The sequence below is a fragment of the Vibrio xiamenensis genome (assembly GCF_900100015.1).
Classification (GTDB): domain Bacteria; phylum Pseudomonadota; class Gammaproteobacteria; order Enterobacterales; family Vibrionaceae; genus Vibrio; species Vibrio xiamenensis.
The window spans coordinates 1-161,578 of record NZ_FNDD01000009.1 but is presented as its reverse complement, the minus strand read 5'-3'; the positions used below and the strand labels follow the sequence as shown (position 1 = coordinate 161,578).

The window sequence follows — 161,578 nt, the reverse complement described above, 5'->3', positions numbered from 1 at the left end:
TCATTTAATTAATGTTGGGGCGACGGTAAAAATTAGTATTTCCAGAACGCTTTATTCGTTTCCTTCTTTGCAAGCTGCTTATCTATTCCTATGTCATCTAAAAGATAATCGAGTAAATCTTTTAGATGTCTTCTTGTTACTAAATTTCGGTGCCAGAGTTTAACGATGAGTAAGATATTCTTACCTATAGAATGCGGTGGTTGATCTTGAATACCAATGCGGTATTCGCTATGTTTTGTTAAGTGATTTATAATGTGCGTCATACAGCGTATCAACCATGGTCATAGGTCCTGGAAGTGCCCACTTAATTGGCTTGTCTGTCTGTGAACGCAGGAATTTTGCATCTTCAACAAACACAGCTTTTTGTCGTGATACTGGACCCACAACGCTTGGCACGCTAGCGTCATAACGGTCGCGGATTTTCACTGTCTGACCTTTTCTCTAATCAAGATTAGTTACATTGTGGAGCGACGTTTTATCAAATCATTGAACTGCCCAACGGCTCTTAAATCAGCGGCTAATACAGTCCAGTCTTGACGCTAGATAGGCTCAGACTACGAGTTTAGTTTGAAGGTACTTTTTAACCTGATAGAAACGTTTTAGTTCAGTAGCTCTAAACCGTTTCTGCCCCGATGCCTTTTGGCGAGTTACCCAATGGTTTCATTCCGGAAGCTCAGAATGAGCTATCCGGAATCTGGGTTTTTGGTTGGTTTGATGAATGGGTTTGTATGATGCGCCATGCGTTTTCGCTTTCTTTACCCTCTGCGACAGCGCACCAGTCACTCTTTGCTGGCAAAAAGAGTAACCAGGAATGCCTTTGTCCTTTGATGTTGTCCGGCACGGTTTTACGCGTTCCCGACGCGGAAAACCTAAAAATTCATCCCTGAATTTTTACCTAATATATTGGTAATAACTTTGATTCTATAAAGCGGCTATGCCCCATTTTAAGTTAGCGATATCGTTAATGAACGCCTTATTATTATGCTTTACCCTACGAAAACTAATGATTATCAAAAGGCAAGACCTAACCCTGACGGTTTACTTATCAGTTCATCGCTGTTGTTTCTTTTGGTACCAAATAAGGAAGTTAAGGCAGTTTTATAATGCACTTCATATAGAACTTATGATTGGATAGGCTCGAATGTTTGTGTAACGATAACTGTCTGATCTTCTAGATGGTATATTTAGCAAAATGCTGATAATTTCATTGTATACAGAAAGTTAACTGTGCGCGTTTTCACTGGCCCAACGAGGTAAGCGCGCATGCGCACTAATAAAATGTTAAGAGTACGAGTTAATAATGAGACAACCTTTTTCTATAAATGCATTTCTTTACAGTGTTGAGGAAGGGAATATTCGATTCCTTTTGCTGAAACGAGTTCAACGTTCAGAGTTTAGTTTGCCTGCTTTCTGGCAAGGTGTTACTGGCGGCATGGAAGAAGGCGAAACGCTTGAAGAAACAGCTGCTAGAGAAATATTTGAAGAAACTGGATATAAGCCAAAATTGATTTTGGCTGTAGGTTACGAGTACTCATTTCCTATTAAGGATGAATGGCGCGATTCTTACGGTTCAGGGCCGACCGAAATAATAGAAAAAGTATACTGTGCCGAAGTAGAAGGTGAACCACAGTTGTCAGCTGAACACAGCGAATATAAATGGGTTTCAGAATCTGAAGCTAAAGAGTTGATGCACTTTGACACCAATAAACTGGCACTTGAAGCAGTAAATAAGAGGCTTAGCTCTTAAAAAGCCAAGGTTGGTCATGCCCGCCAAAACCGCTCCGCGGCGGGCATCGGACTCACTAGAGTTCGCCGCAACTTAGGTGCGTTATCCCATGGAAATTTTAATCCGAAACGGACAAGTTAGAGTTTGTAGTGGTTTAATGATCCCGGACACCAAATTAGGTGGTAAAGTCTCCACCGTAAATGAGGTGTTCAATGACAAAACGACAACGACGTACATTTTCTGCTGAATTCAAAATTGATGCTGCAAGCTTGGTTCTTGACCAAGGATATTCAATACCAGAAGCAGCACGCTCCATGGATGTTGGTGAAACAGCTTTACGACGATGGGTCGACCAACTCAAGATTGAGCGTGGTGGTGCGACTCCGACGGCCAAAGCACTCACACCTGAACAACAGAAAATCCAAGAATTAGAAGCCAAAATTAGTCGGTTGGAAAGAGAGAAATCCATACTAACAAAGGCCACCGCTCTCTTAATGTCGGACGAACTCGAACGTTCTCGCTAATTGACCAGTTGAGGGAGTATGAATCGGTCAAGACACTTTGTGAGCTGTTCAATGTAGCTTCGTCCTGTTACTACGAATTTAAGCAAAGAAAGCCGGATGCCAATCGCATTCGGCTAGCTAGCCGAATTAAAGAACTCTTCAATATGAGTCGAGGTTCTGCAGGCAGTCGCGCTCTTGTATCTATGTTGCGTTCAGAAAACATCGAAATCGGGCGATTTAAGGTACGGAAACTAATGCAAGAAGCCGGTCTGATGAGCAAACAGCCAGGTTCGCATCGATATAAGCATGCCAAATCAGAGAGACTGGATATCCCGAACCTGCTGAAACGTGAATTCTCTGTGATTGCTCCGAATCGAGTGTGGTGCGGTGATATCACTTACATTTGGTCCGGTTCGAAGTGGAGTTATCTAGCTGTAGTGCTCGATCTATTTAGTCGACGCGTCGTGGGTTGGTCTCTATCGGATAAGCCTGATGCTGAATTAGCTTCTAAAGCCTTGGATATGGCTTGGGAGCAACGAGTGCGACCTAAGAACGTGATGTTTCATTCAGACCAAGGATGCCAGTACAGCAGTCGTAAATTTCGTCAAAGACTTTGGCGATATCGCATAACTCAAAGCATGAGTCGTCGAGGTAACTGTTGGGATAATGCGCCAATGGAGAGACTCTTTAGAAGTCTGAAAACTGAATGGGTACCCGCAACGGGTTATTTGACTCAAACTCAAGCGAAGAAAGATATCAGCTACTACTTGATGGACTACTATAATCGGCAACGGCCTCATCAAGCAAATGATGGGCTGTCGCCAGTCAATGCCGAAAATCGGCTTAAATCTGTGTCCGGAATTTGTTGACCACTACACACGCGATAACAAACTTTTTATTTCAATTTTTCACCTAACTTATATTGGTAGCTAAGTTAGTGTACATGAATGATTTGTAGATACTGGGGTTGGAGATGAATAAGATTGAATGGTCTGTTGTGGGAATATCTTCCACGCTTATATCAGTTTTTGTCGGTGTTCTCGCATGCCAAGCTGCATTCAGTTTATGCGATCCTGAGTATACCGAAGTGATAGGGCAGGATTGTCATTATACGTCTTCCATCATTTCGCTATTCTTAATGACGTTTATTTGGGTTTATGTCGTTACATTCATAATGTTCGGTTGTTTTGTATTTCCATTTAGTTTAGTGAGAAGATTTCTTTTTAAGAAAAAGAAAGGTGATGAACAATAACTCTTCTAAAAAATTGATATTACGTTAGCTGTTTTTTCGTTTGGCGGTAACGGGAAGTGTTTTAGTTCACCGTTATACAGTAAAATGAAAGCTTTTGATTCAAAATAGTTACCTACTACATAGTGCTGTGGGGGAATCGTATAGCAGTGCTTTGTAGCCATCGGAACTGAGTAAATATTTCTAATGTTTATTCTCTTAATCCGATATAGTGCACATCTAATTCCGATGTTCGTTAGATGTGCGACGTTCTCAGCTTCCAGGAATCCCCGAACTGTATCTGTTTGATATCTTGTTTCCGACTATGCACATCTATGTCGTGGCGTTATCAAATCAAGTAAAGCTTATCAGGGTGAGGTAATCGTTGGGACAACAGTCCGATGAAGCGGTTCTTTAGAAGTCTAAAGACGAATGGATACCCGTGTCGGGTTCTCGGAGTTTTAGCGAAGTAAGAGAGCACATAACACGAGATATCATGCCAATTCAGACTCCATCAGTATAACGGCGGCTGACACTCAATACAGTCGTTCAGACTCATTTAGTTAGTCATGGAATTTAGAGTTATATAGAAGAGAGTTTGAGCCCAGCCTGGAAAGATAAATAGTTCAGGAATGACCCCAATGACACTAAACACAATTACCCACGTCCACATTTTTTTGTAGAAGGCATAAGCTAACCCCCAAATGATAACTATGGGAGCTAACACAAAATAAAGTAAGAAAAATCCGACTAGTCCAGAGTCTGACACTTCTAATTGACTAGGGAAAAAGTACCACCATAAGATATAAAAAATCCCAACTAGCGGAATTACAATATTTAACGTTCTAGACATCACTAAAAACAAAAAGAAGCTCAGGAATTAAGCCGAAAAGGATAAAAACAGCTAACCAAGTTCAAAGTTTCTTTATCAGGGAATATGCCCCTCCCCATGCAATAGATACTGGAGCTACTAGGAAGTACAAGATTACGTACATTCCCATAGCTGTCTGCTCGTCCCTTAAGCTTGGGAAAAGGAACCATATCCAAGCCGAAAGCAATCCTAGTGCTGGAACAATCATATTCAAACTGATTGGCAAAGCGAGATCCTCAATATCATCGGGAAGGCTTTAGAATAGCCACTCGGGTTTTAAGAAAAATACTAATTCTGGAATAATGCCAATAGCGGTAAAGATGCTTATCCAACCCCAAAGTTTTCTAATTAAAGAAAAGCAGAATCCCCAAATGGTCCCTAATGGAGCGATGACATAAGCCTCTACAAAAAAGGTACCTAACCCTGAGTCCTCTCCCGAAGATATTGGAAAGAAAAACCAGTGCCAGCCTAGGGAAATTAAGACCAATGGGATATATGTATTAAATTTATGGTCTTTTATGCTCATTTAGTAGCCATGAGTTTTAGAGTTAATAGAGAAATGTATAAGGCCAGTCTGGAAAGATAAATAGTTCAAAAATGCCCCCTAAATCACCAAACACAGCTACCCATCTCCTCAAACTACTCTATTTGCTCTAAGGTGGTAGCTTACTCAGTGAGCTATTGGCTCAAAAATAGCTATAAATAGCCACTCTGGTCCGAAACGGAAGCTTATCCAAGGTACAACGCCAATGAAAGCAAATATAGAAACCCACAGCCAGTCTTTTTTATATATTGAGTAACATATCCCCCAAATTGTAGAATAAGGAGTGACTATATACATAAGAAAGAAACCGCCAAAAAGGCCTAAATCTTTAAATATTGGGATAATCCACCAAGCCTAAAAGATTAGTATTCCTATAAGTGGGGCTATAGTGTTGAATCTATGAGCGTTCACTTATTGTAGCTTGTGTCGTTTTCCCAAAACATTGAACGCTTAGGTGGGAAAGGGTAGTAAAATCATCACTTTGGTTAGTCATTTTAACTCCTTGTTTTATATGGGAAAATAAATTATTTTCATAATAGCAAAGCTGGTGGTTATTTCATCAGTAAAATTTATAAATGTGATTGTCTTTCAAGAATCGTCAAGAGCTTAAACACTGTCTAGAACAATACTTATCCAACATAACTACCGAACTTTTATGATAAGAAAAATATTTAGCATTCTGCTTGCACTGCTTATGATTGCGTCAAGTTTATATTTGGGGAATTTATTACTTTCTGAATATTTGGCGTTTGAACCCGTTATTGTATTTTCGTGGTTTTCACCTGCGACATTCATAGCACCGATCCCGATATCATTCGCATTAATATACCATACAGGCAGTCTTTTTTATACGGAGGAAGTCGCTACGCGTTTTTGTGCCAAGATAATTCGATATTTTATGTATGCTACTATCATTGCTTGTATGGTGTCGGTGATGTTGGTGTATTTTTATACTCAACTACTTGAAGACAAAGGCTATAAGCCTTGTCCTGGAGTTCCTTCTGGTTATATGCCGATGATGGGTACCAAATACGTCACATCACTCAGTCTTTGTAAAACTTAAGCATAGGGCACTAGATATTATAATCATCATGGTGCTCTGCTAAAGGATCGTAGCTGGATGATTTTGTAGAAGAAAATAGCCGCGCGAAGGGCGGCTGGAAGCAAAGATGTCAATTTACAATTTATTGCATAACTAAATGCTAGGGATAATACTCGCGAGGCAGCAAAATTTTCACTTCGATTTGTCGCGTAAGAAGAGTTATGTATTGGTTTCAATTTCGGGCAAAAGGAGGTAGTTTGTTTCATCCAGCAATTATAATTTTAATAATCATTTTAACGTCCTGTATTCTTTTTATAGCGATGTATATTGGATATGTGGATTACTTTGAGTCCTCTACCAATGTTCTAACACAAGCTTCATGGTTATGTGCAATTATTACTGTGCTGTCTCTATTTTGGAACGCTAGGAAGCAACCAAAGCGATTGAAACGTTTTTTTATCTTGCTTACTTCCACAATACTCTTCTTCGCAATGTTTAGGATCGGCCCGGTTGGTAACATCGCAGTTATATATCACATGATTTTTGGTAAGAAGGTGACATTAATAACAGAGGTTACTCCTAGTAATGACTATTATTTTATGCGTAGAGGTTGCCAGGGGGAATTGGATGCATTCAAAAATTCAATCTTACAATATGAAACCTTATGTGGAATAAGTTATGAGGATTGGAAAACTCTTAAACCAAATACCCCAATGTTGTTAGTTGGTACTAAATCATATTTCGGCATCAACTTTGAAAGGTACGCAATGGTTAATGAACATATGCCGATACTAGAATTAAGTCGCTATGTCCATTTTTCAGGTTTTGTTTATACGAAGGATTATTTACAGATTCGTACGAAGAGGCTCATCTATAGAAACTTTGATTAGTGGGGGGGAATATATAGTAAACTGTACTAGTAGCGTAAATGGGTGCTTATAGATACTGAGGTTAGATATGAGTAAGTGGGAATGGTTAATTATATGTGTTAGCACTTTTCTGATATCAAGTGTGATTGGATACGGGGTGTGCCAAAACGCTCTTCTACTATGCGACCCCCAGTACACTGAGGTTATAGGAGAGGATTGCCATTTTACCTCTTCGATTATCACATTGTTCATTATGTTCATAGCCCTAACATCTCCTTTTTTCTTTGTTCTGTTAGGTGTTTCTGTATTTGTGGTCAGCTTGATACGAAGGGCAATTTTTTTTAAAAAAAGAAAGATGATGAAAAATAACGCGTCTAAAAAACTTATATCACGTTAGCCGTTTTTATATTGGTGGTAACGGGAAGTGTTTTAGTTTCCCATCATACAGAAGAATTAAAGCTTTTGCCTACTACATCGTGTTGTGTGAATAGCCACCGAGTCAGTAACTATTCCGTGCGGTGAATATTGATTCTACGGCTTATCCTTTCAGATTGTTGTGTCCGTTGCTTTTGATGAACATAAATTAAATGTGAGATCCGTTGCGTAAAAAATGCACTGAAATATAAGTGATTTTTCGAAATATGTTCAAATTAAACGAAATCTCAGTGTTGTCTTTTATGGAATCTATACAGTATGAAGCACAAAAAAACATTTAGTTTATTTTTTACAATATTTCAGACGTTAATATATATCCCTTTTTTCGAGTATCTGAACACAGGGATTAGCGTTAACTTGTTGGTTATAAGTTATTTTCTTATTTTTTCCGCTGCTATGAGTCAAGTGTTTGTATGGATCTTTTCGCGTTTTGGTGGTTTCAGTAGTTGGAAAGTATATTCAAGTATAATACACAGTAAAAAGCTATCTTCTTATATGTTGTTTCTGTTTTTAGCTCCGACCTTAATCAAGGTTCTAAATATCACTGATATGGAGCAATATATTACTCCTTCCATCTATGTATATTGGCTTTGTGGGTTGCTACTTCTTGTCTTCTTCACTCTATTTTATTCCTTGTCCCCTAAGTTATACCGATACGGCAGTTTTGATTCATTCGCCAAGAATGGTGGGAATCAGTTGATGCTAAGGGATGATGTTGAGTTGGCTATTTCTACATGCGAGCAAAGAAAAAATAACTTATTTATTGAGGAAGGTAAGTACTTCGAGGAAGATTTTGCGATATTAAAAAGTATCAGAGGTGGTAAAGATGTTCCGACAAACAAATTATATAGTGTTTTGAGCGAACGGCTAACGTTTTCTAAAGAAGTCTACCGAGAACTGACAGGTTTTTTCTTACTTTTTCCGTTGATGATGATGACGTTGATGTTTGTTTGTAATGTGTATTTTGTTGCGTCATCTGGAATCGAATGCACCTCATGGAATAGCTTCCTCCAAGGGGTAACCGAATTTAAAATTGCCGCACAATCATGTAAGCAATAACGTACTTTAAGTGGATACTTTCCCCTTACTGTAGACGTGTCATAGTGAGGGGAAGTGTCCGCCCAAGTTCTTAACATGACTTTATAAGAACCCATTTTTTAAAGAGAACGAAACTGTTATTTGATCTTTTATGCAAAATTTTAGCAAACTAGCTATGTTATTTATAAATAAACAGCATGGCGGGTCGCAGTTACTTTATGGTTTATTACATAAGGTATACTATGAAAAAGATAGCTTTGGCTTTATTGCTGGTTGCCCCAAGCGTTTGGGCAGAAACGGAATCCACAGAAAGTTTCCGAAATATGTCAGTCACTTATCAATCTCTCTCTTCTACAAACACCTTTACGATTGAAAGTGATTCCGGCAGTGCAGATGTGGATGATGACAGTACGGCTTATGCATTGCGCTTGTCTTGGTACAGTAAAGATGACACCTTCTGTGAAACATGTGAGCGGGTGTATTTTATTGAGTACATGAGTGAAGAGTTTGAGTTGGGAGTTTATGACACAGACAATAATAATCTCGGTACTTTTTCGGTGGGTTTCCAAGAGGAATTTCCAATTCCGCCTGAAATGGTGGCTGGCCTAACCGGTATTACGCCTTATTTTCAGCTAGCGTTGGGCATCGGTTCTATGGATATTTCGGGTTATAGCGAAAGCAGTTCCTCGACACTGAGCGTTAAGGGGGGAGTCGGTCTAGCCTATTATATTGTTCCTGCATTAAGGTTGAATTTGGGCATTGATTACCAAGCGAGAAGTTGGACCTCTGTGACTGTGAGCAGTGTTGAATACAGTATTGACGATCGCTCTGTAGTCGGTTCGTTTGGAGTGTCATATCGCTTTTAACATATGCTATGTGATTGCTTGAATAAAAACGCTTCTTACGAAGCGTTTTTTTATATCTGGATAGAATGAAAATAGACATGCTTTATTCTAGCGAGGTTGAAATATTATTTATTATATTAAACAGATATTGTCTTGAAATTCAGATATATACTATGTCAAGTTGTATCTATGGGAAATAAGAGCAGTCATCGGTAACGAAACCTGGTCATTTACTAATATTTACTTAGCGTTTACACCACTTGAAGTTGAGTCAGTTACACTTACTGACAACGCTTAAGAGTAGGAGAGTGTATGTTGAAAACTCCAATTATTCGCTATGGTGTGTTAGCTGCACTATTAGTAACCAGTCTGCCATCAATGGCAAGACCGCCACAACCTATGCCGCAGCCACAACCGGCGCACCAAAAGCCAGGACACCCTCATCAAAACCCCGCCCCGCGAGCGTATCATCGTAGTAGTATGCCGAGTGCGGCAAGCTTTCTGATTGTTTCAGGAATCACTTATGCAATTATCAACGGTTTGTACTATCAACAGCATGGCGATCAATACGTGTATGTAGAAAATCCTCCAGCGAAGACAACGACTACCACGACGGTAACAACAACAAGCGCAAGTTCAGTGGGTAGAGTTGTCAATGTTCTGCCAAACGGCGCAAAAAGTGTGTCTGTGAATGGGGCGAATTACTATGTTCAAGGCGGGGTGTGGTATGCACCTATCGCAAGTTCAAATCAATTTGTGATTGTTGAGCCCCAGTTATAAAACGCTACCTAGATAAGATAAATCAAGCCGCTTCGATAAGCGGCTTTTTGATGAGTTCAGTGTGTTATGGACAGATATATATCCTAACCAAGAAAGTGATAAAAATGTAAGTGTTATATAATTTCTGGTAATATTTGGTTATTTTGTATTTATGATAATTAAATTTAAAGAATGACCTGTCGGTAATATCCTACTTACTGTTTAATATAAACCTTTCTTCATTCTTTTGGGTGATTTGAACTTGAAGATCTTAATTGCATAATTAATTTTTAAGTTCCACCTAAATAAGTAGCTATTGATTTTTTGTATAGACTTTAGTAATTGTTTTTTTCTTGATTCATAAATGTCTTTGATAAGTTGATAGCGAATATTTTTAAGTTTTTGATAAATAAAGAGCAAGTTTGAACTTCAATGAAGATTAAACCGTTGTTCCCTACAAGGGCTTTTACATCTAGGGTGGATTCACAAAGCGAAAAAGGTAATAACTGTGAAACTAAAAGCCAATCAGCTGATTTCCATGCTATTTGCATGTTTGATGCTAATCTTGGGTGCCGGTCATTCGTACGCTCAAGACACCGATGAAGATGATAGCAGCGTTTATAAAGACGCATTTTACTGGAACAACCTCTTAGGAAGAGGGGTCAATCTGGATAACGCTCTTGTTGTTAAAGACGGTGAAATTAGAGCATTAGCGGAAAATCAACTTGAGTTGATCGCGTCTGCTGGATTCCAATCGGTTCGTTTGCCTGCGCGTTGGAGTAACTATACGTCTAATGAAGAGCCTTACACGATTCAAGAAAGCTATTTCAAACGTGTTGACCAACTCATTGAAGAAGCGCTTGCACATAAACTGATTCCAATTATTGATATTCATCAGTATTCAGAATTAATGAAGTCGCCAACCACAGAAGAAGCACGCTTCCTTGCGATGTGGAAACAGATTTCAGAGCGATATGCGGATTATTCGTCAAAATTGTATTTTGAACTTCTTAATGAACCAAGCAATAGCATGGTGGGAGCGCAGTGGAATAAAACACTGACTAAAGCGATTAAGATCATTCGTAAAACCAACCCGAAACGTGCGCTGTTAGTTGGCCCTGGTGGCTATAACGCGATTTCGCACTTAGATGCGCTTGAGTTACCGCGTACTGACCGCAACATTATCGTGACATTGCATTACTACAGCCCGTTCTATTTTACTCACCAAGGTGCGTATTGGGTGGGAGAGCAAGCCGAAGAATGGTTAGGTTCTTCATGGATGGGTACTGAGAAGCAACAAGCTCAGATCTCCGGTGATTTTGATAAAGCACAAGCTTGGTCGCTTCGTTATAATCGACCAATACATATCGGTGAATTTGGTTCTTATGAAAAGGCTAATATGAAGTCTCGAGTACGTTGGACAGCATATGTCCGCCAAGAAGCCGAAAAACGCAATTTCTCATGGGCTTATTGGGAGTTCTGTTACGGCTATGGTATCTACGACCGTGCCAACAAAGAATGGCATAGTGAACTGGTTGGGGCATTGATGCTATAATTTGACCGCTTAAATAAAAAAACCGCCTTTAGGGCGGTTTTTTTATTGGTATTGATGTATCGATGCTAGTTTTGCATCAACTTGAATTGCTTAGGTGTAATACCAAATTCTTTTTTAAATAAGCGAATAAAATGCGAGATATTTTCGTAGCCGAGTTCTAGTGCGGTATCGGTTACCGATAATTCATTTAAATACAATTTCGATTGTTGTAAGCGCAGCTTAGTGAGGTATTCTTTTGGCGTCTGATTGGTCACCATCTTAAATTTTTGACTGAAATTCGACAGCGACATACTGGTTTCTTCGGCCAGTTCAGAAACGGAAATCGCGCGCCCTTGGCTGGCCTTCATGATTCGAATCGCTTGGTTGATTGGGTGATTTCGATGGTGTGACAAAATCTCATGGCAGCCCTGACGTTTCAGTAGCTCATAAACCATCTCTTGGCACGTTAAATCAAGTAAAAAATCGACGTTCTGATCGCCACTGTGCAAAATATCTTGGACACGAGCGTGCAATGAATGAATACGGTCTTGCAGCCGTTCGACCCGAAAATGGCGATAGTCTAAATCGCTCGGAGCATCGAACTCCAAGTTATCACAAACCCTTGCACTGACTTCTTCCACAATGCTGTCGCTAAACTCATAGACCAAGGCCTGCGTGTACTCAGACATTGACATAAAAACCGTGGAGTGCGGCGGCAGCAATACACACTGTTCTTTGCGGTACAAGAACTGTTCCGAGTGGTTGATGTGAACCTGCTTGGTACCTTGCAAAATTGTACACAGCCGCGGGGTTTCATAAGAGTGATATTCACCTTGAAAATGCTTAGGAAGATCGTAATACAGCATGTTGACTTTGTTGGTCGACAAGGCGTATTGGGTTTCATCAACACGGCAAAAGCTGCTTAATTTTTTCATGCAAAAGGTAAATTGTGTTCAAAATCTTGTTCAATAGTAATCGATAATGGTCAAAACGATCCATTATTGAACCTAATTTTAGTGGGATTTTTATGTGGCACAGCATCAAGAGGTGAAAATAAAAAGGCCCAAAGCCTTGAGACTAGGCGATGGGCGAAGGAGATACACTATTTTTTGCAGAGAGTTTTTATCGTCACAACCTGTGTGATTTACATCGCCGCTTTTAAAATCGCGACGATTTCTTCGTGAGTTGCTTGTTTTGGATTGGTAAACCCACAAGCATCTCGCAATGCGTTTTCTGCTAACACATCGAAGTCTTCTTCTTTAACACCCAGTTCGGCTAAACCAGACGGAATGGCAACATCGGCTGATAGTTGGCAAATCGCGTCGATGGCGGCAGCGGTTGCGTCGCGGTTTGTCATCGCTGTGGTATCCACACCCAAAGAGCGTGCTACGTCAGCAAGGCGTGCCTCTGCAACTTCACTGTTGTAGCGTTGAACATGAGGAAGCAGTACTGCGTTACATACGCCGTGAGGCAAATCGTAGAAACCGCCCAGTTGGTGCGCAATAGCGTGAACATAACCCAGTGACGCGTTATTAAATGCCATGCCCGCCATAAATTGCGCGTAAGCCATATTGTCACGTGCTGTGATGTCATCGCCTTGTTTGACCGCAGTACGCAGGTTGGCTTGGATCATCTCAATCGCTTTTAGCGCAACGGCATCGGTAATTGGTGTCGCGGCAATAGAAACATATGCTTCAATTGCATGAGTGAGCGCATCCATACCTGTAGCTGCTGTTAATGAAGCCGGTTTTGCCAGCATCAGTTCAGGGTCGTTCACTGACATCATTGGTGTCACGTGTTTATCAACGATGGCCATTTTAATGTGACGTTTTTCATCAGTGATGATGCAAAAACGGGTCATTTCAGATGCGGTACCTGCTGTGGTGTTTACTGAAATCAGCGGTAATTGTGGTTTTGCTGATTGGTCGACACCTTCGTAGTCTTTGATTTCACCGCCGTTAGTTGCCAGGATTGCGATGCCTTTTGCACAATCGTGTGGTGAGCCGCCACCCAGAGAAATCACACAGTCACATTCACTTTGTTTAAGTTTGGCAAGACCTGCATTCACGTTGTCGACCGTTGGGTTAGGTTTGGTTTCATCAAATACCACAGACGCAACGCCAGATTGTTCAAGTAGCTTCGCCACTTTTTCAACCACACCAATTTGGTTTAGGAATTTGTCGGTTACGATCAATGCGCGTTTGAAACCGTGTGATGCAATTACGGTTGCAGCGTCTGATAAACAACCTGGGCCCATAAGGTTTGAAGAAGGGATATAAAACATATTAGACATATTTTTTCTCCTTTGGCTCAGCCAATGCAGATTCTTAGAAATCTTTCGCAGCCCTTGTCTGTAAAGGGCTTAACGAATCAATGACTGTAGGCTATCAGGGAAAAAATTTTAGAACTAACGCGTTTTTAAACAAAATAGCTCAAATTTCCAAATCACCGATTTTGAATTAGATCTAAATCAATAAAGTGTTAATCAGTGGTGAGAGCGGTGTTTCAAATACACTGAACTTGGCTGCGCGAATATCACATTTGGCGCGAAAATTGGCCGTTATTAAAGTCGTTAATTAAAAAGTCAATCAGTTGATGTACTGCGTGAGTGAGATACTTTTTAGCCGGGTAAAGCAAATAAACGCCTTGCTGCTCTAAGCTGTAATCGCTGATTAAGTGCCGCAACTGTCCGTTCTTGATATGAGGTTTCACCACAAAGTCGGGCAAACAGGACACACCTTCACCATCGAGCGTCGCTTGCAGCAGCATCATTGAGTCGTTAGAGGTGAAATTGCCCGCCGTAGAAACTTCAATACGTTCGTCGGTCTCTTTACTTGTTTGTGGCAATAAGCGCCAAATGTTACCGAGTCCAGTATGAGTGAGGCAGTTGTGAGTCATCAAATCAACCGGAGCTTGTGGCTCTGGGTGTTTTGAGAGGTAAATGGGGGAGGCGGAGATGAGCGACGAACAGCGACCGATCAGCCGCGCGACCAAGTTGTTATCAAACGCGTTGCCAATTTGGATGGTGGCGTCAAAACGCTCTTTAACCGGGTCAATTTGTCGATCGGTGAGAATCAATTCTATCGCCACTTTGGGATGGAATTTTAAAAAACGCCTCACCGCGGTGGCGACATACGAATGGCCAAAAGACACACTGCACGCTAGGCGTACAGTGCCGTGAGGTTCGGTATTTTCTAGGCTGGTTAAATAAGTGATGTCGTCGTTAACCGCCAGAATCTGTTTGCAGTAGGGCAAAATACTTTCGCCAGAGTTAGTCATTGAAAGGCTGCGCGACGAGCGGTGCAGCAGTTTGACGCCAAACGAATGTTCCAGCGCGGAAATATGGCGAGTCGCCATTGATTTTGAAATGCCAAGTTTGTTTGCAGCGGCGGTTAAACTGCCTAAATTGACCACTTCGACAAAGACTTTCATCCCAACAATCCGATCCATGGTTTCCTCTATTGTTTCAATTTGTGCAACTGAAAGGTGCGAAAAGCGCGGTTTATTTGTTTAATTTTTGCAATCATAATGTGAGTTATAGCACATTGTTCAATGCATTGGCGATGGAAATAGTTGCCGAGCTAGAGCGTATCGTGAAGCCATCTGTGAATGGTTATTCAAATGCCTCTCCTCGATCGCATTCTTGATCGTTTAAACTCATCAATGTCTAATTTAATCGCCTCGATCTTGGTCTATCCCGCTATCAGTTCGAGCGTCTTTTAGTGGGGGGGAATTTATCCCCACTGAGCTTTTTTATTTGTGATTTGTAAGGAGTAAAATCTATGCTGGTTGGCCCGATTATCAACAGCGGTGCGATCATTTTCGGTGGCATCATAGGTGCAACGTTTGCACGTTATATCCCCAAACGTTTGGTTGATGGCTTACCTGCGACGTTTGCTCTGGCGTCCATGTCGATTGGTATTGGTATGATCGTTAAAGTCAGTAATGTTCCGGTGATGGTGATGGCACTGATCCTTGGCACCGCGCTGGGTGAGTTGATTTTTCTTGAAGCTGGTGTAAAGAAAGGCGCTAATTTCATTCAGCGCAAATGCCAGCGATTTTTGCCGCTACCGCGCGGTTTGAGCCAGCAAGAATTTTCTCTTCAATTTACTTCGATGATCGTATTGTTCGGAGCCAGCGGCTTAGGCGTGATTGGTTCGATGACCGAAGGTTTAAATGGCAATTACCAATTGCTATTGGTTAAGTCGATGATGGACTTTGTGACCGCAATCATTTTCGCTATCAGTTTAGGTCCAAGTATCGTTTTAATCGCCGTTGTTCAGTTTACCGTGCAAGCCATTTTGTTTACGCTGGCGCAAACCATCATGCCGTATATGGATGCTGAAACCTACGCGAACTTCACGGCTATCGGTGGCATTATCATGGTTGCGGTGGGCCTGCGTATCTCAAATATCATGCATTTCGCGGTGGTGAACTTTCTGCCTGCGCTGTTCTTGGTGGTGCCATTCACTTATCTATGGCGCTACTTTATGGGCTAAGTGATGAATGAAAAAAGGTCAGCGCGAGCTGACCTTTTTCTTGCCGATATTTGACTAGATCTGGTAGTTAAACTCGATGCGGTGATCGCCATCGATGAAATCGACATTATTGTTCCAGTTAGCAAAGTAACGGATATTGAAGCGCGGCGTGAACTGATAGCTGGCGGCAAACTCATGAGTGAGCACGTGGCTATTGCCTGCACCGTAGTAGTTATCTTTATAGTTATCTGAACCAGAGATAGTGGTAAGCCAGAATGGGTTGTAGTTCAGCCAAAGTTTATCGGTCACTTGATATTTCGCATACATACCAAGTAAGCCGTAAGTACCCATGATGGAATAACCGCTGTCGATGGTGCCGTCATCTTCAATCGCGTTGTTACCGATTGAGACACCCACACCCGCCAGAGGATAAAGGCTAAATGCGCCCATTGGTTTTAGCGCTTTGATCAAGCTGTAAGACAGATCGGCACTTTCTTCTGCCACTAAGTTTTTCTGTAAGTTGTAGTTGAAATCGACTTGTGCGCCGACCAACTTGGTCAAATCGACACTGAAGTTACGATAGCGAAAGTAATCGATGGAGTTATCAGTGGTGTTTTTGCCTCGCCAACCAAACGCATCGCCCATGCCACCTTTGACTTCCAACACATTCATTCCCGCGGTAGTTACATCGCCAGTGTCGTAAGCTTGGCCGAGTTTCAGATTCAAGCCTTTATCGGTAAATCCTGCGCCGACTTGGGTAAATACCGCGAGTGGGTCGGACATATCCACCACATCTTCATCCGCCGTCTTTGCTTGTGCAAAATAAGATGTTCCCAGAGCTGCAGCCAACAAGCTGGCTTTTCCCACGCTGCGCAAATAGTTATTCATATAAAACACTCTTTCATGTTGTTATGTCTGATTTAATCGTCGATGGGTTTTACGTGAATTTCGAGTTCAAAAGCTGAGAAACGCGGGGATTCACTAAATGTGAGACAAGCACTCGGTTTGAGCGAAAGCGTCGGCTGGCCGAAAAGTCAATGTGCTGTCTTATAACTGATAATGGCGTGAACGATAATTCGAAAACATAGATTTCACCTTGCTTATTGTATGGATAAATTGAGTAATATTCGCCGCAAATATGTCATCTGGTGACCCCAAAATAAGGAATAACAACAATGAAAAAAATTCTACTGGCTTTATCGATTTCTGCTGTTATGGCTGGCGCTGCTCAAGCAAATGAGTGGAATTATTCGGCTGAACACGGACCTGCTCACTGGGGTGAATTTTCACAAACTTGCGCAGCAGGGAAAAACCAAAGCCCTATTAACATCAGCGGTGAAGTGAAAGCGGACTTGCAAGAGCTCAACGTGAACTACGCAGGTAAAGTGACTGCGCTGGTGAATAACGGCCATACTTTGCAAGCCGTGGTTGAAGGTGACAATACGGTCACGATTGATGGTGATACTTTTACTCTGCAGCAGTTCCACTTCCATACGCCATCTGAAAACTTGATTGAAGATAAGCAATTTCCACTGGAAGCGCACTTCGTTAACGCCGATGCCGATGGTAACTTAACTGTGGTTGCAGTGATGTTTGATAATGGTGTTGAAAACGAATTTTTGACCTCACTAACGCAAACAATGCCAAAAGTGGGCGAAACAGTGACGCTACCTAAGCCTCTAGAAATCAAAGATTTCCTACCACAAACTGATGAGTATTACCGCTTTAATGGCTCATTAACCACTCCGCCATGTAGCGAAGGTGTACGTTGGTTTGTGCTTAAAGATGTCAGCAAATTGGCAGCGTCTCAAGCGGAAGCGATGATGAAAGTGATGGGCCACAATAACCGCCCAGTGCAAAATCTTAATGCGCGCAGCGTGATGACCAATAACTAAGATCGCCTTTTAGCGATTGAATCAAAAAGCCCACCGTGAGCGGTGGGCTTTTTTGTGTTTATCGACTTACGGATTCATCATACGCAAGCTATTTGGCGCTATCGGCGTACTCTTGCAGTAAACGAGTTAAGGCGTTAACCCATTGATACGCTTCTTGAGGACGATTGCTAAGCAGCGTTTCTACCTTCTCACAATGCAGTTTAAGTGAAATGGCGCGTTCAAGATGAAACGACTCAGCGTAAAAATGCCACAGTACCAGTCGCGTCATGCGTTCGATGTTTTGCTCTGGGTTTGTTGAGTCGCCAAACATGGTTGGGATTTCACTGAGTGCGATGGCGTTCATTCGTAGTAGCGCATCAAAATGCAGTTCCTGGCGCTTGTCGTCGTCGGTGATATTTTCATCTTCAAAATTGAACAGCTCTTTGACGGATGATTCCGGCACTAAGCGGTGTAACATTCGATTGCTTAGATTCTCTAGTTCTTCACGTGCCATCGCTGACAGGCAAGGGTAGGTGTAGTCTTGCACAGTAAATTCTCCTCAAAAACGCCCGCGTATTGTATCGAGTGTCGCTTGGCTGTCTAGTCGAATCACATGCAAAAAAAAGCCCCACCGAAGTGAGGCTCATAACTTAGCGTTCATCATGGAGTAATAGGCACTGGCGAATGCCTTAAATATTACGAGTTAGAACGTTAGTTTGCACACTGAAGACCATAGTCGGCACGCCAAAACCCTTCAACCAGCGTTATGTAAAATTGCTGTCAGACGTGATATCGCTCCATAAATAATCGTTCGTTAAGTAGGCTTTTATCACTTGTAACCGTATGTCTAACCGTTATTTTTTTAGGCATCATTCTTTTCGATGACGATCTAAGTTATCCATGTGCACGTTAGGATGTTATTCGGTTTGTGCCAAAAAATGATAGCGCGTAAGGTGAAGGTCGACTAGCGAGGGAGCGCTAAATTAGCAGGTGTACAGCAGGTTCAACGTAAAGTAGGTGTGTAGAGCATTAGTAGCACGTCAAAGGTGAATTACCAAAAGATGATTTACAGCAAAGAGGATTTTATTTGTCTGAGTAGTATGAAGTTTTCCCTGCACGCTAGGTGCTTATTTTCTCAAGGTGTCATGATCATGAATTCAGTCGCAGAGCGTTTTTTACGCTACGTTTGCTTTGATACACAATCGAATCCCGATAACTCTGCTTGCCCAAGTTCGCCCGGGCAAATGGTATTTGCTCAGGCGCTTAAAGCGGAGTTAGTTTCGCTTGGCTTAAGTGATGTGACGCTGGATGATAACGGTTACTTGATGGCGCGTTTGCCAGCCAATATTGATACGGCTGTGCCCGCGATTGGTTTCATTGCTCATATGGATACTGCGCCAGATGCGTCAGGTTACAATGTTAAAGCGCAAATTGTTGAAAATTATCAGGGCGGTGATATTGCGCTGGGCAAAGGGGACGAAGTGCTGTCACCGATTCAATACCCAGAGTTAAACCAGCTGCGTGGCTGTAACCTTATTACCACTGATGGTACGACTTTGCTTGGTGCAGACAACAAAGCCGGTGTGGCCGAGATCATCACCGCGATGGAATGGTTATTGGCGCATCCAGAGATCAAACACGGTGAAGTGTGTATCGGGTTCACGCCGGATGAAGAAATTGGTCGCGGCGCAGACAAATTTGATGTGGAAAAATTTGGCGCCGAATGGGCCTACACCATCGATGGCGGTCCTGTAGGAGAATTGGAGTTTGAGAACTTCAACGCGGCTAATGCCAAAGTTGTGTTTCATGGCGTCAACGTTCATCCAGGCACTGCCAAAGATAAGATGGTGAACTCGATGACATTAGCGTGTCAATTCCATGCGCAAATGCCAAGCGAAGAGACTCCTGAATGCACTGACGGTTATCAAGGATTTTACCATCTCACCTCATCAACCATGAGTGTAGCAAGCAGCCAACTCAACTACATTTTACGTGATTTCGACTTGGACGGATTGCAAGCGCGTAAAGCGCGGCTAAAAGCGATGGTTGACGATATAAATCAGGGATTTAAATCGGATGTGGTGACGCTGATTATCGAAGACAGCTACTTCAATATGAAAGAAAAAGTCGAGCCGTTTCCGAACATCATAGACAACGCCAAACAAGCAATGATCGACTGCGGCATTACGCCAATGATTAAGCCTATCCGCGGCGGTACCGACGGAGCACGTTTGTCGTTTATGGGCCTGCCGTGTCCAAATATTTTTACTGGCGGCTACAACTTTCATGGTATTCACGAGTTTGCCACTATTGAGGGAATGCAAAAGGCGGTTGAGGTAATCGTTCGTTTGACAGAAAAAACTGCGCTCAATATCAGATGATAGTGGGTGGTCGCAGAGGCGGATTTTCTTTATCGTATGCCCCCTCTGCGACACACACATAAGCAATAGGTTTCGGCATGAAGTGGTTCTTACTTTCGCTATCACATCTGATCATTTTCGGTTTGGGGTTTGTGGTGGGCATAATTGCTTATCCGACCATCATTCAAGCTGAAAGCACTATGATCCGAAGTGAACAGATTTCGACCCACATTCCCACGCAGAAAAACTCACCGGCGGTCATCAACTCCGCCATCGCCGATGACAGTGCGCCTTCTTCTTAACTGTTTTATTGAGTTTCTTTTAATTCGACAACCAAGTGCAACTCAATGCCCGTGGATCGAAGCGTAATCTGCGTGGCATTAATTGCACGTAGGGCTAGACCCTAATCCTTATGTATGGGACATTAAACGCCGTAAGTTAAAGCGTCGGTGCCATGCGCCGCGCCAATAAGAATAAATAAAAGGGGCAGCTGAGCCCCTTTGATCTATCCGGAGCGTTTAATGGATAAAGTGCAGTTGGCCATTGATTACCTTCTTACCCATAAGTTTTTATTTTCATTACTGATTTTTTTACTGATTGTACTGGTGCGGCGTTTCACCTTGTCAAGGATTCGCGGTGACGATGCATTTGTGTCTGAAGATCAGCGTAAATGGATGTCGCGAACCAAAAACGGTTCATTTATTCTTTTGATGTTACTGTTGTTTACCCTGTGGCAATCAGAAATCAACCAGTTTGCATTGTCGGTCACGGCAATCGCAGTTGCCATCGTAGTGGCTTCAAAAGAGATCATTTTGTGTTTTACCGGTTCGATTCAGCGTGCCAGTTCTCGCTCTTTTCGTATTGGCGATTGGATTGAAGTGGGATCGATCTGCGGTGAAGTTATCGAGCACAATATGATGGCGACTGTGATTCAAGAGATCGACCTTCACCATGGCCAATACCATTTCACCGGTAAAACCGCCACTTTGCCCAACAGTATGTTTTTTACCTTTCCGGTCAAAAACCTCAATTTCATGAAACGCTATGTTTATCATAACTTCACCATTGTGGTGAAAGAGTTTGTCAATTTGTACCCGTTAATTGACCAGCTTGAAGTAAAGATCGAAGAGCATTGCCATTACTTTAGTGAAGTAGCAAGGCGTTATAACTTTATGATTGAGAAACACGCCGGGGTCGACTTACCAGGTGCGGAGCCGCACATTCACATCAGTAATTCGCCAACGGCTGAGCAGAGCGTACACTTTATGATTTTCTGCCCAACCGATAAAGCGGTGCATCTTGAACATCTGATTCGCAAAGACTTTATGGCCTTGTATGAAGCGCAATTTGGTCGCCAGCGAATTGAACCTCTGACGGCTGACGCATGAAATGATTAAGGGCGCTACGGCGCTCTTTTTTGTCGCTTTAAAATATGCAATAAAGTGCGCGGCTTTTGGGCAAAAGCACCAGTTTTTATTAATTAGGATTAATACTTTAGTGCGATTCGACGTATAGTTATTGTCTATTCATAGTGTGAGTATTATCCATATGCGTTATTTGCTGCTTGCGTTCGCAGCGTTGCTGTTTGGCTGCAGTCAACTCAGCGACCAAACTTCCATTCAGGCTGACAGCCATTGGCAGAGCAAAACTTTGGCGAATGGGCTGCGTTATCATGTGTATCCGACTGACGACGAAGCAGTGTCAGTGCGTCTTATCGTGCATGCCGGGTCGCTGCAAGAGTCCGATGAGCAGCGCGGCTATGCCCACTTTCTCGAGCATATGGCGTTTGAGGGCAGTGAACGCGTGACCAAAGCGCAGCTTTATACTTTGCTGGGTGAACAAAACGCCAAGTTAGATGCAGATAGTCATGCGTATACTAGCTATCGAGAAACCGTGTACAAAGTTGATTTGCCCACCACCGCCAAGCTCAATGATGCCCTCTGGTGGCTAAGTGATGTGGCGTTTCGCCAACAATTTTTGCCTGCCAGCATCAAAGCGTCTAAGCAACAGGTGTTAAGTGAAATTAAGCAAGGCCACCCGGATGTTGGCAGTTTTATCGACAATGTTTACCAGTTTATGCTCGGTGATACCGCGCTGATGACCCGTGATCCGTATGGCAGTAAAGCTTCGATTAGCACAGTGTCGAAGACGCAACTGCAAGGTTTTTATCACCGCTGGTATCAACCGCAAAATGCCGAGTTAGTGATAACCGGGCAGGTACAAATTGCGCATATTGATACCTTGGTTAAACAGATGTTTGGCAACTGGCAAGCAGAGGCGGCACATGACAGTGCGCCGAAAACTGACTACCCCGTGAAACTCGATGATTATGTCACCCAAGTCCATACTCACGAGTTACCAAGCATGCTGCTGGTGGCCAAACGTGGCAAGACAACAATTGATACGTTGGGCGCGCAAACCGAACTTCGATTGGAGCGCTTGGCGTATTCTGCCATCAATCAGCGTTTAAACGCGGTGTTTAACCAAACCGATCTGTCGGCTCAGTCGATTTATGCCTTTGACTCTGAGCTGGAATCGCATCGTTATAGCTTTATTGGTATTGAGTTTAAACCGCAAGACCGGATCAGCTCACAAGCGCTGTTCCTCAATACACTGGCGAAACTTCGCGATGTCGGCATGAGCGACAACGAATTTCAAACGGCGCTGGCGTATTACCAAGAATTGCTCGATGACAGCGATCACGATTGGGCGCAGCAATTGCCAATGGACTATGCTGAGCAAAAAGTGACCTCGTTAGTTGAAAACACTACGCTGCAATCTCAGCAGCAATTTAGCCAAAGCTTGCAACGCTTCCTAGATAACGTCAGCATCGACCAAGCCAACGCTAAGCTGCGTCAAGTGCTCAGTCAGCCATATGTGATGATGCTTGGCGCTGGCGCAAAAGAAAACCGCTCGGCGCTACAAGCGAAGATTGCAAGTTGGAAAGCTCAGTATGATGGTAAAACTCCATAGCCATTTAAGGCGCTGAGTCTCGCTTAGCAACGTTCAACTTATATCAGGACGGGATAAGGCAAATAAAAAAGCGGCGATAATCGCCGCTTTTTTGTCTTCAAATGTGCCCAGCAACACTTAAATGTTTAAGTGCTCAGGAAGATTTAGGTGCTCACGCAGAGTTGTACCTTGGTACTCAGAGCGGAACAGACCGCGCTGTTGAAGCATCGGCATCACTTGGTCAAAAAACAGTGCTGCAGATTGGCGTGAGCCGCCAGGGACAGCGATAAAGCCATCCGCTGCGCCCGCTTCAACTCGCTCCACGATTGAATCCACCGCATCATGCGGCGTTCCAATCACCAACCAATGAGACGAACCCATCACCTCTGGGCGGGTTAGCAGTTGTTCCAGAGTGGGGGTTTCACGTTCAATAAATTGGCGCAGCAATTGAGTATGGGTATGACTGTGCACATTTTGCTGAGTGCTTGGCAGCATATCGGCGTGAATATGATCGCCAAGTGCCAACTCAGAGAAATCGACATCAAGATGCTTGGCTAAATACGCGAGTTTGCGCTCGTGGGTGAGGGTAGTATGAGTTGACTGATATAGCGCCAGCGCTTGCTCGTAATCGTCAGCCAGATACAAACTTAATCCCGGTAGCACTTTAATGTCATCAGGGTTACGGCCATGCTGTTGCGCGCGGCGTCGCATGTCTTGGCGCAGTTCAATGCCCGCTTGCAAATCCGGCGTAGCAGCAAAAATAGCGTTGGCGACTTTGGCGGCAAAGTTACGTCCCCATGGCGAGGCGCCGGCCTGAAACAGCGGAATATCACCACTTGGGTACTGCGGTACATTTAAAGGTCCTTTGACGGCAAAATGCTCGCCTTGGTGATCAATCGCTTGCACTTTCTCAGCTGCGGCAAAATGACCGGATTGGCGGTCGTACAGCAGCGCATCATTAGGGTAACTGCGCCACAATTTTTGTACCACATCGGTAAATTCCGCGGCGACTTGGTAGCGCTGCTCTGATGGTAGCATTGCTTGCTGACCAAAATTGTATTGGCCATCGAGCGCGGTCACGATATTCCAGCCAGCGCGTCCCTGACTGAGCCAGTTGAGGGATTGCAATTGGCGCGCCACCACATAAGGGGGATTAAACGTGGTGGAGGCCGTAGAAACCAAACCGATATGCGTGGTGGAGGTGGCGATCGCAGACAGTAACACCATAGGATCTAAGCTGCTAAATCCAGGCTCTTGAGCAACCATTTCGGTTGGCAAAAACAGGGTGTCGGGGCGAAATACGAAATCAAGTTTTGCCGCTTCGGCTTGCTTGGTTAGGTCGATGTAGTCTGAGACTGAAAATAGCTGTTCGACTTGACTGTCGGCGCGTCGCCAACCGCTTTTGGTCAGCCAACTCATGGCCAGCGCGAGTCCTACGCACAGCTCAGATTGTTGAGACATGGGATTTCCTTGTAGGGGTTAAAAAGGATAAATGTGATGGCGATGCTCGCTAAGCCTTGGCATGATTGAGATCATTGCTTGCAGAGGAGGCTGGCGATATACTGATTCGCCTCAAGAGAGAAAACTGCCACCGATGATAAACAATTTAGGGACTGTACCATTCAATGAGTGAAATAAGAATTAATATCAAAACTATAACTGTTATCATGTTGTGGTGTGTCACACAATTTGCCTATGCTCAGGATTGGCCGCGTGAGTTCACTAACGCTGATGGCAGCAAGACCTTGATAGAGCATCCACCGCAGCGCATTCTATCGACTGCGGTGTCAGTGACAGGAACGTTGCTAGCGATTGATGCTCCAGTGATTGGCAGCGCTACCACTATGGCAGGAGATTTCTTTGCGCAATGGGCGAATTTAGCTAAGCAGCGTAAAGTTGAAGCGCTTTGGCCGGCGGGCAGCGTCGATTTGGAATCTGTCTACGCGATGGCGCCGGACTTAATTGTCGTCTCGACCAGTGGTGCTGATTCGGCAATGGCGCAAATTGAGGAGTTTCGCGAACTGGCGCCTACCATCATCGTCGATTATACCGACCTTTCTTGGCAGCAATTAGCGGGTCAACTCGCCAAGGCGACTGGGCTAGAGCGCGAAGCGCAGCAAAGCATCGACAAATTTAATCAATTGGTTGAAACCACGCGTCAGCACATTCAGGTGCCAAAGGGCAAAACCAATATCATCAGTTTTCAAGGCGCTGGGGTCATCAACGCGATTGCTAAGCAGCAGGGCACCCATGCCCAGTTATTGCAATCGCTGGGATTTGATATCGAAGCGCCGCAACCGAGCTGGCAGGCGGGGCCGATTTCCCATCGCGACTTCATGCGTGTTCATTATGAAAACCTTTCTGCTTTGAATGCGCCAACCACGTTTTTGCTAAGCCGCAAACGCGATGACATTCAAGGCTTTGTTAACGATCCTGTGTTGCACAATTTGCCGTCAGTGAAAGCGCACCAAGTGTATGGCCTTGGGCAGAATTCGTTTCGTGTCGATCTGTTTAGCGCGACCGAAATTGTCAACAACATCGCTGACATTTTCGCTCCTCAGTAACGGCGGAATTTGAGCATGGAAAGCCCTTTGATTCTCAAGGCGACGGCAAACCAAGCCGAGACGAAATATCGCTTAGGTCTTATTGCGGGTGCTGTAGTGATTGTGTTGCTGGCGCTGGTCAGTGTGTGCGTCGGTGCTCGTCAGATCCCGTTGGCGACCACGCTTGATGCGTTGCGCCATTTCGACCCGACCAACAGTGAACACCTGCTGGTCCATTGGGTGCGATTGCCGCGCACGATTTTGGCAGTGGTGGTTGGTATTGGGCTGGGCGGGGCTGGCGCGCTGATGCAAGCGTTGACACGTAATCCGCTCGCTGATCCCGGGATTCTTGGGGTCAATGCGGGTGCCATGGTGGGGATTGTGTCGGCGATTGCGCTACTTGGCTTTACCGATATCGAACAATATTTGTGGTTTGGCATGCTTGGCGCGGCGCTTGCCGGCGCTTTGGTGTACGTGCTCTCTAGCGTGTATCGCGCCATGAGCCCGGTACGCTTGATTCTTGCTGGCGCTGCGGTGTCGGTGGTGCTGCTCGCTATCACTCAGATCATCACTATAAACAGCAGTGAAGAAGTGTTTGACCAGTTTCGTCATTGGGCGGTGGGGTCGCTGCAAGGCCGCGGCTTTGATGTGGTTTGGTTGACCACAGCAATGATCATCATCACTTCTATCGTGGTGCTCAATTTAAGCCGTTTACTTGATGTATTAGCGCTTGGTGACGACCTTGGCCGCGCGCTCGGCGTGAACGCGCGCTGGGTGTGGCTGGTGGTGTGTAGCTGCGTAGTGGTGCTTTCCTCAGCGGCTTCTGCGGCGGCTGGCCCAATCAGTTTTATCGGTTTGACTGCCCCACACATCGCGCGTTTCTTGGTTGGCCCTGGGCATCGCTGGCTACTGCCTTATTCGATGATGATTTCGGCGATTTTGCTACTGGGCGCTGATGTGGCTGGGCGAATTATTGGTGCGCCGGGAGAGGTGAGCGTGGGTATTATGGTTACGCTACTTGGCGGCCCGGTGTTTATTGTTCTGGTTAGACGTTGGAAATTGGTGCAGCTATGAGTCGTTCATCCGAGCTCTGTGTTTATCGTGTTGGCTCTTTTTCTTGGCAATATTCCAAACGCACCGCGCTGATTTCCTGCGCGTTGTTTGGGTTGATGTTGGCGCTGGGCGCATTGGCGCTAACGCTCGGTAAATACCCGATAAGCTACACCACGCTTGGCCAGTTTGCGCTTGGTGAAGATATTGGGCGTATCGGCGAGCGAATTTTACTCCACATTCGTTTGCCGCGTATGCTGACCGCGCTGTGCGTTGGCGCCTCGCTTGGTATTGCCGGCGCGGTGTTTCAGTCGATTTCGCGCAATCCGCTTGGCTCGCCGGATGTGATTGGCTTTACCACTGGCGCGGCAACCGGCGCGCTGGTCAATATTATCGTGCTGAATAACGGCATGTTTGGTGTCGCACTGTGTGCGATTTTAGGCGGCACGTTTACGGCGCTTGCGGTGTATTTTCTCTCTCTCGACCAACGTCAAATCAGCAGTTATCGCATGATTTTGATCGGGATCGGTGTCGGTGCGATCTTATCCGCGCTGAATGGCTTGATGCTGGTATGGGGTGATATTGATAACGCGGTATCGGCGAACTTATGGCTGTCAGGCTCGCTTAGCGCGCGTAAATGGAGCGATGTGATTCCGGTTGCGATAGGTCTGCTTATCTGTATTCCGCTTCTGAAATGGGGCGTGCGCTCGCTGGCTTTGATTGAAATGGGCGAAGATATGGCTGCTCAGCTTGGCGTATCAATTGAGCGAATGCGCTTTATCAGTTTGTTTGCTGCGGTGATTTTAGCCGCGCTTGCCACTGGCGCTGCAGGGCCGATTGCGTTTGTCGCGCTTGCCGCGCCGCAATTGGTGAGACGCATTACGCGCCACCCCAGTGTGCCAATTCTGAGTGCGGCCTTGATGGGCGCAGTGTTGCTGCTGCTTGCCGACTTGCTCACTCAGTGGGCGCCTCTGAATCTCACGCTACCGATTGGCCGAGTGACCGGCATTGTTGGTGGCATTTATTTGATCTGGTTGTTGACCAGAACCCGCTAGCCACAAAGGGTTGCGGATTACAAACCATGATGTAGTTGGAACGATTATGAATGCACCGCTCAACGCTGCGTCGCTTGAAGCGCACAATCTTACACTCGGTTACGACACTAAACAGATTTGCCAGAATTTGAGTCTGGAAATTCCGCAAGGCAAATTTACTGTGATTGTCGGGCCAAATGGCTGCGGAAAATCCACGCTGCTCAAAAGTTTGTGCCGCTTACTAAAGCCAACTCAAGGCTCGATTTTGCTTGACGGCAAAGACATCCATCAGTGGCCGACCAAAGAGGTGGCGAAGAAACTTGGGTTATTGCCTCAAAGCGCCAATACACCAAATGGTATTCGTGTTCATGATTTGGTAGCGCGAGGGCGTTATCCTCATCAAAGTATGTTTCGCCAGTGGAGCGATGACGATCAAAAGGCAGTGAATCATGCCATGCAAGCGGCAAGTGTGGTGGAGCTCGCAGATCAAAGCGTTGACAGTTTATCTGGCGGTCAGCGCCAACGTGTGTGGATTGCGATGGTCTTAGCCCAGCAAACCCCAACCTTGATGCTTGATGAACCGACGACGTATTTGGATATTGCCCATCAGATTGAGCTGTTGGATCTGTTTAAAAGCCTTAACCGGCGCGAAGGTCGCACTGTGGTGGCGGTGCTTCATGACCTAAACCAAGCTTGTCGCTACGCTGACCACATCATCGCGCTGCATGGCGGTGAGTTAGTTGCCAAGGGCGCACCGAGTGACATCATCGATGAACAACTAATTGAGCGCGTGTTTGGCCTTAAAAGTCACATCGTGCCAGACCCAATCACCCACACGCCGATGATCATTCCGCTGAGCCGCTGGTAAGCATGACGCTTTAAACCGCAGTGTGATAAATCGCTGCGGTTTGGTCACAAGTAGCCCCATTTGTATCAGACAAATATCTGCGCTTTTGAATAAAGCACCGCATCACCCGCGATGGTGACTCGTCCAAGGTTAGATTCACCATTCTCTGCTGGTTGCACCTCACAATATAAAGTGCCGCCGCGCTTAGAGGCTTGACGCGCCACCAGCGAATGTTTACCAAGACGCTTGGCCCAAAATGGCGCTAATCCGGCGTGGATCGAACCCGTCACCGGGTCTTCATCACCACCATTGGCAGGCCAGAAGTAGCGCGACACAAAATCATAATCAGCATTGCTAGCTTTAGCGGTCACGACCACATCAAGCGGGTAAAGCTGTTTGAGCTTTTCGCTGTCGGTGACCATATCTAAAACTTGCTGCTCACTGCCTAATACCGCCACATAAGCTTGGTCATTAGCCAAAATTTCGCTTGGGGTTATCGATAAGCCTTCGAGCAGCATCGCGGGAATGGTATTGACCTCACTGGGCATCTTATTAGGAAAGTCCATCACGATACGGCCTGCGTCATTTTGCGTCACCGTCAGCTCGCCGACACTCTCGGTGCTATAGGTAATGGTGCCACTGACGCCAAGTTGGCTAAACAACACATAGCTGGTCGCAAGCGTTGCGTGACCGCAGAAGTCGATTTCGCACAGCGGTGAAAACCAGCGAATAAAGTAGTGATTGTCGGCAAGCTTTTTAACAAATGCGGTTTCTGAGAGGTTATTTTCAATCGCGATATTTTGCATGATGTGCTCGCTAGGCCACTCGGTCACAGGTACGACAGCGGCGGAATTACCGGCAAATTGGTTACGGGTGAACGCATCGCAGATGAACATCTCCAGTTGCATTTTTCTCTCCTTGATAGTGAGCATTAATTTGGCATTCAGTTGAGTATTAAAGTAACAAGAATTGCAGCCAAGCACAGGCATTTTATACGCAGGCTCGGCATGCGGTCGTTTTGGCGAGAAATCGATGGCTTTGGCGCTGGAAACTTTGGCTCAGGGCGAGAATCGTTGTTTTGCGAAGAAACCTTTGTTTTGGGTGAAAAATAGAGCGAAAAAAACCGCGATATTCAGCCTATCGCGGTTTTGGGTGGCTGTGAACAGCCTGACGTTGTCGTGAAACTTTTGTAATTAAGCGACTTGCTCGTCGATATCAAATGACGCGGCAAGCAGTTTTTTCGTGTAAGGATGAGTTGGGTGGTTGAAGATGTCGCTGGCGTTGCCTTGCTCCATCACTTCGCCTTTTTGCATTACGATGACGCGATCCGATAATGCTTTCACCACGCTCAAGTCATGGCTGATAAACACAAAGCCAATATTGTGTTTTTTCTGAATGTCTTTGAGCAAATCAATTACGGTTAATTGCACTGAGCGATCGAGCGCCGATGTTGGTTCATCAAGCAGAATAAACGACGGTTCTAGGATCAGTGCGCGAGCAATCGCGATACGTTGACGTTGACCACCAGAAAACTCGTGGGGGTAACGGTTAATCGAAGTTGGGTCGAGACGCACTTCTTGCAGCGCTTTACGCGCGCGTTGCATGCGTTCACTGCGACTTATGCTTGGCTGGTGTACCGTTAAGCCTTCGGTAATGATTTCACCAACCGTCATACGTGGCGACAGCGAACCGTAAGGGTCTTGAAACACCATTTGAATGTCTTTTTTCAGTGCGAAACGTTGCTTGGCTGATAACTCATCAAGATTTTGACCTTTAAAGGCAATGGAGCCGGTTGAAGGCAATAAGCCAATCAGCGCGCGACCGAGCGTCGATTTACCTGAACCAGACTCACCAACAATGCCTAAGGTTTCACCCTGTTTTAGCGTCAGTGAAATGCCTTTGACCGCTTCAAAGTATTGGCTGCGGCTTTCGATAAAGTGCGGTTTGACCAAGAAACGCACGCGAATGTCATCGGCTTTGAGCAGCATATCGGCGCTGTCTTCAATTGGCGTTTTAAGACCGCGCGGCACAGAGTTTATTAGCATCTTAGTGTATTCGTGGCTTGGCGCTGCGAACAGTTGTTGGCATGGACCTTCTTCTACCACATCGCCTTTACACATGACGATCACGCGGTCGGCCAAGTGCTTAACCACGCCAAGATCATGGGTGATAAATAAAATCGCCATGCCCATTTTGGCTTGAATACGTTTGATAAGATCGAGCACTTCGGCTTGCACGGTGACATCCAGAGCGGTGGTCGGTTCATCGGCGATCAAAATATCGGGCTCGTTGATGAGCGCCACAGCAATCATGATTCGCTGCAATTGACCGCCTGAAAACTCGTGCGGGTACTTTTTAAATGCTTGCTCTGGGTTTGGTAACTGGACTAAGTTAAACAGCTCCAACGCGCGAGCTTTGGCTTTCGCTTGGCTCATCGGTTGATGGCAAGTGAGCGCTTCGGTCACTTGCTTGCCAACGCGCAAATATGGGTTGAGCGAGGTCATCGGCTCTTGGAAGATCATTCCGATACGGTTGCCGCGAATCGATTGCATTTGCTTGTCTGATTTTGGCAGCAATGCTTGGCCTTCAAACTCAATGTTTGAGCGTGCATCGATGATGGCATTGTTGGGCAACAGCTTCATCAACGCATTGGTTGAGACCGATTTACCGCTACCGGATTCGCCAACGATCGCCAGCGTTTCGCCTTTGTGCAGGTCAAAGCTGACGTCTTTTACTGCATCAACGATGCCGTCATTGGTGGTAAAGCTCACGGAGAGATTGCGCACCGTTAGAATCGGTGATTGAGACATGGTACATCCTTTTTAATTCATCATTCTTGGCGGAATCGCGCTGTGGTCCTTAAGGGACGCAAAGTGGTGGTGGGCTTGTTCAATTTGTTCAAACTCGATCATCCACTGAGCATTACGCTGCGCTGCGCAAAACGCGCCGAGGTGACGTAATAAATCTTCACTGTGTGTATGCAAAGTGTCAGCACAGGCTGCCACTAAAGGAGACGGTTCAATCGAGATAAACTGCACCAGCGCGTAGGATTGGTTAAGCACCTGAAACGCTTGTTGTTGTGCCCCCATTTTGTTGAGGATCTCGGATTGATGGACGGCGGCATCGCGTAAACCAGACAACAGGCAAGCCAGTTGACAAGGTTTGAGCTCTTGTTGGTCTAATGCGTTTTGAATATGTCCGGGTAGGTGTGACAACACTTGGTCAAACAAGTAGTGTGCTTCTGGCCAATGACCTTGGTCGAGAAGTTGTTCTGCTTTTAGAAAGTGTGCCCAGCTTTGTTGTAAATCCATAGTCAATGTGTCCAGCCGTTTCCGTACTCGCTATTTAAATGCAAATTAGTCTCTAATGCAAATAATTATCATTTAATTGAATATAAAACATGCAAAAGTGATGAATTTTTAGTCGTTCAGTTACGTTTTGAGTGTAAGTCACTAAATCGTAAATAAAATTCAACTAATATTTGCAAGAGACATAAAAACAAAAACATAGGAGGTTGTGATGGCGATTGAAAGGCTTGAAGCAAAGCAGCTCTATCACGCCGCTGAACTGGAGAAATTGACCAGTAAATCGACGAAAGAGTTGGCGCCGATCGATGAAATCGTTGGTCAAGAACGCGCGCAAAAAGCGGTTGAGTTCGCGATGTCGATTAAAGAAAAGGGATATAACATTTACGCCATTGGCCAAAATGGGCTAGGCAAGCGCACCATGATTTTGCGCTATTTAAGCCGTCATCAACATGATACCGATGCGCTATTTGACTGGTGTTATGTGGCTAACTTTGATGATATTCGCACGCCTAAGGTATTAAAACTGCCCGTTGGGGTGGGGAGCAGGTTGCGTCAAGATATCGAGAAATTAATGACCAAGCTGGTTCAAGCGCTGCCGCTCGCGTTTGATAACGAAATGTATTATAGCCGCGCAGACAAACTGAAAAACCAGCTAGCGCAAAAGCAAGAAGCGGAGCTGGAAAGCATCAGCCATGAAGCCAAAGAGCAGGGCATTAGTTTGACTATCACCACTCAAGGTGACTATCAATTCGTGGCGATGAATGGCGAAGAGTTGCACACTGAAGAGAGCTTTGACGCGCTGTCGAAAAAAGAGCAAGAAGCGTTCAGCGATAAAATTGACGAGCTTGAAATCAAATTGCGCAAAATGGTGCGCCATTTGACTGAGTGGGAAGAGTCGTACAGCGAAAAAATTAAAAAGCTCAATGATGATGTGACACTAGATGTGATCACCCATTTTATTAAGCAACTCAAGATCGACTACAACGAACACAGCGAAATCAAAACCTATTTAACTGAGCTGCAAAAAGACATCGTTGAAAATGCCGATATTTTCCTTGAAGAGAGTAATGAGCAGGCAGAGATTGCGACCGCCTCGCTGGATAAAAAGCTGCCGCGCCGTTACAAAGTAAACGTGTTGGTGTCGCGGCCTGATAGCGAATTTCCTATCGTAGTGGAAGAAAATCCGAACTATCACTCGCTGTTTGGTTACATTGAAACCGCCACCTTTAAAGGTACGGTGTTTACCGATTTCTCACTGATTCGGGCTGGCAGTTTACACAAAGCCAACGGCGGCGTGCTGATGATGGACGCGCAGAAGGTGCTTGAACAGCCGTATGTGTGGGATGGGCTTAAGCGCGCGCTGCGTTCAAGACAAATGAGTTTCACCTCGCTTGAAAAAGAAGTGACCTTAACTGGCGCGGTGTCGCTTGATCCCGAGCCGATTCCTCTTGATGTAAAAATCATTTTGTTTGGTGACTACCGCACTTATCAACTGCTGCAACACTATGATCCGGAGTTTCGCGAACTCTTTCGTGTTACCGCCGATTTTGAAGACGAGATGAAACGAACCTCGGATTCAGAGCTGCAGTATGCTCGCTTTATTGCCAGCGTGGTTCACGACAGCAATATGCTGCACTGTGACCGCAAAGCGATCGCACGTATTATCGAGCACAGTTCACGGATCTCTGGCGATCAGTTCAAGCTGTCGCTGCACTCGGCGCATATTGCCAACTTGCTGCGTGAGTCCAACTATGTGGCCAAGCAAGCAAATTCCAATATGATTCGTGCCAGTCATGTCGAAGAGGCGCTTTCGAATCAAGAACTGCGAGTCAATCGCTTGCGTGACAGCGTGATGGAAGGCTTCATCAATGGCACAACCTTGCTGCGTACCTCGGGGTCGGCGATTGGCCAAGTTAATGCTTTATCGGTGCTTGCCACCAGTGAGTATATGTTTGGCGCGCCAAACCGGATTACAGCGACTACCTGTTATGGCGATGGTGATGTGATTGATATCGAGCGCAGTGTCGATTTAGGCGGCAGCATTCACTCCAAAGGGGTGATGATTTTGACTGCGTATTTGTCGTCGGTGTTTGGCAAAACGGCGCGGGTGCCGCTGACCACTACCATCACCTTTGAGCAGTCTTACGGCGGCGTAGATGGTGACAGCGCGAGTATGGCGGAGTTTTGTGCGGTCGTGTCAGCGTTTGCTAAGCAACCGAATCGTCAAGACATTGCGATTACCGGTTCAATGAACCAATTTGGCGAAGCGCAGCCCATTGGTGGTGTGAATGAAAAAATCGAAGGCTTCTTTGATGTGTGCATGATTAAAGGCCGCAGCAATGAACAAGGGGTGATCATTCCACGTTCCAACCAGCACAATTTGATGCTGCGCCCAGATATCGTCAAAGCGGTTGAGCGCGGCGAATTTAATATTTGGGCGATTGACCACGTTACAGAAGCGATTGAACTGTTTACCGGCAAACAAGCAGGCGTCGCGAGTGAGGAAGGCAGCTACCCGATTGATAGTATTTTCGGTATCGCACAGGCCAAATTGAACGCGTTAAGAAAATAGCAGATAACGACACAAAGCCGACATGATGTCGGCTTTTTTATGTCTATTGTTTGAGCATCAACTGTTTGAGTATCAACGACGTTTATGCCCAAAGGAGCAGCGATTAAAACTGTTTGTTTCCCGCCAAATCTTCAATATCTCCACTCGCCAGGTCGACATAGAAATGATCCGCTGGTTTGGCTTTTCCTAACTGGTGATAGATTCGTGCTAACGCAGCGAATCGTGTTTTTAATAGCGCTAAGTCAAGCTGTTCGAGAGTCACTTCTCCGCCGCTGGCGGGATCTTGGCCTACGTAATCGGTATCCCAGTTAATGTTTTCCAAGTCGCCATCAGCGTCATTATTTTTAAACATTTCGATTGCGATACGAATCGGGACCAATTGCTGGTAATTGAGGTCTTGCAGTGCGAGCTCATCGCCATTGCGCAGGTATAAGGTTGTAAGACACAACTCGTCAAAACCGACCTCTAACATTTGAGCTCGATCAGTGACGAAGGTGCGATTATGACTTTCGACTTGCTCAAGCGCAGCAAGCGCCTGTGTTTCTAGGTCCCAGTTCGTAAATAGACTAATAATGTCATTGTTGCTGGCATCGGCGTTCATTTCTGCAATTAAAGCCAGCATTTGTTGATTGTCGAGTTCGCCTTCAAAACATGACAGCATCATTAACCAGTACAACGGTGTCTGTGCATCGAATAGCGCGAGAATATCTGCGCCCCAATCCGATTTAAGCCGCATATTCATCAACACATTTAAGTGGCGGTACATCAAATCGCGGTAATTCGTGGCATCCAGCATGTCGGCCCATTGAATGTCGGCACCGACACTTTCGCGATGCTGTTGTTCGCTTATGTAATAAGGGAACAGTGAATCAAAATCGGCGACATCCTGCAGAGTTTGGGTTTCAATCTCAAACAGGGAAGGTGAATGGCAGGTAATCACTTTATAAGAGGGAGTGTAAGCGGCGAGAGAAGGTGCTTGTACATTAATCAGTGTCGCGTTGTCATTTTGATAAGATGACGTATCGTTAACGTGAATATGTCCGGCAAAATGCAGTTTTACGCCGGTATTTGCTACTTGCGACGCTGTATCTGTTGAAGGCACGCGAGTGTTATTGTACGACCCATCGTTGAACACATAGTAAAAATCATTGGCGCTCGAATTGAGATACTCGGTTGCGGGATAATGGCTGAATACAATCAGCGTTTTGCCCATTTGCTGAGCTCGTTGGGTGACGCTTTCAAGCCAAGTCATCAGCTGTGGCTTGTATTGTTTACCTTCCTCCCAACCGACTGAGGCATGACTCCAACTGCTACCGTCTTGGTTGGGTAAGTGGATATTCATATCCACGGCAACAATCCAAAGCCCCTCAACAGGCTCTGCAAGATAAGAGGAATCAGGGCACCAAAAAGAGGCCGAGCCGTCCTCTGATGTCATCATTAACCCGCGGTCGGCAAAATCATCGCTTCCCCACGGCGTTTCGTAATACACGTAGCTCGACTTATTTTGAAATCCGTAGTTACCCAGCAGATCAAACATTTCTTCATAGCCAGCAGACCACATACCTTGAGATATGTGTTGGTCGACAACGACATCATCAGCAGAAAAGTCGTTGCTGGCATCGCTAGTAACTGAAATACTGGCGCCGTTTGTATTTAAGAAGTTTTTGCTCTGGTCGCTACCGAACGGTTTATTTGGATCATGGTTACCATTGGTCAAAAAGAATTCAAAGCCATAGCTTTCAATAAATGGTTCAACGACACGTTGAAAGCCTTTCAGCGTATCGAGTTGACCTTCATCTGAGAAGTCTCCGAGTAGGCAGATATATTTAATGCCTTGCTCGCCAATTTCTTGTAACGCCTGAATAAAAGCAAAGTAATTTTCATTGAACATTCGCGTCGATTCACAAGAGTCTTGCAAGCTGCGTATCGTCACTTCACTGTTATATTCACTAAAATCATAATTACCAAAAACATCATGAAAGTGCACATCTGCAAGCATGGCGATTTTAACGCCAGAGATATCTGTGGAATCGTCATTGTCACAAGCGGTCAAAATGGATGTAGAAGCGACAGCGGCGCCAACCTTTGCTGCACCACCAAGAAACGCGCGGCGAGAAATCGTATTTTTTATAAACATTAGAGCATCTCAAAGAAAATGCCTAAAGTATTTTTGGTATATTTCAGAAATATAAAGGATTTATTTCACAAAGGTGAATGGAGAATAATTCTATAGGTTTGTTGATCTAAATTAATTTAAATAATTTTCGAGTGTAATTTTTTGAATGGATATATTTTTCTTTTGAATTTTAAAACAGTTGCTTTGCCTGATTCAATTATATGTTTTGTTTATTTAAGTGGGTATTTGATATTTATTGGTTATGATTTTTATATTGGGAAATATAAAGTCGCATATAGATTGTTTCAAAATAAAAAGACTTGGTATTTAACCACCAAGTCTAGTAAAGCGAATTGCACAAGCGCTGAAGTTATCGCTTTGTCTTAAGCAATCATTAGAGAGCAGCGCCAACCGATTAGTTGGCGATGTTCATGGTTAGGTTCAGATCCAGTGACAGTTTTGATAACTTGTCTTTCAGCACTCGACGAGCACGGTCAAGGTGTTTGACATCTAGCTGCTGGCTGGTGCTATGAATATCCACTTTTACGCGCAGTTCTTGACCAATTTTGGTGACGCCTGCCAGTTTAAAGTTTTGTGGTGATTGTTCGTCCAACGCGGCAATTTCACTGCCGACTAACTGACAAATCTCTTTGCTTGGGCGCATCATCAGCAGTTCGCGCGCTGCGCCTTTGATCATATCAAATGGCACTTTGATAAAGTAAAACGACATCAATAGCATCATAACCGGGTCGGCATACACTTCGTATTGCGCCCACGGGCTGATAGACAGTAACCACGCACACACAAAACCTGCCGTTACTGCGACACTCAGTAGGGTGTCCATTTTCCACTGTTTGGTTTCTGCTTCGATAAGACCGGATGAAAAACGCTTTGAGTTCTTAGCAATAGTCCACCAAGCGTAGCTACAGCCGATTACGTTGATGATGCCAAACAGTGTGGCAATCGACGCATCGACTTCACGTCCGCCAGTAAAAAGTGCACTTACTGCAGAGTAGAGTGAATAACACACCACCGACAAAATCACGCTGCCTTTGATCATGATAACAACCGGCTCAAGCATGGCTTTGCCGTATTGGAATTGGCCTTGTGATGGTTTGCGCATATAACGCGATGCTGCGAGTGACAATAATGTTAACAGCAGGCTAACCATTGAATAGACGCCGTCAAACATAATTACCAGAGAGCCAACGAGTAATCCGAGCACTAATCCACCGCCGGCAAAGCCTGATGCTAAAAGGGCAGAAAGAGTTAGAATTCGTTTTTCGTTTAAGCTTGTCCTGGCACACATAATGTTTACTCAATAAATTAGATGGCCATATTGTTCTGTTTATTTGCATTTTTGACAAATCAAATATCCAGATAAGTGGTGTGTCAATAGCGAAAAATTCTGGTTACTTATTTTGAAACAACCACTTAGGTAAGATTTTTGGTGACAACATATTTGACGCTGAGTGATTTTCGAACGTCATCAGAATGAAACATGGTTAGAAGTCAAAGAGATATTCGTTCAATTGATCGGCAAGCCAGGTCATTCCCGGGTGTTCAGCCATGCCTGCGGCCGTCAACATACAGTAATCTTCTTGGGTTAAGCCATAGGTGTGTTTAATTACTGCCAGCTCTTGCTTACGTAGGTAATGACGAATTAACGGCTCTGGCAAAACTCCCCACGCATCTTCTGTAAGAATGGTATTGAGAATGTAATCAAAACTTGAAAAGCCAATATGGGTCAGTGATAGCGGCTGCAGTTCAGGGTTGTCTTTTTCGTTGAGATACACCATCACCGCTTGCATTGCGTTACGCAATTCTTCATCCGACACTCGGCTTAGTTTGGTAAGGCGGTGGCCGCTCTTACATACCGACATCATGCGAATTTTACCCAGCGGTTGGTAGGTGATGAGCGGGTTATCCAGTCGTTCGTAGTCAACCCCAAACGCAAAGTCGACTTGTTGAGTGCCGACCAGATTGGATAAATCGCCACTTGAGGCGAGAACGATATTAAAGGATGTGGCGGGAAATTTATGATTGAGGGTGTGCGCCAGTTCTTGCCACAACTCGTCAGGCAGCGAGTCATCTCGAGCAATCCACAACTCGGCGTTAAATTCGCCTGATACTTGTAGGCAGGTTTGCTTGATTCTTGACGCGGTTGCGAGCATATTTTGGCAATCTTTATAAATTGCTTTGCCAGCTTCGGATAGTGCAACGTGGTTGCCACTGCGCACGAACAGTTCGATTTCGAGCTCTTTTTCAAGCGCTTTGATCGCCATGCTAAGTTTAGTTCGATTGCAATCGAGTTGGCGCGCGGCTTCGGAAACCGAACCGAGATCGGCGATCAAACAAAAAGATTCAATTTGCGATACGTTCATAACGTAAAAATAGGCTCCAAAATCCGCGATGCTAAAACACGAGCGCAAGTCAATTGGGTTCGACTCGCCTCGCGAGGTTGCTGCGTAATTTTAACCAAATTATCGGCAGATGTCCGTTTTAACTGATTTAAGGCTATGAACTAGCGCCAGTTTTAGTTTACTCTTGTGAAGTACCTGCCAGATGTATGAAGTTATAGGGAGATCATGATGGCAATGAATTGGGATGATTACGCCGCTGAATGGGAACGTAACCCAGCAACGGTTAATTTCGCGACCAAGGCATTTGATTCACTGACTGCAATTGTGGACCTTTCAGGAAAGCATGTTTTAGATTTTGGCTGCGGCACTGGGCAGTTATGCCAAAAAATGTCTCCGCTGGCCAAAGATATTGTGGCGCTTGATGGCTCTGAAGCCATGATTGAGCAGCTCGATCAAAAAGAGCTGAGTAATGTAGAGCCAGTGGTTGACATGTTAACTCGCGGTTTAGTCGCGATTCATCCGGCGTTTCGTGGCCAGTTTGATGTTGTGACGGCCTCATCCGTGTGTGGCTTTTTGACCAATTACGCGGATATCGCTGATATCGTTTATTCGCTGCTTGATGAGGGCGGTTACTTTATTCAGTGGGATTGGCTAAGTGATAGCCCCAACGATATTGAAGGCATTTCCGTGCAACGCGCAAAGCAAGTGCTTAGCAGTGTCGGTTTTGAGCAAGTGACGGTGACGACACCATTTAGCATCGACACCGAGCTTGGTACTCAACAAGTGGTGATGTGCGTAGCGCAAAAATAGCCCGATTTTCATGACTCGTTGCATGCAAAAGACCTCGAAATTTCGAGGTCTTTTCTGTTTGGCGTACCGCTAAGATTGTTTATTGAGACGATTTAATTAGCGCTCGTACTTCATCTAGCACTTGTGGATTGGCTAGAGCGCCAAGATTGGCAATCGGCTGCTGATTTAAAGCCTGTTTGAGGGCGATTTCCATCAGCTTTCCTGAGCGCGTTTTTGGGGTATCGCTGATCGGATAAATTTCTTGCGGAACGTGTCTTGGTGAGCAGTGGGTTTTAAGGCGCAATTTGATGTCGGCTTTGAGGTTTTCATCCAAATGTTCACCGGCTTTGAGTTGGACAAACAAAGTCAGAATTTCATGACCACCACGCAGACGTGATGCGGCGATAGAATCATGAACCTTCCGCATTTTATTTACCTGACGGTAGATTTCCGCGGTGCCAATCCGCACCCCTCCGACATTCAATTGGGCATCACTGCGGCCAAAGAACACCATGCCACCATGTTCGGTCTGCATCACATCATCCCCTTGTAGCCAAGCATTTTCATATCGCTGCCAATAGGTGCTGTGGTAGCGCTCGCCATCATCATGCCAGAAGCCGAGCGGTTGATTGGGAAAGCTGTTACAACAGACTAACTCTCCGCGCTCACCAACCACACGTTCTCCTTGAGAATTAAATACGCAGACATCCATGCCTAGTGCTGGACCTTGGCATTCACCGCGATAGACGGCTGAAATCGGATTACCGATGACAAAGCAGCCGCAAATGTCGGTACCACCGGAAATGGAGGCTAAGTGTATATCGGGTTTGATATTGGCATACACATAGTCGTATTGCTCGGGATAAAGTGGCGATCCTGTTGAACAGATCGTTTTGAGCGTCGTGAGCGAAAAATATTGGCTGGGCGAGAATTGACTGCTTTGTAGCGTCTGCAGATATTTCGCTGAGGTGCCAAACAGCGTGACTTGGGCTTCCTGTGCCAATTCCCACAGCACACTGGGCATGGGTGTCATTGGACTGCCATCATAAATGACTAAGGTCGCGCCGCTGGCAAGTGCACTGACATGCCAATTCCACATCATCCAGCCACAGGTGGTGTAATAAAATACTCGGTCGCCCGGTTGAATATCGCAGTGCAGTTGATGCTCTTTGAGGTGATTTAAAATCGTTCCGCCCACGGTGTGGGTAATGCATTTCGGTTGCCCTGTGGTGCCTGAAGAGTAGAGGATGAACAGCGGGTCGTTAAATCCGATACGCTCAAACTCCACACCGCGCGCTAAATAACCCGAAAGAACCGATTCCCAATCGGAGAAGTGTTCGCTACCAAACAGGGAATCTTGACCTGTTTGCAGATAATCGATTTGGCAGGTGTTGGTGACGCTTGGCAGCGCTGCCGCCAGCTCTGCATTGTGGCTTTCCATCAAGTAGGATTGGCCGTTGAAGGTGTAGCCATTGCAGCAAAATAGAATTTTAGGTTGTACCTGACCAAACCGTTCCACCACGCTTTCAACGCCAAAGTCGGGAGAGGTCGATGTCCATATTGCGCCAAGGCTGGTGGTTGCAAGCATCGCCGCAACTGTTTCAGGAAGGTGAGGGAGATACCCCGCCACGACATCGCCACGCTCGACGCCGTTTTGTTTTAGCCACTGCTGAAGGATGGAAACTTGGTCGCACAGCGCCTGCCAGGTGACTTTTCGTGTTTGTCCGCGTTCATTTTTAAACCAAATGGCGATGCCATCTGGCGTTTGAAATGCATAGGACAGCAGGTTCTCGGCGTAGTTTAGCTGCGATTGGGGAAACCAAATGGTGTCACGACTGGAGCAAAACCGTTGCCATTTGGCAATGCCTTCGCCAAATATGCAATTGCCTTGGAAGCCGATCACATCGCAAAATTGCCACACTTCCAACCAGAATTCTTTGCTGTTGGCGACCGACCACGCGTGCAGTGAAGGGTAATCGGTGATGATTTCACCTTGCATGTTAATGTGTTGAATAAACTGCTTGAGGTTGGAATCCTGCACCCGCTGCTGGCTAGGTTGCCAGGGCTGATGTGGCAGATGATCAGTCCTTGAGTTTGGCATTTTGGTGTCCGTGGTGTGCTGTGACTGAACTAAGTGTTGGTGACAATTTAATCAATGTCAAACGCGACTTATATTTTCATCTTGATGATATTCAAGAAAAAATATCTCGATGTAAAATTTTTGTTACACAGTCGTCGTCGCTGCGGTTTAGAAGGCGGCTAGCGCATGATTGGGGATGACTTAGGCTTTAGCTAATAGGCATGAGATAGGAGCGATGTGATGACTCATTACCGTTCTAAGCCACTTGATAAGCATGGGCGTATTCGCTGGAGCGCAGAAGAAAACCGGATTTGGCATGACTTGATCCATCGTCAACACAAACGGGTCGAAAACCGTGCTTGTGATGCGTATCTAAGTGGTTTGGCGATGCTTGATTTGCCCACATCTAAAGCGCCGCAGCTCAGCGATATTAATCATGTTCTTAAGGCGCAAACGGGTTGGCAGGTGGTGCCCGTGCCGGCATTGATTGATTTCGAACATTTTTTTGCCTTACTTGCCGCCAAACAGTTTCCGGTGGCAACGTTTCTGCGCTCGCGCGACGAGTTTGACTATTTGCAAGAGCCGGATTTTTTCCACGAAGTGTTCGGTCACTGTGCGATGTTAACTCATCATGATTTTGCGCATTTTACTCAGGTCTATGGCCAGCTTGGTGAACATGCCAGCCACACCCAGCGCGTCTATTTGGCGAGGCTTTACTGGTTTACGGTTGAGTTTGGGCTGGTGAAGCAAAAAGGCGAATGCAAAATTTACGGCGGCGGCATTTTGTCTTCGCCGGGGGAAACGGTGTATGCGCTAGAAAGCCCAGAGCCTGAACGCGCAGCGTTTGATTTACAAACCGTGCTGCGCACACCTTATCGAATCGACATCATGCAACCCGTGTACTTTGTACTTGAAGACATCGCACAGCTGTATCGGCTTACTTGCCTTGATGTGATGAACCAAGTCAATCAAGCCATTAGGCTTGGGTTATTACCCGCGCGCTTTAAGTCAAAGGAAGTGAATCATGCTTGAACAACTAACTTGTGAAGCTTGCAGCAAAGGCGCCGAGGCATTGAATACTCAACAGCAGCAACGGCTGTTGGCAGAGCTTAGAGATTGGCAAATTTGTGTACGAGAGGGAATACCACAGCTGGAAAAAGTATTTGTATTTAAGAACTTTAAGCTTGCTTGGGCGTTTGCAGACCAAGTTGCGCACCTTGCCGAGGCGCAGTTTCATCACCCAAGCATTTTGCTGGAATGGGGCAAAGTGACAGTGACTTGGTGGAGCCATTCCCTCAAGGGATTGCATCGTAACGACTTTATCTGCGCTGCCAAATGCGATGCGCTGCAAGGTTTGGACTGTTAACTTAAGCCAGTTCAAGGTTGGCCCAGAATCATTTATTCCCCTCCGAATGGTTTTGGGCCCCTTTATTTTTTACATCAGCCTTGCTGGCGGTTTGCTCTGCCAAAGTAAGTTGCTCACTCTCCGTTATATAAGCGTGTTTTAGAGTGACTAACTTGTCACTAAGTTGGGTAAGCTGCGTTAAAAGTTGCTGATTTTGGGTAACATACTGTTGGCTGGAGTGGGCGTTGACCGCTTGTTTATTTTGCTTACAAGCTAGGCTCATGGTTTGCCATTGCGCCATCAGGCCACTGACAGGGCGCTCCTGTTCGGTTAGTAAGTCGATCTCTTGCTGTAGATGGTAGGCGATTTGCTGAGAACTCTCGATTTGCGCACGCATTTTACGTTGTAAATCTGGCTTGTTCGGCGACCAAAAAGAGACGATTTGCTGTTGAGTAAATTGGCGATGCAAGAACACTTGCTGACGGTAGATGTCGAGGAACTGATTAAATTTTTTAGCGTGTTGGTTGTACCAAGTGTCGAGCTGTTTCTGCTGGACAATCAACTGATTCCAACTCCTTTCCACGCATTGCCCACCCTGAGCGAGCCAAGGTAAAGTTGTCAGCCAAATGGCCGCTATAGTGTTAATAAGTGGGCGCCATTGCATGTTAAGTCATGGTGTGAGGTGGTCTGAATTAAGTATAGGTAAATCGCTGAGAGAGTTATGAAAAAGATCATCATGTTGGTGCTATTTCTACTGGGTGTCGGTGGCGCAGGTGCGGGCTATTACTTATTTGTGATGAAGCCAGAGCAAGAAGCGTTGGCTGCGGCCAATAAAGCTGAATTAGAGCGCCTTAAGCCAAAACCTGTACTCGATCTGGAAAAGGATAAGGTGGTGGTACCAGAGCCTAAGCCGGTCACCGATTATTATGTTAATCCAGAAAAACTCGCGGTTCGAAACGCCCCAAGTGGCGATGCCTTTATTGAAGGGTTTGTGTACCGTGGCGACAAGTTGCACATTCTCGAACAAAAAGACGGTTGGGGGCGTGTCACGCCTTACTATGTCTATGAAGAGGGCGGTGAACAAACTGCAGAATGGGTGCCGATGAAATCCTTGTTGGAAGTGCCGCCCACCATCACCCGTGAAGAGCGTTTGGAAACCGTCAGTCAATACGTTGAAAAATCGGATGACTTTAAGGATTTCTTTGAGATGTTCACCAAAAAGGCCGATGAATTGCTCAAAGAGGGCACGTGTTCGCCAGAGGATTTTGAAGAACTCGGGGGCTGGGTGCGTTCAAACCGATTTGAAGGACGAGATGTGTATTTCGTCTACTGCGGCGGCTTAAAGCAACAAAACAAAATTTACCTTGATGTACAAACTGGCAAGATATTCTACCAATAGCAGTGCGCAGCGAGTTTTAGATCTTTTTAGTTGTCGCACGCTGTTATGCAAATTAGTATGGGTTTTGATTTAGTTTATTTTGTTGTGTGAATGGGTCTGCGTTTTATTCAATATCTGTGGTTTACTCTGCTTGCTATGGTGCTACCATCGCAGGCTCTGTCGTGCCCCACAGAAGGCGAACCTAACCGCCAACTTATCACCAAAAATGCGCCGCTGTTTACCACCCAAGCGGACACGCTTGCGGCCAAGCCGGTCAACACGTCGGGCTCAACATCTTTCTCATCTAATACGTCTCGTCGTGCGAGTGCAATTCTTCATGCCTATCGGTTTGACAGAGCGCCTCGTTTTCAGTTCCAGCCTGATGACGAACCGTTAAGTTATGCTGCACTGGCGACGCCAGTTTCTGGTTTCAACACGTCTATTGGCACGCTGGCTTCGCCGATCATTTGGTATGTTCATGGCAATGGCAACCCATATCGTCTTGCTGGGTGGAAGGAAACCAACGCGCTGTACGTTGCCCTCAATAGTCAATTTCCCTTTTCTTCATAATTCTTGGCGAGCGTGTCTCGCGACCTAATTTGTCTAATTTCACTGATTAACTCGCGCTTTTTGTGTCGAGGGATTTGAACTATGAAGAAAAAAAACACCCGTAAGGCGCCTGCTAAGCGTCTTATGAATCACTACGCCTCATGGAAATATGTGGTGCTCATTGTCACGGTGCTGCTACTTGCACTTAGTGCTATTCCGACTTGGTATGGCGAACAGCCTTCGATTCAGATAAGCCAAGCGAAGCAAGGCAGTGTGTCGCAACTTAACTCGGTTGCCAGCCTCAATCAGTTGCTAACGCAACATCAGATAAAAGCCCAGCGCATCACTCAAAGCGCGGGGAAAACCACCTTGGTATTTGCTGATGAAGACCAGCAAACTCAAGCTCGCCAGTTACTTAATCCGTTGATTAAAGATGGCGATGCTATTAGCTTTTCTTACGTATCGGTTGCGCCTGATTGGCTCGGCAAACTTGGCTTTAACCCGATAAAACTTGGCCTCGACCTTCGCGGCGGGGTGCAGTTTCTACTTAACGTTGACGTCAATAAAGCTTTTGAAGAGCAACGTAATGCACTGATAGATGAAGTGCGCGATATGCTGCGGAGCGAGCGAATTCGTGATGTGGCAATTAAAGCGCAGGGTAATGACCAATTTGCCGTGACCAGCTCTGCCTCAGATGCACTGAATAAAGTCAGTGACTTTGTGGAGAAAAATTATTCAAATTGGCAAATTCAGCACCATGACGGTCAGCTCAGCGTTGCGCCAACCGAGCAATCAAAGCTCGATTTTCAAAGCCAAACACTCAAGCAAAACTTAAAAATCATGCGTGACCGCATTGAGGAACTTGGTATTACCGAAGCCATGGTTCAGCGTCAAGGTGAACACAGTATTCGCATTGAACTTCCGGGCGTACAAGATCCATCTGAAGCGAAAAATGTTATCGGTGCGACGGCAAGTCTGGCTTTCTACCCAGCGAAATCGCCAAGCGAAGGCAAAAGTTATTCCGATGTGGTGCTGAAAGATAACGATGGCAAGGATGTGGTGATTGATAAGCATCCGGTGCTGACCGGTGAGCATATCGTCAATGCGCGTGCTGGCGTCGATAAAATGGGTTTTTCAGAGGTCAATATTTCGCTTGATCACGCCGGTGGCAAGCTGATGAGTGCCTTTTCTGGTAAGAACATCGGTAAGCCGATGGCAACGGTGTATCGTGAATACACCACTAACGCGAAAGGTGAAACCGAGCGTCGTGAGCGAGTAATCAGTGTCGCGACCATTCAGTCACAGCTCGGCAGTCAGTTTCGAATTACCGGAGCTGGGTCGATTGATGAAGCGCAGCAGCTCGCGCTACTACTGCGCGCTGGCTCTCTGACCGCACCTGTCACTATTGTTGAAGAGCGCACGATTGGCGCCTCTCTTGGGGCGGAAAATATTCATAACGGCTTCGCCGCACTTGCACTTGGTCTGGGTTTAACCTTGACCTTTATGGCGTTGTGGTATCGTCGTTTGGGTTGGGTTGCCAATGTGGCGCTGCTGATTAACTTAGTGTGTCTACTGGGTTTAATTGGTTTGTTACCGGGTGCGGTGTTGACCTTGCCAGGGATCGCCGGTTTGGTGCTCACCGTCGGTATGGCGGTTGATACCAACGTTCTGATTTTCGAAAGAATCAAAGACAAGCTTGGCGAAGGGCGTTCATTTGCTCAGGCAATAGACGCCGGTTTTGACAGCGCGTTTAGCACCATTTTGGATGCCAACATCACCACCATGATCACGGCAGTGATTCTGTTTTCAATCGGTAATGGTCCGATTCAAGGTTTTGCATTAACCCTTGGTCTTGGGTTGTTGACCAGTATGTTCAGTGGCGTGTTTGCGTCACGTGCGATTATCAATGTGATCTGGGGACGTGATTCCCGCCACCAAGTGAGGGTTTAAATCATGGTAACGTTTTTAAAACAACATATTCGCCGTATTCGTTACGTGACAGGGTTTATATCGCTTGGCTTGATGGTGCTTTCAGTTGCGATGCTGGCAGGTCGTGGTTTGAATATGGGGCTGGATTTCACCGGCGGCATGGTGACGGAAGTCACCGTTGACCCACAACTTACCAGCGACCAACTACTTGAGGTCCTCAAACCGCAACTGGGTGAATTTACCAGTGTTACGCATTCTGACCAGCAAGGGCGTTGGGTGATTCGTTACTCAAATGCGCAAGCTGGTCAAACGATGCCGAATATTACCGATGTTCTTGCGCCAATCTCTCATCAAGTGAACATTGTGAGCAACAGTATGGTGGGCGCTCAGGTTGGGCAAGATTTAGTCGATGATGGTGGCATGGCGCTGTTGATTTCGGTGCTGTGTATTCTTGGTTATCTGTGTTTTCGCTTTGAATGGCGATTGGCGACCGGGTCTTTGTTAGCGCTAATGCATGACGTTGTTCTGGTACTGGGCTTTTTCGCTATGACGCAAATGGAGTTTAACTTGACGGTATTTGCGGCGATCTTGGCTATATTGGGCTATTCGCTCAATGACTCAATCATTGTTTCAGACCGTATTCGTGAGCTTTTAGTCGCCAAACAAAAATTGCCTACTGCTGAGATTAACGACCAAGCTATCATCGCGACATTTTCGCGCACTATGGTGACATCGGGTACAACGCTTATCACCATTTCCGCGTTATGGATTATGGGCGGTGCGGCACTAGAAGGGTTTGCAACCGCGATGTTTATTGGGGTGCTGACGGGAACTTGGTCATCCATTTCGATCGGAACTGTATTACCGGAATGGCTTAAACTCGAGCCTAAGCATTACTTGCCGGTCGAATTAGATGCCACGCCATAATGGGATTTTCAATGATGGCTTAATAAAGTGCTGGCTTGGGGGGAAGGGGAGTGCAAATATGCCCTTTGACGCCAGATCTGAACAGGCATTTACATTGTAAATTTATTAAGTGTTAAAGACGAAAAAGCCTCGCTTAGCGAGGCTTTTTGTATGTTTGGAAGGCTAAGCTTTGTCATCTTCACCGCGGAATTGGCTGCGGCGTGCTTCAGAATGCTTGCTTTCGGTGACTTGAAAGATATTGGTTAGCGAGCGCAATTTCACGCCCATTTTGGTGATGTCTTCGCCAATTGATTGGCTCAATTCGATGGTATGAGTAGTTTTGGAGAAGTTATCATCCATGGCATTAAAGTTGATGGATAAACCATTAATTTGTTGTTGCTGGCCGACAATGGCATGGCTGATGCGGTCAACATGATTGCTAATATTGGCGATTGACAGCTCAATCTGCTTCCAGCTTTGCTGCGCTTTATCAACTTGCTCAAAACTGCTTGCCGCGGTGGTTAAACTGGTCTCCATGATACCCACAACTGAGTTAGTACTGGTGCTGATGGTGGTAATCAGCTCGTTAACACTGGACGTCGATGCGCGAGTTTTAGTCGCAAGTGCGCGTACTTCATCGGCAACGACAGCAAAGCCACGTCCCATTTCCCCCGCACGCGCCGCTTCAATTGCCGCATTTAGCGCCAGCAGGTTCGTTTGTTCAGCGATATCGTTAATCACGTTAATTACGCTGCTGATTTTGTCGGCATCCCCTTTAAGCGACAATACTGCATCAGAAATACGTTGAATGTCTTGCTCAAGCGCCGCCATCTGCTTGACGGTCAGCTCCACCGACTCTAACCCACTGTTGACCACTTCTATCGTTTGTTTGGACGCTTGCTCAATGCCACTCAGTTCATCCGATACCACCAAGCTTGAGTTCATGGTTTCATCGAGTTTCTCTTTGAGTACTGCGGTTTCATGGCTAATTTTGTCGGCGGAAGATGTCAGTTGATAGTTCACTTCTTCGACATCTTTTGACATCGGTTTCATACGCACAATTGAGGCAATCAAACTGGAAAACGTTGAATCTAAATGGCCGATAAAAACATTGAACTGAGTCGCGAGTACCGCAAGTTCAGAATTGCCTTTTTCATCGAGGCGAAAACGCAAATCCCCTTGTCCAGAAGAGAGTTGTTTAAAGATGTCAATCATGCGATTGAGCGGTGTGATGATTGAGCGTGTCATCAGCCAAGCCACTAACGCACCGATGATCAGCGCGGCAATACCAAGCGAGACAATTGCTTTAATGGTATAGCTTTGCACGCTGTCTAGCAGTTTAAACCCTTCTGCTTCATCGATTTCACTGAGTATTACCCAGTTGAGCCCTTTGATGTTCAGTGGCTGGTAGGCAGACAGCACAGGTACGCCGCGATAATCATCAATTAAATGGTAACCACTTTTACCGCTGAGTGCTTCGGTCACTGAAGGCGAATTGACATGTTGTAGGCCAATTGAGGTCTGTTTGGCTTTGATAATATCAAGCTTGGCTTTATCTTGTTCAAGCTGGCTCACCGCTTGCACATAACCATCAAGGTCTTCAATCACAAAGCGTGAATTGGAGCGCATCAGTTTATCGCCGCCCACAAGGTAAGTTTCCCCCGATTGGCCCAATCCAGCTTTTACCCAGTTCTGATCGTGGGTCATGATGTTATCAATGATATCCAGTGGTAATTGCATGATCAGTACGCCGACCAATTTGCCGTGGTCATGAATTGGCGCGCTGATAAAGGCGGCTTGCGCATCATAAGAAGGAAGGTAGGGCGCAAAGTCGGTAATGAAAAACGGCTGGGATGAGTCGAGTTGCATCGCGCCGCGATAAGCATCGGCTAAACCGCTTTGGGCGTAGGGGCCGTCTTTGAGTGAAGTGGCAAAATCAAGCTCTTTATACACTGAGTAGGTCACGTAGCCTGACTGTGCGTCGACGAGAAAAATGTCATAGAAGCCAAAGCTTTGCAAATAGTGATTAAAAATCGGATGAAACTCGGCGTGAAAGTCACTGTACGGAGTGGAATGCTGGCTTGTATCGAGCGAGTTTTTCTCGCCAAGCGGGTACTGATTTAGCGCAATGAAATCGTTTTGTAGGGCGCGAGTCAGGTCAGGCAATGCGTTATATAACGAGCTAAAATCTTCCGTTTTTCCTGGGTTAAGCTGTTGATATTTTTCAGTGAAAGTTTTTTGGTAGAGATCTTTTAATACATGTATGTCGGCGCTGTTTGGGTAAGAAAAAAATCGCTCGCTAAACCCTTTGACGGCATTGATCACCATGGTGCTTTCTGACAGCGTTTCTACTTGATGTTGCACAGTTTTAAAGTAGCTCTCGACCCGATCCGTGGTTTGATTTCGCGCCGCAATCAGCCGATCTTTGACAATTACGCTGAGCTCTTGCGTTGAGGCGCGGTTAATCAGCCAACTCAACACAATACAACTTACCAGCGTAAAGCTGACGCCAAGTATCATATAGCTGCCAAGCAGCTTGGATTTTATTTTCATCATCTCTCCCCAAAATAACGTCCACAAAGTCCTTAAAAATATAGTTATTATTTTTAAGGCTGGTACTTTTGGGTGAGTTTGACTTCACAGATTTGTTAACGGAAAAAGACAAATTCACAATCGGGATGGAAGAGCGCCCATAACGTATTGAATACGTGAGTTTTTGGGCGCAAGACGAGTGGGTACCTCTTTCGAGGTAAATTTACAGTGTCAGCAGTTTTTCAACCAGTGGTTCAATACCGCTAGCAGCCTCGGAAATGGAATTTGCCAACATATAAGCAGGGGTCGAAAGGACGCAGTTTTGCTGATCAAACACATAGTCATTCACTGCGCAGTCAATATGTTCTCCGCCAAGGGCATTAAATGCAGCCGCGGTGTCTGCATCATTGCCTATTGTGCCTTTGACACCCTGTGGGTAAACCATCGGCATTAGCACCGGCGCGATACACAGATAAGCGGCAGGTTTTTGCGCTTGAGCAAAGGCTTTACACGCTGAAGCGACGTGCGCATTGATGCTACATTCAGCGCCATTAATTGCGAAATCGGTAAGGTTCTTCGCCGCGCCAAATCCCCCAGGCACAATCAGCGCATCAAAGTCATTGGCGTTAAGGAGCGCAACATCTTGCACCTCGCCTCTTGCTATGCGCGCGGATTCAACCAGCACGTTGCGGGTTTCCTCGCTGACTTCGCCGCTGGCGTGATTGATGACGTGGAGTTGCTCAATGTTGGGCGCAAAACAGTGCCAAGTCGCGCCGTTTTTCTCGATTGCGTGTAAAGTGATCACGGCTTCATGAATTTCACTGCCGTCAAAGACGCCGCAACCGCTTAAAATAACTGCTACTTTTTTCATTTCGTGCTCCTAATTCTTCATGATGAAAGGCGTACTCTCAATAGGGTAAAGATAGCGATGTTTGCGTCTTATGGGGCAGACGCCACGCGCATAAATGCAAATCTAATGCTTTACCGAGTTAACGATGACGATTATTGATAAAGCCGGTCCCAACTTGGTGTTTCTGAGCCAAGTTTATGCTCTATAAAATCGATGAAACTGCGCACTTTTAACGGCATGTGTTTGCGCTCTGGAAATACCGCATAAATGGCGTGTAGCGGCAGCGAATAAAGGGGCAGTAGAGGTTTGAGCCGACCACTAGCAATATCGCGTGCGACGATGAAGGTAGGCATTTGCGCGATGCCCAAGCCATCAAGCAGAGCGCGGCGAATCGCTTCACTGTTATTGACTGAAAAGTTACCTTTGGGTACCACTCTGACTTGCTGATTGCCTTCAAAAAATCGCCACTCTTGCCCGCCGCGAAAGTAGGTGTAGCGCAGGCAGTTATGATTGACTAAGTCGCTGGGCTTTTGCGGTTCGCCATGGGTGGCGAGGTAATCAGGAGATGCACACACTACGCTTTTGCAGGGTGAAAGACGTTTGGCAATCAGGTTGGAGCTTTCAAGCTCGCCGATGCGAATCGCGAGGTCATACCCGTCTTGAACCAAATCAACCACTTTATCTTCGAGTACCAACTCAACTTCAACGTTTGGATGATGTTCGATAAACTCGCTGATTAGTGGCGCAACGTAAGCCACGCCAAACGACATCGGCGCGGTGATACGCAATAAGCCTTGTGGCGAGCCTTGTAACTCGGTGACGGAATCGATGCCTTGCTGGGCTAAATGCACCGCTTGACAGGCGTAGTCGAAATAGCGTTTTCCCGCTTCGGTTAAACTCAGTGTGCGCGTGGTGCGATTAATTAAGCGGGTTCCAAGCTCATCTTCCAACTGATTAATGCGTTTACTGACAGCCGATTTGGTGATTTTTAGTTGCTTCGCGGCAGCAGAAAAACTGCCACATTCGACCACACTGACGAAAATCGGTAACGATGAAAAACTATGCACTGGCATTTCCTTGTAAACCAATTGGACACAATGTATTTCCATTTTGCACGATTATCATCGTTACGGAGACAATATACAATGCCGCCAGTTGATTTAAGGAGTGGATGATGAAATACGACTGGATACTGTTTGATGCCGACGAAACACTTTTCCATTTTGATGCTTTCAAAGGCATGCAGTTGATGTTTGCGCGCAAAGGTGTTGATTTTTCCGAGCAAGATTTTGAACACTATCAATCGGTTAACAAGCCACTGTGGGTTGATTATCAAAATGGTACCATCAACGCGGAACAGCTAAAGCAAATTCGCTTTCAAGCTTGGGCTGAAAAGCTAGGCACCACAACCCAAGAGCTCAACCAAGTGTTTCTGGCCGCGATGGCGGAAATTTGTGCGCCGCTTGCTGGGGCGAAAGAGTTAGTCAGCGCTTTAACGGGGAAAGTACGCCTAGGAATCATCACCAACGGTTTTACTGAACTGCAACAAGTCCGTTTGGAGCGCACGGGGTTCGCCGAGCATTTTGAGCTGGTGACGATCTCCGAGCAAGTTGGAGTCGCCAAGCCAGATAGCCAGATTTTCGCTCATGCCTATGAGAAGATGGGCAAGCCACCGAAACATCGAGTTTTAATGGTTGGTGATAATCCTCATTCGGATATTTTGGGCGGACTTAACTTTGGCGTTGAGACCTGTTGGCTGAATGTGACTGAGCAGCCAAAGGTTGAGGGAATTGAGCCGCACTATACGGTGAATTCACTGCATCAATTGCAGCAAATATTGTTTGCGTAGCGCTTACAATATGTGTCTAACGTTTAGGCAACAGTTTGATTACGTTAATATTTGTTAAAGTTGTATAACAGGCTTTTATTATCTGACAGTTTTATAATTTGCGTCGATGTGGTAAAAATGGACGCGTCTTTATTAGCTGTGTGTCGATATGAATTTAAGTAAGTGGTGGGTCGCTGGGGTTTTGCTGGTAGCAGGTGTCAGCGCCTATATAGGCAATGCGGTGTGGCAGCAGCACAAAAGCCAGCAAGGTTTGGTGCTCACTGAGTGTCAAATCGAAGAAGTCGTGCCTACTTATATCCATTTCTTTGTCACCAATGATGTGCTGCAAGTCATGACCAAAGAGCAGGTCAAACAGCGAATCGAAAAAATCATTCAATCTGCCAACACGGTGCTGAAAAATTCCTGCATCCCTCTGCAAAGACAAATCAAGAGCATTCAGTATGTCGATTTCAGCGAGCAATATCTGTTTGATTTTGGCTCGGTGCATTTTGCGCTGCAAAAAGCGGTTGGGACACAAGTGATTGGGCGAATTCGTCAAACGATGAATGAGTTTTACGCCATATTGCTTGGCCCTGATAACACGATTTTTGACGATCAGTGGCGAGGCACGTCCGAGATGTCACCCGAAGGTCGATTCATTGCGATGTCTTACGATGCTATGCCGTTGACGTTTGAACATGAAATGGGCCATTTAGCTGGCGCTGATCATGATCAACAGACCATCGACGAACAAGCCGCGTTTGGCTTTGAGCAAATCGTGCCATTGTGGGACCAAAAGCAGAGTAAACCCTACGCGCGAGCGGCGTTATGCGGCGATGCCGGAACGGTAATGAGCTACAACCACAATATCCTTCCTGTGTATTCCCATCCTGGTTTGTACTACCAAGGTGAGCAGTGTGGTGACCCTGAGCATGCCGATAATGCTCGAGTTTTACGCCGCTATGCCAAACATCTCAAACAAGAGTTAATTGCTGGTCACTGGATCGCTGACCGATAACGACTACACTCTATTTTATAAACTATCGTGCTATAACTGTGATCGGTGTAGCACGCTGTTGCGTTTTGTCTGCCTACGCTTACACCGATTAGCGTAGGCGTGTACACAGGGATGTACTCGCGTTGTGTGGCAAATGTAGGTGGTCAATCTAAGGTTCGGTCATGGATATGATAGGAACAATCAGCGAATGGGATGCTGAAAAAGGCCAAGGTTTTATTACTGTTAGCGGCCAGCCCAAACGAATTTTTTTTCAACTTGCCGATGTGTCGCGTAAAGGGCATTCACCGAAAGTTGATGAATACGTACGTTTTCACGTTACCAAGGATGTGTATGGCTCAATTCGAGCCACCGATGTCGAAACGCCAACGCCATTTAATTTTTCCTCCGCGATCGCGGTCTGGTTTGCTAGCGTCCTGTGTGCCAGCGTGTATCTGTTCGAATATTCGCTCATTGCCACAGTATTTTATTTTCTTGTCAGCGCAATCACTTATGCGATCTACGCTTTTGATAAAAGTGCCGAGCAGCATGGTGGTTGGCGTATTCCTCTGTTCTCCCTCTATTTTCTATCTTTAATTGGCGGTTGGCCGGGCGCGCTATTGGCGCAAGGGTTTCTTTATTACCGCTACCATGATGATCTGTTCAAGGTACTACTTTGGTTTACAGCGCTCGCCAACTTCACCCTCTATTGCTGGACGCTTTCCCCACATGGTAATGAGCAAATGTATCGCTTTATTGGTTATGTCATCACGTTGCTTAAGTGAATTTTATTAAATCTGACACACTGCTTTCTTAACACCAAGTGGCTTAGTCGTTATGATAATTCAATGTGTTAGCAACTGAGTTGGGAAAATGACGGATATTAAATGCTTAGATAGCAAAGTGGTGTATCAAAATAAATGGATGACGGTCCGTGAAGATGACATCGAACGAGCGAGCGGCGCGAAAGGCATTTATGGTGTGGTAGAAAAGCCCGATTGCGTTGGGATTATTGCTGTCGATAACGGCATGATCCACCTTGTCGAACAATATCGTTACCCGGTAAAACAGCGTTGCTGGGAAATTCCTCAAGGTGCGTGGGAATCTGCGCCAAACGCTGATCCGATTGAATTGGCCAAAGGGGAGTTACGTGAAGAGACTGGCCTTGCGGCTGCATGTATGACCTATCTTGGGCCACAGTTCTTAGCTTACGGCTTTCTCAATCAAACCTGTCATATGTTTTTTGCAAGCGATCTGACGCATGTGGGTAACGATCTCGATAGCGAAGAGGAAGACTTAATCACGCGTGCGTTTCCGCTCGCAGAGTTCGAACGAATGTTGCTTGAAGGGGAAATCAAAGACTCTTTGACCATTGCCGCTTTTGGTATGGCGAAATTAAAAGGCGTGCTGTAAAGCGGCTTTCATCGCTGGATTTTCCTGCGATAGTCATGAATCAGGCCGCGTTTAGCGGCCTGATAGCGATAGGGCTTATTCACATGGCGGCGCCAAATGAATCATTGCCAAACCACCGAGTGAGGTTTCGCGATATTTCTTGTTCATGTCCTTACCGGTTTGGTACATGGTCTCAATGACTTTATCGAGCGAGATTAAGCACTTACTATTGCGTTTGAGGGCCATACGTGAGGCGTTGATCGCTTTCATTGCCCCCATAGCGTTACGTTCAATACAAGGCACTTGAACTAAGCCGCCAATCGGGTCACAGGTCATGCCCAAAGAGTGTTCCATGGCGATTTCCGCCGCAATGCAGATTTGTTCATTACTACCACCACGAAGTGCGGTAAGCCCTGCCGCTGCCATCGACGATGAAACACCGACTTCGCCCTGACAACCCACTTCGGCACCAGAGATCGAGGCGTTAGTTTTGTAGAGAATACCAATCGCGCCAGACACACTTAAAAAGTCTTTGAGCTGTTTGGTGTCGAGCGGACGAATGAACTTATGGTAATACATCAATACCGCAGGAATAACGCCTGCAGCGCCGTTAGTTGGTGAGGTAACCACTTGACCGCCGGCGGCATTTTCTTCACTAACCGCAAAGGCAAACAGGTTAATCCAATCCATAATTTCCATTGGATCATTTTCAATCGCTGCGTTCGCTTCAAGCTTTTTGAGTAAGTTTGGCGCACGGCGAGTCACTTGTAAGCCGCCTTCAAGAATGCCTTCGGTATCGAAACCGCGCTGCATGCACAATGACATCACTTTCCAAATCTGCTCGGCGCGTTCGTCTATATCGTCAAGTTCGCGAAACGCTTGCTCGTTTTGCAAGATCATGCCGCCAAGGCTTAAGCCGTTTTTCTCGGCCAGCGCAAGCATTTCATCCGCGGATTTAAACGGATACGGCACAGGTGTGGTCTCTTCACTGACGCCATTTTCCAGTTCATCTGCAGTTGCGATAAAGCCGCCACCGATTGAGTAATAGGTTTCAAAGTCGAATTGATGGCCGTGTTGGTCAAACGCACTGATGGTCATGCCATTTTCGTGCAGCGGCAAATTATCATTATGGAAACAGATGTCGGTTTGGTAGTTAAAAGCGATTTGGTGCTCGCCTGCAAGGCTTAGCTCACCTTGTTCCATGGTATGAGCCAGAGCACTTTTGGCACTGCTCATTTTAATCGTGTCTGGGCGATTACCGAGTAAGCCCAAAATGACCGCGCGGTCAGTGTGGTGGCCACGGCCAGTCAGCGACAGAGAACCGTAAAGATCCACTTGTACACGAGCCACTTGTGGAAGGGTATTCCCAAGTTTTTGGGTAAATTGATAGCCGGCAATCATCGGACCGTTTGTATGAGAGCTAGAAGGGCCGACCCCAATTTTAAAAATGTCAAAAATTGACAACATAACAACTTCCTCACATGGCCAATGATCAGGCTCTTTTTGTGGTGTTCTTTTCGGTTAACTATAGTGTAATGTTGACTTGTCTAAAATTGAATGACAAGTCAGTAGCTTCTGCTGGCGCAGAGTATACATTTAGAATAGTGTTGTACAGTCCTACCACTCGTTGGTGTGAATAAATAGTGAGATGTGCTTAGGTGGCAATAAACAGCTTAATCATGGTTTTAGGCAAGCGTCTGATTGATAATCAATTGACGCCAGAAGGGCGGCTGCGGGTCGATAAGCTTATCGAAACGTTATCCCACGGCGTCGGAACGGCGCCTTTGGTGATGTTTTGTGGTGGACTTACCGACGGTCAGCACCGCTCTGAAGCGCAAGCGATGGCCGATTATTTTGCGGAATGCGTGGCGCACAACGCCTTGCCAGCTGACGCTCTACCCAGTTGGTTATTGGAAGACAACTCGACCACCAGCGTGGAAAACTTTTATTTTGCCGCTAAGTTACTGAAACAAGATCCGCGGGTGAATTCGGACAGCCGTGCGCCGCTGCATGTTCAATTACTCTCCAGTGACTATCACCTAAAACGTATTTTTGCCGTTCAAGATGCGATTCCTAGCCAAGGGATGTTGACCTATTTTAAAGACACCTTGGCAAGCCAAGGATTGGAAATCAAGTTGTCGAATAACATTGGTGATCACCTGAGTGTCGCCAGTCCTTATCAAGGCGCGCAAGCGACGCTGTTCTTACTCACCGAACAACTTACGCTGTATCGCGTGTATCTGGAAGGCGTGCTACACGGCACGGTCGAACGCTTAGACCAACCATTGGCGAGCCGACTGCTTGACGACGCCAAACAGACGCTGGCAGCAATGCAAGTGCTGACTGCGCAGCACGGTGCTTTACGCTTTGCAAAGCGCCACGTGGCCAAACTCGATAAAGCGCTTAACGCCTTTTCTACCCCTTTAAGTAAAACCCAGCTTGGCGCGCAACTCACCGCTTTTCATCAGCCGCTCAAGGCGCTGAATTTGGCCAGTGATCCCGATGCAGTGAGCCGTTAGAGTGCTGGCTACCAGTTCCAACCACATTCATCCGTTAACAACCGTATCATCCTCAATTTATATCACCCTCAATTCATATCGTGCGAAACCGGTGTTCTTTATACTAAAAAGTTTGTGCCAATAAACGCCGCCTTTTGGTCCTAGTTGTATCGAGTTGATTTCTCTATAGTGGGGAATAAATCCCAATTGATTGAATGAGGCATTGAGATGACAGGAAGTGTATTGATTACAGGCGCAACATCGGGTTTTGGCTTAGCAACGGCGCGTAAATACGCTCAGAACGGCTATCCACTGATTTTAACTGGTCGCCGTCAAGAGCGTCTTGATGATATTGCGGCTGAGTTAAAAGATCAGTGCGAGGTGTTTGTTTATCCGCTTGATGTACGCGATGCCGATGCGGTTCAAGCCTTTGTGAAAGCGATTCCCGAAGCGTTTCGCGATGTCCAAGTGTTGGTCAACAATGCTGGTCTTGCGCTAGGCGCGTCGCCAGCGCTGGAGGCTAAGCTGCAAGATTGGCACACCATGATTGATACTAACGTCACTGGGCTGGTTAATGTAACCCATGCGCTGCTACCGATTTTAGTCGCTCAGCCAAGTGCGACCATCATTAATTTGGCCAGTGTGGCATCAAATTGGGCGTATCCGGGAGCGCATGTGTATGGCGCAAGCAAAGCATTTGTGGCGCAGTTTTCACGAAACTTACGTTGCGATTTTGCCGGTACTGGCGTGCGAATCACCAGCCTTGAACCGGGGATGGCCGAAAGCGAGTTTAGTTTGGTGCGCTTTGACGGTGATAAAGATAAATATCAGCAAATTTATCAAGGCGCAGAAGCGCTGCAATCGGAAGATATCGCAGAGATCATTTACTGGATCTCTCATCTGCCGTCGCACGTCAACATTAATAGCCTTGAAGTGATGCCCACTCGCCAAGCTTGGGATAACTTTAAAGTGGTGCGTAAGCAAGACTAACTGCCGAAGAGCTTTGCTCAGAGGACGATGGGAAACGGCAAACTCAGTGCTGACTAAGCGCTCAACGTATTGAGCAGCATGGCCAATTTTTCGATGCCGGGAGCAATTTTTTCGCGGCTAATGGCGGAATAAGCTAAGCGCACATAATGTTGGCTGTCTGGGCTTTGGTGGTAAAAGTGCACATCACCGGGCTCAACCAAAACGCCAATTTTTTCTGCTTCCTCAGCAAACGTTTGGGCGCTAATTGAGCTTGGTAATTTGAGCCAGAATGAACTGCCTCCAACGGTTTGATGGGTTACGGTTTGCGGCATAAACCGGTCGATCGCTTGGCGCATTTCGGTCCATTTTTCAATGTAACTGGCGCGCAGTTTACGTAAGTAGCTATCGTAATAGCCCAGTGAGATAAACAGTGCGCTGGTACGTTGATTATTGGTCGGTGGGTGGCGATACATCAAGCGTCTAAGTTTGCGCGCCGCGGCGATCAAATGTTTGTCCGCCACCATATAACCAAGCCTTAGCCCAGGAGATAAGGATTTCGATAAACTGCCCACGTAGATCACTCGCCCTTGTGTATCTAAGCTTTTGAGCGAGGGTGAGGGCAGAGACACTACATTCACCTCGCTTTCATAATCGTCTTCAATGATCACAAAATCGTGCTGTTCTGCTGCCTTTAGCAGAGCTTCGCGGCGAGGCAGCGACATGGTGATGTTGGTCGGGACTTGATGGCTGGGAGTGGTGTAGACATAGTCGCACTGCGCCAGTTGCTTGCTAAGCGCAATGCCCTGTACATCAAGAGGAAGCGGGCTAATACGGGCTTGATGATGTGCAAAGATATTGCGCACATCCGGATAGCCAGGCTCTTCAATCCCTATCGTGGTCTCTGCCGACACCAACAGATTCGCCAGTAAATACAGAGAATTTTGAGTGCCGATGGTGATAAGAATTTCATCGGTCTGGGCACTGATGCCTCGCTTGGGCAATACATTGGCCTGCAACTGTTTTATCAGCTGTGGATCGTCTGCGTCAATTGAGTCTGAAATCCAGTCATGAATCACAGTGCTGCGCTGTGCCAATCTGCCACATTCGCGCCATTGAGTAAGCGGAAACAGCGAGTGATCGGGCTGACCATAAATAAACGGGTAAGGGTAGTGATTCCAGTTGGCGGGCTTTTGAATATTACGGTGTTGATTGAGCTGATTATCCAATCGTTGCGCCCAAAATTGCGCTTGTGCGCCTGCGGCGTTGGTGGGGTCAAGCGTGGATGTCTTGGCGCTCTGCAGTAGGTCATCACTTTGTTCTGCATGGTTAGCAAAATAGCCACTGCGCTGATGAGAATAGAGAAATCCTTCGTCGACTAATTTTTCATACACCAGCACCACAGTATTGCGTGATACTCGCAGCATACTTGCCATTTTTCGGCACGATGGCAACGCTTTATCGCCATACACACCCTGCTTTATGTTCTCCAGCACATGTTCTTTAATTTGTTCTTGCAGGCTGCGTTCTGGTGAAAATTGAATGTGGATCAGTCGCTCATTTCTCATTCATCTCTACCTGTCACGATGGGTTCAATTGTTAATGATTTGTTGATTAACTATAAGCATTTCCCATGCCAATCAATGTGTTCTCGCCATTGGTATTCACTCGCTGTTTGTCTGTCGCGGCTGTCACCATAAATAATTCACTCTGGTTCTAATCGCAGACGAGTGGCTTGATTATGGTAAACACATGCAACCAAGGAGGCCGGTTATGGAGCAAGAGTCGAAACAACAAGTCGTGGCACGAGACAAACAGCATGTGTGGCATCATCTTAGCCAACACTCGGTATTTGACAGCCAAGATCCGATGATCATGGTAAAGGGTGACAAAGAGTACGTCTGGGATGTCAATGGCAAGCGCTATCTAGACGCTTCGTCAGGTGGCGTTTGGTGTGTCAATGTCGGCTATGGCCGCGAAACTATTGCTAAGGCTGTTTATCAGCAATTAAGTCAACTTAATTATTTTGCCGGTTCTGCAGGGACGCCCGTGATGGGGGAGTTTGCAGAAAAACTGCTGGCAAAAATGCCCGGAATGAGCCGTGTCTACTTTTCTAATTCTGGTTCAGAAGCCAACGAAAAAGCCTATAAGATCGTACGTCAGATCGCGGCGCAGAAATATGGCGGTCACAAAAATAAAATCTTGTATCGCGAGCGGGATTATCACGGCACGACCATCACTTGTTTAAGTTCAACAGGGCAAGAGCAGCGTCGTTATCAATACGGGCCATTTACCCCCGGATTTGTTGAATTTCCTCACTGCTGTGAATATCGCAGTCAGTTTGGCGAGGTCGACGATTACGGCATACGTGCCGCGAAATTGTTCGAAGAAGTCATTCTCAAAGAAGGCCCTGAGACCATCGGCGCCGTAGTGATTGAACCGATTACCGCCGGCGGTGGCGTTATCACACCGCCAGCAGGATACCTTCAGGAAATTCAGCGCCTATGCCGCCAATACGATATTTTGCTGCACATTGATGAAGTGGTGTGTGGACTTGGGCGCACCGGGCGTTGGTTTGGTTATCAACATTACGGCATTGAACCTGATATTGTCACCCTCGCCAAAGGTGTGGCGTCAGCGTACGCGGCGATTTCGTGTACCGTCACCACCGAACGTGTGTTTGAGATGTTTAAATCCGACCCGCAAGACAAATTTAGCTACTTTCGCGACATCAGTACGTTTGGTGGCTGCGCAGCAGGGCCTGCTGCCGCGCTGGAAAATATGCGGATTATCGAACAAGAAGGTTTGGTTGAGAACGCTGCTGCCGTTGGCGAATACCTCAAAGCGGGCTTTTATAGTCTCTACGATAAGCACTCAGTGATTGGCGACGTACGTGGTGAAGGGCTATTTCTGGGGCTCGAACTGGTATGTGACAGAGCCACCAAGCAGCCGGTGGACGAAAGCGTCGCGATGGCGATTGCGAGCCAGTGTATGGCCAAAGGGCTGTTGATTGGCCGTACCAACCGCTCGTTTGGCGAGCTTAACAACACCCTATGTTTTAGTCCGCCATTGACCCTGAGCTATGCCCAAGCAGATGAGATCATTGCTATTTTAGATGAGGTGTTAAGTACGCTCGATTAAGGGCTGCTTGGTGCCAATTTCTGAAGTTTTTTGTTTAACTTGCGCGCCCAAGTCGGTTTTGACTTGGGCGTTTTTCGTTCTACTCAATAAAGCGGTTCAAGTCGAGCTGAGCGCGAGTTATTCGCTAATAGCGCCTAAATAGTGCACAAATGTGCACAACCAGAGTGCAAAACTGGACCAATAAATGTTGTTTTTGGCTCTACCTGCGAAAACACAGCGCCATTAAGGTAACAGTGGAAATCAACACAAAGAGGATGTGACGATGAAATTTTCAAATTTAAAATCCATTGCAGGGAAAGTCGTGGGGAGCCTGAAATTGTTAGCGCTGCCGCCATCGAATCTTTGGCTAAAGTCGCTGAGTTTGATAGCGCTACTTGGCGTGTCTTCGCTCAGTTGGGCTGCGAAAGAGGTGACGATCGGTTATCAAGGCATGTACAACCCGATGAAGTATGTGATTGATAAACAGCTGGTGGAAAAAAATACCGGCTATACAGTGAAATGGCGTAAGTTCGATTCAGGTGCGAAAGCCATCACCGCGATGGCGGCTGGGGCCGTAGACTTAACCGTGGCGGGGTCGAGTCCTATTGCCAGCGCCGCCAGCAATGGCGTCGATATGCAGTTGATTTGGGTGATGGAAAATATCGCCGATGCCGAAGCTCTAGTGGTACGTAACGACAGTGGCATCTCATCACCGGCTGACCTAAAAGGAAAGAAAATCGGCGTACCGTTTGTTTCAACAACCCACTTTCACATGCTATTCGCGTTGGAGCAATTTGGCCTTACCGAGAAAGACGTCAAACTCATCAATATGCAGCCGAATGCGATCATGGCAGCTTGGCAGCGCGGTGATATTGATGGTGCCTACATTTGGGATCCTGCCCTTGGCAAAATCAAACAGACGGGCAAAGTGTTGCTCTCGTCGAAACTGCTCAGCAGTTGGGGCAAACCCACCTTTGATGGTCTGATTGCCAACACTGAGTTTGCCCGTCAAAACAGCGAATTTGTCGCCCAGTTACTTAGCCAAATCGCGAAAGCGGATCGTGAATATCAGCAAGCGAAAGAATCCTTTAATGCCAACAATCCCATTGCCGTTTCGGTGGCGAAATTGTCGGGTAGTCAGCCTGATGATGTTGTAGAGGCCATGAGTTTGTATGAGTTTTTGGATGTCGATACTCAGCTTTCCTGCCAGTGGCTAGGATGTGGTGAGAAAGGCGGCGCAGTGAAAGCGCTCAAAGCCACCTCAGAATTTTTGCTCAAAGAGAAGAAAATCTCCGCGCTCAAACCTGACTACAGCGTATTCGTCAATCCGACGTATGCCGAGAAAGCCAAAGCCGAGCTTTAATCAACCACGATGAGGGATTGATGATGTCTCAACAAAAAGTTCTCAACATCCATGATGTTTCAGTCGTCTATCCGGGTCGGCAGGGCGGTGCTCCAGTCACGGCTCTGTCGGGAGTAAACTTAGAAATTCAACAAGGCGAATTAGTGGTAGCGCTTGGCGCTTCCGGTTGTGGCAAAACCACTTTACTTAACTTGATGGCTGGATTTATCCAGCCCACTTCCGGCTACCTAACGCTCGGCAAACCCGGTGTTGAAGGCATGCCTCGTGTGGTCATGGGGCGCGACATTGGTGACCAAATCATGGGGCCAGGAGCCGAACGCGGCGTGGTCTTTCAAAAAAACGCACTGTTTCCTTGGCTAAACGTGATTGATAACACAGCGTTTGGGCTCAAGCTGCAGGGGATAAAAAAAGCCGAACGAATCGAACGTGCGGCCAAATATCTTAAATTGGTCGGGCTTGAAGAGTTTCATCAACACAAGGTGTACCAGCTTTCCGGTGGCATGCAGCAGCGAGTGGGCATCGCCCGCGCGCTGACCAACGATCCGAGTATTTTGTTGTTGGATGAGCCGCTAGGCGCTTTGGATGCGTTAACGCGAGAAACGCTACAAGAGCTGCTTTTGGATGCTTGGCGTGCCACCAATAAGATGATGTTTTTCATCACTCATAGTGTTGAAGAAGCACTGTTTATGGCCTCGCGGTTAATTGTCATGTCGCCGCGTCCGGGGCGCATTACTCATAGCTTCAACCTCGATTTCAACCGCCGATTCCTGCAGTGCCGAGATGCGCGTGAGGTGAAGTCCGAGCCAGATTTCATTGCCATGCGCGAGAAAATTCTGTCGATCATTCATCAAGATGAAGTGGAAGAGGTGGTCGCATGAGTGTGAAAGCCAAATCTTCGCTAGATGAGCGGGAGCAAGACACGCCGATTTCGGAAGTGACCCTCAAAGCCAGTAAATCGTACCAAGAACCGCCAAGCCAGCACGTTGACCCGCCCGGTAAACGCGTATGGCGCCGAATCCTCAATCACATCAATACCCCGCCGAATTATTACGGTGAACCGGGACAGGGTAATTCACGTTGGATAGCCGTGGTTTCGACGCTGTTTTTTATTGCGCTATGGACCTTGGTGACTGAAGCGGGTTGGGTGGCACCGCTATTTTTGCCATCGCCGCTTGCGGTTGTCCACAAATTCGTTGAACTGTGGGTGGATGGTTTTGCGGGTGTATCGCTGGGGGATCACCTTATCGCCAGCTTAAGCCGCGTATTTGGCGCGTTTATTTTGGCGGTGATCACCGCAGTGCCGATCGGTATTTTGGTCGGAACCAATGTTTGGATGCGCGGTATTTTCGACCCATTGATTGAGTTTTATCGCCCTTTGCCACCATTGGCGTATTTGCCGCTGGTGATCATTTGGCTTGGTATCGACGAAACCAGTAAAGTGACTTTGATTTATCTGGCGATGTTTGCCCCCATTGCTCTTAGTGCTCGTGCGGGAGTGACATCGGCGCGCAGCGAACAGATACAGGCTGCCTACTCAATGGGGGCGAGCAAACTGCAAGTGCTGTATCACGTGATCATAAAAAGCGCTATGCCAGAAATCCTTACCGGTCTTCGAATCGGGATTGGTTTTGGCTGGACGACGCTGGTGGCCAGCGAAATGGTTGCGGCTCAAGCAGGGATCGGATATATGGTGCTCAATGCTGCGGAGTTTTTGGTGACCGATGTCGTGATCGCAGGCATCATTATTATTGGCGTGATTGCCTACACGTTTGATCTATTTATGCGTTATCTAGAGAAATGGTTGGTGCCGTGGAAAGGCTATTAAGTGTTAAAAAACAAGATAATGGGCACAAAAAAGCTGGCTAAAAGCCAGCTTTTTTATTCGATTAGCACTCAATCATGGTGTTTACTGATCATTTCAAAGCGCGTTTTGGCTGCGCCTAGCGCGATCAAGCAGTAACAAAGCAGTTCCATGGTCTCTTCGGAGATGTTTTTTACATCACGAATGTAGTTGTGACCCATCACGCTTTCCCAGAATGAACCCATGCCGTAAAGGCGTGAGAACACCAATAGCAACATTACGCCACCGACCAACATGTTCATGTGACGAGTTTTTAGAATCTGTGCCATCTCATTAATCGTGTGTTTACCACCTTTATAGGCGTTGAAACAGGCGATAAATGTTACGAGTAGGGCAGGATAAACCCATGAGCCGTGAGAGATTAAGTCAAACCAAGCGTCCATTTCACGGATGATCAATACCGTGAAAAATCCGCAGATGAGGTTTGCCGCATGTTTTACGTCTGGGCGGCGGCGACTCAAATTGAAGAAGCACAGAGCGGTACCTGCCAGCATAACCAACTGCAGTGTTTCCGTTAGCGATGCTTCGCCAATACCCTCTTTGAAGATCGAGTAATCGATACGAATACTTAAGTTCACTAAAATGCCGATAGCAACAATAATGAGAGCATTAAGAATATGTTTATAAATGGTTTTTTTGTTCTCGGCAGAGATATCAGTAGCGGCGCGGTGTTGTTGCACTGCGTCAGTCTTTACCTCTGACACGGTATGACTGTTCGATTTCATGTGATTAGCCTCAATGTTGGCAATGTTGAGCAGACGTTCTTTGTCGTCTTTTTCTTACTTTGTGTGATAACCCTCGCATTTTATGCCTGCTTGGGTAATAAATGTCAGAGGAATGTCAGGAATAAAACATTGTTCATTTAAAAGTAAATTTGAATTTTTGCAACTTGCGACAAGCGTGGTGGTGTGAACAGCTTAGTGAAAATGGTGATGTTTTGATAAAAAAAGTTAAAGAAGCGTTGGGCTTCTTTAACTGTTTGGCTCGTTTAACTATCGAGGGGCACGAAGCGACGTGGCAACGAAAGAGTGGTGACTTGCTGAATAAAACATTAACTGCGTGATTTAGCTTTTCGCAGCTGGGGTTTTCTCATCGTCTTTATGATGGTCACGATAGTATTGCCATTGTTCGACTTTGTCGTCGTCTGAAAATACGCAGTAGGTCACGCGAGAGTTATTTTCTGTGATGGTCTCTAATTTGGCGCCTTTTTGAACACAATATAAAGAGGCTGGGTTGGCGACGCTGGACCATCCATCTACGTCATATTCGTCTGGCTGGTTTGAACAGCCCGCTAACAACAAACCTGATGCGAGAGTGGCAAGCAGAATTGCTTTGTTCATGTTTGATTCTCCGACTTAACTCAATGCGTAGTAAGGATATTATAGGAGAGTGGTGCAAACAGATTGTCTTATGTTTGTTAAAAGGCTTCGGCTGTCTAAAATTAAGTCAGATGCGGCTTCCAAAATGGTGCTTTGGTTGTATAGCAAGGCGTCGATATTCAATTGCAAGCCGAGATGTGCCCGTCAAACATAGGATTTGCCCATGAAAAATAATAAACACCGTTTGGTGACCCGCAGTGACTTTGATGGTTTGGTGTGTGCTGTTTTGCTAAAGCAGCTTGATTTGATTGATGACATTACGTTTGTGCACCCGAAAGACATGCAAGATGGCAAAGTCGAGATCACGGCAAATGACATTGTCACGAATCTGCCGTATGTTCCTAACGCCTTTATGGTGTTTGACCACCATCTCTCCGAAACGCTGCGCAACGATTCCGAACTCGATAACCATGTGATTGATCCAAATGCTCCTTCAGCGGCGCGGGTGGTTTGGGAGTATTATGGCGGCCTAGACACGTTTCCCGACCAATGGGTTGAGATGATGGCGGCTGTGGATAAGGGCGACTCTGCGCAGTTCAGCCGAGATGAAATTTTAGACTCAACCGGCTGGAATTTACTGAATTTTTTAATGGATGCGCGCACCGGGCTTGGGCGTTTTCGTCAATTTCGCATTTCCAACTATCAATTGATGATGGATCTCATCGATTATTGTAAAAACCACACCATTGAAGACATTCTTGCTCATCCTGATGTACAAGAGCGTATCGAGCTGTACCGTGAGCATGAAAACCAGTTTAAACAGCAAATCCTGAGATGTTCCACTGTGTATCGAAATCTGGTGCTCCTTGATTTAACTTCTGAAGAGACCATCTACGCAGGTAACCGATTTATGATTTATGCGCTGTTTCCTCAGTGCAATATTTCGATTCACAAAATGTGGGGTTTTCAACGCCAAAACATTGTGTTCGCGACGGGAAAATCGATTTTCGATCGCAGCGCGCGAACCAACATTGGTGAGTTGATGCTGCGTTTTGGCGGCGGCGGACACAAAGCCGCCGGGACTTGCCAAATTGCCGTGGAAGAGGCCGCAAAAGTACAGAAACAGTTGATTGCGGCGATAACCGAAGCGGGTTAATCACATTGTATTGATTCGATAAAAACCAAGGCGCCTCATTAATAGGCGCCTTGGTTTTTTAGTTTGGTTATTTAAGCCGATAACGACGCTACAGCGGCATGACTCGGTTACGGCCAAGCTGCTTAGCTTCATACAAAAGGCGGTCGGCGCGATTGATCAAAGATTCTGGTGTTTCTTCGTCTTGCCACTCAGCAACGCCAAATGAGGCGGTGATATTACCAACGGAAGTGTCGGTGCGCTTATCTTTAATGCACATTTTTTCAATATTGCGTCGTGTGGTTTCGGCAAATTGACGGGCAATGCGCAGGCTCTTGTTGGGCACGATAAACACGAACTCTTCGCCGCCGAAACGATAGGCGGTAATGCCTTCACGACAACTCATATGCAGACGTTTGGCAATGCCTTTGATAATGGTGTCACCAAACAGATGTCCATATTCATCGTTGTAAGTTTTGAAATGATCGATATCGAGCAGAATCAAAGATAACGGCTGTTTCGCCGAGCACAAGGTTTTCAAATCTTCATCAAAAGAGCGACGGTTGTACAGGCTCGACAAACTGTCAAACAGAACATCTTTTTGCACTTCGGCGAGCTGTTCTTTGAGACGAATGATCTCGCGACTGGCAATAGTGAGTTGATCATTTAGGTGTTGGGTTGAACAGCGAATATCTTTCGATTCATCTACCAATTGGCGAACAATTTTCATCACATCTTCAATAGCAACATTGGGGGTGTCGACGCGCTGCAAAGACAATAAGCTGCGGTCAATCATGGATGAGAACTGTGAGGTGTTGGTGATGGTGTCACACATGGTGCTGGAGATTTCGTTAGCCAACACTTCAATGCTTTCACGAACATTGGTGATATCCATGTTTGCGCGATCGGCGACATAATTCCGATACAGTAGTTTGCTTTGCGCAGGAGGACAGAGACCAAAATCGGCAATGATGCGGTCGATTTCTTGATTGAGTTCGGGAATGGCTTGGTCAACATAGGTATACCAAAGTGCGTAGTTCGCCGGCGTGGTTGGCACTTGGTTTTTCAACATTAATGGAATCGCTTTTTTAAGGTTCTCTGCTGCGATTTTAAAATTGTCGTCCATCATTTATAAGCACTAAGTTGCACTGAGTAATTATCGTAAAGCTTAGCGGATTTATAGCAAATAAGCTTGTGGTTTCACTTAAAAGTATGAGAATGAACTTAATTTCCAGTTCAATTGAACAGGCTTTAAGCATTTTCACTCCATCAGTTGGATTGGTTTGTTCGTGGTGTTTATCGATTATTTGGTTTTAATTAACACAGTTTATTTATTTTACATCTTGTTCATTAAATTGATAAATCACCCAGATGAATGAGTAGCTAAATTCCATGCATTGGGCAATTAAATGGCATTTTTATTTAAAATTATTTTCCATTTAAAATAATTACTTTCACGGTTTTTCACGTCTTTCATCACCCTTGCTGACTAGTTTTTGACATTTCTCTGTCATTTCAGGGTTTAGAAAATAGCGAGTTTGATAAAAGGACCAAATAGTCTGTCTACCAGAGCATTTCATATTTTTATCGATATAATCCTTGTTAATAACAATATGAGCCAATTAATAAAACAAGAACAGATACGTTCGATCTTTGTCTATTCATGATTTATCTAATATTCAATCTCTTATATGGATTTAGTATTTTCATGCTTACGGTTAAATAAGGAGTTTAATTGCGTAATTTTATGCTCTAACGCCACTGTGGAGGTATTTGAGGCGTTTAAAAACGGGTATGAATACATTTATAGCCTATTTATTGACGTCAACGACTTTGAAAATGGCGCTTATGCCTAGCCAAATCTCCACCGTGATATCTCGCTCACCACTATCCCAATACAATCTAAGTTGGGATAGTGGAATTTGACCAAACTATGAACTGGAGATACGTCATCAATTGGCTTGTTTTGGCGGCTTATACCCCATCCTTAAGCCGCCCCAATGCTTACCGTGAATGTAAATCGGCACTGAGATATCGTGCATCACTTCGCCAGTGTCGCGTTTGTAGGTTTGCAGCAACATGGTTTGGGTATGCTGCCCGCAGCGCTGCCCAACGCGGTCAGAGAAAATGCGTTTGGTGCGGTTGGCAATAATGTCTACTTCTGGGTTACCCGTTAGCGGTTGACAAAATTGCTGATTATGCGTTGGAACATAGCCTTTATCGTCGGTCGCAATCGCATAAACGATTTCGGTGCGTTGCTTGAGTACCGGTTCTTGAAGTGCTGGCAATACCGAATCGCAGTATTGATCAAAGGTAGTGTGGTATTTCGGTGGTTGGCTGTTAGCGGATTTTTGATATTGACGACTAAAAAGCGCGGAATCGCTGATTTTGCCACTATCGATATCTTGCTCAAATTGCGTACCGATGGCATTCGCCAACTCATTGGCTAGACTAAAAAACGGACGATGGACGCTGTCTTGATCGTGTTCAACTAATACGGCGTTGGCGTGCTCGGCCATTTCCATCAAACTCTCGGCTTCTTTCTGCAGTCTGAACAATTCTCCGTCACTGTTACCCAGTTCAGTCTGCACCGTTTCGATGGCGCTGGCGATTTGGCGCAAACCGTGTTCGTTATTTTCAACCCCAGCGGTGATGTTTGAGACTTGCTGTTCAACACTCTGTGCTTGCTGCGCGATGTGCTCAAGGCGCTCACCAACGCTGGCGACTTGAGCCGAGCCTTGCTCCACTTTGCTGGATAGGTTTTGAATGGTTTGGGTGACTTCGCGAGTTTCACTAAATATCAGTTGGACGATTTTCGCCACTTCATCGGTACTTTTTGAGGTGCGCTCGGCAAGGCCGCGAACTTCATCGGCGACTACCGCAAAGCCACGCCCAGATTCGCCAGCGCGCGCGGCTTCAATGGCGGCATTGAGCGCCAGCAAGTTGGTTTGTGAGGCAATGTCTTCAATTACCTGCGCGACGCTTTTTATTTTATCGACTTGAGTATCGAGGGTGTTGATTTGCTCAACCGATGCTGATGTTTGTGACGTGATGGCCTGCATCCCGGTCACCGCAGATTGCAACTCAGCTAAGCCCTGCGAGCTGGAGGTGTGCATTTCCTTTGCAGCTTGCAGCGCATGTTCGGCAGATTGGGTGGTGGATTCTAATGTTTGAGTAATCGATTGGGAGGTGTCGGTAATGTGCTCAATCGAGCCCACTTGAGTTGTGACTTGAGATTTTAGCTGGTCGATAGCAAATGACACTTCTGCCGCGCTCACGGCATTTAAACTCATTCCCGGGGAAATTAATTTAAACACATTATGTCCTGAGTCTTGTTCAGACTCGATGGTGGGTTTTGAGCCTGTGGTGACACGTGTCATAAGTAGACCAATGAACGCGGTAACGATGACAATCGCTCCGGCGCCCAAACCGTAAAAATAGCCGCTGATAAGCGTTGCCAGACACCACAGCAGTAGGTTAGGCACTTGCGCTTTAAGGGGTGGTTGCATGGGTGAAATTCCTAGCCGTTGTTAATTATTTGTTAACTTATACAGGCTAACTATAGCTGGGAGTGCGAGCTTCGACTCACGAGTGGGTATACGTTTGACTAAAGTATGAGATGAAGGTGCGCGAGTTGTGAAACTCTGCCATGTAACAGATTGAATCGCATTAAATTTGCGTGATGCAGATTACATTTTCAACGCCGCTAAAAAAGCCAGCGTAGGCTGGCTTTGAAAATTGAAGAGAGGTTTATGCGGCGGTTGGGGTTTGATAATTTCCCAGCAGCGCGTTATAGAATTCCCCGTCGTTCAGTACGCCGACCAACTGATTGTTTTCCATCAGTAAGACCGGATGTTCTGAGCGATGCTTGAGTTCAATTGCCTCGCGCATATCAATGTCAGGGCTTGCGACAATCAGCATGCTGGCGTTGATGTTTTCAAGCGCCAAGTTGGTGTTATTCCAGTGCACCAACTCCAAGGGTGCTTGGCTAAACACCTCAAGATTATCACTTGATGGCGCAACCCAAATGTCGTGATTTTCACAGATACATAACCGCGCATCTTGCTCTTTGAGTTGATGAATCGGCTGCATTAAAGAGCGGCCTTTTAGCACATTCAGCGGATTAGTATGGGCGACGAAGTCTTTGACGTATTCGGTTTTTGGCGTCAGCACAATCTCTTCTGGTTTGCCATGCTGAATCAATTTTCCGGACTCCATGATAGCAATGTTATTGCCGATTTTGAGCGCTTCATCGAGATCGTGGCTGACAAACAAAATGGTTTTATTCAGTTTGGCTTGCAAGTCTAACAGCTCGTCTTGTAGCTGAGCGCGAATCAAAGGGTCGAGCGCAGAAAACGGCTCGTCCATCAGCAAAATGTCGGTATCCATGGCAAATGCGCGCGCAAGGCCGACCCGTTGCTGCATACCGCCGGATAGCTCGTGGGGGAATTTACTTTCCCATTCCGCGAGGCCAACCATTTCAAGTTGTTTACGAGCGCGTTCGCGGCGCTCAGCTTTAGCAATGCCGAGCATATCAAGACCAAAAGCGACGTTATCCAGTACGGTTAACCAAGGCATTAGCGCAAATTTTTGAAACACCATCGAGACGCGATTGGTGCGCAGCGAGCGCAGAGTATTCTCATCACAGTTAGCGAGATCAACGTTGTGGTCGCCATCTTTTATTTCCAGTGCGCCGCGAGAAATCGTGTTCAAGCCATTCACGGCGCGAAGTAGGCTAGATTTGCCTGAGCCTGATAGGCCCATCAACACGCAAATTTCGCCTTCTTGGATTTCCATGCTGACGTTATCAACGCCAACCACTTGGCTGGTTTGGTCGATGATTTGTTGGCGTGTTAAGCCTTGATCAAGCAGAGCGAGTGCTTTTTTCGGTGAGTTACCAAATACAACGTCTAAGTTTTTAATCGAAATGGCGTTCATGATTAACCCTCGCTACTTTGGTTTGGGGTTTTGCATAGGCGGTCGAGAATGATAGCGACCAACACAATCGCAAGACCCGCTTCAAAACCTTGAGAAATGTTTACTGTGTTCAGTGCGCGAACCACAGGTTTACCGAGACCGTCGGCACCCACAAGGGCTGCGATCACCACCATCGACAGTGACAACATAATGCATTGTGTGATACCGGCCATAATGCTTGGCATTGCGGCTGGAAGCTCGACTTTAAACAGCAGCTTCATACGACTTGCACCAAAGGCTTTACCCGCTTCAACCAACTCTTCAGGTACGCGGGTGACACCGAGGTAAGTTAGGCGAATTGGCGCTGCAATTGAGAAAATAATCGTCGAAATCAGCCCTGGGACAATCCCTAAGCCAAATAGAACTAAGGTTGGGATCAGATACACGAAGGTCGGCACGGTTTGCATTAAATCGAGTATCGGTCTTAACACGGTGTACAACCACGGACGGTGGGCTGCCATAATGCCAATTGGCACGCCAACAATCACCGAAATGACGGTTGCCGAAAAGACTAATACAAAGGTTTCCAGCATTTCTTGCCAGTAGCCCAGATTTAAAATGAGTAACAAAGCCGCCACGATAAATACAACCAGCGACACCTTGCGATGGAGATACCATGCTAATGCAGCGGTGATCGCGATAGGGAGCGCTGGTGGCATCCATTTAAAGACGTCAACCAGAGACATAATCACGGTTTCTAGAACGATTGAGATGGTGTCAAACAGCACAGCAGCGTGGATCGTTAGCCAATCCACAAGCAGCTCCATCCAATGACCCAGTGGGAGTTTGTAGTCAGTTATAAAGTTCACAATTTGGCCTTAACCTGGCGAGCCGTAGCCCGCCAGTCCTCGTATTCGTATTCTTAAGCTTTTTTGTCTTTCAGGTATGCCATGACAGCGGCTGCGCCTGGTTGACCATCTGCAGTTTTCACGTTCTTAAGCCAAGCTTGAACTTGCTCTGGGTGCGCTTTTAACCAAGTTTGCGCAGCCTTCGCTGGTTGAACGTTGTCGTTGAGGATTTTGCCCATCAACTCGTTTTCCATCGACATGCTGAACTTAAGATCTTTTAGTAAGCTACCCACGTTTGGACACTGAGTCAGGTAGTCTTTACGCACGTTGGTGTAGACATTCGCGCCGCCATAGTTAGGGCCAAAGTAGTCATCGCCGCCTGACAAGTATTCCATGTCAAAGTTGCTGTTCATTGGGTGCGGAGCCCAGCCAAGGAAGACGATCCACTGCTTACGTTTTACCGCGCGCGCAACTTGCGACACCATGCCCGCTTCACTGGATTCCACTAAACGGAAACCTTTGAGGCCAAAGGCATCTTTATCAATGATGTCTTGAATTAGGCGGTTACCATCGTTGCCTGGTTCGATACCGTAGATACGATCGCCAAATTTATCCGCGTTTTTCGCAATATCGGCAAAGCTTTTCACGCCCGCGTCGTAAACGTATTTTGGTACGGCAAGGGTGTATTTCGCGCCTTCCAAGTTTGCACGTACGGTTTCAACAGAGCCGTTATCGCGATATTTTTTGATGTCGCCTTCCATGGTTGGCATCCAGTTACCGAGGAACACATCGATGTCGCCATTGGCCATCGAAGAGTAGGTCACCGGAACGGAAAGAAGGTCGGTCTTGGTGTGGTAACCCAAGCCTTTAAGTAACTCACTGGTAACGGCTGTGGTTGCGGTGATATCTGTCCAACCTACGTCGGAGAATTTCACCACGTTACACTGGCCTGCAAATGCGTTGAAGGTCGCAAGTGAGCTAAGACCAAGCGTGAGTAAAGTTTTATTAATAGACATATTAAAATTCCTTGTACTGAGTTTACTTTTTAAAATTAAGAGGCGTCTTCCGAGCCTCTGACTGGCGGTTTTAGTCGTTGTTGTGTTTGCCAGTTTGGTGCTATCCACACAGGTACATCTTTGCTCTCTAGAAGTGGATTGCCCAAAATCATATCCGCGGCACGCTCGGCGACCATGATGGTAGGCGCGTTCAAGTTACCGTTGGGAATGGTTGGGAAAATGGATGAATCGACCACGCGTAAATTGGCGATGCCACGCACTTGGCATTGCGCATTGAGCACCGCCATTGGGTCGTTGTCCGCACCCATTTTGCAGCTGCACGATGGGTGATAGGCACTTTCGACGTTTTGTTTTACCCAAGCGTCGATGGCGTCGTCACTGGTCACGTCAAAGCCTGGCTGAATTTCGTCACCGCGATATTCATCCAGTGCAGGTTGAGACAAAATTTCTCGGGTCAAGCGAATGCAATCGCGCCAGTCTTGGCGGTCTTGCTCAGTTGAGATGTAGTTAAATACGATCTCTGGCTTGGCGTGTGGATCTGGGCTGGTAATTGCCACATGTCCACGACTGTGCGGTTTGTTTGGCCCAACGTGCACTTGAAAGCCGTGGCCGTCAAACGCGGCTTGACCGTCATAGCGCATCGCTGCAGGAAGGAAATGATATTGAATATTTGGCCACTTTAAGCCTTCGCGAGAGCGAATAAATGCGCAGGATTCAAAATGGTTAGTCGCGCCAAGGCCTGTACGAGTCAAAATCCATTGGGTGCCGATAAGCCCTTTACTGATAAGGCCTAGTTTGCTGTTGAGCGTAATTGGCTGCTTACAGAAATACTGGAAATAGACTTCTAAGTGATCTTGCAGGTTTTCACCCACACCCGGCAGTTCATGCACCAAATCAACCCCTGCACTTGCCAGCACATCAGCAGGGCCGACGCCAGAAAGCTGGAGCAGTTGTGGTGAACCAATCGAACCGGCCGCAGAAATCACTTCTTTATTGGCAAACGCTTCAAACACTTGGCCGCTTTTCTCAAACTCCACGCCAGTGGCCACTTTGTTTTCAATCAGGAATTTACGCGCCACAATCCCAGACATCAGCGTTAGGTTAGGGCGTTTAAGGGCACGGCGCAGATAAGCATTTGAGGTCGATGCGCGTACGCCTTTATCGACTGTCATATGCATTGGGCCAAAGCCTTCTTGCTGATAGCCATTGTAATCGTCGGTTTGTGGGTAACCGGCTTCTTTGCCCGCTTCAATAAATGCTTCGTAGAGTGGGTTGAGTTTCATGTCGTTACCGTTACAGGTGCCGACAGGGCCTTCACTGCCTCGGTAGTCATCGCTGCCGCCTATCCAGTTTTCTGCTTTGCGAAAATAAGGTAGGCAGTTTTGATAATTCCAACCGTTGGCGCCGAACTGTTCCCATTCATCAAAGTCACAAGCGTGACCGCGTACATACACCATGCCGTTGATCGATGAACCGCCGCCGAGCACTTTACCGCGCGGGCAGTGCAAGCGACGACCGTCAAGGCCAGTTTCGGTTTGGGTCTCAAATTGCCAAGCGTATTTTTCGGTGTTCATTGGATAAGACAGCGCTGTAGGCATCTGAATAAAAATACTTTTATCGCTGCCACCCGCTTCAAGCAGAAGCACTTGGTGCTCGCCAGATTCACTTAGGCGATCCGCCAGCACACAGCCAGCGGAGCCTGCACCGACGATGATGTAATCGTAGTGTTGTTGCATCAATGTTCTCTCCCTGAAAGTTAAGCGTATGGGCTTTCGAAATCGCCAAGCTCGACATACACACTCTTGGTTTGTGTGTAGTGAAGCAGGGTTTCTGGGCCGTTTTCACGTCCAACACCTGAGTGCTTGTAGCCACCGACGGGCATTTCAGCGGGCGAACCGCCCCAAGTGTTAACCCAACAAATTCCGGCCTGGATTTGATGAATCACTCGGTGAGCTCGTGACAGGTTTTGGGTGAATACGCCGCCGGCCAAACCATAATCCGTTAGGTTCGCTCGACGAATCACTTCCTCTTCATCTGTAAATTTCAAAACCGACATCACTGGGCCAAAAATTTCTTCTTGAACCTGAGGCATGTCGTCGGTGCAATCGGTAAATACCGTCGGCACCACAAAGTTACCGTTTGCCAAACCTTGCTCTGTCAATTGGTAACCACCAGTGAGTAGAGTTGCACCGCTTTGTTTGCCAGCATCGATAGCATCAAGTACTTTGCCAAGATGCTGTTTAGAGATCAGCGCGCCCACTTGGGTGTTGATGTCCATTGGGTCGCCAACCACCAATTTCTCGGTGCGGGTTTTCAGCTGCTCAAGAAACGCGTCGTAAATCGCCTCATGAACAAAGACGCGCGTGCCATTGGTACAGACTTCTCCTTGGGTGTAAAAGTTTGCCACCATGGCTGCCGAGACCGCTTGGTCTAGCTTGGCGTCATCGAACACGATAAGTGGCGATTTTCCGCCTAATTCCATGGTGACCGATTTAAGTGTTTTAGCACTATCTGCCATCACTTTCTTGCCTGTTCCCGACTCGCCAGTAAAAGAGACTTTGGCAATATCTGGGTGAGCAGTAAGCATTTGGCCGACGCGATAATCGCCTTGCACGACGTTAAAAACGCCATCCGGTAGGCCCGCTTCGGTAAAGATTTCAGCCAGTTTGAGCGCAGTCAGTGGGGTTTCTTCAGAGGGTTTGAAGATCATTGCGTTACCCGCAGCCAGTGCTGGCGCGGATTTCCACATCGCGATCTGAATTGGGTAGTTCCACGCACCGATACCCGCACAAATGCCAAGCGGTTCACGTCGAGTGTAGAAAAATTGGCTTTCGCCTAGTGGTTGTTGCTCACCTTGCATCGCTGGCGCGAGACCTGCGTAGTATTCAATTACGTCAGCGCCGGTCACGATGTCCACTTCAAGGGCTTCTTGCAGTGGTTTCCCGGTATCAAGGACTTCAAGTTCTGCAAGTTCGTCATTGCGCTCGCGTAAAATCGCGACCGCTTTGTGCAAAATGCGGCTACGTTCAATCGCGGTCATGGCCGACCAAACTTTGAAACCTGCTTTTGCGGATTCTATCGCGCGATCAACATCGGCGCTGGATGCTTGGTCGATTTGTGCAATCACTTCACCGGTTGCTGGGTTAAGGGTGTTAAAGGTCTCACCGGATGTGGCGGGTGAATATTGACCATTAATGTATAAAGCGTGTTTTTCCATTTCTAAGGCCCGACTTAAGTTATTAATTTTGAGAATTTTTTAATTGTAATTTTAGGTAATCGTTGATGATGATTCGTGCTGCATTAGCATCAATACCTGTGGGGTTGAGCGCCCCACGCAGCCAAATTCCATCAATCAGCGCGGCAATACCTGCCGCGACAATGTTTGCCCGTTCAAGGGGCAGTAGCGCTTTGAGTTCCAAACGCAAGTGAGAAATCAGACGTTTTTCGTTAACTCGTTGCAGACGTTTGAGTTGAGAGTCATGCATTGAGTAGGACCAGAAAGCCAACCAGGTTTTGGTGACTTTGCTTTTGGTTTGAAAGCCAATGAAGTTGGCATCGATGATGGCGTTGATACGCTGCTGGTGAGCATCAGCAGGTAACACTTTAAGTGCGGATTTCACGGTATCTGAATGTTGGCGCAAAATGACCCGCATGGTTTCTTCCAGCAATCCTTGCTTGCCGCCAAAGTAGTGATTGATGATGCCGGTTGAGACGCCTGCCTCTCGACTGATCAATGCAATACTGGCTCCATGTAAGCCCACTTTACCGATCACCGCCATGGTGGCGTTAACAAGTTGTGGTTTACGAATTTTCGGCATCCCTACCTTAGGCATCGTTTAATCCATCTTTTTTTATTGAACGATTAATTAAAAATAAGGTTACAGGGAAAACAATTAGATCTCAAACTACTATTTTCATTTTTTTGCAGTATTTTTGTGCTAGACTCTCGTTTTCTTTTGCAAAACAAGCGATTAAAACATAAGGATATATTTTATTATTCAATATGTTTTACTGTAATTTTGCGCAATAAATCGACAAATTTAATCGCAAATTTAATAATTAGACGTAGAAAGGAATTTGTGTGTCGTATTCAGAACAGAACCTAAATGAGGCTTGTGTTAGGCACAGGATGTGATGAAAAGGTGGCGGAAAAGTTATAAAAATGGCGAGCTTAACGGCTCGCCATTTTTTTATCTCAACGTGATGTTTGTTATCTCAATGTCGAAAGATTTATCTGATTAGCAGTGGCTCGGTTTAAATAAGCGCACGGTGATCAGCTGATAAATTTGCGGTAGCAGTGACATCAAAATCATGCCTGCCATAAGTAGATACTGATGCACAGAGTAGGTTTCATTAAGCAGCACTAGGCCCGCAACAATGCCTGCCACCGGATTGGCGATACCGCCAAAAGTAAAGTCTACCACTGACATACGTTTTAGCAGCCACACATAAAGGCCATAACCGAGCGCGGTATTAAGCAGGATTATCCATGCTAAACCGGCGACGTTTAACCAACTGATATGCTCAATCGCATACAAATATGGCGCAGGTGAAATCACGGCATGAACCAGCGAAATCATCGCTAAGATTGCGCCGCCAAACAGTAATTGCCAAGTCAGTACTGTCCACCAATGGATGCGCCCACCAAGGGACTTGGTCAAGCCACTACCAAATACGATACACATAATGGCAATCAACATGGCCGCCAAACCAAACGGGCTGAGCGTTATTTTACCCGGGTCAAACAGCTGCCATGCAAGCAGCACCAATACTACGCCTGAGAACGCTTGAATCAGCGACGGCGCTTTACCGCGCATTAACCAATGAAACAGCATGGCAAACACCGGGACTGAAATCATGCCTACGCCCGAAATTGCAGAAGGGAGCGTCATCGCCATGACAAAGATCAAGCTAAAGAAAGCGGCGATATTGACCAATCCTAAGGTAAATAAGGTGTGCACGTCACCTTTGGTTGGGCGAGTGGGTTTTAGCCACAGCAAAATTAGCCCCGCAGGCAGAGCACGTAATGCGCCAAGCAGGAAAGGCGGCCAATCTGGCAGAGTGTACTGCGCAACGGCATACGTCGTTCCCCAGAAGAACGCGGGGATCATTGCCAATAATATATTCATGTTAAATATCTTTACGTTGAGATAACTGGGCGTGACTTTACTCGTTTCGATGAAGCTTGTAAAGTATCTTTATATTAAGATATTTTGACCTATCAGTCGTAGCTAGAAGAAGGACGAATAGAAAACATGGACGCCATCGATCGCGTTATACGCCAATGGGATGAGGAAATCCCTGAGTTAGAGACTCAGAGCATGGCATTACTGGGGCGGTTGGCTCGTTTGTATAAGCACATGGAGACCGATATTACCGCGTTACATCGTTCATATGGGTTAACCACTGGGGAATTTGACGTACTGGCGACGCTTAAACGTAGCGGTGCACCGTATCAATTGACCCCTTCAGCGCTGATTGAATCGATGATGCTCACTTCAGGCGCGATGACTAACCGCATTGATAAACTGGAATCCAAAGCGTTGATTTCTCGCACGCACAGCGAGCAAGACAGGCGCAGCGTTACCGTTGAATTGACCAGCAAAGGGCTTGAGCTCATCAACGAGCTGATATTTGAACATGTAAATACGCAAAAGCGCCTTACGCAAAGTTTGGATAAAAGCCAGGTGACTGGGCTTAATCAGTTGATGAAGCAGTGGCTTAGCCAGTTTGAATAGCGGCTAAATCGCGATATCCCCTTGACGAAGGAAAAGGCTATGACCACGAGTGAACTTGAACGATATCTGGACCAAATGATGGGCGCGAGTGCCAGTCAACCGTTTGGGCCTGAGGCAACGGTATACAAAATTAAAGATAAGATGTTTGCCCTGCTCGCAGCGCGTGAAGGGCGTGACTATGTCACGTTGAAAGCCAAACCCGAAGATGGTGAAATTCTTAGCGAGCAATTTCGCGATATTACACCGGGTTACCACATGAATAAACGCCATTGGATCACAGTGTATTTTGCGGGTGATGTTGAAGACAGTTTGATCATCGACTTATGTGAGCAGTCATATGCACTGGTGGCGAGCAAATTAACCAAGGTCCAGCGTCAATCTTTAGGGCTGTGATTGCCAAGATGCTTACAAATAAAAAGAAGCCATTTAGGCTTCTTTTTTTGTCTCGCAGATTCAGTTGAGCGTTAGTGGGTTTGCAGTTGCTTCTCGATTTTCCCCGCACCACGCAGCATGGCTTCGATTAACTCACCAGCATTAAACTTCGACAGCGCTTCATGGGCGCCAACTTGATGAGCTTGCGCTAAACACATTTCACTGGAAAGAGAAGTGTGCAAAATGATGTAAGAGTTTTTCAATTCTCCATCATTTTGTACTTCAAACGCCAATTCGTAGCCATCGAGCCCTGGCATCTCAATATCGCTAACTAATAAGTCAACGCCATGACCTTGCGAGGCTTGAGCGCGCATCAACTCGAGCGCATCCATTCCGTTATTGCAGATTTGGTGCGGTACGTTAATGCTGTCCAGAGCTTCTGAGAGTTGGCGGCGCGCAATTGAGGAATCATCCACTAAGAGGATATTCAGCGCTTTCAGACGTTCACGTTCAACATCGGTGAGCATCGGGATCTTGGCCGATTCGTATTGCGGATAAATTTTCGACAGCAGCAATTCAACGTCCAGCATCTGAATGATTTCGTCTTCATAGCGGGTGACACCCGTCACGAACACATTGCTACCAGCACTTTTAGGCGCAGATTCGATTTCACGCCAATTACATTCGATGATTTTTTCAATCGATCGCACCATAAACGCCACCACAGTACGTAGACAGTCAGTGACGATCAAATAGCAATCTTTGTATTCTTCAGGCTGAATCGGGCGAAAACCGATCGCGGCTGCCATATCTATTACTGGCACCGTAATACCACGAAATGTCGATGCGCCGATAACATGATGATGAGAATAAGGAATTTGAGTGGTCGGCATGTACGGGACAATTTCTCGTACTTTCAAGGTGCCGATAGCAAACTTCTGCTTTTGCATGTTGAGAGTAAACATCAACATGCCTTGAGATTGGTTTGCTTTACTGATTGTTTTTGCCATAGCGAGACTTCATTGACCTAAACTAATGAGTTAAATAGTACCGAGTTGGTATTTATCTGCAAGAAAAAGCAGATAATGTTTAAAGAAAATGCGGCATCCTTGCAGTAAAGAATAAATCTTATGCGGTAATTTTTACGTACAGGTCTGTCCAGATTGGATTTGAAGCATTGTCACGGATGAACTCTGCGCTCTGTTAAGATACAATTCGCGCACTTTGAACAGTGAGAGAAATATTATGGCTAATACAGCGGCAGCTTTGCATATCTTGGTGAAACACAAATCCCAAGCCGAAGACATCATTCAACAGCTTAAACGCGGCGCCAAGTTCCAAACTCTAGCTAAGAAGTACTCGACATGCCCATCAGGGAAAAACGGTGGTGATCTGGGTGAATTTCGCCGCGGCCAAATGGTTCCACAGTTCGATAAAGTATGTTTTTCTGGCGAAGTATTAACCCCGCATTTGGTCAAAACTAAGTTTGGTTGGCATGTGGTTAAGGTGCTGTATCGTACGTGAGGGATAGAGTCTGCACAGGCATTGTATGCTGACTTATCTAAGTCTTAAACATTATCTGTACAGATTCCAATAGGAGCTAACATCATGACTGATACGATTTGAACAGCCATGCTTAACTCATTTTTTATGTTTGAACGAAACATCGCATCATCCATTCAACCAGGCAATTATAATCATCCATTCAACCAGGCAATTATAATCTTCCAAAAAGCCCAAACCCCAAGCCACAGCTTGGGATTCTTAATTAGTTTAAGCGAAGATAAAGCTGTATAGGAAACCGGCTCCCATAGCCATAGTTAGGATGACAAACAGGAAGGCTGCAATCATTTGGTTTTTGAAGATGGATTTCAGCAAAATCACTTCTGTAAGACTTGCGCCTGCACTGCCGATGATAAGCGCCATTACAGAACCTAACGCCATGCCTTTTTTTACCAGAGCGGCACTTAGTGGAATCACGGCCTCTGCACGGATGTACAATGGGATACCGATGATTGCAGCAACCGGAATCGCATACCATTTCGCTTCCCCGGCGTATACCGCAATCAGATCTGTCGGGATAAAGCCGTAGATGAAAGAACCGATTGCAATACCTATCATTAGATATGGGAACACTTGTTTAAAATCTTTCCAAGTTGAGTGCCAAATACGTGTCCAACGGTTTGGTTTTTTCTCTTGAATAATTGTTGCAGTGACAGTGCCTTCTGCTGAGCAGCAAGAGAGTTCAACTTTGGGTTCTACTTTGTGTGCGCTATCACCGCAGCAAGATGTCTTGGCCGCTATTGACGCTGGTTCGCTACCTGAGTTTGTGGCACAGTTTGAAGCAGGCTTTAATTCTCCTTTCTTCGTGCTTGAATCACCACAAGATGTTCCGCATGAAGACGCGTGTGTCGCTTGGTACGCTTCTGGTTTTACGTACCGCTCAAAGCCAAGTTTTTCAAGTATGTAGCCGGCCATTACTGATACTGTCATCGCGATAGCAAAGTAGAATACCGCTACTCTCCACCCGAAGGTCATTACGAACAACCCAATGATTACCGGGTTAAGCAGTGGGCTTGCAAACAGGAACACCATCATTGGGCCGAAACCCGCTTTCGCGCGCAACAAGCCTTTTAGAAAAGGAATAGTTGAGCATGAACAGAAAGGTGTAATCGAGCCCAGCAGCGCCGCGATGAAGTACCCTTTACCCTTCTTGGAGCTCAGGATAGATTGAATTTTCTCTGGTGTAAGAAAGTCCTGTAAGACACCTACAATGTAGCTGATTGCTAGAAACAGGATGATTAGCTCTGTTGCAAGAAACGCAAAAATATCAAGCGCTTCTTTTGCCATAGTTATGATTTCCGGGCTCATATTGACTCTCCGATTAATGCGTTATGAGTAACTGTACATACCGAAATGAAGCTGAACTCTTTATTTCGATTATTTTCGAATTATAGAAATAAAAGACTCCCCGTCAATATGTTATTTCGATACTCTTCGAAATAAAAAGTTAATTCTTTATTTATTATATGGTTATGATGGATTGGCTCGATTTGCTACTGTCGATGATTTCCATTATTATCGAAATGAAACAGTCAAATGTTATGTTAAGTGGTCTCTATGGAACTCGACGCTGTAGCAAAAGCGCTAAAAGAACTTGGGCATCCTACCCGTTTGTGCATTTATAAAGAGGTGGTGAAAGCAGGCTCCCAAGGAATTGCTGTTGGTAGCGTTCAAGATAAACTCGGTATACCAGCATCCACTCTTTCTCATCATATATCGAGCCTTGCTTCTGCTGGACTGATCAGTCAACGACGTGAGGGTCGTACTTTGTATTGTGTGGCTGAATATGAATGCTTGGACAGTGTGATTGGCTTCTTACGAGATGAGTGTTGCCTAAATGAGGATCAAAAGGATAGTTATTGTTGATAGTGCATTGCAATGAACATGTTACTAAAGTGCTGTATCGCACTTAAACATTCGGCTTGATGCAAATATCTGTTATTTGCTAGTAGAGGAGGACGATGTCTATTCGAGTATCTAATCCTCTGCTCTATGTAGTTAAGTAGTCGTTGTGTTGGTTGGCTCAGAAGGAACTAAAAGCGTCTTGTCCGCTTTGATATTACACGACAGGAGCTATGCGAACCCAACGCGGAAACTTAAAAAATTTATTCATGGGATTCTGCAGAATATATTGATTATTTTATAGAGTACATTTTATTCCTTTTTATGTAAGAGCTCATACTCATCTAAGAAATTACACTCCTCCCAGGTTTGCATTCCGGTAACGTGTTCGATTCCTGAACACTCATTTCCCAAGTATTTAATTTAAGTGCTATTTAGGTAAATTTTAGTGATTATCACTAGTAGATTAGGCACACTGTCACAAAACTTTTAGATATAATCCAATTTGTTGTGAGTGGTACAAAAGTAATGCCTGTGTTTGGCAAGGTAATAGCGTGACTTAATGGTAACTAGTAGTAGAATTTGTATCTGTGTATCTGTGTATCTGTGTATCTGTGTATCTAGTGAGTGAATTAAAGTTTGCCTAAATTGAAGCTATTTAATTCATTTCCACCAAACTTTTGTTCTTTTCTGTAAAGAATCAAGATCTTTTCTTACGTGGAAGTCGTTTTAAATTTTGTTGCTTTGAACAGAATCAAGTTAGCGTAGAAAATTAAAAGGGATTGAGGTTTGTTGCGATTGGCGTCATGAACTTTAGAAAACAAAAGCACCTATGAATGATTTATTCTTAATAAACCCTCAAGTTTATCCGCAGTTAAGCACAGATGATGAAAGTTCTGTGGCTGTAAAACAACGTTTTTTCATTAGGTTAGACCTAAAAATAGTTTTGTCTAGTCCGTGATCAAATAATGGCAACGAACCATAAATATTAATTGATAGGAAATCCACGACGTTATGAAATTTGTTATAACTTTTTGGGATAAATACGCTGCCAAATATTTAGAACAGATAGCGCGGCTTAATGTCATTGTTTTAATCCTGATTTATCTAACGATAACATTTATTGGCTACAAAATCTGTGGTGAAACAAGTTTAATTTCTGACGTGCACCACTTTATTTATTACATGGTTGTCACGGCCTCAACGACCGGTTATGGCGATGCTGCGCCAACAACTCCGCAAGGGGAAATATTCACCGCGGTGTGGGTTATTCCATTTGCTTTAGGTCTGTTTGGCCTATCCATTGGTAAAGGTGCTTTTTTTCTTTCACAAATTCTTTATAGACGCTACAGAGGAAAACATATGTTAACCCTCAAAAATCATATCGTTATTTTAGGTTATAGCAAAACCAGAACAGCGCATTTAGTCAGAATGCTTCAGCGGGAAGAGAAAGGGCGGCGCGAGATAGTTTTAGTCAGTGTTGAGTTAGAGGAAAATCCGTTCGATGATTCAATTCATTTTATCAGTGCCGATAGTTTTACCGAAGAAGCGGATTTGGCACGAGCCAATATTCGTGAAGCATCATGCATTGTTGTTGACCTCGATTTAGACGATGCGACGCTAACCGTTGCTCTATTTGCTTCAACGTTAAATAAAAAAGCGGATCTTGTCGCCAATTTCGTAGATGAGGTTAAGTGCCGAATTCTAACGCAGCATATCCCTAACGCCGAATGTATTTCGGGTTTAGGAACCGAGCTATTGGCTAAATCTGTGATTGATTCTGGATCTAGTTTTGTCCACTCAGAATTGGTTAGTGCCCATAAAGGTCAAACCCAGTACAGCATTAAAGTGCCAAACGATGCCTCAAGTTTTGCACTGGCTGATGTATTTATGTCTTTCAAAGTAAATCATGAAGCCACGGTTATAGCGATTCGAAAAGCAAGGGAAGTTAACGTCACGATCAATGCCAAGCTAGATGCGCTGGTTAACCCGGGCGATCAACTATTTTATATTGCTGATGAAAGAGTCAATTTTAACGACTGGCCATCGAAATAAGTTGGGGAACAATGAGAAGAAGAGGAACGGTCAATTTAGCCAGACATATGATCGGCGACAAAATGCCAATTGTTGCTTTTATAGGTATTGGAGTTACCACTTTATCAGGGTGTAATGAACACTATGATTATACTGCATACACAAAGCTTTCTACATGTGCAGATGATTATGACGAAGAATACTGTCAATACCAATTTGAGCGTGCAAAGGAAACCAGTATAAGTACCGCAATGAAATATAAAATGGAACGTGACTGTCAGCAAGATTACGGAGATCTCTGTTATCAACAATATGGTCTTTGGATTCCTAAGTTTACTGGTATTTTGACAAAATCAGCACATTGGGAAGAAAATGCAATCGCTCATTATAAGGGCAAGAGTCTTATCAACCAGTTTGCGAAGGATAGACCAGCTACTCCTCTGTTTACCTCATCAAATTCTAAATCAAGCCATTATGGCTATTTATTTACTGCAAAGGGTAAGATTATTGACCGATATAAAGGCTCGGATGGTAAGGGATATTATGCCTATGGGAGTTTAGCTTCATTTAAAAAGGAAGATCTTAACATCTATCAGAGCTACTTACCGGTCAGTGATTTTTACACAACGAACCCAATGGGTATTCGTTATCAATATTTTTACTATATCCCAACAACAGAACCTTTAACCAGAGAAGAACAACATAAAGCATTTAATCAAGGCTATTACGTTTCTGTTGAACATGCTGACCGTAAGTTGATGGAACAGATCAATAAACCCTATAACAAAAAATGGGGTTTGGAGTTTGGTCATCTAACGCCAACGTCAGCCACCGCACGTACTACTTCTGCTAATCCTTCTCGTTTTGAGGGAGGTAGTTCAAATTCACAGCCCCAAGGTTCATTTTTAGGTAATGCTGATTCTAGCTTGAGCCCAAGTTCATTTCCCAAATCTCGGTTAAATGATTCTCAGGTGAAAATATTTAAAACATATAAAGAACCGCTAAAAACTAAAAATCATCCAAGCAACTAACAAACCACTAGTGTGTCAAATAAATCTGTCAAAGCCACAACGGTGAGTAAAGGTGGTTTTGGCCGTTAGGTGTCATTCCCTGGCTAAATCTTAATAACTGTTATTCTACCAATAGGTGCCTAATGGGCTCTTAACAACTATTCATAACAAGAGAGACAATATGAACGTCAACATTAACGACTTTATTAATTTATCAGGACTAGCCAACTTCGCGCTGTATTTTGTTGGTGCTTTGGTCTTCTTACTCGTTTTTAAATATGTGAATTTATGGGTAACGCCATACGATGAGTGGAAACTGATTAAAGAAGCAAAAAATTCAGCAGCAGCGATAACACTCGGCGGTTCATTGGTTGGTTATTCGATTGCTATTTCGGGAGTGGCTGCAAGTTCAGTCAACTTTTTGGATTTCTGTGTGTGGGGCGTTGTTGGCGCGATTACACAATTTGTTGCGATGTTAATTGTTCGCAAACTATTTATGCCAGCGTTCGTAGAACGGATTGAGAAAAACGAAATTCCAGCAGCAATAGTGGCTGCGGCATTTTACATTGCTATTGGTGTTCTGAACTCAGCTTGCATGTCTTACTAAGTTTGGAGGGAGACATGAAAAAGCAAGGAAAACTGAATTTAGCTAAACATATGATTGGCGACAAAATGCCGATTGTGGCGTTTTTAGGCCTTAGTGTTACAACGCTTTCAGGCTGTAATAATGAGAATTCAGCTATTTATACCGCTTACACTCACTTATCTACTTGTGCAAAAGATAACGGTAGCGATATTTGTAACGCTCGATTTGCAGCAGCGAAAGCAGAGGGTGAACGTACCGCAATGAAATATCAAGTGGAGCGAGATTGCCAACAGGATTACGGAGATCTCTGTTATCCGCACCACGGTATTTGGTCACCTAAAATTGTTGGTTTTGTGGTTGAAAAAAAATCTGATTTTGTGTTGCCGTTCTATACATCTGCGAATTCGGCATCAAGTAATTTTGGTTATGTCTTTACGGCGCGTGGGGGAATTTTAACACGCTTTGAGGCTGCAGATGGTAAGCGGCTTTTCCTAAACAAGAATCTAACAACAGCTTTGCCAACCAGTAAGTTAAGTACCTATAAATCAATGGGTGGCAGTTACCAACAAAGTCGTTCTCATTCGATTGTCAGTGATATTACTGATGCCTATATCATCTCTCGGGCGATTGATGGTTCCTCGCAATACGTGACAGAACGAGAAAAGCGCAAGGCAGCGCAGGAATCGGGTGGTTACACTGTTACGTCAGGTACGGCTCGAACGACTTCTGGATCATACAAAAGTGAATCGAGGCAATCATCTTCCTCAACTGAAACGTATCAATATAAGCCAAAGGTAACAACGGTAAGTAGAGGTGGTTTTGGCCGAACCGGATCATTCCTTGGGGGCTTTGGCGGCTAATGTTTCTCAGAGATATTGAACCTCGGGATAAATGGCAAGACCGTGTATGCCGGCTAGGGTTTGACTTTTTTGAAGTCTCGCAAAAATACCCGTATTGGGTCGATGATCGTTACTTTCAGTTTGATATGGGGCAAGTCGACCAGGTAGATAAAGCGTCTGAAGCTCTGCACGATATGTCAATCAAAGCCGTCCAGCATGTTATTGAGAATGACATGCTGGATAAGTTCGGGGTGCCTGTGCAGTACCACCAACTCATTAAACATTCGTGGCGAACGGATAAATCGTACTTGTATGGCCGTTTTGATCTGGCATGGGATGGCAAGCATCCGCCCAAATTGCTCGAGTACAATGCCCAGACTCCGACCAGCTTATTTGAAGCCAGTGTGGTGGCCTGGGATTGGTTGGAATGCAACGTTAGCAGAGGGCTGCTGCCAAGCTATACCGATCAGTTCAATATATTAGATGAGCAGTTAATACTCCAATTTAAAACATTGCTTGTTGAGAAACAGCCGGAAACTCCAATTCTTCACTTTATTGTGAGTGAGGAATCGGAGGAGGATTTGCGTACGGTAAAATACTTGGCTGCATGCGCTGATGAAGCGGGATGGGAATCAATTTGGCTCGATACAGGTGATATCCAATTAACAGAAGATCAACGCTTCGCAGACCATGAATCTAAGCTGATTACTACTGCATTTTGGTTATATCCGTATGAATTTGCGCTGCTTGATGAATACGCCCAATACATTGAGCATGCTGGTATGAAATTTATTGAGCCATTATGGAAAGTGCTGCTTTCTTCAAAAGCGCTATTACCAGTTTTGTGGCAACTATATCCGGGTCATGAAAACTTATTACCTTGTTACTTTAGCGATGATCCTAAAGTCTGTTTAATCAAGGATAAGGTGACTAAGCCCATCTATTCTCGAGAGGGAGCTAATATCTCGATTGTATTTGCTGGTGAAGACATCGAGATTTCGGATGGTTGCTATGGCGCTGAAGGCTTTGTCACTCAGCAATATTGGCCGCTGGCAAAATTTCAATATGGTCGATGTGTGATTGGTTCATGGATGGTTGGGCGTGTTGGGAGCGGTATTTCTGTCCGTGAAAGCTATTCTCGAATCACAGATGATGTGGCGCGGTTCATTCCTCATGTCATCATTTAATAATAACAATGGAAATTCAAAATGAATGTAATTGAAATTAAAGAGTTCCTAGAAAAGTCAGAGCATAACTGGCGTATCGATGTGGTCGATGACGCCTTGGTTATTGCCACTGAGGATGATATTAAAGCGGTATTGACAAAATCAAACTCTCAAATTCTGATTGAGTCGCTGCTTTTCCCGGTATCGGCACTATCAAATCCAGCTGAATTTGATAGCGCTATCTTACATGTACACAAAACGCTGCCGCTGACTACCGTTGGCAAGTCGTTGGTCAATGATGAAGAATATTATTGCGCATTTGGGGCATTGTCTTCTGAATCAAAGGTTGAAAATATAGAGTTAGAAGTTTCTATGTTGTTTGTGAATATCATTGAGTTACTCCAATTTACAACTCGATTTTTTAAGAGTAACAGTGAGGAAAAATAATATGGGACTATTTAATACGCTTTCTACTATTTTCAAATCCAAGACCAACGAGGCCGATGAGGCTATTTGGGATGCGAATGCGGTAAGTATTTTGACACAGCATATTCGTGAAGCGAAAGCCGATATGATAAAGGCTGATGGCGAGTTGGTGAATATTATTGCCGATAGAAAAATGGCGGACACCAAAGTCTCGGAGATTGAAAAGAATGTATCCAAGTATGAGCAGCATGCTATTACTGCCAATCAGCAAGGAAATGCGGAACTTGCGCTGGAGTGCGCGCAAAAAGTAACGCAATTACGAAATGACCTAACTGGTGCTAAAGACCGTCAGACTTTCTACATCAACGCGGAAAGTAAGATGCGTCAAAACCTTAAATCAGCTAAAGACCGTTTGGAACAATTAGAATCTCAAGTTGATATTGTAAAAGCTAATGAGGCTGTGCAAAAAGCCCAGGAAGCGACGCTTAAATCAGTCAATGGCAGCACATCGAAAGTGACCACGGCGATGGAATCGTTAGAGCGTATTCAGAAGAAGCAGGACCGCCATCAAGCCCGAATGGATGCTGCTGGTGAAATGGCAAGCTCTGCGTCATCACTCGATGAGCGTTTGTCTCAAGCTGGTTTGGTTGGCGGCAACTCAAGCGCAGAAGATGAACTAGCACGTATTCTAGGTCAAACCAAGTAATTCAACGTCCATACAAGGCAAGCCCATAGACTTGCCTTTTTCCCCCAGGTATTCAGCTATGCTCAACACATTGAAAATGCTCTTTTCGCAGCACAGTAATAAAAAAAATAAACAACCGGATATACCACAAACGCCAACAGCTTTAGGTTTGCATTTAGGGGGGAGTTTCACCATCGACTCTATGTTCCTAAAGGTCACCGAACCAAACCTGATCATTGATGGCGCCAGCCCAAGCCAGATCATTCAAGCGGTGGGGGAAGTGAAGATTGATAACCAAAACCGCATACTGCGTTTCTACACCGATGACGACGGTTTTCTGCAGATTTTGCAGTATGGTACCGATGATTCCGGAATCATCGAGATCGGCTTATGGTACATCTACGACACCAAGGGCATTTCTGATTCAAAGTGGGATAACTGCCTTAAGTCGGATGTAGTAACTAGCGACGGCCGCTATGAACTGGAAGGTTTCTGCTTCGAAAAAGTATGGCAAGATACGGCTCCAGTACCGGCGATCGAAAAAACCTATCACCTTAATGGCGACATTACCGAAACAACTCAATTTATGATGTCGTACGCTCGGCAACTGCCCAACGACGATGGTGCTGAATTGCTGTTAATTTCCGCAGAGGAAAAAGTAAACAGCCAATTTAATACCGTTGAGCATGAGTTAGTTCGTTCTACCGGTATCAATATAGACCGAATCGTTTTTACTACTAACTAAGCCAGTAACTCAATAGAAATAAAATATAGTCAACCCCTCTAATGAAAATGGTTTATAATATGTTTATCAAAACATTCAAAGATACATTTTATCAAATAAATATAAATAAAAAGTCTTTGTTTTTATCGAATTTTCTCCCTTTCTTGGTCATGGTAATTTCATCAATCAGCATTGAAGCTCCGCAAATACCTTCGTATATCATGGGAGTGATTTACCTTGTAGGAATGATAGTTGAATGCGTAATGGTCTTATTCATTATTGTTAATGTGCATAAAATAATTCTTGAAGGAAATGGGTCGGTATCAAAATGGGGAAACTTAAATCATGGTTTAGATGAGTGTAATATTTATTTTAAGTTCATTGCAAATTACTTTATGATAGTTTTTGTTGGCGTTATTGTTGGTGTTATTATTTATTTGATTGGATATTCCCCTTTAAGTGAAATAACAATCGTTGACGAGTTTTTTTCATATGTATTGTTGTTTTTTGTCGGCATATTAATTTGTCGTTTTTTCCTTGTTTTTCCTGCAATTGCACTCAAGAAAGATATTTCCTTGACGGATGCTTTGGAGTTAACTAAAGGTAGGGTTTTGTATATGTTTGGCATTGTATTTGCCTTGCCTTTATTGTTAAAAGGTATTTTGATGCTGTTAATGATGAACACGAAAGTAATAATGTTTTTTTACTATGTGTTTGGTTTTTCTGCACTCGGAATTCTAGATAGTTTGAGCTTATTTATTGTAATCATTTACTCAACTACATTATTATCAGTGGCGTATAAACACATAATGGGACAAAGCCAAGGCGGCAAAGAATTAAACGATTTAAGCATATTATCACAGTAACGTCGTTGAACGAATCACTACTAAACTACGTACTGATCAACCACATAAATTTAGAACAGTTATTATGACTACGAAAAATCGAGAATTTTCCAAAATTTGGATGTTTATAAGCTTTGCTATTTTTATCGCTACTGAGATTGTTTTGGGTGGACTCATTGGCCAAGTTGTTGTAGGAAGATATATGTCCATCTCGCTGCATTTCATGATGCAAGGTCTTCTAAACTTGGCCAGCTATTTTATCGGTGGTTTTATAATTGGATTCATATCTCCGGGTATAAGAATTTACGAACCTGCTGCAGGCGCTTTTTTATCCGTCGCTACTATGTTACTTTTAACTCTATTCACACCTTTCCACTTTTTTCATTTTAGTCTTACGAAAATGATTTATGGTGGTGCTATCGCTTTTTTTCTAGCTTTAACTGGCGCGAAAATAGGGGAAAAAGTTACTGGGAATATGAAGTAGGCAGGAATGAATAGTTAAGCTCGTATAAAAGTCGAAAACAATATTAACAGAATTTCGTTGCGTTTAATTGGTTAATTAAAATGCTTATTTTTATAATGTAGCCCTTCATATAAAATGAAGGGCTTTATAAGTTTAATAACCAATTAAATACCGAGTGTTTCTACTTCCACGGAAAACATATTTAGTTGTTAAAGCAATAGCTACTGATATTGCCATCACGGCAATCAAAGTAAATAAATACATTGGGATATTGTTTTCAGCACCACTTGGTTGAAGGTGATGAATCTTGTTATCAATCCGGTATATTATCATCATTACCCAAGGATGGATGAAATAAATAGCGAAACTTGTTTCAGAAATAACATTTAACATAGGAAGGTCAAATGTATACTTCTCGAATAAACCGTACAAAAACCATATAGTAAATAAGCATTTTATGAATTGTAAGTCTACACCGCCATATTCAAAAAATGGCTTTTCGTAGTTACCTTCATGTGCATAAGTGACCTGATACACTGAGATTAATACAATAAATAAGAAAAGAATAGGAAGCTTGTTATTCAAGAAGCGATTAATCGGTTCTCTGTGCATTGAGAAAGCAATACCCATCAGATAAACGGGTGTGTAATAAACAAGGGAGTGCAGTGCGTTAGTACCTGCAACTGGTCGCTGAACAAAGATAGCGACAATGGATAGCCCTACAATAATAGCGATTTGGATTTTAGTGCTTAAATTCGCAAATCTAAAATGAAGCGGTGCTGAAGCAAATAGCAATAGACCAAAAGGAATGTACCAGTACGCAGTCAAAAAACGACCTGTAAGATAGTATTTAACAGTGGTCATAAGATGAGAGTCATCCGGAGAAAAGAGTATTCCGTGTCTAAAGGCTTCGGCAGCATTTCTCATGCTTTCGATAGGTGTATAGTACTCAAGCTTGAAAACAAATAGATGTGCTATTGCAATTGTAGCCAATATTAAATAAGGGACGCCTAAATTTTTAATTTTTCCAGTAATAAATTTATTATAGTTATATCTTTTATAAAATACGTGATAAAACATGAATCCGGAAATAAATACAAATAGCGATGAACCACCAATAATCATATTTCTTATTGTAGAACTTATTAAATCATTGCTTGTAAATCCAGAACTATTAATATGTCCTGCTACAATCGCAATGATCGCTATTCCTCTAAAATTACTAATTGATTTTAAAAACATAAGATTTTCCGTGACGATTTAATTATATTAATCGTCATGATATAAATTTTATTTTAACGATTATAGATTGAGTAGTATAACGCTCAGTTATTCTTATATTTGATATTTAGATGAGTGGTTTTGATATTTATTCTTATGTTTTGGCGTTTTTAATTGATGGTCGCTATGTAATTACTGGGTGATTCATGGGGGCAGAAAATGGATATGAAGGCTTCATTGTTGGTGTGAATGAAAATGGTATTGTTAATTGAGTATGGCTGAGCGTTTTTGATGTATGTAGTGCTAAAAGCTCAAATTATTTATCCCTCGTATATTCTAGAGAATAAAACAGCTCAGAGTGTATCAGTAAAAGATATTGTTGTATTTTAAGTCCTATTTTTTCAATTATTACTCCCACATCACTTCGCACTCATCTTTGATTGCCGCCTTTAAAAGCTCGAGCAGTGGATAGGCGCGGCGGCTTAGGCCAACGTTTGGTTCGGTTTGCTCTTCATCATTGCTATCGTCTGTTTGTGAAGCGGTTTCAGCAGCAGTGTGTTGAGCAAGCGTTAGTTGAAGTTTGGCTAGTGCCTGTGGAACATCTTGCGAGCCAATTGAGCCGGGGATCGTACCGCTGTGACCCATCATTTTAATCAAGTGTAGGGCGATATCGCCAAACATGGTGACACTCGAATAGCTGCGGCAGCGAAAGGTAATGAGCATTGGGCGTTCCTCGACAAGGTAAAGTGACGTTATTGTTTTATCTTAACCAAATTAGATGGCTTTATCTAAGAGAAAGGTCGTTGGAATATTTGGCGTGGTCAAAAAAGCGTTAAAGGTGCACGACGATAAAAATCGTGCACCTTGAGTGTTTTTTGTTCGGAAAGTTATAGGTCGCGACCAGCGTCTATACAGCTTTCGATATCTTTTAGGTCACATGCTTTATTGAAGAACTCGAGCTTTTGTTGTTCGTTGGTTGCCATTTTTGCGGCTGTGCGACAGCTAGAGATATCACCGAGTTCACAACCTTTTGCGTAGTATAGCTGAGCTCCTTCTGTGTCTTTAATATGCTCAAGTCCACGCCATGCGAATGTGTAGCAAGCTGTGCCGTCGCCACCATCACAACACTGTGAGTGTGCTTGTTGAATTTGCTTGGGAAATAGCTCGATTTGTGCGTGGCAGACTTGAGTGATTTTGGCTGGCATTTTAGGTGGAACTTGGACAAAGAAGTTTTTTTCAGCGATCGTTTCACCGTTGAGTTTTACTGCTATCGTCCATTTACCCGTAACCAGTTCGGCATCTGACTCAAATTGCCACATCGCATAGTTATCGCGCCCAAAATAGAGGGTGTCGTTCCAGTGACTCGAAATGGAACCGTTGATTTCTGGGTGGTTTACTTCGATGACGATAGGAAGTGTCTTGTAGACTTCGGACGTAGTCACTCCGTTAGTCATTGCAAGGTGTTGAGTCGCGCTGAAGCTAAACCCAAAGAAGTTACCAATTTTAGCGGGTACCGCAAAGCCTTTTTGAAAGTTATAGCCTACCAACAGCTTGTTTTTGTATGTTGGAGTTGCTGCTCCAGATTGTTTGATTTTAGTTGTTGCACTGACATTTGCAGTTGGCGCGCTATGTTCGTTATCCGCTGTAATGGTAGATGAAGAAGCCGCACAGCCACCGAGCATCATGGCTAAAGTCAGCATAGTTATTGCTGAGATCTTAATATTTTTCATTATCGTGATGATCCGTTTAATGTTTTTATAGAGATAAAAAATTATGTGTTTTTCTCTGTTTGTAGAGGGGCCATAAATAATTTAATAGTACCGAAAATACTAATTCCTATTGCGAAAATAAATAATATGTAAAAAATGGAGTACAATAATTCACTATCAAAAAAATTGTTAAAATTAAATATGAAATATATATAGCTGGTCGCTGTTGGTAAAATAATGAATTTCGTTAAAAACGTTATGGGGTTATAATCGAGATTTTTTAATCTCTTAATCGCTAGTCTGATAAATATAGCTGCGAGAACCAGAGAAAATAATGAGTAGCATAACTTCTTTGATAATGGGTCTAAGTTTGCTGAATCTATCCCTATGTAATATCCAAACGCTATGAAAGGAGATATTAATACCAGTTTTATTGTTTTTCTTATGTAATCAGCGGCACTAATTTGTAAACGTTTTTTTATTTTTGGGTTAAGGGCGTTCAGTGGATGATTGGGGCACACATCCTGTAGTTTAGGTAGGCATATACTTTTAATAATGAACAAAAACCCCACAAATGACATGATTAATATAACTATATTTTGCCAATGTCGAATGTTAAAAGCATCTGAGCTATAGTGACTCTGGTAGCTTGTGAAGTTGAATAATGTATTAGTACAGAATCCTATGGGTATTGCCCACCACTTCATTCCTCGCCGCCAAGCTAATAAAATCCATAGGGTAAGATTTAGTGAAGCGAAGAAAATGCCTGGGTAGGGTATTAGCTGTAATAGATGTGCGTTTATACGTGGAGGTTCTAATACAACATCCCAAAATAAATAATTGAATTGTAAGTAAGAAATTATATATATACCTAAGATCGCCAGTTCTTTGCTTAAAGGCTGAGGTCTCGATTCTTTCTTTAAGTAGTTGCCTAAAAAAATGTCTTCTAGGACTAAAAAGTAATGTTTGATGTTCATGATAAAATCTCGAAGATTAAATGCTAGGTTTTTCATTCTTATGAAGAAACGCACTTAGTTGTTTGATTTTTATGATTTTGTACTATTTATTTTAATATATTTCAATGATTTATTATTTATGGTTTTTAGTTTTATTATGGTTGAAATTACTAAACGTTTGGTTAAGGTGAAAATGGTGATAGTTATTTCGGTTTTTGTTGTAGGTAAAAGCTCTAAAAGAGTTGGATTAAATAATCAGGGATTTATTGATTAACTCTCATGAGATTCAAATAAATACTCAAATGCTGAGTGTAATTAGCGAAAATTAAGTCAAAATACAGCTGTTATCAATCTGAGATGATTTGGCAAAGCTCACACTTCATAGACTCCGTCTTAATATAGCGCGGGAAGTAGGCAATCAAATCGCACCCAAATTTGCCGTGATTATGATTGAGTTCACAGGCTGTTTTTCTTTTATCATTCGACAACTTTTACTGATTAAAAACAAGCGCTTCGTTTGGGTGATCGGCTTGGCAATTCGCATTTTTAGTGACGATATAGAATAGTAATCTGTTGTTTTGCTCCGAGTTTTTATTCACGTTTGGCAGCACCATATTGGCAGTTAAAATACATTTAGAGGCACTGCCATGGCGTTTTACCACACCTTAGGTTGGAAGCATGTTTTAGTCGGCGCATTGGTTTTTTGCGGGGCTCCCTCGGCTTGGGCTGACATTGATTTACGCCAATGGGCCATTACCTTGCCAGTGGATGATGATAATTCCGGCAACGCCGATATGATCAAAGAAGACAAACTGGCGAACGGATTTGAGTATCCGCCGTATTTCTCGCATAGCAAAAATGGCGATTTAGTGTTTGTTGCGCCGGTAAAAGGTTCGAAAACGCCAAATACCACCTATACGCGCTCAGAACTGCGTAGCATGCTGCGTTGTGGCAATAAAAGCATCAAAACCCAAGGCATCAGTTTAAATAACTGGGTGTTTTCCAGTGCGCCGATCGCTGAGCAGCAAGCCTCGGGGGCGGTGGATGGCATACTCAATGCACGGCTTACGGTCAATCATGTCACGACCACTGGTGATAAAAGCCAAGTTGGGCGGGTAATCATTGGTCAAATTCATGCCACCAAACATGAGCCGATTCGGGTTTACTATCGTAAATTGCCCAAACATCAGCGCGGTTCTATTTATCTGGCCCACGAAACCGCCTCTGGAGCAACCAGTTGGTTTAACGTTGTCGGCGGGCGCGCTAACAGCACGCCAGAGCCCATTGATGGTATTGCGTTAAACCAAGAATTTGGTTATCAAATCGCGGCGCGTGGCAATCAAATTGTCTTTACTCTTAAACGCGATGGTCATCCAGACATAATGCAGGTGATTGATATGTCGAAGAGTGGTTACGATCAAGGGGAGCAATACTTGTACTTCAAAGCCGGCGTTTACAATCAAAACAAAACTGGCGCTGCGGATGATTACGTAAAGGCGACATTTAGCCAGCTTGAGACTTTGTATCCGACGCGTCGCTACGCCAACTCGTGCGATTAGTTCGCGCTAGATGGCGAGGCAAAAAACGTCGCTACGTCGCGCAAGTCTTGGTCTGTTAATTTACTGAGTTGGACTTGCATCATTTTCGCGTTGGGGCCTTGGCGAAGCCCTTGTTGGTAGTCTTTCATCGCCGAATAAAGATATTGTGGGCTTTGGCCAGCCAAATTTGGGTAAGCGCTGTTGGTTGCTACGCCGTTTTTACCGTGGCAAAACACGCAGCTTGGCGCTTTGATTTTTCCAAGCTTAGGGTCGCCATTTAGCGCTTGTGCATTGGGCATCGCCATCATGCAAGCGCCAAGTAGCGAGAAAAGAGGTAAGGACGTTTTCATATTGATCTCTCTTAGCATGCACCAGCTGTCACCATAAAGCCTCCCCTTAGGGGAAGCTCAATGGGGCGAGATCAAAGTTATATTTAATTGTTTTACGCGCGTTTATGCGCGCTATTTAACGCGTGTTAGTGCTGAGTTTATAGCAAGCTTTTAAGCGTGGTAATAAAGGTTTCAATATCATCGGCAGAAATGTCTTTGTGGGTCACCAAACGCATCGGATTACTCGGTGAGATAGTGATTCCGCGCTGCTTTAATTGCTCGGCAATGGTGTGAATGTCGATATTTTCTGCCAGTTTGACAAACACGATGTTGGTTTGCACAAAATCTGGGTTGAGATTAAAGCCGGGTAGGGGGGCTAACTCTTGTGCCAAACGTTTGGCATTTTGATGGTCGGTCTGTAATTGCGCCACTTGCTCAGTGAGTGCCAACTTTCCAGCCGCGGCCAAGATACCGGCTTGACGCATGCCTCCACCGACCATCTTGCGTAGCCGACGCGCTTTCGCGATATACGTTTTTGAGCCGAGCAGCAATGAACCGATGGGGGCGCCAAGCCCTTTTGACATACACACGGTCATCGAATCAAAATATTGCGCAATTTCACGAATATCGACATTCAACGCGGTGGCGGCATTATAAACGCGCGCGCCATCAAGGTGCAGCGCTAAATTATGTGCATCAACAAACGCTCGAGCTTCTGCCAAGTATGAAAGCGGTAACACTTTCCCGTTGATGGTGTTTTCAAGGCTAAGCAATTTTGTGCGCGCAAAATGAAAATCATCTGGCTTAATCGCCGCTTTGAGTTTGGCAAAATCTAGCGTGCCATCGGGGTTATTTTCAATCGGCTGTGGCTGAATCGAGCCCAAAACCGCTGCGCCGCCCGCTTCAAACAGATAATTATGCGCTTGCTGACCACATAAGTATTCGTCTCCGCGCTCACAGTGCGCCATCAAACCGAGCAAGTTGGCTTGCGTACCTGAACTAGTAAACAGCGCAGCTTCAAAGCCGTGGCGCTCAGCCGCCCACTGTTCGAGTTCGTTGACCGTCGGGTCATCCCCATATACATCGTCACCAACTGGGGCGTTTGCCATCGCATCACGCATTGCCGCCGTAGGTTGAGTGACCGTATCGGAACGAAAATCCATATTCTTCTCCTTGAAGCTAAAAATAATTCAGTGGAATTGCTGACTTTAATTAAAAGACGCCGCCTTAGTTTTACAGCGGCTTGGTTATTAGAATAATCTTGTTTTGGTTATCAGAATAATGTTGTTAAAGAGGCTTTGATTTTTGAGCGTTTGTCGCCAACAAATTGCGGCTTAAATTAAATCAAACCGCACAGCTTCGCTTTGCTAAGACACGCGATGGTCTTGGTGTCGGTGATTTCGCCTTCAACGATTTTTTGCTCAAGCTCGGCAAGCGAAAAGGTGACCACTTCAATCACTTCATCTTCATCGCATTCGCGGCCGTTGCTCAGAGTTAAATCATGGCCAACGAACAGATGTTGGATTTCATCGCAAAACCCAGCCAGCGGTGTTACTTGGCCTAGCGAGGTAAAACGTGCGGCGCGATAACCCGTTTCTTCTTCGAGTTCGCGCATTGCGCACTGCTCTGGCGTTTCTGGTTGCTCTATGGTGCCAGCGGGCAGTTCCAGGAGCCATTTTTTCAGTGACGGGCGAAATTGGTTAATCAGCACGATTCTACCGTCATCGGTGATCGGCAAAATCACCGATGCGCCAGGATGCAAAATCGTGGTGTGGGCAATGCGTTTACCATTAGGCAAATCAAGCTGTTCTTCGACCAGTGAAATGGCTTTCCAGCGGTGTAGGTTTTTCGAATCGATTATTTTCATTGGTGTGATAACTGACGTTGTTTTCTACTGACTACCTTATCGATTTAACAACGCAATGGAAAGCGTGTTTGGTGAGAATCTGGTTAACTTGGCTTGGCAAACTAAGTGGTAGGCTCTCATTTTCGAAAACATAGGTTACACTCTGATTGATTGAAATCGGTTCTGTTATAAAGGCGAAGCCTAATTTGGTCAAACCTCTTGTAACAAAATAATAACAATTGTATAAAGTGATTATACGCACTCAACGCTGTTTTAGGAGCGCCATGACAATGACCCCAACTCCCGCCTCCCACTCCCAAAAAGCGCTGTTATCAGAACGGATTAACAAGTTAGCCACGGCGCTCGCCGACGGAGTTTATGAGCGTGAAGATACCATCAAATTGTGTTTGTTGGCGGCATTGGCCGGAGAAAGCGTGTTTTTGCTCGGACCGCCGGGGATTGCCAAAAGTTTGATTGCCAAACGTCTGATTCAAGCCTTTGACAGTGCGTCCTATTTCGAATATTTGATGACCCGTTTCTCCACCCCGGAAGAGGTGTTTGGCCCGCTGAGTATTCAAGAGCTCAAAGACAACGGTCGCTACGTACGTTTAACCCAAGGTTATTTGCCGACGGCGCAAGTGGTGTTTTTGGACGAAATTTGGAAAGCCGGCCCAGCGATTTTGAACACGCTTTTGACTGTGGTAAACGAAAAAACCTTCAAAAACGGCAGCGAGATAGAGCCTGTTCCGATGCGTTTATTAGTCTCGGCATCCAATGAATTGCCTGATGAAGACAGCGGTCTTGAAGCGCTCTATGACCGCATGCTGGTGCGTGTATTCGTTAACCGAATTCAAAATAAACAGAATTTTAAATCGATGCTCACGGTGGGCACCGGTCAAGAAGCTCAAATTCCCGAAGGCCTTGCGATTACCGACCAGGAGTATCGCAGCTGGCAGGCGCAATTAGACCAACTCAAACTCAGTGATGATGTGTTTGAAAAGCTTTATGAGTTGAAATCGATGCTCGAAGAGGCTGAGCGCGAGAGTAATAATCCCGAAATGTATGTCTCGGACCGACGCTGGAAAAAGGCGGTCAAATTGCTCAAGGCGAGCGCGTTTTTTAATGGTCGCGACAGCATCAACCCGCTTGATCTCTTGCTGCTGCAAGACTGTTTGTGGAACAGCCCAGAGTCGCGCGATGTTGTGCGCAGCGTGATTGAACGTTTTGCGCTTGAACGCGCTTTTGGCCAGCACGAGGTTGAGCGCCAAATTACTCTGTGCCGCGAGGAATTATTTGAGGTACAGCAGGCGCTTGAAGGGCAGTATGGCATGGCGCTGTCACAAGAAACCTCAAGCGGCATTTTGAAAAAACAGGTCAACCATTTCGATTTATCACAGGCCAAGGCGTGCCAAGTGGGCAGTGCTCGCGGTTTGGTGAAACTGGTGTTGCTGCAAAGCAATATGTCGGTGTCTGAATCGGAAAAAGGCGATAGCCGCTGGGTGTATGTGCCGAAAAATGATCTTGAACGCATTGTGCGCGACGGTCACGGCGATGCCTACGGCTATGTCAATCAAAACAGCAATATGTGCCGAATTCGTTTTGACTTGGATGCGCAAAATCGTTTGGTGATCAAAGACATCGCCAATCGTGCGGTGCTGGTGGCGCTGGTCACTGAACAAGGTTTGGACAGTGAGCTACACCAAGCATGGCTGGAAAAAGCCAATCAAGCGGTAGCGATGTTGACGCAAGCGGATCATCAGATGCGCCAAGTGCGTCATCAATTTCACACCGCACTGCCGCATAACTTTATTGATGTTGAACTGCCACGTGCAATGGAAGCCAGTTTGCAAACGCTGCAAAGTTCGCTCGATGCGGTGAAGAAAGAGTCGGAAAAGATCATTTTCCGATTCAATAACCTCAACCAATATTTTGCTTAAGGAGCCGTTATGCTTGGCGCCGATGGGTTAAACCTGGCTTTGATGATTGCAGACTCCGGCATTATTGATTCGGCGGTGAACGACTTAATGGCGCGCTCACAGGTGATGATGATGGCGGAAAACCGCGGCGTCACGGCGTCAGTCAGAAACCATCTTGCTAAGTGGCACGGCCAAGTTAAGAGGCGCATTACTCGTGTTTGTGAAACCGAGCGGTTTCAGCATGAGTTAGGGCTCTATCAGCAAGTGATCTATTGGGATGAAGCGACTTTCTTTAAGCAAATACCTGAGATCATCAAACAGCTTGAATGGCACTCGGCATTCTATCTGCAAGCACGGCGCTTACTTGAGCGCAATAAAGGGGTCGATAACCCCATGTTTCCGCACTATTTTTGTGACCAGTGGTATAAGAGCTTGTCAGAGGCGATTCGCCAAGCACAAGTGAGTGAGCTGGAATCAAACAAAGAGAAAGTGCTTAGCGACCTGTATCAGCGTATGGAAACCATGAAAACTATGGATAAAGTGACCGAAAGCGGTGATGCGTCGAGCGTTGGACGCTTGTGGGACATGGCATCGGCCAAGTTAAGCAAAACCGACGTGCGAGTGATGAAAAAGCATGCCGAGTTTTTGAAAAAACACCAAGCTGTACAAGAGATCGCCGAGCAACTTGGGCGCATGGCTAGCCACATCGATGATCCAGATTTAAACCGCGCGCCACAAGAAGAGTTGCAGATGGTAGAGGAGAAATCTGATCACGCCACCGATGACATTGTTGGTGTACACGAAAGCGATGACCTCAATAAATTGCTGCCCAACGAAACGTTATTTCTCGCTTATCCGGAGCTCGAAGTGGTGTTCTACAAGCATTTAGTGGATAAACGCTTGATGAACTATCGTATGCAAGGTAAGTCACGCACACTGCGTAAAGTTAAAGCTTATCAGCCGGATAATAAACACGCCGACATCGAAAAAGGGCCGTTTATTCTGTGTATAGATGCTTCGGGGTCGATGAGTGGTTTTCCGGAGCAGTGCGCGAAAGCAATGGCTTATGCGTTGATGCAAATCGCTCTTGCTGATGATCGTGATTGCTATGTGATGCTGTTTTCCACCGAAGCGATCACTTACGAGTTAACCAAGCAAGATGGGTTGCGCGAAGCGAGCGATTTTCTCAGTTACAGTTTTCATGGCGGCACCGACCTTGAACCCGTGTTGCTGCGTTCGCTGGAACTGATGCAAGGCGAGCGCTATCGAAACGCCGATTTGGTGGTGCTGTCAGATTTCATAGCACCGAAACAATCTGATGAGATGGAAAATAAAGTGGCAGAGCTTAAACTGCGCCACAACCGTTTTCATGCCATCAGCCTGTCTAAATATGGTAACCCGCAGTTGATGAGCTTGTTTGACCACTGCTGGGCTTATCATCCTAATTTGGTCGGACGCTTAATGAAAAAATGGTAACGGCGCTGATAGCACCATTACCATTTCTTTGCGCTTTTGAAGCCGAATCTTTAGCAAAACTTGTGCTAGCTAAAAATGGCGCTCTGAACGCTCTATGAAGATTGCCGCTCCTTGGCAACACACCGTCCTTAACGCACAGCAGAGACGAATTTGTTAAGTTATGAGCTGCTATGCGGGTGATCGGGTTACACTTTCTCGTGGTTGAGGTTATCCCACACACCCAGTATGTACATAATGCCAAGCGCACGGTCGTATAAGCCGTAGCCTGGTCGCGCCCACTTCTCTTCACCCCAAATATGACGGCCGTGGTCTGGACGGACATAACCTTGGTAGCCGTGCTTGTGAAGGGTATTGATCACTTTAACGGTATCCACCGAGCCATCACATGCACGGTGTGAGGTTTCGATAAAATCGCCGTTTTCATAACGTTTGACGTTGCGAATGTGCATAAAGTGAATGCGGTCGTGGTAGGTGTCGATAATGTCAGGAATATCGTTATTTGCTGAGCCAAGCGAGCCAGTACATAGGCTTAAACCGTTGTATGGACTGTCGACGAGGCCAAGAAAACGGCCGATATTTTCCTTGTTGATAATGATGCGCGGCAGGCCGAAAATCGGAAATGCAGGGTCGTCTGGGTGAATGCCCATTTTGATGCCGCACTCTTCACACACCGGAATCACTTGCTCAAGAAAATATTGCAGGTTTTTCCACAAATCTTCAGCGCCAAATCCTTCGTATTGCTTAAAGGTTTGTTTCAGTTTACCAAGACGCTCAGGCTCCCAGCCCGGCATGGTCACATCGACGTCTTTGGCGAGCTTTTCAATCAGCTCGGTTGGGTCGATGTTGTGAATCTGGCTCTTTTCAAAAAACAAGGCATTGGAGCCATCTTCAGTCTCTTTGTAAAGACTGGTGCGGGTCCAGTCAAATACGGGCATGAAGTTGTAACAAACCACCTTCACGCCAGCTTTGGCAAGGCGTCGAAGCGTTTCTTTATAGTTTTCAATGTATTGATCACGACTTGGTAGGCCAAGTTTGATGTCTTCATGAACGTTAACACTTTCAACCACGTCGATATTAAAGCCTGCGGCCTCGATGATGGCTTTCTCTTTAGCGATGCGTTCTTCACTCCACAGCTCACCTGCTGGCATGTCGTGCAGTGACCAAACGATGCCTTCTACGCCGGGAATTTGTTTAATGTGGCCAAGAGTGACTTGGTCGTTACCTTCACCGTACCAGCGAAATGTCATTTTCATTGATGATGTCCTACTTTGATGTGACCGCCGCGTTGTTAGCGGCGATTCGATATTTTTGATTGCTGTTACTTGCTACAAACCGACGCGTTATAAATCGGTTTAGTTTAAATAAGCGCTTAATCCAACTGTTATTGAAGCAGTTTGCTCACACTGGCTTTAGCACCATGTTGAACAATTTGCTCAAGTGCGTGAGTCAGCTCTTTTATTACCTCTGGGTTACGGGCCAGTTGTGGCGAGAAAATTTTGTCAATGGCCAAGAACTTGCTGACCACCGTGGGTAGATTTTGGCCATATTGCTGCCAAATCGCCGCGAATTGCTCACTGAGCGGATCTTGTACATCAATGGTCTGGCCTTGCTCGTCCACGCCGCTGACGTAAGTCATCCAGGCGGCTACGGTCAAGTAAATACAAGGGGTTGATATCTGATGGGCGAGGGCGTAATCGAGTGTTCTCAGCAGGCGTTGCGGCAATTTTTGCGAACCGTCCATCGCGATTTGCCAAGTTCGGTGTTGCAAAGCGGTATTTTGATATCGCGCGATGAGTTGATCTTTGTAGTGCTCAAGGTCGACATCTTGAATGGCAATCGATGGGGTGATTTCAACGTCCATCATGTTGCGAATAAAGCGCGCAAAGTCGCTATCGTGAATGGTTTGTGCCACGGTTTGGTAACCCGCCAGATAGCCAAGATACGCCATGGCCGAATGTGTGCCATTAAGCAGGCGTAATTTCATCTCTTCAAAGGCTGCAACGTTTTCGGTGATCTGCACGTTGTCGATACTGGTGGCTTCCCATTGTGGGCGGCCATCAACAAACTTATCTTCAATCACCCATTGCAAAAAGGGTTCGGTCATGACACAGCCTTGATCTTCAAGTCCGAGTGCATGTTCAATCTTAGCGACATCTTGCTCCGTCGTACGCGGCACGATGCGATCCACCATAGTGCACGGAAAGCTCACCTGCTGCTTAATCCACTGATACAAGTTTTCATCTAACTGTTTGGCAAACTGCAGCACCACTTTTTCGAGAACATGGCCATTTTCCGGCAAGTTATCACAGCTCATCGGTGTAAAGGCTTTGATGCCATTTTGCTGACGAGTTTTAAGCGCAGCGACGATAAAACCAACCGCCGATTGCGGCGCGTCGATATTGGCAAGATCATGAACGATCAGTGGATGTGAAAGGTCCAAATCGCCAGTGGCTGGCAAGTGGCAATAGCCTTTTTCGGTCACGGTTAAGCTGACGATTTTAACCGCGGGTGAGCTCATGTATTTCAGCACTTGATCGCTTTGTTTGGCGGTGAGAATTTCATGCACAGAACCGACAATTTGAATCGCGAGATCATCGTTGTAACCAACGCCCACCGAATAGAGATTATCCTGCGGCGCTAATTGCTGTTCAACGCCACTTCGGCCCCAACTGACACCAACGATTTTCCAATCACCGCCATGTTCACGCATCGCAGTATCGGTGATAAGTGCCTGATGGGCGCGGTGAAAAGCGCCAAAGCCTAAATGCACAATCCCGACGCCAGCACCGAGGCTGCGTTGGCTTGGTTTGATTTGCGCATGGGCTTGCTCCAGAGAGGATAGCTTGAGTCTCATATCGGGTTCCAAATGGTTTCGGCTGGGTGACAGATGTATCGCGGCTTGAAAGCGGCGTATTGTTTTCGATTTTTTACGACCAATCTTTTTGCTGTACACAGCGCGGCTATGCATAGCAAAAAGGAGAAGCGCCAAGCATTGGCACAAAGCGCTTCTCTTCGATTTTAATTACATCTTTTTGATATCAATTACATCGCTTGAATTTTATCTAGCATTGGTACCAAGTCGGGGTTCTCTTTACGGAATTTGTCGTAAACAGGTTTCACGGCTTCTTGGAACTTGCTGATGTCACTATCAACAAAGGTGACGTTTTGTTTTTTCAGCTCAGTGATCGATTTCTCAACGTAGTTGTTCCAGTTGGTCTCTTGCTGTTTAACGGTTTCATGAGCGACTTCACGAATGATTTTACGTTGTTCGTCGGTCAATGAATCCCACACGCTAGCCGATACCACGAGTACATCCGGTACCATAGTATGTTTGTCGTAAGAGAACACTTTCTTCACTTCGTAGTGACGAGAAGAGTAGTACGATGGAATGTTGTTTTCCGCACCGTCAACCACACCTTGTTGAAGTGCTGAGTACAATTCACCGTAAGGTAGTGGCACTGGCGTGCCGCCTAGCGCTTTGATGGTGTCGATAGACAGCGCTGAGTTTTGTACGCGAATCTTCATACCTTTAAGATCTTCAGGGGTACGAATTGGCTTGTCAGTGTAGAAACTGCGAGCACCGGCATCCAAGAAGGCAAGGCCGACGAAACCTGCGTCGTGTGACGATTCAAGGATCTCTTGACCAATCGGGCCTTCAAGAACTGCGTCATAAGTTGCGCGGTCTTTGTATAGGTATGGCAATGACAACAGTTTGTAGTCTGGTGCAAACGCGGTAAGCGGCGCCGCACTGACTTTGGTAAAGGCGATCGTGCCGCCTTGAACCATTTGTAGCAAGTTGGTTTCGTTGCCCAAAGTGCCGTTAGGGTAGACTTTGACACGCAATTTGGCTTTGGCTTTTACTTGGTCAGCAAACCAAGCCAGTGAAGTGTGAACTGGGTGCTCGGTTGGCAGCGCGTGAGCCAATTTCAAGGTTGCAGCGTAAACATTGCCGCCCGCCATGGTTGAAATTGCGCATGCTAGAAGCAGTTTGTTCATTTTTTTCATTATCATGTCCTTTTGTAGGGTTAATATTTATAGCCAGCCAAACCTGGAAGCCATAAAGAAAGGGATGGGAATAGCGTGATGATGAGCAGGGTTATCACCATAATCACAAATAGTGGCAGTAGTTTTGGCACTACTTGGCCAAGTTTGACGTCAGACACACTACAACCGACGAACAGCGCTGTACCCACAGGTGGTGTACAGATGCCGATACATAGGTTGAACACTAAGATGATGCCAAAGTGAATTGGGTCGATGCCTAGACTTGTCGCGATCGGCAGAAAGATCGGCGTAAAAATCAGTACCGCAGGTGTCATATCCATAAAGGTGCCGACCACCAACAAAATCACGTTCATTAGCAGAATAACCATGATTGGGTTGGTTGAAGTTTGCATCACGAAATCGGCAATAAAGGTTGGAATGTCGGCATTCGCCATCGCCCAAGACATGGCAGAAGATGTCGCTACCATCAGCAGTACAATCGATGTGGTGACCACACTTTCAATCATCACTGGGAACATGTCTTTGATTTTCAGTTCGCGATACACAAAACCGAGAAGGAGCGCGTAAACCACCGCAATCGCAGACGCTTCTGTTGCGGTAAAGATACCCGCTAGAATACCGCCCATGATAATGATGACTAGGCTCAGACTTGGCAGTGCATCGAGAATTACTTTACTGGCTTTTTCTTTGAAAACAATTTTCTCACGAGGAATGTTGTAGCGTTTACCTAGTAGGAAAATCCCCACCATGATGCCAAGACCCATCAAAATGCCTGGAATGTAACCCGCGATAAATAGATATTGCACTGATGAGCTACTGACCAAAGCAAACAGAATCAAAATGTTTGACGGTGGAATCAAAAGACCTGATGGACACGAGGCGACGTTAACCGCAGTCGAGAAATCCATTGGGTATTTGTGTTTTTGTTGCAGCGGTTTCATGATACCGCCAACTGCCGCCGCAGACGCTGTTGCCGAGCCAGATAGTGAACCAAACAGCATGTTGGCCATGACGTTAACGTGTGATAACGAACCTGGCAGACGACCACCGAACAGCATCGCAAAGTTGATCAAACGGGTAGCAAGACCACCGCGGTTCATCAGGTTCCCGGCCACGATAAAGAACGGCAAGGCGAGCAAGCCGAAGTTATCCAAGCCATTAGCGAGCTTTTGTGAAATCAAGATGGTGGCTTTATCGATTGGGAAATCGATAAATACAGTGAGCAGCGCAGCGATACCAATTGAGAACGCAATCGGCACACCAACGAGCAGCAAAACACCTAACACACTAAATAGGACAATCACAGGGAACATGTCGATAAAGGTGTCAGACGCGTTAAGCAAAAAGTCTTGTGAGAATAAGAGATCAGTGAGTGTCATGACAGACTACCTTCTGCTGGGAGTTTAACTTCTTTTTTTTTCAGGTCGAGTGCGGCAGTGACCACATCAACGAACCCAAAATAGCTGATCAAACAACCAGCGAGAGGGACCACCATGTAGACGTATCCGATCAATAGGTGATGACCAAAAAGAATGATGCCTGGCGAGATTTGGCCATGGCTGAGTGTGTTGCTTACCAGCACTGAGCCGCCATAAATGAAGGCGATTGATGAGAAAGCAATGATGATGCAGTTGATAATCATGCTTAAGACGAGTTGACCTCGTCGGCCGAAGCGAGGAGAAAGTAACTCCAAAGCTAAGTGGCGCTTAATGGCAAAAGTATAAGCACCGCCCAAAATACCTATCCACATAAGTAAGTAGCGTGAAAGCTCGTCAGTGAAGTTTGAAGGGTCTTGTAGTACGAATCGGGTAAAGACCTGCCAAACCACAGCAGCAATCATGACTACCATGAACAGGGTGAGTGTGACGCGCAATGCTTTGTTCACACCTTCGTTAATTAAGTTAATGGTCGACATTGTATCCATCTCTTTGTTAATACCGTTTCCAGCAGTTCAAGCCTGTTATGAGACTCATCAATGGATAAAGGCCTTAATAACGGGCGGTTATCCATTTATTCATCCCATCTTGTTATCCAATAGCGCCGCGTTGTTTAATCTTTGTTATGCGTTGCTAACCGGCTTTATTGCTTGATGGAGAATTAATATTCTCGCTTATCGTAAAATTGGTATGACATAAAAACCAAGTGGTAGATCAAATTTGTGCGCATTAATTTTGTGGATATAAAAAACTTTGAGCCACCTGACATTTTTAGCTTTAAATGACCTTGAAACGACGTTTTAGATCATGAAATGAACAAAATTTCGGCTTTTAAACATAGATTCATATTTACTTCCCCAGCCATTGGTGTAATGATTTTTTGAAATTGGTATAACAACTAGAGAAGTGATATGAGTGCTTTCCTTTCCCCAGATTTCCTCTTGCATAATGAGCTTGCCAAACGTCTGTATCATGAAGTTGCTGCAGATCTGCCGATCATTGACTACCACTGCCATTTACCACCACAGCAGGTATCGACGGACTATCAGTTCACCAACTTGACCGACATTTGGCTACGCGGTGATCACTATAAATGGCGTGCGATGCGCAGTAATGGTATCGACGAGCGTTTCTGTACTGGTGAGGCGAGCGACAAAGACAAGTTCCTCGCTTTTGCTCGTACCGTTCCTTTTACTATTGGCAATCCGATCTACCACTGGACGCACCTAGAGCTGCGTCGCCCATTTGGCATCACAGGTTTAAACCTTAACGAAACCAACGCGGAGCGTGTTTGGGATCAGTGCAATGAAATGTTGGCGTCACCTGAGTTCAGTGCGCGCGCGATCATGAAAAAGATGAACGTTGAAATGGTCGGCACCACCGACGATCCGGTCGACTCTCTGAGCGAGCACCGCGTAGTGGCAGACGATGCCAATTTTGATGTCAAAATGCTGCCAAGCTGGCGTCCAGATAAAGCGTTTAATATTCATCTTGATACGTTTAATGCCTACATCCAAACCTTGGGTGAAGTGGCGGACGTGGCGATTACACGCTTTAGCGATTTGACCGCCGCCCTTGATAGTCGTTTGCAGCACTTTGCGGATCATGGCTGCTGCATCGCTGACCATGCGCTGGATACGGTGGAATATGCCGAAGCCAGCGAGTCCGAATTGGATCGCATTTTGGCTAAACGCCTTGCGGGCGAGTCTGTTAACAAGATTGAAGCGGCGCAATTTAAAACCGCCGTGCTCGTTTACCTTGGCCGTCAATACGCCAAACGCGGTTGGGTGCAGCAGTACCACATTGGTGCGCTGCGTAACAACAACTTGCGAATGTTTAACTTACTGGGCCCAGATACCGGTTTTGACTCGATCAACGACGGTCTTGTGGCAGAGCCATTGGCGAAACTGATGAGCGCGCTGGATACCACCGACGAGCTACCAAAAACCATTCTTTACTGCTTAAACCCACGTGATAACGAAGTGCTTGCGACCATGTGCGGCAACTTCCAAGGCGGTGGTGTGGCTGGAAAAATTCAATTCGGTTCAGGCTGGTGGTTTAACGATCAGAAAGACGGCATGGAGCGTCAAATGACGCAACTGGCGCAGCTTGGTCTACTTAGCCGCTTTGTCGGCATGCTTACCGATAGCCGCAGCTTCTTGTCGTACACCCGCCATGAATACTTCCGTCGTATTCTGTGCCAAATGATTGGTAACTGGGTGGAACAAGGTGAGGCGCCAGCCGATTTTGAATTGCTCAGCCGTATGGTTTCAGACATCTGTTACCACAACGCTAAGCGCTACTTTGAGTTGTAAGTTTAATTTTCGTTTGAAGCCCAATATTTGGCTAAGCGCCGCGGTGAAAGCCACCGTATAGACAAGGTTCGCGCTTAGCCCTTAAATGATTGCGAATCACCATCAAAGCGTGGTTCGCTGTTTGCAGGTAACCCCATGAAACAACTATCTCGTGACGCCTTTGCTGGCCCTCAATACCCAACCAAAATTATTCAGTTTGGTGAAGGTAACTTTTTGCGCGCATTCGTTGATTGGCAAATCGACCAACTTAACGAGCACACCGATTTCAATGCAGGCGTAGCCGTTATTCGCCCGATTGACAGCGACTTTCCGCCAAGCTTAAACACTCAGCAAGGTTTGTATACCACCTTTATTCGCGGCTTGAATGAGCAAGGTGAAGAGGTCAACCAATCGCGTGTTGTTTACTCCATTAACCAAGAACTCGCTGCGTATAAAGATTTTGAGCAAATCATCGCTTTGGCTAAAAATCCTGACGTGCGCTTTATGTTCTCAAATACCACTGAAGCGGGTATTGCGTTTGTCGACAGTGACAAACTCGATGATGCGCCGCCAAGCAGCTTCCCTGCCAAATTAACGCGTTTGCTTTGGGAGCGTTATGCCGCTTTTGATGGCGCAAGCGATAAAGGTTGGGTATTGATTCCGTGTGAGCTGATTGATTACAACGGTGAAGCACTCAAAGAGATGGTGCTGCGTTATGTCGAAACTTGGCAATTGCCAAGCGAGTTCAAACAGTGGATTGAAACCGCGAACACTTTCTGTTCGACGCTGGTCGATCGCATCGTGACCGGTTATCCAAAAGATGAAAGCGCTGAGTTGGAAGCGCAAATTGGTTATAAAGATACCTTTATGGTCAGCGCCGAAAACTTCTACTTGTTTGTGATTCAAGGTCCAGAGTGGCTCAACCAGGCACTGTGTTTGGATCAGCTTCCAGCCGATAAAGTACTCAACATCAAAATCGTTGAAGACATCAAACCGTACAAAGAGCGCAAAGTGGCAATCCTTAATGGCGCGCATACTGCGATGGTTCCGGTCGCGTTCCAAGCGGGCATCGATACCGTCGGTGAAAGCATGCAAGATGCGCAAATTGCAGATTACCTACAAAACGTCATTTATGAAGAGATCATTCCAACGCTATCTTTGCCGCAGGATGAACTGGCGAGCTTTGCGCGTGATGTGGAGTACCGCTTCAAAAACCCGTACATCAAACACGCTTTGCTGTCGATTTCACTCAACAGCATGACCAAATTCAAAACCCGTATTTTGCCGCAGCTTTTGGGTTTCCAAAAACAAACCGGCGAATTACCTCGTTATCTGACGTTCTCATTCGCTGCCCTGATTGCTTTTTATCGCGGTGAGCGTAGCGATGGCAACTACCCGCTTAACGATGATAAACCTTGGCTGGATTTCTTTGCTGCGAAATGGCCGCAAGTGACCAGTGGTGAGCTAAGTGTTGAAGGCTTGGTGCGCGGCGTTCTTGAGCAAAGTGCTCACTGGGACACTGACTTGTGTGCCGTGCCAGATTTGGTCGCCAAAGTGACTCAGCACGTTAGCAACATTTGTGAGTTGGGCGTTCGCGAAGCGTTAACACGCTGCTAAGGAGGGGAGTGTGAATCCGATTTTCCAAATCAATCCAACGGACAACGTCGCGGTTGCACTGCAAGATCTCAGCGCAGGGCAGCATATTCAAGTCGGTGAGTTAGACGTGGTACTGCTTGAAGACATTCCTCAAGCGCACAAAGTGGCACTGTGTGATTTTGCCAGCGGCGATATTGTGACGAAATACGGCGCGCCGATTGGTCATGTGATTGCTGATGTTGCAAAAGGGGCGCGTGTATTTGATGGCAACATCAAAACCAACCTCAACGATGTTAACGACTACCGTTATGTGCCTGAGTTTGAAACACTGCAAGCCAGTCTTGCCGACAAGCCGGTGCAAATTTATCGCCGCGCTAATGGACAAATCGGTATTCGCAACGAGCTGTGGATCATTCCAACCGTTGGCTGCGTCAACGCGATGGCGAAAATGATGAAACGTCAGCTTGAGCAGGAAGTGGACTTGTCCGATATCGATGGCGTCAACATCTTTACGCATCAATACGGCTGTTCTCAGCTTGGCGAAGATCACCACAACACCAAGGTGCTGTTGCAAAATTTGGTGCGTCATCCAAATGCGGGCGCAGTATTGGTGGTAGGGCTTGGCTGTGAAAACAATCAGATCAACGCCTTTAAACAAACCCTTGGTGAGTATGATTCTGAGCGGGTTGAGTTTATGGTCTGCCAGCATCACAACGATGAAGTGGAATACGGCGTTGAGCTTTTGAAAGCGCTGCATCAAAAAATGCAGGCTGACAAACGCGAAGCAGGCACTCTTAGTGAAGTACGTTTTGGCCTTGAGTGTGGTGGTTCAGATGGTTTCTCGGGCATTACCGCAAACCCAATGTTAGGCGCATTCTCTGATTATGTGATTGCGCATGGCGGTACATCGGTACTGACTGAAGTGCCAGAAATGTTTGGCGCGGAGCAACTGCTGATGAACCGCTGCGTCGACAGTACTAAGTTTGAGCAAACTGTGGCGATGATTAACGACTTCAAACGTTACTACATTGAGCACAACCAGCCGATCTATGAAAACCCTTCGCCGGGCAACAAAGCTGGCGGGATCTCGACATTGGAAGAGAAATCCCTTGGCTGCACTCAAAAAGCGGGTCGCAGTAAAGTGATGGATGTGCTGCGCTACGGTGAGCGTTTGAGCCAAAGCGGCCTCAACCTGCTTAGTGCGCCAGGCAATGATGCCATTGCGACATCGGCACTGGCGTCGTGTGGTTGCCATATGGTGCTGTTTACCACGGGTCGCGGCACACCTTATGGTGGCCCGGTGCCTACCATGAAAATCGCTACAAATTCCCAGTTGGCTGAGCGTAAAAAGAATTGGATTGACTTTAACGCCGGAAAATTGGTCGAAGGGGTGGATATGAACACCCTGCTTGAAGAATTTGTCGAGGTGGTAGCTGCCCATGTGAATGGTGAACCGACCTGCAATGAGCGCAATGATTTTCGTGAGATTGCGGTGTTCAAAAGTGGTGTTACCCTCTAGTGGGGTAACACTGTTCACCAAAAAAGATAAAACGCAAAAAAGCGCCGCTAAGGCGCTTTTTTATTGCGAGTGATTGGTTTTACGAGTGACTGGTTTATTGCAACTATCTGGTTTATTGCAAGTAATTGGCGATTTCAGTGCGTGTGAACGCGCCCAATTATGAACCCATATGCCGCATAAAAGGGGGAGCCGCGTGATGCGGCCGAAAATTAGTTTTGGTCGGCAAATGGGCTGTCGGCGAACAGAAAACGGTCGTAGTCGTCACTGGATGCGTCAAACAACATCTGCTTGGTGTTTTCGATATGTGTCCACGCGGCGAGTTTAGCTGCTTTACTGTCACCTTTGACCAGCGCTTGAACAATCAAATCGTGTTCGCTGCACCAACTGCGAATTTGGTTGTCTTCGATGTGTTCGTGAAGTTTTTTCCAATATGGGTTCAGCTCGCGATTTTTACAAAGCATTTCAGCAACATGGACAATGGCTGAGTTTTGCGTGCAGCGCGCCAGTTGAATGTGAAATTCGCGGTCCCAGTGAGAATCGCGTGAATAATCGTCTTCTTTGGCGTTTTCCTGAATTTTCATCAGTTCAACCAAATCTTTTTTGGTTGCTTGAATGGCGGCAAATTCGGCAATGCTGCTTTCAAATAGCTGGCGGGCTTGCAGCAGCTCAAATGGGCCGCAAGTTTTGATGAACTCGTCATAAGCATCAAAGACTTCGATGCTTTTATCACTGCTGCCTGAATTACCGGTTTGGCTGATCACGCGAATACCAGAGCCTTTACGAACTTCAACAAAGCCTTCAACTTCCAACATGATCATGGCTTCACGAATGACGGTGCGGCTGACATCCATCTGCTCGGCGATCACGCGTTCGGCGGGCAGCATGTCATCGACAGAGTAGGTGCCAGCAATGATTTGCTGCTTATATTGGGCGGCTATCTTTTGATAGAGTTTTTCGTTCGCTTCCATTATTCAATATCGTTCATAATGTGTTATACCAATCTTGAGTATATCACCATTGTTTCGAAAAAAATAACCACAGATCATGGTTCAAAAAAGAATTCTTTGAGTTTATAAAAATGCGCTCGATGCTTGATTTTATTGAGTTTGAAGTCGGTTTTTTCTGAATATTGAGCCTGTCTTATCAGCATTAAAATCAGTATGCCAGCTTTATGACCAAAATATGTTTTTTCGTCATACGGCGTTATGCTCGTGACCGCCAAGTAAGCTGAGCCTTAAAGGTGTGAAGTGCAAAGCAAATCGACGGGTAAATCCAACCGTTAAGTGTGTAGGAATCGAATCACATCTCGAGTGAGAATCGTCTTGTTTGTTTGATGTATGCGCCTAGTTCTTTGGAATGATTTATAAAAAATAACTCTTTTATTTTCAATTAATTAAAATATCCCTTTGGTTTGTAGTCCTTAAATTTATGCTCTTTTTGGCCGTTGCGAGCAGCTTTGCGGTGGCTTAGGATTGCGGCCAATTTGAAACAATGAGTAAGGTCGTAAATACATGGAAATGGCGAAGATGAAATTCGCGGTGGATGATGGGTCTACCAACGTCAAAGTCAGCTGGCTCGAAGCGGGCGAAATCAAAACGCTCGTATCGCCCAACTCATTTAGAAAAGACTGGAAAAGCGCGGCGCTACGCAAAGACAAAAAAGTCTCTAACTACGCCATCGATGGCATGAAATACACCTATGACGCCACCTCAGATAAAGCGCTTGAAACCACCCATGTCGATTACCAATACGATGATTTAAACCTGTTGGCGGTGCATCATGCATTGCTGCAAACGGGCAAAACGCCAGGTCCAGTGACTTTGGTTGTGACTCTGCCGATCACCGAATATTACCAATTTGAAGATTGCCAGAAGAACGAAGCCAATATTGAGCGCAAACGTCGTAATCTGATGCGCGATATCGTGCTTAACAAAGGCGAAACTTTCCGTGTTGTCGATGTTGAAGTTATGCCAGAAAGTTTGCCAGCAGTGCTGTCGACCTTAATGGATTCGAATTGCAATGAGTTTACTCGCTCGCTGGTGATTGACCTTGGCGGCACGACGTTAGATATGGGGGTTATTGTTGGCGAGTTTGACGATGTATCGGCAATCTACGGCAATAACGAAATTGGTGTGTCGATGGTGACCAACACAGTGCGCAAAGCGCTGGCGTTTGCGGACAGCGATTCGAGTTATTTAGTCGCCAATGAATTGATTCGCCGCCGTGGCGATAGCCAGTTTGCTGGTGAAGTGATTAACGATGAGTCGCAAATCGCGATGATTTATGAGCGTATGGACGCCAAAATCGCTGAACTGGGCAAACAAGTGGTGACTGAAGCGAAGAAGTTTGCCAAGAATCCCAATCGCATTTATTTGGTCGGTGGCGGCGCGTCATTGATTTACGATGCCGTCAAAGAGGCATACGCCACTTTGGGTGAGCGAGTGATTTTGGTTGAGAATGCGCAGCTAGCACTGGCGCAGGAGATGTGTCTGTATCATGCCGACGACGCGCACAGCGAAGCGGATATCAGCGCTGAATTAGCGACTCAAGACGCAATAGTGGAACACGAGGCTAATGAGTAGTCGCTTTAAGAAAGTGTCGCTGGCGCTGTATCTTGACCCCACTCAATCGGCGGCGGATCATCACGCCTATCAAACCATGCTGGGTTGGTCGAATCGACGTAAAGCGTTGGCGGTTGACTCAGCGGCGGCGATGGAATTGCATCAGCTCGTGCATATTCATAAAGACATTTACTTAAGTGGCCTGTACCTGCACGATTTAAAGCCGGAGCTGGCGAAAAGTATCGCAGCGGCTTTGGCGCAAGACTCCGTCAGCAGCGCGACCTTGCTCGACATTCTTAAAGCCCATCAGATCCAAGTTCAGCCATCTGACGATAGCGATCTCGCTGAGAAGCTTGAAGATGCTGTTACACGAGCGCTTAAGCAAGGTTTAACTCACCAACCTGAGTCGGCGCAAAGTGATGCGCCAGCAGCTGCGCAGTTTGAAGCGATAGCGCAGCAACTTGCGACTCTGGTTAAACAGCAACAGCAGATTGCAGAGCTGAAACAGTTGGTGGAGCAGCAAAATAGACTTATCGCCGAGCTAAGCCGTAAGCTCGATGATGCGCCAAGCACAGCACCTCTCGTTTCGCGAGAAAATAAGCCAGCAACCGTTGAGCAGCGCCTTGAAAGCGTTAAACGTGCCAAGAGCAAAGGGTTGTTTTAAATACAGCGAGACGGCTTAGTGATGCGTTAAACTTGTTTCTTGCTATGGATTTGCGAAAAGTCATAAAGCCAGCGTCGTGCTGGCTTTTTGCTATTTGGGATATCTGGTTGCTAACTCAGCGCTTACTGGCGGGCAGTATGTGCAAGACGAAGCGTTTGAATTTTACGGCAATTAAACCCTGCACTTTTGCCTACCTAGTAGCGCAGCTCTTTAGGAATGGTAAAGCTTGGTAGGGAAGTTGGGCGAATTTGTTGTCCGCTCTTCCAAGCTTGAAGTTGTTGGACATATTTGAGAATGTGCGCGACCGCGACAAACAGTTGATTCGGCACCATTTGGTTGACTTGCGTAGTGTGATAAATCGAGCGGGTTAAATCCGGAACTTCGAGTACTTCAATTTGATGTTTATCCGCCAGTGAGCGAATGTAAAACGCCACTTCGTTTTTGCCCTTAGCGACCACAAATGGCGCGTCAGCTTTGGCGATATCGTATTTTAATGCCACTGCGTAGTGGGTTGGGTTCATCAATACCACATCGGCACTTGGCACGGTTGCAGAGGCAGACCGCCGCGCGTTTTGCATCTGAATTTGACGAATGCGCGATTTGATTTCCGGACGACCTTCCTGATCTTTGTGCTCTTGTTTTACTTCATCTTTGGTCATCATCATCTGTTTACCAAAGGTCATCTTCTGATAAGGAATATCGAGAATACCAAACACAACCGCGACGCTTATCAACATCACCAGCATGTTAAATAAGAAGCCAAGAGAGACGTCAGCCACGGTATCAAAAGAGGCACGTACCAGCCCGCCAAGTGTGCCCATATTGCTGCATAAAAACCAATAGAGAATGGCGAAGATGATCGCGATTTTAAGCAGGTTTTTAATAAACTCGACCACGGTTTGTTTGGAGTAAATGCGCTTAAGCCCTGCCAGTGGGTTGATCTTAGAAAACTTGGGTGCAATCAAACTGAGATTAAAGTTTAACCCGCCCAAAACGCTGCTGGAAATGGTCGCCGCTAACACTTGAAACAGCATTAATGGGGCGAACGTTTTTACCAGAATAAACAGCGCATGGCCAATCAGATTCAGAGTATGTTTTTGGTCGCTTAGGCTTTTTGCATCAAAGTGATAGGCCACTTCAAACAGGTTGACGATGGCGGTTTTTAGCTCGCCACCGTAAACGTAGAAATAACAGGTGCAGACAATCAGCACGATAGTCGTGGAAAACTCTTTGGCGCGCGCAATCTGGCCCTGCTTTTTGGCCTTATCAAGTTTCTGGCTACTGGCCTGTTCGGTTTTATCTCCGCTACTCATGCCAACCTCAATAACTGGTTTAGATGATCGCTAAGCTCGGTCATCAAATCAAAAAAGATATCGCCGACGCCAAATGTGGAAATCAGCAATGCTACCAAACCAAGCATCATGGTCATTGGGAAACCCAGCGCAAATACGTTAAGCGCAGGGGCGACACGGTTCATAAAACCAAATGTCAGGTTACTGAGCAGCATGGTGATGATTGCGGGTATCGCAACCACTAAAGCAGAAGAGAACATCCAGCCCGCCATAGTGATCAAATATTGAATGCTTTCAAACGGGTAGGGGGTGCTCATCGGCCAAAAACGAAAGCTGTCGGCAAAAATGTCCAACACCACTAAATGGGCGTCGAGTGATAAAAACACCAACATCGAGGTGATGGAAAATAGCCGGCCAATGATGGCGATGCTGACACCGTTACTTGGGTCGTTCATCACGGCCATCGATAGGCCCATCTGAATCGAAATGGCTTGTCCAGCGAGGGTGAAAATGGTCATAAACAGTACGACAGCTAAACCTAGAATCAGCCCAAAGCTCAGTTGATAAAAGGAAAACAATACCGCTTCAACTGAGAACGGATTGAATGAGGGGACATCGCCGACCATGCCACTGCACAAAATAGCGAACCACCAAGCCAGCAACAACCTGACCATCACCGGAATTTTGTTGTCACCGAAAAATGGCGCCAGCATAAAAAATCCGGCAAAGCGCATGAATGGCCACCAAACGATGCCCATCCACTCGGTCAGTTGTGTAAAGCTGATATCCATGTTATGAGCCTTGAAGGTTACTGCGACAAGGTCGGCACGGTATAAAAAATGTATTCAAAAAATTCAGAGACTTGAGTCAGTAGCCAGTGGCCTGCAAAAATCAGCGTGCACATGGTAATGATCAGGCGCGGGAAAAAGCTCAGCGTCTGCTCATTGACCTGGGTAACCGCTTGGAAAATCGCCACCACCAGACCGACAACTAGGCTTGGCACAATCAGGACGGACACCATAGATAAAATTACCCACAGCGCTTTACCAACCAGCGTAACCGACATTTCTGGGCTCATGTTAGCCTCCTATCCAGAAACTTTGCGATAGGCTACCCATCAGCATGCCCCAGCCATCGACCACCACAAATAGCAGTAGCTTAAACGGCAGAGATACAATCAGCGGCGAGAGCATCATCATACCCATCGACATCAATACTGAGGCGACAACCAGGTCAATGACCAAAAATGGCAAAAACACCATAAAGCCGATTTGAAACGCAATTTTCAGCTCACTCAGCACATAGGCAGGCAGCAAAATCAAAAATGGAATGTCTTCGTCTTTTTCAGCCATTGGCTCTTTGGCGATTTTGGTGACTTGCTCTAGGGTTTGTACTTGAGTCTGGTCGAGCATGTATTGGCGCAGCGGTACGCTTGCGGTTTCCAGCGCTTCAACCAGCGTGAGTTTTTCCTCGCTGTACGGCTTGTACGCGTTGTCGTAAATATCGGTCCAAATTGGGCGCATGATAAGCAGGCTAAACACCAGTGCAATGCCAACCAAAACTTGGTTGGGCGGTGATTGCTGTAAACCAAGCGCTTGGCGCAGTACGCCAAGTACGATGATAATCCGAGTAAAACAGGTGCACATGATGAGGAATGCTGGAATAAAGCTCAGCATGGTCATCAGGATTAGGATCTGCAGTTTGACCGAATATTCGCTCTCACCACTTGGGTCCGTAACCGTAAACACGCTTAAGTCTTGCGCCGCAACGCACACGCTCGGTAGCAGTATCAGCAGGATGGCACTGAGCCAGCCCAATCGCGCTTTAGTCATGGTTGTGGTTACTCATGATGGTCATTATCGACCAGCGACAGAACTTGCACGCCGTATTTGCCGTTTTGGGCGATGATATTGCCAGTGCCAAATAGAACGCCATTGATTTTGATGTCTACAGGTTCGCCTTCTTGCTTGTCGAGCATAATCACGCTCGATGGTTCAATCGCCATCAATTCCTTAAGGGCAAGGCTGCGTCTTGATACTTCAACCGTCACTTCAACAGGAATATCACGGATCATGCCGACGCTTGGTTTACCTTGAGGCTGACTTTGCGGTGTGCTTTGCGCCGCAACAGGCGTAATCGGGTCATCATCAAACGCCAAGTCGTCATCCAATAGGTCTAGGTCGTCTAGTTGGTCTAAATCACTCATATTTCACTCCAAGTTGGTTATCCTCAGCGACGATAAGTTGGCCCTTAAACACACTTTTTGGCCCGACTTTTACATCGATAAGGTCATGTTTTTTCAGCTCAATAACATCGCCAATACGCACGTTATCCAAAGCACTGATCGCCAATTCACCACTCATTAATACCGCATTAAGATCAAAGGGGACGGCGTCAAGACACTGCATGACTTGCGGCGCGGAAAATGTTGAGTGTGGTTGAAATATTTCGGCGTAATGATGGCAAACGTTTTCGCTGATAATAATAAACAGTTGATATTCGTTATTAGGAAAAGAAAAACAAAGTTCTAATACTATTTTATTAGTTGAAAGCTCGTTGCTTTTCTTAATGGTAATTTTTTTATCATCGATAAATAGTTCGATTAATTTATTTCCTAGCTTGTTCAGAAAATTCCTATGCGACTCGGTAATATTTCTTTCATTATTTGAATTATTTGTAGGAATATTGAGGTGTTCGCAGAATACATTATCGAGACAGATATTGTTCATCGCAAATGAAATGTCACCTATCTCGTCAATGTTGAGTGTGGAAATAAACACACCATCCACTAAGCTCTCACACTCATTTACGAGGATTTTTGCTTGTGTTTTATTGAGATGACTTTCAATTATCTCTTTGATTTTTATGTTTTTTGATTGAATGGAATCGATAATTTCATTAGCGACTTTAACGCGCGGGTTACCAATGTCGGTGATGGCGATTGAACGCATTATTATCTCCACAGAATAAAATTAAATATCGGCTTGGGTAAGAAGTTGGAGGATTATACATAGGCTTGTGTTTGGTTCAAATATAACAATGGATATATTTGGATTTAATTTCATTTTTAAATATTTGAAGAAATGGAAGTCAAGTGTTTCGGTTTATTCCTACATGGATAAATAGTTAGGTTATTTATAATGGCTTCACTTGGAAAGAGTCATGTTTTCTTTTTTCATAAAAACCTAAATAGAAATAATTCTTTTCCTCTTTAACAGAATAGGAAAGTTGAACCGGACAATGAATTCATAACCCTATGATTAATTTAGATGATGCCTTGGGCGTTCACCCGATGATGTTGCAATACCGCACTGAGCGTACTGCCGTGCTGGCTTCCAACATCGCCAATGTGGATACCCCAAACTACAAGGCTAAGGACCTGACGTTTAACGCTGTGATGTCCAGCGTTTCCAGCGACCGCTCGCTTACGTTGGAGACGGATTCTCTGTATCGAATTCCGGTTCAACGCACGCGTGATGGCAACACGGTTGAACTGCATTCTGAGCAAGCCCGTTTTGCCCAAAACAGCATGGAGTATCAGCAAAGCCTGCAGTTTTTGAAAGCCAAAGTCTCTGGGCTTAAGCGAGCGATTGAAGGTCAATAGCCGTTCAAGGTCAATAACAGCTAAAGATCGATAACAACAATTAAAGGTCAATAAGAAAGGTAGTTATGTCATTTTCAGGCATTTTTGAAACATCGGGCTCGGCGATGACCGCGCAAACCATTCGGCTCAATACGATTTCAAGTAACTTAGCCAACGCGGATTCGGTGGCAAGTAACCCAAACGATGTCTATAAGCCGCTTAAACCCGTGTTCTCATCGGTATTTAACTCACTGTCTACTGATGCGGCTCAGCAAGGTTTGGTGCCCGTCAAGATCGCCGATGTGGTGGAGATTGATGGTATGACGCAAAGCCGCTATGAACCGGGGAACCCGCTAGCGAATGAGCAAGGATACGTATACCACACCGGCATTAATGTGGTGAATGAAATGGCGGACATGATGTCATCGACACGCAGTTTTGAAGCCAACGTGGAAGTGATGACTAACGTGAAATCGATGCAGCAGTCGCTGATGAGAATTTGGGAGATCTAGATGAGCAGCGTTTCTACTGTATCCGGCGCTGATAGCAGCGTTTCTGTGGTGTCGGCATCAACCACTGATACCGCAACCACTAACGCCAACAGTGCCGACTCTTTGTATAACGAATTCATCACCTTGATGGTGGCGCAGGTGCAAAACCAAGACCCGCTCAATCCATCGGATGGCACGGAATATGTGTCGCAGCTTGCTCAGTTTGCCCAAGTACAAAGTACCGAGAATATGGTCACCTTGCTTAATAACAACGCGATCATGATGGATAACTTGCAAGTGTTGACCACCGCCGATTTGGTTGGTCAACAAGTGGCGGTGCGCACCGATGCTATCACCGCTGATGGTGAATCGGTGTACAGCGGTTCAATAGAGCTGACCGCATCTTCAAACACGGTGACCCTAGAGCTGGTGGATGAAGCTGGCAATGTCACGAGTATTCCGCTAGGCAGCCAACCAGCGGGCAATGTGGACTTTTCACTCGACTCAGCCGCGCTGGGTCTTAATGGCACTTACACCCTTAATGTGGTGCTTGATGAAGGTCAGGACTATGACCCAAGCATCACTGTCAACGGTTATGTGCAGACGGTCTCGATTCCTTCAACCGGTGGCGCCAGTGTGGTGACCATTGATGGAGTGGGCGAAGTACCGTTTTATGAAATTGCGTCTTTTGGCCAAAAAGCCAGTAGCTAAGGAATAATAACAATGAGTTTTAATATTGCGCTAAGCGGTTTGAACGCATCAAACCAAGAATTGAATACCATTTCCAATAACATTGCCAACACCGGCACCACAGGCTTTAAAGAGTCGCGCACGGAATTTGGTTCTGTGTATAACGGCAATCAGGCGGGTGGTGTGCAAGTGGTCGGCATCAGCCAAAACTTTGATTCAACCGGGTCGATTTCAGGTACCGGACGCTCGTTGGACTTAGCCTTAACTGGCGGCGGTTTCTTTGTGGTTGAAGAGTCGAACGGCCAGCGCAGCTACACGCGCTCAGGCGCGTTTTCTCTTGATTCTAACGGTTATTTGGTCGCGAACTCTGGCGGTACAATTCAAGGTTACACCGTTGATAACAACAATAACCTGCTAGAAGGTTCGCTCGGTGCGCTGCAAGTGGATACCGCATCGCTCCCTGCGCAAGCGACCACAAATATTGAATTTGCATCGAACCTTGATGCGCGCGCTGATGTGATTGACACCCAATATACGGTAAGTGGCAGTGGTGACTGGGTACAAAATGCCGATGGTGAGTACGTGCAAGTTTCAGGCAGCTACTTAGCGGATGGTACGTCCGATACAACAGGCACTTACGCGATGGACAGCGAGGGTAACCTTTATGATTTAGCCTCAGTGACTCGCTATGAACAAAGCCCAGTGACGTTTGATCCTGCCAACGTGAATACCTATACCAACTCCTACACCACGCCTGTGTATGACTCGCTGGGTAATGAGCACACTCTAAGCCAATACTTTGTTAAAACCGGCGCGAACAGCTGGGAAATCCACTCGATTGTCGACGGTAATGCCGACAACATCACCACAACGCCAGTGACGTTTGATGAAAACGGCAACCTGACATCTGCCAGCAGTTATACCGTGAATGCCAATGCGGCTGGTGCCAGCGATTTGAGCATCGCGGTGAATCTTTCTGGTCTGAGTCAATACGGCAGCAATTTCGTGGTATCGAAAAACAGCTCAAACGGCTACACCTCAGGTGAGTTTGCTGACATTCGCGTTGAACAAAACGGCATGGTTTACGCCACTTACAGCAATGGTCAGTCGTTACTGCAAGGTCAACTGGTGCTGGCGAATTTCAATGCACCACAAGAGTTGATGCAAAGCAGCAATACCTCTTGGACTCAAACTTACGGTTCAGGCCAGCCAACCTATGGCGTGCCGGGCTCAGGTCAGTTTGGTGAGTTGGCTTCAGGTGCGCTGGAAGGCTCTAACGTTGACCTGACCTCTGAACTGGTGAACTTGATGACCGCGCAGCGTAACTACCAAGCCAATACCAAAACCATCTCGACTTCTGATCAACTCACTCAGGCGCTGTTTAACGCGATTTAAGTATGAATCCAATTTTATTTACCGCAGCGAAAGGCGCCGAGCGCGTGATGTTGGCGCAAGAAGTACGCGCCAACAACTTAGCCCAAGCCAATACCGTTGGTTTTAAAGCATTGATGGAACATTCAAGCCCAATGGCGGTTGAAGGCTCAGGTTTTCAATCGTCGGTGACCACGCGCACCAACTCGGCATCAAATAACTTTGCCAGCGGCGCAGAAATTCGCACCGACCGAGCTCTGGATGTGCAGATAAGCGGTAATGGCTTTTTTGCGGTGCAAGGTAATCAAGGTGAGGCCGAGGAGCTTTACACGCGGGCCGGTAACTTTCGCCTCGACGCCGATGGCAATTTAATGCTGGGCGAACGCCAAGTGATGGGTGAAGGCGGCGTCATCAATGTGCCGGAATTTGAAAGCATCAATATCGCGAAGGATGGTGTGCTCAGCATTACACCTCCGGGCGGCGGCGCTGAAATGCAAATCGAAACGCTCAAATTGGTCAACCCAGGGAATCAGCAGATGACGCTTGATAGCACGGGTTTGTTTGTCTCAAAACAAGGCGATGTGTTGGCTTTTGACCCGAATGTTGAAGTGCGATCTGGCTATTTGGAGTCGAGCAACGTTTCTAGCCTCGAAGAGCTGATTAGCGTGATGTCGCTGACCCGCCAATACGAGATGCAGGTCAAGGTGATGGCATCGGCCAGCGAAATTGACCAGATGAGTAACCGCTTACTGAAAAGCTAACTAAATAATAACCAAAACAATAACTCATAACGAAAAACAAAGGTTCCCTATGCATAACGCATTAATGATTTCTAAAACCGGCATGGCGGCGCAAGATGCCAAAATGACGGCCATTTCCAACAACTTGGCGAACGTAAATACTGTCGGCTTTAAACGTGACCGCGTGGTGTTCGAAGACTTGTTTTACTCGATTGAAAAGCAAGCTGGCACTGGCACGGACGATCTTAATACCCACCCAACTGGCGTGCAGCTTGGTAACGGTGTGCGCGTGGCGGGTACCGAGAAAGTGTTTACTCAAGGCAATATTGATAACACCACTCAGCAGCTTGATTTTGCCATTGTTGGTGACGGTTTTTTCCAAATCGAGGGCCCGGATGGCGAGGCGATGTACACTCGCAACGGCCAGTTTCAAGTCAATTCGGAAGGGGTGATTGTCAACAGCCAAGGTTATGCGCTGCAACCGGAAATTACCGTTCCTGATGATGCGACGTTGATAAGCGTCACCCAAGATGGTCAAGTGTCGGCGACCATCGCCGGTCAAACAGACCCGGAAGATCTTGGCGAAATTACGCTTGTGAAATTCATGAACTCGGCAGGTCTTGTTGCGAAAGGTGGCAACCTGTTTGTGGAAACCGAAGCGTCAGGCGAGGCGATGGAGCTGGCTGCTGGCTCTGAAGGTGTTGGCGTTATCAAACAAGGCGCGCTTGAAAGCTCCAATGTGCAAGTGGTGGAAGAGATGGTGGATATGATCTCAACCCAACGCGCCTATGAGATGAGCGCCAAGATGGTAAGCGCCGCCGATGAAATGTTGCAATACATCGCCAATCATACCTAAGCGTGGATGACTGATATGGGGGCAATGTTTCTTTCTAAATGCGCGCGCAGATGGCGCGCGTCGAATCCAGTTGGCAAATACGCAGTAACGCTATTGATGGCCGGGCTACTCAGTGGCTGCGCCGGACGCAGCGAAGAATTTATTCCACCATCGCCAGATGATGAAGACTACGCGCCGCCAGAGCTGAACTATGAAGTTGAAAAAGTCAGCAAAGGCAGCTTGTACACCGGTAACTCGTCAATGACGCTGTTCCAAGACCGCCGCGCGTATCGTGTTGGCGATATTTTGACTGTGGTACTGGATGAGAAAACCGAGTCCGATAAAAGCGCCACCACCAAATACGGTAAGAATTCTAGCGTGAATATCGGTGCGCCGACCGTCGGTGGCAGTGTGTTTGACAAGATTTCTGCCAGCGGCAGTGGTTCACGGGATTTTGATGGTAGCGCCGCGTCAAAGCAAGGTAATAGCCTAAGCGGCTCGATTACCGTAACCGTATATCAAGTGATGCCCAATGGCGTACTACGAGTGCGCGGTGAAAAGTGGCTCAAGCTTAACCAAGGTGATGAATTTATTCGCTTAACTGGCAATGTGCGCGTCAATGATATCGAAGCAGACAACACCTTATCGTCACAACGCATTGCCGATGCGCGCATTACTTATTCTGGGCGCGGCACCTTTGCAGATACTAATACCGCAGGCTGGTTAACCCAGTTCTTTAATTCACCATGGGTACCGTTCTAATGAGTAAATTTTCAATCGCTAAAGCACTCGGCGCGCTCGTTAGTGTGGTGTTAAGTTGCGCGGTAAACGCGGTGCCGATTCACCATATCACCGATGTTTACGGCGATCGCACCAACCAACTGATCGGTTACGGTGTCGTGGTAGGGCTTGATGGCACAGGTGACAAATCGCAGGTGAAATTCACCCAACAATCGATCGTCAATATGGTGCAGCAATTTGGTGTTCAGCTTGATAGCGGCAGCAAGCCCAAACTTAAGAACGTTGCTGCGGTAAGTGTGACGGCTGTGGTCGACTCGCACAAAGGCCCGGGGCAGAAATTACACGTTACTGTGGCCTCGATTGGCGATGCTAAAAGCTTGAAAGGTGGCACTTTGCTGATGACCGAACTGAAAGGCCTAGATGGCAACGTGTATGCCATTGCCCAAGGTCATTTGGTTGTGGGCGGCTATAACGTCACCGGCAACGATGGTTCGAGTGTGACGCAAAACACGCCAACCGCCGCGCGCATTCCTAATGGCGCGACGTTAGAGCGGCCAATGGTGATTGGCGCAGATGAAGATCCAACGGTACTACTGCAACTGAAAAAGCCGAATTATCAAACCGCGCTGAATATTTCTAAAGCGGTCAATCGCACCTTTGGCGCAGGCGTTGCCAAAGCCGTCAATAAAGGTGTGGTGGAAATTCAAGCGCCGCTTGATAGCGAAGATCGCATCATGTTTTTGTCGATGGTGGAAAAGCTTGATGTCGATGCTGGCGCCGATGTGCCAAAAATCGTGTTCAATTCACGTACCGGCACTGTGGTGATGAGCCAAGGTGTGACCGTTGGTCAGGCAGTGGTTTCGCAAGGTGGACTGACAGTATCGATCGAAGAAGACCAATTTGTGTCGCAGCCAAACTCGATTGGCGGTGTGAATGCTCCGGGTGAGACGCGGGTAATTAACAACTCCAACATTCGTATCGATGAGCAGCAAAGCGGCGCCATGGTGTGGCCGCAAGGCACGAACTTACAAGAAATCGTTGATGCAATTAATAAAGTGGGCGCATCACCGAGTGTGTTGATGCAAATTCTGCAAGCGCTGGATGAAGTCGGCGCCATCAACGGCGAGTTAATGGTGATCTAATGACGCAAGCAATCGAAGCGATTCAAACCAACAAGGTGCTAAGTGTCGGTGCTGACGAGGTGATTAAGCCTGCCAATACGAGTGCCAATCTGGTTCGTGATATGGATTACGCCAGCGCACTTAAGCAGGTCGATAAATTGGATCTGGCTGGGCTTGATGTGGCAACGCCAGCGGGTAGCTCGCAAGCGTTTTACCTCGATACTCAGTCAATCAATGCCATTAAATATCAAAGCGATAGTGACGCTGCACTGCGCCAAGTAGCCGAGCAATTTGAAGCCTTGTTTGTCCAGCAGATGCTCAAGCAGATGCGCACTGCCACCGAGCAGCTTGGCAGCGACGACAACCCACTTTCCAATAATTCCAACAGCATGTTTCAAAGCATGCTTGATAACCAGTTAGCGAGTTCGGTGAGCCAGCAAAGTTCGTTTGGTCTTGCCGACATGCTGTACCAGCAATTGTCTGGTCATAGTGCGAGGAGCATTTCGTCATGAGTATGTACAACATCGCCTTATCCGGCGCCATGGCTAACCAAGCCGCGATGAACATCACCGCGCAAAACACTGCCAATATGAACACCGACGGCTATACCCGCAAAGTGGTCAATCAAGCGACCGTAGTATACGGCAGCCAAGCTGGCGGGGTGACGGTAGAGAGTATTCGCCGCGTGTCTGACCAAGCGGCAGTGGAGCGCCTTCGCACCGCAAGCCAAGAGATGCAATACGCACAGGCGTATATGTCAGGCATGCAAAATATTGAAAACTTGCTGGGCATGGAAGGGCTGAATCTTAATAGCGGCTTTAGTGAGCTGTTTGCTGCGATCGACGAAGCCACCATCAGCCCTGAGTCTTTAGTCTATCGCACTCAGATTATTGCCAGCGCCGATAACTTGGCATCGCGCTTTAACGGCATCATGTCACAGCTTGAAACGCAGCTTAACTCTTTGGTTCAGCAGCAAGAAACCACAGTGTCGACCATCAATAGCCAACTCGAAAATATCGCCGATTTGAACGCGCAAATTCGCGATGCCAGCGGTCAAGGTAAAGACATCTCTGGCTATCAGGACGCGCTCGATCTGCAATTGGCCGAGCTGTCTAAATCGATAGGCGTCAATGTATTGCAAAACCAAGATGGCACGGTTGAACTGTCGACCAAATCAGGGCAGCCACTGGTGGTCGGTAATAACGTTGCGACGATTGAAAAGAACCTATCCGCTGGCGGTCAATTTAATACCGATCTACAGCTGACTTTTAACGGTCAAACCTCAACGCTGCAAAGCCCGAAAGGCGGTGAACTTGGCGCGTTCGATAAGCTAAAAGATGAGCAGTATTTGCCGCTGATGGATGACATCAACGCCATTGCAGTGGGCTTTGCGGACGCGATGAATGAAATTCTCGCCACCGGCACTGACTTAAACGGCGACTCACCGGGCAAGGCGCTATTTAGTTACGACCCAAGTAACCCAGCCGGTTCACTTTCAGTCACGGGCATCAGTGCTGAAGAGCTGGCCCTGTCTATCGACGGCAATGCCGGTGACGGCAGTATTGCGACGGCGATGTCTGAACTGGCGAGTCAGCCAATTCGCATCGATGGCCGGGATATCAATGTGTTTGATGCCTATTCGGAAATTCTCGGCACCATTGGCATCGCGACATCGCAAGCCCAAGCCAACTATGAAACCGCCACTATCAGCATTAACGAAGCGCAAACTGCGCGCGATAGCGTTAGCGCGGTCAGTTCTAACGAAGAGGCGGCCAATTTGATGATGTACATGAATGCCTATGAAGCGAACATGAAGGTCATCGCGACCGCCAATCAGATGTTCGACACTGTGCTCAACTCATTTTAATTAAGGAAACCACCATGCGAGTATCCGATTCCCAATTTAGCGCCATGATGAGTTTAGCCATGATGGGCACTAACGCTGAAATCAACAAAGTGACTCAGAAAATTGCAACTGGTAACAAGATCAACAATTTATCTGACGATCCCGCGGCGACAGTTAAGCTGCAAGGCCTCGACCGCACCATCTCCAGTGCCGAGCAGTACCAAGACAACATCACCAATGTACAGGCCAAATACAGCCAGTACGAAACCTATATGATGACCTTAAACGACATCACTTTAGAAATGAATGATTTGCTGCTGCAAGCCAAAAACTCCACCGTCGATTCGGAATCGGCAACCGGTATCGTCAATGAATTGCAGTCGCTTAAGCAAGAAGCGTTGGATATTTTAAATAAGCAGAGTGATGGCGTATATCTGTTCTCAGGCACCGACGTGTACTCGCCAGCGATCAGTGAAAGTCCGCCTTATGAACTGCTAGCGAATGACAATCATCGCGAAACCAAAGTCAGCGATGACAAGAGCGTGGTGAATAACTTTACGGCATCGCAAGTGCTTGGAGGCACCAGCGAGTTCTTCCTTGCAATCGATGCAGCAATCGAGGAAATCCAAAACCCAAGCGATGACTTTCAGACCACGCTTGGCAATGCCTTGGATGTCACCAGCGATACCCGAACCAGTGTGATGAACTCAGTATCTGTGCTTGGCGCGAACTACAGCACGTTAGATCGCATGATGCAAAACAGCATCGATACCGCGCTGTATGCCAGTACCGTGCAATCGGATATTAACGCGCTCGATTACGCGGAAGCGTCAGTGCGTTTAACCCAAAGTTTGACGTCACTGGAAGCAACGCAAAAGACGTTTGTCAGTGTGATGAGCAGCGCAACGCTGTTTGATTTGATGTGAGTTGTGGCCGCGTGATGAGAAGAAACCGATTACTCAGCGTGGCGCTCATGTGCGCGGCGTGTTCCAGTTTGGCGGCTGATTACGTGGTGCCGTTTGATGAAGTCAAATGGCACGCTGAGAAGGCCGATGGCGGCTGCCGTCTGTACAGCAGTGATGATCATTCTGGCATCAAAGTGACGTTTAGTACCGCCAGTGCGAAGCCCGTAGCGCTGACCATCACAGGCCGCAGCATTCATTCGTTTGGCGAGGACTTACTGGTTGAAACTGAGCCACCAATCTGGGGAGCCAATCATTACGAAACCACCACGGTAAGCCAGGTTACGCGCAATAAAAAATCGCTGACCCTTGATCAAGGCGATGACCTTATTTACCGCGATATTAAGTCTGGTGCTTGGCTAACAGTGCGCGATTTGTTCCACAGCGTCACTTTCCCAACCGCCAATATTCGCGAGGCGCTGAATGTGTTTCAAAGTTGCACCACCCATTTGCCGCCGGTGAGCTTTAACCAAGCGCAAAAAACCGTATTTAACTTCAAGTCTGGTGCATTGGCACTGACGCCTGCACAGCGCGAAGAAATCGAAGCGATCGCGCAACTGATTCACTTTGATAAGCGGATTGTCAAAGTGCTGCTCACGGGCCACTCCGATAACCAAGGCGATACCGTGGTTAACCTTAGCGTGTCTAAACGCCGCGCCCAAGATGTGGCGTATTGGTTGATGTTGGCCGGTATTCCAGAAGAGATGATGGAAACCCGCGGCCAAGGCGATCGCTATCCAGTGGCGAGCAATATGGATGAAAAAGGACGCTATCAAAATCGCCGCGTCGAAGTGGAATTAGTTAGGCAGTAATAATTCAGCATTTAACAACAATAACAAGCAATGATCACCCGAGGAAACGTGAGTGGATATTCAAGCAATTAGCGCGGTTGAGCAATCTATGCTCGATCGCTTAAACCAAAACCAAGCCATCACCAGTAATCCTGTCAGTCAGTTCAGTGGGATTTCTGAAACCCCTGTAGGAAACTCCGTAAGACTGGACTTTGGCAGCACATTGAAAGGAATTTTTGATACTGTTGACGCCCACCAAAAGACCGCGGAAGCAAAAATTACCGCCGTTGAGTTAGGTCAGAGTGATGACCTGATTGGTGCGACAGTGGCGGCGCAAAAAGCGCAGCTTTCGTTTTCTGCACTGATGCAAGTTCGCAACAAGATGGTCACGAACTTTAACGACATTATAAAAATGCCAGTGTAGTAGTGATATAGGCGTTCGTTTATGGCTAATGACAAAGGAGTCGCAGTGGCGACTTCTCCGGCTTCTGAAAAATTACAATCTGTGCTGCAGAACGTGAAATCGTTCTGGAGCAGCTCACAGCGTAATGTGGTGATCATCACCATTTTCTCTATGATCTCTGCAGCGATCATCGTCATCATGCTGTGGGCCTCTTCAGAAGGTTTCCGTCCTCTCTACAGTACTTCTTCCAATTATGACTCCAGCCAAGTGCTGCAACTGTTGGACCAATCTGGGCTTAAGTACGAATTGAATAAAGACAATGGTCAGATCATGGTGCCGGAAAACGAAGTGGCACGTACGCGAATGATTCTGGCCGCCAAGGGTTTAAAGCAGCAACTGCCAAGTGGTTTTGATGCGCTAGACAGCAAAGACACACTCGGTGAAAGCCAATTTATGGAAACCGCGCGTTACCGTCACGCTCTGGAAGGAGAGCTGGCACGCAGTATCGTAACCATGGAAGCGGTCAGCGTTGCGCGCGTGCATCTGGCGGTGCCAAAGGCGTCACTGTTTAAACGCAAAGACCAAGAACAAGCCCGCGCATCTGTCATGGTGCAGTTAATTGAAGGCATGGACATGAAATCGGCACAGGTCGATTCGGTGGTGAATTTGGTGTCTGGTGCGGTGATTGGCTTGAAAGCGGAAAACGTGCGCGTGGTTGATCAATATGGCCGTTTGTTGTCGAAAAACTCCGCCGAAGATGACCTGACGGCGTCGAGCAATCGTCAAAGTGACTTTCGCCGTAATATGGAGCGCCATTTGGTGAGCCAGGCATCGGATATGCTTACACCAATTTTGGGTGCGTCGAATTTTCGCGTTCAGGTTTCGGCCAAGGTCGATTTCTCAAAACGCCAAGAGACGGAAGAGAGCTACAGTCAACCTGTGGTGCGCTCAGAAACTCTTGTGAACGATGAAAGTAACAACAATCTGGCACTTGGCATTCCGGGTGCGTTGAGCAATACCCCGCCAGTGACTGATAAACAAGAGCCAGAAACCAAACACAACAAGAACTCGCGCAGCGAAGCCAAACGCGATTACGCCGTAGGCGGTAAAGTGCTGCACGTCCAGCATCAGCAGGGCATTGTCGAAAAGCTCACCGTATCTGTCATCGTCAATGAAAGCTTGGCGGGCGAGGGCGGCTGGCCGCAGCAAAAACTGGATCAAATGGAAAATGTGGTGCGCAATGCCATTGGCTATGAGCCACAGCGCGGCGACATGATTTATATCACCAGTTTCCCGTTTGTGACTTCTGCGCTGCCTGAAGCAGCGGCGGTTGAGTGGTATAAAGATCCATTGGTTCTACGCTCCATTAAATATGGCTTTGGCGTATTGGTGTCGATTTTGCTGATTGTGTTGGTGCTGCGTCCATTGGCTCAGTACCTGACTAAGAGCGATGACGAAGATGCTGAATTGGCCGATGTCGCGCTGGAAAGTTTGCCAAATGCGCCAACCGATACGGCGGCATTAACCGCGCAAAATGGCGAGGCGAGCAGTGATAATATGGACAGCTTAGCGCTTGACGCGGCAGGCATCAAAGCACTGGATAACAACTTGCCAGAAGCCGATAGTCCGCTGGAAATTCAGATTCAGCATCTGAAGATGATCGCCAGCCAAGACCCACAACGCGTGACTGAAATTCTAAGAACTTGGATGCATGTATGAGTGACAACACCTCCCTCACTACGGTGAATTCGTATCAAAACGTCGAAGGGGTGGCGCTTATCGTGCTCACTCTTGGCGAAGACATCAGCGCCGAAGTGCTAAAAGGCTTCTCGCACGATGAAATTAAGCGTTTGGCGCACTCGATGAGCAAGATGAAAGACATCAAAGCCAAAGACGCGTTGACGTCGATCATCGGCTTTTTTGACGACTTTCGTAAACACTCAGGCATCATGGGCGGTACACGCCAGTACTTAACCAATGTACTGGAAAAGACGCTCAATGGTCATTTGGCCAAAGATTTGGTTTCCGACATTTATGGCGACGAAATTCGTGCTCATGCCGAACAATTGGCGTGGATTCCCGTTGACATTTTGGTGGATGACCTGCGTAAAGAGCATGTCACGATTCAAGCGCTGTTGATTGCCCATCTGCCACTTGATTACACCGCGAAGCTGCTTGAGCAATACAGCATTGAAGAGTGTAACGAACTGATTTACCAAATATCCCAGACGCAAGTGCTGACATCCAGTATCACCGAAACGCTTAAAGATCTGGTCACGCGCTGCAAAGACAACTACGACAACGGTGCGCCGCAGTCGCTGAAAGGCACTAAGGTGGTGGCGGATATCATCAACCGCTTTAATGGCGACAAGTCGAGCATTTTTGAATATCTCAACGATCGCGATGAAAAAACCGCGCTGGAAGTGCAAGAAGCGATGTTCGACTTCTACTCTATTTTCTCGCAAAGCCAAGAGACCATTGATGTGATTAACAACGAAGTGTCGATTGAGCAGTGGGCGTTCGCCATGAAAGGCCTGCCGGATGAGAGCCGAGCGTTCATCTTTAACTCGATGCCAAACCGTTTGGCGACCCAACTTAAAGAGAACATTCAACGCATTGGCGCAGTGCCGATTAGCCAAGTGGAAAGCGCACGCAAAGAGATTCTCGACATTGTGCGCCGCCTACAAAGCCAAGGCGATATTCAGCTTAGCATTTCAAATGAAGCGCGCTTGAGCTAAGCGGTTGGGAAATAGGTAAGGTTTGTGAAATCCAATTCGATTCATAGCGCGGGAAGCCGCGTTGGCGGCGCTGCAACGCGCGGAGTTAACTCAGCGCGAGTTGCACGCAGCGAAGCATCAAAAGCTGTGCAAAAACTTGGCGATGTCAGTCATCTATCGCGTCACGCTCTGAGCCAGCTCAAAGAGCGGCCGAAACTGATTGCAGAACTGTCAGACTCGCATCGCACCGTGAACTCACTGATGCTGGCGATCGAACAGCTAAAATTGGTGGCGCGCGCGGCGGTGGAGATCAAACATATTGTTGCCAGTGCACGCTTTAACCCCAGCGATCTCAATCAAATTGATGTGCATAAGCGCACCATCATGAACGCGATTAACGTGACCTTGTTTGGCTATTCAGTGCTGGATTCGTCATTTTGTCCGCTAGGCAATAGCGCCGCGGAAATCGAATTTCAGGTTCCTGGGCTGGATTTACAACGCGAGCGGTTAACCAATGAACTGGTGACGCTGTATGTCAATAACCGCATGATTCCTTTGGCATTTGACCGTGTTGAATCCAATCAAGGATTGTTTGAACAGTTTGCGGTGACCTTCTCTTACGCACAAATGCGTTTGCGCATTGATGACAAACAAGTGCTGGTGATTGCGATGCGTGATGATGCATGGCGTAAATGGGACCTTAAGGTGCATATTTCCGGCCAAGGCGGGCGTTATCCGCAAGGTGCGCCAATGACAGTTAACGCCCAGAGTCTGCATCCAACGGTTGAGATGATCACCATGCTTGATGTGCGCGCTGCCGATGCCATCGCGGCGATTGATCGAGTGATCGCACGCGTCAATGATATGCACCATGCCGCGGTCGCAGCGCTTGAAACCCAAGGCCGCCGATCTCAACAATTGATCGATTTTTGTCACCGCGCACCAAGTGAAATCGGCGATACGATTAAGTCGCTGTTTGCTCGCGATGGACGAGTGGCGCTCGGCGCGATTCAACGTCACTACGTGGGGCCAAACCGCGACAATGTGATTTCTTTAATAAAAAAGTGAAATAAATTTTTGGCGTCTGTCGTTATGTATGATTGAACAGCGTTACTCAAGAGTAGGTAAACCAGATGAAAATTGATGCCAATAACAGCGTATATTCTGTCCAAGAGTTGCAAAATTCGACTCCGGCTTTTGAGTCCAAACCCGCGACATCGAGTGCGGTTTCAGCCAAAAGGGAAGTGGAGGTCAATATGCATGACCAGAATGTTATCGCAGAAAACAGCGCCAAGCTTAACTCTATGCCTGAGGTGGATTTAGCACGCGTTGCCGAGCTTAAGCAACGTATCGCGTCAGGCGACATCCAATTCGATATGGGAGAATTAGCTAAGGTATTAGTTAATGTAAATTGATGGACAATAAACAACGATTAAAGCTTTACTACGCCAAGACCACACAAAGTGTTGAGGTCGCCAAACAGATATCCACTACGCTAGATGCGATTCGCCAACACAGCCTGAGTTTGGATTACGAGCAAGTCAATCAGCACAATGCCAAAGCGACGGAGCTTAGTGAAACGCTGCGTGAACTGCATAACCAGCGCCGCGTTTTGGCTGAGCAACTTGGTTGCAACCAACCCAGATTCGCCACCGAGATGATTGCGCGCGTTAGTGGCAATACTGCCAAGGCGCTTGAGCAAGTGACCGACGCGTTGCATCAAGTGGTACTGGATTGCCAAAATAAGTCCGAGCTGCACACCAACTTGGTGATTGCCCAGCAGCAAGTGATTCATCAAGCGGTGGATTCGCTGAGGGTGAAAGTCAGTGCCTAAAAGGGCTGCGTTGGCGCTACTGCTCGGTTTGGTTAGTGGTAGCAGTGTTGCAGGCGATAACGCCGAGCAGCAAGTACACGCTTTTCTCCATCACCATATTGAAACTGCTCTCAATGAGCAGTTTTCTGCGTTTGAAAACCTCAATATTCGCTATCGTATTTCCGCCGCAATCCAGTCGCTGCCAAGTTGTCAAAAGCCCCTCGTATCTGAAAAAGTGCGCCAAAGTGTGCTTGGCTCGCAATCTTGGTGGGTGGAATGTGGCGACAGGTGGCGAGTCAAAGCTTTAACCCAAACCAGCATCGATACCAAGCTGGTGGTTACCCGTCATGGTTTAAAAAAAGGTCAGCGTATTAGCAGTGATGATGTTGAACTGGCTCGTCAAACGCTCGCCTTAGATAGCCCGGTATACCAATCGCTAGAGCGCGTTGTGGGCGCAAAACTGCGCCGCTCAATGCGTGAAAAACAAGCGGTGACAGCGCGCCATATTGCTTTAGAACATATGGTTAATAAGGGGCATCAAGTCAGTATTGTTTACCAAGGCAGCAGTTTTAGCCTTGAAACCACCGGTATTGCCATGAGTGATGGTATGCAGGGGGATAGGATTATGGTGCGCAATTTGGAATCGGGTAAAGTGCTGAGCGTGGAAGTCATCGGTGACCACCGAGTGCGCCAACCATAATCAGATTCACCGTAAAACACCAAATCAGGTTCACCGTAAAACGCCAAGAAAAAAGCCTTATGATGTCATAAGGCTTTTTTGTCTTTGCTTGATGCAGCTTACACGGCATCGAAGGTTAATCGATTTGTCCAAGCGGGTTGATTTGATATTCGTTAGGGATCTCGTTAAACGACAACACGATAAGCCCTTTAGCAAACGCGCGTGCCAGCTTACTGATAATCGGTCTGCCAACTGGCGTGACTAACAGCACTGGGTTCATCCCCTGAGTCTGCATAGTTTGCAGAATTGACGGCATGCGGTTTTGGAATTTTTGCAAAATGCTTGGGTCGAGCGGAATACCGTCAAGCGGTGCATTTGGGTCGTTTTGCTGAGCCAGCGTGATCGCCGCTTTTAAATCTTGCTCGAGTTCGGCGCTTAGCGTAAACACATTCACCAGTTTGGAATTGGGTGAGACTAAATTGATGATGGTGCGTTTGAGCGCCACACGAATGTTGGCGGTCAGCAGCAGCGGGTCTTTGATTTTATCGCCGCTTTCAATCAAGGTATTCGCAATCGCGCGCACATTGATGATCGGCACTTGCTCTTGCAGCAGGTGGCGCATCACCATCATTTGTAAGTTAGGTGTGATGGTGGCGCTCAAACTTTCCGCCAGCTCTGGATGCTCGGTACTCAGACGTTGATTGAGCGCTTTGACATCATCATAGTTAAAGATGCCGTCGAGGTGCTCGGTGCACACTTTGCTGACGTGTGTCGCAATCACATCATGAATATCAATGACTTGGTAACCAAGGTTAATGGCTTTGGTTTTATCGTTTGGCGAGATCCAAAGCGCAGGCAGGCGATAAGCGGGATCGACGCCAAGTGTGCCATCAATATTGGTGGAAGTGACACCAGGCCCCACGGCCATCAGCATATCTGGGTAGACTTCTCCGCGTTCGATTTCGTCGCCATCAACCAAAATCATATATTCGGCCGGTTTGAGCGCGAGGTCATCGCGAATGACCACTTCGGGAATCACAAAGCCAATTTGTTCACTGAGAGTTTTACGACAGCCACGAATGCTTTTAAGCAGTGAATTTTGCTGCTGATTGGTCACCAAAGGTACCAGTTTAAACCCAAGTCTTAACGAGATCGCATCGACGGGCGGAATGATTGACCAGTCAAGCGGCTGCTCTTTGAGAATTTTATTGTCGAGCGGCGCTTCAATATCATCGACCAATTCGGCTTTCGGTTCTGGACGTTTGCTTTGACGCCACGCCACAAAACCTATGGTGCAGCTAAAGCTGTAAAACGCCAGATGTGGCATGTTCGGCACACTACCTATGATAAACATCACCCCAGCGGTCATAAATAGCACCGAAGGCGAGGCCAGGATCTGTTTATGCACGGTTTGAGCAATATCGTTGTCATTGTCGCTGATGCGGGTCACGATAATGGCTGCCGAGGTGGCGAGTAGCAGAGAAGGAATCTGTGCCACCAGACCATCACCAATGGTCAGTAGGGCGTATGTTTGAAAGGCTTCGGCGACGGTTAATTGGTGCTCAAACATGCCGATCAGCACACCACCAATCAAGTTGATAAACAGAATCATCAAACCCGCAACCGCATCGCCGCGAACAAATTTACTCGCACCGTCCATTGCGCCGTAAAACTCGGCTTCATCTCCAACTTCTTTGCGGCGCAAACGCGCTTGTTCTTGGTCGATATTGCCAGAGTTTAAGTCGGCATCGATCGCCATCTGCTTGCCGGGTAGGGCATCAAGGGTAAAACGTGCCGAGACTTCAGAGATACGTTCGCCACCTTTGGTGATAACCACGAAGTTGATGATCATCAGGATCACAAACACCACGATACCGACCACATAGCTGCCGCCGATCACGACTTCACCAAACGACTGAATCACTTTACCCGCCGCATCGCCACCATTGTGACCTTGCAGCAGCACGATTCGCGTCGAGGCAACGTTGAGCGTTAAACGCAGTAGCGTCGCGATAAGCAGCAACGAAGGGAATACGGAGAAATCGAGCACGCGTTTGACCGTACTACTGACCAGCAAAACCACAATCGCCAGCATGATGTTAAAGGTAAAGAAGCCATCAAGCAGAATCGCTGGCAGTGGCAGAATCACCATGGCCAGTATCATCAGCAATACGATAGGAATCGCGAGTTTGGAATTAAAAATCTGCAAGCCTTTTAACATGATTTATTTTTCATCGTTATTAATTGCCAACTGCCATTTTGATTTTTAATAAAAACGGCAAGTAATAAATAAGAGGCATATTTTATTTTTCTGAATAAATAAAACTATCGGAAAAAGATGATAACCCTAAGGTCGAATCCTACACCAAAAATTAAAGCTACTGGATTTGGTAATGGTTAAATAATTAAATAAATCCAATTAATTAAGTGACTTGCGATTTTTTTAATTTTTTTTGAAATAAACTTTTGGTCAGCGCCGTTTTAAATGGGTGAACGCGATAAGTTATCGAATCAACGCCTCGAATTTTGTTATCGCTCAACTGAATATAGGCTCACGGCGAGCCACTAAAAAAGGATATCAATTATGGCTATCTCCCTACACACTAACTACGCAAACCTAGTGACTCAAAATACGCTTAATAGCACCAACAATGCGCTGTCTACATCCATGGAGCGTCTATCAACCGGTTACCGTATTAACTCTGCATCGGACGACGCTGCTGGTCTGCAAATCGCCAACCGTCTAGAAGCGCAATCACGCGGTATGTCGGTTGCGATGCGTAACTCACAAGATGCGATTTCAATGATGCAAACCGCAGAAGCATCGATGGATGAAATGACCAACATCGCATACCGCATGAACGACTTAGCAACCCAAGCAGCTAACGGTACCAACAGTGCAGATGACCTAGCCGCGCTACAATCAGAATTCGGTGCATTGGCCACTCAATTAAATGATATGCAAACCAGCACTAATTTTGGTGGTCAAGAATTGATTGGTACAGGTGGCGCATTTGGCGCTGGATCGGTAACTTTCCAAATCGGCGCTTCTTCTTCCGATACTCTTGAAGTAGATGTTAGCGGGGAAGTTGCAGGGTTAGCGGGTACTGTTACGGCGTTAAGTTCAGAAGATTTAGAAACTGATGCTGCTTCAGCGATGGATTCTCTATCCGGTTTTATTGATGATTTAGGTGCAGCACGCTCAGCTTTCGGTGCGCAAATCAATAACCTAGAGCACAACATCAATAACCTAGCGAATATGTCTGAAAACGTTGATGCCTCTAAAGGCCGTATTATGGATACCGACTTTGCCAAAGAGTCCGGCGTGATGTCGAAAAACCAAATGTTGATGCAATCAGGCGCGCAAATGCTTAGCGCAACCAAAACCATCCCTCAACTAGCGATGTCGATGTTAGGCTAATCTAAGCTTAAAAATGATTAAATAACCGCGGTTATTTAGTCGAAAATATAAATGTAAAAGGCCGATATGAATATCGGCTTTTTTATTTTCTCTATTTAGATAATTTAAATTATTCAGCTTGTCAGTTATTTAATCATGCCTTGTCAGATTTTTCTGCAAAGCAAAATAATTGAAGTTTTCCAGAAATAAAAATTCTTATCTTGCCGTAATAAAAAAGTGAACCGGGTACACATCAGTATCCAACCAATGAATTAGAGGACACAGATTATGGCTATCTCCCTACACACTAACTACGCAAACCTAGTGACTCAAAATACGCTTAACAGCACTAACAATGCGCTGTCTACATCTATGGAGCGTCTATCAACCGGTTACCGTATTAATTCTGCATCGGATGATGCTGCTGGTCTGCAAATCGCCAACCGTCTAGAAGCGCAATCTCGCGGTATGTCGGTTGCGATGCGTAACTCACAAGATGCGATTTCAATGATGCAAACCGCAGAGGCATCGATGGACGAGATGACCAACATCGCATACCGCATGAACGACTTAGCAACACAAGCAGCCAACGGTACCAACAGTGCAGAAGACTTAACCGCGCTTCAATCTGAGTTTGATGCATTGGCAACTCAATTGGGTGATATGCAAACCAGCACTAATTTTGGTGGTCAGCAGTTAATCGGCTCTGCGGGTGCATTTGGATCAGGTTCAGTAACTTTCCAAATTGGTGCGTCTTCTAGTGATACGTTAGATGTTGATGTGAGCAGTGAAATTGGCGATTTGGAGACAGCTGTAAGTGGTTTAGCGAGCCAAAACTTGTCTACAGGTGCAGGTACTGCAATGGACAACTTGGAAAGCTTTATTTCAGACTTAGGCGCAGCACGTTCAGCTTTCGGTGCGCAAATCAATAACCTAGAGCACAACATCAATAACCTAGCGAATATGTCTGAAAACGTTGATGCCTCTAAAGGCCGCATTATGGATACCGACTTTGCCAAAGAGTCTGGTGTGATGTCGAAAAACCAAATGTTGATGCAATCGGGCGCGCAAATGCTTAGCGCAACCAAAACCATCCCTCAACTTGCGATGTCAATGTTGGGCTAATCACCAGCGGTTATTGAAAGCAGTCGGCGTTTTTACGCCGACTTTTTTATAGCCAACTTATCACTAGGATTTCTACTCATTTTTTTACCCCCCTTTTTTGATGATCCTCAACGGCTTATTAGGAGAGTGCTATGGCCATTTCATCCCATTTTCCACCTGTCACACCGCCAGTCAGCGAGCCAAGTTTAGCGCCAAACTCGCTGGCAACACCGATTGCGGTTTCTGAGGTGGCGTCCACGCCAGCCAGCAGCGCTACGCACAACCAACATCAGCTTGACCTCGCAGAGCGGTTTAATCAGCGCGAGCAGGCGAGTCATATTTTGCAAGTGGCGCTCAATTCGGCGCGCGAAAAACAGCAAGCCAGAGCCGAGCTTGATGAGCTGCTCGATCTGGTGCACGCCATGAACGGCCTTGCCAATACCGCCCAAAAGTCCACAAGTGGCGAGCAAGTCAGCAAACTCCAAGCGGCATTTTATGAACTCAGTCATCGTTTTGCTGAGCAGATGCTGGGCGTGAATGCCAGCGTCACAAAGCCAGCGGTTAAGACAGACACCGTGGAAGAGGGTCATGAAGAGCCAGTGACGGTGATGTACAACGCTGACTCGATAGCCTCGATTGCCAGCACGCTGGCTAAAGTGGAATTGACTGAGCTGAGTTCGGCCAATGAGGTCAATGTGTTGCTTGGCGGTGAAGGCGGTTTGATTACCCAGCTTAACCAAGCGCGTGCGGCGCTGAGTGATGAGTACGCAGCGATTGAACCGCGTCTTGATCCGCAAGTTGCGATTGAAGCTGGCGCTCAGTCGAAAGCTCAAATGCAACAGCCCGATGGGGTGAAAAATTTAAGTGGCTCAAAAGCCTTGGCGCCTTTGATTATCTCGGTTCTAAGGTAATTCTTACACCAATATCAGTAGCGGCAGGAATCCATTTTTGCTTCGTGCCGCCTATTATACGGTTTCACCGCGCGATGTTGATGTCGCGCCGTTTTTAGAGAAGGAAGAGTATGAATATCGACGCCGCATCCATGGCTGAGCAACTGGCTTATTACGAGGTGTATGCTGCTCAGACGCGTAATCAGGAGCGTCTGACTCTACTGCAAAGCCAAAGTAGCATGATTACTAAAATCGACAGCGCTTTGGACTCTCTCGATAACATTATTTACAAGTTCACCAAACCGAGTGGCTCTTTTGAGCAAAGTTCGGTGTCGCTCTCCTCGGAAGACTATTTCTCGGTTAATGCCGCAGGCTACGCGAAAAATATCAACATGGATATTTTTGTTGAGCAAAAGGCCACTTCCCACCAAGTTGCGGTGAATACTTCGGGCGCTGAACCGACCGATGCGTTTGTGTCTACCGGCACCATGGACATTGAATTTCAAGGTGAGACTTACACCATCAATGTTGCCGATGCAGACAGCAGCGGCGATGGAACGGTGACTTATCAAGAGTTCGTTAACTATTTCAACCAAGAAATGGATGGCATGGTGAACGCCACGTTAGTGCGTTCTGGCGGCGAAATGAAGCTGCTGTTTAGCTCAGAAGAAACTGGCGCAGAGAACCTGTTTTCCATTACTGCGAACACCGGCGATGCCGAGATTGATCAAAACATTAGTGATGGTAACTCGAGCCCAATTAAATCCGGTCAAGATGCGATCATCTGGCTTGGCGATCAAGGCAGCGGCGTGCAGTTAACCAACGCCAGCAATACCTTTGAAAACATCGTCCCTGGCGTTGATATCACGCTCACTCAGGCTAATGAAGTCGGCTCAGCATCGACTAACTTCACCATCGGCCCAGATTCTGATGAAACCATTAGTGTGCTTAACGAATTTATCACCGCTTACAACGAAGTGATTTCGGTGCTGGATACCGCAACGCGTTCGGGGAGCGATTCAGAAGAGCGCGGCGTTTTGGCCTCAGATGGTTCGATTCGCGGCATTGAGTCTAAGCTCAACGGTTTGATTCGCGGCTCTTATTATGGCGTCAGTATGTTTGAACTTGGCTTATCGCTGGATAAAGAAGGCAAGCTCGAACTCGACAGTGACAAGTTTAAAGAAGCCCAAGAACTTTACGATTTAGAAACTATTTTCTGTGGCGATGAGGGGTTATTTAAAACCATGGAAACCACCATCGAGCAATATGCCGATTACACCAGTGGTTCGCTCAATCGCCAGAAAGAGCGCATCAGTGCTCAGCAAGATCGCGTCAATGACAATCTTGACCGCCTCGATGCCAAATATGACATGTACTACAAACGCTATCTGGCGCAGTACACCCAATTAAACACCATCATGAATTCGATGGATTCAATCAGCAGCTTATTTTAGGAAGGTTCGAATGCTACTCGGTAATCAACAGCAATCGGCGTATGCCAACGTTCAGGTGCAGGCAAACGCCTCAGTTTCTAACAGTTTTGAACTTATCTGCATGCTTCATCAGCGCTTAGATCAAGAGCTTGATACGATGATTTTCGCCATTGAAGAAAAGCAATTTGAGAAAAAATCCAATGCGGCGCAGAAGATCATCGACATCTTGACCGCGCTGGATGCCTCACTGGATCTCGACAACAGCAATGAGCTTATCGATAACATTCATAACCTCTATGAGCACAGCATCGCGGTGGTGTTCCAAGCGTCAAAAGATTTGGATGCCAGCGTGCTGGTTGAACTGAAACAACCGCTTACCGACCTTCGCGAAGGTTGGGAAGGCGCGATGCAGCTGATATAGCCTATGCAGTTACAAGATTGGTTAAAACTCACCACCTATTACCGTCAATGTGCCGAGCGCGAGGATATCGAAGGCATCGAGCGCTGCGTGAATATTTTAAAACGTAAGTTGCCGATTGCGGATCGCAGTGACAGCGAGATGGTTGCTATGTTGGCAAAGCTTAAGTCGGTGCACGTTGCGGCCTCGCAAGTGATCCAAAACAAAATGGATAGCCTCGAGTCGGAAATGAATGGTATGCACACTAACAAAGCGCGCGACATGGCGTACAAGAAAATTCAATTGAGTCAGTCATCATGATCCAAGGTTTCAAACAAGCGGCGCTTGATGTCAATGTCGTTGATTCTGGTGTGCGAGCAAATGGTCAAAATGGCGCTGCGCCGTCAGGTTTTGGCCAACTGCTGAGTGATAAATCCTCTTCAGGTGCGCTATGTCGCTCGTTTGCCGCGCAAGCTAAGTGTGCAGTATTGGCTGAGCCAAGTGGTGATTTTGATGCGCAAAGCCAAGTGTCATCGACGCTTGAAAGTGCCAGTTCACTTGCTCAACCGATGAGTTTTAACGCAGCCTTAAGCAGTGAAAATTTGACTGAGTCTTTTGAAGCTTCGACTTTACCAACGAGCGAACCCGTATCGACGCTGAACTTGGCGCAATTGGTTGGCGGTCAGTCGACTTTGCCTAGTGACGACGGTGCTGAGCTTAGTGCGGCGCAAACCAATAAAGCGTTATCTGCAGTGATTTCGAGCCCTCAGGCTAAGCTACCACTGACGGAGTTCACAATCCAAGACACAGTGAGTAAAGCCAACGCCAATAGCCATGAGTTAGGTCAGCACAGCACGGTTTCGCGCGACACGACCAATCTCAATTTCAAAGCGGTATTAGATAAACACATCAGCGCTAAAGATATGGGCCAGCAGCTCAGTGCGATGATGGCGGATAAAATTTCATTGCAAGTGAATACCAAAACCCCAACTGCGACGATTCGCTTAGATCCGCCTGAACTGGGCAAAATCGATTTGGTGGTCAAATTCGATAACGACAAGTTACATGTCCAAATTAATGCGTCTTCTCAAGCGACCCGAGAGTCGATTCAAATGACTTCTGAGCGACTGCGCGCCGAATTGGTTGAGCAAAACTTTCTTCATGTGGATGTGTCGATTTCAGACCATACGCAAAACACGGCTCACAACAGCGAGCATTATGCGGCAGCCAGTGACGGCGAACAGACCATTTTGGCGTCCGCCCCAAATACCAATCAAACTCATGAAAGCTTAATAGAACAAGAACTTGCGAGAGCATAACATGAACAAATTACTGATAACGATTGTCGGCACGGTGATCGTCACTTTAGGTGGCGTAATTGGCTTAAATATGGCGGGAATTCAACTGCCGCTGCTTACTGCGCAAAGTGCACCTGCTTTGCCAAGCGCTGAGGTGGTCAGCCCAAATCCTATCGATTTACGTGCGCCAACCGTGGAAGTGGCGGTGAACAATATTTTGGTGCCAATTAACTACAGTAAGCGTCAAAGCCTGCTGCTGCTAGATATTTCCTTGTTTACACCTGAGCTAAATCAACAAGCGCTTGAACGCGATATTCCACGCATCAAAAACCAGATTTTGCGTACGTTAAGTGTGATGCCGCAAGAGTACTACCGTGATCGCAACTTAGTGATGAATGTTCAACAAGATCTCAGCCATGTATTACAGCAAGAAGTGAGCTGGAATGTACGTGAAGTATTAGTGACTAAGGCGGTATATCAGTAAATGTTATTTGCAAGAAACGCCTATCACAAAACTGAAACACGCTCCGAGGCGCAGCGTGCAGCGGTGGAGTCACAAGCCTTGCAATCTCATCTGGCTCTGATTCATCGCGCTTTATCTCGTTACCGTGGCGTGGTCGACGAGGCAACGTTGGAAGACTTAAAACAGACGGCATTAATTACCTTTGTGACTGAGCTGCGAAAGTTCGATCACATCGTCAATGACGACTTTTTGCGCTCAGCCACAGTACGCATTCGCGGAGCGATCATTGATGAACTTCGCCAGCGCGATTATCTCAGTCGCGACAAGCGCACGCTGAGCAATCAGATCAAAAAAGCTGAGTCAATTTTGATGGGTAAGCTTGGTCGAACGCCAACCATTTCTGAGGTGTGCCGCGGGCTCAAAATTAGCCATCAAGATTATCAAGATGCCATGGCAGATATGGTGCTCAGTGATGATGTTGAATTGTTTAACATTGCATCGAGTTGCGATGAAGACAACGAGCGCGAAGCGCTACAACTGCTAGTGGAAAATGAGCTGAATAAACTGCCCGAAGAGGTACGTAAAGTGATGTATTTAATGTATGTCGAGGGGCTCAGCACGCAAGAGACCGCATTGGTTCTTGAACTTAACGACATCAAAGTTCACCGCTTAAAACACAAAGGAATCGAGACGTTAAAAACTCGATTGAAGGATTACTGACAATGAAGCAAATACTCTCTTTTATCGGCATCTTAGTGGTGGTGGGCGGCGCATTTATCCTTCACGGTGGCCGCATCGGTTCGCTGGTGAAGTTGTCGGAAATTGCCATCATCTTTGGCTCGGCGATTTTCGGTTTGATCATCAGTTGTAAAACCGCGACGCTGAAACTAATGCTTAAGCAAATTAAGCTCAGCCTAGGTAAAAGCATTTACGACAAACAGTACTATAACGATTTGTTATCACTGATGTTTGAGCTAATCAACGTGGTGAAAATGCAAAACCTCAAGGCCCTTGATACTCATGTTGAAAATCCTCAATCGAGCGCCATTTTCAGTAAATACCCAACCATCATGGCCGATGAACAGACACTCAATTTTATTATCGATTCGTTCCGCCAAGTGATCAGTTCTAAGTTGTCTGCCCACGAGATTGAAGCGGCGCTAGAAGAAGAGATTGAAGTGCTGTTCGAAGAGTGCAAAAAGCCTTCGGAAAAAATGCATACTATGGCTGAGGCGATGCCAGGCATCGGTATTTTGGCGGCGGTCATGGGTATTATTCTTACCATGCAGCACCTTGACGCCGATGTTGGCGTGATTGGTGAGAGCATTTCTGGCGCGCTAGTGGGGACATTCACCGGTATTTTTGGTTGTTATTGTATGTTTGGACCCCTGTCGAGCGCTATTCATGAAGTGGCCGAAGATCAAGTTGCGCCGCTGCAGTGTATCCGTTCTGTCATCTCTGGTTACTGTCAGAATCTGTCGCCGCACATGTGTGTTAACGCTGGCCGTAAACACATTGAAGCGCACCTGAAACCAAGCTTTACTGAGCTTGAAAAAGCCGTTGAAAGTTTGAGGTAGCCTATGAGCAGCAGTGGCATCACTATCGTTCAGAAGAAAAAGCGAAAGGCGAAAAATTTGGCTCATGGCGGCTGGAAAGTGGCGATGGCTGATATGATGATCTCTTTGATGTGTTTGTTTCTTATTTTGTGGCTATTGCAAGTTATGGATACCCAAGATAGCAAACGCTTAGTCACTTATTTTCAAACCGGCGAAATCGAACCCAATAACAGCGGTGAAGGGCTGGGCAACTCGGTGAGCCCGATTATGCTGCCGAAAGTTGCAACCAGTCGCTATGACGCCGATCTGCACCGCATTGAAGATACTTCGTTAATTGAAGGTGAAATCGACAGTCAGCAAGACATGGAACTGTTTTCGCAGCAGATGCAGCAGCAAATAGATGAGCTCGACATGACCGACAGCGTTACGGTCGCAATCACAGCCCAAGGGCTGCGAGTCGTGGTCTCTGATTCCAGCAAGGGCAGTATGTTCTATCGCGGTAGTGCACGCATGACGCCGTATTACCAAGATCTGTTGCTTAATTTGGCGCCGATATTTGGCCGCGTATCGAATGCGATGGTCATAACTGGCCATACCGATGCCAGCCGTTTTAAAGGATCGCAAATTACCAACTGGGAATTGTCGGCCGAACGTGCCAACCGCGCGCGCTATTTCCTCAATCAAGGAGGGGTGAGTGAGCAACGCATCTTCCAAGTTTCAGGAATGGCGGATACCGCGCCGCTTAATGCAAGCGATCCGAAAAGCAGTGAGAACCGCCGTATTGAATTGTTTGTACTTACCCGCGAAGCGCAGCAGTCGTTGCAAAAAGTGTATAAAAAGCTGCTGACGCCAGCGCAGACCGTTGGTGGTGATCAGGCGATGATGAACTCAATCCATCGCGAGCACAGCGTCGCAAAACAAGCTGCGGCAAACAATCAACCAACCAGTGCTGTCGATGCGTTAAAACGCAGCACCGCTCGCCAGTAATGGACTGAAAAGGAACAAGGATGATCAAACGCAAACGCCGCTGGCTCGCATGGTTAACGCTCGCCAATTATATGCTGTTAATTGCAACGCTGTGTATTGAGCTACATATCGGTGCTTATACCGGTTTTATGTTGTATCTAGCACTGTTGGCCTACAACTATTTTTTGGTCAGGCTTGTGATTGCTCTGCCTAAGGGAACATTAAAGCTGCGTCAGCATAGCTACTTGATCATTCCACTGGCCTTAAGTGTTGGTTTTTCGAGCCTATTTTCAATAGCGTATTTTTGGCGTTAATTCACTTGTTAAACACAAACTAAAAAGCCACCTTTAGGTGGCTTTTTGTATTTAAAGCTTTTTAAAACATGAGCTTAAGCTACTTTGTAAAGGTGTAGTTCGGTGCGTAGACCTTTGATTAGGCTGACACACATCAGCAGTAATACAAAGTTAAACGGCAGGGCAGTGGCAACCACACCAGATTGCAGTGCTTGCAGGGCTTCGGTGCCGCCAATCCATAGCATCATCGCTGCGATAGCGCCCTCGACCGATGCCCAGAAAATGCGTTGTGGAATCGGTGCGTCAACTTTACCACCAGCAGTGATGCTATCGATAACCAGTGAGCCAGAATCCGATGAGGTAATGAAGAACACCAGGATCAGCGCAATAGAGATAATCGAAATCACATGGCCGTAAGGCAGTTGATCGTAGACTTGGAACAACGTCAGCGAAATATCAGTCAGGCCTTTAGTACCCAGTTCACCCACTTGATTGGCGACTTGGTCAAGTGCGATGCCGCCAAAAATGCCCATCCAGATAATAGTCATGATGGTTGGAATAAATACCACAGCAAATAGAAATTCACGTACGGTGCGGCCTTTAGACACACGAGCAATAAACATACCGACAAATGGTGACCATGAAATCCACCACGCCCAGTAGAAGACAGTCCAACCGTGCATCCAAGTTTCATCTTCGCGGCCGTGAGGATTACTCAGAGCGATGATGTTTTCCACATAACCAGTCAGCGTGGCAGGAATTGAATCAACCGCAATATCGAAACACACCACAGTGATAAACACTAGTAGCAAGAAAGCAAACACCATATTGATGTTACTCAGCAGTTTGACTCCGCCATCAATGCCGCGTACCACCGACATAATGGCAATTAGGGTAACAAATACAATCACGCCCAATTGCATGCCAAAACCGCCATCAGTACCAAATACATAGTTGATGCCGCTGGTGGCTTGCTGTGCGCCAAGCCCAAGAGAGGTGGCTAAGCCAAATAGCGTCGCAAGTACCGCCATGATATCAATGATGTGTCCAAGCCAGCCCCAAGCGCGGTCGCCAAAGATAGGGTAGAACACTGAACGCATAGAAAGTGGCAGACCTTTGTTAAAGGCAAAGAAAGCCAGCGCAAGCGCGACGATTGCGTAAATCGCCCAGCCGTGAATGCCCCAGTGAAAAATGGTTGCACCCATCGCAAGTGACTTGGCTTCTGGCGTTAGTGGCTCTACGTTTAGTGGCGTACCCCACCAGTCGGTGAAGTAAGCTGTGGGTTCTGCAACCCCCCAAAACAACAGGCCGATACCCATACCCGCAGCAAATAGCATGGCTAACCATGAACCACGAGAGTGGTCTGGCGCAGCATCTTTACCCCCGATGCGAATTTTGCCGAGCGGCGAAAGCATCACGATAAAGGTAAAAATGACAAACAAGTTGGCTGACCACATAAATAGTGAATCGAAATCCTCAATGATGCCGTTTTTTATCGTGTTTAGGGTTTGTTTGGCAACGCTCGGATCCACAAACATGAGTGTGACGAGGAAAAGAAGGATGAGTCCTGCGCTGATACCAAAAACGGGATTGTGAACGTCAAATCCCCACTTTTGAACGTTATCTTGGCCGACTTGATAGTCGGTGGTTTCAATACTGTATTTCTTTAATACATCTTCCATAACAAGGTCTTAATAGTTAGTTCTCTATGCTTTTTAGAAGTAGGAAAGCAACTAAATCCTTTGTTTAAAATTTAATTTGTTTAGTGTTCGAATATTAATTTTTAACGAATGCTATCAGATTTTAGGCGATTATTGCAACTTTATTATGAATAAACTGCGGTTTTATTGGTTGGGTTAGATGTTTTTAAAATATATTTGATCAGTGTTCTAATTGTTTTTGTTGTCGGGTTAATGTTTAGTGTTTGGTTGGTTTTATTGGCGTGCTAATCAAGATATAGCAACAGCGGGTAAACATCGGGCGTAAAAAAACCAGGTATTAAACCTGGCTTTTCTGCTTGCAGATAGGCTCAACTCATAAACAGCCATATCGCCACGCCGACCATTAAAGTACCCGCGACTCGGTTCATCAAGCGTACATTTTTTGCTTTACCTAAGGCGCGTTTGAGTCCTTTTCCGCCTGTGGCGTAGAGCGTCATACACACAAACTCGGAAATCATGATAATGCCGACCAAAAACGTCAGTTGCGGCATCAATGCTTGGCTTTGGTCGACAAATGGTGGCAACAACGAAATCATAAATGCCCAACCTTTTGGATTGGCAATCGCGGTAACGAATCCTTGAACGATCAAATCCCAGTCGTTGTTGGTTTGTACGTGTTCAAGGTTGTCGCTGATCGCGAGTTTGCCTTTTGAACGCCACAATTGAATACCCAAATAGAGCAGGTAGCTAGCGCCAATCAGTTTAAATACCACGAACACCCATGGGTATTTGAGCATAACTGCTGCGATGCCGATAACAGAAGCGACCGCGACCGCCGCCACGCCAATCAGCTCACCAATCATCATCCATAACGTGCGTCTGTAGCCAATGCTCATGCCTAAACTAAGCGCTAAGGTCATGCACATACCCGGGGTGATAGAAACAAAGAAAAAAGTTGGAATGAAAACACCCAGTAAAGCGGTATTCATGCAGTGAACTCTCCAAATGGTCTACAGCAAAAGAGTGAAACATGCGCCAGCGGCGACATGACATCATGCCATAAAATATCCTGAACACAATCGCTATTTGTATGTGTAATGCCAATCAATGTGTATGACTTATTAATAAGAATGAGTGCATTTTTATTCGTCGCTGTTTGGTGGTTTATCAATAGCAGTAACTGCCTGATTAGCGTTATAAAATCAAAAAGTTACCTATTTCATTAGGCGTATATTTTGAGTCTTTGCCTAGGTCAATGTAGGTTTGTAAATTATTTGCTATGTCAATGTGACGGGGTAAACTGGCATCTGTAATTTATAAAAGATTGGCTGAGCTAGGAGTAGGCGGTGAGCGAAACGAAATTTAGACAAATAGCACATAAGATTGAGCAGCGAATCGACCAAGGTGAATATCCAATCCATTCCAAATTACCCCCTCATCGCATTTTAGCTGATGACCTTGATACCACCCCCACAACCATTGCGAAAGCATACAATTTATTGGCGGAAAAAGGTCGCGTTGAGTCTTTTGTTGGCCGCGGTACTTTTGTCAAACCACTCGCCGGACAAGCCGATAGCCACGATGAGGAAAATGCCGAGTATAACTTTTCGATCATTCAGCCTTATTTGGCGAGCAATTTACCCTATCTACAAAAGGCGATGGAAAAGGCCAGCCGTTATTTGGACTTGCAACTGCTTAGCTATGCCGACCAGTCAGGACACGAAGCGCATCGCAAAGTCGGTGTGACTTGGGCGAAGCATTATGGATTGGAAGGAGGCAGTGTCCATAACACCGTTCTCACCAATGGCGCTCAGCACGGGCTGTCGCTGCTGATACTGATGCTGACTGATGTTGGCGATACGATTGCAGTCGAATCTCATACGTATCCTGGGCTTATCGCAGTGGCAAAACTGCTGGGTAGAAAACTGGTGGGCGTCGAGCTTGATGAGCGTGGTATGTCACCGGAAAGTTTACGCTATGTGATTGCTCACTATCAGCCTAAGGTCGTAGTTGTCACGCCATCGCATCAAAACCCGATTGGTGTGAGCATGGATGAAGTGCGGCGCAAAGAGATCGCTGAAGTGATCGAATATACCGGTCGCTGGCTTATCGAAGATGATGTATTTGGCTTTTTAAATCCGCAGCCGATAAGTGCTATCACCAACTATATCCCTCATCGCGCCTTTCATTTAAGTAGTTTGTCGAAAGCGATTAGCCCATCTTTGCGCTGCGGATTTCTGAAGCTGCCAGATAGTATGGTCAGTGAAGTTAACGCACATCTGCGTGCCAATGTTTGGTTGGCATCGCCAGTGGGTTATGCCACTGCGGATCAGCTGATCGAAACTCGAGATGCGTTTCGTTTGGCACGCAATCAGCGTCAATTAGCCGAGCGTCGTCAAGCGTTGGCGCAAGAGATATTAGGCCCACAAGTTCGCAGCACCCGCGGTTATCACGTATGGCTGCCTCTACCGAACCATTGGTCTCCAGAAGCGTTTGTGATGGAAGCAAAAAATCTCGGTATTTTGCTGCAAAGTGGTAACCACTTTTCGGTATCGGGCATTGCGACCAATTATGTGCGTCTGTCGCTGATGTCGATAAGCTCCGAAGCCAGATTCAAACAAGGCCTGCAAATGCTAAAAACTCTGTTGGCCAGTGAAATGCACGCAGCGTTTCCGTTTTAATTACAGTGTCAAACAGCGCGAGTTGGCGAATTAACTCGCGCTGCTGTTGGCTTTCAGATGAGAAGTGCAGCTTTATCAACTACTGCTTGGCAGGGTAAAAATAGGCGTCGATTTTTTTTACTTCATCGGCGGGTATTTCCATATTCGGCCAGCGCGCGGCTTTTTTCTCGAGCAGTTTTAAATAACTTTGGTCAGGCTTAAGATCGCTATGGAGACGCAAATTTAGACTTTGATAACGGTCGCGAACCTTCTCTAACGTCAATTCTCTCGGCGCTGTATTCAAGCCGTAACCATCAAACAACCAACTTAAACCGTTATACACCGCCAAGTGATACACGGTGTGGTGGTTCTCGTTTTCAAAATAATGACTATTCAGATAAAGGTTCTTTTCATCCGTATCTGGGGCGATTTTTTTGGCGAAATTGAGCAGGTGGTCGCGATGGAAATTGGAACGGCCAATACCAGGCGTAAACGGATTATTTGCCATCGCTAAGTAAAGAGACACTGGCGTTTTAAATGGTTGCTCAAACGACTTCTCTAAATAGCTGTAGTAATTCGGATAATCAAACCACAGGCTTGGGTCGATAGAAATGTAAGCCTGAAAATCGTCGGTGTGCAAACTCATCGCATCCAGCGCGGTTAAACCGCCAAGGGAGTGACCAATCATAATATTTGGCTTAGCGGTGCGATATTGAGCGTTAATGATCGGAATTAATTCGTCAGTCAGATACTTAAGAAACTGACGTCCGCCGCCTGTCTCGGCGTAACCAGGGCCAGCGTCGCCGCTTGGCAGTGTCAGTGAGTGCGTCGGGGTGTAATCGCGCATGCGGTTGGTGTTGTGGACGCCAACGATGATCATGTCTGGCACATTGGGGCTTAAGCCACCTTGAAAGGACTGAATGATGCCGGACACTTGCAGCATGCGATTTTCACCATCGAGCAAATACACCACAGGGTAGTGCTGATGTTTATTGCGCTGGTAATCGCTGGGCAGATGCACGCTGTATTGACGTGTTTCATTGAGAATGGTTGACGGATGGTTAAACAGCTCAGCATAAGTTAATGGTTGCTCGGCAACCACTTGAGTGCTGAGAAGCGTAGCAAAGGTACTGGCAAGAAGCTTTTTCACAAGGTGTCCTCAACGCCAAAAGCAGGGAACTGTCTCCCTGCTTTTGACTTTACGCTGGTGTTAATTAGTTAAATTTGTAGGTGAAGCCAGCCATAAAGTTGGCAGGTGCACCGTACATGTTAAAGGTGGCAACAGAGCCGACGCGGTAGTAGTACTCACGATCGAAAATGTTATAAGCATTGACCGATGCGGTGAGATTTGGCGTCACGTCGTAGCGAATCGCCGCATCAAAGATGGCGTAACCCGCTTGTTTGGTTTCCACCGAACCTTTGGTAAAGCTGAAATCGCTCAGTGCAGTCATACCACCGCCGATGTGCAAACCAGGAACCCAGTCAGCGAGATGGTAATCGGTCCATAGCGATAGTGAGTGCTTTGGAATGGTGTCAAATTTGCCGTTGTGATCGCCACTCAGTTCGACGATATCGGTGTAGGTATAGCCAGTCATCGTCATCCAGTTTTCGGTGATATAACCGGTGGCTTCAAGCTCGATACCTTTGGTTTCCACTTTACCTGTTGCAACGTAAGTGTTGCTGATCGCGGTACCGTCTTCGTCATAAGCTTGCGCCGCAATGTTGCGGTCTTCCATGATAAACGCGGTGGCGCGGGTATTCAGGTCGCCATCAAACAGCGATGATTTCACGCCCATTTCCCATTGATGACCTTCACGAGCATCCAGCATTTTGCCATCTTCATCTTGGCTGGTTTGCGGCTTAAACACGTTTGAGTAACTTGCATACAGAGTATGAGTTTCGTTTAAATCGTAAACCAAACCCGCATACGGTGTGATTTTGGCGTTGATCGAATCGGTGTCAGTCGATTGCGCACCCGTTGATAATGTGGTGTTGGTTAGCTCAAGATCGTACCAAGATAGACGAGCACCCGTAATCAGTGCCAGTGGTTCCATTAAGCGCCAAGTGGCTTTGGCGTACAGACCAAACTCGGAGCTCTCTTGATAGGCATTTTTGGTGTAGCTGTAAGTGGGTGTGGTCACGCTGCTTGGATCGAAATCAAACACGTTGATCGACGAAACAAAGTTTTTGTTGGTGTAACTTTGAGTATCGGATTCATAACGTTTGTAATCGGCACCGACCACGTACTCGCTGACATTACCGAGCATATCGAAGGTTTGGCTGTAGTTGGCATCGGCGGCGAAGTTTTTCTGTTGGTTTGCGGAGGCGGCAAACATCAAACCTGTGTTACCGTCTTCGTCGACAGCACCGTTGGTGTAGGTTTGTTCAAACGATACATCGTGATCTTGATAACGCATCGACACTTGACCAACGCCGCCATTGCGGAAGGTGTGCTGCAATGACGCGCCGACATCAGTAGTATCGGCATTAAAGTTGTCATCGGCAGAGCCTAGGTAGGTGCTGCGGCCAATGTTAAGCAGCGAACCATCGCTGTACGCAGGCAGACCGTTGGTTGGTACGATGTCTTTGGTTTGGTGCAGCACATAGACAGAAGCTAGGGTGCTGTCATTAATATCGTATTCAAGGGTACCGTAGTATGTGCCGTTGTCGTTATCGTTGTAGTCGGTTTGGTTTTTGATGTCGGCATTCGCAACCACAAAGCGCCCGCGCAACGTTTTCGCTTCATTAAGCGCGCCGCCCACATCAGCTTCTAAATAATGACGATCCCAAGAACCGTAACGACCAGTGACTGACGCGTTAAATTCTTCGGTTGGGCGTTTAAGCACCATGTTAATGACGCCGCCTAATTCGCTGGTGCTGTTAAATAGCCCTGATGGACCACGCATGATTTCAACGCGGTCAACTGCGGCGAGTGCTGGTAGGTTACCGTAACGGCTTTGCATTGGTGATGGTAGACCATTTAAGCTCACTTCATCGTATTCGTAACCGCGTGAGAAAATCGATGAGCGGCCGCTGTCGTTCATCAGAGTACGAAGACCCGGGGTGGCTTTTGCCAGATCATCGACAGCAACAAAGTTGCGCTCTTCGATGTAATCATTGGTCAGAACCGACACCGACTGCGGAATGTCTTTTAATGCCGCAGGGGTTTTAGTGCCGATAGTCGCGGAATCAACACTGTAGCCGCCAGTTTCTTCTGATGGGGCCATGCCATAAAGTGGGTTACCATAAACCACGACGGTTTCGTCTTCAGTGACGTTTTCGCTGTCGGCCTTGGTATCTGCCATTGCATAGGTGTTGACGCTCAGCGCCAGAGCAACTGCAAGGGAGATTCGACTGCGTACCACCGCATCCTTATTGACCATCATGATATTAACTCCTTAAATCTATATGATAATTATTTTCATTTGCTTTTATTTGGCGTTAATATATCACTCAATGTGGCGAGATAATATTGCGGCATGTTCATTTAATTATTCAAAACGGTCAAAATCATCATGAGTCAACCTATTTTGCCGGATACGCGAGTTCGTAAGCGTGGCTTGTTTACCGGAAGAGTGGAAAATCTGTTCGTTGAAGAGGGTGTGTTGTTTCATAACAAGGACATCGTTCATAAGGCAGATTTCAGTAGCCAGCGCCAATTAACGCCGCAACTGATTATCGCTCTGCCACTCGAGAGTAAAGCGTTGATGCGATATGGTCAAAGGCATGAGCTCAAAGGTTGCCGTTATGAAAAATCTGCGCCGGTCACCGCTACCGCCATTTATTATGCGCAATCTGATTTGGTGGAGGGAGCGGCAAAAGCCTACGTTCGTAGTCGCAGTATTGTCATTTCGATGTCGCTAACTTGGGTAGATTCAAAGCTAAAAACGAAAGATAAAATCGCGTTTGAACGAGCGTTTAGTACTCATTTAACGCGTTTTGATTGGTCGTTACCTTTGCATTTAGGTCAACTTGCCGAAGCGCTCAATTTAACCAGCAGCCACAGTCAATCTGAAGCGATGCTGCGCGAAGCGTTTGTGCTGTCGGTGTGGGACAACTTATTAACCCAACTAAAACAGCAGCCACTGGCGACCAGTGACAAAGAGCAAACTCAATCGACGCGGCTTAAAGTGTACTTGCGTGATGAAACCACCGAAGGCAAAACCCTGACTGATATTGCCCAAGATCTTGGTATGAGCCTGTCAACCTTGCAACGTACTGCGCGTAAAGAGTTAGGTATGAGCCTTAATCGCTATTTACGCGAACGGAAACTGCATCAAGCGAAAGAGTTGCTTGAGCAGAAGCATATCTCGATTCGTGAAGCGGCAAGCTTGGCCGGTTATAATCACAGTGCCAACTTTATTACTGCCTATCGAAAGCTGTTTGGCGATTCTCCTAAGCACGCGATGCGCGAGTTACCGAATACCGACGTTGAATTATTGCGCTAGTGAACGCGATTCGCTTTTTATCTTTACTTTAAGTTGTGCACAATTTAATTGCTTGCAATTTAAAGTAAAGGCGACTAGTATTAACTCCATCGATGACTTAACGCCTTTTTAAAGTGGTATCGCGTTGAGTAGGGAAGTGGTTTGATAACCACTGAGATAACGATACTAGGGTGCTGAGTTGGCTCAGCACCGATGACGAATCAAACCGGAAAACGGAGTAATGTTATGTCTTTAGAAAAAACCGTATTTACTGCTCAAGCATCAATCACTGGCGGTCGTGACGGACGCGCAACAGCGGACGACCAACAAATCGATTTGAAATTGACGACCCCAAAAGCACTTGGTGGCATGGGTGGTGAAGGTACTAACCCTGAGCAGCTTTTCGCAGCTGGCTACTCAGCGTGTTTTATGGGCGCACTTAAACTGGTTGCTTCACAACAAAAAGTGAAAATTCCAGAAGCAGCGACCATCGAAGGCTTGGTGGGTATCGGTCCAATTCCTCAAGGTTTTGGTATCGAAGTGGAATTGCGCATTACCGTTCCTGAACTGGATAAAGCACTGGTACAAGAACTCGTTGAGAAAGCGCACCAAGTTTGCCCATATTCAAACGCAACTCGTGGCAACATCGACGTGACACTGACTGTTCTTTAATCGTGATTGTGTAAACATTATCGATTACAGTAGTAAGCCCACCTTTTGGTGGGCTTTTGCTTTTTAAACAGTAAGAAACGAGTAAGCTCCCAGCTGAGAGCGCGCGCAAAAGTAGCGCTAGAAATAGCCGCAGCTAATTAACAACACGTCAGGTGAGTAGCGATGATGATCAGCGCCTGGCCATTTAAAAGGGGATTGTGATGACAACATACGTGGTTTTTGTCCGCCAAGACACTAAAGACCAAGCCGAGATGGACATGTACGCTTCGCTAGCGAGTAAAGCGCGCGATGGTCACCAGATTACACCACTGGCGTTTTATGGTGAGCTGGAAGTTTTAGAAGGCCCAAGTGCTGAAGGGGCGGTCATTTTATCGTTTACCGATAAAGAGGCCGCGAAGCGTTGGTATTACAGCCCAGAATATCAAGCTGCCAAAGCGCATCGTAATTTGGGTGCCAACTACAGCGTGTTGATGATTGATGGCATTGACTAAATTTGTACGCCGATCGCCTATCTGGTATCAGGCGGTTGGTGCGAAATATGATTGCGCGCTCGGCAGCGCTGTTCGCTGACTCGATTTGTCACGTTTTGCGTGCGCTGCTACGAGTCATAAACCAGTTGTTATACCCAATCGGCGCAAATTGCTGACGGTTTTGTTAGTCCAATTCGCCATACCTGTGGCACAGATCTGAAATGGTGTAATCGATAACATGATTTGGTTTTCTTGTTTTTTTTAGGGTGGTAAAAACAAGCGCCTTTTATTTTATAAAATGAGATTTTGTGTTTATTTTCTCAATAAAAATAAGGCGTTAAATACTCCCCCGTAACTTAATATAGAAAAACAGGAGTCACTAACAATGTCTCAAAAGCACTTATCATTATCTTTACTTAGCCTAGCCGTGGCTGGTTCTATGGCGCTTCACACTGCCCATGCGGCATCACTTTCTACTAATCAAGCGCTTACTGCAGCTGATATTGGCTATGCGACTGAAAATGGCGGCACGACTGGCGGTGCGGATGCCGTTAGCGACAATATCTACCTTGTTTCAAATGTGACTGATTTCAAAGCAGCATTGAAAGAAGATAAAGGTGAACCACGTATCATCCAAATCAGCGGTACCATTGATATCAGTGACGGTGAAGAATACACCGACTTTGACGATCAAAAGAGCCGTTCACAAATCAAAATTCCTGCAGATACCACCATCATCGGGGTGACCAGCGACGCCGGTTTTACCAATGGTTCGCTGGTGGTATCGAAAGTTGAAAACGTCATTATTCGTAATATCAGCATCGAAACCCCAGTCGATGTTGAGCCACATTATGAAGATGGAGACGGTTGGAATGCGGAATGGGATAGCATGACCATTACTTATTCCACCAACGTGTGGGTTGACCACGTAACGTTCGATGATGGCTCATTTACTGATGCCGATTATGAAGAAGTCGATGGTGAAGAGTATGTGCAGCACGATGGTCAGCTCGATATTAAGCACGGCAGTGATTATGTGACTGTGTCTAACTCTATCTTTAAAAATCACAACAAAACGATGCTGATCGGCCACAGCAAGAGCAATTCAAGCGAAGACAGCGGTCATCTTCGAGTAACGCTTGCTAACAATATCTTTAGCAGCATTATTCAACGTACGCCGCGAGTTCGCTTTGGTAAGGTTCACGTGTTCAACAACTTGTTCGAAGGCGATTACAAAGACGATACATACGGCTATATGTATTCGTTTGGTCTTGGCTATGAAGGTTCGATCTTCTCTGAGAAAAACATCTTCAACATCGACAACCTAAAAGACAGCAAGAAATGCAAATTGGTTTCGGTGAAAAAGAGCAACAGCTCATTACTTGATGATGATTCTGTATTCAACGGCAACGCGCTTAGCTTAGATGATTGTGATATTCCAACCGACAATCTATCTTGGACTGTGCCTTATAACTACAGTTTGCTGTCTACAGACGAGCTTGAAGCGTCATTAGAAAGCAATGCTGGGGCAGGCAACTTGTCTTTGTAATGTTTATCGGCAGGCGCTAAGCGCCTGTCTTATTGAGTGAACGCGGCGTTTTATTTGCCGTCGCTGTGCTAAAAAAAACAGCGTTAAGATCAAAAAATAGCCAAACAATTTTAATGGCTTAAAATTTCTGTTGACGAAAAAAATCACTCAGGTAAAGTACGCTTCGTTGACAGGGCAAAGCCCGTTACACGATGCGACACTAGCTCAGTTGGTAGAGCGCAACCTTGCCAAGGTTGAGGTCACGAGTTCGAACCTCGTGTGTCGCTCCAAATTTCAAAGCCTCGACGAAAGTCGGGGCTTTTTGGTTTCTAGCGCTTTGTGATTTGTGTTTGTCATCTAGCAATTGGATGAGAGATTTGGAGGTGATATTGCGTCAGCGCAAGAGCGCAACCTTGCCAAGGT

At 46.1% G+C, this 161,578-nt stretch carries 151 protein-coding genes, 1 tRNA gene and 3 pseudogenes; 96 read left to right on the top strand and 59 right to left on the bottom strand.

Going from position 1 to position 161,578, the window contains the following annotated elements; genetic code table 11:
* Positions 1-32 precede the first annotated feature (32 nt).
* Complete coding sequence (locus BLS03_RS26180) at positions 33-263, bottom strand: YjiS-like domain-containing protein (RefSeq protein ID WP_093272841.1); 231 nt, start codon at positions 261-263, stop codon at positions 33-35.
* Positions 235-438: pseudogene (locus BLS03_RS09770) on the bottom strand (methionine synthase); the annotation flags it as partial. The pseudogene BLS03_RS09770 and the gene BLS03_RS26180, both read right to left, overlap by 29 nt.
* A gap of 862 nt (positions 439-1,300) precedes the next feature.
* Between BLS03_RS09770 and BLS03_RS09765 the strand changes: the two are divergent.
* The 3 genes and pseudogenes from BLS03_RS09765 to BLS03_RS25370 form a co-directional block, all read left to right on the top strand.
* Positions 1,301-1,747 (top strand): NUDIX hydrolase, encoded by a 447-nt coding sequence (locus tag BLS03_RS09765; RefSeq protein ID WP_093272840.1) that lies wholly within the window; start codon positions 1,301-1,303, stop codon positions 1,745-1,747.
* Positions 1,748-1,938: 191 nt separating this feature from the next.
* Positions 1,939-3,098, top strand: a protein-coding gene (locus BLS03_RS09760) for an IS3 family transposase (RefSeq protein WP_093272837.1) whose coding sequence is annotated in 2 segments (ribosomal slippage) — positions 1,939-2,200 and positions 2,200-3,098 — 1,161 coding nt in all. Because the reading frame shifts where the segments join, the coding sequence is not laid out codon by codon here.
* 736 nt (positions 3,099-3,834) lie between these two features.
* Positions 3,835-3,990, top strand: a pseudogene (locus BLS03_RS25370) (IS3 family transposase); the annotation flags it as partial.
* Positions 3,991-4,584: 594 nt separating this feature from the next.
* Here the strand turns inward: BLS03_RS25370 and BLS03_RS09745 are convergent.
* Positions 4,585-4,854: a hypothetical protein gene (locus BLS03_RS09745; protein ID WP_093272829.1), complete on the bottom strand. Its 270-nt coding sequence runs from the start codon at positions 4,852-4,854 to the stop codon at positions 4,585-4,587.
* 916 nt (positions 4,855-5,770) lie between these two features.
* On the opposite strand from BLS03_RS09745, the gene BLS03_RS25895 reads away from it, so the two are divergent.
* The 5 genes from BLS03_RS25895 to BLS03_RS09705 all read left to right on the top strand — a co-directional run bounded on the left by BLS03_RS25895 (position 5,771) and on the right by BLS03_RS09705 (position 11,415).
* A complete protein-coding gene (locus BLS03_RS25895) occupies positions 5,771-5,935 on the top strand; it encodes a hypothetical protein (protein ID WP_245696643.1) in 165 nt (54 codons plus the stop codon).
* A gap of 1,541 nt (positions 5,936-7,476) precedes the next feature.
* Positions 7,477-8,277: a hypothetical protein gene (locus tag BLS03_RS09725; protein ID WP_093272824.1), complete on the top strand. Its 801-nt coding sequence runs from the start codon at positions 7,477-7,479 to the stop codon at positions 8,275-8,277.
* A gap of 221 nt (positions 8,278-8,498) precedes the next feature.
* Complete coding sequence (locus BLS03_RS09720; RefSeq protein ID WP_093272823.1) at positions 8,499-9,122, top strand: hypothetical protein; 624 nt, start codon at positions 8,499-8,501, stop codon at positions 9,120-9,122.
* A 291-nt stretch (positions 9,123-9,413) separates the two neighbouring features.
* Entirely contained in the window at positions 9,414-9,881 is a 468-nt protein-coding gene (locus tag BLS03_RS09715) for a DUF6515 family protein (protein WP_093272822.1), read from the top strand.
* Between the two features lie 487 nt (positions 9,882-10,368).
* Positions 10,369-11,415, top strand: a complete 1,047-nt coding sequence (locus BLS03_RS09705; protein WP_093272820.1) for a glycoside hydrolase family 5 protein — start codon at positions 10,369-10,371, stop codon at positions 11,413-11,415.
* A 65-nt stretch (positions 11,416-11,480) separates the two neighbouring features.
* On the opposite strand, the gene BLS03_RS09700 is transcribed toward BLS03_RS09705, so the two are convergent.
* From BLS03_RS09700 to BLS03_RS09690, 3 genes are all read right to left on the bottom strand, one after another.
* Positions 11,481-12,329 (bottom strand): helix-turn-helix transcriptional regulator, encoded by an 849-nt coding sequence (locus BLS03_RS09700; RefSeq protein ID WP_093272819.1) that lies wholly within the window; start codon positions 12,327-12,329, stop codon positions 11,481-11,483.
* A 209-nt stretch (positions 12,330-12,538) separates the two neighbouring features.
* Positions 12,539-13,687, bottom strand: coding sequence for an L-threonine dehydrogenase (gene yiaY / locus BLS03_RS09695; protein ID WP_093272818.1), 1,149 nt, complete (start codon positions 13,685-13,687; stop codon positions 12,539-12,541).
* A gap of 242 nt (positions 13,688-13,929) precedes the next feature.
* Positions 13,930-14,844 (bottom strand): LysR family transcriptional regulator, encoded by a 915-nt coding sequence (locus tag BLS03_RS09690; protein ID WP_093272817.1) that lies wholly within the window; start codon positions 14,842-14,844, stop codon positions 13,930-13,932.
* A gap of 332 nt (positions 14,845-15,176) precedes the next feature.
* Between BLS03_RS09690 and BLS03_RS09680 the strand changes: the two genes are divergently transcribed.
* The gene (locus BLS03_RS09680; protein WP_218122002.1) at positions 15,177-15,893 is read left to right on the top strand and encodes a DUF554 domain-containing protein; all 717 of its coding nucleotides are present in this window, start codon (positions 15,177-15,179) and stop codon (positions 15,891-15,893) included.
* A 54-nt stretch (positions 15,894-15,947) separates the two neighbouring features.
* Here BLS03_RS09680 and BLS03_RS09675 read toward each other — a convergent pair whose 3' ends face one another.
* Complete coding sequence (locus BLS03_RS09675) at positions 15,948-16,760, bottom strand: hypothetical protein (protein ID WP_218122001.1); 813 nt, start codon at positions 16,758-16,760, stop codon at positions 15,948-15,950.
* Between the two features lie 287 nt (positions 16,761-17,047).
* Here BLS03_RS09675 and BLS03_RS09670 point away from each other — a divergent pair, with 287 nt between their 5' ends.
* Positions 17,048-17,767, top strand: coding sequence for a carbonic anhydrase (locus BLS03_RS09670; RefSeq protein ID WP_093272814.1), 720 nt, complete (start codon positions 17,048-17,050; stop codon positions 17,765-17,767).
* An 88-nt stretch (positions 17,768-17,855) separates the two neighbouring features.
* Here BLS03_RS09670 and BLS03_RS09665 read toward each other — a convergent pair whose 3' ends face one another.
* On the bottom strand, positions 17,856-18,260 hold the full coding sequence (locus BLS03_RS09665; RefSeq protein WP_093272864.1) for an exoribonuclease R: 405 nt from the start codon (positions 18,258-18,260) through the stop codon (positions 17,856-17,858).
* A gap of 637 nt (positions 18,261-18,897) precedes the next feature.
* On the opposite strand from BLS03_RS09665, the gene pepT reads away from it, so the two are divergent.
* The 4 genes from pepT (at position 18,898) to BLS03_RS09645 (ending at position 23,079) form a co-directional block, all read left to right on the top strand.
* On the top strand, positions 18,898-20,127 hold the full coding sequence (gene pepT / locus BLS03_RS09660) for a peptidase T (RefSeq protein WP_093272812.1): 1,230 nt from the start codon (positions 18,898-18,900) through the stop codon (positions 20,125-20,127).
* Positions 20,128-20,204: 77 nt separating this feature from the next.
* Complete coding sequence (locus BLS03_RS09655) at positions 20,205-20,408, top strand: hypothetical protein (RefSeq protein ID WP_093272811.1); 204 nt, start codon at positions 20,205-20,207, stop codon at positions 20,406-20,408.
* A 219-nt stretch (positions 20,409-20,627) separates the two neighbouring features.
* On the top strand, positions 20,628-21,494 hold the full coding sequence (locus BLS03_RS09650; protein ID WP_093272809.1) for a mechanosensitive ion channel family protein: 867 nt from the start codon (positions 20,628-20,630) through the stop codon (positions 21,492-21,494).
* 160 nt (positions 21,495-21,654) lie between these two features.
* Positions 21,655-23,079, top strand: coding sequence for a M16 family metallopeptidase (locus BLS03_RS09645; protein WP_093272808.1), 1,425 nt, complete (start codon positions 21,655-21,657; stop codon positions 23,077-23,079).
* 117 nt (positions 23,080-23,196) lie between these two features.
* On the opposite strand, the gene BLS03_RS09640 is transcribed toward BLS03_RS09645, so the two are convergent.
* Positions 23,197-24,519: an NtaA/DmoA family FMN-dependent monooxygenase gene (locus BLS03_RS09640; RefSeq protein ID WP_093272806.1), complete on the bottom strand. Its 1,323-nt coding sequence runs from the start codon at positions 24,517-24,519 to the stop codon at positions 23,197-23,199.
* A gap of 164 nt (positions 24,520-24,683) precedes the next feature.
* On the opposite strand from BLS03_RS09640, the gene fepB reads away from it, so the two are divergent.
* The 4 genes from fepB to BLS03_RS09620 are packed head-to-tail and all read left to right on the top strand — an operon-like array spanning position 24,684 to position 28,553.
* Entirely contained in the window at positions 24,684-25,622 is a 939-nt protein-coding gene (gene fepB, locus BLS03_RS09635; RefSeq protein ID WP_093272805.1) for a Fe2+-enterobactin ABC transporter substrate-binding protein, read from the top strand.
* Between the two features lie 15 nt (positions 25,623-25,637).
* Entirely contained in the window at positions 25,638-26,675 is a 1,038-nt protein-coding gene (locus BLS03_RS09630; protein ID WP_093272803.1) for a FecCD family ABC transporter permease, read from the top strand.
* Positions 26,672-27,706: a FecCD family ABC transporter permease gene (locus BLS03_RS09625; protein ID WP_093272801.1), complete on the top strand. Its 1,035-nt coding sequence runs from the start codon at positions 26,672-26,674 to the stop codon at positions 27,704-27,706. Before BLS03_RS09630 ends, BLS03_RS09625 begins: the two co-directional genes overlap by 4 nt.
* 46 nt (positions 27,707-27,752) lie before the next feature.
* Positions 27,753-28,553, top strand: a complete 801-nt coding sequence (locus BLS03_RS09620; protein WP_093272800.1) for an ABC transporter ATP-binding protein — start codon at positions 27,753-27,755, stop codon at positions 28,551-28,553.
* A 65-nt stretch (positions 28,554-28,618) separates the two neighbouring features.
* Here the strand turns inward: BLS03_RS09620 and BLS03_RS09615 are convergent, their stop codons facing one another.
* From BLS03_RS09615 to BLS03_RS09600, 3 genes are all read right to left on the bottom strand, one after another.
* Positions 28,619-29,440 (bottom strand): PhzF family phenazine biosynthesis protein, encoded by an 822-nt coding sequence (locus tag BLS03_RS09615; protein WP_093272798.1) that lies wholly within the window; start codon positions 29,438-29,440, stop codon positions 28,619-28,621.
* A gap of 285 nt (positions 29,441-29,725) precedes the next feature.
* On the bottom strand, positions 29,726-31,342 hold the full coding sequence (locus BLS03_RS09605) for an ABC transporter ATP-binding protein (RefSeq protein ID WP_093272794.1): 1,617 nt from the start codon (positions 31,340-31,342) through the stop codon (positions 29,726-29,728).
* Positions 31,343-31,354: 12 nt separating this feature from the next.
* Positions 31,355-31,843 carry a hypothetical protein gene (locus BLS03_RS09600; protein WP_093272793.1) on the bottom strand — a complete coding sequence of 163 codons (489 nt, stop codon included), beginning with the start codon at positions 31,841-31,843 and terminating at the stop codon, positions 31,355-31,357.
* A 208-nt stretch (positions 31,844-32,051) separates the two neighbouring features.
* Here BLS03_RS09600 and BLS03_RS09595 point away from each other — a divergent pair, with 208 nt between their 5' ends.
* The gene (locus tag BLS03_RS09595; protein ID WP_093272791.1) at positions 32,052-34,412 is read left to right on the top strand and encodes a Lon protease family protein; all 2,361 of its coding nucleotides are present in this window, start codon (positions 32,052-32,054) and stop codon (positions 34,410-34,412) included.
* Positions 34,413-34,515: 103 nt separating this feature from the next.
* Here the strand turns inward: BLS03_RS09595 and BLS03_RS09590 are convergent, their stop codons facing one another.
* From BLS03_RS09590 to BLS03_RS09580, 3 genes are all read right to left on the bottom strand, one after another.
* Positions 34,516-36,549 (bottom strand): metallophosphoesterase, encoded by a 2,034-nt coding sequence (locus tag BLS03_RS09590; RefSeq protein WP_093272789.1) that lies wholly within the window; start codon positions 36,547-36,549, stop codon positions 34,516-34,518.
* A 394-nt stretch (positions 36,550-36,943) separates the two neighbouring features.
* On the bottom strand, positions 36,944-37,837 hold the full coding sequence (locus BLS03_RS09585; protein ID WP_093272787.1) for a cation diffusion facilitator family transporter: 894 nt from the start codon (positions 37,835-37,837) through the stop codon (positions 36,944-36,946).
* A gap of 196 nt (positions 37,838-38,033) precedes the next feature.
* Positions 38,034-38,912, bottom strand: coding sequence for a LysR family transcriptional regulator (locus tag BLS03_RS09580; RefSeq protein WP_093272785.1), 879 nt, complete (start codon positions 38,910-38,912; stop codon positions 38,034-38,036).
* Positions 38,913-39,119: 207 nt separating this feature from the next.
* Here BLS03_RS09580 and BLS03_RS09575 point away from each other — a divergent pair, with 207 nt between their 5' ends.
* Positions 39,120-39,701 (top strand): class I SAM-dependent DNA methyltransferase, encoded by a 582-nt coding sequence (locus tag BLS03_RS09575; protein ID WP_093272783.1) that lies wholly within the window; start codon positions 39,120-39,122, stop codon positions 39,699-39,701.
* A gap of 79 nt (positions 39,702-39,780) precedes the next feature.
* On the opposite strand, the gene BLS03_RS09570 is transcribed toward BLS03_RS09575, so the two are convergent.
* Positions 39,781-41,781 (bottom strand): acetoacetate--CoA ligase, encoded by a 2,001-nt coding sequence (locus BLS03_RS09570; RefSeq protein WP_093272782.1) that lies wholly within the window; start codon positions 41,779-41,781, stop codon positions 39,781-39,783.
* Between the two features lie 219 nt (positions 41,782-42,000).
* Here BLS03_RS09570 and phhA point away from each other — a divergent pair, with 219 nt between their 5' ends.
* Entirely contained in the window at positions 42,001-42,792 is a 792-nt protein-coding gene (phhA, locus tag BLS03_RS09565) for a phenylalanine 4-monooxygenase (RefSeq protein WP_093272780.1), read from the top strand.
* Complete coding sequence (locus tag BLS03_RS09560) at positions 42,785-43,126, top strand: 4a-hydroxytetrahydrobiopterin dehydratase (RefSeq protein WP_093272779.1); 342 nt, start codon at positions 42,785-42,787, stop codon at positions 43,124-43,126. The genes phhA and BLS03_RS09560 overlap by 8 nt, the downstream gene beginning before the upstream one ends.
* 28 nt (positions 43,127-43,154) lie before the next feature.
* Here the strand turns inward: BLS03_RS09560 and BLS03_RS09555 are convergent, their stop codons facing one another.
* On the bottom strand, positions 43,155-43,688 hold the full coding sequence (locus BLS03_RS09555; protein ID WP_143015610.1) for a hypothetical protein: 534 nt from the start codon (positions 43,686-43,688) through the stop codon (positions 43,155-43,157).
* 138 nt (positions 43,689-43,826) lie between these two features.
* Between BLS03_RS09555 and BLS03_RS09550 the strand changes: the two genes are divergently transcribed.
* From BLS03_RS09550 to secF, 4 genes are all read left to right on the top strand, one after another.
* A complete protein-coding gene (locus BLS03_RS09550; RefSeq protein ID WP_093272776.1) occupies positions 43,827-44,504 on the top strand; it encodes an SH3 domain-containing protein in 678 nt (225 codons plus the stop codon).
* Positions 44,505-44,594: 90 nt separating this feature from the next.
* Complete coding sequence (locus BLS03_RS09545; protein ID WP_093272775.1) at positions 44,595-45,053, top strand: hypothetical protein; 459 nt, start codon at positions 44,595-44,597, stop codon at positions 45,051-45,053.
* An 81-nt stretch (positions 45,054-45,134) separates the two neighbouring features.
* Positions 45,135-46,982, top strand: a complete 1,848-nt coding sequence (gene secD / locus BLS03_RS09540; protein WP_093272773.1) for a protein translocase subunit SecD — start codon at positions 45,135-45,137, stop codon at positions 46,980-46,982.
* Between the two features lie 3 nt (positions 46,983-46,985).
* Positions 46,986-47,888, top strand: a complete 903-nt coding sequence (gene secF / locus BLS03_RS09535) for a protein translocase subunit SecF (protein WP_093272771.1) — start codon at positions 46,986-46,988, stop codon at positions 47,886-47,888.
* A 162-nt stretch (positions 47,889-48,050) separates the two neighbouring features.
* Here the strand turns inward: secF and BLS03_RS09530 are convergent, their stop codons facing one another.
* The 3 genes from BLS03_RS09530 to BLS03_RS09520 all read right to left on the bottom strand — a co-directional run bounded on the left by BLS03_RS09530 (position 48,051) and on the right by BLS03_RS09520 (position 52,316).
* Complete coding sequence (locus BLS03_RS09530; protein WP_245696641.1) at positions 48,051-50,423, bottom strand: methyl-accepting chemotaxis protein; 2,373 nt, start codon at positions 50,421-50,423, stop codon at positions 48,051-48,053.
* A 199-nt stretch (positions 50,424-50,622) separates the two neighbouring features.
* Positions 50,623-51,270: an isoprenoid biosynthesis glyoxalase ElbB gene (elbB, locus tag BLS03_RS09525; RefSeq protein WP_093272768.1), complete on the bottom strand. Its 648-nt coding sequence runs from the start codon at positions 51,268-51,270 to the stop codon at positions 50,623-50,625.
* 131 nt (positions 51,271-51,401) lie between these two features.
* A complete protein-coding gene (locus BLS03_RS09520) occupies positions 51,402-52,316 on the bottom strand; it encodes a LysR family transcriptional regulator (protein ID WP_093272861.1) in 915 nt (304 codons plus the stop codon).
* A gap of 107 nt (positions 52,317-52,423) precedes the next feature.
* Between BLS03_RS09520 and yjjG the strand changes: the two genes are divergently transcribed.
* The 4 genes from yjjG to BLS03_RS09500 all read left to right on the top strand — a co-directional run bounded on the left by yjjG (position 52,424) and on the right by BLS03_RS09500 (position 55,484).
* A complete protein-coding gene (gene yjjG / locus BLS03_RS09515) occupies positions 52,424-53,098 on the top strand; it encodes a pyrimidine 5'-nucleotidase (RefSeq protein WP_093272766.1) in 675 nt (224 codons plus the stop codon).
* A gap of 148 nt (positions 53,099-53,246) precedes the next feature.
* Positions 53,247-54,095, top strand: coding sequence for a hypothetical protein (locus BLS03_RS09510; protein ID WP_093272765.1), 849 nt, complete (start codon positions 53,247-53,249; stop codon positions 54,093-54,095).
* A gap of 161 nt (positions 54,096-54,256) precedes the next feature.
* Positions 54,257-54,856: a DUF1294 domain-containing protein gene (locus BLS03_RS09505; protein ID WP_093272763.1), complete on the top strand. Its 600-nt coding sequence runs from the start codon at positions 54,257-54,259 to the stop codon at positions 54,854-54,856.
* 88 nt (positions 54,857-54,944) lie between these two features.
* The gene (locus BLS03_RS09500) at positions 54,945-55,484 is read left to right on the top strand and encodes an NUDIX domain-containing protein (RefSeq protein WP_093272762.1); all 540 of its coding nucleotides are present in this window, start codon (positions 54,945-54,947) and stop codon (positions 55,482-55,484) included.
* A 75-nt stretch (positions 55,485-55,559) separates the two neighbouring features.
* Here BLS03_RS09500 and BLS03_RS09495 read toward each other — a convergent pair whose 3' ends face one another.
* A complete protein-coding gene (locus tag BLS03_RS09495) occupies positions 55,560-56,930 on the bottom strand; it encodes an L-serine ammonia-lyase (protein WP_093272760.1) in 1,371 nt (456 codons plus the stop codon).
* 212 nt (positions 56,931-57,142) lie between these two features.
* Between BLS03_RS09495 and BLS03_RS09490 the strand changes: the two genes are divergently transcribed.
* Positions 57,143-57,982: a YdcF family protein gene (locus BLS03_RS09490; protein ID WP_093272759.1), complete on the top strand. Its 840-nt coding sequence runs from the start codon at positions 57,143-57,145 to the stop codon at positions 57,980-57,982.
* A gap of 207 nt (positions 57,983-58,189) precedes the next feature.
* The gene (locus tag BLS03_RS09485; RefSeq protein ID WP_093272757.1) at positions 58,190-58,951 is read left to right on the top strand and encodes an SDR family NAD(P)-dependent oxidoreductase; all 762 of its coding nucleotides are present in this window, start codon (positions 58,190-58,192) and stop codon (positions 58,949-58,951) included.
* Positions 58,952-59,004: 53 nt separating this feature from the next.
* Here the strand turns inward: BLS03_RS09485 and pdxR are convergent, their stop codons facing one another.
* Positions 59,005-60,495, bottom strand: coding sequence for a MocR-like pyridoxine biosynthesis transcription factor PdxR (gene pdxR, locus BLS03_RS09480; RefSeq protein ID WP_093272756.1), 1,491 nt, complete (start codon positions 60,493-60,495; stop codon positions 59,005-59,007).
* Positions 60,496-60,700: 205 nt separating this feature from the next.
* Here pdxR and BLS03_RS09475 point away from each other — a divergent pair, with 205 nt between their 5' ends.
* The 4 genes from BLS03_RS09475 to BLS03_RS09460 all read left to right on the top strand — a co-directional run bounded on the left by BLS03_RS09475 (position 60,701) and on the right by BLS03_RS09460 (position 65,235).
* Positions 60,701-62,068: an aminotransferase family protein gene (locus tag BLS03_RS09475; protein ID WP_093272754.1), complete on the top strand. Its 1,368-nt coding sequence runs from the start codon at positions 60,701-60,703 to the stop codon at positions 62,066-62,068.
* Between the two features lie 262 nt (positions 62,069-62,330).
* Entirely contained in the window at positions 62,331-63,410 is a 1,080-nt protein-coding gene (gene tauA / locus BLS03_RS09470) for a taurine ABC transporter substrate-binding protein (RefSeq protein WP_093272753.1), read from the top strand.
* A gap of 20 nt (positions 63,411-63,430) precedes the next feature.
* On the top strand, positions 63,431-64,288 hold the full coding sequence (locus BLS03_RS09465; RefSeq protein ID WP_342720223.1) for a taurine ABC transporter ATP-binding protein: 858 nt from the start codon (positions 63,431-63,433) through the stop codon (positions 64,286-64,288).
* Complete coding sequence (locus tag BLS03_RS09460; protein WP_176765565.1) at positions 64,285-65,235, top strand: ABC transporter permease subunit; 951 nt, start codon at positions 64,285-64,287, stop codon at positions 65,233-65,235. Before BLS03_RS09465 ends, BLS03_RS09460 begins: the two co-directional genes overlap by 4 nt.
* A 68-nt stretch (positions 65,236-65,303) precedes the next feature.
* Here the strand turns inward: BLS03_RS09460 and BLS03_RS09455 are convergent, their stop codons facing one another.
* Positions 65,304-65,996 carry a hypothetical protein gene (locus BLS03_RS09455; RefSeq protein ID WP_093272750.1) on the bottom strand — a complete coding sequence of 231 codons (693 nt, stop codon included), beginning with the start codon at positions 65,994-65,996 and terminating at the stop codon, positions 65,304-65,306.
* A 339-nt stretch (positions 65,997-66,335) separates the two neighbouring features.
* Positions 66,336-66,611 (bottom strand): putative hemolysin, encoded by a 276-nt coding sequence (locus tag BLS03_RS09445; protein WP_093272746.1) that lies wholly within the window; start codon positions 66,609-66,611, stop codon positions 66,336-66,338.
* 202 nt (positions 66,612-66,813) lie between these two features.
* On the opposite strand from BLS03_RS09445, the gene BLS03_RS09440 reads away from it, so the two are divergent.
* A complete protein-coding gene (locus tag BLS03_RS09440) occupies positions 66,814-67,746 on the top strand; it encodes an exopolyphosphatase (protein WP_093272744.1) in 933 nt (310 codons plus the stop codon).
* A gap of 88 nt (positions 67,747-67,834) precedes the next feature.
* On the opposite strand, the gene BLS03_RS09435 is transcribed toward BLS03_RS09440, so the two are convergent.
* From BLS03_RS09435 to BLS03_RS09395, 9 genes and pseudogenes are all read right to left on the bottom strand, one after another.
* Positions 67,835-68,851: a GGDEF domain-containing protein gene (locus BLS03_RS09435; RefSeq protein ID WP_093272742.1), complete on the bottom strand. Its 1,017-nt coding sequence runs from the start codon at positions 68,849-68,851 to the stop codon at positions 67,835-67,837.
* An 823-nt stretch (positions 68,852-69,674) separates the two neighbouring features.
* Positions 69,675-70,703 (bottom strand): annotated as a pseudogene (locus BLS03_RS09430) (methyl-accepting chemotaxis protein); the annotation flags it as partial.
* 769 nt (positions 70,704-71,472) lie between these two features.
* A complete protein-coding gene (gene choV / locus BLS03_RS09425) occupies positions 71,473-72,660 on the bottom strand; it encodes a choline ABC transporter ATP-binding protein (RefSeq protein WP_093272739.1) in 1,188 nt (395 codons plus the stop codon).
* A gap of 2 nt (positions 72,661-72,662) precedes the next feature.
* The gene (choW, locus tag BLS03_RS09420; RefSeq protein WP_093272737.1) at positions 72,663-73,508 is read right to left on the bottom strand and encodes a choline ABC transporter permease subunit; all 846 of its coding nucleotides are present in this window, start codon (positions 73,506-73,508) and stop codon (positions 72,663-72,665) included.
* A gap of 53 nt (positions 73,509-73,561) precedes the next feature.
* Complete coding sequence (locus BLS03_RS09415; protein ID WP_093272735.1) at positions 73,562-74,503, bottom strand: choline ABC transporter substrate-binding protein; 942 nt, start codon at positions 74,501-74,503, stop codon at positions 73,562-73,564.
* 35 nt (positions 74,504-74,538) lie between these two features.
* Positions 74,539-76,239 (bottom strand): choline dehydrogenase, encoded by a 1,701-nt coding sequence (gene betA, locus BLS03_RS09410; protein WP_093272734.1) that lies wholly within the window; start codon positions 76,237-76,239, stop codon positions 74,539-74,541.
* A gap of 20 nt (positions 76,240-76,259) precedes the next feature.
* Entirely contained in the window at positions 76,260-77,720 is a 1,461-nt protein-coding gene (gene betB / locus BLS03_RS09405; protein ID WP_093272733.1) for a betaine-aldehyde dehydrogenase, read from the bottom strand.
* 22 nt (positions 77,721-77,742) lie between these two features.
* Positions 77,743-78,336, bottom strand: coding sequence for a transcriptional regulator BetI (gene betI, locus BLS03_RS09400; protein WP_093272731.1), 594 nt, complete (start codon positions 78,334-78,336; stop codon positions 77,743-77,745).
* 405 nt (positions 78,337-78,741) lie between these two features.
* A complete protein-coding gene (locus tag BLS03_RS09395) occupies positions 78,742-79,632 on the bottom strand; it encodes a DMT family transporter (protein WP_093272729.1) in 891 nt (296 codons plus the stop codon).
* Positions 79,633-79,758: 126 nt separating this feature from the next.
* Here BLS03_RS09395 and BLS03_RS09390 point away from each other — a divergent pair, with 126 nt between their 5' ends.
* On the top strand, positions 79,759-80,241 hold the full coding sequence (locus BLS03_RS09390) for a MarR family winged helix-turn-helix transcriptional regulator (protein ID WP_093272728.1): 483 nt from the start codon (positions 79,759-79,761) through the stop codon (positions 80,239-80,241).
* A gap of 39 nt (positions 80,242-80,280) precedes the next feature.
* Positions 80,281-80,634, top strand: coding sequence for an MmcQ/YjbR family DNA-binding protein (locus tag BLS03_RS09385; RefSeq protein ID WP_093272726.1), 354 nt, complete (start codon positions 80,281-80,283; stop codon positions 80,632-80,634).
* Positions 80,635-80,705: 71 nt separating this feature from the next.
* On the opposite strand, the gene BLS03_RS09380 is transcribed toward BLS03_RS09385, so the two are convergent.
* Positions 80,706-81,623: a chemotaxis protein gene (locus BLS03_RS09380; RefSeq protein ID WP_093272724.1), complete on the bottom strand. Its 918-nt coding sequence runs from the start codon at positions 81,621-81,623 to the stop codon at positions 80,706-80,708.
* Between the two features lie 235 nt (positions 81,624-81,858).
* Here BLS03_RS09380 and ppiC point away from each other — a divergent pair, with 235 nt between their 5' ends.
* Positions 81,859-82,137, top strand: coding sequence for a peptidylprolyl isomerase PpiC (gene ppiC, locus BLS03_RS09375; RefSeq protein WP_093272722.1), 279 nt, complete (start codon positions 81,859-81,861; stop codon positions 82,135-82,137).
* Between the two features lie 249 nt (positions 82,138-82,386).
* On the opposite strand, the gene BLS03_RS09370 is transcribed toward ppiC, so the two are convergent.
* Positions 82,387-83,484 carry a permease gene (locus tag BLS03_RS09370; protein WP_093272721.1) on the bottom strand — a complete coding sequence of 366 codons (1,098 nt, stop codon included), beginning with the start codon at positions 83,482-83,484 and terminating at the stop codon, positions 82,387-82,389.
* A gap of 249 nt (positions 83,485-83,733) precedes the next feature.
* On the opposite strand from BLS03_RS09370, the gene BLS03_RS09365 reads away from it, so the two are divergent.
* The 11 genes from BLS03_RS09365 (at position 83,734) to BLS03_RS09315 (ending at position 92,817) form a co-directional block, all read left to right on the top strand.
* Positions 83,734-84,042, top strand: coding sequence for an ArsR/SmtB family transcription factor (locus tag BLS03_RS09365; protein WP_093272719.1), 309 nt, complete (start codon positions 83,734-83,736; stop codon positions 84,040-84,042).
* A gap of 990 nt (positions 84,043-85,032) precedes the next feature.
* Positions 85,033-86,073: an ion channel gene (locus tag BLS03_RS09360; RefSeq protein WP_093272717.1), complete on the top strand. Its 1,041-nt coding sequence runs from the start codon at positions 85,033-85,035 to the stop codon at positions 86,071-86,073.
* Positions 86,074-86,084: 11 nt separating this feature from the next.
* A complete protein-coding gene (locus BLS03_RS09355; protein WP_093272716.1) occupies positions 86,085-87,083 on the top strand; it encodes a DUF1190 domain-containing protein in 999 nt (332 codons plus the stop codon).
* Positions 87,084-87,243: 160 nt separating this feature from the next.
* Complete coding sequence (locus BLS03_RS09350; protein ID WP_093272714.1) at positions 87,244-87,669, top strand: DUF350 domain-containing protein; 426 nt, start codon at positions 87,244-87,246, stop codon at positions 87,667-87,669.
* 14 nt (positions 87,670-87,683) lie between these two features.
* A complete protein-coding gene (locus BLS03_RS09345; RefSeq protein ID WP_093272712.1) occupies positions 87,684-88,508 on the top strand; it encodes a DUF1190 domain-containing protein in 825 nt (274 codons plus the stop codon).
* Positions 88,508-89,674, top strand: coding sequence for a glutathionylspermidine synthase family protein (locus tag BLS03_RS09340; RefSeq protein ID WP_093272710.1), 1,167 nt, complete (start codon positions 88,508-88,510; stop codon positions 89,672-89,674). Before BLS03_RS09345 ends, BLS03_RS09340 begins: the two co-directional genes overlap by 1 nt.
* Before the next feature lie 21 nt (positions 89,675-89,695).
* On the top strand, positions 89,696-90,100 hold the full coding sequence (locus tag BLS03_RS09335) for a DUF2170 family protein (protein ID WP_093272708.1): 405 nt from the start codon (positions 89,696-89,698) through the stop codon (positions 90,098-90,100).
* Between the two features lies 1 nt (position 90,101).
* A complete protein-coding gene (locus BLS03_RS09330) occupies positions 90,102-90,785 on the top strand; it encodes a PspA/IM30 family protein (protein ID WP_093272707.1) in 684 nt (227 codons plus the stop codon).
* A 58-nt stretch (positions 90,786-90,843) separates the two neighbouring features.
* Entirely contained in the window at positions 90,844-91,509 is a 666-nt protein-coding gene (locus BLS03_RS09325) for a DUF2491 family protein (RefSeq protein WP_245696640.1), read from the top strand.
* Between the two features lie 59 nt (positions 91,510-91,568).
* Positions 91,569-92,354, top strand: a complete 786-nt coding sequence (locus BLS03_RS09320; protein WP_093272705.1) for a hypothetical protein — start codon at positions 91,569-91,571, stop codon at positions 92,352-92,354.
* Between the two features lie 64 nt (positions 92,355-92,418).
* Positions 92,419-92,817, top strand: coding sequence for a hypothetical protein (locus BLS03_RS09315; protein ID WP_093272703.1), 399 nt, complete (start codon positions 92,419-92,421; stop codon positions 92,815-92,817).
* A 132-nt stretch (positions 92,818-92,949) separates the two neighbouring features.
* Here the strand turns inward: BLS03_RS09315 and BLS03_RS09310 are convergent, their stop codons facing one another.
* From BLS03_RS09310 to BLS03_RS09295, 4 genes are all read right to left on the bottom strand, one after another.
* The gene (locus BLS03_RS09310; RefSeq protein WP_093272702.1) at positions 92,950-94,038 is read right to left on the bottom strand and encodes an acyltransferase family protein; all 1,089 of its coding nucleotides are present in this window, start codon (positions 94,036-94,038) and stop codon (positions 92,950-92,952) included.
* A gap of 387 nt (positions 94,039-94,425) precedes the next feature.
* Positions 94,426-94,740 carry a DUF1840 domain-containing protein gene (locus BLS03_RS09305; RefSeq protein ID WP_093272700.1) on the bottom strand — a complete coding sequence of 105 codons (315 nt, stop codon included), beginning with the start codon at positions 94,738-94,740 and terminating at the stop codon, positions 94,426-94,428.
* A 164-nt stretch (positions 94,741-94,904) separates the two neighbouring features.
* On the bottom strand, positions 94,905-95,747 hold the full coding sequence (locus BLS03_RS09300; RefSeq protein ID WP_093272697.1) for a DUF3859 domain-containing protein: 843 nt from the start codon (positions 95,745-95,747) through the stop codon (positions 94,905-94,907).
* A 41-nt stretch (positions 95,748-95,788) separates the two neighbouring features.
* Positions 95,789-96,703, bottom strand: coding sequence for a hypothetical protein (locus tag BLS03_RS09295; RefSeq protein ID WP_093272694.1), 915 nt, complete (start codon positions 96,701-96,703; stop codon positions 95,789-95,791).
* A 626-nt stretch (positions 96,704-97,329) separates the two neighbouring features.
* Here BLS03_RS09295 and BLS03_RS09290 point away from each other — a divergent pair.
* Positions 97,330-98,241 (top strand): polysaccharide lyase family 7 protein, encoded by a 912-nt coding sequence (locus tag BLS03_RS09290; protein ID WP_093272690.1) that lies wholly within the window; start codon positions 97,330-97,332, stop codon positions 98,239-98,241.
* Here the strand turns inward: BLS03_RS09290 and BLS03_RS09285 are convergent.
* From BLS03_RS09285 to BLS03_RS09275, 3 genes are all read right to left on the bottom strand, one after another.
* The gene (locus BLS03_RS09285) at positions 98,238-98,528 is read right to left on the bottom strand and encodes a c-type cytochrome (protein WP_245696646.1); all 291 of its coding nucleotides are present in this window, start codon (positions 98,526-98,528) and stop codon (positions 98,238-98,240) included. The two genes, BLS03_RS09290 and BLS03_RS09285, sit on opposite strands and share 4 nt — an antisense overlap.
* Positions 98,529-98,707: 179 nt before the next feature.
* Complete coding sequence (gene ltaE, locus BLS03_RS09280) at positions 98,708-99,712, bottom strand: low-specificity L-threonine aldolase (protein ID WP_093272685.1); 1,005 nt, start codon at positions 99,710-99,712, stop codon at positions 98,708-98,710.
* 176 nt (positions 99,713-99,888) lie between these two features.
* Positions 99,889-100,416, bottom strand: coding sequence for an NUDIX hydrolase (locus BLS03_RS09275; protein WP_093272683.1), 528 nt, complete (start codon positions 100,414-100,416; stop codon positions 99,889-99,891).
* 269 nt (positions 100,417-100,685) lie between these two features.
* Here BLS03_RS09275 and BLS03_RS09270 point away from each other — a divergent pair, with 269 nt between their 5' ends.
* Positions 100,686-102,332, top strand: a complete 1,647-nt coding sequence (locus BLS03_RS09270; RefSeq protein WP_093272680.1) for an ATPase RavA domain-containing protein — start codon at positions 100,686-100,688, stop codon at positions 102,330-102,332.
* Between the two features lie 9 nt (positions 102,333-102,341).
* Entirely contained in the window at positions 102,342-103,787 is a 1,446-nt protein-coding gene (gene viaA, locus BLS03_RS09265; protein ID WP_093272678.1) for an ATPase RavA stimulator ViaA, read from the top strand.
* Between the two features lie 185 nt (positions 103,788-103,972).
* On the opposite strand, the gene uxuA is transcribed toward viaA, so the two are convergent.
* The 5 genes from uxuA to BLS03_RS09240 all read right to left on the bottom strand — a co-directional run bounded on the left by uxuA (position 103,973) and on the right by BLS03_RS09240 (position 109,707).
* Positions 103,973-105,040: a mannonate dehydratase gene (gene uxuA, locus BLS03_RS09260; RefSeq protein WP_093272674.1), complete on the bottom strand. Its 1,068-nt coding sequence runs from the start codon at positions 105,038-105,040 to the stop codon at positions 103,973-103,975.
* A gap of 128 nt (positions 105,041-105,168) precedes the next feature.
* A complete protein-coding gene (locus tag BLS03_RS09255; RefSeq protein ID WP_176765564.1) occupies positions 105,169-106,641 on the bottom strand; it encodes a mannitol dehydrogenase family protein in 1,473 nt (490 codons plus the stop codon).
* A gap of 188 nt (positions 106,642-106,829) precedes the next feature.
* Positions 106,830-107,792: a TRAP transporter substrate-binding protein gene (locus tag BLS03_RS09250; protein ID WP_093272669.1), complete on the bottom strand. Its 963-nt coding sequence runs from the start codon at positions 107,790-107,792 to the stop codon at positions 106,830-106,832.
* A 20-nt stretch (positions 107,793-107,812) separates the two neighbouring features.
* Positions 107,813-109,111: a TRAP transporter large permease gene (locus BLS03_RS09245; protein ID WP_425445107.1), complete on the bottom strand. Its 1,299-nt coding sequence runs from the start codon at positions 109,109-109,111 to the stop codon at positions 107,813-107,815.
* Positions 109,112-109,167: 56 nt separating this feature from the next.
* Entirely contained in the window at positions 109,168-109,707 is a 540-nt protein-coding gene (locus tag BLS03_RS09240; RefSeq protein ID WP_245696639.1) for a TRAP transporter small permease, read from the bottom strand.
* A 432-nt stretch (positions 109,708-110,139) separates the two neighbouring features.
* On the opposite strand from BLS03_RS09240, the gene uxaC reads away from it, so the two are divergent.
* The 3 genes from uxaC to BLS03_RS09225 all read left to right on the top strand — a co-directional run bounded on the left by uxaC (position 110,140) and on the right by BLS03_RS09225 (position 114,637).
* Positions 110,140-111,543: a glucuronate isomerase gene (uxaC, locus tag BLS03_RS09235; protein WP_093272664.1), complete on the top strand. Its 1,404-nt coding sequence runs from the start codon at positions 110,140-110,142 to the stop codon at positions 111,541-111,543.
* A 135-nt stretch (positions 111,544-111,678) separates the two neighbouring features.
* On the top strand, positions 111,679-113,139 hold the full coding sequence (locus BLS03_RS09230; RefSeq protein WP_093272662.1) for a tagaturonate reductase: 1,461 nt from the start codon (positions 111,679-111,681) through the stop codon (positions 113,137-113,139).
* A gap of 10 nt (positions 113,140-113,149) precedes the next feature.
* Positions 113,150-114,637, top strand: coding sequence for a UxaA family hydrolase (locus BLS03_RS09225; RefSeq protein WP_093272659.1), 1,488 nt, complete (start codon positions 113,150-113,152; stop codon positions 114,635-114,637).
* Positions 114,638-114,846: 209 nt separating this feature from the next.
* Here the strand turns inward: BLS03_RS09225 and BLS03_RS09220 are convergent, their stop codons facing one another.
* Complete coding sequence (locus BLS03_RS09220) at positions 114,847-115,605, bottom strand: GntR family transcriptional regulator (protein WP_093272657.1); 759 nt, start codon at positions 115,603-115,605, stop codon at positions 114,847-114,849.
* 543 nt (positions 115,606-116,148) lie between these two features.
* Between BLS03_RS09220 and parM the strand changes: the two genes are divergently transcribed.
* Both parM and BLS03_RS09205 read left to right on the top strand, forming a co-directional pair.
* Positions 116,149-117,219: a plasmid segregation protein ParM domain-containing protein gene (gene parM / locus BLS03_RS09210; RefSeq protein WP_176765563.1), complete on the top strand. Its 1,071-nt coding sequence runs from the start codon at positions 116,149-116,151 to the stop codon at positions 117,217-117,219.
* Positions 117,212-117,862, top strand: a complete 651-nt coding sequence (locus BLS03_RS09205) for a hypothetical protein (protein WP_093272652.1) — start codon at positions 117,212-117,214, stop codon at positions 117,860-117,862. Before parM ends, BLS03_RS09205 begins: the two co-directional genes overlap by 8 nt.
* 194 nt (positions 117,863-118,056) lie before the next feature.
* Here BLS03_RS09205 and flhB read toward each other — a convergent pair whose 3' ends face one another.
* Genes flhB through BLS03_RS09175 form a run of 6 tightly spaced genes read right to left on the bottom strand, consistent with a single transcriptional unit; the run spans position 118,057 to position 122,105 of the window.
* Positions 118,057-119,175, bottom strand: coding sequence for a flagellar biosynthesis protein FlhB (gene flhB, locus BLS03_RS09200; protein ID WP_093272649.1), 1,119 nt, complete (start codon positions 119,173-119,175; stop codon positions 118,057-118,059).
* A complete protein-coding gene (fliR, locus tag BLS03_RS09195) occupies positions 119,172-119,945 on the bottom strand; it encodes a flagellar biosynthetic protein FliR (protein WP_093272647.1) in 774 nt (257 codons plus the stop codon). The genes flhB and fliR overlap by 4 nt, the downstream gene beginning before the upstream one ends.
* Positions 119,946-119,962: 17 nt before the next feature.
* Positions 119,963-120,232, bottom strand: coding sequence for a flagellar biosynthesis protein FliQ (gene fliQ, locus BLS03_RS09190; protein ID WP_093272644.1), 270 nt, complete (start codon positions 120,230-120,232; stop codon positions 119,963-119,965).
* A 1-nt stretch (position 120,233) separates the two neighbouring features.
* The gene (gene fliP, locus BLS03_RS09185) at positions 120,234-120,986 is read right to left on the bottom strand and encodes a flagellar type III secretion system pore protein FliP (protein ID WP_093272642.1); all 753 of its coding nucleotides are present in this window, start codon (positions 120,984-120,986) and stop codon (positions 120,234-120,236) included.
* Between the two features lie 8 nt (positions 120,987-120,994).
* Positions 120,995-121,360 carry a FliM/FliN family flagellar motor switch protein gene (locus tag BLS03_RS09180; protein WP_093272639.1) on the bottom strand — a complete coding sequence of 122 codons (366 nt, stop codon included), beginning with the start codon at positions 121,358-121,360 and terminating at the stop codon, positions 120,995-120,997.
* Positions 121,353-122,105, bottom strand: coding sequence for a FliM/FliN family flagellar motor switch protein (locus BLS03_RS09175; protein WP_093272637.1), 753 nt, complete (start codon positions 122,103-122,105; stop codon positions 121,353-121,355). Before BLS03_RS09175 ends, BLS03_RS09180 begins: the two co-directional genes overlap by 8 nt.
* Positions 122,106-122,410: 305 nt before the next feature.
* Between BLS03_RS09175 and BLS03_RS09170 the strand changes: the two genes are divergently transcribed.
* The 19 genes from BLS03_RS09170 (at position 122,411) to flgA (ending at position 137,958) form a co-directional block, all read left to right on the top strand.
* Positions 122,411-122,758, top strand: a complete 348-nt coding sequence (locus BLS03_RS09170) for a flagellar basal body protein (protein ID WP_176765562.1) — start codon at positions 122,411-122,413, stop codon at positions 122,756-122,758.
* A 65-nt stretch (positions 122,759-122,823) separates the two neighbouring features.
* Positions 122,824-123,249, top strand: coding sequence for a flagellar basal body rod protein FlgC (gene flgC / locus BLS03_RS09165; protein WP_093272634.1), 426 nt, complete (start codon positions 122,824-122,826; stop codon positions 123,247-123,249).
* Complete coding sequence (flgD, locus tag BLS03_RS09160) at positions 123,250-123,939, top strand: flagellar hook assembly protein FlgD (RefSeq protein WP_093272632.1); 690 nt, start codon at positions 123,250-123,252, stop codon at positions 123,937-123,939. It begins immediately after the preceding gene.
* A 12-nt stretch (positions 123,940-123,951) separates the two neighbouring features.
* On the top strand, positions 123,952-125,313 hold the full coding sequence (locus BLS03_RS09155) for a flagellar hook-basal body complex protein (RefSeq protein ID WP_093272628.1): 1,362 nt from the start codon (positions 123,952-123,954) through the stop codon (positions 125,311-125,313).
* A 2-nt stretch (positions 125,314-125,315) separates the two neighbouring features.
* Positions 125,316-126,050: a flagellar basal body rod protein FlgF gene (locus BLS03_RS09150; protein WP_093272625.1), complete on the top strand. Its 735-nt coding sequence runs from the start codon at positions 125,316-125,318 to the stop codon at positions 126,048-126,050.
* A 49-nt stretch (positions 126,051-126,099) separates the two neighbouring features.
* Positions 126,100-126,885: a flagellar basal-body rod protein FlgG gene (flgG, locus tag BLS03_RS09145; protein WP_093272623.1), complete on the top strand. Its 786-nt coding sequence runs from the start codon at positions 126,100-126,102 to the stop codon at positions 126,883-126,885.
* A 96-nt stretch (positions 126,886-126,981) separates the two neighbouring features.
* Positions 126,982-127,626, top strand: a complete 645-nt coding sequence (gene flgH / locus BLS03_RS09140) for a flagellar basal body L-ring protein FlgH (RefSeq protein ID WP_245696644.1) — start codon at positions 126,982-126,984, stop codon at positions 127,624-127,626.
* Complete coding sequence (locus BLS03_RS09135; RefSeq protein ID WP_093272618.1) at positions 127,626-128,747, top strand: flagellar basal body P-ring protein FlgI; 1,122 nt, start codon at positions 127,626-127,628, stop codon at positions 128,745-128,747. The genes flgH and BLS03_RS09135 overlap by 1 nt, the downstream gene beginning before the upstream one ends.
* Positions 128,747-129,238, top strand: coding sequence for a rod-binding protein (locus BLS03_RS09130; RefSeq protein WP_245696637.1), 492 nt, complete (start codon positions 128,747-128,749; stop codon positions 129,236-129,238). Before BLS03_RS09135 ends, BLS03_RS09130 begins: the two co-directional genes overlap by 1 nt.
* The gene (gene flgK / locus BLS03_RS09125) at positions 129,235-130,593 is read left to right on the top strand and encodes a flagellar hook-associated protein FlgK (RefSeq protein WP_093272615.1); all 1,359 of its coding nucleotides are present in this window, start codon (positions 129,235-129,237) and stop codon (positions 130,591-130,593) included. The genes BLS03_RS09130 and flgK overlap by 4 nt, the downstream gene beginning before the upstream one ends.
* Positions 130,594-130,607: 14 nt before the next feature.
* The gene (locus BLS03_RS09120) at positions 130,608-131,498 is read left to right on the top strand and encodes a flagellin N-terminal helical domain-containing protein (RefSeq protein ID WP_093272612.1); all 891 of its coding nucleotides are present in this window, start codon (positions 130,608-130,610) and stop codon (positions 131,496-131,498) included.
* A 14-nt stretch (positions 131,499-131,512) separates the two neighbouring features.
* Positions 131,513-132,346, top strand: a complete 834-nt coding sequence (locus BLS03_RS09115; protein WP_245696636.1) for an OmpA family protein — start codon at positions 131,513-131,515, stop codon at positions 132,344-132,346.
* A gap of 58 nt (positions 132,347-132,404) precedes the next feature.
* A complete protein-coding gene (gene fliE, locus BLS03_RS09110) occupies positions 132,405-132,749 on the top strand; it encodes a flagellar hook-basal body complex protein FliE (RefSeq protein ID WP_425445106.1) in 345 nt (114 codons plus the stop codon).
* Between the two features lie 21 nt (positions 132,750-132,770).
* Entirely contained in the window at positions 132,771-134,447 is a 1,677-nt protein-coding gene (gene fliF / locus BLS03_RS09105) for a flagellar basal-body MS-ring/collar protein FliF (protein ID WP_093272605.1), read from the top strand.
* Complete coding sequence (locus BLS03_RS09100) at positions 134,444-135,466, top strand: FliG C-terminal domain-containing protein (RefSeq protein ID WP_093272602.1); 1,023 nt, start codon at positions 134,444-134,446, stop codon at positions 135,464-135,466. The genes fliF and BLS03_RS09100 overlap by 4 nt, the downstream gene beginning before the upstream one ends.
* Positions 135,467-135,490: 24 nt before the next feature.
* The gene (locus BLS03_RS09095; RefSeq protein WP_093272600.1) at positions 135,491-136,513 is read left to right on the top strand and encodes a hypothetical protein; all 1,023 of its coding nucleotides are present in this window, start codon (positions 135,491-135,493) and stop codon (positions 136,511-136,513) included.
* Positions 136,514-136,578: 65 nt separating this feature from the next.
* Positions 136,579-136,860, top strand: a complete 282-nt coding sequence (flgM, locus tag BLS03_RS09090; RefSeq protein ID WP_093272597.1) for a flagellar biosynthesis anti-sigma factor FlgM — start codon at positions 136,579-136,581, stop codon at positions 136,858-136,860.
* The gene (locus tag BLS03_RS09085) at positions 136,860-137,279 is read left to right on the top strand and encodes an ATPase (protein ID WP_093272594.1); all 420 of its coding nucleotides are present in this window, start codon (positions 136,860-136,862) and stop codon (positions 137,277-137,279) included. Before flgM ends, BLS03_RS09085 begins: the two co-directional genes overlap by 1 nt.
* Positions 137,272-137,958, top strand: a complete 687-nt coding sequence (flgA, locus tag BLS03_RS09080) for a flagellar basal body P-ring formation chaperone FlgA (RefSeq protein ID WP_093272592.1) — start codon at positions 137,272-137,274, stop codon at positions 137,956-137,958. The genes BLS03_RS09085 and flgA overlap by 8 nt, the downstream gene beginning before the upstream one ends.
* Before the next feature lie 115 nt (positions 137,959-138,073).
* Here the strand turns inward: flgA and BLS03_RS09075 are convergent, their stop codons facing one another.
* Complete coding sequence (locus BLS03_RS09075; RefSeq protein WP_093272589.1) at positions 138,074-140,158, bottom strand: flagellar biosynthesis protein FlhA; 2,085 nt, start codon at positions 140,156-140,158, stop codon at positions 138,074-138,076.
* 363 nt (positions 140,159-140,521) lie between these two features.
* Here BLS03_RS09075 and lafA (BLS03_RS09070) point away from each other — a divergent pair, with 363 nt between their 5' ends.
* The 12 genes from lafA (BLS03_RS09070) (at position 140,522) to BLS03_RS09015 (ending at position 149,758) form a co-directional block, all read left to right on the top strand.
* Complete coding sequence (gene lafA / locus BLS03_RS09070) at positions 140,522-141,358, top strand: lateral flagellin LafA (protein WP_093272587.1); 837 nt, start codon at positions 140,522-140,524, stop codon at positions 141,356-141,358.
* A gap of 267 nt (positions 141,359-141,625) precedes the next feature.
* Positions 141,626-142,462, top strand: a complete 837-nt coding sequence (gene lafA / locus BLS03_RS09065) for a lateral flagellin LafA (RefSeq protein WP_093272584.1) — start codon at positions 141,626-141,628, stop codon at positions 142,460-142,462.
* Between the two features lie 131 nt (positions 142,463-142,593).
* Positions 142,594-143,352: a hypothetical protein gene (locus BLS03_RS09060; protein ID WP_093272582.1), complete on the top strand. Its 759-nt coding sequence runs from the start codon at positions 142,594-142,596 to the stop codon at positions 143,350-143,352.
* A 110-nt stretch (positions 143,353-143,462) separates the two neighbouring features.
* Positions 143,463-144,785: a flagellar filament capping protein FliD gene (gene fliD, locus BLS03_RS09055; RefSeq protein ID WP_093272578.1), complete on the top strand. Its 1,323-nt coding sequence runs from the start codon at positions 143,463-143,465 to the stop codon at positions 144,783-144,785.
* A 10-nt stretch (positions 144,786-144,795) separates the two neighbouring features.
* Entirely contained in the window at positions 144,796-145,185 is a 390-nt protein-coding gene (gene fliS, locus BLS03_RS09050; protein WP_093272575.1) for a flagellar export chaperone FliS, read from the top strand.
* 3 nt (positions 145,186-145,188) lie between these two features.
* A complete protein-coding gene (locus tag BLS03_RS09045; RefSeq protein ID WP_093272573.1) occupies positions 145,189-145,482 on the top strand; it encodes a hypothetical protein in 294 nt (97 codons plus the stop codon).
* Positions 145,479-146,480: a flagellar hook-length control protein FliK gene (locus BLS03_RS09040; protein WP_093272570.1), complete on the top strand. Its 1,002-nt coding sequence runs from the start codon at positions 145,479-145,481 to the stop codon at positions 146,478-146,480. The genes BLS03_RS09045 and BLS03_RS09040 overlap by 4 nt, the downstream gene beginning before the upstream one ends.
* A gap of 1 nt (position 146,481) precedes the next feature.
* Positions 146,482-146,943, top strand: a complete 462-nt coding sequence (locus tag BLS03_RS09035) for a flagellar basal body-associated FliL family protein (RefSeq protein WP_093272567.1) — start codon at positions 146,482-146,484, stop codon at positions 146,941-146,943.
* The gene (locus tag BLS03_RS09030) at positions 146,944-147,642 is read left to right on the top strand and encodes a sigma-70 family RNA polymerase sigma factor (RefSeq protein ID WP_093272564.1); all 699 of its coding nucleotides are present in this window, start codon (positions 146,944-146,946) and stop codon (positions 147,640-147,642) included.
* A gap of 2 nt (positions 147,643-147,644) precedes the next feature.
* Positions 147,645-148,499 carry a flagellar motor stator protein MotA gene (gene motA, locus BLS03_RS09025; RefSeq protein WP_093272561.1) on the top strand — a complete coding sequence of 285 codons (855 nt, stop codon included), beginning with the start codon at positions 147,645-147,647 and terminating at the stop codon, positions 148,497-148,499.
* 3 nt (positions 148,500-148,502) lie between these two features.
* Positions 148,503-149,465 carry an OmpA family protein gene (locus BLS03_RS09020; RefSeq protein WP_093272558.1) on the top strand — a complete coding sequence of 321 codons (963 nt, stop codon included), beginning with the start codon at positions 148,503-148,505 and terminating at the stop codon, positions 149,463-149,465.
* A 20-nt stretch (positions 149,466-149,485) separates the two neighbouring features.
* Entirely contained in the window at positions 149,486-149,758 is a 273-nt protein-coding gene (locus BLS03_RS09015) for a hypothetical protein (protein WP_093272555.1), read from the top strand.
* A gap of 74 nt (positions 149,759-149,832) precedes the next feature.
* On the opposite strand, the gene BLS03_RS09010 is transcribed toward BLS03_RS09015, so the two are convergent.
* Positions 149,833-151,419, bottom strand: coding sequence for a BCCT family transporter (locus BLS03_RS09010; RefSeq protein ID WP_093272553.1), 1,587 nt, complete (start codon positions 151,417-151,419; stop codon positions 149,833-149,835).
* A gap of 347 nt (positions 151,420-151,766) precedes the next feature.
* Positions 151,767-152,387, bottom strand: a complete 621-nt coding sequence (locus BLS03_RS09005) for a LysE family translocator (protein ID WP_093272550.1) — start codon at positions 152,385-152,387, stop codon at positions 151,767-151,769.
* Between the two features lie 357 nt (positions 152,388-152,744).
* On the opposite strand from BLS03_RS09005, the gene BLS03_RS09000 reads away from it, so the two are divergent.
* Positions 152,745-154,079, top strand: coding sequence for an aminotransferase-like domain-containing protein (locus BLS03_RS09000; protein ID WP_093272547.1), 1,335 nt, complete (start codon positions 152,745-152,747; stop codon positions 154,077-154,079).
* 79 nt (positions 154,080-154,158) lie between these two features.
* Here the strand turns inward: BLS03_RS09000 and BLS03_RS08995 are convergent, their stop codons facing one another.
* Positions 154,159-155,208 carry an alpha/beta hydrolase gene (locus BLS03_RS08995; protein ID WP_093272544.1) on the bottom strand — a complete coding sequence of 350 codons (1,050 nt, stop codon included), beginning with the start codon at positions 155,206-155,208 and terminating at the stop codon, positions 154,159-154,161.
* A gap of 64 nt (positions 155,209-155,272) precedes the next feature.
* Entirely contained in the window at positions 155,273-157,444 is a 2,172-nt protein-coding gene (locus tag BLS03_RS08990; RefSeq protein WP_245696634.1) for a TonB-dependent siderophore receptor, read from the bottom strand.
* Positions 157,445-157,573: 129 nt separating this feature from the next.
* Here BLS03_RS08990 and BLS03_RS08985 point away from each other — a divergent pair, with 129 nt between their 5' ends.
* The 5 genes from BLS03_RS08985 (at position 157,574) to BLS03_RS08965 (ending at position 161,445) form a co-directional block, all read left to right on the top strand.
* Positions 157,574-158,506, top strand: coding sequence for an AraC family transcriptional regulator (locus tag BLS03_RS08985; RefSeq protein ID WP_093272541.1), 933 nt, complete (start codon positions 157,574-157,576; stop codon positions 158,504-158,506).
* A gap of 225 nt (positions 158,507-158,731) precedes the next feature.
* Entirely contained in the window at positions 158,732-159,157 is a 426-nt protein-coding gene (locus tag BLS03_RS08980; RefSeq protein WP_093272538.1) for an organic hydroperoxide resistance protein, read from the top strand.
* 200 nt (positions 159,158-159,357) lie between these two features.
* Positions 159,358-159,648: a DUF1330 domain-containing protein gene (locus BLS03_RS08975; RefSeq protein ID WP_093272535.1), complete on the top strand. Its 291-nt coding sequence runs from the start codon at positions 159,358-159,360 to the stop codon at positions 159,646-159,648.
* Positions 159,649-160,012: 364 nt separating this feature from the next.
* Complete coding sequence (locus BLS03_RS08970) at positions 160,013-161,176, top strand: pectate lyase family protein (protein ID WP_093272528.1); 1,164 nt, start codon at positions 160,013-160,015, stop codon at positions 161,174-161,176.
* 193 nt (positions 161,177-161,369) lie between these two features.
* A tRNA-Gly gene (locus tag BLS03_RS08965) sits at positions 161,370-161,445 on the top strand.
* Positions 161,446-161,578 lie beyond the last annotated feature (133 nt).

What these genes read in the sequence shown, in the direction of transcription:
- BLS03_RS09325 (WP_245696640.1), top strand. Translation starts at nt 90,844, where the DNA reads ATGCTCAACACATTGAAAATGCTCTTTTCGCAGCACAGTAATAAAAAA.
- fliS (WP_093272575.1), top strand. Translation starts at nt 144,796, where the DNA reads ATGCTACTCGGTAATCAACAGCAATCGGCGTATGCCAACGTTCAGGTG.
- flgC (WP_093272634.1), top strand. Translation starts at nt 122,824, where the DNA reads ATGTCATTTTCAGGCATTTTTGAAACATCGGGCTCGGCGATGACCGCG.
- BLS03_RS09010 (WP_093272553.1), bottom strand. Translation starts at nt 151,419, where the DNA reads ATGGAAGATGTATTAAAGAAATACAGTATTGAAACCACCGACTATCAA.
- BLS03_RS09275 (WP_093272683.1), bottom strand. Translation starts at nt 100,416, where the DNA reads ATGAAAATAATCGATTCGAAAAACCTACACCGCTGGAAAGCCATTTCA.
- fepB (WP_093272805.1), top strand. Translation starts at nt 24,684, where the DNA reads ATGAGTGAAATAAGAATTAATATCAAAACTATAACTGTTATCATGTTG.
- choV (WP_093272739.1), bottom strand. Translation starts at nt 72,660, where the DNA reads ATGAACGCCATTTCGATTAAAAACTTAGACGTTGTATTTGGTAACTCA.
- BLS03_RS09460 (WP_176765565.1), top strand. Translation starts at nt 64,285, where the DNA reads ATGAGTGTGAAAGCCAAATCTTCGCTAGATGAGCGGGAGCAAGACACG.
- BLS03_RS09345 (WP_093272712.1), top strand. Translation starts at nt 87,684, where the DNA reads ATGAAAAAGCAAGGAAAACTGAATTTAGCTAAACATATGATTGGCGAC.
- BLS03_RS09175 (WP_093272637.1), bottom strand. Translation starts at nt 122,105, where the DNA reads ATGCGTTCAATCGCCATCACCGACATTGGTAACCCGCGCGTTAAAGTC.
- yiaY (WP_093272818.1), bottom strand. Translation starts at nt 13,687, where the DNA reads ATGTCTAATATGTTTTATATCCCTTCTTCAAACCTTATGGGCCCAGGT.
- lafA (WP_093272584.1), top strand. Translation starts at nt 141,626, where the DNA reads ATGGCTATCTCCCTACACACTAACTACGCAAACCTAGTGACTCAAAAT.
- lafA (WP_093272587.1), top strand. Translation starts at nt 140,522, where the DNA reads ATGGCTATCTCCCTACACACTAACTACGCAAACCTAGTGACTCAAAAT.
- BLS03_RS09530 (WP_245696641.1), bottom strand. Translation starts at nt 50,423, where the DNA reads ATGATGAAAATAAAATCCAAGCTGCTTGGCAGCTATATGATACTTGGC.
- BLS03_RS09465 (WP_342720223.1), top strand. Translation starts at nt 63,431, where the DNA reads ATGATGTCTCAACAAAAAGTTCTCAACATCCATGATGTTTCAGTCGTC.
- BLS03_RS09490 (WP_093272759.1), top strand. Translation starts at nt 57,143, where the DNA reads ATGGTTTTAGGCAAGCGTCTGATTGATAATCAATTGACGCCAGAAGGG.
- BLS03_RS09510 (WP_093272765.1), top strand. Translation starts at nt 53,247, where the DNA reads ATGAATTTAAGTAAGTGGTGGGTCGCTGGGGTTTTGCTGGTAGCAGGT.
- motA (WP_093272561.1), top strand. Translation starts at nt 147,645, where the DNA reads ATGAAGCAAATACTCTCTTTTATCGGCATCTTAGTGGTGGTGGGCGGC.
- BLS03_RS09585 (WP_093272787.1), bottom strand. Translation starts at nt 37,837, where the DNA reads ATGTGTGCCAGGACAAGCTTAAACGAAAAACGAATTCTAACTCTTTCT.
- BLS03_RS09040 (WP_093272570.1), top strand. Translation starts at nt 145,479, where the DNA reads ATGATCCAAGGTTTCAAACAAGCGGCGCTTGATGTCAATGTCGTTGAT.
- BLS03_RS09365 (WP_093272719.1), top strand. Translation starts at nt 83,734, where the DNA reads ATGGAACTCGACGCTGTAGCAAAAGCGCTAAAAGAACTTGGGCATCCT.
- BLS03_RS09655 (WP_093272811.1), top strand. Translation starts at nt 20,205, where the DNA reads ATGAAGTGGTTCTTACTTTCGCTATCACATCTGATCATTTTCGGTTTG.
- BLS03_RS09495 (WP_093272760.1), bottom strand. Translation starts at nt 56,930, where the DNA reads ATGTTGTCAATTTTTGACATTTTTAAAATTGGGGTCGGCCCTTCTAGC.
- BLS03_RS09615 (WP_093272798.1), bottom strand. Translation starts at nt 29,440, where the DNA reads ATGCAACTGGAGATGTTCATCTGCGATGCGTTCACCCGTAACCAATTT.
- BLS03_RS09665 (WP_093272864.1), bottom strand. Translation starts at nt 18,260, where the DNA reads ATGGCACGTGAAGAACTAGAGAATCTAAGCAATCGAATGTTACACCGC.
- flgH (WP_245696644.1), top strand. Translation starts at nt 126,982, where the DNA reads ATGGCCGGGCTACTCAGTGGCTGCGCCGGACGCAGCGAAGAATTTATT.
- BLS03_RS09310 (WP_093272702.1), bottom strand. Translation starts at nt 94,038, where the DNA reads ATGTTTTTAAAATCAATTAGTAATTTTAGAGGAATAGCGATCATTGCG.
- BLS03_RS09395 (WP_093272729.1), bottom strand. Translation starts at nt 79,632, where the DNA reads ATGAATATATTATTGGCAATGATCCCCGCGTTCTTCTGGGGAACGACG.
- BLS03_RS09340 (WP_093272710.1), top strand. Translation starts at nt 88,508, where the DNA reads ATGTTTCTCAGAGATATTGAACCTCGGGATAAATGGCAAGACCGTGTA.
- BLS03_RS08975 (WP_093272535.1), top strand. Translation starts at nt 159,358, where the DNA reads ATGACAACATACGTGGTTTTTGTCCGCCAAGACACTAAAGACCAAGCC.
- BLS03_RS09075 (WP_093272589.1), bottom strand. Translation starts at nt 140,158, where the DNA reads ATGTTAAAAGGCTTGCAGATTTTTAATTCCAAACTCGCGATTCCTATC.
- BLS03_RS09550 (WP_093272776.1), top strand. Translation starts at nt 43,827, where the DNA reads ATGAAAAAGATCATCATGTTGGTGCTATTTCTACTGGGTGTCGGTGGC.
- BLS03_RS09205 (WP_093272652.1), top strand. Translation starts at nt 117,212, where the DNA reads ATGAGTAGTCGCTTTAAGAAAGTGTCGCTGGCGCTGTATCTTGACCCC.
- BLS03_RS09570 (WP_093272782.1), bottom strand. Translation starts at nt 41,781, where the DNA reads ATGCCAAACTCAAGGACTGATCATCTGCCACATCAGCCCTGGCAACCT.
- flhB (WP_093272649.1), bottom strand. Translation starts at nt 119,175, where the DNA reads ATGAGTAGCGGAGATAAAACCGAACAGGCCAGTAGCCAGAAACTTGAT.
- BLS03_RS09435 (WP_093272742.1), bottom strand. Translation starts at nt 68,851, where the DNA reads ATGATGGACGACAATTTTAAAATCGCAGCAGAGAACCTTAAAAAAGCG.
- BLS03_RS09725 (WP_093272824.1), top strand. Translation starts at nt 7,477, where the DNA reads ATGAAGCACAAAAAAACATTTAGTTTATTTTTTACAATATTTCAGACG.
- viaA (WP_093272678.1), top strand. Translation starts at nt 102,342, where the DNA reads ATGCTTGGCGCCGATGGGTTAAACCTGGCTTTGATGATTGCAGACTCC.
- BLS03_RS09230 (WP_093272662.1), top strand. Translation starts at nt 111,679, where the DNA reads ATGAAACAACTATCTCGTGACGCCTTTGCTGGCCCTCAATACCCAACC.
- BLS03_RS09315 (WP_093272703.1), top strand. Translation starts at nt 92,419, where the DNA reads ATGACTACGAAAAATCGAGAATTTTCCAAAATTTGGATGTTTATAAGC.
- BLS03_RS09765 (WP_093272840.1), top strand. Translation starts at nt 1,301, where the DNA reads ATGAGACAACCTTTTTCTATAAATGCATTTCTTTACAGTGTTGAGGAA.
- BLS03_RS09645 (WP_093272808.1), top strand. Translation starts at nt 21,655, where the DNA reads ATGCGTTATTTGCTGCTTGCGTTCGCAGCGTTGCTGTTTGGCTGCAGT.
- BLS03_RS09575 (WP_093272783.1), top strand. Translation starts at nt 39,120, where the DNA reads ATGGCAATGAATTGGGATGATTACGCCGCTGAATGGGAACGTAACCCA.
- BLS03_RS09135 (WP_093272618.1), top strand. Translation starts at nt 127,626, where the DNA reads ATGAGTAAATTTTCAATCGCTAAAGCACTCGGCGCGCTCGTTAGTGTG.
- BLS03_RS09030 (WP_093272564.1), top strand. Translation starts at nt 146,944, where the DNA reads ATGTTATTTGCAAGAAACGCCTATCACAAAACTGAAACACGCTCCGAG.
- BLS03_RS09015 (WP_093272555.1), top strand. Translation starts at nt 149,486, where the DNA reads ATGATCAAACGCAAACGCCGCTGGCTCGCATGGTTAACGCTCGCCAAT.
- BLS03_RS09335 (WP_093272708.1), top strand. Translation starts at nt 89,696, where the DNA reads ATGAATGTAATTGAAATTAAAGAGTTCCTAGAAAAGTCAGAGCATAAC.
- BLS03_RS09440 (WP_093272744.1), top strand. Translation starts at nt 66,814, where the DNA reads ATGAAAAATAATAAACACCGTTTGGTGACCCGCAGTGACTTTGATGGT.
- BLS03_RS09415 (WP_093272735.1), bottom strand. Translation starts at nt 74,503, where the DNA reads ATGTCTATTAATAAAACTTTACTCACGCTTGGTCTTAGCTCACTTGCG.
- BLS03_RS09170 (WP_176765562.1), top strand. Translation starts at nt 122,411, where the DNA reads ATGATTAATTTAGATGATGCCTTGGGCGTTCACCCGATGATGTTGCAA.
- phhA (WP_093272780.1), top strand. Translation starts at nt 42,001, where the DNA reads ATGACTCATTACCGTTCTAAGCCACTTGATAAGCATGGGCGTATTCGC.
- fliR (WP_093272647.1), bottom strand. Translation starts at nt 119,945, where the DNA reads ATGGATATCAGCTTTACACAACTGACCGAGTGGATGGGCATCGTTTGG.
- BLS03_RS09360 (WP_093272717.1), top strand. Translation starts at nt 85,033, where the DNA reads ATGAAATTTGTTATAACTTTTTGGGATAAATACGCTGCCAAATATTTA.
- BLS03_RS09150 (WP_093272625.1), top strand. Translation starts at nt 125,316, where the DNA reads ATGAATCCAATTTTATTTACCGCAGCGAAAGGCGCCGAGCGCGTGATG.
- BLS03_RS09100 (WP_093272602.1), top strand. Translation starts at nt 134,444, where the DNA reads ATGAGTGACAACACCTCCCTCACTACGGTGAATTCGTATCAAAACGTC.
- BLS03_RS09330 (WP_093272707.1), top strand. Translation starts at nt 90,102, where the DNA reads ATGGGACTATTTAATACGCTTTCTACTATTTTCAAATCCAAGACCAAC.
- BLS03_RS09380 (WP_093272724.1), bottom strand. Translation starts at nt 81,623, where the DNA reads ATGGCAAAAACAATCAGTAAAGCAAACCAATCTCAAGGCATGTTGATG.
- BLS03_RS09385 (WP_093272726.1), top strand. Translation starts at nt 80,281, where the DNA reads ATGACCACGAGTGAACTTGAACGATATCTGGACCAAATGATGGGCGCG.
- elbB (WP_093272768.1), bottom strand. Translation starts at nt 51,270, where the DNA reads ATGAAAAAAGTAGCAGTTATTTTAAGCGGTTGCGGCGTCTTTGACGGC.
- BLS03_RS09475 (WP_093272754.1), top strand. Translation starts at nt 60,701, where the DNA reads ATGGAGCAAGAGTCGAAACAACAAGTCGTGGCACGAGACAAACAGCAT.
- BLS03_RS09590 (WP_093272789.1), bottom strand. Translation starts at nt 36,549, where the DNA reads ATGTTTATAAAAAATACGATTTCTCGCCGCGCGTTTCTTGGTGGTGCA.
- BLS03_RS09390 (WP_093272728.1), top strand. Translation starts at nt 79,759, where the DNA reads ATGGACGCCATCGATCGCGTTATACGCCAATGGGATGAGGAAATCCCT.
- BLS03_RS09455 (WP_093272750.1), bottom strand. Translation starts at nt 65,996, where the DNA reads ATGAAATCGAACAGTCATACCGTGTCAGAGGTAAAGACTGACGCAGTG.
- BLS03_RS08985 (WP_093272541.1), top strand. Translation starts at nt 157,574, where the DNA reads ATGAGTCAACCTATTTTGCCGGATACGCGAGTTCGTAAGCGTGGCTTG.
- BLS03_RS09560 (WP_093272779.1), top strand. Translation starts at nt 42,785, where the DNA reads ATGCTTGAACAACTAACTTGTGAAGCTTGCAGCAAAGGCGCCGAGGCA.
- betI (WP_093272731.1), bottom strand. Translation starts at nt 78,336, where the DNA reads ATGCCTAAGGTAGGGATGCCGAAAATTCGTAAACCACAACTTGTTAAC.
- BLS03_RS09120 (WP_093272612.1), top strand. Translation starts at nt 130,608, where the DNA reads ATGCGAGTATCCGATTCCCAATTTAGCGCCATGATGAGTTTAGCCATG.
- BLS03_RS09035 (WP_093272567.1), top strand. Translation starts at nt 146,482, where the DNA reads ATGAACAAATTACTGATAACGATTGTCGGCACGGTGATCGTCACTTTA.
- uxuA (WP_093272674.1), bottom strand. Translation starts at nt 105,040, where the DNA reads ATGAAAATGACATTTCGCTGGTACGGTGAAGGTAACGACCAAGTCACT.
- BLS03_RS09580 (WP_093272785.1), bottom strand. Translation starts at nt 38,912, where the DNA reads ATGAACGTATCGCAAATTGAATCTTTTTGTTTGATCGCCGATCTCGGT.
- BLS03_RS09625 (WP_093272801.1), top strand. Translation starts at nt 26,672, where the DNA reads ATGAGTCGTTCATCCGAGCTCTGTGTTTATCGTGTTGGCTCTTTTTCT.
- parM (WP_176765563.1), top strand. Translation starts at nt 116,149, where the DNA reads ATGGAAATGGCGAAGATGAAATTCGCGGTGGATGATGGGTCTACCAAC.
- BLS03_RS09220 (WP_093272657.1), bottom strand. Translation starts at nt 115,605, where the DNA reads ATGGAAGCGAACGAAAAACTCTATCAAAAGATAGCCGCCCAATATAAG.
- BLS03_RS09295 (WP_093272694.1), bottom strand. Translation starts at nt 96,703, where the DNA reads ATGAACATCAAACATTACTTTTTAGTCCTAGAAGACATTTTTTTAGGC.
- BLS03_RS09690 (WP_093272817.1), bottom strand. Translation starts at nt 14,844, where the DNA reads ATGGATCGGATTGTTGGGATGAAAGTCTTTGTCGAAGTGGTCAATTTA.
- BLS03_RS09485 (WP_093272757.1), top strand. Translation starts at nt 58,190, where the DNA reads ATGACAGGAAGTGTATTGATTACAGGCGCAACATCGGGTTTTGGCTTA.
- BLS03_RS09240 (WP_245696639.1), bottom strand. Translation starts at nt 109,707, where the DNA reads ATGTCGACCATTAACTTAATTAACGAAGGTGTGAACAAAGCATTGCGC.
- BLS03_RS09320 (WP_093272705.1), top strand. Translation starts at nt 91,569, where the DNA reads ATGTTTATCAAAACATTCAAAGATACATTTTATCAAATAAATATAAAT.
- BLS03_RS08990 (WP_245696634.1), bottom strand. Translation starts at nt 157,444, where the DNA reads ATGATGGTCAATAAGGATGCGGTGGTACGCAGTCGAATCTCCCTTGCA.
- BLS03_RS09020 (WP_093272558.1), top strand. Translation starts at nt 148,503, where the DNA reads ATGAGCAGCAGTGGCATCACTATCGTTCAGAAGAAAAAGCGAAAGGCG.
- BLS03_RS25895 (WP_245696643.1), top strand. Translation starts at nt 5,771, where the DNA reads ATGTATGCTACTATCATTGCTTGTATGGTGTCGGTGATGTTGGTGTAT.
- flgG (WP_093272623.1), top strand. Translation starts at nt 126,100, where the DNA reads ATGCATAACGCATTAATGATTTCTAAAACCGGCATGGCGGCGCAAGAT.
- uxaC (WP_093272664.1), top strand. Translation starts at nt 110,140, where the DNA reads ATGAGTGCTTTCCTTTCCCCAGATTTCCTCTTGCATAATGAGCTTGCC.
- ltaE (WP_093272685.1), bottom strand. Translation starts at nt 99,712, where the DNA reads ATGGATTTTCGTTCCGATACGGTCACTCAACCTACGGCGGCAATGCGT.
- BLS03_RS08970 (WP_093272528.1), top strand. Translation starts at nt 160,013, where the DNA reads ATGTCTCAAAAGCACTTATCATTATCTTTACTTAGCCTAGCCGTGGCT.
- BLS03_RS09180 (WP_093272639.1), bottom strand. Translation starts at nt 121,360, where the DNA reads ATGAGTGATTTAGACCAACTAGACGACCTAGACCTATTGGATGACGAC.
- yjjG (WP_093272766.1), top strand. Translation starts at nt 52,424, where the DNA reads ATGAAATACGACTGGATACTGTTTGATGCCGACGAAACACTTTTCCAT.
- BLS03_RS09355 (WP_093272716.1), top strand. Translation starts at nt 86,085, where the DNA reads ATGAGAAGAAGAGGAACGGTCAATTTAGCCAGACATATGATCGGCGAC.
- BLS03_RS09300 (WP_093272697.1), bottom strand. Translation starts at nt 95,747, where the DNA reads ATGAAAAATATTAAGATCTCAGCAATAACTATGCTGACTTTAGCCATG.
- fliP (WP_093272642.1), bottom strand. Translation starts at nt 120,986, where the DNA reads ATGACTAAAGCGCGATTGGGCTGGCTCAGTGCCATCCTGCTGATACTG.
- tauA (WP_093272753.1), top strand. Translation starts at nt 62,331, where the DNA reads ATGAAATTTTCAAATTTAAAATCCATTGCAGGGAAAGTCGTGGGGAGC.
- BLS03_RS09620 (WP_093272800.1), top strand. Translation starts at nt 27,753, where the DNA reads ATGAATGCACCGCTCAACGCTGCGTCGCTTGAAGCGCACAATCTTACA.
- ppiC (WP_093272722.1), top strand. Translation starts at nt 81,859, where the DNA reads ATGGCTAATACAGCGGCAGCTTTGCATATCTTGGTGAAACACAAATCC.
- fliD (WP_093272578.1), top strand. Translation starts at nt 143,463, where the DNA reads ATGAATATCGACGCCGCATCCATGGCTGAGCAACTGGCTTATTACGAG.
- BLS03_RS09630 (WP_093272803.1), top strand. Translation starts at nt 25,638, where the DNA reads ATGGAAAGCCCTTTGATTCTCAAGGCGACGGCAAACCAAGCCGAGACG.
- BLS03_RS26180 (WP_093272841.1), bottom strand. Translation starts at nt 263, where the DNA reads ATGACGCACATTATAAATCACTTAACAAAACATAGCGAATACCGCATT.
- BLS03_RS09115 (WP_245696636.1), top strand. Translation starts at nt 131,513, where the DNA reads ATGAGAAGAAACCGATTACTCAGCGTGGCGCTCATGTGCGCGGCGTGT.
- BLS03_RS09600 (WP_093272793.1), bottom strand. Translation starts at nt 31,843, where the DNA reads ATGGATTTACAACAAAGCTGGGCACACTTTCTAAAAGCAGAACAACTT.
- BLS03_RS08980 (WP_093272538.1), top strand. Translation starts at nt 158,732, where the DNA reads ATGTCTTTAGAAAAAACCGTATTTACTGCTCAAGCATCAATCACTGGC.
- BLS03_RS09745 (WP_093272829.1), bottom strand. Translation starts at nt 4,854, where the DNA reads ATGAGCATAAAAGACCATAAATTTAATACATATATCCCATTGGTCTTA.
- BLS03_RS09285 (WP_245696646.1), bottom strand. Translation starts at nt 98,528, where the DNA reads ATGATGGCGATGCCCAATGCACAAGCGCTAAATGGCGACCCTAAGCTT.
- BLS03_RS09305 (WP_093272700.1), bottom strand. Translation starts at nt 94,740, where the DNA reads ATGCTCATTACCTTTCGCTGCCGCAGCTATTCGAGTGTCACCATGTTT.
- BLS03_RS09085 (WP_093272594.1), top strand. Translation starts at nt 136,860, where the DNA reads ATGGACAATAAACAACGATTAAAGCTTTACTACGCCAAGACCACACAA.
- BLS03_RS09370 (WP_093272721.1), bottom strand. Translation starts at nt 83,484, where the DNA reads ATGAGCCCGGAAATCATAACTATGGCAAAAGAAGCGCTTGATATTTTT.
- BLS03_RS09605 (WP_093272794.1), bottom strand. Translation starts at nt 31,342, where the DNA reads ATGTCTCAATCACCGATTCTAACGGTGCGCAATCTCTCCGTGAGCTTT.
- BLS03_RS09045 (WP_093272573.1), top strand. Translation starts at nt 145,189, where the DNA reads ATGCAGTTACAAGATTGGTTAAAACTCACCACCTATTACCGTCAATGT.
- fliQ (WP_093272644.1), bottom strand. Translation starts at nt 120,232, where the DNA reads ATGAGCCCAGAAATGTCGGTTACGCTGGTTGGTAAAGCGCTGTGGGTA.
- flgD (WP_093272632.1), top strand. Translation starts at nt 123,250, where the DNA reads ATGAGCAGCGTTTCTACTGTATCCGGCGCTGATAGCAGCGTTTCTGTG.
- pepT (WP_093272812.1), top strand. Translation starts at nt 18,898, where the DNA reads ATGAATTCAGTCGCAGAGCGTTTTTTACGCTACGTTTGCTTTGATACA.
- BLS03_RS09500 (WP_093272762.1), top strand. Translation starts at nt 54,945, where the DNA reads ATGACGGATATTAAATGCTTAGATAGCAAAGTGGTGTATCAAAATAAA.
- pdxR (WP_093272756.1), bottom strand. Translation starts at nt 60,495, where the DNA reads ATGAGAAATGAGCGACTGATCCACATTCAATTTTCACCAGAACGCAGC.
- BLS03_RS09700 (WP_093272819.1), bottom strand. Translation starts at nt 12,329, where the DNA reads ATGAAAAAATTAAGCAGCTTTTGCCGTGTTGATGAAACCCAATACGCC.
- BLS03_RS09290 (WP_093272690.1), top strand. Translation starts at nt 97,330, where the DNA reads ATGGCGTTTTACCACACCTTAGGTTGGAAGCATGTTTTAGTCGGCGCA.
- BLS03_RS09155 (WP_093272628.1), top strand. Translation starts at nt 123,952, where the DNA reads ATGAGTTTTAATATTGCGCTAAGCGGTTTGAACGCATCAAACCAAGAA.
- BLS03_RS09715 (WP_093272822.1), top strand. Translation starts at nt 9,414, where the DNA reads ATGTTGAAAACTCCAATTATTCGCTATGGTGTGTTAGCTGCACTATTA.
- BLS03_RS09675 (WP_218122001.1), bottom strand. Translation starts at nt 16,760, where the DNA reads ATGAATAACTATTTGCGCAGCGTGGGAAAAGCCAGCTTGTTGGCTGCA.
- BLS03_RS09595 (WP_093272791.1), top strand. Translation starts at nt 32,052, where the DNA reads ATGGCGATTGAAAGGCTTGAAGCAAAGCAGCTCTATCACGCCGCTGAA.
- BLS03_RS09680 (WP_218122002.1), top strand. Translation starts at nt 15,177, where the DNA reads ATGCTGGTTGGCCCGATTATCAACAGCGGTGCGATCATTTTCGGTGGC.
- BLS03_RS09350 (WP_093272714.1), top strand. Translation starts at nt 87,244, where the DNA reads ATGAACGTCAACATTAACGACTTTATTAATTTATCAGGACTAGCCAAC.
- flgK (WP_093272615.1), top strand. Translation starts at nt 129,235, where the DNA reads ATGAGTATGTACAACATCGCCTTATCCGGCGCCATGGCTAACCAAGCC.
- BLS03_RS09670 (WP_093272814.1), top strand. Translation starts at nt 17,048, where the DNA reads ATGAAAAAAATTCTACTGGCTTTATCGATTTCTGCTGTTATGGCTGGC.
- secF (WP_093272771.1), top strand. Translation starts at nt 46,986, where the DNA reads ATGGTAACGTTTTTAAAACAACATATTCGCCGTATTCGTTACGTGACA.
- BLS03_RS09720 (WP_093272823.1), top strand. Translation starts at nt 8,499, where the DNA reads ATGAAAAAGATAGCTTTGGCTTTATTGCTGGTTGCCCCAAGCGTTTGG.
- BLS03_RS09650 (WP_093272809.1), top strand. Translation starts at nt 20,628, where the DNA reads ATGGATAAAGTGCAGTTGGCCATTGATTACCTTCTTACCCATAAGTTT.
- BLS03_RS09250 (WP_093272669.1), bottom strand. Translation starts at nt 107,792, where the DNA reads ATGAAAAAAATGAACAAACTGCTTCTAGCATGCGCAATTTCAACCATG.
- BLS03_RS09255 (WP_176765564.1), bottom strand. Translation starts at nt 106,641, where the DNA reads ATGAGACTCAAGCTATCCTCTCTGGAGCAAGCCCATGCGCAAATCAAA.
- BLS03_RS09270 (WP_093272680.1), top strand. Translation starts at nt 100,686, where the DNA reads ATGACCCCAACTCCCGCCTCCCACTCCCAAAAAGCGCTGTTATCAGAA.
- BLS03_RS09130 (WP_245696637.1), top strand. Translation starts at nt 128,747, where the DNA reads ATGACGCAAGCAATCGAAGCGATTCAAACCAACAAGGTGCTAAGTGTC.
- BLS03_RS09445 (WP_093272746.1), bottom strand. Translation starts at nt 66,611, where the DNA reads ATGAACAAAGCAATTCTGCTTGCCACTCTCGCATCAGGTTTGTTGTTA.
- secD (WP_093272773.1), top strand. Translation starts at nt 45,135, where the DNA reads ATGAAGAAAAAAAACACCCGTAAGGCGCCTGCTAAGCGTCTTATGAAT.
- BLS03_RS09060 (WP_093272582.1), top strand. Translation starts at nt 142,594, where the DNA reads ATGGCCATTTCATCCCATTTTCCACCTGTCACACCGCCAGTCAGCGAG.
- fliF (WP_093272605.1), top strand. Translation starts at nt 132,771, where the DNA reads ATGGCTAATGACAAAGGAGTCGCAGTGGCGACTTCTCCGGCTTCTGAA.
- betB (WP_093272733.1), bottom strand. Translation starts at nt 77,720, where the DNA reads ATGGAAAAACACGCTTTATACATTAATGGTCAATATTCACCCGCCACA.
- flgM (WP_093272597.1), top strand. Translation starts at nt 136,579, where the DNA reads ATGAAAATTGATGCCAATAACAGCGTATATTCTGTCCAAGAGTTGCAA.
- betA (WP_093272734.1), bottom strand. Translation starts at nt 76,239, where the DNA reads ATGCAACAACACTACGATTACATCATCGTCGGTGCAGGCTCCGCTGGC.
- BLS03_RS09545 (WP_093272775.1), top strand. Translation starts at nt 44,595, where the DNA reads ATGGGTCTGCGTTTTATTCAATATCTGTGGTTTACTCTGCTTGCTATG.
- BLS03_RS09505 (WP_093272763.1), top strand. Translation starts at nt 54,257, where the DNA reads ATGGATATGATAGGAACAATCAGCGAATGGGATGCTGAAAAAGGCCAA.
- BLS03_RS09005 (WP_093272550.1), bottom strand. Translation starts at nt 152,387, where the DNA reads ATGAATACCGCTTTACTGGGTGTTTTCATTCCAACTTTTTTCTTTGTT.
- BLS03_RS09640 (WP_093272806.1), bottom strand. Translation starts at nt 24,519, where the DNA reads ATGTCTCAACAATCTGAGCTGTGCGTAGGACTCGCGCTGGCCATGAGT.